This window comes from Paenibacillus sp. YYML68, assembly GCF_027923405.1.
In the GTDB taxonomy this organism is placed as follows: Bacteria; Bacillota; Bacilli; order Paenibacillales; family NBRC-103111; genus Paenibacillus_G.
In genome coordinates, this window is the sequence record NZ_BQYI01000001.1 from 7501 (window position 1) to 238186 (window position 230686).

General features: G+C 52.2%; 201 protein-coding genes, 2 tRNA genes, 2 rRNA genes, 3 pseudogenes and 2 riboswitches (2 of these 210 running past the window's edge). Of the genes and pseudogenes, 44 read left to right on the top strand and 164 right to left on the bottom strand.

Features of this window, described 5'->3' with window-relative positions:
* The 4 genes from ligA to PAE68_RS00065 form a co-directional block, all read right to left on the bottom strand.
* Window positions 1-419, bottom strand: partial view of an NAD-dependent DNA ligase LigA gene (ligA, locus tag PAE68_RS00050; protein ID WP_281890810.1) — the beginning only. Its footprint begins 1588 nt before the window's first position; the window shows 419 of its 2007 coding nt (coding positions 1-419); the start codon lies at window positions 417-419; its stop codon lies beyond the left edge, outside the window.
* A gap of 56 nt (window positions 420-475) precedes the next feature.
* Complete coding sequence (gene pcrA / locus PAE68_RS00055; RefSeq protein WP_281882856.1) at window positions 476-2815, bottom strand: DNA helicase PcrA; 2340 nt, start codon at window positions 2813-2815, stop codon at window positions 476-478.
* 17 nt (window positions 2816-2832) lie between these two features.
* Window positions 2833-3528, bottom strand: coding sequence for a heptaprenylglyceryl phosphate synthase (gene pcrB / locus PAE68_RS00060; protein WP_281890813.1), 696 nt, complete (start codon window positions 3526-3528; stop codon window positions 2833-2835).
* Between the two features lie 271 nt (window positions 3529-3799).
* Entirely contained in the window at window positions 3800-4405 is a 606-nt protein-coding gene (locus PAE68_RS00065) for a hypothetical protein (RefSeq protein ID WP_281882858.1), read from the bottom strand.
* Between the two features lie 226 nt (window positions 4406-4631).
* Between PAE68_RS00065 and PAE68_RS00070 the strand changes: the two genes are divergently transcribed.
* From PAE68_RS00070 to PAE68_RS00080, 3 genes are all read left to right on the top strand, one after another.
* Entirely contained in the window at window positions 4632-4937 is a 306-nt protein-coding gene (locus tag PAE68_RS00070; protein ID WP_281882860.1) for a hypothetical protein, read from the top strand.
* A 73-nt stretch (window positions 4938-5010) separates the two neighbouring features.
* On the top strand, window positions 5011-6039 hold the full coding sequence (locus PAE68_RS00075; RefSeq protein WP_281882862.1) for a TIR domain-containing protein: 1029 nt from the start codon (window positions 5011-5013) through the stop codon (window positions 6037-6039).
* Complete coding sequence (locus PAE68_RS00080) at window positions 6032-6223, top strand: hypothetical protein (RefSeq protein WP_281882863.1); 192 nt, start codon at window positions 6032-6034, stop codon at window positions 6221-6223. The genes PAE68_RS00075 and PAE68_RS00080 overlap by 8 nt, the downstream gene beginning before the upstream one ends.
* A 170-nt stretch (window positions 6224-6393) precedes the next feature.
* Here PAE68_RS00080 and PAE68_RS00085 read toward each other — a convergent pair whose 3' ends face one another.
* The 7 genes from PAE68_RS00085 to PAE68_RS00115 all read right to left on the bottom strand — a co-directional run bounded on the left by PAE68_RS00085 (window position 6394) and on the right by PAE68_RS00115 (window position 14442).
* Entirely contained in the window at window positions 6394-7446 is a 1053-nt protein-coding gene (locus PAE68_RS00085) for a spore coat protein (RefSeq protein ID WP_281882865.1), read from the bottom strand.
* Window positions 7447-7477: 31 nt separating this feature from the next.
* On the bottom strand, window positions 7478-7747 hold the full coding sequence (locus tag PAE68_RS00090; protein WP_281882867.1) for a hypothetical protein: 270 nt from the start codon (window positions 7745-7747) through the stop codon (window positions 7478-7480).
* Between the two features lie 237 nt (window positions 7748-7984).
* A complete protein-coding gene (locus tag PAE68_RS00095; RefSeq protein WP_281882869.1) occupies window positions 7985-10030 on the bottom strand; it encodes a methyl-accepting chemotaxis protein in 2046 nt (681 codons plus the stop codon).
* Window positions 10031-10251: 221 nt separating this feature from the next.
* Window positions 10252-11172 (bottom strand): DUF4340 domain-containing protein, encoded by a 921-nt coding sequence (locus PAE68_RS00100; RefSeq protein WP_281882871.1) that lies wholly within the window; start codon window positions 11170-11172, stop codon window positions 10252-10254.
* A complete protein-coding gene (locus PAE68_RS00105) occupies window positions 11169-12566 on the bottom strand; it encodes a GldG family protein (RefSeq protein ID WP_281882873.1) in 1398 nt (465 codons plus the stop codon). The genes PAE68_RS00100 and PAE68_RS00105 overlap by 4 nt, the downstream gene beginning before the upstream one ends.
* Before the next feature lie 123 nt (window positions 12567-12689).
* On the bottom strand, window positions 12690-13403 hold the full coding sequence (locus PAE68_RS00110) for an ABC transporter permease subunit (RefSeq protein WP_281882875.1): 714 nt from the start codon (window positions 13401-13403) through the stop codon (window positions 12690-12692).
* Window positions 13396-14442: an ABC transporter ATP-binding protein gene (locus tag PAE68_RS00115; RefSeq protein ID WP_281882877.1), complete on the bottom strand. Its 1047-nt coding sequence runs from the start codon at window positions 14440-14442 to the stop codon at window positions 13396-13398. The genes PAE68_RS00110 and PAE68_RS00115 overlap by 8 nt, the downstream gene beginning before the upstream one ends.
* A gap of 250 nt (window positions 14443-14692) precedes the next feature.
* Here PAE68_RS00115 and PAE68_RS00120 point away from each other — a divergent pair, with 250 nt between their 5' ends.
* The 5 genes from PAE68_RS00120 (at window position 14693) to PAE68_RS00140 (ending at window position 18270) form a co-directional block, all read left to right on the top strand.
* A complete protein-coding gene (locus PAE68_RS00120) occupies window positions 14693-15805 on the top strand; it encodes a glycine-rich domain-containing protein (RefSeq protein ID WP_281882879.1) in 1113 nt (370 codons plus the stop codon).
* 482 nt (window positions 15806-16287) lie between these two features.
* The gene (locus PAE68_RS00125) at window positions 16288-16548 is read left to right on the top strand and encodes a hypothetical protein (RefSeq protein ID WP_281882881.1); all 261 of its coding nucleotides are present in this window, start codon (window positions 16288-16290) and stop codon (window positions 16546-16548) included.
* 76 nt (window positions 16549-16624) lie between these two features.
* Window positions 16625-17670 (top strand): IS630 family transposase gene (locus PAE68_RS00130; protein ID WP_397379333.1). Its coding sequence is split into 2 segments (ribosomal slippage): window positions 16625-17134 and window positions 17137-17670, totalling 1044 coding nucleotides; the frame shifts between segments, so codons are not numbered across the junction.
* A 53-nt stretch (window positions 17671-17723) separates the two neighbouring features.
* A complete protein-coding gene (locus PAE68_RS00135) occupies window positions 17724-18092 on the top strand; it encodes a hypothetical protein (protein WP_281882885.1) in 369 nt (122 codons plus the stop codon).
* A 13-nt stretch (window positions 18093-18105) separates the two neighbouring features.
* A complete protein-coding gene (locus tag PAE68_RS00140; RefSeq protein ID WP_281882886.1) occupies window positions 18106-18270 on the top strand; it encodes a hypothetical protein in 165 nt (54 codons plus the stop codon).
* A gap of 147 nt (window positions 18271-18417) precedes the next feature.
* On the opposite strand, the gene PAE68_RS00145 is transcribed toward PAE68_RS00140, so the two are convergent.
* Window positions 18418-19575 (bottom strand): IS4 family transposase, encoded by a 1158-nt coding sequence (locus PAE68_RS00145; RefSeq protein ID WP_281882888.1) that lies wholly within the window; start codon window positions 19573-19575, stop codon window positions 18418-18420.
* 220 nt (window positions 19576-19795) lie between these two features.
* Here PAE68_RS00145 and PAE68_RS00150 point away from each other — a divergent pair, with 220 nt between their 5' ends.
* Together PAE68_RS00150 and PAE68_RS00155 are read left to right on the top strand one after the other, a co-directional pair.
* On the top strand, window positions 19796-20242 hold the full coding sequence (locus PAE68_RS00150) for a hypothetical protein (protein ID WP_281882890.1): 447 nt from the start codon (window positions 19796-19798) through the stop codon (window positions 20240-20242).
* A complete protein-coding gene (locus PAE68_RS00155; RefSeq protein WP_281882892.1) occupies window positions 20202-20660 on the top strand; it encodes a hypothetical protein in 459 nt (152 codons plus the stop codon). The genes PAE68_RS00150 and PAE68_RS00155 overlap by 41 nt, the downstream gene beginning before the upstream one ends.
* Window positions 20661-20749: 89 nt before the next feature.
* On the opposite strand, the pseudogene PAE68_RS00160 reads toward PAE68_RS00155, so the two are convergent.
* The 7 genes and pseudogenes from PAE68_RS00160 to PAE68_RS00190 all read right to left on the bottom strand — a co-directional run.
* Window positions 20750-21001 (bottom strand): annotated as a pseudogene (locus tag PAE68_RS00160) (transposase); the annotation flags it as partial.
* A 1085-nt stretch (window positions 21002-22086) separates the two neighbouring features.
* Window positions 22087-22551 carry a hypothetical protein gene (locus PAE68_RS00165; RefSeq protein WP_281882894.1) on the bottom strand — a complete coding sequence of 155 codons (465 nt, stop codon included), beginning with the start codon at window positions 22549-22551 and terminating at the stop codon, window positions 22087-22089.
* 229 nt (window positions 22552-22780) lie between these two features.
* Window positions 22781-22923, bottom strand: a pseudogene (locus PAE68_RS00170) (transposase); the annotation flags it as partial.
* A gap of 610 nt (window positions 22924-23533) precedes the next feature.
* Entirely contained in the window at window positions 23534-29413 is a 5880-nt protein-coding gene (locus PAE68_RS00175; RefSeq protein ID WP_281882896.1) for an RHS repeat-associated core domain-containing protein, read from the bottom strand.
* Between the two features lie 3 nt (window positions 29414-29416).
* Window positions 29417-30472 carry a transposase gene (locus PAE68_RS00180; RefSeq protein ID WP_281882898.1) on the bottom strand — a complete coding sequence of 352 codons (1056 nt, stop codon included), beginning with the start codon at window positions 30470-30472 and terminating at the stop codon, window positions 29417-29419.
* Window positions 30456-30908, bottom strand: coding sequence for a hypothetical protein (locus PAE68_RS00185; RefSeq protein ID WP_281882900.1), 453 nt, complete (start codon window positions 30906-30908; stop codon window positions 30456-30458). The genes PAE68_RS00180 and PAE68_RS00185 overlap by 17 nt, the downstream gene beginning before the upstream one ends.
* Before the next feature lie 118 nt (window positions 30909-31026).
* Window positions 31027-33699 carry an S-layer homology domain-containing protein gene (locus tag PAE68_RS00190; protein ID WP_281882902.1) on the bottom strand — a complete coding sequence of 891 codons (2673 nt, stop codon included), beginning with the start codon at window positions 33697-33699 and terminating at the stop codon, window positions 31027-31029.
* Window positions 33700-34462: 763 nt separating this feature from the next.
* Between PAE68_RS00190 and PAE68_RS00195 the strand changes: the two genes are divergently transcribed.
* Window positions 34463-35458, top strand: coding sequence for a virulence RhuM family protein (locus tag PAE68_RS00195; RefSeq protein WP_281882904.1), 996 nt, complete (start codon window positions 34463-34465; stop codon window positions 35456-35458).
* 221 nt (window positions 35459-35679) lie between these two features.
* A complete protein-coding gene (locus tag PAE68_RS00200; protein ID WP_281882906.1) occupies window positions 35680-36552 on the top strand; it encodes an AraC family transcriptional regulator in 873 nt (290 codons plus the stop codon).
* A 190-nt stretch (window positions 36553-36742) separates the two neighbouring features.
* On the opposite strand, the gene PAE68_RS22875 is transcribed toward PAE68_RS00200, so the two are convergent.
* Window positions 36743-37018, bottom strand: a complete 276-nt coding sequence (locus PAE68_RS22875) for a MarR family winged helix-turn-helix transcriptional regulator (protein ID WP_479684787.1) — start codon at window positions 37016-37018, stop codon at window positions 36743-36745.
* A 189-nt stretch (window positions 37019-37207) separates the two neighbouring features.
* On the opposite strand from PAE68_RS22875, the pseudogene PAE68_RS00210 reads away from it, so the two are divergent.
* From PAE68_RS00210 to PAE68_RS00245, 8 genes and pseudogenes are all read left to right on the top strand, one after another.
* A pseudogene (locus PAE68_RS00210) lies at window positions 37208-38041 on the top strand (aldo/keto reductase); the annotation flags it as partial.
* 173 nt (window positions 38042-38214) lie between these two features.
* Window positions 38215-40005: an ABC-F family ATP-binding cassette domain-containing protein gene (locus PAE68_RS00215; RefSeq protein ID WP_281882908.1), complete on the top strand. Its 1791-nt coding sequence runs from the start codon at window positions 38215-38217 to the stop codon at window positions 40003-40005.
* 124 nt (window positions 40006-40129) lie between these two features.
* Window positions 40130-40534, top strand: coding sequence for a hypothetical protein (locus tag PAE68_RS00220; RefSeq protein WP_281882910.1), 405 nt, complete (start codon window positions 40130-40132; stop codon window positions 40532-40534).
* Window positions 40535-40724: 190 nt separating this feature from the next.
* On the top strand, window positions 40725-41705 hold the full coding sequence (locus PAE68_RS00225; protein WP_281882913.1) for a sigma-70 family RNA polymerase sigma factor: 981 nt from the start codon (window positions 40725-40727) through the stop codon (window positions 41703-41705).
* Window positions 41706-41777: 72 nt separating this feature from the next.
* Window positions 41778-42197 (top strand): VOC family protein, encoded by a 420-nt coding sequence (locus PAE68_RS00230; protein WP_281882915.1) that lies wholly within the window; start codon window positions 41778-41780, stop codon window positions 42195-42197.
* A 264-nt stretch (window positions 42198-42461) separates the two neighbouring features.
* Entirely contained in the window at window positions 42462-43778 is a 1317-nt protein-coding gene (locus PAE68_RS00235) for an MFS transporter (RefSeq protein WP_397377900.1), read from the top strand.
* A gap of 139 nt (window positions 43779-43917) precedes the next feature.
* Window positions 43918-44490, top strand: coding sequence for a TetR/AcrR family transcriptional regulator (locus tag PAE68_RS00240; RefSeq protein ID WP_281882917.1), 573 nt, complete (start codon window positions 43918-43920; stop codon window positions 44488-44490).
* A 121-nt stretch (window positions 44491-44611) separates the two neighbouring features.
* Window positions 44612-45733 (top strand): MBL fold metallo-hydrolase, encoded by a 1122-nt coding sequence (locus tag PAE68_RS00245; protein WP_397377902.1) that lies wholly within the window; start codon window positions 44612-44614, stop codon window positions 45731-45733.
* Between the two features lie 80 nt (window positions 45734-45813).
* Here the strand turns inward: PAE68_RS00245 and PAE68_RS00250 are convergent, their stop codons facing one another.
* A complete protein-coding gene (locus tag PAE68_RS00250) occupies window positions 45814-46824 on the bottom strand; it encodes a DUF3231 family protein (RefSeq protein WP_281882919.1) in 1011 nt (336 codons plus the stop codon).
* 236 nt (window positions 46825-47060) lie between these two features.
* On the opposite strand from PAE68_RS00250, the gene PAE68_RS00255 reads away from it, so the two are divergent.
* Window positions 47061-47834, top strand: a complete 774-nt coding sequence (locus PAE68_RS00255; protein WP_281882921.1) for a TerC family protein — start codon at window positions 47061-47063, stop codon at window positions 47832-47834.
* Window positions 47835-47874: 40 nt separating this feature from the next.
* Here PAE68_RS00255 and PAE68_RS00260 read toward each other — a convergent pair whose 3' ends face one another.
* The 4 genes from PAE68_RS00260 to PAE68_RS00275 all read right to left on the bottom strand — a co-directional run bounded on the left by PAE68_RS00260 (window position 47875) and on the right by PAE68_RS00275 (window position 52877).
* Window positions 47875-48786: a sigma-70 family RNA polymerase sigma factor gene (locus PAE68_RS00260; RefSeq protein WP_281882922.1), complete on the bottom strand. Its 912-nt coding sequence runs from the start codon at window positions 48784-48786 to the stop codon at window positions 47875-47877.
* Between the two features lie 105 nt (window positions 48787-48891).
* On the bottom strand, window positions 48892-49344 hold the full coding sequence (locus PAE68_RS00265) for a carboxymuconolactone decarboxylase family protein (protein ID WP_281882924.1): 453 nt from the start codon (window positions 49342-49344) through the stop codon (window positions 48892-48894).
* Between the two features lie 69 nt (window positions 49345-49413).
* The gene (locus tag PAE68_RS00270) at window positions 49414-50130 is read right to left on the bottom strand and encodes a hypothetical protein (protein WP_281882926.1); all 717 of its coding nucleotides are present in this window, start codon (window positions 50128-50130) and stop codon (window positions 49414-49416) included.
* A gap of 224 nt (window positions 50131-50354) precedes the next feature.
* Complete coding sequence (locus tag PAE68_RS00275; protein WP_281882928.1) at window positions 50355-52877, bottom strand: U32 family peptidase; 2523 nt, start codon at window positions 52875-52877, stop codon at window positions 50355-50357.
* A 176-nt stretch (window positions 52878-53053) separates the two neighbouring features.
* Between PAE68_RS00275 and PAE68_RS00280 the strand changes: the two genes are divergently transcribed.
* From PAE68_RS00280 to PAE68_RS00305, 6 genes are all read left to right on the top strand, one after another.
* Window positions 53054-54640, top strand: coding sequence for a diguanylate cyclase domain-containing protein (locus tag PAE68_RS00280; protein ID WP_281882930.1), 1587 nt, complete (start codon window positions 53054-53056; stop codon window positions 54638-54640).
* A gap of 186 nt (window positions 54641-54826) precedes the next feature.
* The gene (locus PAE68_RS00285) at window positions 54827-58453 is read left to right on the top strand and encodes an FG-GAP repeat domain-containing protein (protein WP_281882933.1); all 3627 of its coding nucleotides are present in this window, start codon (window positions 54827-54829) and stop codon (window positions 58451-58453) included.
* A 90-nt stretch (window positions 58454-58543) separates the two neighbouring features.
* Window positions 58544-58795 (top strand): acyl carrier protein, encoded by a 252-nt coding sequence (locus PAE68_RS00290; RefSeq protein ID WP_281882935.1) that lies wholly within the window; start codon window positions 58544-58546, stop codon window positions 58793-58795.
* Between the two features lie 7 nt (window positions 58796-58802).
* Window positions 58803-59999, top strand: coding sequence for a class-II aminoacyl-tRNA synthetase family protein (locus PAE68_RS00295; RefSeq protein WP_281882937.1), 1197 nt, complete (start codon window positions 58803-58805; stop codon window positions 59997-59999).
* A 12-nt stretch (window positions 60000-60011) separates the two neighbouring features.
* Entirely contained in the window at window positions 60012-60938 is a 927-nt protein-coding gene (locus PAE68_RS00300) for a hypothetical protein (protein ID WP_281882939.1), read from the top strand.
* 140 nt (window positions 60939-61078) lie between these two features.
* The gene (locus PAE68_RS00305; protein ID WP_281882941.1) at window positions 61079-62227 is read left to right on the top strand and encodes an MBOAT family O-acyltransferase; all 1149 of its coding nucleotides are present in this window, start codon (window positions 61079-61081) and stop codon (window positions 62225-62227) included.
* 199 nt (window positions 62228-62426) lie between these two features.
* On the opposite strand, the gene PAE68_RS00310 is transcribed toward PAE68_RS00305, so the two are convergent.
* Window positions 62427-62726 carry a hypothetical protein gene (locus PAE68_RS00310; RefSeq protein ID WP_281882943.1) on the bottom strand — a complete coding sequence of 100 codons (300 nt, stop codon included), beginning with the start codon at window positions 62724-62726 and terminating at the stop codon, window positions 62427-62429.
* A gap of 330 nt (window positions 62727-63056) precedes the next feature.
* Here PAE68_RS00310 and PAE68_RS00315 point away from each other — a divergent pair, with 330 nt between their 5' ends.
* Window positions 63057-64025 (top strand): sugar phosphate isomerase/epimerase family protein, encoded by a 969-nt coding sequence (locus tag PAE68_RS00315; RefSeq protein ID WP_281882945.1) that lies wholly within the window; start codon window positions 63057-63059, stop codon window positions 64023-64025.
* Between the two features lie 176 nt (window positions 64026-64201).
* On the opposite strand, the gene PAE68_RS00320 is transcribed toward PAE68_RS00315, so the two are convergent.
* Complete coding sequence (locus PAE68_RS00320; RefSeq protein WP_281882946.1) at window positions 64202-64411, bottom strand: hypothetical protein; 210 nt, start codon at window positions 64409-64411, stop codon at window positions 64202-64204.
* Between the two features lie 335 nt (window positions 64412-64746).
* Here PAE68_RS00320 and PAE68_RS00325 point away from each other — a divergent pair, with 335 nt between their 5' ends.
* The 3 genes from PAE68_RS00325 to PAE68_RS00335 all read left to right on the top strand — a co-directional run bounded on the left by PAE68_RS00325 (window position 64747) and on the right by PAE68_RS00335 (window position 69660).
* Window positions 64747-66363, top strand: coding sequence for a nitrite/sulfite reductase (locus tag PAE68_RS00325; protein WP_281882948.1), 1617 nt, complete (start codon window positions 64747-64749; stop codon window positions 66361-66363).
* Between the two features lie 331 nt (window positions 66364-66694).
* Entirely contained in the window at window positions 66695-68128 is a 1434-nt protein-coding gene (locus PAE68_RS00330) for a hypothetical protein (RefSeq protein ID WP_281882950.1), read from the top strand.
* A 98-nt stretch (window positions 68129-68226) separates the two neighbouring features.
* Window positions 68227-69660 (top strand): hypothetical protein, encoded by a 1434-nt coding sequence (locus PAE68_RS00335; RefSeq protein ID WP_281882952.1) that lies wholly within the window; start codon window positions 68227-68229, stop codon window positions 69658-69660.
* Window positions 69661-69785: 125 nt separating this feature from the next.
* On the opposite strand, the gene uvrA is transcribed toward PAE68_RS00335, so the two are convergent.
* Together uvrA and uvrB are read right to left on the bottom strand one after the other, a co-directional pair.
* The gene (gene uvrA, locus PAE68_RS00340) at window positions 69786-72668 is read right to left on the bottom strand and encodes an excinuclease ABC subunit UvrA (protein ID WP_281882954.1); all 2883 of its coding nucleotides are present in this window, start codon (window positions 72666-72668) and stop codon (window positions 69786-69788) included.
* A gap of 24 nt (window positions 72669-72692) precedes the next feature.
* The gene (gene uvrB / locus PAE68_RS00345) at window positions 72693-74687 is read right to left on the bottom strand and encodes an excinuclease ABC subunit UvrB (RefSeq protein ID WP_281882956.1); all 1995 of its coding nucleotides are present in this window, start codon (window positions 74685-74687) and stop codon (window positions 72693-72695) included.
* A gap of 214 nt (window positions 74688-74901) precedes the next feature.
* Between uvrB and PAE68_RS00350 the strand changes: the two genes are divergently transcribed.
* Both PAE68_RS00350 and PAE68_RS00355 read left to right on the top strand, forming a co-directional pair.
* Window positions 74902-75690 carry a flagellar motor protein gene (locus PAE68_RS00350; RefSeq protein WP_281882958.1) on the top strand — a complete coding sequence of 263 codons (789 nt, stop codon included), beginning with the start codon at window positions 74902-74904 and terminating at the stop codon, window positions 75688-75690.
* The gene (locus PAE68_RS00355; protein WP_397379336.1) at window positions 75668-76441 is read left to right on the top strand and encodes a flagellar motor protein MotB; all 774 of its coding nucleotides are present in this window, start codon (window positions 75668-75670) and stop codon (window positions 76439-76441) included. The genes PAE68_RS00350 and PAE68_RS00355 overlap by 23 nt, the downstream gene beginning before the upstream one ends.
* Before the next feature lie 228 nt (window positions 76442-76669).
* On the opposite strand, the gene PAE68_RS00360 is transcribed toward PAE68_RS00355, so the two are convergent.
* From PAE68_RS00360 to ftsE, 5 genes are all read right to left on the bottom strand, one after another.
* Window positions 76670-77986: a PDZ domain-containing protein gene (locus PAE68_RS00360; RefSeq protein ID WP_281882963.1), complete on the bottom strand. Its 1317-nt coding sequence runs from the start codon at window positions 77984-77986 to the stop codon at window positions 76670-76672.
* Between the two features lie 178 nt (window positions 77987-78164).
* On the bottom strand, window positions 78165-79619 hold the full coding sequence (locus tag PAE68_RS00365) for a S41 family peptidase (protein WP_281882965.1): 1455 nt from the start codon (window positions 79617-79619) through the stop codon (window positions 78165-78167).
* Window positions 79620-79703: 84 nt separating this feature from the next.
* The gene (locus PAE68_RS00370) at window positions 79704-80924 is read right to left on the bottom strand and encodes a murein hydrolase activator EnvC family protein (protein WP_281882967.1); all 1221 of its coding nucleotides are present in this window, start codon (window positions 80922-80924) and stop codon (window positions 79704-79706) included.
* 49 nt (window positions 80925-80973) lie between these two features.
* The gene (ftsX, locus tag PAE68_RS00375; protein ID WP_281882969.1) at window positions 80974-81891 is read right to left on the bottom strand and encodes a permease-like cell division protein FtsX; all 918 of its coding nucleotides are present in this window, start codon (window positions 81889-81891) and stop codon (window positions 80974-80976) included.
* The gene (gene ftsE, locus PAE68_RS00380; protein ID WP_281882971.1) at window positions 81881-82567 is read right to left on the bottom strand and encodes a cell division ATP-binding protein FtsE; all 687 of its coding nucleotides are present in this window, start codon (window positions 82565-82567) and stop codon (window positions 81881-81883) included. Before ftsE ends, ftsX begins: the two co-directional genes overlap by 11 nt.
* A 275-nt stretch (window positions 82568-82842) precedes the next feature.
* Between ftsE and PAE68_RS00385 the strand changes: the two genes are divergently transcribed.
* Complete coding sequence (locus tag PAE68_RS00385) at window positions 82843-84360, top strand: VanW family protein (RefSeq protein WP_281882974.1); 1518 nt, start codon at window positions 82843-82845, stop codon at window positions 84358-84360.
* A gap of 58 nt (window positions 84361-84418) precedes the next feature.
* On the opposite strand, the gene PAE68_RS00390 is transcribed toward PAE68_RS00385, so the two are convergent.
* On the bottom strand, window positions 84419-85354 hold the full coding sequence (locus PAE68_RS00390) for an ABC transporter ATP-binding protein (RefSeq protein WP_281882976.1): 936 nt from the start codon (window positions 85352-85354) through the stop codon (window positions 84419-84421).
* A 2-nt stretch (window positions 85355-85356) separates the two neighbouring features.
* Complete coding sequence (locus PAE68_RS00395; protein WP_281882978.1) at window positions 85357-86043, bottom strand: ABC transporter permease; 687 nt, start codon at window positions 86041-86043, stop codon at window positions 85357-85359.
* Window positions 86044-86184: 141 nt separating this feature from the next.
* Between PAE68_RS00395 and PAE68_RS00400 the strand changes: the two genes are divergently transcribed.
* The 4 genes from PAE68_RS00400 to PAE68_RS00415 are packed head-to-tail and all read left to right on the top strand — an operon-like array spanning window position 86185 to window position 89255.
* Window positions 86185-87003: a hypothetical protein gene (locus PAE68_RS00400; protein WP_281882980.1), complete on the top strand. Its 819-nt coding sequence runs from the start codon at window positions 86185-86187 to the stop codon at window positions 87001-87003.
* Window positions 86996-87823 carry a hypothetical protein gene (locus PAE68_RS00405; protein WP_281882983.1) on the top strand — a complete coding sequence of 276 codons (828 nt, stop codon included), beginning with the start codon at window positions 86996-86998 and terminating at the stop codon, window positions 87821-87823. The genes PAE68_RS00400 and PAE68_RS00405 overlap by 8 nt, the downstream gene beginning before the upstream one ends.
* A gap of 3 nt (window positions 87824-87826) precedes the next feature.
* Window positions 87827-88564, top strand: coding sequence for a hypothetical protein (locus PAE68_RS00410; RefSeq protein ID WP_281882985.1), 738 nt, complete (start codon window positions 87827-87829; stop codon window positions 88562-88564).
* A 34-nt stretch (window positions 88565-88598) separates the two neighbouring features.
* The gene (locus tag PAE68_RS00415) at window positions 88599-89255 is read left to right on the top strand and encodes an ABC transporter ATP-binding protein (protein ID WP_281882986.1); all 657 of its coding nucleotides are present in this window, start codon (window positions 88599-88601) and stop codon (window positions 89253-89255) included.
* A gap of 230 nt (window positions 89256-89485) precedes the next feature.
* Here PAE68_RS00415 and argH read toward each other — a convergent pair whose 3' ends face one another.
* The 75 genes from argH to PAE68_RS00790 form a co-directional block, all read right to left on the bottom strand.
* Window positions 89486-90901: an argininosuccinate lyase gene (argH, locus tag PAE68_RS00420; protein ID WP_281882988.1), complete on the bottom strand. Its 1416-nt coding sequence runs from the start codon at window positions 90899-90901 to the stop codon at window positions 89486-89488.
* 141 nt (window positions 90902-91042) lie between these two features.
* Window positions 91043-92284, bottom strand: coding sequence for an argininosuccinate synthase (locus tag PAE68_RS00425; protein WP_281882990.1), 1242 nt, complete (start codon window positions 92282-92284; stop codon window positions 91043-91045).
* A 112-nt stretch (window positions 92285-92396) separates the two neighbouring features.
* Window positions 92397-93353 (bottom strand): ornithine carbamoyltransferase, encoded by a 957-nt coding sequence (argF, locus tag PAE68_RS00430; RefSeq protein ID WP_281882992.1) that lies wholly within the window; start codon window positions 93351-93353, stop codon window positions 92397-92399.
* A gap of 95 nt (window positions 93354-93448) precedes the next feature.
* On the bottom strand, window positions 93449-94639 hold the full coding sequence (locus PAE68_RS00435; RefSeq protein WP_281882995.1) for an acetylornithine transaminase: 1191 nt from the start codon (window positions 94637-94639) through the stop codon (window positions 93449-93451).
* Window positions 94640-94675: 36 nt separating this feature from the next.
* The gene (gene argB, locus PAE68_RS00440; RefSeq protein ID WP_281882998.1) at window positions 94676-95455 is read right to left on the bottom strand and encodes an acetylglutamate kinase; all 780 of its coding nucleotides are present in this window, start codon (window positions 95453-95455) and stop codon (window positions 94676-94678) included.
* Between the two features lie 497 nt (window positions 95456-95952).
* On the bottom strand, window positions 95953-97182 hold the full coding sequence (gene argJ, locus PAE68_RS00445) for a bifunctional glutamate N-acetyltransferase/amino-acid acetyltransferase ArgJ (protein ID WP_281883000.1): 1230 nt from the start codon (window positions 97180-97182) through the stop codon (window positions 95953-95955).
* 25 nt (window positions 97183-97207) lie between these two features.
* Window positions 97208-98257, bottom strand: coding sequence for an N-acetyl-gamma-glutamyl-phosphate reductase (gene argC / locus PAE68_RS00450; RefSeq protein ID WP_281883003.1), 1050 nt, complete (start codon window positions 98255-98257; stop codon window positions 97208-97210).
* Window positions 98258-98360: 103 nt separating this feature from the next.
* On the bottom strand, window positions 98361-99200 hold the full coding sequence (locus PAE68_RS00455; protein WP_281890822.1) for a YitT family protein: 840 nt from the start codon (window positions 99198-99200) through the stop codon (window positions 98361-98363).
* 213 nt (window positions 99201-99413) lie between these two features.
* Window positions 99414-100533 (bottom strand): peptide chain release factor 2 gene (gene prfB, locus PAE68_RS00460; protein ID WP_281890824.1). Its coding sequence is split into 2 segments (ribosomal slippage): window positions 99414-100460 and window positions 100462-100533, totalling 1119 coding nucleotides; the frame shifts between segments, so codons are not numbered across the junction.
* 202 nt (window positions 100534-100735) lie between these two features.
* The gene (secA, locus tag PAE68_RS00465) at window positions 100736-103240 is read right to left on the bottom strand and encodes a preprotein translocase subunit SecA (RefSeq protein WP_281883005.1); all 2505 of its coding nucleotides are present in this window, start codon (window positions 103238-103240) and stop codon (window positions 100736-100738) included.
* 324 nt (window positions 103241-103564) lie between these two features.
* Window positions 103565-104113, bottom strand: a complete 549-nt coding sequence (hpf, locus tag PAE68_RS00470) for a ribosome hibernation-promoting factor, HPF/YfiA family (protein WP_281883008.1) — start codon at window positions 104111-104113, stop codon at window positions 103565-103567.
* Window positions 104114-104353: 240 nt separating this feature from the next.
* Entirely contained in the window at window positions 104354-104551 is a 198-nt protein-coding gene (locus PAE68_RS00475) for a cold shock domain-containing protein (protein WP_281890826.1), read from the bottom strand.
* 284 nt (window positions 104552-104835) lie between these two features.
* Window positions 104836-105171 carry a hypothetical protein gene (locus PAE68_RS00480; protein ID WP_281883010.1) on the bottom strand — a complete coding sequence of 112 codons (336 nt, stop codon included), beginning with the start codon at window positions 105169-105171 and terminating at the stop codon, window positions 104836-104838.
* Complete coding sequence (gene fliS, locus PAE68_RS00485; protein WP_281883012.1) at window positions 105164-105565, bottom strand: flagellar export chaperone FliS; 402 nt, start codon at window positions 105563-105565, stop codon at window positions 105164-105166. The genes PAE68_RS00480 and fliS overlap by 8 nt, the downstream gene beginning before the upstream one ends.
* Before the next feature lie 50 nt (window positions 105566-105615).
* Window positions 105616-107841, bottom strand: a complete 2226-nt coding sequence (gene fliD, locus PAE68_RS00490; RefSeq protein WP_281883015.1) for a flagellar filament capping protein FliD — start codon at window positions 107839-107841, stop codon at window positions 105616-105618.
* A 32-nt stretch (window positions 107842-107873) separates the two neighbouring features.
* Entirely contained in the window at window positions 107874-108269 is a 396-nt protein-coding gene (locus PAE68_RS00495; RefSeq protein WP_281883017.1) for a flagellar protein FlaG, read from the bottom strand.
* Window positions 108270-108354: 85 nt separating this feature from the next.
* The gene (gene pseC / locus PAE68_RS00500; RefSeq protein WP_281883019.1) at window positions 108355-109575 is read right to left on the bottom strand and encodes a UDP-4-amino-4,6-dideoxy-N-acetyl-beta-L-altrosamine transaminase; all 1221 of its coding nucleotides are present in this window, start codon (window positions 109573-109575) and stop codon (window positions 108355-108357) included.
* Between the two features lie 27 nt (window positions 109576-109602).
* Window positions 109603-110550, bottom strand: a complete 948-nt coding sequence (locus PAE68_RS00505; RefSeq protein WP_281883021.1) for a dTDP-glucose 4,6-dehydratase — start codon at window positions 110548-110550, stop codon at window positions 109603-109605.
* Window positions 110551-110578: 28 nt separating this feature from the next.
* Complete coding sequence (pseI, locus tag PAE68_RS00510; RefSeq protein ID WP_281883023.1) at window positions 110579-111631, bottom strand: pseudaminic acid synthase; 1053 nt, start codon at window positions 111629-111631, stop codon at window positions 110579-110581.
* Window positions 111624-112160 (bottom strand): UDP-4-amino-4,6-dideoxy-N-acetyl-beta-L-altrosamine N-acetyltransferase, encoded by a 537-nt coding sequence (pseH, locus tag PAE68_RS00515; protein WP_281883025.1) that lies wholly within the window; start codon window positions 112158-112160, stop codon window positions 111624-111626. Before pseH ends, pseI begins: the two co-directional genes overlap by 8 nt.
* Window positions 112160-113227 (bottom strand): UDP-2,4-diacetamido-2,4,6-trideoxy-beta-L-altropyranose hydrolase, encoded by a 1068-nt coding sequence (gene pseG, locus PAE68_RS00520; RefSeq protein ID WP_281883027.1) that lies wholly within the window; start codon window positions 113225-113227, stop codon window positions 112160-112162. The genes pseH and pseG overlap by 1 nt, the downstream gene beginning before the upstream one ends.
* Window positions 113228-113249: 22 nt before the next feature.
* On the bottom strand, window positions 113250-114023 hold the full coding sequence (gene hisF / locus PAE68_RS00525) for an imidazole glycerol phosphate synthase subunit HisF (RefSeq protein ID WP_281883029.1): 774 nt from the start codon (window positions 114021-114023) through the stop codon (window positions 113250-113252).
* 17 nt (window positions 114024-114040) lie between these two features.
* Entirely contained in the window at window positions 114041-114652 is a 612-nt protein-coding gene (gene hisH / locus PAE68_RS00530) for an imidazole glycerol phosphate synthase subunit HisH (RefSeq protein WP_281883031.1), read from the bottom strand.
* Complete coding sequence (locus PAE68_RS00535) at window positions 114649-115800, bottom strand: N-acetyl sugar amidotransferase (protein ID WP_281883034.1); 1152 nt, start codon at window positions 115798-115800, stop codon at window positions 114649-114651. Before PAE68_RS00535 ends, hisH begins: the two co-directional genes overlap by 4 nt.
* Window positions 115801-115827: 27 nt before the next feature.
* Window positions 115828-116562 (bottom strand): cytidylyltransferase domain-containing protein, encoded by a 735-nt coding sequence (locus PAE68_RS00540; protein WP_281883037.1) that lies wholly within the window; start codon window positions 116560-116562, stop codon window positions 115828-115830.
* Between the two features lie 16 nt (window positions 116563-116578).
* The gene (locus PAE68_RS00545; protein ID WP_281883039.1) at window positions 116579-117592 is read right to left on the bottom strand and encodes a UDP-N-acetylglucosamine 4,6-dehydratase family protein; all 1014 of its coding nucleotides are present in this window, start codon (window positions 117590-117592) and stop codon (window positions 116579-116581) included.
* A 34-nt stretch (window positions 117593-117626) separates the two neighbouring features.
* Window positions 117627-118262: a pseudaminic acid biosynthesis-associated methylase gene (locus tag PAE68_RS00550; protein ID WP_281883041.1), complete on the bottom strand. Its 636-nt coding sequence runs from the start codon at window positions 118260-118262 to the stop codon at window positions 117627-117629.
* A gap of 40 nt (window positions 118263-118302) precedes the next feature.
* Complete coding sequence (locus PAE68_RS00555) at window positions 118303-120180, bottom strand: motility associated factor glycosyltransferase family protein (protein WP_281883043.1); 1878 nt, start codon at window positions 120178-120180, stop codon at window positions 118303-118305.
* Window positions 120170-120778: a DUF8042 domain-containing protein gene (locus PAE68_RS00560; protein WP_281883044.1), complete on the bottom strand. Its 609-nt coding sequence runs from the start codon at window positions 120776-120778 to the stop codon at window positions 120170-120172. The genes PAE68_RS00555 and PAE68_RS00560 overlap by 11 nt, the downstream gene beginning before the upstream one ends.
* Window positions 120779-120883: 105 nt before the next feature.
* Window positions 120884-121966, bottom strand: coding sequence for a DUF2920 family protein (locus PAE68_RS00565; protein WP_281883046.1), 1083 nt, complete (start codon window positions 121964-121966; stop codon window positions 120884-120886).
* Between the two features lie 241 nt (window positions 121967-122207).
* Window positions 122208-124115 (bottom strand): flagellin N-terminal helical domain-containing protein, encoded by a 1908-nt coding sequence (locus PAE68_RS00570; RefSeq protein ID WP_281883049.1) that lies wholly within the window; start codon window positions 124113-124115, stop codon window positions 122208-122210.
* A gap of 209 nt (window positions 124116-124324) precedes the next feature.
* A complete protein-coding gene (gene csrA / locus PAE68_RS00575) occupies window positions 124325-124558 on the bottom strand; it encodes a carbon storage regulator CsrA (RefSeq protein ID WP_281883051.1) in 234 nt (77 codons plus the stop codon).
* Window positions 124552-125013, bottom strand: coding sequence for a flagellar assembly protein FliW (fliW, locus tag PAE68_RS00580; protein WP_281883053.1), 462 nt, complete (start codon window positions 125011-125013; stop codon window positions 124552-124554). The genes csrA and fliW overlap by 7 nt, the downstream gene beginning before the upstream one ends.
* A gap of 98 nt (window positions 125014-125111) precedes the next feature.
* Window positions 125112-125678 carry a DUF6470 family protein gene (locus tag PAE68_RS00585; RefSeq protein ID WP_281883055.1) on the bottom strand — a complete coding sequence of 189 codons (567 nt, stop codon included), beginning with the start codon at window positions 125676-125678 and terminating at the stop codon, window positions 125112-125114.
* A gap of 39 nt (window positions 125679-125717) precedes the next feature.
* Complete coding sequence (gene flgL / locus PAE68_RS00590) at window positions 125718-127013, bottom strand: flagellar hook-associated protein FlgL (RefSeq protein ID WP_281883057.1); 1296 nt, start codon at window positions 127011-127013, stop codon at window positions 125718-125720.
* Between the two features lie 18 nt (window positions 127014-127031).
* Complete coding sequence (gene flgK / locus PAE68_RS00595; RefSeq protein ID WP_281890828.1) at window positions 127032-128711, bottom strand: flagellar hook-associated protein FlgK; 1680 nt, start codon at window positions 128709-128711, stop codon at window positions 127032-127034.
* Between the two features lie 36 nt (window positions 128712-128747).
* Window positions 128748-129248, bottom strand: coding sequence for a flagellar protein FlgN (locus PAE68_RS00600; protein WP_281883059.1), 501 nt, complete (start codon window positions 129246-129248; stop codon window positions 128748-128750).
* Between the two features lie 20 nt (window positions 129249-129268).
* Window positions 129269-129526, bottom strand: coding sequence for a flagellar biosynthesis anti-sigma factor FlgM (locus tag PAE68_RS00605; protein WP_281883061.1), 258 nt, complete (start codon window positions 129524-129526; stop codon window positions 129269-129271).
* Between the two features lie 114 nt (window positions 129527-129640).
* Complete coding sequence (locus PAE68_RS00610; RefSeq protein ID WP_281883063.1) at window positions 129641-130051, bottom strand: TIGR03826 family flagellar region protein; 411 nt, start codon at window positions 130049-130051, stop codon at window positions 129641-129643.
* Between the two features lie 156 nt (window positions 130052-130207).
* Window positions 130208-130999, bottom strand: a complete 792-nt coding sequence (locus tag PAE68_RS00615) for a ComF family protein (RefSeq protein ID WP_281883065.1) — start codon at window positions 130997-130999, stop codon at window positions 130208-130210.
* A 34-nt stretch (window positions 131000-131033) separates the two neighbouring features.
* On the bottom strand, window positions 131034-132983 hold the full coding sequence (locus tag PAE68_RS00620; RefSeq protein ID WP_281883067.1) for an ATP-dependent helicase ComFA: 1950 nt from the start codon (window positions 132981-132983) through the stop codon (window positions 131034-131036).
* Window positions 132984-133009: 26 nt separating this feature from the next.
* Entirely contained in the window at window positions 133010-133405 is a 396-nt protein-coding gene (locus PAE68_RS00625) for a glycosyltransferase family protein (RefSeq protein WP_281883069.1), read from the bottom strand.
* A gap of 122 nt (window positions 133406-133527) precedes the next feature.
* Window positions 133528-134253: a response regulator gene (locus tag PAE68_RS00630; protein ID WP_281883071.1), complete on the bottom strand. Its 726-nt coding sequence runs from the start codon at window positions 134251-134253 to the stop codon at window positions 133528-133530.
* 5 nt (window positions 134254-134258) lie between these two features.
* Window positions 134259-135413 carry a sensor histidine kinase gene (locus tag PAE68_RS00635; protein ID WP_281883073.1) on the bottom strand — a complete coding sequence of 385 codons (1155 nt, stop codon included), beginning with the start codon at window positions 135411-135413 and terminating at the stop codon, window positions 134259-134261.
* Between the two features lie 94 nt (window positions 135414-135507).
* Window positions 135508-138138: a stalk domain-containing protein gene (locus PAE68_RS00640; protein WP_281883075.1), complete on the bottom strand. Its 2631-nt coding sequence runs from the start codon at window positions 138136-138138 to the stop codon at window positions 135508-135510.
* A 165-nt stretch (window positions 138139-138303) separates the two neighbouring features.
* On the bottom strand, window positions 138304-139509 hold the full coding sequence (gene metK / locus PAE68_RS00645; protein WP_281883077.1) for a methionine adenosyltransferase: 1206 nt from the start codon (window positions 139507-139509) through the stop codon (window positions 138304-138306).
* Window positions 139510-139755: 246 nt separating this feature from the next.
* On the bottom strand, window positions 139756-140025 hold the full coding sequence (locus tag PAE68_RS00650) for an alpha/beta-type small acid-soluble spore protein (protein ID WP_281883080.1): 270 nt from the start codon (window positions 140023-140025) through the stop codon (window positions 139756-139758).
* 88 nt (window positions 140026-140113) lie between these two features.
* Window positions 140114-140650: a hypothetical protein gene (locus PAE68_RS00655; RefSeq protein ID WP_281883081.1), complete on the bottom strand. Its 537-nt coding sequence runs from the start codon at window positions 140648-140650 to the stop codon at window positions 140114-140116.
* A 97-nt stretch (window positions 140651-140747) separates the two neighbouring features.
* The gene (locus tag PAE68_RS00660) at window positions 140748-143897 is read right to left on the bottom strand and encodes an S-layer homology domain-containing protein (RefSeq protein ID WP_281883083.1); all 3150 of its coding nucleotides are present in this window, start codon (window positions 143895-143897) and stop codon (window positions 140748-140750) included.
* 545 nt (window positions 143898-144442) lie between these two features.
* Window positions 144443-148405 carry an S-layer homology domain-containing protein gene (locus PAE68_RS00665; RefSeq protein ID WP_281890830.1) on the bottom strand — a complete coding sequence of 1321 codons (3963 nt, stop codon included), beginning with the start codon at window positions 148403-148405 and terminating at the stop codon, window positions 144443-144445.
* A 276-nt stretch (window positions 148406-148681) separates the two neighbouring features.
* Complete coding sequence (locus PAE68_RS00670; protein ID WP_281883085.1) at window positions 148682-149797, bottom strand: glycosyltransferase family 4 protein; 1116 nt, start codon at window positions 149795-149797, stop codon at window positions 148682-148684.
* Between the two features lie 128 nt (window positions 149798-149925).
* Window positions 149926-150627, bottom strand: coding sequence for a WecB/TagA/CpsF family glycosyltransferase (locus tag PAE68_RS00675; RefSeq protein ID WP_281883087.1), 702 nt, complete (start codon window positions 150625-150627; stop codon window positions 149926-149928).
* Between the two features lie 44 nt (window positions 150628-150671).
* Entirely contained in the window at window positions 150672-151805 is a 1134-nt protein-coding gene (gene csaB / locus PAE68_RS00680; protein ID WP_281883089.1) for a polysaccharide pyruvyl transferase CsaB, read from the bottom strand.
* Entirely contained in the window at window positions 151778-153841 is a 2064-nt protein-coding gene (locus PAE68_RS00685; protein WP_281883091.1) for a DUF5693 family protein, read from the bottom strand. The genes csaB and PAE68_RS00685 overlap by 28 nt, the downstream gene beginning before the upstream one ends.
* Before the next feature lie 18 nt (window positions 153842-153859).
* Complete coding sequence (locus PAE68_RS00690) at window positions 153860-155569, bottom strand: phospho-sugar mutase (protein WP_281883093.1); 1710 nt, start codon at window positions 155567-155569, stop codon at window positions 153860-153862.
* A gap of 62 nt (window positions 155570-155631) precedes the next feature.
* Entirely contained in the window at window positions 155632-156060 is a 429-nt protein-coding gene (gene fabZ / locus PAE68_RS00695; RefSeq protein WP_281883095.1) for a 3-hydroxyacyl-ACP dehydratase FabZ, read from the bottom strand.
* 211 nt (window positions 156061-156271) lie between these two features.
* The gene (locus PAE68_RS00700) at window positions 156272-156790 is read right to left on the bottom strand and encodes a CDP-alcohol phosphatidyltransferase family protein (protein WP_281883097.1); all 519 of its coding nucleotides are present in this window, start codon (window positions 156788-156790) and stop codon (window positions 156272-156274) included.
* 155 nt (window positions 156791-156945) lie between these two features.
* Window positions 156946-157164: a DNA-directed RNA polymerase subunit beta gene (locus PAE68_RS00705; protein ID WP_281883099.1), complete on the bottom strand. Its 219-nt coding sequence runs from the start codon at window positions 157162-157164 to the stop codon at window positions 156946-156948.
* Window positions 157165-157194: 30 nt separating this feature from the next.
* Complete coding sequence (locus tag PAE68_RS00710; RefSeq protein ID WP_281883101.1) at window positions 157195-158070, bottom strand: flagellar hook-basal body protein; 876 nt, start codon at window positions 158068-158070, stop codon at window positions 157195-157197.
* Window positions 158071-158134: 64 nt separating this feature from the next.
* Window positions 158135-159034: a flagellar hook-basal body protein gene (locus tag PAE68_RS00715; protein ID WP_281883103.1), complete on the bottom strand. Its 900-nt coding sequence runs from the start codon at window positions 159032-159034 to the stop codon at window positions 158135-158137.
* Window positions 159035-159047: 13 nt separating this feature from the next.
* Complete coding sequence (mreB, locus tag PAE68_RS00720; protein ID WP_281883105.1) at window positions 159048-160046, bottom strand: rod shape-determining protein; 999 nt, start codon at window positions 160044-160046, stop codon at window positions 159048-159050.
* A gap of 251 nt (window positions 160047-160297) precedes the next feature.
* The gene (spoIIID, locus tag PAE68_RS00725) at window positions 160298-160585 is read right to left on the bottom strand and encodes a sporulation transcriptional regulator SpoIIID (RefSeq protein WP_281883108.1); all 288 of its coding nucleotides are present in this window, start codon (window positions 160583-160585) and stop codon (window positions 160298-160300) included.
* A 175-nt stretch (window positions 160586-160760) separates the two neighbouring features.
* Window positions 160761-161498, bottom strand: a complete 738-nt coding sequence (locus PAE68_RS00730; protein WP_281883110.1) for a M23 family metallopeptidase — start codon at window positions 161496-161498, stop codon at window positions 160761-160763.
* 65 nt (window positions 161499-161563) lie between these two features.
* The gene (gene spoIID, locus PAE68_RS00735; RefSeq protein ID WP_281883112.1) at window positions 161564-162622 is read right to left on the bottom strand and encodes a stage II sporulation protein D; all 1059 of its coding nucleotides are present in this window, start codon (window positions 162620-162622) and stop codon (window positions 161564-161566) included.
* Between the two features lie 237 nt (window positions 162623-162859).
* Entirely contained in the window at window positions 162860-164200 is a 1341-nt protein-coding gene (gene murA, locus PAE68_RS00740) for a UDP-N-acetylglucosamine 1-carboxyvinyltransferase (protein WP_281883114.1), read from the bottom strand.
* A gap of 140 nt (window positions 164201-164340) precedes the next feature.
* A complete protein-coding gene (locus tag PAE68_RS00745) occupies window positions 164341-164592 on the bottom strand; it encodes a DUF1146 family protein (RefSeq protein WP_281883116.1) in 252 nt (83 codons plus the stop codon).
* Window positions 164593-164745: 153 nt separating this feature from the next.
* Window positions 164746-167268 (bottom strand): S8 family serine peptidase, encoded by a 2523-nt coding sequence (locus PAE68_RS00750; RefSeq protein ID WP_281883118.1) that lies wholly within the window; start codon window positions 167266-167268, stop codon window positions 164746-164748.
* Window positions 167269-167831: 563 nt separating this feature from the next.
* The gene (locus PAE68_RS00755) at window positions 167832-168545 is read right to left on the bottom strand and encodes a GntR family transcriptional regulator (RefSeq protein ID WP_281883120.1); all 714 of its coding nucleotides are present in this window, start codon (window positions 168543-168545) and stop codon (window positions 167832-167834) included.
* 176 nt (window positions 168546-168721) lie between these two features.
* Entirely contained in the window at window positions 168722-169627 is a 906-nt protein-coding gene (locus PAE68_RS00760; RefSeq protein ID WP_281883122.1) for a phosphatidylinositol-specific phospholipase C, read from the bottom strand.
* Between the two features lie 63 nt (window positions 169628-169690).
* On the bottom strand, window positions 169691-171094 hold the full coding sequence (locus PAE68_RS00765; protein ID WP_281883138.1) for an ABC transporter substrate-binding protein: 1404 nt from the start codon (window positions 171092-171094) through the stop codon (window positions 169691-169693).
* 119 nt (window positions 171095-171213) lie between these two features.
* Entirely contained in the window at window positions 171214-172050 is an 837-nt protein-coding gene (locus tag PAE68_RS00770) for a carbohydrate ABC transporter permease (RefSeq protein WP_281890832.1), read from the bottom strand.
* A gap of 24 nt (window positions 172051-172074) precedes the next feature.
* A complete protein-coding gene (locus tag PAE68_RS00775; RefSeq protein WP_281883140.1) occupies window positions 172075-173007 on the bottom strand; it encodes a carbohydrate ABC transporter permease in 933 nt (310 codons plus the stop codon).
* A gap of 76 nt (window positions 173008-173083) precedes the next feature.
* Window positions 173084-173776: a glycerophosphodiester phosphodiesterase gene (locus PAE68_RS00780; RefSeq protein ID WP_281883142.1), complete on the bottom strand. Its 693-nt coding sequence runs from the start codon at window positions 173774-173776 to the stop codon at window positions 173084-173086.
* A gap of 5 nt (window positions 173777-173781) precedes the next feature.
* Complete coding sequence (locus PAE68_RS00785; protein WP_281883144.1) at window positions 173782-174807, bottom strand: CehA/McbA family metallohydrolase; 1026 nt, start codon at window positions 174805-174807, stop codon at window positions 173782-173784.
* Window positions 174804-175271 carry a hypothetical protein gene (locus PAE68_RS00790; RefSeq protein ID WP_281883146.1) on the bottom strand — a complete coding sequence of 156 codons (468 nt, stop codon included), beginning with the start codon at window positions 175269-175271 and terminating at the stop codon, window positions 174804-174806. Before PAE68_RS00790 ends, PAE68_RS00785 begins: the two co-directional genes overlap by 4 nt.
* Window positions 175272-175730: 459 nt before the next feature.
* On the opposite strand from PAE68_RS00790, the gene PAE68_RS00795 reads away from it, so the two are divergent.
* Window positions 175731-176795, top strand: coding sequence for a fibronectin type III domain-containing protein (locus PAE68_RS00795; protein ID WP_281883148.1), 1065 nt, complete (start codon window positions 175731-175733; stop codon window positions 176793-176795).
* Between the two features lie 91 nt (window positions 176796-176886).
* Here the strand turns inward: PAE68_RS00795 and PAE68_RS00800 are convergent, their stop codons facing one another.
* The 35 genes from PAE68_RS00800 to PAE68_RS00970 form a co-directional block, all read right to left on the bottom strand.
* Complete coding sequence (locus tag PAE68_RS00800) at window positions 176887-178404, bottom strand: NADH-quinone oxidoreductase subunit N (RefSeq protein ID WP_281883151.1); 1518 nt, start codon at window positions 178402-178404, stop codon at window positions 176887-176889.
* 4 nt (window positions 178405-178408) lie between these two features.
* Window positions 178409-180013, bottom strand: coding sequence for a complex I subunit 4 family protein (locus tag PAE68_RS00805; protein ID WP_281890834.1), 1605 nt, complete (start codon window positions 180011-180013; stop codon window positions 178409-178411).
* Between the two features lie 16 nt (window positions 180014-180029).
* On the bottom strand, window positions 180030-181916 hold the full coding sequence (gene nuoL / locus PAE68_RS00810; protein ID WP_281883153.1) for an NADH-quinone oxidoreductase subunit L: 1887 nt from the start codon (window positions 181914-181916) through the stop codon (window positions 180030-180032).
* 15 nt (window positions 181917-181931) lie between these two features.
* The gene (gene nuoK, locus PAE68_RS00815) at window positions 181932-182255 is read right to left on the bottom strand and encodes an NADH-quinone oxidoreductase subunit NuoK (RefSeq protein ID WP_281883155.1); all 324 of its coding nucleotides are present in this window, start codon (window positions 182253-182255) and stop codon (window positions 181932-181934) included.
* 2 nt (window positions 182256-182257) lie between these two features.
* Window positions 182258-182785 carry an NADH-quinone oxidoreductase subunit J gene (locus PAE68_RS00820; protein WP_281883157.1) on the bottom strand — a complete coding sequence of 176 codons (528 nt, stop codon included), beginning with the start codon at window positions 182783-182785 and terminating at the stop codon, window positions 182258-182260.
* On the bottom strand, window positions 182786-183229 hold the full coding sequence (nuoI, locus tag PAE68_RS00825) for an NADH-quinone oxidoreductase subunit NuoI (RefSeq protein WP_281883159.1): 444 nt from the start codon (window positions 183227-183229) through the stop codon (window positions 182786-182788).
* Window positions 183230-183274: 45 nt separating this feature from the next.
* A complete protein-coding gene (gene nuoH, locus PAE68_RS00830) occupies window positions 183275-184282 on the bottom strand; it encodes an NADH-quinone oxidoreductase subunit NuoH (protein ID WP_281883161.1) in 1008 nt (335 codons plus the stop codon).
* A complete protein-coding gene (locus tag PAE68_RS00835; RefSeq protein ID WP_281883163.1) occupies window positions 184282-185385 on the bottom strand; it encodes an NADH-quinone oxidoreductase subunit D in 1104 nt (367 codons plus the stop codon). Before PAE68_RS00835 ends, nuoH begins: the two co-directional genes overlap by 1 nt.
* 3 nt (window positions 185386-185388) lie before the next feature.
* Window positions 185389-186066, bottom strand: a complete 678-nt coding sequence (locus PAE68_RS00840; protein ID WP_281883165.1) for an NADH-quinone oxidoreductase subunit C — start codon at window positions 186064-186066, stop codon at window positions 185389-185391.
* The gene (locus tag PAE68_RS00845; protein ID WP_281883166.1) at window positions 186063-186581 is read right to left on the bottom strand and encodes a NuoB/complex I 20 kDa subunit family protein; all 519 of its coding nucleotides are present in this window, start codon (window positions 186579-186581) and stop codon (window positions 186063-186065) included. The genes PAE68_RS00840 and PAE68_RS00845 overlap by 4 nt, the downstream gene beginning before the upstream one ends.
* The gene (locus tag PAE68_RS00850; protein WP_281883168.1) at window positions 186566-186931 is read right to left on the bottom strand and encodes an NADH-quinone oxidoreductase subunit A; all 366 of its coding nucleotides are present in this window, start codon (window positions 186929-186931) and stop codon (window positions 186566-186568) included. Before PAE68_RS00850 ends, PAE68_RS00845 begins: the two co-directional genes overlap by 16 nt.
* 304 nt (window positions 186932-187235) lie before the next feature.
* Window positions 187236-187643 carry a F0F1 ATP synthase subunit epsilon gene (locus PAE68_RS00855; RefSeq protein WP_281883170.1) on the bottom strand — a complete coding sequence of 136 codons (408 nt, stop codon included), beginning with the start codon at window positions 187641-187643 and terminating at the stop codon, window positions 187236-187238.
* Window positions 187644-187763: 120 nt separating this feature from the next.
* Window positions 187764-189170: a F0F1 ATP synthase subunit beta gene (gene atpD / locus PAE68_RS00860; RefSeq protein WP_281883172.1), complete on the bottom strand. Its 1407-nt coding sequence runs from the start codon at window positions 189168-189170 to the stop codon at window positions 187764-187766.
* Between the two features lie 208 nt (window positions 189171-189378).
* A complete protein-coding gene (gene atpG / locus PAE68_RS00865; protein ID WP_281883174.1) occupies window positions 189379-190236 on the bottom strand; it encodes an ATP synthase F1 subunit gamma in 858 nt (285 codons plus the stop codon).
* 156 nt (window positions 190237-190392) lie between these two features.
* A complete protein-coding gene (atpA, locus tag PAE68_RS00870; RefSeq protein ID WP_281883176.1) occupies window positions 190393-191907 on the bottom strand; it encodes a F0F1 ATP synthase subunit alpha in 1515 nt (504 codons plus the stop codon).
* A 15-nt stretch (window positions 191908-191922) separates the two neighbouring features.
* Window positions 191923-192474: a F0F1 ATP synthase subunit delta gene (locus tag PAE68_RS00875; protein ID WP_281883178.1), complete on the bottom strand. Its 552-nt coding sequence runs from the start codon at window positions 192472-192474 to the stop codon at window positions 191923-191925.
* On the bottom strand, window positions 192474-192959 hold the full coding sequence (atpF, locus tag PAE68_RS00880; protein ID WP_281883180.1) for a F0F1 ATP synthase subunit B: 486 nt from the start codon (window positions 192957-192959) through the stop codon (window positions 192474-192476). The genes PAE68_RS00875 and atpF overlap by 1 nt, the downstream gene beginning before the upstream one ends.
* An 84-nt stretch (window positions 192960-193043) precedes the next feature.
* Window positions 193044-193259, bottom strand: a complete 216-nt coding sequence (gene atpE / locus PAE68_RS00885) for a F0F1 ATP synthase subunit C (protein ID WP_281883182.1) — start codon at window positions 193257-193259, stop codon at window positions 193044-193046.
* Window positions 193260-193329: 70 nt separating this feature from the next.
* A complete protein-coding gene (gene atpB / locus PAE68_RS00890) occupies window positions 193330-194142 on the bottom strand; it encodes a F0F1 ATP synthase subunit A (protein WP_281883184.1) in 813 nt (270 codons plus the stop codon).
* Window positions 194143-194174: 32 nt separating this feature from the next.
* Window positions 194175-194552, bottom strand: a complete 378-nt coding sequence (locus PAE68_RS00895; protein WP_281883186.1) for an ATP synthase subunit I — start codon at window positions 194550-194552, stop codon at window positions 194175-194177.
* Window position 194553: 1 nt separating this feature from the next.
* On the bottom strand, window positions 194554-194787 hold the full coding sequence (locus PAE68_RS00900) for an AtpZ/AtpI family protein (protein ID WP_281883188.1): 234 nt from the start codon (window positions 194785-194787) through the stop codon (window positions 194554-194556).
* Between the two features lie 192 nt (window positions 194788-194979).
* Window positions 194980-196122: a non-hydrolyzing UDP-N-acetylglucosamine 2-epimerase gene (gene wecB, locus PAE68_RS00905; protein WP_281883190.1), complete on the bottom strand. Its 1143-nt coding sequence runs from the start codon at window positions 196120-196122 to the stop codon at window positions 194980-194982.
* Window positions 196123-196245: 123 nt separating this feature from the next.
* The gene (gene upp, locus PAE68_RS00910) at window positions 196246-196875 is read right to left on the bottom strand and encodes a uracil phosphoribosyltransferase (protein WP_281883192.1); all 630 of its coding nucleotides are present in this window, start codon (window positions 196873-196875) and stop codon (window positions 196246-196248) included.
* Window positions 196876-197055: 180 nt separating this feature from the next.
* Window positions 197056-198303, bottom strand: a complete 1248-nt coding sequence (gene glyA / locus PAE68_RS00915; RefSeq protein ID WP_281883194.1) for a serine hydroxymethyltransferase — start codon at window positions 198301-198303, stop codon at window positions 197056-197058.
* A 44-nt stretch (window positions 198304-198347) separates the two neighbouring features.
* Window positions 198348-198971 carry a TIGR01440 family protein gene (locus PAE68_RS00920; RefSeq protein WP_281883196.1) on the bottom strand — a complete coding sequence of 208 codons (624 nt, stop codon included), beginning with the start codon at window positions 198969-198971 and terminating at the stop codon, window positions 198348-198350.
* 45 nt (window positions 198972-199016) lie between these two features.
* The gene (rpiB, locus tag PAE68_RS00925; protein WP_281883198.1) at window positions 199017-199475 is read right to left on the bottom strand and encodes a ribose 5-phosphate isomerase B; all 459 of its coding nucleotides are present in this window, start codon (window positions 199473-199475) and stop codon (window positions 199017-199019) included.
* 107 nt (window positions 199476-199582) lie between these two features.
* A riboswitch (ZMP/ZTP riboswitch) is annotated at window positions 199583-199663 on the bottom strand.
* A gap of 54 nt (window positions 199664-199717) precedes the next feature.
* Window positions 199718-200311, bottom strand: coding sequence for a low molecular weight protein arginine phosphatase (locus PAE68_RS00930; protein ID WP_281883200.1), 594 nt, complete (start codon window positions 200309-200311; stop codon window positions 199718-199720).
* A gap of 104 nt (window positions 200312-200415) precedes the next feature.
* A complete protein-coding gene (locus PAE68_RS00935) occupies window positions 200416-200979 on the bottom strand; it encodes a manganese efflux pump MntP (protein WP_281883202.1) in 564 nt (187 codons plus the stop codon).
* A 258-nt stretch (window positions 200980-201237) separates the two neighbouring features.
* Window positions 201238-202305: an L-threonylcarbamoyladenylate synthase gene (locus tag PAE68_RS00940; protein WP_281883204.1), complete on the bottom strand. Its 1068-nt coding sequence runs from the start codon at window positions 202303-202305 to the stop codon at window positions 201238-201240.
* 174 nt (window positions 202306-202479) lie between these two features.
* The gene (spoIIR, locus tag PAE68_RS00945; RefSeq protein ID WP_281883206.1) at window positions 202480-203337 is read right to left on the bottom strand and encodes a stage II sporulation protein R; all 858 of its coding nucleotides are present in this window, start codon (window positions 203335-203337) and stop codon (window positions 202480-202482) included.
* A gap of 161 nt (window positions 203338-203498) precedes the next feature.
* Window positions 203499-204467, bottom strand: a complete 969-nt coding sequence (gene prmC / locus PAE68_RS00950) for a peptide chain release factor N(5)-glutamine methyltransferase (protein ID WP_281883207.1) — start codon at window positions 204465-204467, stop codon at window positions 203499-203501.
* Entirely contained in the window at window positions 204460-205539 is a 1080-nt protein-coding gene (prfA, locus tag PAE68_RS00955) for a peptide chain release factor 1 (protein WP_281883209.1), read from the bottom strand. The genes prmC and prfA overlap by 8 nt, the downstream gene beginning before the upstream one ends.
* Window positions 205540-205688: 149 nt before the next feature.
* On the bottom strand, window positions 205689-206789 hold the full coding sequence (ychF, locus tag PAE68_RS00960) for a redox-regulated ATPase YchF (protein WP_281883211.1): 1101 nt from the start codon (window positions 206787-206789) through the stop codon (window positions 205689-205691).
* A 141-nt stretch (window positions 206790-206930) separates the two neighbouring features.
* Window positions 206931-207686 (bottom strand): peptidoglycan recognition protein family protein, encoded by a 756-nt coding sequence (locus PAE68_RS00965; protein WP_281883213.1) that lies wholly within the window; start codon window positions 207684-207686, stop codon window positions 206931-206933.
* 123 nt (window positions 207687-207809) lie between these two features.
* Window positions 207810-208520 (bottom strand): flagellar brake protein, encoded by a 711-nt coding sequence (locus PAE68_RS00970; RefSeq protein WP_281883215.1) that lies wholly within the window; start codon window positions 208518-208520, stop codon window positions 207810-207812.
* A 101-nt stretch (window positions 208521-208621) separates the two neighbouring features.
* A riboswitch (cyclic di-GMP riboswitch) is annotated at window positions 208622-208711 on the bottom strand.
* Between the two features lie 324 nt (window positions 208712-209035).
* Here PAE68_RS00970 and tadA point away from each other — a divergent pair.
* Complete coding sequence (tadA, locus tag PAE68_RS00975; RefSeq protein WP_281883217.1) at window positions 209036-209503, top strand: tRNA adenosine(34) deaminase TadA; 468 nt, start codon at window positions 209036-209038, stop codon at window positions 209501-209503.
* Window positions 209504-209606: 103 nt separating this feature from the next.
* On the opposite strand, the gene PAE68_RS00980 is transcribed toward tadA, so the two are convergent.
* From PAE68_RS00980 to PAE68_RS00995, 4 genes are all read right to left on the bottom strand, one after another.
* Window positions 209607-210716, bottom strand: a complete 1110-nt coding sequence (locus tag PAE68_RS00980; RefSeq protein WP_281883219.1) for a hypothetical protein — start codon at window positions 210714-210716, stop codon at window positions 209607-209609.
* Between the two features lie 62 nt (window positions 210717-210778).
* The gene (locus tag PAE68_RS00985) at window positions 210779-211303 is read right to left on the bottom strand and encodes a zf-HC2 domain-containing protein (RefSeq protein ID WP_281883221.1); all 525 of its coding nucleotides are present in this window, start codon (window positions 211301-211303) and stop codon (window positions 210779-210781) included.
* The gene (locus tag PAE68_RS00990; RefSeq protein ID WP_281883223.1) at window positions 211300-211833 is read right to left on the bottom strand and encodes an RNA polymerase sigma factor; all 534 of its coding nucleotides are present in this window, start codon (window positions 211831-211833) and stop codon (window positions 211300-211302) included. The genes PAE68_RS00985 and PAE68_RS00990 overlap by 4 nt, the downstream gene beginning before the upstream one ends.
* A gap of 504 nt (window positions 211834-212337) precedes the next feature.
* Entirely contained in the window at window positions 212338-214179 is a 1842-nt protein-coding gene (locus PAE68_RS00995) for a cation:proton antiporter family protein (RefSeq protein WP_281883224.1), read from the bottom strand.
* A gap of 132 nt (window positions 214180-214311) precedes the next feature.
* Here PAE68_RS00995 and PAE68_RS01000 point away from each other — a divergent pair.
* Both PAE68_RS01000 and PAE68_RS01005 read left to right on the top strand, forming a co-directional pair.
* Window positions 214312-214384: transfer RNA gene (locus tag PAE68_RS01000), tRNA-Arg, on the top strand.
* 54 nt (window positions 214385-214438) lie between these two features.
* Complete coding sequence (locus tag PAE68_RS01005; protein ID WP_281883226.1) at window positions 214439-214603, top strand: hypothetical protein; 165 nt, start codon at window positions 214439-214441, stop codon at window positions 214601-214603.
* 87 nt (window positions 214604-214690) lie between these two features.
* On the opposite strand, the gene map is transcribed toward PAE68_RS01005, so the two are convergent.
* On the bottom strand, window positions 214691-215440 hold the full coding sequence (gene map / locus PAE68_RS01010; RefSeq protein WP_281883228.1) for a type I methionyl aminopeptidase: 750 nt from the start codon (window positions 215438-215440) through the stop codon (window positions 214691-214693).
* Between the two features lie 250 nt (window positions 215441-215690).
* On the opposite strand from map, the gene PAE68_RS01015 reads away from it, so the two are divergent.
* Together PAE68_RS01015 and PAE68_RS01020 are read left to right on the top strand one after the other, a co-directional pair.
* Window positions 215691-216848, top strand: coding sequence for an IS4 family transposase (locus tag PAE68_RS01015; RefSeq protein WP_281882888.1), 1158 nt, complete (start codon window positions 215691-215693; stop codon window positions 216846-216848).
* 269 nt (window positions 216849-217117) lie between these two features.
* A complete protein-coding gene (locus PAE68_RS01020) occupies window positions 217118-217297 on the top strand; it encodes a hypothetical protein (protein ID WP_281883230.1) in 180 nt (59 codons plus the stop codon).
* Between the two features lie 95 nt (window positions 217298-217392).
* Here the strand turns inward: PAE68_RS01020 and PAE68_RS01025 are convergent, their stop codons facing one another.
* The 13 genes from PAE68_RS01025 to PAE68_RS01085 all read right to left on the bottom strand — a co-directional run.
* Entirely contained in the window at window positions 217393-217536 is a 144-nt protein-coding gene (locus PAE68_RS01025) for a small acid-soluble spore protein P (RefSeq protein ID WP_281883232.1), read from the bottom strand.
* A gap of 23 nt (window positions 217537-217559) precedes the next feature.
* Window positions 217560-217745, bottom strand: coding sequence for a hypothetical protein (locus tag PAE68_RS01030; RefSeq protein WP_281883234.1), 186 nt, complete (start codon window positions 217743-217745; stop codon window positions 217560-217562).
* Between the two features lie 11 nt (window positions 217746-217756).
* Complete coding sequence (locus PAE68_RS01035) at window positions 217757-218104, bottom strand: hypothetical protein (protein WP_281883236.1); 348 nt, start codon at window positions 218102-218104, stop codon at window positions 217757-217759.
* Between the two features lie 69 nt (window positions 218105-218173).
* Window positions 218174-220618 carry a bifunctional diguanylate cyclase/phosphodiesterase gene (locus PAE68_RS01040; RefSeq protein WP_281883238.1) on the bottom strand — a complete coding sequence of 815 codons (2445 nt, stop codon included), beginning with the start codon at window positions 220616-220618 and terminating at the stop codon, window positions 218174-218176.
* A 445-nt stretch (window positions 220619-221063) separates the two neighbouring features.
* Window positions 221064-222065, bottom strand: coding sequence for a DUF3231 family protein (locus PAE68_RS01045; RefSeq protein WP_281883240.1), 1002 nt, complete (start codon window positions 222063-222065; stop codon window positions 221064-221066).
* A 406-nt stretch (window positions 222066-222471) separates the two neighbouring features.
* Window positions 222472-222559, bottom strand: a tRNA-Ser gene (locus PAE68_RS01050).
* A 47-nt stretch (window positions 222560-222606) separates the two neighbouring features.
* A complete protein-coding gene (gene serS, locus PAE68_RS01055) occupies window positions 222607-223887 on the bottom strand; it encodes a serine--tRNA ligase (protein WP_281883242.1) in 1281 nt (426 codons plus the stop codon).
* Window positions 223888-223899: 12 nt separating this feature from the next.
* Window positions 223900-224472, bottom strand: a complete 573-nt coding sequence (pdxT, locus tag PAE68_RS01060) for a pyridoxal 5'-phosphate synthase glutaminase subunit PdxT (RefSeq protein WP_281883244.1) — start codon at window positions 224470-224472, stop codon at window positions 223900-223902.
* 43 nt (window positions 224473-224515) lie between these two features.
* Entirely contained in the window at window positions 224516-225400 is an 885-nt protein-coding gene (gene pdxS / locus PAE68_RS01065) for a pyridoxal 5'-phosphate synthase lyase subunit PdxS (protein WP_281890836.1), read from the bottom strand.
* Between the two features lie 119 nt (window positions 225401-225519).
* Entirely contained in the window at window positions 225520-226794 is a 1275-nt protein-coding gene (locus tag PAE68_RS01070) for a D-alanyl-D-alanine carboxypeptidase family protein (protein WP_281883246.1), read from the bottom strand.
* Between the two features lie 201 nt (window positions 226795-226995).
* A complete protein-coding gene (guaB, locus tag PAE68_RS01075) occupies window positions 226996-228453 on the bottom strand; it encodes an IMP dehydrogenase (protein WP_281883248.1) in 1458 nt (485 codons plus the stop codon).
* 199 nt (window positions 228454-228652) lie between these two features.
* Window positions 228653-228769 (bottom strand): 5S ribosomal RNA (gene rrf / locus PAE68_RS01080).
* 180 nt (window positions 228770-228949) lie between these two features.
* Window positions 228950-230686 (bottom strand): 23S ribosomal RNA (locus PAE68_RS01085); it runs 1174 nt beyond the window's last position.

Below are 230686 nucleotides of genomic sequence, written 5' to 3' on the forward strand. Positions count from 1 at the left end.
CGCGTAGCCGCCTGCACGAGCTCGCCGCCCTCATAGGTCAGATTCAACGTCAAGCCATCGAACTTCAGCTCCACGACAAAAGACAGCTCCGGCAGCGGGCTATCCGGATGCTGGGCATTGTACTCGTTCACGAGCTTCAGCGCACGGTTGTACCACGCCATCAGATCGGCCTGATCCTGCGCCTTATCGAGGCTCCACAGACGAGCTAGATGCTTGTGCGGCTCGAAGCCCTTCAGCAGCTCGCCGCCGACGCGGGCGGTCGGCGAATCGGGCAGCACAACGCCCGTCTCCGCTTCCAGCTCCGTCAGTCGTGTATACAGCGCGTCCCACTCGGCGTCCGAGATGAGCGGCTCATCCAGCGTATAGTATTGATAATTGTGCTTGTTGATCTCGTCGACAAGCGTTTGCATCGTCTGCATGACATCGGGCTGGGTCACTTGGGAGCTCATCCTCTCCATCATTAATTAAGCATGAATTAAGCCTTCTCAATCGGAGCGAACTTCGCCAGCAGCCGCTTCACCCCGACCGGAGCCGGGAACGCGATCTGCAGCTCCGTATCATCGCCGGCACCCTTGATCGCGACGACGGTGCCGGTGCCCCACTTGCCATGCTTGACCTTGTCGCCCATGGCAAAGCTGGCGGCCTTCGCCGCGCCGCCGCCCGGCCCAGAGGCGGCGGCGGCTCCAGCTGCGGCGGGCCTTGCGCCCCCGCCGCTGAAGCTTACGGCCGCGCCGCGAGACTGCGCGGCCGAGCCTGCGGCAGCGCCGAAGCCTCCGGCGCTGCCAAAGCGGCGCTCGCCGCGTTCCCACGCGGCAGAGGCGCCGCCGCCCGCGCCACGCGGGGCGAAGCCGCCCGCGCGCGCGTCGCGGGCGTTCTCCACGAGCTCCGGCGGCAGCTCGTGCAGGAATCGGGACGGCGCATTGGCCGCCGTCCGACCGAACAGCGTGCGCATCTGCGCGCACGTCAGGAACAGTTCCTCCTCGGCGCGGGTAATGCCGACGTAGGCCAGACGCCGCTCCTCCTCGAGCTCCTCGTTGTCCATCAGGGCGCGGGAATGCGGGAATACGCCCTCCTCGAGGCCCATAATGAAGACGACGGGGAACTCGAGTCCTTTGGCACTGTGCATCGTCATGAGCACAACGCCCTGCTTGCCCGCCTCGGGATCGTCGTTCATCGAATCGATGTCCGCGATCAGCGCAAGATCGGTCAAGAACGATACGAGCGACTTGTCCTCGTTGCGCTTCTCGAAGTCTTGCGTCACCGACAAGAATTCGTCGATGTTCTCCAGACGCGCCTCCGACTCCAGCGTATTCTCACGCTTCAGCTCCTCGCGGTAGCCGGTCAGCTCCAGCACCTGCTCCGTCAACTCAGTGACGGACAAATATTCGAGCATGCGGTGCAAATTCTCGATCATGTCGCGGAAATTGCCGAGCGCGCCAGTCGCCTTGGCCGTGAGACCGAGCATGTCGACATTTTCCAGCATGGCAAACATCGATACACCGTAAGTCGCCGCCGCTGCCGCAAGCTTCTCAACCGACGTATCGCCGATGCCTCGCTTGGGCACGTTGACAACGCGCGCGAAGCTGATGTCATCATCCGGGTTCGAGATCAGACGCAGGTAGGCGAGAATGTCCTTAATCTCCTTACGATCGTAGAACTTGACGCCGCCGACGATCTGGTACGGAATATCGGACTTGATGAGAATTTCCTCGATGACACGGGACTGGGCGTTCGTGCGGTACAAAATCGCGTGATCCTTGAAGAGGCGACCCTTGTCGACATTCTTGCGTATTTGACCGGTGATATAATACCCTTCCTCGTGCTCGGAGTCGGCTTGATAGAAGCGAATCTTCTGGCCCTCACCCTTGTCCGTCCACAGGTTCTTCGCCTTGCGTCCGGCATTGTTCGCGATGACCTTGTTCGCCGCATTCAGAATGGTCGAGGTCGAACGGTAGTTCTGCTCGAGTAGTATCGTCGCCGCGGCCGGATAGTCCTTCTCGAAGTCGAGAATATTGCTGATGTCCGCGCCGCGCCACCGGTAGATCGATTGGTCGCTGTCGCCGACGACGCAGATGCGCTTATGCTTGTCCGCCAGCATGCGCGTGATCATATATTGAGCACGGTTCGTATCCTGGTACTCGTCGACGTGAATATATTGGAACTTATTCTGATAAAAGTCGAGCACCTCGGGCACCTGCTTAAACAGCTCGATCGTCATCATGATCAAGTCGTCGAAGTCGAGCGAGTTGTTGCTGCGCAGCTTTTTCTGATACAACGCATACACCTTCGCTACGATACTGTCAAAATAATCACCGATCTGCTTCTCCAGCTGCTCGGGCGTCTTCAGCTCGTTCTTGGCGCCGGATAGCGCCGCCTGGACGGCCTTGGGCTCGAATTTCTTGGAGTCGATATTCAGCTCCTTCATACAATTCTTGATAACCGACAGCTGATCGCCGGAGTCGAGAATCGAGAAGCTGGACGTGAAGCCGATACGAGAGATGTCTCTGCGCAAGATGCGAACGCACATCGAGTGGAACGTCGATACCCAGATGTCCTGTCCCTGCGGACCGACGAGCGAGCTGACGCGCTCCTGCATCTCCCGCGCCGCCTTGTTCGTGAACGTAATGGCCAGGATGCTCCAAGGCGCCGCCTTGCGCGTAGCGATCAGGTAGGCGATGCGGTGCGTCAGCACGCGCGTCTTGCCACTGCCCGCTCCAGCCATAATAAGCAGCGGACCGTCGGTCGTCTCGACCGCCTTCCTCTGCTGCGGATTCAGCTTCTGGATCGCCTGTAAAATATCAACCGGTTCGTTCATAGTGCCCCTACCCTTTCTTAAACGTATTCCTTCACAGCCTGCACCGTTGCAAGCGCCCGCTCCACATCGTCGTAGATGAGGTTGCCGACCACGACCGTATGCGCGGCGGCGGCTGCCTGCTTCGCCTTGTCGGGACTATCAATGCCTCCCCCGTACAACAGACGCGCATGCTTCAGCAGCCCCTTCACCCGCTTCACAAGCTCCATATCACCGAAGGTGCCGCTGTACTCCAGATAAATAATCGGCAGGCGGAACAGCTGGTCCGCCATTCGTGCGAACGCCTCGACATCACGAACGGATAGCTGCGTATCCGCTTCTGTTACTCTCGCTGCCGTCGAATCGGGATTCAATATGATATAGCCCTCTGGGGCAATATATTGCCAATCCATCACAGCCCCGTATTCCTTCACCGCCTGCTGCTGGCGTCCGACGATCCATTCCTTATCGCCTGCGTTCAGTACGACAGGAATGAGGAACAGGTCGAAGCCCGGCACTAGCGCCTCCTGCTCGGATACCTCCAGCACGCACGGCACCTCGTACCGCCTGATGCGGGCGAGCAGATCGACCGTATTGTCGAACGTCACACCACTGGAGCCGCCGACCATGACCGCGTCCGTGCCGGACAAGCAGATGCGCTCGAGCGCCTCATCAGACAGCTCCCGATCCGGGTCGAGCTTGAATACATGCCTCCATTGTTCAATCATTGAATGCATCGTCATGATACCCTTTCATCCCCTGTAGGTGCCGCTTCCAGCGACATGCTTACTATCTACAAGTAAGTCTATGCTACCGAGCAGGTGGTGTCAACGAAGGCTGGACCTTGGGTTCAGCACTTGAAATCGAACGGGCGTTCGAATATAATGAGAACATACGTTTGATATTGTAGCAAAAAAAACGGCTCCCTGTTGAGCTGCAAGTCCAGCTTGACGGGAGCGGTATGTGGGCAGCCTCAACAGCCGCTTCTATATGACAACGGTGCACAGTCTACGAGATCGTCTTGAACTGGGTAATCGTCAGCTGATTGCCATCCAGTCGATACTCCGATACGTGCTCCATAATGGAACGGACCGGCTCCTGCTGCGTGTTCACGCCGCGGAGTGTAATCCGATAGACGCCCGCCTCCGGCTGCGCCTTCTTCAGCTCATACTCGCCCCACTCGCTGCGCAGCCCGAGCATCGCCTTCGTGCTATAGGCCTGATACGTGCCCAGACGCTCGTCCTCACGATAGAAATATTCAATTAAGCTGTCTGCCACCTCAGGCGCGTACACTTTACATAAATATTGACGCATCTCTTGTCTTGCGTATTTATCCATCTCTCCGGTAACGGGCGAAGACAGCACCTTATGGGTCCAATCATCCACTTGCTTAATCCAAGTAATCATCTCTTGATCCGACTTCTGCAAGATACCCTTATCCATCGGCGGCGGTGTCAGCTGACTGAACGTCTGGAGCAAGCGATCCTTGCCGACGGTCTTCAGCATCGTCTTCGTATCGGAAGCTTCCATACGCTGCTGCTCCGTCTGACAGCCGCCGAGTAATGCAGCAGCGATCGTCAAGGCTAGAAGCAGCTTCATTGTGTTCATTCTCATGACAGAACCTCCCCATGTTGACGGTTTTATCGTATTATGCGTCACCAGCGGGAAAGTATACTTCGGGGCAGCCTCTGTGGGGGCGAGCGGAGAAGTAGACTTGTTGCTATCGCACGCTTCCGCTTCCGTAATGAGACAATGGACTGCGCCTATAAAAAGCTCCACCGCGAAGCACCTTAATCGTTAATCATATGTAAGCAGATGAAACGAAGAGGAGCTGACCTTGATGCCAGCAACGAAAGCGTTAGGCACCTGTGAGCTGTGCGAGCGAGAGGAGCTCGAGACGACGAAGCATCATCTGACGCCGAAGGAGAAGGGCGGCACGTTCCTGCCTACTGCCCAGCTATGCATATCCTGCCACAAGCAGATTCACGCGCTGTTCACGAACGAGGAGCTGGAGGCGGAGCTGCATACGCTGGAGTCACTGCGCACTCACGAACGGATGCGGGGCTTCATTCGCTGGATCAAGAAGCAGCCGGCCTCCGCCCTGCCCAAAATTCGTAAATCAAAGCATGTTCGAGACTCTCGTTGATGGAATATTAAGGAATCTATGACTATAATGGAGAAGGGGGTGCTGGCAAGCATCGGAAGGGAGAATTAGTAAGATGACGAAGCCCAAACTGTTCATTGGCTCCTCTCGGGAAGCCATTAAGCTCGTCAACGCGCTCCATCGGCTGCTCGGCTATTATGCGGAGGTCACCCCTTGGCACGCCGGCGTCTTCGAGGCCAATAACAGCGCGATGGACGATCTGGAGACATGCTTGCGCACCAGCGACTTCGCCGTGTTCGTCTGCTCGCCTGACGATGTGGTCTTCATGCGGGACAAGGTGTACCTGGCTCCGCGGGATAACACCCTATTCGAGATGGGGCTGTTCTGGGGCAGATTGCAGCGCGAGCGGGTCTTCTATCTCGTACCCGAGAAGACCGAGACGCATAAATATAATAAGAAGGTCGATCAATTCCACATTCCGTCCGATCTGCAAGGACTCACCGTCCTACGGTACGAGTCTCGCTCAGACGGCAACCTGACGGCAGCCGTGAACGTCGCCTGCGACGAGATCATCAGCCGCATCGAGAAGCTGGGCGCCTTCGAGGACCCTCGTCATCAGCTCCAACAGGCAACGGAGCTGCTGGAGCAGCGACAAGCGCTGCTCCACTTCTTCGTCGAGCTTCATAAAAAAAGCATCAGCGGCGAGGAAGAGCCATATACCAGTTTATATGAGGCGTTCCGCAATGCTTACAGCGCAGCAGCGCTGGCTGGCTTCAAGGTAACGGGCGCTGCCATCTGGAAGGCTGAAGGAGCAAGCGGAATCCGGCAAGTAGCAGGCAATGTCGGCCGGGGCAGCTTCTACGCCTTCGACGCCTTGGGCGCTCATGGAGCCGGAGACGATCAAGCGACGCGCCTGTTCGTCGTTGAAGCATACCTGAACCGAAAAACACAGGTGTGCTTGTACGGACAGCATGTTGCCACCGTCTATTTGCTATGCTACCCTATAGGTAAGGAGCTTGTCTTCACCGTCTATCTATCCGGAACGAAGCCCGTTACGGACGATGACCTGAGACGGCTCGAGAATGACAACAGGGAATTGATGAGCACGATCCATTACCTGTATGGAGGGGAGTCCGATGGGTAAGCCAAGAGCAAGAACTGTCAGGCCGGGCAGAAGAGCAGCTGAGCGCCGCGCCTCCTTGCCGATTCTGGCCATCCGCGGCCGCAAGCGCGTCGTCGGTCTTGCACCATACCTGGACGGCGGGGATAAGCAATACACGCTGGTGCTGGAATGGAAGACGAATTATAACAAGCCGTCCTTTGTGTGACGCGATCTTTATGAAGCTCTCGGCCTCGTGCCGAGAGCTTTTTTGTCGGTGAAGGGATATTGCATAAGCTCGAACAAGCAGAGGATTTCGTCATACGAAAAACCCCGAGCGTCGCCTTGCTTCGACACCCGGGGCTGGCTGCTTATTGGCTGAGCCTTGATCCTGCTGCCTTAAAATACGTAGGTGCCGCTGTTGCCGGACTGAGTGCCTGAAGTCTGGGACTTCGACTGGACAGAGGACGTGCTCACGCTGCTGCCAGAGCCGGTCACATCAGACGATGTGCTGCTTGGATACGAGTAGCTTGTACCTTGCTGGCGCGACGCTGTCGTGCTGTAGCCGGATACGCCGTAGTTGACGTTGCCATAGCCCGCTGTGCTATAGCCGGATGTGCCGTAGCCCGACTTGGAGTAGTTCTGGTCTTGCTGGTTCTTGCTTGTGTAGCTCTCTTGCGTCTGACCTTGGGTGCTGTACTTGCCGCCGCTCGTGTAATCGTTGGACGACTTGCCCGCGTAGTAGTCCTGAAAGTCTTGGCTGTCCGTACCGGATACAGACGACTTCACGCTGAAGTCGTTATCGAACGACTGAACTTGAGCCGACGATGGGCCATAGCCGTAGCTGCTCTGCTGAGGCGTCACGGTGTAGCCAGACAACTTTGTGCTCGGGCTGTAAGCGGTGCTTGCTGCCTGCTGCTGATTCTGTCCGTACGGGTTGATCGTCGAAGACGAGATGTGCTGGCCGCCGTAGCCTGCCTGACCTTGACCTGCTGCCGCATAGCTAGGCTGGTAGCCATGCTGCGCGTAGCCTCCTTGCGGAGCTGACGAATGCTGCTGGGACGTCTGGTACGTGCTGGCGCCTGCGAACACCGTGCGCAGCGCTTGCTGCACCGTCACTTGCAGCTGCTCGGCCTTGCGGATCTGCTGCTGCAGCTCCTGCTGAATTTCTTGCTGCGTCGCCATACGAATCTGACCGTAGCCTTGCATCTGAGACAGAACGGTGTACAGCTCAGCTTGATCCTGCAGCGTCTTCTGGCACAGCTGCGTGAACATTTGGCGAATAGCCGGGTGGGAAGCTTCCAGCGCTGCCGTCGTGTACTCACGTGCCGAACGCTTCAGCTCGGACAGGACGAGATTCGCGACATCCTTCTCGTTCAAGTGCAGGTGCGCGCCTTGACCTTGGGTCTGGTTGCTCGTATTGATCATTGTCGATTGTTGTTGTGCATACATCGTTAGCCGCAACTCCTTATGTACGTATTCGTTAGTGGGACATTTGCGTCTGCTGCTGCAGTGTGCGGAGCAGCTGGTCGGTGTGCTGCAGACGATCCTGCGCGATCTGCGCCAGCTTCTGCTTCAGCTGCTGGTCCTGGGACTCCGCTACGCCTTGGATAGCGATCTTCGCGATAAGGTCTTCATTCTTCAAGCAGTCCGTGATATAAGCGAGCTCCTTGGAGCTTACCGTGTTCATGCCTTGCATGTGCATCGATTGTTGTTGCTGCTGTTGTTGCTGTTGCTGCTGTTGGCTGTACATGGATAAATCCCCCTTTCGTTCGTTGACAATTGTTAGAATACCCAGGCCGTGGCAAAATATGTATCGCATGCTTGAAAATTTATCGCGCTTATTCACCCCAAGCTCGCAATGGCAGGTAGGTGGAAAGTGAAATGAATTCCATAAGAAAAACCGATGTCCACCGGACATCGGTTCTCTCGCCAGTCTATCCTGAAATAACAGGACCGCCATGAAGGTTCACGTAAGCGGCATGAATGATTATTGTACGTTAAAGCGCGCGACGAGTTCGGAAAGCTCCCGCATCGAGTGCTGCAGCGCTTCTGCCGAGGACGCAATTTCCTGCATCAAGGCAAGCTGCTCTTCACTTCCCGCCGCTACATGCTGAGCGTTAGCAGAAGCCACTCTAGCGATTCCAGAAAGCTCCTCAATGGCCGCATTCACCTGCTCGGAGCTGGCCGCCATTTGTTCAGAAGCCGCAGATACCTCCAGCACCTGCTCATCTACAAGACGAATCTTCTCCAGTATGTCGCTGAAAGCACCCCCTGCCTGAAGCACCCACTGCGTCCCCTTCTCCATATCCGTTACGCCATTCTCCACACTCATCACAGCCTCAGTCGAATAACGCTGAATCTCTGTAATCAGCCCGCCCACTTGCTCCGCTGACTTCTTCGTCTGATCGGCGAGCTTCCGAATCTCTTGCGCGACCACTGCGAAGCCCTTGCCATGCTCGCCGGCGCGCGAAGCCTCGATGCCCGCATTCAAGGACAGCAGATTCGTCTGGTTGCTAATGGCCGTAATGACCTGCATAATGTTGCCGATCTGCTGGGAATGCTCGTTCAGCTTCAATATAATGCTCGCCGTATCTTGGACGGTACGACTCGCCTTATGCATGCCAGTCACCGCTTGTTGAATTCTCTGGTTGCCGTCAGCTGCCTTACTAAGCGTTACTTCCGAGTAGCTCCTGGCAATCGTCGACGACTCTGCGATACGCTGAATGCCTACAGACAGCTCTTCCATCGCCCTCGAGCTCTCTTCACTTGCATTCATCTGCGTCTCCGCGCCTGCTGATACCTCCTGCGCATTCACAGCAATTGTCTCCGCTACTTCACCTGTCTGCTCTGCGCTCGCAGCCAGCTGATCCGAAGTCGCCGCCACCGTGGCGGTGTGCTCGGATACCGTCATGATCATGGTGCGCAGGTTATCGGTCGTCCGGTTGAAGTGCTCGGCCATCTGACCGAACTCGTCACGAGTCGTGACCTGGATATGATGCGTAAAGTCTCCGCAAGCGAGTCGTTCGGAGAGCTGATGAAGCTTGCGAATATGAAGGTTCAGCCTGTGCACATACCACCAGATCGTGATCGAAATAAGGACAACGCCCGCCACTCCGATCCAGAGGAGGTTACGGATTAAGCTGTATACAGGAGCCATCATTTCGTGATTCGGCAACACGGTGGCGATAATCCAGCCCGTACCACGTATTTCTTGATACGCTACATGCTGAACGCCCGCTTCGCTGATATACTTGGCAGTTCCTTTCTTATCAGCGAGCATCTTCCTAGCCATCTCGGCAAGCTCGGGGTTCGCATCCTCCTGCAACTTGACCTTCATGACACGATCTTGATCAGGTCCTGCGACATAGAGTCCATCCTTGGCAATCATGAAGGCCCAGCCGCTGCTGCCTACCTTCACATCCGATATCATCTTCTGTAAGGTGGTCAAATCCATATCGACCGTCGTCACTCCAATGAACTTACTCTGCGTGTCATATACAGGCGAAGCAGCCGTCGCCATCGTCACCTTGGACACCTCATCATAGAAGATGTCGGTGAACTGCGTAACCTTCTGATTCACTGCAATCTTATACCACGCCTGATTCAAGTAATCGAACGCCGGATCGTTATACTCATCCGTAGACTGTATCCCGTTCTTATCACGGAACGAATACGTGGAGAAATATTTGGTCTTGGCCTGATAGGCATTAGCCTCCAAAAACACACCCAGCCCGAACGCATCCGGATTCGCTTCGAGTCCGCGTTTGAACATCGACTCGTAGTCTTGCAGATCCAGCTTCTTATGCGTGTCTGTTAGAATACGCGCCATCACCTCAGATAGCTTCTGATGAACCATCATCCGTCCCTCTACATCTGACGCGATGCGGTGAAGCTGCTCCTCCATAGCGACCTCGCTTTGCTGCGAAATAATGCGACTTGCATACAAGTAAGAAGCCCCTACCACAGCAGTTAACACGATCATGACAACAGGTAAGAACAGAAGTAACGTTTTGGCTCGAATACTCTTGAACATATGTGAATGGCCTCCAATTCTTTTTTCTACATAATTCGACACCATTCGATCGAACCCTTCTCTCAAACGTTCAGATCCTTTCATTTATTTCTTTCAATTCCTTATCAATGTATAAATTAGCAAAAAGCCCCCGCGTCAGAGATTACTCGTAACGTCAGGGGCTCCTGAACAATGTATTCACTTACAGTCAGGCATTCCACCTGCATGTCTAACGTCCTGCCTCACTTCTCCTTCGCGTGATCGGCCAGCTCCTGTACGCTCGCCATCGGTACGGCCAGCGCCCAGTCGCTGCCTGCGCGCACGATCCAGACAAGGTCACCCTCGACCTTGCCGGTATAGGTCACGGTCGACTCGCCGCTGTCCTCGGCCGCGTTCTTCAGCTCGAGGCGCAGCTCAGGCTGCCCGAGACCTTGCACCTCCGCCGCACGCCTCGGCAGCTGGTCGGTCAAGAGCGATGCTGCCCGGTCGAGGAAGCCGAGCGCCTCGTTACCCGCAAGCTCGCGCTCGCCCAGCGTCCATTTCGACTCGAACGCTGACTTGTCCGGCTCTGTCTTCGTCAGCGTCCAGCTCGCATCCTTCCAGCTTACGGACAGCCCGCGTACCTTATCGTACTCGACCAGCACCGCGTTCTTATCCATGAAGTCGAGCGGCTGCTTCACCAGCGACATATAATCGCCCTCGCTCAGCTGGAACACGTCTCCCGCTCCGCCCAGTCTCGCATAATACGCCGCACCGACCGGCACCTTATCGCCGATCTCCAGCACTTGCTCTACGCCGCCCGCAGCCTGCATGGTCAGCTTCACCTTCGGCTCAGTCAGACCGAACGAGCTGACGTCCGTAGCGTCCGCTGTCACGACCTTATCCTTCTTCAATCCTACGAAGCTAGATACCCACGCATCCGCGCCATAAGAGGTCAGCGGCAGAGGCGATGGCATCGCCATCGCCCACTTGCCGTCCTGACGCTCCAGCGTCGTGACCGCTTCCCCGTTCTGGATCGTGAAGCGCTCCACGTCGCCGCTCTGTACCTGTACGAGCGCAGGCAGCTGCTCCGGCTTCTCCTTGAAGAAGTCCTGGCTCGACGCATACCAGAAGCCACCGATACACACCAGCACTAGAATAAGCGTTGGAAGGAGCCGCTTCATCCTGTTCTCCTCCTCCACCAGATCACGCCGCCGACGAGCAGGAAGAACAGCGGGAACAGCACGACCGTCCCGAGGAAAATCATATACCCTTGCTCACCTGTCACCGTCGCTGTCGTCAACTTGTCGCCCTCGCGCGGACGAATCGTCACCTGATCCTGCTGCTCCTGCAGCCAGCCGACGCTGTTGAGCGCGAAGTCGCGGTTACCCTGCTGCTGAATGTATCGATCGAGCAGGAACGTCGAGCCGCCAAGCACGACCGCCTTCGGCTTGCTCTCCTTGTTCTCCACGACATAGCCGAGCTGGAGCGGACCTTGGACGTCGCTCGCTTCCTTCTTGCTCGACCCTTGCGACGCCAGCGCTTGCAGATTCGTCTCGCCATACGCCTGGTTCGTCGTCGTTAAGATCGGGGTAGCGGAGTAATCGCTGCTCGGCTGGTCCGACTTCAGCGTCACCGCTAGCGTCATCACGGTCAGCAGGTTGTACTCCTGCAGCTTGCGCGTAATCTCATGACCGCTGTATTCCGGCACGATGCTGAGCGGATCGTTGAACACGCCCTGCTTCGGCTCGATCGCGATGGCGTGCTGGTCGGTAATGCCGTACGCCGCCATCAGCGCGTCGATGTTCTTCCACTTCGTCTTCATATCCGGGTTGAAGCCGAGCGCCAAGTACAGCTTCGCCTGATCCCCCGCGAGGAACGTCTTGACGAGCTCCGCCTCCTGATCGGTCAAGTCCGTCTCCGGGCCGATGATGGCGAGCACCTCAGCATCATCGGGAATCGCACCCTCCCGCAGCAGGTTCAGCTCCTTCACCTCGTAATTGGCTTCCTCTAGGCCGCTGCGCCACAGACTCATCTGAGCGAGCGGAATTTCGTTATGACCAGTTAAGAAATACAGCTTGCGCTTCTCCTTCACGTTCAGGTTCACGAGCGCCTGCGTCAGCTTCTCTTCTCCGCTGAAGCTGTAGCCTTGTGCATTCTGTTGACTCGGGAGAAACATGTCATAGAAGTAGATCGTCTTCTTCTGTCCGCCGCTCTCAATGACGAGCGTTCCGCCTGGATCGACCTCGTATTGCCGCGCCACCGCAGGCTGCTGCACCGGATCATATTCCTCCAGCACAAGACGACCGCTATGCTTCTTGTACGCCTGCACGAGCTCGACGACCTCCCGCTTCATATACGGGTTCGTCTCCGTCGTCGTGAAGGACAAGATACGCACGTCCTTATCGAGCGCTGCGAGCGTCGATTTCGTCTGATCGGTCAGCGTGAACTTGCTGTTCTCCGTCAGATCGACCTGCATCCCCTTCAATGAGTTCATAAATATCGTAAGCACGATCGCAATGCCGATCACCGCGAGCGACAGCACCGTCGCATTCGTGCCGCGAATCCACTTATTCACTTGGCCTCTTCCTCCTTCTGCAGCCGGGCATCGGCAACGCAATCGTTCCGCGCCCCATCTATACACACTGCCCGTAGCAGGCAGCTCCGTTCCTCGCATGCTTACCTTGACCTTACTGCATCGTTACTTCCACCGCTTGCGCTCCAGCACCTGCACGCTCAGCACGAGGAACACCGCGATGAAGGTGATGTAGAACAGCACGTCAGCGAAGTCAAGCACACCCTTCTGCAGGTCGCCTGCCCGGCCGACAATGGAGAACATGCCGAGGTAATCCTTCAGCTTACCCCCTACCGTATCGCCGATCCACTCAATCGTCCAGCAGACGAGCAGCAGCGCGAACGCCGCGATGCCGGACACCATCTGATGTGACGACAGCGTCGAAGCGAACAAGCCGACCGCCATCATCGCTGCACCGATGAGCAGCATGGCGAGATACGACAGCCACAGCACCGGCTGATCGAGCGGACCGTATGCACTGAGAATGAGCGGGTACAGAAGGCTGCCCCCGACGAGCATACCAAGCACCGCCAGCGCCGATATATATTTACCAACAACCATCTCAGTCAAGCTCATCGGCGACGTCAGCAGCAGCTCGTCCGTGCCCTGCCGCAGCTCATCGGATACGAGCCGCATCGTCAGCATCGGAATAACGAGCAGCAGCACGAACGTCATGTTGCCGAAGATCGGCCGCACATCGACCACATAAGGCGGGTACAGGAAGTTCGCGCTGAAGAAGTACCCCGCGATGACGAAGAAGAAGGCGAACGCCGCATACGCAATCGGAGAGTAGAAGTACATCTGCAGCTCCTTGCGCGTCATAGCCATCATTCTACGCATGGCCCTTCACCTCCTCGCTGTCTGTGGACGCGCTGCCATCCGAGGTCGCAGCTCCGCTCTGCGCCGACTCTCCGCTCTCCCCGGACTCGAGCTTCTCGTCGGTCGTCAGCTTCAGGAAGATGTCCTCGAGGCTGAGCGACTCTCGCTTCATGCCGACGATCGGCAACCGCTGCTCCGCCATCCGGTAGAACACCGCCTCGCGAATGTCGTTTCCAGTCTGCGAAGCGACGACCGCCTGCACGAGTCCATCCGTCGACATCTCCGATGTTGGAGAGGCCTCGCGCACCTCGGTGACCCCAGGGATGGCCGCCAGCTCGGCGAGCACCGTCTCCCGCGGCCCCTTCACCTCGAGCGACAGCTCGAATCGGTCGTTCAGCGACTGCGCCAGACGCTCTGGCTGACCGTCGACGACGATTGTCCCTTGATTAATAATAAGCACCCGATTACAGAGTGAATTGATTTCCGGCAAAATGTGCGTGCTGAGCAGCACCGTATGCTTCTCCCCGAGCTCGCGGATAAGCTGACGAATCTCGATAATCTGCTTCGGGTCAAGTCCAGACGTCGGCTCATCCAATACGAGCAGGTCCGGCTCATGGAGTATTGCCTGCGCCAGCCCGAGGCGCTGCTTGTAGCCCTTGGACAGGCCGCGAATGATCTGGCGCTCCCGCCCTGTCAGACCGAGTCGCTCGATCACCTCGCCGATGCGCGTCTTCTGGTTGCGCACCGGGATGTCTCGAAGATCGGCAATGAACTTCAAGTATGCCTGCACCGACAGCTCGGGATACAGCGGCGGCGTCTCCGGCAAGTAGCCGATCTTCTGACGCGCCTTCTTCGGCTGATCGGCCATCGACAGCCCATCTACGCGAATCGTCCCGCGAGTCGGGTTCAGGTAGCCGGTGATCATCCGCATCGTCGTCGTCTTGCCCGCACCGTTCGGCCCGAGGAAGCCGACAATTTCGCCGCGCTCCATCGTGAAGTCGACATCGTGAACGCCCCTCTGATTTTCGTATAACTTACTGACCTGTTTGACCTCCAGCACCTCAATACCTCCCGTCATCCATACCCTTGCTTCTCTATCCAGCTATGTCCAGCTGAACGCGAGAATAACCTTCACACACTATATCCCTGAATATGTAAGCCAACCTTAACGAAAGCTGAAAACTAACTTAAAAATATGTGTCCAAAATGTGAACGGGAGACGGCTAGTGGGGTTGTATTGTCTGACATCGCGTTAACATTGACATGGTATACTGGATACATATCGAGTCATTATCGAATGGAGGAATTGTATGCTTGAGCTTGTTCTGCCTATCGTCTTCATACTCGCGGTCATGGCCGTGATCTTCGTCGTCATAAAAGCTATTAGGGCTGCTATATCTAGCCATAATCTGCCCACTTCCCGTTCACATTCCCAGCCCCCTGCACCTCCTGTGTTCGAGGATTCAGCTCTGCCTGAGTCACTCGGGCTTCAGCACGATATTCCGCTGCAGGCAGCTGTGGCGCGACTAGAGCAAGCGTTCACCCCGGAGCTGGAGGCAAGACTGCGGGAACGGGTGCTGCGCCGCTATCCGCAGATGACTGCTGCAGAGTTCAAGTGGAGGCTGCTGGAGCTGAAGCGATACTTCGTCATGACGGCCGTCCTGAAGGACGTGCCGATGTTCAGCGAAGCTGTCGACGAGCTATGGCATGAGCTGCTCATGTTCACACGGGAATATCACAAGCTGTGCGAGGCGCTCGCTGGTGAGCACATTCACCATGCTCCGCATGCTTCAGATGGCGAGCCGAATCCCGGCGCGCGCGCGTGGTTCGACTGGGTGTATGCACAGCTGTTCGTGGCAACGCCGTATTCCGCATATATATGGAAGCCATTTTTCCGACATCCGTTGAACCGCGAGCTGCTGGACGACCTTCGACTGTCTGCAGAGGCTGATCTGACGGGCCGTCTGTTCCACTCGAAGGCGGCGGGCCGTCATCCTGAGATTAAGCAGACCATTAGCAGGCTGATCATGAAGGCGAAGCAGCAGATTCCATCCGCTGATACGGGCAATGGCACGTACTCGGACCACCCTCGTCCGCACTATCAATCGAGCGATTACTTGCCGTACATGGGCGGGGCGATGATGTATTACTCGTACTGCACAAGACCTGACGACGAGGACGACTTCGAGTGCCGGATGTCGGAGCATTACGCGCAGGAGGATAAGGAGGCTGAGCGCCGCGACAACAGTACTAGCGGTTGTGGCAGCAGCGGCTCGGGAGACGCGGACTCGAGCTGTCGGACGAGTCATTCGGACGACTCCGACTCGAACAAGAGCGGGGCTTCGTCTGGTTGTTCGTCGACGAGCTGTTCGTCGTCATCGAGCTGTTCGTCCTCGTCGAGCTGTGGGGGCGGCGGGGATTAGAGGGGTAATACTCCTAATCTTTACTTATGTTAGGGAGTTTTAATCTCTAGCTTATTCCTAGACCTGCTCCATGTACTGTTAAAATGGGAACAGTATCTATCAACAGTTATCTCGGGTTAAATCGGTAGGGAGCTTATGTTAAAGTCACTCCACTCCTACCATTGTACAAACAAGATATGAGAGAATACGTTTAGGTACCAACCGGGGATTAGCCATCTTCGAGACTATTCTTGCCCCGGTTAGTTATAGCCAGTTGGTTAAAGCCCTCAACAAGATAATTATTAAAACAGGATAACAGGTTATCAAGGAAAAGATACACTTAAATACTTTTATAACTTGTAGTTTGTATAATTTATGATACTCTATTTTTATAGCTGGATGTTCCAGCAGTATTAATAAGGGTTATAGTCGTAATCCGAAAAACAAGCATAGTTTGTAACAAAAGATACTACCTTTGCGAGTATTTTATTGGGGTGACGTTTATGGATTTTCACATGTTAAAGGAAGCTTATAGCTTTGAAATTTCAGAAGGGGAATACCTTGAAATAAAAACTGATTTTGAAACGATTGAAATAAACACAGGTTCTCCCCACAAGTTTCTTACTGAACGCCACAATTTAATCCGATTTATTTCCGAGGAATTCGAAGATGAGTATCAAAGCGATGACCCTCTGCATGCTGTCTACTTTCTTCCTTCTCATAAGGAGAAAGAATTTATAAAGTTACTATATAAGTTGAACTAAAGTTTTAGGAAAGAATGGTAAGGAAATAACGATCTCTGTGTCGAATGAGTAAGGAAACTTATTCGGACAGGTAGGGATACAGATGGAACAGCAGCATTCGTTAGAGGAAGTCACAAGGGCTATGAAGCAAGAGAAAGAACGTCGTATATATGAACGCTATCAAGCGGTGTACCTACATTTCAAGGGTAAGTCTGTCAAGGACATCTCTGAGACTCTGAATCGCAGTAAGGAAACTGTCAACCACTATATTCAGGCCTATAACACGGGTGGTCTCAAGGCGCTGCAAATGAAGTATTCGACTGGAGCTCCTACTCGATTGACGAAAGAGCAACAAGAACAATTAAAGCAAACCATCGTTCAATCTGTTCCCCATGATGTAGGCTTCTCAGCTCGATATAACTGGACACTCGAGATCATTGCTTCGTATATTGAACGGGAATTCGGTCATCGTTACTCCCTAAGAGGTGTGTCCAAGATGATGCACCGTCAAGGACTAAGCTATACGAAGCCAACGTACACTCTGGAGGCTGCCAACCCTGAGAAGCAACGACAGTTTACAGAGACAACATTTCCTGATTTAAAAAAAGATTGATGAATGACGAAATCGCGCATCTGCTTTTTGAAGATGAATCGATGATAAGAGACTATCAGGCAATCCAGAAAACCTGGTTTCTTCGCGGTAAGCAGCGCATCATCCAGACGACGGGGAAACATCGCGGCGTGAAGCTGCTCGCCACGGTCGACTATGGGACCGGACAGATCGTATGGCAGGAAGATGAGCAATATACGGCTGAGACTTTTTTAAAGTTTCTTCAAAAAGTGATGCTCGCGTACCCGACTGGTAAAGTTGTCATTGTACTGGATAACGCCCGAATCCATCATGCGAAGCTGCTCCAACCGTTTCTGAATGAACTGGAAGGGAGACTTGAATTGGTATTTTTACCACCTTACAGTCCGCAATTAAACATTGTTGAAGGACTCTGGAAATGGCTTAAGTCTAGCGTAATCAACAATGTGTTTTATCACAGCGTTGCTGAAATACGAAAAAACGTTGGATTGTTCATGAGCGAGATTTTGAAAGACACTTGCTCGATCATTGACAGGCTATGTGTCAAGTTCTGACATCCGATTTCTTTAGTTCAATTTATATAGATGAGGAAATTTTTTCAGAAGAAATGAAGCAGTACTATACTGAAGAAATGATAAGAAGGTTTAATACAACAGAGGTATCCACACTTAAAGATGCAAAAGCTGTTAAACATAAAGACAGGGCATTATATTCCACCTCTTTTTACGGTGTCGAGACTGAGGAAGAGATGAATGTATTAATAGATGCAGCCAAAGAAATACTAAAACTGAATGCAATGAATAAACATAAAATAGCTATTGGATTAATCAGTACTAACTACGGGTTATTGGAAAAAAGTGAAAAGCTAAAAACAGAAAACCCACAAAGTAAACACTATAGTTTTTGGAAGTTTCATCACGAAATTACCGGTAAAGATTTCTTTGATGTAGCAAAACAGTTTAAAACTTTGGCATAGGAGGTGTATTACAATGGATTTAAGAGCAGACATTACTTTTTATAACTTGCTTGAAATGGAGTTTAAATATATTCGCAATATTGAAATTTTATTAGAAGTCAATTTCCCACTGGTCTTTACCTTCACAGCAAATGATAATAACAGTTATTTGGCATCAGTAGCGTTGCATAAATCATGACATCTAAAATGGTGGAATATTCAGAAATTAGTTTTCAAATTCCAAGGGCCAAAAACTTACGGGGTACCCCTGAAACAGGCAGTTGCTGTCCATTTGTAATATTCATCCTTTTCAAGTTGATGATTGGTTTTTTTCGACTTAGGCGACTTACTGGTCTTTCTGTTTCTTCTGTCGCCCTCTCGAAGTTCGACTTGGTTTTCGCTCTACTGCTGCGACCATCCTCAGCCACGGTTGCCACATGAGTTCTTTCAAAGCCTCAATGAGTTCCGTTAACGTTCGACTCGTTCCCAGTTCTAGCTTCATAAGCAGCAGCAAGCAGTATGCAATTAAACAGATCCAAATCTGATTCATCACTGCGTTCTCGCTGTCACCGTAAAAACAGGTTAGCTTCAGGTTCTGCTTGACCCACCGGAAGAACATCTCGATCTGCCAGCGGCTACGATACAGGTCACCAAGCTCTTCTGCCGTCAGGTCGAACCGATTCGTAATGATACGGACCTCATTACCGCGACCGTCTGTGGTGACGATCATACGAAGGGGGTGCTGCATGCGCTTGTGAGCTTTGCCTAGCACGACTTTGACATCGCGGATGATGTCTGAATCTGTGTTCACCGAAAGTTCTTCCACTTCTTCGACAACAGCATTGTCCTTTAATCGTGATACGAATCGAATGCCACGCTCGCAGTAACTGTCGTATTTGCCGTAGTCCAGATACCCGCGGTCCATCAGATACGTGACGTCCGACTCATCGATCAGGACGTCCATTTGGCTGCGGTCTGCGGGCCTTGCAGGCGTAACCACTGCCTTATCCGGATAAACATGGTCGGGGTCAGCAAATGCCACTCGCAGGTGCAGTTTCACGCCTGCTTTCGTTTTTCGGAAAGTCGCCCATTTATACCGCTGTAGGCAAACGCTGATCGTAGAAGAGTCTATAATCTTGACCGTTCCGATGCGCCCTGATATCGGCCTAGCATCTCGATGCAACTGTGTAATGAGATTACAAAGGATGGCTTGAAGTACTTCTGGGTCCAGTTGATTATTTTTACGGGACAACTGGGATGCACTGATCGAAGCAATGCCGAGTTGCTTTTGAAATTCCTCGTCGTGCTCCAGCTTTCGCATGATGGAACGAAGACCCTTTCGCTTCTCTAACTGTGCTTCGATGAAGATGTACAGAAAGACTAAGGTGTCGAGCTTTTTCACATAACGGTCGAGCGTAGTCGTGCTTTGCCAATTCGGGATGATGTTTGGATTTATTGGTGCAACCCATTTACCAAATGCAGAAAATAGTGTATCCTTGTCCATGCGTATCTCCTAAGTTAGGGATTTGGACAGGGCTACCTGTTACCCTAATTTTAGGAGTTTTTTGTTACAGAGTACGACCTATTTATTACAATAATAGCACAATTTGTCCAATCTGTTCGCGTGTTAGTTTTTATGCAACGCTACTGATTTGGCATATGTGGTTGAGTTCAAAAGAAGGAAAAGAATACTGAATTTGCTGTATATTGAAACAGACTTCGAGATGTTACATAAATTGGTCTCCCAAAAAATATCTTTAAAAGAAGCTTTAAAATCTTCGAAGGGAAAGTTCATACATACTCATCCTAACCAAGAATATTTGTATGATGACATAGAGAAAATATACCCCGATAATAATTTTTATTTGACTGAGATTTTACCGAACTCAGTGGATATAGTACAAAAAAGGAGAATAATTCAAAAGCAAATTGAAGAAATGAATAAATATAATGACCAAATTTTAATACATGTTAAAACTCAATTAGAAAAAAGGAATGTTATAAAAATTGATTACGAGCAAATGCTTGAGAAATATTTAGGGCTAATAAAAAGCATTGATGAACGAGAGAATTACTCCGTTGTTCAAAAAGGAATTAGTTCTAAGATTATAAAATTGGCAGGAGGTTATTATGAACATTCGGATAGAATTTACACATTTTACAATAACTGAACTCTTATACAAAATGATGGAGAACGATTCTAAACAATTTTATAAAAACACCACAGACGAAGAAATAGATCAAATCACCCAAGGGAGGCTTTTTATCGAAAAAGAAATGAGGAATTGTTTTTTCCAACTAGTTACCGATCTTAAAACTAGTATAAAAGACGAGCCTGTAAGAAAATTAGAGTTAAGTGTTCAATTTCATTTTACAATAGATCACGATGTTGACATTGAAGTTATGGAAGAAAAAGATGAGGCACTAAAGGCGATACAAGAGCAGTTTGGGGGATCGATTCTCGAATTCTGTAAAAATCGTATAAGTATGATTATACGTCAAATTACATCACTAGATTACCAACCTCCTATTATTAACGAGAGTGTATCTGTTGAAATAAATAAACAAATTAAAGAGGATGGCTTGTGAACTGAAGTGCTCCCCGTTAAGTAGGGCTTGCTGAACAACATCTCATTTAGCCTAAGCCCAACGAACAATAAACAACTGTAATAATCTGTGAAAGACAAAAAGAGAACTCGAAGTCGCCACTCCAGATTCATAACCAGACACTGTAGGGCGATGACGGTGAGTCCAGTTTCGGCACCGCTTGCGCGGATACGTACCAGTCCTAGCTTGCGTTTTCCTTCTTCGAACTTTCCTTCGATGGCATTGCGCTCAGCGGCATCCTGTCGTTCCTGCTTACGGGCCGCCGCAGCGTTCTGATCCTTTGTTGGCCTGCCAAGTTTGGGACCACTAAGGCGTATGCTGACCTGAGAGCCACCGTCACTCTCGTCATCATCATCGTTTCGATCGTGATGTGAAGCTTCTTGTTTTTCCTTGGCTTCTCGCTCTGCTTTCAGTGCGGCCTGTGCAATCCAATCGTTGACCCAGTAATGATCGGCACACCAACGAACCACGGTCTGAGACGCTTACCATGGATAAATCGATTGTGCTGTCTGCGTTAGATATGGCTGTGAACGCACAAAAACCTGGTAAAGGTTGGATCTTGCACTCCTACCGTGGAAGTCAGTTGTCGAAGGCGGGTAAGATTTGACGGATACCTTTTTACTGTCCAGTTTCTATACAGCATTAGTATGTATTGATTCTACAATTGCTTCGCTGACATAATATATTTAGTATGCGGTAAATAGCCTATTTCATAAGTTGATCCAACTCTAAGTTTTATTGATAACATGCGGCTAATAAACCCATCCTCAAATAGAGAACCGCTATCCGACTTAAACGTCCGAATGGTGCCCAAGGATTTTCGTGGGGATGAAACATCTATAAAATTAGCATTTGTAATGTTTATTCTTCTTTGCATTAAATAATTAACATCCTTGAGATAATCCACTCCAGGACCTAAATACAGTAATAACACGCCGATAATAGAAAAAAATAACCACAGCGGAATCACGAGATAATATGATTTTAAATATTCTTTCTCGTTTTTAACATGATACATTTTTAATTTTATTAATATCGGGTGAGGGAGAACAATAATAGTGAAAAATAGCAACGGAAGAAGTGGAACTAATACAAAAAAAATTAGCATAGAAAAAAAAAGTACCAGCCCTACCCCAGTACAGATCTTGTGATAACCAAAATAAAATATGCGGAACTATATAAATAACAATGATGCTTAACATAATAGAGATCCATTTTTTCATCAGTCTTCTCCCCTAACTACATGGAACCTTCGGTACCTATTTTATGTCTCCGCTGTGTTTGATCTTATATTAGTAGTTTCAAGATTGTTGGTGGATGTATTCATCCTGGGTAAATACTTATCGTATTTTTTGTTTGTTTCACTCATTAGAGAGCTATGCCCATGCTATTGGAGAAAACCAGGAAGCTAGGAGCACTCTTGGACTTCACTAATTAGCCTTCCATCTTCATTAAAAGGATAATGCTGTATGATAATTCGAGATCTTCTTGTGTGAATGAATGTGATCTTTTCATCAAGAGGATAGTCAATACGTTCTATTGAAATAAAATGTATGAGTTTATTATTAATTTTTATATGAATAGAATGCTCGTCCTCCTCTTTTGACGAGCCTTTATAATTCATTACTGCAAAAAACACTCCCTCCTCGATGACAACATCCAAAGTTATAAAATCCATGATCAATCTAATACACCTGTTACCATGAATTAAAAAAAAGCCAACAGAACTTACTAAAAATACGTAAAATAAAACATCACTAATAAATGACGACAAAAATGTAAGTAGCGGGACTAAGATAAGATCAAAAAAATATCGCTTCAATAAAGGTGTTACTTTTCGCCATACAGTTCTTCTAGTGATCGGTAACTTCATCTTAACCTCTCCCTCTTGAAATAGAGATTAGCACTTCATGCAATTCTCAATTTTCAAGATATCAACTTAGTCTGCTAATGGAGACCAGGCGCTTCAAATTCATGCTTGACGCTGAGCCTCTGCGATCTGTGATATCGACAGCCCTGCGTTCATTCCCCACAGGGTGCTCCTTGCAGTCGCTGGCGGCTGCCTGCGGCACTTTCATGTCCAGATACTTCTCCCCCATTAATCAACTCTCATCCAACTCGATCAGGGAGCTCCGATGAGTCTCTCTAGCGACACGCGATTCGGGAAGATGCGAATGATTCGCTCGCGTCGACGAATTTCCTCGTTCATGCGCTCCACGCTGTTTGTCGTCCGCAGGCGCTTGCGCTACGCTTCCTGTAACGCAATTACCACCTTCTTATGGAGATAGTCGGAAAGCGATATGAACCCATGCCTATGCTATTGGAGAAAACCAGGAAGCTAGGAGCACTCTTTGACTTCACTAATCAGCCTTCCATTTTCATTAAAAGGATAATGCTGTATGATAATTCTAGATCTTCTTGTGTGAATGAACGTGATCTTTTCATCAAGAGGATAGTCAATACGTTCTATTGAAATAAAATGTATGAGTTTATTATTAATTTTTATATGAATAGAATGCTCATCCTCTTCTTTTGACGAGCCTTTATAATTCATTACTGCAAAAAACACTCCCTCCTCGATGAAAACATCCAAAGTTATAAAATCCATTATTAATCTAATACACCTGTTACCATGAATTAAAAAAAAGCCTGAATATATAAAATGCAGTAGTACTAATAAACGACGATAATAATGCACATAGTGGAAAAAAAATAAGATGAAAGAAATATAGCTTCAATAAAGGTGTTACTTTTCGCCATAAAGTTCTTCTAGTGATCGGTATCCTCATCTTAACCTCTCCCTTATGAAATAGAGAATTGCAATTAATGCAATTCTCTATTTTCAAGATATCAAACTAGTTTGGTAATGGATCTAGACTGATTGGATTTTGATTGATATTTTGTATTGAAGCTTCTAACAGTCTGTCCATACCCTTCTGTGTAAGCATATCTTTAATTACCGTTCCCTCTACATAATTTGAATAATTATGATGTTGTTTTACTTGAGAAGGCTGATTCGATTTCATAAAGTCATTCCATTGTTTTTTCCACGACTCTTTATTATCATCGTATACTTGATTAACATTAGGTTCAATTAATCTTTTGTTGACCGCTTCGTTAAATGTCTCAGTACTAATTGTTTTTACTTGTCCTGAGTATGCTATTGTTCTCGCTAATAGTTTACTCGCGGAATCCGGATTGACTCGAAGCTCGTCACGATACTCTTTAAAATATTTGTTTATAAGAGCATCGTCTGTTTCTTGCCCAGTCTGTTTACCGTACATTTTCAATGCATATCTCTTAGCATCCGCACGGTTCATATTATCTAGCTTATTGATTACATGGTTTCGATACTGGTCTAATGCCTTCTTAGTTCCTGCCTCAGCCAATCTTCCAGTAACCAATCCAGCTACACTACCTACCCCTCCAACAGCTAAAGAAACAACAGCTTTCTCTAGACTATTGATTTCTCCAAAAACCGCATCACCTGTCAGGTTACCTACTGCACCAGCAGTAACCGAAGCTGTTCCTTGAACCAGCAGATTTCCGCCAATTAGTCCTGCTCCACCCATGAAAGCTCCACCAATAGCCCCTTTCACTCCAGCTTTCAATACTTCACCGGCATTCACATTGGTCATACCTTTTTCAAATGCTTGAATTCCAAAGTTAACCACAGATCCTGCTACAAATCCTACAGCAACACCTATCCCTATCGTGGCAACAATACCCCAATTGCCATCTGGATCATGATATTGCAATGGGCTATTATTAACATATGTGTATAAATTTAAACTCAACGGATCCGTCTGCGTTCCTCGATACGTATCCTCTGAAATAAATCTCGCTGTCTTCGGATCATAGTATCTAGCCTTCAGGTAGTAATAACCTGTAGCCTTGTCATAGGTATAACCGGAATAACGATACGGATTATCAACTGTTTCGTTCGAGATGATCGTATTTCCGAAGACATCATAGTCATACGAGTTCACGATGACACCTTTTGGATTCACAAGCTGAACGACGTCTCCATGACCGTTGAATACATAATAACTTACGTCCATCGCATTCTTGCGAGCAACTAAATTAATGCCCCTGATGGAATGGCTTTCGGTACCTAATGAATCCAACTCATACACTACTTCTTTGCCGCTATAGTAGTATGTGGTGCTCTTGCCGCCGGAAGCGAGTGTAACACGCAGGCCATCACCATTGTACGTATAGGTTGAAGAAACCCCGTCCGTCTGAGACGTAACCAAACGGTTAAATACGTCAAAATCATACTCTGACTGTTTCGTTCCAACAGGACCATTCTCCACAACATTCGTCTGGTTTCCGTTCTGGTCATAAATGAATGTTGTCGTAGTGGTTTCCCCATTACGAACCTCGACCGTGTGGGTTAATCGGTTTCGGTTATCATACGTATACGTAATGGTCGAAGACATCCCGGTTCCTGTCACGGTCTGACCGGAACGATTGCCAGAGGAATCATAACTGTATGTTGTGATCTTACCGTCGGGCTCCTTCATTTTCTTCACGCGGCCCAGTTTATCGTATTCCACATCCGTTCGGCCCTTGGCTTCAATTTTGTACGTTTCAAATCCATTCTTATTGTAGCCGTATTCGTATAAATACACAGCCTCATAAACGGACGCTCCAACACTTCGCACAGAATAATGCGTTCCCGACACTACAGCCGGGGAATAAACACTATCGGCAATCGTTATGGTGTTGGTGAGTTTTTTAAGCAAATTGCGATGATCAAACTCGTACTGTGATTTCGTACCATTTGGTAATGTCAGGCTCTCCCGGTTCCCATTTTTATCATAAGAATAACGGGTCGTTCCTTCAGCCGTAGTTACCGTCTCCATCCGATTCATTTTGTCGAATGTATATATCGTCTCATAGCTGCCAGGGTCTGTAAGTTTGGTCAAATTGCCTGCAGCATCGTATTGATACTGTAGCGCCTTCCCATCCGGCAAAGTTTTCTTGATTACACGATTCAAATTGTCATAATGATACGTCGTTTTTCCTGTACCATCCATCATAGACAACCGATTACCTATTTCATCGTAAATGTAGCTGTGCTCCACACCAGCCGCGGCTTCCTTTAAGAGTCTGTTCAATGGATCATATGTGTAGGTCGTTGTTACACCGTTACGGTCCATTTTTGAGATGAGGTTATCAACCTTATCATACGAGAATTCCTCTGCACCCAGCATCGGGTCAACCCGCTTAATAACCCGGTCTAACACGTCATACTCAAATAACGTTTTTAATCCACGGCCATCTGTCTGTTCGGTCAATTTCCCCATTAGGTTATAGGTATACCTAGTTATCATTCCATCTGGATCCGTTACCGAAACCATTCGATCAAGATCGTCATAAGTAAAAACGGTCTTATTACCTTCCCGGTCGATTGCGGCCGTCTTATTGCCCGCTGCATCGTATTCGGTTTTCTTTACGTTTCCGATTGGATCTTTTTCTTCAATTAAACGGTTCAAATCATCATAAACGAAGCTGGTTGTGTATCCTTTACCATCTCTAATAGAGAGCTTATTCCCAACATGATCGTACGTGTAGGTCGTTTTATTCAGATATGGATCTGTAGTTTCAACCAACCGATTTAAACGATCATAGGCAAACAGAGTTACATTGCCGCGCTTATCAATTCTTTTCGTATTGTTGCCGTTAGCGTCGTACTCCATCGTTTCAAAGTTTCCATTGGGGTCGGTTACCTTGATCACATGTTTGAATGCATCATAGCTATACAAGGTCTGGTTGCCCTTCTTATCCATCTCTGAAATTTTGTTTCCAACTCCATCGTACTCGAATGAACTGGCGTTACCGAAGGCATCGCTCTCTTTCGTTTTACGATTCAGTAAATCATATTCCGCCTTCGTTACACGTCCCATCGCATCACTTACTGCTACAAGATTACCTGCAGCATCGTACTCGTACTTGGTTGCGTCACCGAGAGCATTTATCGTTTTTACTGTACGACCTACAGCATCATATACGTACGTTTGAGTTTGGCCTTTGGCATTCGTCAGTGTTGTCATGTTTCCATTGTCATCATAAGCAAAAAGGGTTGTCTTGTTCAGCGATGCAACCTCTTTAATTTTACGATTGAGCTTGTCGTATTCAAATGTTACTTTTCTGCCTAGCACATCCGTCTCTTCCACTAGATTTCCATTAAGATCATATTTTCTAAGGATATGATCCCCATGAGGATTCGTCTCCATGATTAGACGGTTCATTGCATCATATTCTCTTACAACCGATCTGTGCAGCTTGTCCGTCAATTTAATCTCATTGCCGTTTGGATCATATTCATGCACAATCGTTCTTTGATAAGGATCTTTTTCCGTGAGGACGCGGTCCAACTTATCGTAGGTCATGACAAAGTCGTAACCGCGTCGATCGATCTTTTTCAAAACATTACCCTTCGCATCATATTCCGTTTTTTCAGTAGATTTATCTGGAAAGATTGTTTTGATCACACGGTTCAATTTGTCATATTCGAATTTAGTTACGTTGCCCAACGCATCCTTGATTTGTGTACGATTGCCGTTAGAATCAAACTCCATCAATGTAACAAATCCAAGTGCATCGGTTATTTTAATATTCCGGTTAAGCTCGTCGTAACCGTACTCTGTCTTGGCATTGCGGCTGTTGATTTCTTCAATCTTGTTTCCAATGACATCATACTTTAAATATTGAATACCTCCGAGTGAATCCTTCTTCTCTATAAGTTGATTTTTGGCATCATACTTATACTCAGTGCGGTTGCCTAGTTTATCCGTTTCGGCCACTTTATTACCTACTTTATCATACTCCAGATGCACCTTATTCCCGTATGGATCTTCCTTCATAATAATCAGACCCATAGCATTATAAGCATATTTGCTTACATTGCCGTTTGCATCCTTCTCTTCAAGAATGCGGCCATAACTGTCATAGGCTCTAGTGATTACAGCACCATCGACATTGGTTATGGATGTTAAATGATTTGCAATATCCTCATATCTATACGTTGTGCGATTCCCTCTCTTATCCGTAACGGTCTTAACAAGTCCCTTTAGAACAATACCTGGTTCATTAGTATAGTACGAATAGGTGGTGGAGTACCCTAGCGGGTCCGTTTCCTTAATCAGAGCCACACCCTCGACGTCATATTCATACCTTTGAACTCCACCCTTCTTATCCGTAATCGTAATGACGTTGTCCTTGGAGTCATAAACGGTTGTTTCTTTGTTGTTAAGAGCATCCGTCGTCTCGACCAGGTTGTTACGCGAATCATACTCAATCGTAGTCAAGTTCTGGTTTCTATCATAGATATATTCTCTTCTAGGGCGATCATCTTTCTTGATTATCTCCATGTACCGCTTATATTCCGAAGCTGTGCTGCCTTCTTCGCTTAAATCGGTCACATTCACCCAATCATTCGTATAAGCGTCATTTGGATCTTCGAAGTAAACGTAATAATGGGTTTGATTAATGCCTCCAAATGCATCTACTTCTTGAATCTGTTTCATGTCCTGGTTAAATTGAAATTTGAACTCTACACCTTTACCATTAACAATAAAACGTTCTTTTGTTCCATCACTGTAAATAAAGTAAGAAATAATATCATTGGCGTCATATTGACGAACAATGCGACCCAAAATGTCGTACTCATTTCGTACAACTTGATGACCGTTAGCATCGGTCACTTTATGAATGCGATTTAACGCATCATACGTGTATTGTCTTTTGTGACCCATAGCGTCTGTTACTTTAATTAAGTTATTTTGATTATCGTACTCATATGTATATGTGCGAGAATCGGGACCTGTTATCTTACTTACTAATCCGGCGGAATTGTATTCAAAAATTAGTTCGCGCCCGGTTGGATCGGAAAGCTTGGATACTTTTTCACCACTATAACTGTATGTAATGGTGTTGCCATAACGATCCGACAATGTTAGAAGCTTTCCATGCGAATTGAAGTGGTATTTCGTCAGGTCTTTCAATACTAAATCATAGCCATCGGCAGTTAGGGTCAGTGTATCAAAAATACCGACAGGAGACTTATATCGGCCTTCGGAGGTCTTCTCGTACAAAGCTTTTGTACCAGAAGGATACGAAACCATGACGGCCTCATTCTCACTGATATGCCATGAAGCAACATACGCCTCAACTTCTTTGCCTTTCAATCGGTCATCATATTTAATCTTATGCCATTTTCCTCCGTCCTGATCTGTTTGGTCATCTTTCTGCAGGATTTCAACATTGCTGCCATAGGATAAATGACCGATGACCGTCCCATACGGTTTGGTCCGAACATTTAATGAAGAAGCGCTGACGTTACCTTTATTTGATGTTATTTTTATTCCTGCCTCAAGATTGGTTTGCCAGCCATTCCCCATAATTCCTTTGGTATTGGAAGCAAGTGAGTTATATGTCCGTTCAAAACGAATTGGATTTTTAACCTCTTCCACCTTGAAATCTTCATACTGTTCAACATAGTTACCTGTTAACAAATTGGAGCTGGCATAAGTCATCCACCGCTGTATCTCTTCAAAATCTAGACCCTTATATAGATCGGAAAACTCGATGCTGATTGCCGGTGCAGGCTTTTTGCTTGTATCTTCAACGTAATTTTGGAATGTCAATTGTCGTACGAGTTTATCGTAAAGAAGCTCGATCTGTTTATCTACGTCCTCTTGGCTCAACCCGCCGGTGTTATCTATCATGACCTATGCACTTCGTGGTAAGGTCTGGTAGTTTATCGGATGATGCGCAACCCAAAGAACCATCCGATAATGCTCCGGCCAAAATAAATCAATAAGTCTTGCAAACTGCTGTACATGTGTGTCACAATCGATGTAGATTCGCTGTTGCCCTTTGTGGTGTGACATGCGGACCTGACAACGAGTGTGGAAGAGGCCACGAACCATTTCGCCGTGGGTGTAGCCTTCATCACTCGTTTTTTCTTTGTTTAATTCGTATAGAGCAACGGACAGCAACGTTTCGGCCGTAAACAATAATTCGAAGTGTGCATGGTGATGGGCTTCAGTTTCGGAATGACACTTCTCCAAGGCTAGCTCCTGCTTGGCCGTACGGAAAAACACCTCGATCCGCCAACGCTTCACGTAAGTACGCAAGGCTTCTTCAGGCGCATCGAAGCGGTTGCTGATGAGCAGGTAGGCACCCTTGTAAGTCGCGGGGGCTTCCTCCTCCGTCTCGAGCAACTCGGAATCATCTTCCTTTAAGCGCATGGCGGCTACAGCGGCAATTTGTACATAGCGCTGCTTGTTGACTTGCTTGCCTCTGCGGTTCGTTACAGGATGAGGCTGTTTCATGTAGATGTCAGGAATCGCAAGTGAAACCAGTCCTGACGTACCCTCGGCAACCAACTGGCCGTACACTTCCCGAATGAGCATGATCGGGGTCACAGGAACGTACCGCTCCCTGCCCGTGCAAGGCTCGATGACCTTACGAAATAATGCCGTGTTGCGTTTAGCCTTCGTTACCCAGTCAAATTGATGCTTTTCGAGAAAGGCAAAGAAGCCTTTACACAAGTACCAGCGGTCCATCGCAACCCAAAGACGGCAGGTCGCCGATTCGCGCAGCATCAAGAGCATTTGCTTAGCCAAATCGATCTTCGACAAGCCTTCGTTCTTCTGCTCAGACTTGTGCCATACGCGGTAAAACAACGGATATTCAAGTCCGCCTTGAAGTACGGCCTGAACAACGACCACATTCATCGCCCACACATAAGTCTTCTTAGACGAATCATACAACCAGCTCAAAAGGAAGCTGCTTGGCATAAGGATGAGCTAGATGCGTATCATCCAGATTGATCACATCCCCATCCTGCAGACGAGTGACTTTATCCTGCTGAAGCCGCGCTACTCGCTTTTTGCCAAAGGTAGTCCATGCGAAGGAGTTGGAGAGAAACCGACTCATCGTGTACTGAGCGAGCTTCCATGGCTGAAACATCACTTTAAGAAGCGCATCCTGCTCGGCCAGTCTCGCCATCTGAACGACAGACGAGCAGTTACTGACAAGGCCGATCACATAGAGAAAGCAGATGAGCCAGGACGGAGTACCACTTCGTTTCATCATACCGGATTGTGTGAGCAGCAGGGAAAGGTCAAACCGCTCCCACAAGCTTTTTAGTATGGGTGCGCCTGCGCACTCTCCATGGTTTAATTGTTTGAATCTCGGTTTTTGTAACGCTGACATTGGAAAACCACCTGTTATCTAGAAGATATACCTCGTAAAAAGGTATTCTTCGCAATTATTTGGCCGTTTTTCAAAAGTCAAGTGTTTTTTTGGATTGAGATGCTACCAGTAAATTACTTCAACTGCATAGGTCATGATCTATATAGAAATAACCACCTTTTGTTAAAGATGCAATTTCTCGCAAAAGCCTCTGGTCCGCATCTTTACCAAGCGCAACCGTATTGATGAGCACACTTTTATCTGCCAGAAGCTGACTTTCTGATCTCTCAAGCCCAGCTTCACTCGTTGCCTGACCGTCAGTCAGTAATACGATGACTTTCTTTTGTTGATCATTATCAAAAAGCGACCCGGACTTGCGTATCGCATCCGTAATATTCGTTGAGCCTAACGTATAGTTCATCGAATCGATAACGTTCAATAAATCCGCCTTATTGTTAGTCAAGGATTGTTTTACTCTTGCTCCGGTTTCAAGTTCCACAATACCAATCCGATTGTGTACCTCGTCCATCTGCTCGATAAATTTCCTCGTAGCTTTGATCCTGTAGTAATTTGGATCATTGGTACTCATACTCCCTGACTGATCGATAGCAAATACGATATCAACGTTTGCCAAGTCAACCTCGATTCCTTTTTTTCCAAGCAGATACATGCTAAAATGGTTGGTTGTACCTGTTACCGTATTTGCATTTTTATCGATAGTGACATTGCTTAAAGCTTCTAACTTTTTCGTCGTCGGATTGACATAGTAAACAGTCAAATCGTCTTCGGCAACATTGCCAAGACTTGCGTCATCATATTTAAACGAGATCGACGCTTCCGTAATGTCAAAACCGCCTGCTGTGATATCGATCGGTTTCCCCACAACACCGTTAATCGACTGAATCAGGGGATGCTCCACCTCTTTGACCTGAAGTGGTGCAAGAACGAGATTGCCGTCACCCTTCGCAAGAACTAATATATTTCCTTCAGTTGTTTGCGCTTGTTTACTGCTTGTTGTATTGGCATTCACTTGAAGCGGATTTGTACCGATGATCATCTCAGCGCCATCATAGATACCGTCACCGTCTGAATCGGGATCTAATGGGTTCGTACCTAACGTAACTTCGTACCCGTCCAATAGGCCATCTTTATCCGTATCAGGAGTCTTTGGATCTGTAGAACGCGACAACTCGTTATTATTGGATAAGCCATCTGAATCATCGTCCAAATCTGGGTTAAATGTAGCGGTTGCTGTTAGGGTGCTACTAATTGAAACTTCGTTGGAATATGGGCTTTCCCCTACATCGTTGATACCTTTAATAACGTAATAGTAGTTAATATCTGCTCTCAGATTGGTATCTTCAAAAGTGTTGACAAGTAAGTCCTCGGCTAATTTAAAATAAGGGCCTCCACTAACTGTGCTTCGATAGATCGTGTAGCGATCGGCACCGTTGGCAATCGTCCAATTCAGCTTAGCGCTCCCGCCATTCCAAGAACCATAGAGCGTAGGACTTTTTGGAGCATTTTTAACGATGACCTGATTTGAATTCTGGCTCTCTCCAGCATCGTTAACGGCCGTTACAACATAATAGTACGTTGTATCTCTGGAGATTGACGCATCCATGTAATTTGTCTTTGTCAGTCCAGTTGCAATTTCACTATATTGACCGTTTATAGTGCCTCTCTTTACTTTATAAGACAAGGCCCCCTGAATAACATTCCAAGAAAGTATAATGCCTTCCGCTTCATTACTAACTGCAATCGATGGTGGAAGCGGTACGTTATTTACAGGCAGAGGTGTGTGACGACTGTCATCTCTGGCACCCCCACTCGATACTGCTTCATAAACTTTTACCGTACTTGTTTTTGTATCCGTCACTTCGTTGCCTTGCTGATCCTTGCCTTTAAATATAGCCGTAATTGTCGCATCACCAGACTCGTAAGGAGCCATCCACTTCGTTTCTCTCGTGTTATCACTAGGTGAGAGTGTGCCTTTATCTGCTGACCACGCTACTGTATATTCCTGGATCGATGATAAGGTTGTAATACTTACTTCCCCTCCGGGGGCAACAACGGTCTTATCTGGTTTAAGTTCAAATGACACAGATAGACCGGCGGGCTTATTATCGCTTTTTGCTTGAACTTGCAGAAAACGGCTCACGACAACCATCGCTTCTGCACGAGTTGCGCTCGCTTCAGGCTGAAAAGTTTGGTCGGCATATCCGTTGATCATCTTATTGGTTACAGCAGTGGAAACGTAAGAATACGCCCAATGATCTTTGGGTACGTCGGTAAAAGTTAACGTAGCACTTTGATTCTGTTTTTTGGCGCGAACAGCAGCGGCTATGATTTCTGCACGCGTGATGTTTTGATCAGGCCGAAACGTGTTGTCAGGGTAACCATCCGTCAATCCTGTTTCTTTAGCTAACTGAATGAAGGAGCTACTCCAATGCCCTTGTACATCCAAAAAAGGCACTGCGGCAACAGTACCATTTGAGCTTATTTTCCCCGGGTATTCCAAGCTACGCAGAAGCATTGTAAAATACTCTGCCCTCGTTACATTGGAATCAGGATCGATGGCCAACTTACCATCTTTCAGCTTACCCTCAATAATCTTCTTCTCAATTAAAACCTGAGCTTCCTTTTCGGACCAATGTCCTTGTAAATCTTGAAATGAATGCTGAGTTGATGCAGTGCTATCCATTGTTCTAGCATCCATATTTTCCGCATGTGCACTTTGCGGGACTATGGACTGAAATAATAGTAAGGAACTTATGATGCTAGCACCAATTCTTTTCCTCACGTATTTCATGCTACCTCTCCTCTCATAAATTAGTTTTAGAAACTGGTACAACATACCTACAAAAACTACACATCACACCTTAATATACCAAAAAACTAGTTCATATCAACCATTTTGAATAATTTTAAAAAATCTTATTAATATCCTAATTTATTGAAGTCCTTTAATTCAGACATGACCTATGCACTTCGTGGTAAGCTCTGGTAGTTTATCGGATGATGCGCAACCCAAAGAACCATCCGATCATGATAAGTCTTGCAAACTGCTGTACATGTGTGTCACAATCGATGTAGATTCGCTATTGCCCTTTGTGGTGTGACATGCGGACCTGACAACGAGTGTGGAAGAGGCCACGAACAGTACTACCAGTTAATTACTTCAATTGCATAGGTCATGGTTGAAATTCATTTATGATACAATGAATGCAAATGCTACAATGCTGCCTGCTTGGTTTGGACGTACTAAAATAAAATGGCCTCATCGTGACATGGACAAGCTAGAGTTACGGTTACCTGAATCGAAAGACTCTTCTTACTATTGAATTCCTTCTTGAACATCAAGATCAAGGGATAGAGTATTGCCATGCGGCTGCTCTATCCTTTTTTATTTAATGATACCCAGTAATTCGTTTAAGCGATGATACTAAGCATTCTTCAGGCTCGTTAGAGCCTTGGAGGTGCTTTTTTTTTCTGCACGCTGCCTTTAGATATGATAAAATGGGAACATATGATTCTATCGATTTATGGGACGAGAATACGAGGGAGTTGATAAAGTGGACAATCATACAGATGTATTAATATATCAGACAGAAGATGGAAACACCAAAATTGACGTTAAGCTGGAGAACGGCACTGTATGGATGACTCAGAAGGCGATTGCGGAGTTGTATCAGAAAGGCGTTAATACAATAAATGAACATATCAAAAAAATCTACGAAGAAGGCGAACTGAACGAGGCAGCAACTATTCGGAAAAACCGAATAGTTCAAACTGAAGGTCAACGGCAAGTTGAGCGAGAGGTTGCATTTTACAACCTTGAGATGATTATCGCTATCGGGTATCGAGTTCGCTCGCACAGAGGCACCCAGTTCAGACGGTGGGCAACAGAACGTCTCAACGAATACCTAGTTAAAGGCTTCACAATGGACGATAAGCGTTTGAAGGACATGCGCAATTTCGGACAAGACTACTTCGATGAATTGCTCCAGCGTATCCGCGACATCCGAGCGTCGGAGAAGAGATTCTACCGTAAGATTACGGATATTTATGCTTTATCTGTTGACTACGATCCAAACGCCAGCATGTCCAAAGAGTTCTTTGCTACCGTTCAAAATAAACTTCATTTTGCCATTCATGGTCATACCGCGGCAGAACTTATCGCCAAACGAGCAAGCGCTGAGAATGATAATATGGGACTAACGAGTTGGAAGGGCGATAAAGTAAGAAAAAGTGACATAACCGTAGCCAAAAATTACCTGACCGACAAAGAGGTGCAGTCATTGAACAGAATCGTAACGATGTACTTGGATTATGCAGAGGATCAAGCAGAACGCCAATCTCCAATGTACATGAAGGATTGGATTTGTAAGCTCGACTCGTTCTTAAAGTTCAATGAACGCGACATTTTGACCAATGCAGGCAGCATCTCGCAAGAGGTTGCAGAGAAATTGGCTGCAGAAGAATACGAGAAGTACAATCAAAGACGATTGGCCATTGATATAAGTAGGGATTTTGATGAGTTTATAAAAAGAAATCGATTGGATAAGTAGAAATCAATCGTCATTTGCTCCGAATCTAGGGTCATGGTTTCTTTCTCCAAAGTAGAGGGCACCCAACAATGAGTACCCTTAAAATTTCACCTTAGAGATGATATGCTGAACCGTACCACAAGTGACGGCGATGTTTTATGTAACCCTGCAAAAGTGTGCATGAGATGTAGGATGGATCCTTCTTAATGCTGCTATTCTGTACCTGAAGGGAGGTCATTCCTATGGATGGGCTTGCAACTCTGAATAGGGCTATACAGTATATTGAGGAAAACCTTGATGAGGACATGGATTTGAAGGAAGCAGCTAGGCTTGCTTGCTGTTCCGAATACCATTTTTCAAGAATGTTCTCGTTCCTTGCAGGCATCACGTTATCGGAATATATCCGCCGAAGACGCTTAACGCTTGCGGCATTTGAACTTCAAGCTGGTAATGTGCGAATCCTGGATATGGCGGTGAAGTACGGCTATGGCTCTGCAGACGCGTTCTCTAGAGCTTTTCAAAGCTTGCACGGGTTCCCGCCTTCTTTGGTAAAATCTCATTCCAAATCGCTAAAAGCCTATCCACCAATGACCTTCCAATTAACCATTCAGGGAGGAAACGCTATGAATTACCGTATTGTAGAGAAGGAGCCTTTCCGAATTGTGGGCATCATGAGAAGGGTCCCCATCCAGTTTCATGGTGTGAATTCGGAAATTGATTCCATGGCGAGAAGCTTAACGCCGGAGGACATTGCGCAGCTGAAGGAACTCTCGGATCTAGAACCACGGGGAATGGTTCAAGCCTCTGTGAATTTCTCGGATGGGCGTATGGAGGAGAAAGGAACCGTCGATCACTATATCGGCGTTGCTACAAGTAAGGAGTGCCCCGAGCAGTTTACGAAGTTGGAGGTTTCGAAAGCAACTTGGGCTATATTCGAAGCAGTCGGTCCTTTCCCTAATACGCTGCAAAATATTTGGGGACGGATTTATTCAGAGTGGTTCCCCTCTGCGAGTTACGAGTTGGCTAGAGGGCCCGAGATGGTTTGGAATGAGAGCACGGATTTTTCCTCCCAGACATTCCGTAGCGAAATTTGGATACCTGTAATCATGAAATAAGACTTGCATCTATCAAGCGAAAAAAAAGATCTCGAGAGAACCTCATTCGGGGTTCTCTCTATTTGCATTCATTTAACTTGCCGCTACAGACAGCTCGGTGAACCCAACCATAAGTGACAGCGATGTTTCTAGGTTGGGCCTTGTTTGGCAGAAGGCAAAGAGCCCCTCCCGATGGTTGGGGCAGGGGCGATCAAGCTGAAGGATCTTCACATGACGATGAAGGTCCTGTTTTTGTTCTTTCCGCCAGTCTAGTAATGGACTCCATGTCTTGATCGGTTAACTGATCTAGAAAATACTTCCGTATTGCCTTTGAAACAATGGGAAGGGCTTCATCCAAAGCTGTCTTTCCGGCAGAAGTAATGATGACCTCAACTCCACGATCTGTGTCTAGTGGTTTCCTCACAACAAGTCCCCGTTTTTCCATACGCGTTAGATGATGTGATAATCGACTCTTATCCCAGTCCATCGAGTCTGCTGATTCCTGTTGGCGAAGCTTGCCGTTGCCGAATTGGACTAACCGGTCTAATATCCCAAAGTCACCCTCAGATAGTCCCGTGTGTTCGGACATGTCCTTGACAACACGACCAAATATTCTTTTGAAGGAACCTTTCCACATATTCCATATTTGCATTTCCTGTTCGTTCAGTTCGTTTAGGCACTTGAATTGGGAATTAATTTTTTTAGTACCGCCAACATGTATTCCGACGGCACAAGCGAAGAAATTGTCGGGCAAGCGTTAAAGGACTTTGCTCGTCGTGACGAAGTCGTCATTGCCACAAAGGTATTCGTTCCGATGCGCCAAGGTCCAAATGCTATGGGGCTTTCTCGTAAAGCGATCATGACCGAAATTGATAAAAGTCTAAGTCGACTCGGAACGGACTACATTGATTTATACCAGATTCATCGTTGGGATCATCATACGCCGATTGAAGAGACAATGGAGGGACTTCACGATTTAGTTAAAGTGGGCAAGACAAGATACATCGGAGCATCTTCTATGTCAGCATGGCAGTTCGCAAAAGCTCAGCATGCTGCGGCGATTAATGGTTGGACACGGTTCGTTTCTATGGAAAATAGACTTAACTTACTCTATCGGGAAGAAGAAAGAGAAATGCTCCCCCTGTGCAAAGATCAGGGAGTTGGTGTGACGCCATACCTGCCACTGGCTGCAGGACGCCTAACCCGAGAATGGGATGAGCAGACCTCTCGTTCGGAGAAGGACGAAATAGCGAAGGCACTGTTTGCAAAAACGGAAGAGGTTGATCGAATAATAGCAGGAAGAGTTGCGGAGGTTGCCGCTAATCGAGGAGTTACACGCGCAGAAATTGCGCTGGCATGGTTGTTGCAAAAAGAGGAGGTTACAGCCCCGATTATCGGTTCGACCAGAATCAGCCATCTAGAGGATGCCGTGTCGGCGTTATCGGTCAAATTGACACCGGAGGAAATCGCAAGCTTAGAAGAGCTTTATGTACCGCACCCGGTCGTTTAAAATCGGTATGAAGCCAATCTGTTAAAGGTATACAAATATCCCCATAAACGAGGTCGGGTCTACCCATTGAACTTGGGCGTAAACAGTGTTAATCTGAGGTCGGCAAGCTCCGTATTCATGTTCTGCAGTACCTCTAAATAAACCCAATATAAGCTCCCAAGAAAGGTAACACGATGATCACAGTTGAACACTTATCCTTCTCGTTCCCGCAAAAAGAATTGTATACCGACATTTCGTTCACACTGGAAGAAGGGCAGCACTGCGCCTTTATCGGAACTAGCGGCAGCGGGAAAAGCACCCTGATCGAGATGCTGATGGACCCGGAAAAGCATCTGTTCGACGGCAAGCTGAAGATCGATCCGAACTGCCGAATTGGGTACGTCAGTCAGTTCTCGCAGGTGGACCCAGCGAAAGAAATGACCGTTTATGAATATATCAGTGAAGAATTCACCAAGATTCAAGAGAAGCTTCATACAATTTATGCCGCAATGGCGACAACATCGGATATGGATTCGCTGATGGAGGAGTATCAACTCACTCTGGACGCGATGGAATCGATGGGCGGTGACGATTTCGAAAGCCGCATCAATAAGAAGCTGAATCTGGCCAGTCTCGCGAAGCTAAAAGATGTGAGCATAACCTCCTTAAGCGGCGGGGAATTCAAGCTCATTCAAGTCATGAAGGAAATGCTGAGCAATCCTAACTTGATGGTCATGGACGAACCAGATGTATTTCTGGACTTCGAGAATCTGAACGCCCTCAAAAATTTGATCAACGCCCACAAAGGTATGCTGCTGGTCGTGACGCACAACCGCTATCTGTTAAACCATTGCTTCAACAAAATCATTCACCTGGAAAATGCGGAAATTCAAGAGTTTGACGGAAGCTATATCGAATATCATTTCTCGCTGCTTCAGACCAAAATCGAGCTGCAGGAAATCGCCATCGCTGAAGCAGAAGAGATCGAGCGATACGATCACATCATCGACAACCTCAGAGCGATCGCAACCCAAAACTCAGAACCATCCCGAGGCCGAGCGTTAAAAGCCAGAGTGAAGTTCCAAGAAAGACTGGAAGCGCGCAGAATTAAAGCGCCGTTCGTCGAGATCAAGCAGCCGAATATCCGCTTCGGGATCGAGCATGAAATAGAAGACGCGGTTATCGTAAAAGTCGATCATTATAGCGTGGCCTTCGACGAGGTGCTGCTGGAAAACGTAAACTTCGAGATTAAATCGACGGATAAAGTCGCGATCATCGGTCCGAACGGCACCGGAAAAACGACGTTGCTGCGAGACATCTTCCGAAACAATCAGGAGTCGATCGACATTCATGCGGATGCGAAGGTGGCTTACTTATCTCAGCTTCAAGGCGAAACGCTGCAAGATTCGAATACGATCCTGCATGAATTCATCGACGCTGGATTCAAGACGTATGACGAGGTCAGAGCGTATCTGGCGAACTACGGCTTCGAGGGAGAAATACTTGAGCAGAAGATAGAATCGTTGTCCGGCGGAGAAAAAAATATGCTCCAATTGGCGAAGGTCGCGGCCAATCAGGCTAACCTTCTACTGCTTGACGAACCGACGAGCCATTTAGACATCTATTCACAGATTGCGCTGGAAAAAGCCATCGTAGACTATAAAGGTGCGATCATTATGGTTTCGCACGATTTCTATTCCGTCGTGAACGGGATGGATTATGTGCTGATCGTTGATCATAAGACGATTCGAAAAATGAGTATGCGTAAATTTAGACAGATGATCTACGCTAAGCATTTCGATAAAGACTACTTGGAAGTTGAGCTAAAGAAAAATTCGGTCGAAATGAAAATCGAATCGGCCTTGAAAGATAAGAATTTCGAGCTTGCAAAAGGCTTTGGCGACGAGCTGGAAGGATTGATCAAGAAGCTGTCTGCGCTCAAGCATGCGCCACAGGCACTGCAAAGCAAATTTCAGAAAAGCTAGAGATAAATATTTCGTATGAACGAGATTTAGCCGGCCAAAACAAAACTCGCTTTACTGGAAAATATGATACAATTATAACAACCACACTAATTCACTTATTACTAATCCTGGGGGGCGGTTAGCGATGCAATGGCAAGAAGTTAGGGAGTTATTTCCCAATCAGTTCATCTTACTATCCATACTCGACTACCGCGAGGAGGAAGGAAAAAAAATTATTACGGAAGTAGCGCCAGTTCGGGTTATTCCAGACCAAGATGCCAATCGGGAATTCTTCAATGTTGAGCCTCGGCAGCTTGTGTACCATACTTCTAACGAAGAGTGCGTAGTACACCTACGTAATGATCCCTTAGTAAGGATGAGGCGCAATGAAGCGTATGGAATTGGGGAACCGTCCCGTTTTATCGAAATCGATGTAGGGATGCTTCCTAAGTCACACAATGGATTGCTCGGCTTAGACATACTACAAACGAATGGATTCATTGTGGACATGGAGAAGCTAGAGCTAAGGTTACCTGAGGAGACAGGCTAGCCTCTTCATGATGAATACCCTCTAGAACTTCAAGGATGGAGAACCGCCAATGTGGCTGCTCTATCCTTTTTCTATTGAAGAATACACCGGCAATATCGCAAGCCTCGATCAAAGTATGCTACCATAAGAACATATGCTTCCACCACTAACAAACTCACAACTCCATCCAATCCTAAAGGAGAGCCGTCACATGAGCCACAAGCAAGAAGAAATCAACCAGCTCGAGGACATGCGTTCCGAGCTCATCGGATATTGCTACCGGATGACAGGGTCCATCTATGAGGCGGAGGATGCGGTACAGGATACGATGCTCCGCGCTTGGCAGAGCTGGGATCAGGTCCGGGAGCATGCTGCACGTAGAGCCTGGGTGTATCGGATTGCTACGAATGTGTGTATCGATCGGCTACGGCATGCACAGCGCAGGGCGCTGCCTATGGACCTCTCCGAGCCGGCAGCTGCTCGATTCGAGCCTACGGAGACGTTACCGCCAGCTTCGTGGGTGTGGCCAGCGCCTGCTTCCGCTAGCGATCCCGCTCAAGTCGCAGTGAGCAGAGAAACGATACGATTATCGTTCATTGCGCTGCTGCAGCTGTTACCGCCCCGGCAACGTGCTGTACTGATTCTGCTCGAGGTGTTCCGATGGTCGGCCCAAGAGATCGCAGCAACGCTAGGGATGACCACCGCAGCCGTCAACAGCGCATTGCAGCGAGCACGGGCGACGATCGCTCAATCGAAGCCTCGTTCTGACGAATGGCAAGGTGCAGATGCCGAAGCAGATCCTCAGCTGCTTGCCCGATATGTGGACGCCTTCGAGCGATACGACATCGATGCATTGCTGGCGCTATTCCATGAGAATGGCAGCTTGTCCATGCCGCCCTTCACCATGTGGGTTCATGGCCGCTCTAATGTATCGTCGTTCTACCATACGACACGCAGCCATTGTATCGGCTCCCGGATGATTCCGGTCCGCGCTAACGGGAATAGTCCTGCCTTCGGTCAGTATGTACCGACAGCAGATGGGGGTGTGCTCACCCCGTGGAGCCTACATGTCCTCGAGTTGAAGCAGGGGAAGCTCGCCCATGTGCATCATTTTATTGATTCGGAGTTGTTTAGTCGGTTCGGATTGCCGACAGAGCTGGGATTGAATCAAGATGTGGGGACCGACCGATGATTGTGCGGCGGTACATACGTCTATACTTATGAATCATCAACCATTCAACCCCATTTCGAGGAGGAACTATCCATGACTGTGAAACTGACCCCTTATATTACGTTGGAGGGACGCACAAGAGAAGCCATTCAGTTCTACGAGCAAGCGATCGGTGCAGAGGTGCTCTCCATCCTGACTTACGGACAAATGCCGGACATGCCCAGCACGTTCACAGACGAGCTCAAGAGCCTCGTGGCCCACGCCAAGCTCAAGGTCGGTGAAGCGGAGCTCATGTTCTCAGATGCCCCAGGCGGGTCGCCGATTGAGAACGGGAAGCGGGTCACGATCTGCATCACGACGAACGACGTTGAGCAATCGAGACGAATCTTTGAAGCGCTGCAGCAAGAGGGGCAAGTCAACATGCCGTTCAAGGAAGAGCCGTTCAGCCCTGGCTTTGGCGATGTGACGGATAAATTCGGCGTAACCTTTCAAGTGTATACGGAGCTGGAATAGTAGGTCACGGATTAAGAGCTGCCCAACAGGCTTGTTGGCGCAGCTCTTTTTTTAACGCGTGCCTTCAGAACGTAATCATCACATTCCCCTTCTTACGCTCCGTCTCGACATAGCGATTCGCCGCAGTTGTCAATCCGACAGATTTCTTACGTCGGGCGGCTTGATCGATGTTGAGCCCTCATATATTGTAAGGTACTTCACGCGCATGATATGATATACCAAAACTTGGATTGCAACGGTTGTTATACAATGAGGAGGATACAGATGGCTGAAGCTGGAAATTCGGTGGAGCCTGCTCGTCACGTCCAACGTGAAGCAGGTCGGATCATGGACTATGTACACTCACCTGAGAAGCAACGTCAGCTGCAAGCAAGAACGCTACGAGTCATCATCGTGTCGCAGCTATTAAGCGGAGCGGGCCTCGCAGCAGGCATTACCGTCGGCGCGCTGCTTGCACAGGAGATGCTGGGCGCAGAGAGCTACTCGGGAGTGCCGATCGCTCTGTTCACGCTCGGCTCGGCGATCGCCGCCCTGCTCATCGGCCGCCTCTCTGAGCAATACAGTAGACGCGTCGGCTTAGCGGCCGGCTTCTTGGCAGGCGGTGTAGGGGCGGTTGGCATTGTGCTCGCTGCGATCTGGGAGCATGTCCCCCTGCTCTTAGTCTCTCTGCTCATATACGGCGGAGGAACGGCGACGAACATGCAAGCTCGCTATGCCAGTACGGACTTGGCGTTGCCTGCGCATCGCGGGAGAGCGGTTAGCCTCGTCATGGTATTCACCACCTTCGGCGCTGTCGCCGGTCCGAATCTGGTCCAGCTCACAGGCCGCTTCGCGGACTCGTTAGGCGCGCCTGCTCTGTCCGGGCCCTTCATGCTAGCCGCGCTTACCTATACGGCCGCTGGACTTGTGCTGTTGGGCTGGCTGCGACCGGACCCTCTCCTGGTGTCGAAGGCGATCGACGAGGAGGAGCGCAGGAAGGGCCTTCTCAACGAAGGGAAGCCGTCTCTTGCTCCAGCCGCACCTGCCAACGTCCGGGGCATTATCGTGGGAGCAACCGTCATGGTGCTGACCCAAGTGGTCATGGTCGCGATCATGACGATGACTCCCGTTCACATGCAGCATCACGGTCACAGCTTGAGCGAGGTCGGCATCGTCATCAGTCTGCACATCGCCGCGATGTTCCTGCCCTCTCCACTTACGGGTCTATTGGTCGATAAGCTGGGACGCAGCGCGATGTCCTATGTATCCGGCTTCACGCTGCTGCTCGCAGGGATCTTCGCCGCTGTCGTCCCCGGACATTCCATGCTACTCATGGTGCTGGCGCTTGTGCTTCTAGGCTTGGGCTGGAATATGGGCTTCATCAGTGGAACAGCAGCCATGGTCGATGCTACGACACCTCAGACTCGCGCGAAGACTCAGGGCAAGGTCGATGTGCTCGTCGCTCTCGGCGGCGCTTCCGGCGGCGCGCTATCGGGTGTTGTTGTCGCACAATCGAGCTTCGCGGCGCTCTCCATGGCCGGAGCGTTGTTGTCGCTGCTTCTCATTCCGGTTGTCGTCTGGTCGCGGTCGCAGAAGAAGTAAGAAGGAGGTCATCCCCATCGGACACGTCCTCATGAGCTACATAAGCCGCTCTGCATACTGCAATGACCCGGAGCTCGACCGAATCGTCGACAATGTACCGTCTCTTGATTATAAATGAATGATCGTTTATTATTAACGCATGAGACCTAGAGACGATAACAAAGTAGAAGCGATATTCGAGGCGACCGTTCAGCTCGTGAATGAGATTGGGTTCGCCGAAACGTCCATCTCCAAGATCGCAAGGACAGCGAACGTATCCGCGGCCACCATCTACATTTATCACGAGAACAAGGAAGACCTGCTCATTCAGACGTACCTCAGAATCAAGCGCAGCATGAGCGAGAAATTGTTCCACGGACTAGACAGCTCCCGGCCGGTCAAGGAACGGTTCGAGGCGATCGTCCGTAACTACATCGCGTTCATCTATGCGCACCAAGCGTACTTCCTCTTCCTGGAGCAGATTCGGAATTCTCCCTTGCTGCAGAAGTGGTGCCTCGACGACATGAACGCACTATTCCAGCCGGTCTTCGAGATGTTCGACGAAGGCAAGAGGCAGCTGCTGTTGAAGCAGGCCGATACCGAGATGCTCATGGTGTACGCCGTCTATCCGATCGCAGAGCTGGTGAAGGAGCATATGAAGAAAGGAGCGAGGCTCGAGGAGGACCAATTGAACGCGATGCTCCAGATGAGCTGGGATGCCATCCAAGCGTAGCTGCTACGCGAAGCTTGGAGCTCCCGCGGCGTTCATGCGTAGCATATGGACTAGAAACAGCCGCCTTGCGCACGATAGTAAACGATCATTCATTTATTAACTACTTATAAAGGAAGGGACTATGAAAAAAACGATGATCTACACACTCCTGACGATAATCACCCTACTCGCTGCCGCAGCGTTATATATGACCTTACATCCGGTATTCGGCGGCAACGTATCCCCCGAGCAGAAGGAGCAGTTCGCCAAGCTGAGCAACTATGCCGATGGCAAATTCGTAAACCAAGTACCTACACAGATGGACATGAACGCCTCGAACGTATGGTCCATGCTCAAGGATTCGATGTCCGGCGCCAAGGACCGCAACCCGGCCGGACAGCTGCCTGTCGTCCCGATCGATTGGAGCAAGATCAACAGCACGGAAGACAGCTTAACGTGGTTCGGTCACTCGGCGTTCCTGCTCAGTATCGACAATAAGAAGCTGCTCGTGGACCCGATGCTCGGTCCAGTCGCCTCGCCAGTTACATTCGCAGGAAGCAAGCGCTATAGCGAGAATATGCTCGCTGTGATCGACAAGCTGCCGCCGATTGATGCCGTGTTCATCACGCATGACCACTATGACCACCTCGACTATCCGTCGATTCGCAAGCTGAAGGATAAGGTGCAGCACTTCTTCGTGCCGCTAGGCGTAGGTGTTCACCTCACTCGATGGGGAGTTGCCGAGGAAAGGATCACCGAGCTGAACTGGTGGGATGAGATGGAATATGAAGGGCTGACGATTGCCTTGACGCCTGCGAAGCATTTCTCAGGTCGAGGGCTGTTCAATAAGGATACGACCTTGTGGGGCGGCTGGGTGATCCTCGGGAAAGAGACCCGGTTCTATACGAGCGGCGATGGCGGCTATGACGCCCACTTCAAGGAGATCGGTCAGCGGTACGGCCCGTTCGACATCGCGCTCATCGAAGGAGGTCAATACGACCGCCGCTGGTCGTGGGTGCATATGACACCGGAGGAGGCCGTTCAGGCTCACAACGATGTGAATGGGCGCAACATGATGCTCATCCATTGGGGCGCCTTCACCCTTGCCTATCATGGCTGGACCGAGCCGATCGAGCGCGCTGTAGCCGCAGCCGACCAAGCGAAGGTGAAGCTCATCGCCCCACCGATCGGCGAGACGATTCAATTAGTTGGAGAGCTGGCACCTTCTCATTCCTCATGGTGGAAGTCAGCTCTCGAGCGCTAGTAGATAGCATTCGTAGCCATCACCCAGGAATGAAACAATGAGTCTGCGTTCAAGCGCAGGCTCCTTGTCATTCTCATAGTTTACGATTGGACTAATGCATCCCGGTCAGCAGCAAGCGGAGGCTGCTCGAGCCAGCGGTTCTCGATTAGCATCCTGATTCCTTGATCGGCATATTTGCCAATGTCCCCGAGCATCTCTGCGAACGCTAGAACTACGTCCTGCCTAAGGACAGAAGTAATGCCAAAAGCAAAGTTAATCGCACTTCCTGTGTTAGCCAAGGCGACATGAAACAGCATCAATTTGTCTGAAAACGGCGCCTGCTTCGATTCTAACACTTCGGCATCCCACAGCTGCGGGGAGGGCAAGTGGTCTTTCGCTAGAAACTCCTGTAGCTTTTTGATGTTTTCAGAGGAGAGATCTCTGCCGGCAACCATATATTTCTTAATATCTGGCGAAGACGCAACTTGACTAAAAGCAATCATCAGAGATTTCCCAAGCTGATTGGAATCCAAATTGGTATAGATTCCCGTAATTTCTGTGGAGGAGAGGGGTCTTTGCTTAGCAAACAGTTTATGCAGAAAGTCATTCGATTCAATGAGCTTAGCTTCCTTAGGGATCGGAATTCCCGGTGCACGTATAATAAAGCCCTTCGCTAACATGCAATTCATGACATCCTGATAAAGCTCGCTCGTATCGTCGATACACTCGTCGAAATAAGCGCGAATATCTTCGCGGAAAGTAACGGTTAAGGCATTGGAGAACTGTAAGAGGTTAATTCTTGCTGACTCCTTCAAATAAAACAAATAAAATTTATCTGTAAAAATGACAGCGGCATCCTGATGTACATCATTGGAGCCGAAGCCGACCGGAAGAGCAAACTTTTCTTTTTGGAAAATTTCTTTGAGCTTCAATATATGCTTCTGTGTCATCTGTTGAGCTTTCTCTACCAATTGCTTAATTCGCTGATCGTTCGTATTCGTTAAGAAATGAGTATACACGCAATTCAGCAACGTTTCACCTATGTAGTTTTTCCAGATCTCACCGATCTCCGTCGCGGTTAACGTAATATATCTATCGTCAAGCTTGTTCATAATGGATGAAGCTCCTTTTACTTATATTTGTTTACATTATGTTGAGTCGCCCGTTAACTTATTCAGCGAAGGTGAAATTATATACTTACCAGCTCTGTTGCTTAAAGTAAATTATGGATGGACAGAGGAGTGCTCTTTGGGCCACAATTAGGTATACTAATGGGTAAGCAGGTAAAAATGAATACATACACACAGGACTGCTTAAATGCGGGATATTCAGGAGAGGAGCATTCAAGTTGGATTCCATTTGGCTGCAGTATGGATGGACCTTATTAATCTTGATCGGTCTGGAGGGCTTACTGTCGGCGGATAATGCGCTCGTACTCGCGGTGATCGCGAAGCATCTGCCGGAGGATCAGAAGAGTAGGGCAATTAACTACGGTATTATTATGGCCTTCGTGTTCCGCTTCGCGGCGCTGTTCGCGATCTCATTCATCGCCAACGTGTGGCAGGTACAAGCGATCGGTGCGGCCTACTTGTTGTACCTGGGCTTGAAGCATATTATCCAGACGAAGTTCGGCAAGAAGCATGGAGATATTCATAAGGACGATGAGAAGGCGGCTAAGGGGAAGGGCTTCTGGCCAACTGTTGGTAAAATCGCGCTCGCTGACCTCGCCTTCGCCATCGATTCGATACTCGCCGCGGTGGCACTGGCACTCGGTCTTCCGGATTCGCCGCTGCGCGATTTCGGCGGCATGGACGGCGGACAGTTCATCGTCGTCGTACTCGGCGGAGTTGCCGGATTGATCTTGATCAAATATGCGGCGACCTGGTTCGTCAAGCTGCTCGCCCAGCGTCCTGCGCTGGAGACGACGGCGTATGCGATCGTGGCATGGGTCGGCGTCAAGCTTGCGGTCATTACACTCGCGCATGGGGATATCGGACTTCTCGACCCTCACTTCCCTCATGGCACAGCCTGGACGCTCGTATTCTATGCGGTGCTCGTCGCTATTGCCTTGCTGGGCTGGTTCGCTCCGAGCAACAAGGGCTCGAAGGCGAGTCAAGCTTAACACGAAGACGGTGATCAGGCTCCGGAGGCATCAGGGAAGTTCACCCGAGCTGAAGCCTAGTAAGCTTATCGGGATTAGCTACGACATATAGCGAAGCAATGGCAGTCCCCTGCTCCTCGGGGTGAAGCGCGAAGACGAGCGGAGGCTGATCGTGACGGACCAAGAGCAAGCCGCGTTGACCGCTGACCGAGACGATCCGAAGGTCGCCCCGAAGAGAGCCCTTGCCGGAGATCCCTTGGAAAAAGGCAGCGATTCGCTCGCGTCCCTTGATCGGATGAAGCGCAGAGCGCACCTTCCCGCCGCCATCGCTGATCAACACCGCATCCTCGGTTAGTAGCCGAATGAATGAGTCGAAGCGGCCTGTTTCGACGGCCTCGCTGAAGGACTGGACGAAGCGGTCCATCGAGCGGTGGAGCGCAGCCTCGCTCGTAGCATGCGGACGCTGTGCGAGCTTGGAGATGGCGCGGCTATAGATCTTGCGACAGGCCGCCTCTGATTTATCCAAGATCGCGGCAATATCCGCATAATCATAGCCGATCGACTCCCGCAGCACGAATACGGCGCGCTCGGTCGGGGTGCACGCTTGCAGCAGGACGAGCAGCGCGTAGCCGAGCTGTTCACGACGGACGACGTGCTCGCCCGGCTCCCAAGTCTCCTGCGCCGGACCGAGCTCGATCAGCGGCTCCGGCAGCCAAGAGCCGGGGTATGCTTCCCGCTTGCGGGGAGCCGCCTTCAGCATATTAAGCAGCCGGTTCGTCATCAGCTTGACGAGATAAGCCTTCGGGTGCTGAATATCGACTTGGCCGAGCTTGCTTACAGCGACGAACACGTCCTGTACGGCATCCTCGGCTTCTGTCATTGAGCCGAGCATCCGATAGCCGATGGAGGCAAGCAGCGGCTTGTATTCTCGGTACAGCTGTTCGACTTCGAGTGTCTTCTCATGGGACAGCATCGCACGTCCTCCTCCGATCGTTCCTTTACGTATATATTACGTCAACGTGAATCAATAGACCATAAGCCACTCCAGCTGGAGTGGCTTATGGTCTACCCGTACCCCTTACACCTCGTCGAAGCAGCCGGGATACATGCCCGTCGCCACCGCGATGCGGTTCCAACAGTTAATGGCGTTAATCGCCATAATCAAGGACACGAATTCCTGCTCGCTGAAGTGCACGCGCACCTCGTCATACAGTGGCTGCGGCACGCCATCCCTGGCAATCAAGGTGACCGCTTCGGTCAGCGCAAGCGCCGCCCGCTCCCTCTCGGTGAACAGAGGTGTCTCTCGCCATACGACAATCAGTTGAAGTCGCCGTTCCGACTCCCCCATGCGCCGCATGTCACTCATATGCATATCCAGACAGAAGGAGCAGCCGTTCAATTGCGAGGCTCTGATCTTGATCAGCTCATACAAGGTACGATCGAGCCCCATTTTACTTGCCGATGACTCCAATTGCAGCAAGGCTTGAAAGCCTGCCGGGTTAACCGCTCGGTGATTCATACGCACGTTCATATCGTGTCCTCCATTCCGAATTGAAGTTCACGAATATAGACAACGCAGCACCTGAATTTGTGACAACGGTTATGGTCTGGATTGAGTGTGCCTCCACATCCCCATAGCAATGCCGATGCAGCCAACTGCGATCAAGAGCCCATGAGCGATACGAAGGGGCTGGGAGCCCATGTATTGAGGTACGTACAGCAGGAAGCCTGCAGCAAGCAGAATACTGGTCCACCTGTACATCAGTCGAGTCCGCAAGACGGCAACGGCCATGAAGACGGTGCTGGCCCCGAGCAGAAGAAGTCCGACTACGATCATGAGGAAGCCCGGCCCAAAGCGGATAACACTCGCCAGCTCCATCAGCTCCACGCGCTGCTGACGGATCGCCTCCTGTCCAATGGCATATAAGCCGAACACTTCTGCGCCATAGAACGGAAGCGTGAGGCCAATACCAGCCAAGCTAAGCAGCACGCTGCGCCAGGCGGGCCCCTCGACAGAGGTGCCCTGCAGTAGCACATAGAGGCTGAGGAAGCCGACAGCCAGTAAGATGAATGCCGCGACCGCCGTCACATGGGACACGATCCAGGCCATCGAGCCGAAGGCGGAGGCTCCCTGCAGCGTGACCTCATCCGAGAAGGGGCGCAGCGCAGGGTAGGCCACGAACAACACACCCGCCAGAGCCAGCGCAGTCGCACCTTGCCGTGCCTGTCGAGCCTGCCGAAGCTGCAGGTCCACCTTTCCGTTCAGTCCACTTGCACTCGTCATCCTTTCATGCTCGGTACGAGTTCGTTCAATCATTCGGATCACCCTCCCATAACTATCAAAACTAACATCGTTTATAATTTAGCTAATATTATTAGTTAAATCAATCACTTTAGCCCAGCCACAATATGAAGTTATGATGAAAGCCCATAAACAGCCCTCGGCCGCATTGGGCCAAGAGCTGTTATTCACTTTCATTTCATATATAGAGCCATCCTACATGCTGCTCTGCTCCACTCCGCGCCGCTGTCAGGAGGCTGTTACTTCACCAGCTGTCCGCGCGTCACGCCGAGCTGGTTCGTCGCCTTCAGCGCCTTCCACACATGGGTGCCGCTAATCTCGCCGCGCAGCGCGCGCTCGTATAGGCCGAGCACCTCGCGCACCTTATCCGGCGTCTCCTCCAGGAACTCCACCCGATACCGGTTCACCCCGAGCTCCATGAAGTTCGCCAAGTACTCCGCTCCCGACTGGTCAATCGCGTTATATACCGTATTGCGGCAGCCCTCGTCGACACGCACCGGATGCGAGAAGCCGACGCGGTCCCGCAGCGAAGCGCGCTGCTCCTCACAAGGACGACCGCAATTCGTGTAGTCCGTCCCTTCGCTCATGAACGTGCAGTAGACGCAATGCTCCGTATGGAACATCGGCATATGCTGATGAATGACCATCTCCAGCTTCGACGTGTCCGTACGGCGCAGCAGATCGACCATCTGCTGGATGTTCAGGTCATATGACGGCGTAACGCGCGACAGTCCAGCATCGACGAACAGCGATACCGCCTTATGGTTCGCCACGTTCAGTGAGAAGTCCCCGATCAGCTCTGGCTGCGGACCGTCTGGATGCTCGGCCAGATGGCGCATGAACCAATATACTGCACCCGTGTTACGCACGAGCACCGCATCCGGACCCAGCTTCAGGATGTTGGCAAAATAGCCCGTCTCCCCCGGCATATGAATGCGCGGCGTCGCCAGCGCAATCCGCTTCCCGGCCTTGCGCGCCGCCTCGACGGCTGCCGGGAACTGCTTAATGAACTCGAAGTCGGCATAGATCAGCTCGACATTCATCTCGAGCGCCGCCTCCACCTGCGGCAGGCTGCGGCACAGGGCGGTCAGCGTCGACTGCGCGACGCCGCCTACAGGAGCTGCCGATGCGCCGACTGGCTGCGCATCGCCATACACCTCCACGCTGCGCTTCACATACGCGCGCGGCTGCTCCCGCTTCGCGACGAGCTGCTCCACAGCGTCACGGCGCATCTGGTTCAGCTCGCGCATCGGCACGATCAGCTCGCCGTTCAGGTGAACGTCGACCGACGCGAGCTCATAGATCGTGCCGCCAAGACGGCCGAGCTGCTCCTCGAACAGCGCCGCGTCCATCGGGCGCTTCTCCGCCTGCACGAGCGGCAGCGACGACTCGATGACGACGGAGTGACCTGCCTGCACGTCGGTCCACACGCTGCGCAGCGGCTGACCGAGCGCGCCCGTCACCTTCACCTCGACCGGGAAGACGCGGTACGGCCTGTCCGTCTCGAACGTCTGGCGCAGACGCTTGTCCAGATGCGGATCGTTCGTCTTCCAGATGCGGTCGCCGACGTGCACCCGCTTCAAGTCGACATCATTGCGTCCTGGCACGATCTCGATCAATCCGCCCGGCGCCTCGCCCTCCAGCTTCGCACCCTTGCGGCGCAGGTCGTACACCCGGCCGCCCTCTTCCTTCTTCGTCGGATCGCCGGCATCGAACACGATGCCGTCACCCCGCTTCAGCGGCGCCTCCAGCTCGCACACGACACCGTCGCGCAGCACCTGCTTCACACGCCCAAGATAGACGCCGCGACTCTTCGGATACGTCCCCTCGACGAGCAGCTTATTGTTCGTCCCCTTCAGGAAGCCGTGCGTGAAGCCGCGCGAGAAGCTCTGCTCCAGCTCGCGCAGCTCCTCCTTCGTCGGCTGCGGATTCTCCCCGTCGAAGTAACGGTCGATCGCCCTGCGGTACTTCGACACGACGTTCGCCACATACTCCGGCGTCTTCAAGCGACCCTCGATCTTGAACGACTTCACGCCCGCCTCGATCAGCTCGGGAATGAGCTCGATGGCGGCCAGATCCTTCGGCGACAGCAGATAGGCGACATCGCCCATCGGCTTCAGCTCGCCGTCGACCATCAGCTCGTACGGCAGACGACAGGCTTGCGCACACTCACCGCGATTCGCCGATCGACCGCCCCACATCTCTGACGTCAGACATTGACCCGAGTAGGATACGCACAGCGCCCCGTGCACGAACACCTCCATCGGAAGCTTCGCCTGCTCGCCGATCTGGCGAATTTGCTTCAGATTATTTTCCCGCCCGAGGACGACGACCTCCAGATCGAACGGCTTCGTGAACTCTACCGCCTCCGGTGACGTAATCGTCATCTGCGTCGAGCCGTGAATCGGGAAGTCTGGCGACAGCTCGCGGATCATGCGCACAAGCCCAAGATCCTGCACGATGACCGCATCGACCCCCGCTTCGATACAGGCCTCGATCAGCGCCTTCGCATCCGCGAGCTCCTCCTCGAACACGAGTATATTGAACGTCAAGTAGCCCTTCACCCCATAGCGGTGCAGGAACGACATAATATCTGGCAGCTCATCTGTATGGAAGTTGTTCGCACGCGCACGGGCATTGAACTTCTCCACGCCAAAAAATATCGCATCCGCCCCGTTCGCCACCGCGGCCCGCATGCAATCCCAATCACCCGCAGGCGCCAGCAGCTCAACCTCGTGACGTGTTCTTACCGTTCGATTCATTCCATCATTCTTCCTCTCAGCTTCGGCCCGGCTCGCGGGCCCGCTCAATCGTTCTTATCCCTATAGTGTACCAGAAAGCGCATAAGCAAACTACACCCCTTCCACTGGCACTACCGCATTATCAAAAATAAATCAAATTATTTTAAAGTGTGTCAGTTAGAAAGGAACTATGTCAAATGATGACGAATATTCTATGCATACAGCATAGAATCAGCATCTGGCGCACCATTATGAATTCGGCGGTGAAGCTTGTCATGTTCAAGGACTTTATTACGAACGCGTCGCTATTGGTTGCGGCTTTTTTTATCATTGGACAATTGTATAAAACGCACCCGCTCACCCGTCAATCGTCGCTGATCCGGAAGCTGGCTGCTGGCCTAAGCTACGGCATGCTCGGCATTCTGCTGATGCTGTTCAGCATCAGGGTCGATGCCGACGTCATCGTCGACCTGCGACATATTCCGATCATCGTAGCGGCGATTCAGGGAGGGCCTGTCTCCGCTGCCGTTACGGCTATACTGATCAGCATAGGTCGAATCGGCATGTTCAACGCAAGCTTCGCGGCGCTAACCGCCTCTGCAACCATGCTGCTCATCGCACTGCTCAGCTCGCTGATCGCCAAAGGACCGATGACGATACGCAGCTTCCTGCAGCATAATGTGCTGGCACTCATCGCCGTATCGCTTGTCGTTTCCTATAATATGTATATCAACGGCAGCAGTGATCGTATCATCAGCATTCTCTCGTATCATTGGATATTCTCCAGCCTGGTCGGCTGGCTGTCCATGCATGTCTACTTGTACATTATTCGATCACATGCCAGTAATATTCGGCTTCGAGAAAGTGAAGCGCGATATCGGAAGCTGATCGAATCGTCGCCTGACGCTACCTTTGTGCTGACGAATGGAAGGATCGCTTTTACCAATGAGAAGGCGCTGCGCCTGCTTCATGCCTCCGTATCGAAGGAGCTGCTCGGCCGTCCGCTCGTACAGCTCGTTGACGTCAACGAGCACGATAAGGCTTGGAGCCACTTGAACGCAACGACCGATGGCACGACAGGCTCAGAGCTGGTTCAGCAAAAATTCATTCGGCTCGATGGTCGGACCATCGACGTCGAGCTGTCGGTCGAGTCGATCGTGTACCGGGAACAGCCCTCTACTTTAATTTTGGCTCGCGATATTACAGAGCGCATCAGTACCGAACAGAAGCTGAAGACAGCGCTGAGCAAGCTGCAGAGGCTATCCGAGCTCGATGGCCTCACCGGACTGTCGAACCGGCGCAAGCTGGATGAACAGCTGGAGCGCGAGTGCTCGAAGGCCCAGGAAAGTGCTCAGCCGATCTCCATGCTCATGTTCGACGTTGACTATTTCAAGCGCTACAACGATTTCTACGGTCATCTGGGAGGCGACGAGGTGCTGCGCACAATCGCCTCGTCAGCCGAGAAGCTGCTCCAGGAGCAAGGCTATATGGCGTTCCGCTATGGCGGAGAGGAATTCGCTGTTGTGCTGCCCGGCGTAAGTCCCGAGGAGACGATGCAGCTAGCAGAGGCGCTGCGCCAATGCATCGAGGAGCTGGCGCTGCCGCATGCACAGTCGAAGATCAGCGCTCACATCACGGTCAGCATCGGGGCTGCTACAACTCCCCCCGATGCCGGACTGACTCCGGAGCAGCTGATCGCCCAAGCCGATAAGGCGCTGTACCGGGCGAAGGCAGAAGGCCGTAACCGTGTTTCGCTGTACTCACCTGAACTCGATGGGGAATAAGTCAGCTGGACAGAGGCGTCTACTACGCCAAATGGTTCATCACGAGAACGTGTGGGGAAAGTTAACAAAGAAAGGTTTCCATGCTATAATGTCAAGGGTAATGACTATCTTCAGACCGCGTCAAGCCGCCGTTCCGGCTGTTAAGCCGAACGAGGTATTAGACCGCGATCTAATGAGGGATTCGCTTTGACACGTACTAATATCCGCAAGCTGGTTGTGACCGTGCTCGGGCTGCTGCCGCTTGCGGTTCTTCTTGTTGTCTTATACGGGGGCAGCAAGCCGCTCAACGTACAGCTCTTATATGCAACACGGGGAGAGACTTATGATGCTGCTGCGTACGGACAGCTCAAGCAGTCGCTACTAGCGGGTCTGCAGGTGGACAAGCGCGACCTGTCCACACTTCGAGACGGTCAGCTTGACGATTATGACACGATTTATCTCGATCCGTCTCTTCATCAATCCATGAGCGATCAGGAGCGCAAGCTGCTTATGCGCTATGTCCGAAGGGGCGGTCATCTGTTCCTCGAGAATCGGTTCGCGGGCGACTTCGACCCGTCCTTCCTCGGAGCAGCGCAAGTCCTCGACGTGCCAGCTCCGACGCAAGCGTCGCTGCCGACCGCACCAGGGAAGACGCTCTGGACGTATCCGGGCGTAGACGCCGACACGATCGGTGTACAGCAGCTGGTGCGCACGTTCGCGGACACGTTCTTCCGCCATGATACGGAGGCGAGCCTGAGCCGCTTCGATTGGGGCAAGGGGCTCGTTCCGTCCACGGCGAGGACGATTGCGTCGATGAACGGTATCGCGTTGTATGCGGTGAACGACTACGGAGAGGGCACCGTATTCTTCAGCGGCACGCTGCTGCCTAGCCGCTATTACATCACCGGCTACGACTTGATGAGCGGCATGGATGGCACGCTCGGCTTCGACAAGCTGGCTGCCGAGAAGAACGCCTCGATTCGACCTACTGCCGGGGCGCTGTACTTCGACCGGAAGCAAATTCCGATCGAGCCGTACTTCCACTTCACGTTCTCGGCGGGCAATGCGCTGCTCCGCACCGAATACGTCTCGTTCGTCTCGAAGAAGAAGTACGGCTTCAGTGTGAGGAAGGTGCTCGGCCCTTACGGGCGGCCTGCGATGGCGCACCAGAACCACTTCGAGGCGATGGAGGCGATCCGCGACGGAGAAGGCATTCAGTGGACGGACCTGCTCCGCGAGCACCGCCAGATTCCATCGTACTCGCTCGTACGGGCGGCGTTCCCATGGGGACGCTGGCAGGAATCGGTCGTCGTCCACCTGAATACAGGGACGAACGCGAAGCCCGAATTCGCGGGAGAGACGCCGAATTCGTTCTATTCCAGCGGGACGCGTCTGCTCTCGGACGGACGGCCGATCCGGCTGGCCCCGTATCCCGCGTACCGCTCGCTCGGCGATCCGATCACAGAGCCGATGCGCGCAGCGCCTACCGTCGCCGAGCTGGACGGCGACGGGGTGGTCGATGTGGCCGTCGGGTCGAGCGACGGCCGTCTGTATCTGTATCCGGGGCGGACGGCCCCGGAGCCTGGCTACGCGGCGCAGCAGCTGCCCGAAGGGCTGGCTGCGCCGCAGCGGCTCGGCGAGCCGCGCGTCCTGACGGACACGCGGGGCGCGCCGCTCGCCATCGGCCCGTACGCGGGTGTCGCCGCGTACGACGTGAACGCCGACGGCCCGGCCGACCTCGTCTTCGGCCGAGCCGACGGCACGCTTGGCGCCGCCCTCCGCACGGCGGGCGGCTATGCGGTGCCCGCCGCGCTGCTCGGCGGCGGCGAGCCGATTCGCGGCGCTGCTCCGCTGGCGCCGGCCATCGCTGACGTCACCATGGACGCCGTCCCCGACCTCGTGGTCGGGGATGCGGGCGGAGCGGTGACGCTGTATGAGGGCGCGCGCGGGCCTGACGGCGCGCTCGTGTTCGGCGGCGGACGGGAGCTCGTCCGCCTGCCCAGCCCTTATGCCGCGCCGTCTGTGCGCGACATGAACGGAGATGGCCGCCCAGACCTCGTCGTGGGCGGCCTGGAAGGGGACCTGCGCGTCTATACGCAGCAGGTCGAGCCCGGCGGCGGCGTCACGTGGCGCGACGCCGGCGTGCTGGAGGGCGCCACCGTGAACCAGCTCGGCAGCCGCGCCCTCGTGGGCGGGCATAATGCCGTGCCGGTGTGGCGCGACATGAACGGCGACGGCCGCGACGATCTCATCGTCGGCCAGCTCGAGTTCAGCGAGCCGTGGCCGATAGACGCTTCGGATTTTCCATATCGAGAGCAGCTGGTCGCCTTCCTTGAGCATAGCCAGAAGCATCGGCTCGAGCTGTACCCGCATCTGTTCATGCATCAATATACGAGCGATGAGCAGGAGAAGCAGGAGATTGCGCTGCACAAGCAGGCATTCGAGCAGCTCGGCGTTCCGTGGCAGCTAACAGGCACGAACCAGCATACATGGCGCATCAACAACCCGAATCGGACGCAGACGCTCGACAACGAGCGGGCCGCGGGCATCTGGTTCAACTTCGGGTTCAAGCCCTCGTATATCAAGGCGGACCCGAGGCTCGGCGTTGAGTACAATTGGGGTCTGCCGTTCCTGCTGACAGGCGCGGACGGTGAGCCGAGTCTAGAGCGGCCAATGCTGCTCTATACCCCTGCGCCAGTGCTGCGCACAGACCCGGCTACGTCGACGAAGGACCTATTCGAGGCGTACGCAGCAAGCGATATGCCGATCGATTACTTCGAGCATATCGAGTATCACTTCCCGCTGCGCGTGCCGGAGCTGCTCCCGTTCGTTCATTACTTGAACGAGCTGCGTGACCGGCACAGCTACAACTTCATGACGGAGACGCAGATGGCGCGCTCCTTCCTGAACACCTTGACGACAGACGTCTCGCTGAGTCGTCCGTGGCACGACGCCGTCACGCTTCGCCTGAAGCGCATGCTCGGCCTTCCGGCCGAGCCTCGCTTCATCGCTGTGCCGGATACGTCCCGCGTCCCGACCGAGGCCGCGGAGTACAAGGGTACGCTCGGCGTTGCCGTCGAGCTCGGCGCCGCCTACGCCGGCCGCACACCGGCCGTCCTAGACGCCGACGTGCACGACGTGCGAGCGGACAAGCTGTACGTCGGCGTGACCGCGCCGACGGAGATTCGCTTCGCGCGAGCCGAGGCTGACCCGAGCGCCTCTGGCGCCCGGCTGCAGCTGCTGCGCGTCAACGTGCCCTACGCGCTCGAGACTCGCGCAGCCGCACAGGAGTGGCGCCTCCAGCTCGAGGCGCCGGGCATGCAGCAGGTGGTACTGCGCGCACCTGCCGCACCGCCTGCCGCGCACAGTGCCGCCCCAGCTCAGGCGCGTGCCGCTGCCGAGCCCATGCCCGCGTCCTCCCCACCGGAGGACGCCGCGCACAGCGCCGCCCTAGCTCAGGCGCGTGCCGCTGCCGAGCCCACGCTCGCGTCCTCCCCACCGGAGGACGCCGCGCACAGCGCCGCCCTAGCTCAGGCGCGTGCCGCTGCCGAGCCCACGCTCGCGTCCTCCCCACCGGAGGACGCCGCGCACAGCGCCGCCCTAGCTCAGGCGCGTGCCGCTGCCGAGCCCACGCTCGCGTCCTCCCCACCGGAGGACGCCGCGCACAGCGCTAACCCAGCTGCTCCAGCCGCCTCTGCTGTCCAGCCGCACCCTCCCGCCCGCCTCATCATCGAAGGGCCGGAGCTGGACATCGTCCACGACGCAGAGGCAGGGACGTACACGGTCACACACTTCGGCGATCCGGTCGAGCTGATCATCCGGGTCGCCGAGTAGAGCCTTTTTTACACATAACCAACAGGCCCAGACCTGCTCCTATAACGAGATTGTATAATGAACCTTAACTACCCGAAGGAGGCCACTGCTATGCAGCAGCTGCTTGACGAGCTCGAAGCACACATCCGCACCCGCTACAGCATCGACGCGGACGATGACGACTTCTCCGTCGACGTTCACTTATTCGACTACGGCTTCATCGATTCGATTGGCGCGACGGCACTGATCGCCCATATCGAACAAACGTACGGCATCCAGGTGACGCCGCAAGACTTGATGCTGCACCCGATGAACACCGTGCGGGAAATTGCAGCGTTCATTCATCAGAAGAAGGCGAGGTAGCACAATCGTGGAATGTATCGTAGCGCTGGACGGACTTGCCCCGAGCCAGCATGGACAATTGAAATATGCCGCTTCCTTCATCGACGAGACGATTACCGACATCGTGCTCGAGCCTCATCAGATCCGCATCGTCCACGAATCGCCGAAGGGCAACGCGGCCATCGAGGAGCGCGTCCGCAAGCTGATCGAGCGGTTCTCGCAGGGCGACTTCGGCTTCAAGGAGAACGTGCTGTTCGAGCATAAGGTCGATACGCCGTACGAGGGCGACATTATCCAAGAGCTCGCTGATCTGAAGATCATCAAGGTGCTAGAACCCGGCCTGTTCATCTTCCGTGAGCCATTCTCGACGCTGATGCGCTTCTTCGACTACAGCTTCGTGACGAAGATCGCCGCGCGCTTCGAGGGCGTGACGACCGAGGAATATCCGGCGGTCATTCATGCCGATTCGCTCAACAAGACGAATCACTTCACCTCGTTCCCGGAGCACATTCACTTCCTGACGCATCTGCGTGAGGATCTGGACGTCATCGAGGCGTTCTCGCAATCCGTGCGCGAGGCAGGCGGCTGGCAGCACGATGCGCCGCTCGACCTCAATGCGAACATGCCGAAGCCGCGGTTCACGATGAACCCGTCGACGTGCTACCACTGCTACGAGGGATTGCAGAACGAGACGCTCGAGGGCGAGGGCCGCGTCGTCACGGCGATCTCGAAGTGCCACCGCTTCGAATCGCGCAACCATACCGACTTCGGACGACTGCTCGACTTCAGCATGCGCGAGATCATTTTCGTCGGGAAGCCCGATTATGTGAAGGACAACCGTCTGCGCGCCATCGAATACTTGAAGGAGCTCGCGCTCGAATGGAACGTCGACAGCGTGCTCGAGATCGCGAACGATCCGTTCTTCACGAACGACTTCCAGGTGAAGGCATCGTTCCAACGGAATCAAGAGATGAAGTATGAGCTGCGTCTGACGATTCCGCACATCAACAAGTCGATCGCCTGCAGCTCGGTCAACTTCCACAGCAACACGTTCGGCAACGCGTTCAACATCTCGATGGGCAAGCGTCCAGCTGTCACTGGCTGCGTCGGCTTCGGCATCGAGCGGTGGACGTTCGCCTTCCTCGCCCAGTACGGACTGGACGAATCCAACTGGCCGGCTACGTTCCGCGAGCAATATGCGGCTTGGCTTGCCAAATCGATCTAAACGAGTGGTATGATGCGAAAACCAATTCAATTCCTACGAACCAACAGCTTTGTGCTGCTGCTGCTCGCCGCCTTCGTGCTGTCGGAGCTCCTGATCTCGTATTGGGACCCGATGGTAACGTCGCGGCGTTTTTACAAGAACGACTACACGAAGACGCTGTATCATCACGGCTGGCAGACGAGCGGCCCGGTCTTCTACGGCAACTCGGCGGTTACGGGCGCTTATATCGAGGAAAAGTCGGCATCACGCCTCATCGAGATGGGCTTGTCCTACGGCAAGCTGACCGACCTGCGGGCCATTCTCGAGCAAGGACGCTTCCACGTCACCGACCAGCTCGTCGTCGGCATTGATGTGCATACGATGCTCGACTTCATGGAGACGGACCCGACGTACGCGTGGCTGAAGCCTGTGTACCAGCCATACGTGTACGCGTACCGCGACTACTTCCGCGACTCCGGCGGCGAGGCGTTCAAGCAGCTGTACCGCGGCATCGTCGAGCTCGACCCGCAGCAGCTGCTCGCCTACGAGCCGCGCTGGATTGACAAGATGCTCTACTTCGGCCATATGGAGCCGGAGAAGATGAAGCAGAAGGAAGTCGACTACGAGAAGAAATATGGCTGGGCGAAGCGCCATGACTACAAGGACAACCTCGCCGCGCTCGACTGGATCATCCGCTATTGCGACTCACAGCAGCTGCCCCTCCGCGTCGTCTGGATGCCGTGGAACCCTGATTTTGCGCTGCCGAGCTATATGCCAGAGCTGCAGGCTGAGGTGAATGCGCGGCTGAAGACGGCGAACGTACCCGTGCTCGATCTGCTGTCGACGTACGAGCCGACGTACTTCCATGACCTCGTTCACCTGAACCGTCATGACGGCGCGCCGCGCTTCACGAAGGAGGTGGACGCATGGCTCGCTTCACTCGCAAGGTCATCGAGGTGATCGTCTATCTGCTCATGCTGCTGCTCGTCCTGATCCATTTTACAGGCCAAGGCTTGTTCATCTACGAAGCATTCTAGAGGCGCACCGCTCGGACCGGGTCGGCTGACGAACGTCTCGCTCTCGCTTGGAGGATATGTTGCATGTGGTATTTAAACATGAACGCCGTCATCGCCATGATCGGCATGGTGCTCGTGCTGGCGCTCACCCGGCGCTGGTCCGGCAACAAGCGGTACTTGCTGCTGGCGTTCAACTTATGCTTCCTGTACGTGTTCAGCCATAAGCTGTTCGCGTTCTATCTCGTCTATACGGCGCTCAATTACGTCGCGTTCCTGTGGCTCGGGAGCATTGGCTCGTTCCGCCGAACGATGTTCATTACGCTCATCGCGGGCAATATCGCGGCGGTGTGCGGGTTGCGTCTATACGGCATGGACGTGCTGTCGCACCCGATGTTCGACGCGATCATCTTACTCGGACTCATCTATAACGTGCTGAAGGTGATCGACGCGCTGTACTTCGCTTATTTCATCGGGAAGGACTCCCGCGCCAGCGTGCTCGATTACTTCAACTACATTCTGTTCATCCCGACATTCACCTCTGGTCCGATTCTGAAGTTCCGTGACTTCATGGCCGACACGAAGCAGCCGTACACGCTGACTGCAGCCCAGACGGAGGAGAACATCAAGCGTATTATCGTCGGTATGTTTAAAAAAATCGTCCTCGTCGCCTGGATGACCGAGGTGTTCAAGACCATCTCCGGCGGCGAGCTGCATACGCATGAATCGCTGTTCCTGATGGTCTGGTTCTACGCGCTCATCTTCTTCGACTTCTCGGGCTATTCCGACATTGCGGTCGGATTCGGTCGTCTGATGGGCTACAACGTACCGGAGAACTTCAAGAAGCCGTTCCTGTCCCCAACGCTGACACAATATTGGCGCAACTGGCATGCGACGCTCGGCGACTGGTTCCGCGACCACATCTTCATGTTCTTCTCCCGCCAGACACCGACGAAGTGGACCGCTGCAGCCTTGTCCATCCTCATCATGGTGCTGATCGGCCTCTGGCACGGCTTCAGCTGGCTGTATGCGATCTGGGGGCTGTACCACGGCCTGCTGCTGGCGCTCGAGAACGTATTCGGCAAGACGACCGTTATCAAGCGCAAGGTGTCGCGCACGTACTTCTACGCGCGCTGCGTACTGACGCAGCTGCTTGTCACAGCCGCCGTCGTCATCTACAGCGGAGACAGCGAGGCGGTATATCAGATCTACAGAGGGCTTCTGAACTGGCCTTAGCCGTGGCTACGGTCGGAGCCTATCCAATAGCTTGCGTGGACAAAAAGCAGCTGCATCCTGTGCGCCGCTGAACGATGCCCTGAGGATGGTCACTCCTGTGAGGAGTCCATCTTACAGGTCGTCGTTCACACCTTTGGCGAAGGATGTGCTGCTTTTTTTTGTCATATGACGAGACTCCTTAATGATCCGCTACGTTCCTCTAGCTCGCGTCCGATTGCCGAACTGGCTGCTGCGCTGCTAGAAGCTCCAGGTCGGTACCTCTGAAGCTGCGTACGTTGCAATTCAACATCGTTCCAGCCGCCGACAGCGACAGCTCGCCTACCGGTTGATAAACATCGTTCGAATCCTTCTTATGTACGTGTACAAGTCCGGATTTCAGGTTGATGTTTAACGAGAGTTGACCGGGCAGCTCGACGAGGCAGTGGAACTTGCGGAAGCTGGTTGGGAACCGCAGCCATGTGCCGGATACTGTTTCTACGATTTGTGTTTCTGTGTTCATCCTTCGAATCGCCCTTTCTTTTTTAAAGAATGTGTCTCCGCTTCTCTGGTAGGCCATGTATAGTATAAGTGAAAACGAATACAAAGAAACGGGAACACTGTCGAGTAACTTTTGTCGAATACCAAATTTTTGAAAGGGCCTCGTTCGCATGCTGTGAAGCATCCGTTATCCTCTTTTCCTCCTATTGTTATGCGAAGGCCTTACACATTAGAACTGAATGCTTTTATTTGGAATAACGCTTTGAAGTCGCCTTGGTTAATGCTATAATCTTGGATGAGCTATCTAGTGTACACGCGTTCATTTGATTACACTCATTGATGGAGGTGCCTTATGAAGTTAGGGGTATTTACCGTATTGTTTCAGCAAAAGCCGTTGGAGGAAGCGCTCGATTATATCGCATCCAAGGGGCTGGAGGCCGTCGAGATTGGAACAGGCGCATGGCCGGGCAACGCACACTGTAACCCGGACGTGCTGCTGGCGGACGAGGGCAAGCTGAAGGCGTTCAAGCACGCCGTCGAATCCCGCGGGCTGACGATTAGCGCACTCAGCTGTCACGGCAACCCGCTGCACCCGCAGAAGGCGGTGGCGAAGGAGTACCACGAGACGATTATCAAGACGGTCGATCTCGCGCAGCGTCTAGAAGTACCCGTCGTCAATACGTTCTCCGGCTGCCCGGGCGATTCCGAGGATGCGAAGTACCCGAACTGGCCGGTCGCGCCTTGGCCTCCGGAGTTCCAGGAAATTCTGAACTGGCAGTGGGGCGAGAAGGTCATCCCTTACTGGAAGGAGACTGGTAAGTATGCGGCAGACCGCGGCGTGAAGTTCGGCCTCGAGCTGCATGGCGGCTTCTCCGTTCATACACCCGCTACACTGCTCCGGCTGCGCGAGGCTGCAGGTGATGTCATCGGTGCGAACCTCGACCCGAGCCACATGTGGTGGCAAGGCATCGACCCGGTGCAGGCGATTCATATTCTCGGCCGCGCAGGCGCGATTCATCACTTCCATGCGAAGGACACGACGATCGATCCGGTCAACGTCCATCGCTACGGCTTGACAGACATGCAGCCGTATACGAATATGCTGGACCGTGCTTGGCAGTTCCGTTCGGTCGGCTTCGGCCATGATCTGAAGACGTGGGCGGACATGATGAGCGCGCTTCGTCTCGTCGGCTACGACTATGTCGTCAGCATTGAGCATGAGGACGGCTTGATGTCGATCGATGAGGGCTTTACGAAGGCGGTTGAGAATCTTCAGCAAGTATTGATTAAGGAGCCGCTTGGCGAGATGTGGTGGGCTTAAGCTTTAATAAGGGGATTTAAGGTGAGACCGCCTTAAAGCACAAAGTCCCTGCTTGGTTGCGGCAAGCAACCTAAGCAGGGACTTTTTTTGTAAGCTTGTCCGTACGAACAGACACGCTCGATGAATGATGTGGCCGCTATTTGAAAGAAGCCGAGATGAAGAAGGTAATCCGCGGATTACCCCATCCAGCCTTTGATCATGATGACGTCCATGAACATAAACACGAGTAGCGCTACGATACCGAAACCGATCGCAAAATAGTTCTTCTTCGGCGCTGCAAGCTGGCGAAACACGCCGATGGCGATGACGATCGTAAACAAAATCACGAACGGGTCAAACCAAGTAAACGCGCTTGCGCTTTTTGCTGCCTCTTCAGCCAAAAACATGGAGGGACCTCCTTTTATGTGCAGAAATGCTTCAAACTAATCTTAGCTTGACTTCTTATGAAGTGCAAGTCATTTATAGGAAACGGCTTTTTGAATCGTGCCGATTCGCCGGAAGTGTAACAAGATTGTCAACTTTTTGTTTGCGTGATTAGCCTCCCCTGCAGCTTCTAAGCTATGTATAATACGTTTGGACTTTATCTATAATAAATCGTTATACAACTGGGGGACCTAAACAATTTACGCAAGCAACCAAAAGTGTTACTATTACTATAGCTTTTTACGACCATTTTAGTCGGAAATCGAACCGCACGTTTTTAAGGAGGAGCAAAGCAACTATGGCATACGAACCTATTTGGGCGGCCGACCCGTCCAAATTGAACAAGATGGAGCTTGTCAAGCTGGAGAAGGACGGTCTTGACGTTATCCGTACCATTATTGAGAAATACGCGCACGAGGGCTACAGCTCAATTACGCCTGATGACATGAACCTGTTCAAGTGGGCTGGCGTCTACGAGCAGAAGCCGAAGGACGGCCACTTCATGATGCGTGTTCGCGTCAACTCCGGTGTCATGACAACGGCACAAGCACGCGCAATGGCAGAGATCGCGAAGGACTACGGGCGCAACCTGATGGACGTGACGACGCGTCAGGCGATCCAGTTCCACTGGCTGACGGTTGAGAGCTTGCCGGACATTTTTGACCGTCTGGAGAAGGTGGGCCTGTATTCGTACGAAGCATGCGGCGACTGCCCGCGTACGATCGTTGGTAACCCGCTTGCAGGCATCGATAAGGACGAGCTGTTCGACACGACTGCGCTCGTGAACGAAGTGAACGACTTCTTCCTGATGAATCGTGACTTCTCGAACTTGCCGCGTAAATATAAAATATCCATTTCTTCTAACATTTATAACTCCGGTCATGCCGAGATCCAGTGTCTGGCGTTCACGCCAGCCTCGAAGGTGATCGACGGACAAGAAGTGCTCGGCTTCCACGTGTGGGTAGGCGGCGGCTTGTCGGCTAAGCCTCACCTCGCGAAGCGTCTTGACATGTTCGTACGTCCAGAGGAAGTATTGAAGGTAGCTACGGGCGTTACGACGATCTTCCGTGACTACGGCTACCGTGAGAAGCGCCACCATGCGCGCTTGAAGTTCCTTGTAGCTGACTGGGGTCCAGAGAAGTTCAACGAGAAGCTGATCGAGCTGATCGGCGATATGCCTACTTCTGGCGAAGACAAGACGGTCGGCTGGACAGCGGCTTACTTCGACGGCGTGCATAAGCAGCTGCAGGAAGGCTTGAACTACGTCGGTCTTAGCGTGCCAGTTGGCCGTCTGAGCGGCGACGAGTTCATCGAGCTTGCCCGCATTGCTGATGAGTATGGCGACGGTCACATCCGTACAACCGTATCGCAGAACATCATTCTGTCCGGCGTGAAGGACGAGAACGTGGACAAGGTGCTGGCTGAGCCTGTACTGGAGCGTCTGACGCCTAGCCCTAAGCACTTCATGAGCCGTACGGTCTCCTGTACCGGTAATGAGTTCTGTAACCTGGCCGTTGTCGAAACGAAGGAGCGCGCGGTGTCCGTGGCTGAGTACCTCGATGCCAACGTCGAGCTGGACGAAGAGGTTCGCATTCACTTCATCGGCTGCCCGAATGCGTGCGGTCAGAAGCACATTGCCGACATCGGTCTGCAGGGTGCGCTCGTGAAGACGCCTGAAGGTATGGTCGATGCATTCGACATCGCGGTTGGCGGTATTCTCGGTCCTGGCGCGAAGTTCAACGAAGTGTTGAAGGGCCGCGTGAAGGGCGATCAGGTAGGTCCGGTGCTGGAGCAGCTGATCCTGTACTACAAGGAAAACCGTGGACCAGAAGAAACGTTCCATCAGTTCGTTGGCCGCGTAGGCGTGCCTGCGTTCCAAGAGAAGCTGACTTCGATTCTTGCGGAGATTGCTTAATTGATTTGGTTTATCTAGGCTGACCCTATGGGGTCAGCTTTTTTATGTCTGCATGACCTTTTTACTAAACCTCCCACATGTTCCTCAGCGCCTATAGTCCTAATTATATTTAGAATAGTTGATTATATATAAAGTTGGTGATATATTGGAAGTACATCATCGCTCGGGCTTGAATGAAATCGCTAACATATCTCTTATGAAAAGGAGGCATGCGCAACAGTCTTTACAGCGTAGCGTGGGCCAAATAGGTCCGGTTCGGAGTATTCGGCTTTCGTATAATTGAGAGCGCATACACTTCGACTTAAGCATCATAAAACCAGGAGGGAAGGTCATGAATAAGCGCTTGATGCTAAAAAAAGTTAGCTTGGCTATGCTGCTTGCAGCTTCTACAGTTGCACATCAAATTCCGGCAATGGCCACTGCTGCCGATTCCGCCAGCTATCAAGACATTGGTACAATTACGTACAAGGGCAAAACGTACTTCAAGAACAACGTTACGACTGCAACGAAATCAATCGTAATACCAAGCGATACACTCAGCACCATTCAGGCGAAGCTGGATGCAGGAGGCGTCATTCAATTCACCGCTGGCACTTACCACCTCGGAACGATGAAGATCCAAACATCGAATACACGCATTGAAGTCGACTCCAGTGCTGTGTTCAACATGAGGAGTAACATCCTGTTCGATATTCGACCAGCCACTGTAAGCTCCCCGCAAATTGAGAACATCGAGATCTCCTCCCTCGGGACAGAGCGCTTTACGATCATTACGAACGGCAACAAGGGCGGCGACAAGCGTCCGGTACGGCTCGCGAACGTGAAAAACTTTGCTGTATCCGGTATCGACATCATCGGTAATTATGAGGGGCAGCCGTACGTCGTGCTGGCACCTTACCAAGATGGCAGCCCAGGAACAATCTTAGTTAACGGCGAACAGACGTATAACCCTATATTCGGTCTCGTACCGACTTATGGTGTGATTCAAAATGTAGGCGCTGTCAATATTCACGGCGGCTATGCGACCGTTCAATTTTTCGCTGGCAACAACGTTCTTGTGCGTGATATTGATGGTCAGAACGGTGTCACCGTCCGACTGGAACCTGGTAGTGGTAAGGATACCGACAACCAAAGCTTGGCTGGTCCCGAGCTCGGAGCGCTGCACGACATTGTACTCAAAAATATACGTAATACGAATGGCTTCGCCGCTGTATATATGAAGCCACATGCCAAGGTGAATCGCAACATTACGTTGTCGAACATATCCGCGGTAAACAGTGCGTTCGCCATTCATGCCGACGTTGCGAAGTTCAAGCCTGACGATAAGGTGACGGTCACATGGAAGGGTGAAACGTACGATGTGCATCGTAAGCGCGGACGGTTCGAGAACGTTACGATTGATGGGAACGTCTTCCTCAAGCAGCAAGGAGACGAGAAGCTGGCATGGTTCGCGATTAGTGATACGTGGTACATCGACTATGCCAAGCGTGATGGCGAAGGCAATTATTATGACTACACGCCGAACTATGACAATTCCAAGCGACTGACGACTACGATCGTGCCGGTGCTTATGATCTCTCATGAATACCGCACAGACACGGAATTCAATATCGAGCGCGGCAACTATACGCTAGATTTAAGCAAAGCCCACGTGAAGTCGATCGGCTTCACACATCCGTTAGCTACTGACGGAGGCGTGCTGTACCGCGAGGATGCTCGGAATAAGCTCAATGAGCCTTTGACGGACGAGCAGATTAAGCAATAGCTCGTAAACATTACTGTGCGTTGCACGTCCGTTTACGATTAAGCCAATGCACGAAGCTCTGACACAAGAATTGAATCTTAATCTGGAGGGAAAATCGAATGCATTCATTGTCATTTAAACGAGCTTGGTTCGCTTTTATACTAGCCATTACTGTTCTGTTCGCTCAGCTTCCGTCTTTCGCCGCTGCAGCTGACCCTGCTACCTTCCAAGGTATCGGCAACGTATCGTACGGTGGCAAGACGTATTTTACGAATAAGGTTACGACTACGAACAAGAAGATCGTGAACCCGGGTGATTCGCTTAGCTCCATCCAATCGAAGCTCGATTCCGGCGGAGTCATTCAGTTCTCTGCGGGAACCTACAATCTCGGCACGATGAAGATCACCAAGTCGAACACTCGAGTAGAAGTTCACGAAGACGCTACCTTTAACATGTCAAGCAACATTCTATTCGATATTCGGCCAGCCACTGTAAGCTCCCCGAGAATTGAGAATATCGAGATCGCCTCCATCGGGCCTGGCCGCTTCTTGATCAAGACGAATGGGAATAAGGGCGGGGACAAGCGTCCGGTTCGATTGACGAATGTGAAGAACTTTGCCGTCTCCGGCATCCAGATCCAAGGTAACTATGAAGGTCAGCCGTTCATCGTGCTCGTTCCTTATCAGGACGGCAGCCCAGGTACGATTCTAGTCAATGGAGTGAAGAAGTACAATCCGATCTTCGGACTCGTTCCAACCTTCGGGGTAATCCAAGACGTGGGTGCTACCGGTATTCACGGTGGATACGCTACGGTACAAATGTTCGGCGGCGACAACGTCCTCATGCGCAACATTGATGGTGAGAACGGCGTTACGGTTCGTCTGGAGCCGGGCAGTGGTCAAGATACTGATAATACGAGTATGTCTGGACCAGATCTCGGTGCGCTGCGCGACATTACGCTGGTGAATGTCAACAACAAGAACGGCTTCGCAGCGGTATATCTGAAGGCGCACGCCAAGGTGAATCGCAACATCACACTAACCAACATTACCGCTACGAACAGCGGCTCCACGGTGCACACGGATGTATCCGAGTTCCATCGAGGAGATAAAGTAACCGTTACCTACAACGGAGATACGTATGACGTTGAGCGAAAGCGCGGCCGCTTTGAGAATGTTAAGCTGAAGGGCAACATCAAGCTCACACAGACAGGCACGAGCAAGCTGGCTTGGTTCGCAATCAGCGACCTGCTCTACATTGACTACAGCAAGCGTAATGGTGACGGAGATTATGCGGATTATGCACCGAATATCGATAACTCCAAGCGTCTCACGACTCCGATTGCCCCTGTACTGATGCTGTCGCATGAATATCGTTCGGATACGAGCTTCAGCATAGAGCGTGGAACGTATACGATGGATTTCAGCGGCGCTACGATTCAATCGGTCGGCTTCTCACATTCATTGGCCACGAATGGCGGCGTCCTGTATCGCGAGGATGCCAGAACGAAGCTGAACAAGCCACTGACTGACGCGCAGATTAAAGATTATTAGGCTTAGCAGCCACCCTGTCAGGATCAGCCTCTGTGTAACATGTGTGTAACAAGTCCAACAAGCCCAGCTTCTGCTGGGCTTGTTGACTATGTCTTCGAGAACTAGCTGATGCATCTACTCCTCGTCTATACAACCGCATCCTCTAGCGCCTTCAGACGCTTATAGTAATCCTCCGAACGCTCTCGATCACGCTCGAGAATCGGCTTCAAGTACTTGCCCGTATACGAGCCCTCTACCTTGACGACCTCCTCAGGCGTACCAGTCGCTACGATCATACCGCCGCGGTTGCCGCCCTCAGGACCAAGGTCGATCAAGTAATCGGCAGTCTTGATGACATCAAGGTTGTGCTCAATAACAAGCACCGAGTCCCCGTTCTCTACGAGACGATGCAGCACCTTCAGCAGACGGTCTATATCATCGATATGAAGCCCTGTCGTCGGCTCGTCAAGAATGTAGATCGTCTTGCCAGTGCTGCGACGATACAGCTCAGCAGCCAGCTTCACGCGCTGCGCCTCACCACCGGATAACGTCGTAGCTGGCTGACCAAGATTCATGTAGCCAAGTCCGACATCGAGCAGCGTCTGCAGCTTGCGGTGAATACGCGGAATGTTCTTGAAGAACTCGCACGCATCCTCTATCGTTAACGCCAGCACATCGGATATGCTGAGGCCCTTGTACTTCACCTCCAGCGTCTCACGATTGTACCGCTTCCCCTTACAAATCTCGCAAGGCACGTAGACGTCTGGCAAGAAGTGCATCTCAATCTTAATAATTCCGTCGCCGCGGCACGCCTCACAGCGTCCGCCCTTCACATTGAAGCTGAAGCGTCCCTTCTTGTAGCCGCGAACCTTCGCCTCATTCGTAGCCGAGAAGACGTCGCGGATGTCATCGAATACTCCGGTGTACGTAGCCGGATTCGAGCGCGGCGTACGTCCGATCGGCGACTGATCAATATCGATCACCTTATCGACGTGCTCCAGTCCCTTGAACTCCTTGTACTCACCGGGCCTCACCTTCCCGCCGTTCAGCTCCTTAGCGAGTGTCTTGTACAAGATCTCATTAATGAGCGTGCTCTTACCCGAACCGGATACACCAGTCACGCAGCTGAATACACCGAGCGGGAACTTCACATTGACGCCGCGCAGGTTGTTCTCCTTCGCGCCGCGAATCTCGAGCCACTTGTCATTCGTCTTGCGACGCTCAGGCGGGACAGGAATGAACTTCTTACCGCTCAAGTATTGACCGGTTAGTGACGCCGGGTCCTCCATAATCTCCTTCGGCGTCCCCTGCGCGACCACTTGTCCACCGTGGATGCCTGCACCGGGGCCGATGTCGATAATATAGTCAGCGGCCATCATCGTGTCTTCGTCATGCTCGACGACAATGAGCGTATTACCGAGATCGCGCATATGCACCAGCGTCTGGATGAGCCTGTCGTTGTCGCGCTGATGCAATCCGATGCTCGGCTCGTCCAATATATATAGGACGCCCATCAAGCTCGAACCGATCTGCGTAGCCAGCCGAATCCGCTGCGCCTCGCCGCCGGACAGCGTCCCTGCCGCTCGGCTCATCGACAAGTAATCAAGTCCGACGTTCACGAGGAAGCCGAGTCGAGCCTTGATCTCCTTCAGAATGAGATGCGCAATCGTCAGCTCACGCTCATTGAGCGTAAGCGAATCGAACCAGCTGTGCGCCTCTCCGATCGACAGCGACGTTACGTGTGCGATGTTCCGCGTACCGACCGTTACCGCGAGCGATTCCGGCTTCAAGCGTTGCCCCTTGCACTTACCGCATGGCTTCGCGCTCATATATTGCTCGATATGCTCGCGAATTCCGTCCGAGAACGTCTCGCGGTATCGTCGCTCCAGATTATTGACGATGCCCTCGAAGGCGACCATCGCTTCCTTCTTATGCCCGAAGTCGTTCTCATACTTGAACTTCACCTTCTCGCCGCCTGTACCGTTCAGCAGCTTGCTCATCTGCTCCTTCGTCAGCTCAGCGATCGGCACGTCCTGCGGAATGCCGTAGTGTTCACATACCGACGCGAGAAATTGCGGGTAATAATTCGACGTGCTGCCCGCCCACGCCTCGAACGCGCCCTCCTGAATGGACAGCTTCGGGTTCGGCACCAGCATCTCGGAGTCCACAATCATCTTAAGCCCAAGACCGTCACAGTCTGGACAAGCACCGTACGGGCTGTTGAACGAGAACATGCGGGGCGCCAACTCCTCGATGCTGAAGCCGCACTCTGGACAAGCGAGGTTCTGACTGAACAGCAGCTCCTCCTGATCGATGATGTCGACGATGACGCGACCATCTGCCAGCTTCAGCGCCGTCTCGAGCGAGTCCGCTAGTCGCGCCTGTACATCGTCCTTCACGACGATTCGGTCGACGACAACCTCGATGTTGTGCTTCTTGTTCTTCTCCAGCTCGATCGTCTCGGACAGCTCGCGCAGCTCGCCGTTGACGCGAACGCGAACGAACCCCTGCTTATGCACATCTGCGAGCAGCTTCGAATGCTCCCCCTTGCGACCCGATACGAGCGGAGCCAGGATCTGCAGCTTCGTCCGCTCTGGGTATTCCATAATGCGGTCGACCATCTGCTCGACCGTCTGCGACGTAATCTCGATGCCGTGCTCCGGACAGTGAGGACGTCCGACACGTGCGAACAGCAGTCGCAAGTAGTCGTAAATTTCCGTTACGGTACCGACCGTCGACCGCGGGTTACGACTTGTCGTCTTCTGGTCAATCGAGATCGCAGGAGACAGCCCTTCAATCGAGTCGACGTCCGGCTTGTCCATCTGCCCGAGAAACTGCCTCGCATACGCAGACAGCGATTCGACATACCGACGCTGTCCCTCGGCGTAGATCGTATCGAACGCCAGAGACGATTTACCCGAGCCGCTCAAGCCCGTCAGCACGACAAATTTGTCACGTGGAATCGTGACGTCTACATTTTTAAGATTGTGGGCTCGCGCGCCCTTAATTACGATGTTGTCTCTGGCCACAGTTCGATCAACTCCTACCCTTAGTTACAGCTCGGCCTTCAGCTCGAGTACCGCATCACGCAGCTCTGCAGCTCGCTCGAACTGCAAATTTCTAGCTGCTTCCTTCATCTCCTGCTCCAGACGCTCGATCATCGACATCCGGTCCTTCTTCGACATCTTCTGCTTCGCATCCGCCAAGTAGTCCGCCTTCTGCTCGGCAACCTTCGTCGCCTCGATCACGTCGCGAATCTTCTTCTTAATGGTCTGCGGCGTTATGCCGTGCTTCTCGTTATACGCGAGCTGAATCGTGCGGCGGCGCTCTGTCTCGCCAATCGCCTTCGTCATCGAGTCCGTCATCTTATCGCCATACATGATGACGCGCCCTTCCGAGTTACGAGCTGCCCGCCCTATCGTCTGAATGAGCGACCGCTCGGCTCTGAGGAACCCTTCCTTGTCCGCATCGAGAATCGCCACGAGCGACACCTCCGGCAGGTCTAGACCTTCCCGCAGCAGGTTGATGCCGATCAGGACATGGAACACCCCAAGGCGCAGCTCCCGCAAAATCTGCATCCGCTCCAGCGTCTTGATCTCCGAATGCAAATACCGAACCTTGATGCCGATCTCCTTCAAGTAGTCGGTCAAGTCCTCGGACATCTTCTTCGTCAGCGTCGTCACGAGCACGCGCTCATCGCGCTTCATGCGCTCATGGATCTCGCCAATCAAGTCATCAATCTGCCCCTTGGTCGGCCTCACCTCGATGATCGGATCAATGAGACCCGTCGGACGAATAATTTGCTCGATCATCTCCGGACAACGCTCCAGCTCGTAGGGCCCCGGTGTCGCCGAGATATACATGATCTGATTGATCTTCTCCTCGAACTCCTCGAAGCGAAGAGGACGGTTATCAAGAGCCGACGGCAAGCGGAAGCCGTGATCGACGAGCACCTGCTTGCGCGCACGGTCGCCGTTATACATGGCGCGAATTTGCGGCAGCGTCACGTGAGACTCATCAATCAGAATCAGCATATCATCTGGAAAATAATCAAGAAGCGTATACGGCGTCGCTCCTGGCTCGCGGAACGTCAGCGGACCGGAGTAATTCTCGATACCCGAGCAGAAGCCCATCTCCTGCATCATCTCGATGTCGTAGCGTGTTCGCTGCTCCAGCCGCTGCGCCTCCAGCAGCTTGCCCTGCTCCCGAAGCTCGGCCAGCCTCTCCTCCAGCTCTCGCTCAATGTTGAGGATCGCCTTCTTCATCGTCTCCTCCTGCGTCACGAAGTGAGAGGCCGGGAAGATCGCAATATGCTCGCGCTCACTGATGATTTCTCCAGTCAGCACGTTAATCTCGGTAATGCGTTCGATCTCGTCGCCGAACAGCTCCACCCGAATCGCATGCTCGCTGTTCGAGGCCGGGAAGATCTCCACCACATCGCCTCGTACACGGAATGTACCGCGCACGAAGTTCATATCGTTACGCTGGTATTGAATGTCTATTAAGCGGTGCAGAATATCTTGTCGCGACTTCTCCATACCTCTGCGCAACGACAGCACAAGGCTTCGGTACTCCATCGGAGAACCGAGGCCGTATATACAGGACACACTCGCCACGATCACGACGTCTCTGCGCTCGAACAGGGCGCTCGTCGCCGAGTGCCGCAGCTTGTCGATCTCCTCGTTGATGCTGGAATCCTTCTCAATATACGTATCCGACGACGGAATGTACGCCTCCGGCTGGAAGTAGTCGTAATAGCTTACGAAATATTCCACCGCATTATGTGGGAAAAACTCCTTCAGCTCGCTGCACAGCTGTGCAGCTAAGGTCTTGTTGTGAGCGATCAGCAGCGTCGGTCGGTTCAGCTCTGCAATAACGTGCGCAGCGGTGAACGTCTTCCCCGTGCCTGTGGCCCCGAGCAGCGTCTGATGCTTGCGTCCTGAGCGAATGGAATCTACGAGCTTGCGGATGGCGGCAGGCTGATCTCCTTGTGGCGTATAATCCGATACCAGCTCGAACTTCTGATCGCTTACGATCACTTCGTTCATTTCATCACCCTTCCGGAAAAGGTCGAACTCACGGCTAAAGTTTTAGATTGGGATACCCGATAAATAAATATGCGTGAGCAAACGTCGCTTGTCGCTCTGTTCGCGTATTGTCGATTTAATAGGAATATTTGTTCCCATCTATTATACTCGTTTTTCCAATGCGTTGCAAACAGGCTAAGAGCCTTATACCTTAACTCTGAAGGAGCGAAAGAGCATGGACTTGATCACCATCATCGGCATCGTTGTCGGGATCGGAGCATTGACGGTAGGCTATATGATGGACGGCGGACATCTTTCCGGATTGTTCGTACCGAGCGCGCTAATCATCATATTCGGTGGAACGATCGGCGCCGTGCTGGTCAGCTTCCCGCTGAAGCAGGTGAAGCAGCTTGGCAGTGCCGTTCAGATGGCGTTTCTCGATAAGCAGACCGACCCGCTCGACACGATCGACGAATTCTACAACATGACCCTCACCGCTCGGCGAGAAGGCGTGCTTGCCCTTGAGGACACGGCACAGGAGCATCCGAACGCGTTCATTCGCGACGGTCTGCAGCTCGTCGTAGACGGCACCGACCCGGAGCAGCTGCGTGAGATTCTGGAGCTGGAGATCGAGGCGGTCGAGCGCAAGCACGAAGGCTGGGCCAAAATGTTCGAGGCTGCCGGCGGCTACGCGCCGACGATGGGTATTCTCGGCACCGTGCTCGGCCTCATTCACGTCCTCGGCAACCTGGAGGACCCGAGCAAGCTCGGTCCGGCCATCGCGGTCGCCTTCACGGCGACGCTGTACGGCGTCGGCTCCGCGAACCTGCTGTTCCTGCCGATTGCCAGCAAGATCAAGTCGCGCAGCGCCGAGCACGTGCTTCACTACGAGCTCATGCTTGAAGGCTTGCTCTCCCTGCAGGCCGGGGTGAACCCGGTTATTATCAAGAAGAAGCTGCTCGCATACGTTCAAGTGCAGGCTAAGCCTGCTGCGAAGGATGGTGAGTCGCTTGGCGAAGAGTAGAAGACGCCGGCAGCGCAAGGAGGGGCACGTGAACAACGAGCGCTGGCTGCTCAGCTATGCGGATTTTATAACGCTAGTGCTAATCTTCTTCATTATTATGTACGCGATGAGTCAGGTGGACGCGAAGAAGTACGAGGTGCTCGCTCAATCGCTCCAGCTGGAGTTCCGCAAGGCCGACTCGATTACGCCCCAGGGCGAAGGACTGAATGGCTCGGTCAACCCGTCCAAGCAGCCAGACAAGACGAGCACAGAGCAGCCATCAGAGGCCGAGCTAGCCGAGCAGCTGAAGGCTGAACGGGAGAAGCAGCTGGAGGATTTGCTGCAGAAGGTGCAGACCTATATCGCCGAGAACAACCTGCAGACGCTCGCCTCTGCTGCGAACACTCCAAGAGGCGTAGCGGTCACGTTGAACGACCTGTTCTTGTTCGATCTCGGGAAGGCCGACCTGAAGCCGGGTGCCCTCCCGGTGCTGAACCAGCTGGCGAGCTTGTTCCCGTCACTGAACGCGACGATCAGCATTGAAGGACATACAGACGACCTCCCGCTCGGCACCGGCTCGATCTATGGAGACAATTGGGGGCTGTCGCAGGCTCGCTCGTTGTCAGTGCTCCGCTACTTCGTCAACGACATGGCACAGGACCCGAAGCGGTTCGTCTCCACGTCGTATGCGGACACAAGACCGATCGTGGACAATACGAACGAGGAGAACAGGGCGAAGAACCGCCGCGTCGAGATCGTCGTCCTGCGCTAAGCTGCAGCTTGTCCATGCACGCATTCTGCTTCTGTTGTTCCCTTCTACCGCTCTACCGCATGAAAAAAAGCCGACTCGCAAGCTCAAAAGCCGCCTGTTCAACCGGCAGAGGATGCTCCTCCTGCCCGCTGACATGCAGCTCCGACCGCTTGCAGTCGGCTTATTTATTGTTATTGTAGCAAGCTGTAAGCCTTCTTACGACTCCCACATAAGTCTAGCCTCGAGAGCCTACATCCCTCGATCAATCTGCTTCTCATTGCGCAGCAAGCCTGTCAGCTTGCGGCGGAAGTAGGACCAGAACGACAGCGGCTTCGTGTCCACATAATACAGCACATCCTCATCCGGAGCCAGAATGATGCCCAGCTGATGGTGATCTCCCGAGTAGACCGCCCGCTTCAAGAAGCGGCTCTCTCTGGCGTAATCGAGTATCTCCAGACGACAATAAGCTGAATTCAGCTGCATCGCCTGGTGAAGCTCCTGCTTCGTTCGAATGGGCACACCGTTCACCTTGCTGATGACCTCGCCTGGCCGAAGACCGAGCTCCTCTGCCGGACTGCCTGGCAGCACCGCGAGAATATTGAGCCCCTTGCCATCCTGCACATAGATCGGTGCACGCTTCTCTTCATCGCGACGGCTGAAGACGATCATTCCCTCGTGCAGCAGCACCGCGAGCAGACATAGCCAGAACGTCAGCACCGGAGCTAATGCAGCTAGTAAGGCCAGCAGGAGCACTGCCCCTGAATAGCCGAGAAGCAGCGTCGAGCTCATGCGGGCTTTATCCTTAGGCACACGGGACATCGTCAGCTCGGTGAAGCCGACCATAACGGGGAAGCCGATGATCATCCAGCCGTTCTGCCACATCTCACCCCCGAGCAGCGGCGACCAAGGCAGGCTGACGGCACCCGCTCCTGCCCCGCCTACTGCCGCATCCGGACTGAGCGGCACAATCAAGAACAGCGCCATCGGCCAGAAGCCCTGCAGCTGGTAAGCACCGACCATACGGCCGCGCTTGCCCTCTACGAACAGCGGTGTCGACAGCCGCGTTCCTAGCGTACGCACGTAGACCGCCTCGGCCAGATGAAGCACAGCGACCAGGGCGAGCATAGACGGCGCGTTGAACGCCAGAATCGGCCCTGTCAGCCATTGCCACTCCGCGGACGAGCCAACTCCAGGTATGCTGCTCAGTATCGCATGCAGCATGCCGAGGACGCCTACTGCATACGCCCAGCACATATATCGCACACGAACCAGTGCGATCAAGAGCGATACGAGCCACAGCAGCAACACTGCCTCGAGCTGAACAGTAGCCCCGATGACAGCCATCAGCGCTGATGCGACGAGACCGCCGAAGAACCCCCACATGACCGTGCGCCACGATTCCGAGAGCAGCGAATGCAGCTTCGTCGAGAACAGTCTCCGCTCTAGCGCAATTTGCCGCCGATACTGCAGCACGATCACGAGAATGCCGACGTAGTAAAAAGGATGCAGCAGCAGCTGTAAAATAGCTTCCAGCCATTGCAAGCCTAACGTTTGAACCCAGCTCATAGCCCGCTCCTTCATATTGCAACTTATAGTAGTAAGGATTGCTCTATTATTGGTCAAAAAAATAAGAGGTCGCCCTTCGATCACTCGAAGGACACCTCCCTATTCGTTCGACATCAGCTGGAGCTTTTCCTGCACAGCTCCTGAAATTGGCAATGCAATACAGTGTGGCTAGCTACAGCTACCGGATCTCCTTACGGATCGATTCGAGCGCCGCCTTCAGCTGCAGATCGTTCTTCGGATCGCGAATCGCCGCGACAATCGCCTTCTCCAGCTTCGTCGCCGTCTCCTCATCGACCTCGCCAGTAACAGGCACGCTGTTCGCACGCTGGAATGACTTAACCGCTTGCGCCGTCTGATCATTGTAGTAGCCGTCCTCACGCCCAGGGTCATACCCAGCCCCCTTCAGCATGATCTGCAGGTTCTTCACATCTTCGCTGTTCATATCCGGCTTCAGGGTCTGCTTCTTGCTCAGCGGCGCTGCCTTGAAGTAGGCTGGCTGCTCGACCGCGAGGTCCGGCGCGATGCCCGTCTTATGGATCCAAGTGCCATCAGGCGTCAGCCACTTGTAGACAGTCATCTTGATGTTGCTGCCGTCGCCCATCTCTTGCTCGAACGTCACCTGCACGGTACCCTTACCGAACGTCGTCTCGCCAATCAGCTTGCTGCCCGCCGAATCGTGCAGCGCTCCCGCTAATATCTCGGAGGCGCTGGCGCTGCCCTTATTAATGAGAACATGCACTGGATACGGCTTGCCGCCGTCCTGCTCCGACTTCGTCTCCTCGCGCAGTCCCTTGCGGTTCTCGATCTGCACGATTGGCTTGCCCTTCGGCACGAACGGCTCGACGATCTCCACGACAGAGGAGAGCAGACCGCCCGGATCGTTGCGCACATCAATAATAAGACCCTTCAAGCCCTTCTTCTCCAGAGCGGCCAGCTCCTCATTGAAGCTCTCAGCTGTGTTCGTCGCGAACTGTCGGATCTCGATCTTGCCGATGCTGCCCTCGAGCATCTCCGCCTTCACCGTCTCGACATCAATATCATCGCGCACGACAATAAGCTGGATCGGGTCGGTAACACCGGGACGCACAATCTCAAGCTTCGCCTGTGTTCCCTTCGGACCGCGAATCTTCATAATCGCCTGATTCAGCGTCAATCCATCGAGTGATTCTCCATTCACGGACAAGATCACATCATGCGCATGAAGACCAGCCTTCTCTGCCGGAGAGCCCTTGATCGGTGCGACGATCGTCACCTTGCCCTCCTCCTGCGTCACCTCAGCGCCAATGCCTTGGAACGAAGACGTGATATTCTCGCCGAACTGCTTCGCTTCCTTCTGATCCATGTACACGGTGAACGGATCCTCAAGCGTCTCCAGCATGCCGTTGATCGCCCCGTTCACAAGCTCCTCGTGATCGACCTCGCTCAGATACTTACTCGTAATCAGCTGATATGTGGTGGCAATTTTGTTGATGTCCTTGCCGCTCAAGCCGCTCTTCGCCTCGGCCGCCGCAGCACCTACCTCGTTCTTCACCGCTGCGAATATCGCAGGGTTCACGATTGTGAGCGTCATAATACTGCTGGCGAACATCGAGAGCAGCACGAATGCAAGCACTGTACGTCCCTTAAACACCATATCGACCTTCCACCTGCCTTTGCTGTTCCTTACACTTGTCTCTCTATTGTATGACAAGCTATACCGATTTATGAACGAGCTGGATTAACGCAGGTACGGCTTCGGATCAACAGGCTTCTCATGAATCCTTACCTCGAAGTGCAGGTGGTTGCCCGTCGATCGGCCCGTCGAGCCGACCTCGGCGATCTTCTGCCCCTTCTTCACCGCGTCACCCTTGTTGACAACGATTCCGTCATTACGAATATGCGCGTACAGCGTCCATACGCCATTCCCGTGATCAACAATGACCGTATTGCCGTAGCCGCTCCACCACGAAGCCATAATGACAACACCATCAGCCGCCGCCACGATGCTCGTTCCAGCTGGCGCAGGGAAGTCGATGCCATTATGCGTCGCTGTCTTACCTGTGAACGGGTCGCGGCGCGTGCCGAAGTCCGAGGACATGTTCACGAGCTTAGCGAGCGGGAACTGGAATTGACCGCCGCTGTACGTGTACACCGGTGCTGGTGCCGTGCTCTTGGACTTCGCGGCCTCCTGGGCCTTCGCATCACGCAGCGCCTTCTGCTTCGCCGCTTCCTGGGAAGCGAGCTTCATCAGCTGAGCATCGACCTCCTCGCTAATCTCGTGAAGCTCCTTCTCCTTCTCATTCAAGCTGGCGATGCGGACCTCCTTCTCCTTCTCCTTGACCAGTAGCTCCGCCTTCACAGCAGCCGTCTCGGCGTACAGATCACGAACCTCGGCCAGCTGCTGCTCGATCTCCATCTTCTTCACGGCAATGAGATCACGGTCGCGCACATTCGCTTCCAATATATCCTTGTCCTGATTGACAATAGAGCGCAGCGCCTCGAGACGATCGAGGAAATCAGTGAAGCTCGTCGAGCTGAGCAGCACGTCCGCATACGACACGACGCCATTCATATACATCAGACGAATCCGGGAGCGCAGCATCTGATCGCGAGACACGATACGGCCCTCTGCGTCCTCGAGCTGCACCGCATTCTCCTGCAGCGATGCGCTCACCGTCTCCACCTTCTCGTTGAGCACGCTCAAGCTCTGATTCGTCTTATCGATCTGGTCGAGCAGCACATTGATCTCCTGCGACGTCTGCTGCTTCTCCCTCGTGACCTGATTCAATTGCTTGTCCGTCTCGTTCACCTTACGCTCGACAGCCGCCTTCGAAGCCTTCAGCTGTTCAAGCTCCTTCTGAATCCGTTGCGACGTAGTGACAGCTGAGCTCGTTTGCGGCATGACGACAGTCCCTAGCAGTCCCAGACTTAGGACGGCCGGTATGATAAGCTTCTTCAACGCCGGTTTCCTCCCCATCCGTAGTTGTTCTCCCTACACGCTACACAACCTATACTCGCAAAAACTTACGTACCGACAGCACGCTTCCCCAAATGCCGATCGCTACCCCGATCCCAATCAGCAGTCCCGCTGTCTCCGCTACAATGGACTCGAACGGCAGCAGCTTGATCAGCATTAAATTCAGATCGAGCTGCAGCGACTGCATCAGCTGCCAGTAACCATATTGTAGAATAACGACTGGGATAACCGAGCCGATAATGCCGAGCAACGCTCCTTCAATGAAGAACGGCCAGCGAATGAACGAATTCGTCGCACCGACCAGCTTCATGATCGAGATTTCGCGGCGGCGCGCGACGATTGTAATTTTGATCGTATTGGATATAAGGAACATCGCCGTCAACGCAAGTGCTGCCACCAGCACAAGTCCTGCATTACGGACGACAGACGTAATCTTGAACATCGTCTCTACGGTACCCTGCCCGTAGCTGACACGGTAGATCGGCTTCGTCGCCTTCCCTTCGTTCAGCTTCGAGATGGCGTCAGCAGCGATGCCGACCTCTCGGGGCTCAGATACCTCGACCGTGAACGAATCATTCAGCGGGTTGTTCTCCCCGTCGAAGCCCTCCAGCAGCTGCTCCCCGCTCTGGCCCAGACGCTCACGCAGATACTCCAGCCCCTCCGCCTTCGAGACGAACGTGACTTTGTTCACCTGCGGAATGGCGGCAATCTCGTTCTGCAGCTGTGCGATCTGCTCCTGCGGCGTATTCACCTCGAGGTAGACGCGGATCTCGACCTGCTGCTCGATCTGCTGGGCCAAATAGTTCACGTTAAGCGACAGCAGCAGGAAGACGCCGAGGATGAACAGCGAGATCGAGATCGAGCTGATCGAGGCGAACGACATCCAGCCGTTCCGTCCGACATTCAGGAGCCCTTCGCGCAAATGGCGGCCAGCCGTACTAATCTTCATAGCCGTATTCACCCCTTGCTTCGTCGCGTGCGATCTTGCCCGCTTCGATGGCGATGACCCGCTTGCGTATCGTGTTCACGATCTCCTTATTGTGCGTCGCCATCACGATGGTCGTGCCGCGGAAGTTAATCTCCTCCATCAGCCTCATGATACCCCATGACGTATCTGGATCGAGATTACCAGTAGGCTCGTCCGCAATAATAACCGCCGGATTGTTCACGATCGCACGAGCGATCGCAACACGCTGCTGCTCGCCACCGGACAGCTGGGTCGGCAGCGACTGCGCCTTATCCTTCAGCCGCACGAGCTCCAGCACCTCCAGCGTACGCTTCTTGATCACCTTCTTCGGCGCCTCGATGACCTCCATCGCGAAGGCGACGTTCTCATACACCGTCAGCTTCGGCAGCAGGCGGAAGTCCTGGAAGATGACGCCGATGTTGCGGCGAACGTACGGAATTTTGCGCTGCTTGAGCTTCTCGAGGTTGAAGCCGTTCACGAAGATCGTCCCCTTGGTCGGACGTTCCTCTCTATAGATCATTTTCATAAATGTCGATTTACCCGCACCTGACGGACCGACAACGTAGACGAATTCGCTCTGGTCTACCTTGACGTTAATGCCCCTTAGAGCATGGCTGCCGTCCGGGTACGTTTTCCAAACGTCATGCATTTCGATCACGTGATCACATCCTGAATGTAGTTAGCGAAATTTGGAAGTCTCAGTGCAGACATAGCTTATACCACTTCGACATGAAAGACGAAAATCCTTTAGCACCGCGCCATTTTCTACATATTGCCACAATGTTTTTGTGCACGGCTCAATCCCCTGCTTGCTGCCTGCTAGCTTAATTTGTAAGCGCGGTTGAATATAGTGGAAAGTTCGGCCGGACAGCCGCATACATTGAAGGATGTAGACAGCTCGTACGAAAAAAGCAGTCAAAGGAGATCGCCTCTATGCCCTCCATGAATAAAAGAATCATGCCCCGCGGAGCGTTCCGCGTCATCGCGCCACTCCTGACCTGCGCGCTCGGCCTCACGCTAGTGGGCAGTGCGGCCGTCTGGGTGTACGCCTCCACAGACCGCATCCCAAGCGGCGTCCAGCTCGACGGCTGGCCTGTCGGCGGACTTCCGTACGCAGAGCTGGACCAGCAGCTGCAGGCCCGCAAGCAGCAATATACCTCGCTGCCCGTGCAGCTCCAGCTTGCCGGCAGCGGCGACAGCACCGCAAGCCCGCTCCATGCAGGCGAGCTCGGGGTGTCGCTGCAGGAGGACGAGCTGCGGGCGCGTATCGCCCGGCTGCAGACTGGCTCGCTGTACAGTCGGGCGAGAGCGCGATGGAGCGAGCGCGGACAACGGTGGAGCGTGCAGCCGCAGGTGGACACAGCCCAGCTGCAGGCGGCGCTGCGGCAGTCGTTCCCTGCGTCGTACCGCAGCGAGCCGAAGGACGCCGTCCGCACGATCCGCGCCGACGATACGGTCGTCTACACGCCGGAGACGACCGTCCTGCGCCCGGACGAACAGCGCTTCGCCGACGAGCTGCTCGCCGCGCTGCCGCGCTGGACCGAGGCCGGCGCGGTGCAGGAGCCGCTGCGGCTGCAGGTGCCCGAGCGGCAGCTTCTGCCGAAGCAGACGCTCGAGTCGCTGCGCGCCCAAGGCATTACGCGCAGGCTCGCCGCGTTCACGACAGTGTACCCGCCCGCGCCGAGCACCAGCAGCGGAGGCAGCTCCAGCTCCGCAGGCCGCGTGCACAACGTGCGCTCGACCGCGGCTACGCTGCACGATGTGCTGCTCGCGCCGGGCGACGTCTTCGACTACGCGCCGATCGTGGAGCGCACCGAGCAGCGCGCTGGCTACCGCGAAGCGCCTGTTATCATGAACGGCAAGCTCGTGCCCGGCATCGGCGGCGGCATCTGCCAGGTGTCGTCTACGCTGTACAACGCCGTACTGCGGGCCGGGCTTGAGATCGTCGAGCGGCGCAACCATTCGCTGCCGGTCAGCTATGTGCCGCTCGGACAAGATGCGACATTCTCGAGCGGCTATATCAACTTCAAGTTCCGCAATAATACGGAGCATTATGTACTGGTCCGCACGGAGGCCGATGAAGAGAGGCTGACCGTGAAGCTGTTCGGACAGACGCCCGAGGAGCTGACGTACGAGGTCGAGTCGAAGACGATCGAGACGCTAGAGCCGCCGCGCCGCTACGTGCACAACCCGAAGCTGCGCCCCGGTCAAGAGCAGGTGCTGGCGAAGGGCAAGCCCGGCTACATCGTCGAGACGTACCGCATCCATAAGCGTAACGGCTCGATGATCAACCGGGAGAAGCTGTCCCGCGACACGTACGCTGCCCAGTCGACGCTGGTCGCCGTCAACGGCGGCCCCGACGCAGGCTCAGGGGATGCTCCCGCTCCGTCCAGGGAGGAAGGAGCCGCCCCGCACGTGGAGGACGGCGTCAAGGGACCGTCGTTCCGCTGAACAGCAAATACGCCTTCCCCGGCTTGAATGAGGGGAAGGCGTTTTGCTCAGCTACATGCTAGGTGGTCTGCATCGGCTGCTCGTGGTCAATAAAGATCGCTTCTAACGAAGTGGCCTCCACCTCGACACGGAATATTCGCACGTGATGACGACTGGCGGCCTCCACGATGTCCGCGATGCTCTCTTCATGTTGAACGGTGAATTCCAGCCAGCCGCCCTCGGTCAGCGAGGGTGCTACAGCTGTATGCAGCTGCAGCTGCCCGAGCCATTGCTGCAGGCTGTCCTCACGTTCGCTCGCATACTTCAGCTTCACCTTAAGCTCGGTTGTATGCGCAGTCTGCAGCTGCTCGAGCGTACCTAACTTCTCAATGCGACCTTGATTAATAATCGCGATGCGGTCACACAGCTTCTCTACCTCTTCCAGATTGTGAGACGTCATGAAGATCGTAATGCCCTGAGAGGCCAGCTTCCTCAAGAGAGACCGGATCTGAATGGAGGATTCAATATCCAGCGTCGAGGTCGGCTCATCCAGAAACAGAAGCTCCGGACTGCCGATTAACGCCTGCGCGATGCCCAGCTTCTTCTTCATCCCTAGCGAGAACTGGCCTGCCTTCTTATTGTAATGCTCCCCGAGGCCCACCTCGTCGAGTAAGGCGATGAGCTCCTCACGAACAGGCTTAAGACCCTTCACTCTTGCGAAAAACTGGAGATGCTGCAGCGCCGTCATGTCATTGTAATATTGACTATTGTCAGGTAGCACGCCGATTCGCTGCTTCAGCTTATCGATGGACTTGTAGGAGGCATTGAAGAGCTCGATCTCGCCGGAGGTTGGAGGAATGATGCCGGTGAGCATATGGATCGTCGTGCTTTTGCCCGCGCCATTGCGCCCCAGGAATGCGAAGATCTCGCCTTGCTTCAAGGCGAAGCTGATTTCATTGACCACCTTACGGCCTCTGTACGCCTTCGTTAGCTCCTTCACGGTTAAGATACTCATGACTATAATTCCTTTCTCTCTAAGACCTTCACGGCGACTACCAGCATGAGCAGAGCTTCCAGCACCGCAATCATCAGCCACCCATGGTTATCCGACATGAAATAATAAGGGAGACCATAGCGCACAACCTGAGCCACAGCAGTCGTATTGAACATACTCCAGACGCCAGCGATCGGCATCGCAATGCCTAAGATCAGACTCGTCATTACCGTATAGGCATGGTTCACGATCAGCGTTGAGACGAGCACGACCACACTGGTATGAAAGGCGAGGAACACCCAGAGCAGGAGCAGCTCTTGAATGAGGAAGGTCTTCGTCATGATCGATACGATCACGAATGTAATCGTCGTGATACTCAGCCAAAACAGCCACACAGCCAAAAACTTGCCGAGCACAATATTTCGCCGAGAAGTCTTCGTCACGAGTAATCGAATGCGCTGCAATTCAATATCCCGATTGATAATATCGTGCGAGAGGATGTAGACGAACAGCGCTCCGAACGCGACCAGAATGAAGGATAACCCGGCAAGAGCCGTACTTTCCGCTGATCCAACCTCACTTTGAAACAACGCATTGCTGGTAATGAATCGTGCCGCCCATATCGATATGAGCGTAATGAATGCGGCGAGCAGCATCGACTTGATGCCTTTAATTAATGAGGTGTATTCCTTGATAACGATGCCTAGCATGTCATTCCCTCCTGGAGCCTATCTATAAAGCTGGCGAACTTTACAGAATTATCCTTTCATATTACATTGTTAGTGTATCTGTATAATTAAACCGTTGTCAATTGTCTAATCTGAAGTCTCTTAAGGAGAGTGATTCATGACATGCTGCTGCAGGAGATTATCCGAGGTGTGCGTAACGGAAAAATGCTTTTTGTTTTCATCGCATCCTTGCTGTTGATGTTTTTATCAGACTACGCCTCTGTATTCAAGCTCATGACATTCGCTGATTTGGATGCACCGGACCTAAGAGGAAATGATCAAGCGATCCAGCATCTCGTTACGAACGGCTGGAATACGTATCATGTTTGGATCAAGAGCTTTGATTTTTTGGCGCTCATCTTTCCACTGCTTGCTGCTCTGCCTTACGCATCGTCGTTTCTCATCGAACGTGAGAGCAGATACTATTATTTTATCCTTACCAGAGCTCCTTACTGGAGCTATATTCGTATCAAGTGGGCGGTTGCTTGTATCGTCGGCGGACTCGCGATCGTCATACCTGAGCTTGTCTATTATGTGGTCATTTCACTCATCTTTCGCAATGAAATTCTGGATCCGTTCATGTATGAGCCTTCGGGCATCTTTGCCTCTCTGTTCTCTACTACGCCGGAGCTATATATAGGCATTGTTCTGATCACTCACTTCTTACTTGGAGCCATGTTCTCTGCGATTGCGATCACACTCGCCAGTCTGTCGAAGCATCTAGCCGTCGTTTATATTGGACCCTTCCTGCTCTTCACCGTATCCAGCATCGTACTAGAAGCGTTCCTGAGCCTACATGCATTCTCTCCTCTGCAATGGTATCAGATGACGTTTAGTCGACATGTAGAGGTCTATACGCTGTATATTCCGTTGGTACTCGTCATCCTGTGCAGTGCCTTCATCTACTTCCGCCAAGCTGGCAGGGTGATTACAAGTGGCTGATTATAAGACGGTATCTAGCGAAGCGAGAATCTTCAGATACTGCCTGCACCAAGGACTGCAAATCGCACTGAGTGCCAAGTCCATATGGATTGCCGGCATTGTAATTGCCTTTACCTTTTACACCGACATGGAGCTGACCCGCAAGTTCGGACAAGCGAATAGCTGGGATGTCATTCTGTATGGCATACTGAATCATTCAGTCATCCAACTGTTCTTATTTCTGCCTGTTTACCTGTTGTATGTTTATAGTATTTGCCATGACGGTCCTATTCGACCCTCGCTCCTGATCCGATTAAGAACGAAGAGAAGCTGGATATGGTCTAAGGTGATCATGATCTTCGTCTCGGGCCTTGTGTTTACGGTACTCTATGTAGGGACAATCACCCTCATCGCCTTTCTGCTCAAGGGATATGATCCAAGCTGGAGCCAAGCGGTGCTCGAGGATGACACTAACTTCTTATACGCTCAATATCTTAGCCCTGTCGAGGCGTGGCTCCTTACCTCATGTAAGCATGTAGTCAGCACGTGGGTGGTGGGATCAATATATCTTGCGCTCTATACAGGGATGGGAAGAACCAGACATACTGTTGCCATGCTCATCGTGATGATTACATTGTTGGCCAACTACATGTTTCATATGAGCGTATTTATGACCTATCTACCGTATTTATATTTGAATTCTGAGTATATTCGTTATTTTACTGAAAGCAGCGAGCTTTTCCCTTTTGCATGGAACTATCACCTAGGGAATGTGTGTATGATCGGAATCGCTCTTTTTATTATAGTTGTGCGTGAGAAATCACTGAAGCTTGGAGAATAGGCTATGGAATCATTCTTGAATCTAGTTCGCTTCAACAGTCAACACCTAACAACCAGACACTCCGCAGGCTCAATCCTGCTGTTCGGGCTGTTAATTGGATGCACACTGCTCTATGACCGGGAGAATTCCCCCATCATAGATCTGCTATGGATCCATGTCGATGCACCGTACCCACCTACTCATGATCTGCTATTGCTGCTTCATCATATGCTTCCTTATCTGTACCTGATGTTCATCATCGACCAGTATACGGAGCGTAACGTAGAGGCGAACTCGCTTTACACGACAATACGAATAACGCGTCGCTCGATGTGGATCAGCTCTCATCTGGTTACGATCGCTCTTCTGAACTTGGTTTATTTGATCCTATATCTAGTACTTGCCGTAGGTGTTATGGCGATGACCACTTCGAATGACGGGCTGAACAGAGAGACCTTACAGACCGTGTTGAAGATCGGAGTCCTTCAGCTGTTCGGCTCGATTGGGATGAGCTGCTTACAGCTAGCCTTGAACGTACTTATAAGACGAATCGGGCTTGCCTATATCATCGTAGCCGCGGTCTACGGCATGAGCCTGATCTTTCACAATGAGGTTCTATGGATCGGAGGTCACATCAGTCCACAGAAATATATAAGTGCGAACGATCGTTCTCCATTCATCATAATCCTCTTTATCCTGATCCAGGTGATGCTCATCTGCCTGTCATACGGTCTGACTTTACATCGGTTGAAAAAAAGCTAGTGTATATCGAATGAATGCGAGGAGGATGTACAACATGCATGCGGTTAAGGTAACAGGTGTAAGTAAAGCATTCAAAGGTGAGCTCATCTTCGACTCTATCGATCTGGAGCTCGAAGCAGGACTCATTCACGGCATCATCGGTCATAACGGGAGCGGCAAGTCCGTCCTCTTCAAGCTGCTCTGCGGCATGATCGTACCCGACCAAGGCTCTGTTCAAATCTTGAATCACACACTCGGCAAAGAGATTGACTACCCTGAACATACAGGAGCTGTTATTGAGCAGCCAGGATTTCTAAGTGACCGCTCCGGACTAGATAACCTTACCTACTTAGCCGCCATACGCAACAAAATTACGCCCGAACGAATCAAGCAAGCTCTGCAGGCCGTCGGGCTGAATCCGAATGATAAGAAGAAGGTAAAGGCTTACTCCATCGGGATGAAGCAGCGTCTGGCCATAGCTCAAGCGATCATGGAGGAGCCGAAGCTGCTGCTGCTTGACGAGCCTATGAATGGATTGGACAAAAGCGGTGTCGCCCAAATACGGCAGCTTATTATGGAGCTGAAGCAGCAAGGTGTAACGATTGTGTTGTCCAGTCATATTGCAGAAGACATCCGATTATTGTGCGATAGGGTGTATGAGATCGACAACAAGCGCGTTACGCTGGTTTCGCAGACGGCGACTGAAGTCTAGTCTAGTCGAGCCGAGTCCGCTTCCTACGAGGGGGAATAACGCAAAGCAGCCAGCCCCGTGAGGGACTGGCTATTTTGCTTGCGGGCTTGCTAGCTCGTAAGCGTAGTATATTCTAGCCTTGCACGTTCTAGCTTTGTAGCACCTTAGCACTCTGGCTGGCACTCAAGCTGTCCGGCTTCGTTGCCCACCATATCTCTAGCTTTCTAGACGCCTCGCCTCACACCTCTACCTTACCGACTTCTAGTGAAAAATTCATCGAACCAAGCGTTCGACTCGGCCAATACGGCCTCCGCACGTGCGATCGCCGCTGTCACCTGCGCCGTACCCGTGCCGCCGTATACGTTACGCGCGTTGACGACCGTCTCCGGCTGCAGCACGTGGTAGATGTCCTGATCGAACAGCGACGAGAACTGGTGGTACTCGGCGATCGTCAGGTCGAGCAAATATTTCTGGTTCTGGATGCAATATAGCACCGTCTTGCCGATTACCTCGTGCGCTTGGCGGAACGGCATGCCCTTGTTCACCAGGTAGTCCGCAATGTCGGTCGCGTTGGAGAAATCTTGGTTGACCGCCTGTCTCATCCGATCCTTGTTCACCTTCATCGTGCTGATCATCGGCGCATACAGCTGGAGCGCGCCCTGCAGCGTGCGAACCGTATCGAACATGCCTTCCTTGTCCTCCTGCATGTCCTTGTTGTAGGCCAGCGGCAGCGACTTCAGCACAGTGAGAAGTCCCATCAAGTTGCCGTAGACGCGTCCGGTCTTGCCGCGCACGAGCTCGGCGACGTCCGGGTTCTTCTTCTGCGGCATAATGCTGCTGCCTGTGCAGAACGCGTCATCGAGCTCGACGAAGCGGAACTCGGTGCTCGACCACATGACGAACTCCTCGCTCAGACGGGACAGGTGCATCATAATCATCGACGCATTCGACAGAAACTCCAGAATGAAGTCGCGGTCGCTCACCGCATCGAGCGAATTCTCGTACACACGGTCGAAGCCGAGCTGCTCCGCCACGTAATGGCGGTCGATCGGGAACGTCGTGCCGGCGAGAGCGCCAGCGCCGAGCGGCAGCACGTTGACGCGCTTGTAGCTGTCCGCAAGACGCTCCGCGTCACGCTGGAACATCGACACATACGCCAGCAGATGGTGCGCGAACAAGATCGGCTGGGCACGCTGCAGATGCGTGTAGCCGGGTACGATCGTGTCGAGATTTTGCTTCGCCTGCTCGATGAGCGCCTCCTGCACCTTGTTCAGCAGGCCGACGAACTCGACGACGCGCTTGCGCAGCCACAGATGCATATCGGTCGCCACCTGATCGTTACGGCTGCGTCCAGTGTGCAGCTTGCCGCCTACGGAGCCGACCTCGTCGATCAGCGCCTTCTCAATGTTCATATGAATATCCTCGTCGCTTACCGAGAACTCCAGATCGCCGCGGCGAATCATGCCCTGCACCTTGAGCAGGCCGTCCTTGATCTTCTCCACATCATCGAGCGGAAGAATGCCGCACTTGCCGAGCATCGTCACGTGTGCGAGACTGCCCTGCACATCCTCCTCCGCGAGCTCCTTGTCGAACATAATGGAGGCTGTATATTCCTCGACCAGCTGGTCGGTTTTCTTCGTAAATCGTCCACCCCATAGCTTAGACACGTTTCGTTGGCCCCTTTCCCTTGTCCCCTTATCCGTAGCGGCTCGCCAGCCGGCTGCACGCTTCATCCCTTAACGCAGGAGCAGGGCTTTCCCGTTGAAGGAAAACCCTGTTGTCCCGAGCGGCCCCCAGGCCGCCTTCTCTTACTTGCTGTCCGCTTGCTGCTGTACGCCCGCTGCTACACGCAGACGAAGCGCGTTCAGACGAATGAAGCCCGTCGCATCTCCCTGATCGTAAGCCTTCGTCGGGTCGGCCTCCATCGTCGCGATATGCGGGTTGTACAAGCTGACCGGGCTCTTCACGCCTGCGGCCATCACGTTGCCCTTGTACAGCTTCACACGTACCGTACCGGATACGTTCTTCTGGCTCTCGGTTACGAGCGCTTGGATCGCAAGGCGCTCCGGCGCATACCAGAAGCCGTTGTACACGAGTGTCGCGTACTTCGGAATGAGCGAGTCGCGCAGATGCATCACTTCACGGTCCATCGTGATCGACTCGATCTTGCGGTGAGCCGTGAACAGAATCGCACCGCCCGGTGTCTCATAGACGCCGCGGCTCTTCATACCAACGAAGCGGTTCTCAACCATATCGACACGGCCTACGCCATGCTTGCCGCCGAGCTCGTTGAGCTTCTCCATAATGTGCAGCGGAATCATGCGCTCGCCGTTCACCGCTACGCAGTTGCCTTGCTCGAACTCCAGCTCCACATATTCTGCCTCATCCGGTGCATCCTCTGGATCAACGCTGAGCAAGTACATTGCCTTGTTCTCCGGTGCGCTCGCATCGAACCAAGGGTCCTCCAGCACGCCGCTCTCATAGCTGATGTGCAGCAGGTTGCGGTCCATCGAATACGGCTTCGCCGCCGATGCGACGACGTTGATGCCGTGCTTCTCCGCGTACGCGATCATCTCCGCACGTCCCGGGAACGTCTCACGGAACTCCTCGAGACGCCAAGGCGCGATCACTTCGACATCCGGTGTCAGCGCAGCAGCTGTCAGCTCGAAGCGCACCTGGTCGTTACCTTTACCTGTCGCGCCGTGTGCGATCGCCGTTGCGCCCTCAGCGCGTGCAATCTCGACCATGCGCTTGGCGATCAGCGGACGCGCGATGCTCGTGCCGAGCAAGTATTGACCCTCGTACAGAGCGCCTGCCTGGAACATAGGGAAAATGAAGTCGCGCGCGAACTCCTCGCGCAGATCGTCGATGTACACCTTCGACGCGCCTGTCGCAAGCGCCTTCTCCTCCAGACCGTCCAGCTCTTCCTTCTGGCCGATATCGGCCGTGAACGCGATAATTTCAGCGTCGTACGTTTCCTTCAGCCACTTCAAAATAATGGACGTGTCCAGTCCGCCCGAATACGCTAATACGATTTTTTGCTTTGCCATATCGCGCCTGCTCTCCTTTATATATGAACATCTCTATTGTAAGTCGGATCAACCGCGGGCCAGCCGTCCCGCTAATTAACGGTCAGACCACCCGCATCGTTGTTGCCTCTGGCTACATCGTCGCCGCCATAACAGCCTTCTGTGCATGCAGACGGTTCTCCGCCTGGTCGAAAATAACCGAGTTCGGGCCGTCGATAACGCCCTCCGACACTTCCTCGCCGCGGTGTGCAGGCAGGCAGTGCATGAAGATGTAGTCCGACTTCGCGTACTTCACGAGCTCCTCGTTCACCTGGTAGTTCTTGAACGCCTGCTCCCGCTCCTTCTGCTCCGCCTCGAAGCCCATGCTCGCCCATACGTCGGTGTAGATGACGTCGGCGTTCGAGATCGCTTCCTTCGCATCGTTGCCGATGTAGATCGAAGCGCCTGTCTTGGCAGCCGTCTCACGCGACAGCGCCAGCACGTTCTCATCCGGCTCGTAGCCTTCCGGTGTCGCCACCGCGAAGTTGATGCCGAGCTTGGCAGCGCCCATGAGCAGCGAGTGAACCATGTTGTTGCCGTCGCCGATGTACGCGACCTTCAGTCCTGCAAGGCGGCCCTTCTTCTCCAGCACTGTCTGGTAATCCGCGAGCGCCTGGCAGGGGTGAGACAGGTCGGTCAAGCCGTTGATGACCGGAATCGTTGCGTTGCGCGCCAGCTCGATGACCGTGCGATGCGCGTACGTCCGAATCATGATGCCGTCGAGGTAACGGCTCATCGTCTGCGCCGTATCGGCGATCGTCTCGCCGCGTCCGATCTGCAGATCGTTCTTGCTCAGGAAGAGCGCGTGTCCGCCGAGCTGGTACATGCCCACCTCGAACGAGACGCGAGTGCGCGTCGACGATTTTTCGAAAATCATGCCGAGCGTCTTCCCCTTCAGCGGTTGGTACACCTCGCCTGCCTTCTGCTTCTTCTTCAGTTCGATCGCAAGGTCGATCAAGTACCGGATCTCCTCCGGGCTGTAATCGACGAGACCGATGAAGTCGCGACCTCTCAATTGTAACGCGATGTCCTGCTGCGCGGTTTCCGTCATGGAACTCCACTCCCTTCGTGATCGTGATATGAGACAAGTCGCTGGCACCCTCCCGTTGCCGGTTCAGGGCTCAGCATCGCTTGTTGTCTTCTTCGTTATACCGCTGCGCCTGCCGCCTTCGCGAGTGTCTGACACACCGTATCCAGGCCGCGATCCAGCTCTTCCTTCGTAATGAGCAGGCTCGGCGCGAGACGAATGACGTTCGGTCCAGCCGGAACGACCAGCACCTTCTGCTCATGAATCGTCTTGATCAGATCGCCAGCCGGAATTGTCAGCTGAATACCGATCAAGAGGCCGAGGCCGCGAATTTGGTCCACGAGCGGGTTATCCGCAAGGCGTGTCTTCAGCTCGCTCTGGATATAGTCGCCGAGCTCCGCTGCACGCTCGGACAGCTTCTCATTGAGAATCGTCTCGAGCGTTGCAAGACCTGCTGTCGTCGACAAGTAGTTGCCGCCGAACGTCGTGCCGTGCGAGCCTGCTGCGAGCGCCTCGCGCAGCTTCTCCTTACCGAGCAGTGCGCCGATCGGCATGCCGCTGCCAAGTCCCTTCGCCAAGGTGAACAGGTCTGGCTCGATGCCGTAATGCTCGTAGGCGAACAGCTTGCCCGTACGACCGACACCAGTCTGAATCTCATCGATGATGAGCAGCAGTCCGTGCTTCTCACACAGCTCCGCTACCGCCTTCACGAAGGCCGGGTCCGCCGGGTTCACGCCACCCTCGCCCTGCACCATCTCCAGCATGACGGCGCACGTCTTGCCCGAGATGAGCTTCTCGACCGCAGCCGCATCGTTGAACGGCGCATAGACGAAGCCCTCTGGCAGCGGCGCGAAGCCTTCCTTCACCTTATCCTGCCCGGTCGCCGTCAGCGTCGCGAGCGTACGGCCGTGGAACGACATGTTGAAGGTGATAATCTCATAGCGCTCCGGCTGCCCGAGCACCTTCTGGTAATAACGGCGTGCGATCTTGATCGCCGCCTCGTTCGCCTCCGCACCGCTGTTGCAGAAGAACACCGCGTCGCCGCAGCTGTTCGCGACGAGCAACTCCGCCAGCTTCTCCTGGTTCGGAATGCGGAACAGGTTGCTCGTGTGCCACAGCGTGTCGACCTGCTCCTTCAGGCGCTCGGTCACCTGCTTCGGCGCGTGGCCGAGGTTCGTCACCGCGAGGCCGCACATCAGGTCCAAATATTCGTTGCCCTGCTCATCCCACAAGCGGCTGCCTTCTCCCTTCACGAATGTAAACGGGTATCTGGCGTAGTTCGGAAACAACGCGCTATGAGCTTCTCCCATGTCGTTCACTCCTTTATTCAAATCGATTGGATGTTCCTATCGCATAATGCGCGTGCCGATGTTCCCCTGCTTCAGCGCCTTGCTGAGCACCTCCGGCACCGAGCCGTCGACGATGACGACCTCGCGCACATCGCCCTGAATGCACTGCACCGCCGCGCGCACCTTCGGAATCATACCTCCGTAGATGTCGCCACTGGCGATCATGTCCTCGATCTCCTGCACGGTGACAGCAGGCAATACTCGCTTCTCACCGTCGACGTTCTTCATAATGCCCGGCACATCGGTGACGACGATCATGCGCTCGACACCGAGCTGGGACGCGACCGCTCCCGCTGCCGTATCGGCATTGATGTTATAGCGCTGCGCGCCGTCTGCGCCGATCCCGACCGGTGCGATGACCGGGATGCAGCCCATGGCGACAACGCCGCGAATCAGCTCCGCGTTGACGCTCGTGACGTCGCCGACGAGTCCGACCTCGTCCGCGTTCGCAACAGGCTTCGCTTGAATGAGTGTGCCGTCGACGCCAGACAGGCCGATCGCCTTCGCGCCGGCGAGCTGGATTTTGCGTACGATCTGCTTGTTGATCTGACCGGACAATACCATCTCGACGACATCGAGCACATCCTCGTTCGTCTTGCGCAGCCCATTCACGAACTCGGTCTCGATGCCGAGCTTGCCGAGCGTACCCGAGATCGCTGGACCGCCCCCGTGCACGATGACCGGTGTCAGTCCTTCCGCGTGAAGCTTATGTAGATCCTCAAAAAAAACATCTGGCAAAGCAGCTAGCGTGCTGCCGCCGCATTTCATCACGAACATGTTCGAATCCCCCCTCTTTCCCCCCTTTGCCAAAGGGGGGAGGACTCGGGGCTCCTGCCCCAAGACCCCGAAAATAGGCGTGCCTGCAGCGGGGCCGGCGTTGAAGCTCGGCATGGCGCTGGGCACGCTTTACCCGCCCGTACCGGGCGTCCGCTTACGTTGGCGTCCTCTCGGTACGTGGGCCTGTAGCTGCTAAGGCGCAGCGGATGGTGCGTTGTTGGTGCTGGCGTGCAAGGACTCGCGCCATGACTTGCGTCATGAAGCTTACGTTGGCGCGTGGGGTGGCTGATCATTGGCGTCGGGGGTTACTCCCCCCTCCAGCCTCGATCAGTGGGCTATGTTTGACTTGGACCGTACTTGTGCGTTACTTCTTGCTTCTCCCCGTACATCCTTCGTGCGCAACTTGCGTGCTTCGTGATCATTGGCGTCGGGAGTTCCCCCCCTCCGGCCTCGATCAGTGAGCTATATGTGTTGGTGCTTCATTGTTACAGAGAGTATTACGTTCGGTACGCGGCATTAATGCGGACGTAGTCGTACGTCAGGTCGCAGCCCCAGGCGGTGGCGGTGGCATCGCCCATGTTCAGATCGACGTGGATCTGAACGAGCTCGCCCTTCAGGTACTCGGCGGCGCGCTCCTCGTCGAAGCGGACAGGGCGCGATTGCGCGAGCACGGCGATATCGCCGAGGCGGATGTCGACCGTCTCGGTCTGGACCGGGAAGCCGGCGCGGCCGACGGCGGCGATGATGCGGCCCCAGTTGGCGTCTGCACCGAAGCAGGCGGACTTGACGAGGCTCGAGCCGATGACGGTCTTCGCGATGGCGCGGGCGGCTTCACGGGAAGCGGCGTGGGCGACGGTGACCTCGATGAGCTTCGTTGCGCCTTCGCCGTCGCGGGCGATCGCTTTGGCGAGGACTTCGCCTACATATTGGAAGCCTGCGGCGAAGGCCGCCCAGTCTGGATGGTCCGGCGTTAGGGCTTCGTTGCCGGCGAGGCTGCTCGCCATGACGACGACCATGTCGTTCGTGCTGGTGTCGCCGTCGACGGTGATCATATTGAAGGTCGAGTCCGTGGACTCGTTCAAGAGCTGCTGCAGCTGCGTGCTGCCGATGACGGCATCGGTGGTAATGAAGCCGAGCATGGTGGCCATGTTCGGGTGAATCATGCCCGAGCCCTTGGCGGCGCCTGCGATGTGGACGGTGTGGACGCCGACAGTGACGCTGACGCAGACCTCCTTCTTGACGAGGTCGGTCGTGAGGATCGCCTGGCAGAAGTCGTCGCCGCCGTCTGGCTTGACGCCAGCTGGCAGACGCTCGATGCCCGCTTCGACCTTGCCCATCGGCAATAGCTCGCCGATGACGCCGGTGGAGGTGACGCCGACGAGGTGCTCGGCGACGCCGAACGCCTTGGCGGCGGAGGCGCGCATCGTGCGGGCGTCAGCCTCGCCCTGCTGGCCCGTACACGCGTTCGCGTTGCCGCTGTTGACGAGCATGACCTGCAGCTGACCGCCTTGGGCGATGCTTTCCTGCGTGACGCGCAGCGGCGCCGCTTGGAATTGGTTCAGCGTATAGACGCCAGCCGCGTTCGCGGGAACGTCGCAGACGATAACGCCGAGGTCATGGCGCTCTGTTTTTTTCAACCCGCAATGAAGACCTCCGGCACGGAAGCCCTTAGGCGTCGTCACCGAGCCCTCCGGCACCACTACAAATTGCTTCGAATTCGAATTCATGCTCCCCTATTCCCCCGCTCGTGCATTATGGATAAACCGGAGTAAACGCCAGCCCTGTCGTCTCGTCCCAGCCCATCATGATATTCAAGTTCTGAATGGCCTGACCGGCCGCGCCCTTCACCATGTTGTCGATGACCGAGATGATGGTAAGTCGTCCCGTGCGCGCGTCCAGCGACAGCCCGATATCGCAATAGTTCGAGCCGGATACTTCCTTCGTGCCCGGATACTTGCCCTTATTCCGAATACGGACGAAGGAGCGGCCCTCGTAATAGCTGCGGTACAGCGCGAAGATGTCGTCCTCGCTCTTCGTCTCGTTCAGATTCACATAGATCGTCGACATAATGCCGCGCGTCATCGGTACGAGATGGGTCGTGAACGTGATGACCGGCGTCTCGCCTGCTAATCGTCCGAGCGCCTGCTCGATCTCTGGCGTATGCTGGTGACGGTTCACCTTGTACGCGAGGAAATTCTCGTTAATCTCCGCATAGTGAACGACCTGGCTCAAGCCGCGGCCTGCTCCGGATACGCCCGACTTCGCATCGACGATGATCGACTTCATGTCAATCATACGGTTCGCCGCAAGCGGCGCCAGCCCAAGGATCGTCGCTGTCGGATAGCAGCCTGGATTCGAGATGAACGTCGCGCCCGGCACCTCATCGCCGAACAGCTCGCATAGTCCGTATACAGCCTTCTCCAGATAGGCAGGGTCTGCCGGTGCGTGCTTATACCACTCCTCGTACACTTGGCCTTCCTTCAAGCGGAAGTCGCCCGACAGGTCGATAACCTTCAGTCCTGCGTCGATCAGCTGCGGCGACAGCGCAATGCTGACTCCATGCGGGGTTGCGAGGAATACGACATCGGCCTTGCTGCGGATCACTTCAATATCTATACCGTCTAAGTTGTCGGTTACAATCTGGTTCAAGTGCGGATAGCCGTCCGCAATCGGTACGCCCGCCGTCGAGGACGAGATAACCGACGTAATTTCCACCTGTGGATGCGTGAGCAGCAAGCGAATAAGCTCCACGCCGCCATAGCCGGTCGATCCGACGATCGCCGCTCTTACTTTCGTAGACATAGTCGTTCCTCCCGTTCCAAAAACTATGTATTATTATACATTCGGCAGTATAAAAATTCAATTACATTTTTCCATAATTCAGCATACGAGCAGTAGCCTCGACTCATACCGGACCGCCCATGCTGAAGCCTTCACCGAGCACCTCGTTCGTATCGCTCAGTATGACGAAGGCGCCCGGATCGACCGAACGGACGATCGTCTTCAGCTTGTTGACCTCCGTCTGGCCGACGACGACCATGAGCACGTTGCGCTCCTCGCCGGTATACCCACCGGTCGCCTGCAGCCGCGTCAAGCCGCGGTCGAGCTCGAACAATATCGCCTCGCGAAGCTCCTCCTCAGCTGGAGATATGATGAAGGCGACCTTCGAGTAGCTTAGTCCAATTTGCACGATGTTGATCGTCTTGCTCGTGACGAATAGCCCGATGAGCGCGTACATCGCATTTTCCAATGAGATGAAGTATCCCGCCGCCACGATGACGAGTCCGTCCAGCAGCGCTACGCTCAAGCCGAAGCTGAGTCCTGTATACTTATGTAATATTTGCGCCGCTACCGAGAACCCTCCCGTCGAGCCTCGTCCGCGATACACAAGACCAATGCCGATGCCGAGCATGATACCTCCGTATATGCTAGCCAGCAGGATGTTGCTCGACAAGCGCGGAACGTCCTGTGTCAAGAACACAAGCAGCGGCAGCAGCACCGAGCCGATCGCCGTCTTCACCCCGAACTGCCGACCGAGCAGCACGAGCCCCGCAAGGAAGAGCGGCACATTGAGCCCCCACTGCGTGAAGTACGGCGCGATGCCGAACAGGCGATCGACGATAATGCTGAGTCCCGTCACCCCGCCGGATGCGAGCTGATTCGGGTAGAAGAACATATTGAAGCTAACCGCGATCAGCAGCGACCCTACACACAGCAAGATGTATTCGAGCAGCACGCTCCACACTCCAGGCTGGTGAGCACCGCGGCGACGGCGATTCCGCTTGCTGCGGGCGGGCTTATTCTCCTCACCGCTGACCGCCACTCTAGCTGGAAGCTGCGGCGTAGGCTGGGATGGCTGTATCGCTGCTTGATTCTTCTTGCCCTTCTTGCGCTCGCTGCGACTTTCCAAGGCATTCACCTCGTCCTTAAATCCTTAAGATCCGCTCTATTTGTAACTCTAGCTCTCGCTCGAAGGCTTCGTAATTTGCTGACGCAAGTAAGCGTCAATGAACATGTCGAGATCGCCGTCCATGACCGCACCGACGTTGCCTGTCTCGGTCTGGGTCCGGTGATCCTTCACCATGCTGTAAGGGTGGAAGACGTAGGAGCGAATTTGGCTGCCCCATGCAATGTCCGACACCTCGCCGCGAATTTCCGCGAGATTCTTCTTCTGCTCCTCGATCTTGAGCTCATACAGCTTCGAGCGGAGCATCTTCATCGCCCGTTCACGGTTCTTAATCTGGGAACGCTCTGTCTGGCAGCTTACGACGACGCCGGTCGGCATATGCGTAATGCGTACTGCCGAATCCGTCGTATTAATGTGCTGACCGCCCGCCCCGGAGGCACGGTACGTGTCGACCTTCAGATCCTCCGTCCGGATATCGACCTCGACATCGTCATCGATCTCCGGCATCACATCGCACGAGACGAACGACGTATGACGGCGTCCCGAAGCGTCGAACGGCGAGATGCGCACGAGACGATGCACGCCCTTCTCCGCCTTCAAGTATCCGTATGCATTATACCCTTTAATGAGCAGCGTCACGCTCTTCACGCCCGCCTCATCTCCGGGCAAATAGTCGAGCACCTCGACCTTGAAGTCGCGCTGCTCCGCCCATCGGCGGTACATGCGCAGCAGCATCTCCGCCCAGTCCTGCGACTCTGTGCCGCCCGCTCCTGGGTGCAGCTCGAGAATCGCGTTCAGCTTATCGTACGGCTGGCTGAGCAGCAGCTGCAGCTCGAACGCCTCCAGCTTTTTGACCAGTGCCGTGATGCCCCCCGTAATATCCTCAGCCATCGCCTCGTCCGCTTCCTCCTGCATCAGCTCGACCATGACCTCCAAGTCATCGAACTCTGACGCCAGCTTCTGGAACTGATCGACGCTTCCCTTCACTGCGTTCATCTCGCCGATCAACTTCTGCGCACGCTCATTGTCGTCCCAGAAGTCCGGCGCCGACATCTTCTCCTCGAAATCCGCGATCTGCTCCAGCTTCAGATCTAAGTCAAAGAGACCCCCTAAGCTCAGCCAATCGCTTGGCCGTTTCTAGTAAATCCCGCTTAACCTCTGCCTCTAACATCATCCAGCACCTCAATCTTTCGTTAATAGTTATAGCTCATAGAGAGCCTGCCCGATCAAGTCGTCCACTTGCCCACTCGCGGAAAAAGGAGACCGGAGCTGCTCGCTCCGACCTCCCCTTCCTGATGGGTACTCTGTTTCTCGTACCTAATCTAGCCTGTAGCGATGCCACATATCTCTCTACAGAAGCTGATCCAGCAACCTTAAGCACCGTGACATTGCTTATATTTCTTCCCGCTTCCGCAAGGACACAGGTCATTACGTCCAATAATGTCCTTATTGACCGCAGGCTTCTTCACCGCAGGCTCCGCATTCGTCGCCATCTCGTTCTCATCGACGATCGCTTCACGAACAAGATTCGTCTCCACGTGCGCCTTCATGACGTACGTAGCGACCTCCTCCTGAATGCTCTGCACCATCTCCTGGAACATCTCATAGCCCTCGAACTGGTATTCGCGCAGCGGATCGGTACCGCCGTACGCACGCAGATGAATGCCTTGGCGCAGCTGGTCCATCGCATCGATATGGTCCATCCACTTGCTGTCCACCGCACGCAGCACGACGACCTTCTCGAACTCGCGGAAAAACTCCTCGCCAATCGTCTTCTCGCGCTCCTCGTACAGGCGGGTTACGAGATCCTTGATATATTGAGCGACGTCTTCCTTCTCCTTGCCCCACAGCTCGTCTGCGGTCAGCTGGCCTTCGTGAAGGAACGTACCGTTCGCATAATCAACGATCGCCTGCAGGTCCCACTCCTCTGGCACCAGGTCAGCTGGACAATGCGCCTCGACAATACGATCGATCGTCGGCATAATCATGCCGAGCACGATGTCACGGATGTTCTCGGACTCAATCACCTCGCGGCGCTGCTTGTAAATAATTTCGCGCTGCTGGTTCATCACATCGTCATACTGTAGAACGATCTTCCGCACGTCGAAGTTGTTGCCCTCGACCCGCTTCTGCGCCGACTCAATTGCCCGCGTAATGAGCTTGCTCTCGATCGGCTGGTCCTCCTCGAAGCCGAGGCGGTCCATCATGCCCATAATGTTCTCCGCGCCGAAGCGACGCATCAGATCATCCTCAAGCGACAAGTAAAACTGCGATGAGCCCGGGTCGCCCTGACGTCCGGCACGGCCGCGCAGCTGATTGTCGATACGACGGCTCTCATGGCGCTCTGTACCTATAATATGCAGACCGCCCAGTTCGGCTACCGTCTCACCGAGCATAATGTCGGTACCACGACCGGCCATGTTCGTCGCGATCGTAACCGCGCCCTTCTGTCCCGCACGCGATACGATCTCTGCTTCCTCAGCATGGTACTTGGCGTTCAATACTTTATGAGGGATACCCTTCTTCTTCAGCATCTCAGACAGACGCTCAGAGTTCTCGATCGATACAGTACCGACGAGCACCGGTTGCTGCTTCTTATGACGCTCTTCGATCTCGTTCACGACCGCGCGGAACTTGCTCGCTACCGACTTGTAGACGACATCCGGCGTATCCTTACGAATCATCGGACGGTTCGTCGGCACGACGATGACGTCAAGCCCGTAAATCTTCTTCAGCTCTTCTTCCTCGGTCTTCGCCGTACCCGTCATACCGGACAGCTTGCGGTACATCCGGAAGTAGTTCTGCAGCGTAATCGTCGCGAGTGTCATCGACTCGTTCTGTACCTGCAGCTTCTCCTTCGCCTCGATTGCCTGGTGCAAGCCCTCGCTGTAGCGACGACCGACCATCAGACGGCCCGTAAATTCGTCAACGATGACGATCTCGCCATCCTGTACGACATAGTCCACATCGCGGCGCATAATGACATGAGCCTTCAATGCTTGCTGAATATGGTGGTTCAACGTCACATGCTCGTGGTCGAACAAGTTCTCGATGTTGAACGCCTTCTCAGCCTTCGCCACGCCATCTTCAGTCAGCGCCACGTTACGCAGCTTCACATCGATGATGTAATCGTCTTCCTCCGTCAGCTTGCTGACGAAGTGATCCGCCATCAAGTACAGCTCCGTCGACTTGGCCGCCTGTCCCGAGATAATGAGCGGCGTACGCGCCTCATCGACGAGAATGGAGTCCACCTCGTCAATTACCGCATAGTACAGCGGGCGCTGTACCATCTGCTCCTTATACACAACCATGTTATCGCGCAAGTAGTCGAAGCCGAACTCATTGTTCGTTCCATACGTGACGTCACAGGCATACGCAGCCTGCTTATCCGCATGCGACAGGCTCGGCAGGTTGACCCCGACGGTCATGCCGAGGAACTCATAGACCTTGCCCATCTCGCCGCTATCGCGCGCTGCGAGGTAATCGTTGACTGTCACGACATGGACGCCCTTGCCAAGCAACGCGTTCAAGTAGACCGGGAGCGTACCGACGAGCGTCTTACCTTCACCCGTTCTCATCTCCGCGATGCGGCCTTCATGCAGCGTCATACCGCCGATCAGCTGCACGTCATAATGACGCTTGCCGAGCACGCGCTTCGAAGCCTCGCGCACGACCGCGAACGCCTCAGGCAGCAGCGAGTCGATATCCTCGCCCTTCTCGAGCCGCTCACGGAACTCAACAGTCTTATGCTTTAACTGCTCGTCCGACAGCACTTCAATTGAAGGCTCCAACGAGTTGATATACTCAACGGCTTTCCACATCCGCTTTAACTCACGTTCATTCGGATCCCCGAACATTTTTTTAACGAGACCTAGCATTCTGCTATTCCCCTTCCTTTATCGAGCCGTAATCCATAGAGTAAATTGTATCATTTTTGAGACACGCCTCGCAACAAATGACTGGAATTAGGCACCATTTCTTTAGTATTCCATAAATGGTCACATTTCATGAACAGCGCAGCTCTTCACGTGGTCTGGACCCCATTTTACCTCTCACTAGCCGCCGCTGGTGCTCCGTATGAAAAAAGCTTGCCCTCCCGCCTATGCCCATCCATACGGATGATCACAAACGTTCAGGACAAGCTTGTTTATCCATTCTATATTATGAACGCGCCGTATCCGACTTACGTTCACGTACGGCCATTATTTAGCCGGCTCAATTAACCCGTACTTCCCGTCGTCCCGCTTGTACACGACGTTCACCTCGGACGTGTCGGAGTTCGCGAAGACGAAGAAGCTGTGCCCAACCATATTCATCTGAAGGATCGCCTCATCCACATCCATCGGCTTCAGGTTGAAGCGCTTCGTGCGTACGAGTTCGAAGTCTTCCTCTTCCTCCAGAACAGCCGTTGCGCCTGAATCCGTACGGAACAGGTCACGAAGACTGCCCTCCTGGCGCACCTTGCGGTTCGCTCTTGTCTTCGCCTTGCGGATTTGCCGCTCCAGCTTGTCCACGACCAGATCGACGGCCGCGTACAGGTCCGGATGCTTCTCCTCCGCCCGCAGCATTAAGCCGATCAGCGGAATCGTCACCTCAACAGTCTGCAGACCCTTCACCACACTTAATGTTACATGTGCTTCGGATTGAGGGGGAGCTTCAATGTACCTTTCCAGCCTGCTCAGCTTTTTTTCAACATGGTCCCTTAACGCCTCAGTTACCTCGATGTTCGCACCACGAATGTTGAATTTCATGTACATCTCCTCCTTTCAAACTCACCTTTAATATCTTCTGCAAGTCCCTTCAAAAATCCTTCATAATTCAGGAAATAATTTTACGAAATATTCAAAAAATTTTGCACGGCAAGTTTGATGCTTTAAGCTTCTTACTATAAAACAAGAAAACACCCTGGATCCATGATCCAAGGTGTTCGTTATCGCTGCTATTGTACTCAAAACCATAACCATCTATTGGAGGCCGCAGCGGCCGGATGATTACAACTTGACGACGTTAGCTGCTTGAGGTCCGCGTGCGCCCTCTACGATGTCAAACTCAACAGATTGGCCTTCGTCAAGCGTCTTGAAGCCGTCTGTTTGAATAGCGGAGAAGTGTACGAATACGTCGCCACCATCTTCACGCTCGATGAAACCATAGCCCTTCTCTGCGTTGAACCATTTCACTTTACCTTGCATGCGAAACATTCCCTTCATCATCAAATAACTGCAGGCATTGCCCACAAATCGACTATATCATCCTCTGGATAACTGTGTCAATTGGGCTATCCACATGTTTGCTTAATATTTAGAAAATTCGTGTATTAACACCACCTTAATAAACTATTCACAAGCAAAAAGCTTGTCACATCGCGGTTTTTCGACAATTTATAGATGAGTTATCAACAGAGTTATGCACACTATCCACAGATTGTGGACAAAACAAAAAGCCTCAGTGCATGTCACTGAAGCTATTACATGTACTATTTTCGCTTGTCGATAAAGTAGCTGTCTGTGGATACCGCCCCATCATAGGCATTGCGTTGAAGCTGTCCCTGGGACATCTGCTTAAGCTTCAGACTTGCTTCATTCCGGAGAATCGTCATCTTAGCTATGATCTGCTGATTGTAGGTCTCGAGCTCTCTGATGGCTTGTCGATGCTTAGGCAGCAGAGCATGACTTTGTTCCCAGCGCTTCATCTCTGTGATGATCTGCTCACGCAGCTCGACGAACTCAACGAGTTCCTCGAACTCAAGCTCCCCTATTCGGCCAATCAGCCGATCGGTTGCTTCCTTCAGTAACCGGATCTGCTCATCCATGCTTCAGACCGGCAGGCGTCTTGGAAGCAGCGATCAGCTTGTTCGCTTCTACCCAAGTGTTCTTCAGCTCTACCAGGTAGGATAGCGCCTCTTCAGCCGATTCCGTCGACTTGTGCGTATTGGCTTCAATTAAGCGGAACTCGATATAGTCATACATTAGTAATAAATGTTCTGCGATTGGCGAATTTTTGTCCAGTGTGATGACGAATTCCTTGACAATGTCCTGCACCTTGATGACGTTGCGATTCGCTTCCTCGTAATTGTTCGTCTTAAGCGCTAGTATGAACTGCTTACAGAAGCGGATCGCGCCGTCGCATAGCATGATCAATAGCTGAGCAGGGGAAGCCGATTGAACGGCGGTCTCCAAGTATTTATTCATTTGAGGCTGAAGCATGGTCAGACCCTCCCTAGATTCATAACTGAATGAATAATTCTAAGCTGCCTTTACGCCCCTCCACCGAGCTGAGCCAGATAGGAGGCTTGAGAGTTGTACTTATTCATCGCTTGCTCCATCGCCGTAAACTGCTTATAATAGCGCGTCTCCAGAGCTGACATCTTCCTGTTCATATCGGCAACTCGCTTGTTCAAGCGATCTAGCTCTTTACCGATTTCAAAGTTCGCGTTCACCATCAACGAATTGCCCGCTTTATCCTTCAGCATCGACAGCGCTTGGTCTGCTGCCTCGTAGATCCTGAGCGCCACACCATCTCCAGACGTGGACTTGGAGTCGTTGTCGTTCGATGTGAACAGCCTCATCACTTGCTCAGGGTTGTTCGTGATCGCTTCCTTCAGCTTCGTCTCGTCAATGTACAGCTTACCCTTCTCTGTGTGCACGAGAGTCCGGATTCCAATCTCTCCAAGCTGCTTGTAATCGCTGCTCGATAGACCGGATACCGATTCATAGAAGCTGGTTCGGAACTTGTTGACTGTGCTGGAGAGAATGGAGTCATTACGCAGTAAGCCGCTCCTTGCCTTCTCTTCCCACAGCTTCACCTGGCTCTCTTCCATTGCTTCCTTCTCATCATCAGTCAATGGTGCATAGTCGCGATAACGCTCCTCGGATACCTTCTTATTCAACGTATTAAGGACATCGTTGTACTTATCAATGAAAGACTTGATCGAGTTATATACCGAATCAATATCTTGAGATACGTTAATACTAACCTCAGTAGCTGGGTCTGCCTTCTTCGCCGTGAAGTTAATCCCGTTGATCGACAGAGTATTGGATGCGTATTCAGCGGATACGCCGTTGAATTCCACGATGGCGTCAAGTCCCGTGTCCAACGTCTGAGCATACGTGTAGCTCGTTCCAGTGGCAGGTGCTCCACCAGTCAGTCCAAGGGATGCCAGCACGTTCGTGCTATCGCTCGTCTGGTCGGAGAATGTCATCTGCTTCGTATTATCCGATGTCAAGAAAGTCAGCTTGCCCGAATCGGCACCCGAGCTCGTATCGAGGCGAGCGGTAATGCCTAGCTTGCCTAGCTCAGACGTGTTGATTGCGGTCATCAAGGAGCCGATTGTCGTCTTATTGGTTATGTCGAAATCGTAATCCTTACCATCGTAGTTAATTCGGAACTTTTGGGTATCGGTGATGGCGTCATTGATAAGCTTGTTGTTATCAATGTAAGGATCAGCCGGCTTAGTGAAGGCAGCGCCCTGTACGGTAGCCGAATTCGAAGTCGCTGGCAGACCCAGCTTGCTCACTACGTCATAACCATCTACAGTTTGATCGGAGAACGAGATTGACTCGCCACTGTTTCCACTCAATTTAAAAGTAAGATTGCCGCTTGTCGCATCAAGACCGGCCGTTACGCCTGCGCCCTTCAGACCGCTTGCATTAATGTTATCAATCAAATCTCCAATTTTCGTCGTGCTTGTAACGTTGAAATTGTAATCGGTACCTTTATAATTTACTTTCAAGGCTTGTGTACCTACGATAGTCGAATCAATTACTTTATTCAGGTCAGGAGCATCAGGCGGAGTCGTCTTGAACCCCCCCCCAAGCACCTTCTCCCCCGTCTTCGAGGCAGTCGTCGTACCGACACGCAGTACATCTGTTAAGAAGTCTGTATCACTCGTATTCAGCTCTACCTTCGCCGCATCACCTGTAGTTGTTGATACGAAGAAGAACCGATCCATGTTCGTTTCGTAGCTAACTCTAACTCCCGTCACACTCGCCTTACTATTAAAGTTAGCTACGAAGGAATTAATCGAATCCGTGTTGTTGACCTCAATCGTAGCCGTACCCTTCTCACCACCGATGATCAGCAGAGTCGGCTCCGTAGGTGTCGATGTGCGAATTGAAGCAATCGTATCACTTCCACTAGTCGCACCAACGGCCGCAGTCGATTTCAAGTCAGCTGATTCGGCAAGACGGTGCACCTTCAGCTTATAGATGCCATCGGTAGCTCCTGGCGTTGGGGTAGCTGCAATAATATCTTCATTGTTGGAGGATGCTTTCTTCGTTAAGTACGGAGATTGCAGCTTCATATTGAATGCCGTATTCTTCAGGTCAAGTATCTTGCTATTCATCGTGCGGTAGTCTTCTTGCTGCCACAGCAGCGTCTGCTTCTTCTGATTGAGCTTATCCAGCGGTAGCCGCTGAACCTGCATGAGCTGCTTAACCGTCGAATCAATATCCATCCCGGAGGAAAAGCCGTTAATTCGCATAACCACAGCCTATCACCTGCCCTATTCTATTATTAGCGGCGCTCGTCTACGATGATGCCTGCCTTCTCCCACAGCTTCGCAACCATATCTAGCACTTTCTCCGGCGGCAGCTCTCGAACGACCTTGCCAGTTTCCTTATCTAGCACCTTAACCATAATTTCCCTTGTCGCTTCGTGAATCTTGAACTCGAACGTCGTCGTAATGCCTTGCAGAGCTTTATTGGCTTTCTCGATCGCCTTAATGAGCTCTTCTTCACCCACAGTGACTTTGCGGCCCTTAAGCTCTTCGCTTTTCAATTCTTTCACTGAATTCATTTGATGGAAGTCCGAAGAAGCTTCCGTAGACTTCGCGACTGGCTCAACATAATAATCCTTGGACACCGTAACAGGCTTATTATTGGAGTTTGGTATAGAGAAATCCGAGCTCATCGTTATATCTCCCCCGAGATAGAAATGGACTTATACTATTTTTATCGGAAAATAGTTCTGTAGTTATAAGAGAAATTACACAAAATTATGATGGAATGCTTATATTTTTCGCGAAAGACGACAGCACCTTATGTACCGCAGTGCACACATCCTGAACATCCTGCTCTGTCATCTTCGGGAATAAAGGGAGAGTGATGAACGTCTCATAGAGCGCTTCGGCAACCGGACACAGACCGCCTGTATAGCCGAGCTTCTCATAATACGGCAGCTGATACACGGGCTTGTAATGTACGTTCACCCCGATGTTCTCAGCTCGGAGTGCCTCGAATACCGTTCGACGGCCTACATTCAGGCGGGGAAGTTGAAGCTCCAATATGTAGAGATGCCAGCCAGATCTCGCGTCCTCGCGTACGCGTGGGAGCCGCGCCCAGCCTTCCACTTCGATCGGTTCCAGTAGCTTGTCATACAGCGATGCAAGCTCATTACGCTTGTCTATGAAGGCTGAGAGCCGGTGCATCTGACTTAAGCCAAGTGCCGCCTGTAGGTCAGTTATCCGATAATTGTAGCCCAGCTCCTGCATCTCGTAGTACCAAGGTCCTTCGCTCTCGTGCACGAATTGGTCCGCGTTACGCGTAATTCCGTGTGTGCGGAACATCATCAGTCGTTCATAGTAATGACGGTTGTGGGTTACGATCACGCCACCTTCACCGGTTGTGACCGGCTTCACAGGGTGAAAGCTGAACATCGTCATATCGGCAATCGAGCCGACAGGACTACCGTCGTATGCCCCACCGAGTGAATGCGCTGCATCCTGGATGAGGATAAGACCATGCTGCTGACAGAACGTCTTATACTGCTGCATATGAACAGGCTGCCCAGTGAAGTCTACCGGAATAAGCGCCTTGGTACGTGGCGTCAGCTTCTTCTCCACCTCGTTCAAGTCGAGCAAGTACGTATTTGCATCCACGTCTGCGAATACCGGCGTGCCACCTACATACAATACACAGTTGGAGCTCGCTGCGAAGGTCAAGGGAGACGTAATAACCTCATCCCCCGGACCAATGCCCGCCGCGAAGCACGCTGCATGAAGTGCTGCCGTACCGTTGCAGAAGGCGACTGCGTATTCTGTGCCAGCTGCCGCGGCAACAGCTCGTTCGAACTCCGCGATCTTAGGGCCTTGCGTCAAATAATCGCTCTGAAGCGCTGCCACCACCGCTTGTATATCCGCATCATCGATCGACTGACTGCCGTATGGCAGAAGCTTGTCCCGAACAGGCTTCCCGCCGTGCAGAGCTAACTTATCCATGTCGTAACCTCCGTAAGAGCAAACGTATTAGTGTACGAGCCTTCCCTTAATCCAAGCCTCTGTTCTCGCAATTCCCTCTTCCAGCGTCACCTGAGGCTCCCAGCCTAGCAGCTCCTTCGCCTTGGAGTAGTTGCACAGCAGCTTCTGGATTTCGCTCTGAGGATGAATATGCTCCACATGCTTAATACGAGACGCTTCCCCTACGACCAGTAGCGCCAGATCATTCACGGAAATATCCCGACCTAGCCCCGCGTTGACGATCTGTCCATCTACCTTATTGGAATAGCCTGCTTCCACGACGAACCTTGCGCAATCGTCGACGAACAAGAGGTCCCGCGTCTGTGTTCCTTCACCATAGATATGAAGATCCTTACCAGCGAGCTTATTATTGATGAAGATCGCCACGACACCTCCTTCGCCCCCTGTCTTCTGGAACGGACCGTACGTGTTGAACGGACGAATGACGACAACAGGCAATCCGTAGGCAAAGTAATAAGAAAGCACCATGTTCTCCGCGGCAATCTTCGACCCGGCATAAGGGGACGCAGGCTTCGTCGGATGAAGCTCCGTAATGCCCGTCTCATCAGTGCAACGATCGTACACCATGCAGGTGCTCATGAATACGACCTTGACCCAGTGCTTGCGGCACTGCTCCATCACATAGAATGTACCTACCGTATCATTGTTGAAGGTCGTGCGCGGATCATCGATCGAGTCCTGAACATTAATCGACGCACCGAGGTGGTAGCAAATATCGAACTTCGTCTCATGGAATAGCTTCTCGAGCAAGGCCTCGTCCTTAATATCGCCTTGGATAAACGCCTGAAGGCCAGGATGGCTCCGGAATTCGTCCAGATTGCTCTCCTGACCGTTAGATAAGTCGTCTAAGATCCATACGTGATGACCGTCGTTCAATAGTCGAAGCGCCACCCAACGTCCAATGAAGCCTGCGCCGCCTGTTAACAAAATGTTCATGCCCATTCTCCCATCTGTATCGAAATCGTTATACGAACAAATCCCAGGTTACCGGGGTGCCCTTCGCAACATCCTTCTTCACGCTCTTGCCGAGCAGCTGATCCAAGTATTTCGGCGCCAGTCCGAAGCCTGGGCGAATCGCACGAAGGTTATCGCTAGAGAATACATCGCCAGCCTTCATATCCTGGGAGATGTACAAGCTTCTGCGATATTGCAGGGACGCCTTCTCCTTCTCCGTAGGCCCGTAGCTGACCCGACCGAGCGACTGCCATGCCCGCTCCGTCTCGATGACGAGAGACTGCATTTCTTCCGGCTCTAGAGAGAAAGTCGAATCCACACCGCCGTCCGCACGGCGCAGGGTGAAGTGCTTCTCAATCACAGTTGCACCTAGCGCTACGCTAGCTACAGCCGTACCGACACCCATCGTATGATCAGACAGACCGACTTGGCATTGGAACAGCTGCTTCATGTGAGGAATCGTCGTAATGTTCGTGTTCTCCGGTGTAGCTGGGTACGTGCTCGTACACTTCAACAACACGAGGTCGTTACAGCCCGCTTCCCTCGCAGCGTGAACCGTCTCGTCGAGCTCGGCAATGGAAGCCATCCCCGTCGAGATAATCATTGGCTTACCGGTCTGCGCCACCTTGCGAATCAATGGAATATCCGTATTCTCGAAGGAGGCGATTTTGTAGAGAGGAACATCCAGCGACTCGAGAAAGTCAACAGCACTCTCATCGAACGGTGTACTGAAGCCAATCATACCGAGCTCTTGGCACCGGTCGAAGATCGGTTTATGCCACTCCCACGGGGTATAAGCTTCCTGGTATAGCTTATACAGCGAGTTGCCCTTCCATAAGCTGTTCGGGTCATCGATGAAGAACTCGCCGTGTGACAAGTTCAGCGTCATCGTCTCTGCGGTATACGTCTGCAGCTTAAGCGCATGTGCGCCTGCTTGAGCCGCGGCCTCCACGATCTGCAGCGCACGCTCCAGAGACTGATTATGATTTCCTGACATCTCGGCTATGATGAAGGGCCGGGCATTGGAGCCGATTGTATATTGCCTAACCTGAATATCATTCATCTGCTATTCTCTCCCCTGACATGAAATCATCTCTAAAGAGCGCGAACGCTACAATATCTTCATAGCGTCCATTTTTAAACACATGCTCTTTGTAGTAGCCTTCTCTCTGGAAGCCAAGCTTCTCGTGAACTTTGACACTAGCTAAGTTAAACGCGAACGCTTCACCACAAATCTTCCTCATCTGAAGCTCCTCGAACGCCTTCCTCAAGCCTAGTCGGCACATCTTCGTTCCCGTACCGGCAGGTAAATCGTCTGCACCTAGATAAAATCCCCAACTGCACTTCCCATTTATTTTATCCAGTTGCACAAAATTCACAACACCGCTCGGTACTCCGTTATATTCGAATACGTAATAGGCGAGGTCGTCACGTTGAAGCATGCGGTGGAACCAGGTTGTGTGCTGGTCTAGGGTGATGGCCTGGTCGGAGTACATGCTTTCCTGTACACGATGAGAATTTCGCCACTGAAATAGCAGAAGCAGGTCTGTTTCTGAGACAGGCCGCAATTCACAGCTTTTCTCGAATTCCATTATGGTTCCACCCCCAGAATGTACTGAGCGACTTGAGACAAGCTCGATTCGGTATGAAACTTTATGAACTGTAGCCCCTTCAAGCTAATGAGCGCCAGCTCTTCAGGCTTACTTTTGAGCTCTTCTATTAATGATGACATCTTCTGAACGGTTACTTCATAAGAAGCTCCTAGACACCATATGAGTTCCTTTTTCGCTAACGCTTCCGTCGTTTCTTTTTGGTTGTCAGCAACAATGACGGTAATCGATGGAAGTCCAAGGAACATTCTCTCCCATGTAGCTGTGCCTCCAGCTCCAATCGCTAAATCCGCGTCCGCCATAAGCTTTGCCATGTAGGTCACTTGACAATGAAACTTAGCTTGATTCCACTTCAGGCAATATTCCTCAATCTCATTTCTCCTTGGGTTTGCGACCCCAACGACTACATCAATATGCCAATCTGGCTCTGCAGCTTGCCTGAGAGCTTCTAGCGTCTTCTGCGTTTCATTCGTAGGGTCAGATCCCCCATAGAAGACCAATACACGGTTGATATGACCTGTTCGCTGTTTAAGATGTTGACGGGCTTCTTTGAACTCCGTTCTCAGTAAAGAATATTGTGGACCGAGAAACCGAACACAAGCTGGTGGAATCAGACCGTTATATCTTTTCGAAGCATTATCGTAATAATTTTGATCAAGCAATAGGTCACAAACATGTTGTCGGTTTGCTAGATCATCAATAACCAGTAGCTTGTTCACATGAAGTCGGATGACCCGCTCCCACTGGTAATCGATTTGATAATGATCGACAATCAGCCAATCTACCTGTGAGTCCGCAAGTAATAGTAGCTGTTTTGATAATGAGGCATCTTCGCTCCAATCAAATAGCTCGTTTTCTATGTATGGATCCATACTGAGAACTCGAAATCCTTGAAGTCGAATCACATGTTGAATATTCCCCGACAAGCTTCTGCACATGAATGTAACACTGGCACCATGCGATGACAATTCTTTTGCCAAAGTTAAACATCTCATCACATGGCCAGTACCAATTAATGAGGAGGAATCGACACGAATCCATATGTTCAAGCGCATTCTCCCCCTCGACCAATTAGAGTTTACTCACGTTATAATTTCTCACAGGAACTTGGTGCTGAGATAAATATTCTTTCGCTTCCTTCGGAGTCTGCTCCGTGAAGTGAAACATACTCGCAGCAGCAACCGCAGAAGCTCCGCCCTGAATCGCCATAAGAAAATCGTCGTATTTGCCCGCTCCTCCGGAAGCGATCACAGGGATATTGACGCTGTCAGCTATTAGTCGGACTAACTCTAGATCATAGCCCTCCATCGTACCATCACGCTCTATAGAGGTAACCAGAATTTCCCCTGCGCCCCATTTCTCAAGCTGCTGCGCCCATTTGATAGTCTCGACCCCCATGGGGAGAGTACCAGAACCACTGTAGCACTCGTACGTACCATCGGCTCGTTTCTTGACGTCAATACTGGCAACAATGCATTGTGAACCGAATCGATGGGCAGCCGCTCGTATAAGCTCTGGGTCTGAGAATGCAGCGCTATTAATAGCTACCTTGTCCGCACCACACCGAAGCAGCTTTGTAATTTGATCCATATGCTTGATACCACCACCTACTGTAAGCGGCACAAAGCACTCTTGAGAAAATTCAGCAACCGACTCATAATCCGGTTCCCGATCTTCCGCTGTAGCCGTAATGTCCAGCAAGATCAATTCATCTACTTCTCTGGTGTTATATACTTTGATAGCAGGAAGAACAGTACCCACTCTCCTCCAACTATCAAAGGCTACACCTTTGACCAATCCAACATTTTTCCATAGCAACGTTGGGATCACTCGATATTTTAACAATGAAATCTTCTCCTTCGTTAGAGACTAAGAAAATTTCTGAGGAGCTGGAAGCCCGAACGCTGGCTTTTCTCAGGATGAAACTGAACGCCATACACGTTCCCCGCTCTAACCGAAGATACAAAGCTCCCACAGTATGGGGTTACGGTTTCAACTTGACTCTGATCATTCACCTCGAAATGATAGCTATGCACGAAATAGAAGTCGGAACGGTCAGGAATGGATGCAAACAACGGGCTGTCTGTTCTCTTGCTGATCTCGTTCCACCCTACATGCGGTATTCTCTCCTGACTTGTTGATGTCAATAATCGAACCTGGCCCTTCACCAAGCCTAAGCCTTTCGTTTCTCCACCTTCATAGCCAACATCAGCTAGAAGCTGCATACCAAGGCAAATGCCTAATACGGGAATATTGTCTTGCTTGACTGCAATTTCAATAGCAGGCACCCAGCCGCCTGAATAGATATTAGACATCCCCTCGGTAAAAGCCCCTACACCAGGCAATATGATGTGAGAAGCGCTATGAAGGTCCTCAGGACGATCCGAGATGACTACATCAGCGCCGCACTCCTCTAAAGCTCTAGCTACAGACCCCAGGTTCCCCATACCGTAATCAATGATCACAACACTCATTCGTTATCATACCTTACTTTAGTCAGATTACCGTGCTTGTCCTTCAGCAGATTTCCACGAGCGTCCTTCTCGAATATTTTCTTATTCGTGAAACGATCACAGACCTTGATAAACTCATCTACCGTCATATCTAGCGGTGCCAATATTTCTTCCAGCGGCTTGCCCAGATATGTCCAAGGGAATTTTCCATCATGCTTTCGGACAAGTTCTATGGCGTCATCTCTAGTAATTCTCCCGCGACGAACATGTAAACATGCGATATCTGTAGCACGACCGAAACCGAACTTTAAATATTTAAAGTAATCGTGAATCCCTGTCTGATAGTTATCTAAATTCTCATAATTAACAATAGAACCTTCAACAGTATGCTTAGTCGTCACAAATCCGTGTGCCTGAGACAATAGAGCATTGGAGTAACCATCCCACGGAATGTAATGACCTAGGAAGATCCCTGTAACTCCAACCTCTCGAAGCTCCTCATCAGTTGGATACGTATAAGCGATAAGATCCTTAGTTTGAATACCATCCATACCAACTAAGTCGGAGACGCGAAGCCCTAGTAACCCACCAAATTCCTCAAGCCATCTTCTGGTTAGGATATTGTTCTCCGCCGCCGCCGCTGGGCCGCCATATTCATTCTGAGAGTTCTCACCCCACACGATCAACGGCACCTTGTACTGAACAGCTGCTTTAACCGGAATAGTGAAAATACCTACATGCTCTGGCCAAGATATGTCCCCAACCTGCGTTAATCCAATTCGATTCATCTTTCTACGAACGACAGGATTAGGTGAGAACTCCACATAGTCAACACCCATGTTCTTAATGTTCTCAATGTTATGTCGACCAATATCAGATAGATGACACGTAGTCGAGGTAACACATAATGGATTTAAGCCAAGCTGAAGCATCCGAATAACTTGATACGTACTGTCCTTGCCACCACTAACAGGAACAATACAGTCCCAGTTGCTTCCGTCTTTAGATTTATAGCGATCAACGATCTCAAGCAATTCTTGTTTTCTCTTGGACCAGTCAACCTCTTTCCGTCCTTCGAAGCTTCTGCACGCATTACAAACACCATGCTCATCCAAGTGCAGGTCAGGCTTCGTATCTGGCATTACACACTTTGTACAGTATTTAATCATACGTGTATTCCTCCCCCTTCACTAGACCTATTCACCGAGCTTCTTCTGAACAATATGGGCATTCATATTCACTAATTCGGGATGACTCTCACATAGCTTAATAGTTTCTTGCCAAGAGAATATGTCGCCAGGACGATACAGTTCCCTATAGATCTGATCAACGAGCTGATAATCTTCTGCAGTATCAACCGTCCATCGATAATGGGAATAGTCCTTGAGATGAGTGTACTGTAGAAGCCTGAATTGGTCATCATGCTGATATATATACGGCGTTACGTGCTCCTGCTCATAAGCCTGATCAGCATTCCTATAGGCCTGCTCCAATGCATCGAAGCTAAACACCTCGGTATCCAAGCCTTGAGGAAAAGTTCGTGTCAATGTATTACTGCAATATTGAGCCGAAGATGCTTCCTTGAACATTCGAATCACGTCGTTAGAGACCTGAGGGTCTAGCAATGGACAGTCCGAAGTTACACGAACAACGACATCAGATTGATTAGCAATCGCTGCCTCATAGTATCTGCTAAGCACATGGGATTCACTCCCTCGGTGCACAGCAACAGACTCTGAACGCACAAGGTCAGCGATTACTTCATCAGCTGGGTCCGTCGTTGTCGCAACGACGATATCATCTACGAGCGGAATCGCCTTACATCGATTAATGACATGAGCCAGAATCGGCTTATCCACTAAGTTCATGAGAACCTTGCCGGGCAGTCGGGAAGAACCCATTCTCGCTTGAATAATTACAGTGGTTTTCATAGCAGCTCCGTTAACCCTATAATAGTTGTTCAGTCAGAAGCCAGTCACGCAACGTTTCTTTATGAATCGGCGGTTCATATAATAACCGGTTCTCGAGCTTCTCCGTCTTACGTGCGAACGGATATTCCACCTGCTCTTCCGCAAAGTAAGAAGGAATAATATACATCTCATCCGTCTCAAGTGAATACCTGTACTCGTCGTCTGTCATTAATTCCTCATACATCTTTTCACCCGGTCTAAGTCCGATATTATTCACTTGAATGCGATCTTCACGTATGTTATAGCGTTTTCCTACTTCTTCAATCATAACCTCTGCAAGATCGGACAAACGAACAATAGGCATCTTCAGGACGAAGACCTCACCACCGCAGGCAATCTCATTGGCTTTGAGCATGAGTGAAATCGCTTGTGAAGGTGTCATCATATAACGGATCATATTGATATCCGTTACGGTAATACTATTGTTCTCCAAAATCTGTTTTTTAAATAGCGGTATGACGGAGCCCCTTGATCCCATGACGTTACCGAAGCGAACTGAGGAAAATACGGTTGCCTTAGGACCTTTTTGGTACTCGGCCGCGGAAATTAACCTTTCCGCCGTGAGCTTAGTAGCCCCGTAAGCGTTGGTAGGTGAGATCGCTTTATCGGTACTGGTGAATAGCACTTTTTTTACACCTGTCTCAATAGCAGCCTGAATGACGTTTTGCGTCCCAATGACATTCGTCTGTACCGCTTCGAACGGGTTATATTCACAGGAAGGTACATGCTTCATTGCCGCGGCGTGGAACACGTAATCAATGCCCTCCATAGCACGAACAACTCGCTGTGAATCACGAATATCACCGATGAGATAGCGTATATTCGCGTTTGCTCCCCACTGTTGTTGCATCTCGAACTGCTTATGCTCATCTCGGCTAAATATTCGTATAACCGCCGGTTCGTATTCGAGTAAATGCTTCAATAAATACTGACCAATTGTTCCTGTTCCACCGATTAGCAATATTTTTTTGCCGCGATACATACTCGACATCGTGACCCCTCCAAGCCGTAAATCGTTATGAAGTTTACTTCTTCTCTAGCAGGTACATCTGATCAACGAGGTCACTCTGTACGTACTTATATATCTTCTCCTTCACGACCTGCAAATTAGGATATCGATCTAAGAAAAGCTGCATAAAATTTGTCTTCCACAGCTTGTCCTCATTACCGCGGTATTGAACCTCTTGATACCCTGCTTCTGCATAATATTCAAAGCCCCAGATATAGCGGTTAGACACACGGTACATCTCATCAATAGCCTTATAAATATCATCAGGAGAGATGTGAATCAGCACACCGCTTGTGAAGACCATATCAAAATATGAGTCCTTGAACGGTATATCGAACAACGAGCCCTGGATGATGTTAATCCCTCGGGATAGTTGCTTCGACTTCTCAACCGCATATTGTTGAAGCTCGATACCATACAATCCGTTGAACCCCATAGCTTGCAGGCATCTCAATTGATTACCTACGTTACAGCCTGCCTCAAGTGTTGTCGCGAGACTAAGTCCTCCTAAGAACTCTTGATTCATCTCGGTACGCGTAACACCGAATTGCGCCTTATAGAAGCCGTCCAGCTCCTCATAGGAATACGTATTACGATCTGTGTACTCACTGCCGAACTGACCGTTCCAAAAGTCCATCTGGTTTGTTTTCATCGCGCACTCCTTATATGTTTCTTTTAAGATATTTTGCAACTTAGTTCTTTCTTAAATATAAGTTCGAGAGATGACTGTGCATTTTTATAACCTCTGGAACAATTAACTCCATTTCTACTTTACATTCAAAAATAAACTTACCGAAGTTGTCAATTAACTTTTTTGCTTTAAGATAGGGATCATCTGTATTTCTTATGTCAGCAATAAATCGATGCAATATTTGTTGTTGTAACCTCACCATCGGATGGATATATACAACGAAAAATAAGTTTTTTTGAAGTTTCTTGAACAGCTTATCAAAGACGGGATACTGTTTTTCTAAACCTTTTATATTTTTAGACTTTGTGAGCTTATCCATGGTCCTCATAACCTGAACAACATCATCTATTGTTTTGTTTAATGACTGATGTTCTTTTTCCATGAAATTAATTTTACTACCAATATCACTTAGGTTGTAGTTTGTCTTTCCACTCACAAACCAGTCAGCTCGAACTACTTTGCTTGTGAGCTTATCTGCTATTACATTCTCTAAGGTTGAATATTTCGCCCCTTCAATACTCGCTCCACCTTTAGTAGTATTGATGATCACACTGTTTATTTGCTTAATGTAATTTTCCATCGTAACTCTAGTTACATTATGTGAAGCTGAGGTGTAGACTTCGTCACCATCCACACTCTTGACCGTAATCAAATTTTTCTTTTCCAGCTCTGATAATTCGTTTGGTCTGCTTGCATACTCTATACCACTGGCATAATATTGATTATTTCTAAACGCAAGGTTTTGTCCGACAAGTATTATCGGGCTACATCCTAGTTTAGCAACAATTTCTAGCGCAACTAGTGCAATTGATGGTGCATCCGAGATAAGTCCATTAAGCTCTTTGACTTGATGCTCACCTAAATAGTAGGATGACACTGTATCTTGTGTGATGAACGCATGCATCATCGGCCCTGTATATCGCTTTACTGTGTTAGCCCCAACAGTACTACCGAAAATTAATGGAATGGTGCTAATTTTATTTTCAACGATACCTCCGAAAGTATCTAACCCTTCTAATCCTGTTTCAGGATCATATGCAAAGACTGCATCTGGCTCAATCCCATAGTTCAAAAGTGCTTTAATCGCCGAACCAACCGAAAAGATATATGCCAAGCCATTATTTTTAATATATTTTATATTTTCCAACTCATCCACTAGTGATGGACCCGCAGCCACAAGCAAAACCGGCATATCCTCGAGTTCTTGACGCTTTTCACGAATAATATGTGGCGTCTCTATAACGACAGGAAAATTACTCAAACAATTCATCGTCCAAAGCCTTTCAAAGCGAGCATTTACCCCAATAGAGTTCATTTGATCAGTAACAGCTTTCTTAAATCGTTCTTTAAAATCTTGAACTTTATCGATGTTTATCCGCTCGTATACAGGATGCATAATTAACATTGTTTTCTCGTTGACATTTTGTAAGAAATGGTTGAGACAAAATGTAACAACTTCTTTATCCCATTCAATATATAAATGTTGTAATTCTTTTAATGGTAAGTCAGATAGTAGTCTCGTTTCAAGAAACCTATAAAATATCTCTGGACTGGGTTCATATATTGTAAATTTCATATCTGGATAATACTTAAGAAAAGCATTTATGTGATACCCCATACCAAGGCCATAAAAGAATATATGTTTATATGAGTGAATATCGTCAAACTGCTTAACAAAACTTTCCGCTTCCATAACAGGATCATATTTACTGTGAATATAAAGTTTTTTAGAATTTGATTCGTACTTTAAAGTAGGGTGATTATTTTTAGCCACCTCAACTACAGTACTTCCAGACTCGAAAACAGATTCAAATATTTTTAATGACTTCCATAGTTCGGGGTATTTTCGAGAGATGAGACTAACATTCTCAATTAACATGTGTACTCACAACCTTCTGCTCCATAATAAGTTTAAAACCCTCGTGAATGGTTGTTAGCATTGGTATTATTTCAAATTGCAGAACATCCCCCAATAAAATTGTATCTGTATTCACTACTGCATCTTGCATATTCCTAATTAACGTTTCGAATTCTGGTCTTTCCTTTGTAACAAAAGTTAACCCTTTCAGTCCGTGGTTTATTTGATCAATTGAAAAGAGCATTTGAGAGATCCATTGCAATCCATCTATTAATTGAGCAAATTTACTCCACGTTTCGCTACTTGCACCTTGGTAAAATTGATTGGATAATAGTTGTACCTCTGGTAAAACTCGGTCAAGATAGCTGCTAGTCGATATTACCAATTGATTAATTAACTCAGCTAAAGTAACAACTACGATAGTTACAGTCTGAATATTGGACTCATGATTTATAAGGTATTCTTTGTAATTTTCAAAAACTTCATCTTCTTCTACGAGTAAGTGTGAGACATACAGTTCGTTTTCTTGAAGAAAAAACTCAATTGAGCTGAGAACTTCAATTAATTTACTTGTACTATCCCCACAATCCCAAACACTATTGGCAATTTGAATTTGCACACTTGACACCTCCAGTACATATGCTCAGATATGATATATTTATCGGTATAATACCAAGACAGATGAATAGTATATTTAGAACAATTTCAAGGTAGTATATAGCTTCTAAGCCTTATTTTTAGTTCTAATTAGCACAGGTAATTTATTTGAATAATCTATACAGTACTTAAATAATTTAGTTTCAATAATTTGGTTAGGCAAAAGTATCTTTGCGTTTTGATTCCCCTTAGCAAGAGAAAGATTTTTCATGACGTAATCAAAAAAACGAAAGAAATCTTCGTCATTGAAATCGAAGTTAATCTCGTTATATAGACAAGTTCTTAAAGACTCACAAAAGTTCTTTTTTACTTGAGTCTGTGCAGCGGGAATGTTGTTATTATTGAAAGATACAATTTGTGCAAAGTTGGGAACTTTCCTGTACAGTTGTATTAAATTGATTACTTCCATATCTACATCAATACGTTTTATTAAGTAATCAAAAATTACAGTAATCGTCAAACTGTTTTTTTTATAGGATATAAAGCGGTTCTCAGAAACATAAGGAGGTATAATCCACCCACCTTTATCTATAATTTGTCCAAATAATCTCGGTGCAAGTGCATTACACAAATACGCCAAATAAGCACCGTGCCCCTCACCATACGCAATAATTTTTGAAGTATTAAAAACCAAACCGTTGTCCTTCAATAACTCTATTGTAACAAGAAGTGCCGTTATGTTATCTAATGCTTGCATAAGACTCATATCATTAAAGTTTTCAGGAGTCTCGTTTAATTGTTCATAACCCATAAGATTCACTGAGTGATGACTTGCTATATCTAAAAATTTATTCATATCAACCCTACCATCTACAAACACATAGTTAAACTCTTCTTCTGTCAGTAGACGCTTTAATGCGTTTAAATCAAACTCAAACCTCGGACTCACAGTGTCGGAAAAAAACTCCTGCCCGAAATAACGTTGACACAAAACCGTTACTATATTATGTTCATCAGCCATCTGTTCACACAGAGATTTAGTCTCTTCTGAACTACAACTCAACCCAATAGGAGGTAGCAGCAACAATAAACCCGTATTATCATTAACACCTGACTCTGGCGTACTAAACATAATAGGCATTTTACGTTCTTTAATTTCCCCATAAATGCTTGGGTGCGCTGATACATCAATATTGTATGATGTAGCCATATAAAACCCTCCAGTTAATTAATTATTAATCTAATAGACTTATATCATCTCATGTCATTACTTTCTTTCGTAAAATTTTTCGAGTACCGGCTTTTTCAGCTCGTTTGTCCAATTGCAACGGATATAGTTATTATAAGTTTTTATTGAGTTATTTATCAGAGTTGTATTACATCACAGCATTATGCAGACATCAAAAAAGGTGACTATCAAACGATAGCCACCATTAAAAACCAACTAAAAATTAACGAAGTAACTGAAGAACTCCCTGTGGTTGTTGGTTCGCTTGCGCCAACATGGATTGAGCAGCTTGAGTAAGAATATTGTTCTTCGTGAACTCCATCATCTGACGAGCCATATCAACATCTCTAATACGAGACTCAGCAGCAGACAAGTTCTCAGAAGAAGTTCCAAGGTTATTAATAGTGTGTTCAAGTCGATTTTGTACCGCACCAAGCTTAGAGCGTTCGGAGGATACAGACTCTATTGCACTATTAATTACTGTGATCGCGTCTGATGCCTTCGATGCTGTGGATACATCCAAGCTAAACTCAACGTTGGTAGAGTTCGTACCATCCGTTACGTTAGCTCCACTTGTACCGAAGCTGCCGCCCGCAGTTGCAGAACTAATTCCTAGAGCCTTTGAACGCATATCACCGATACTCAAAGACATTGCTTGATTTTGATTCGCGCCGATCTGGAACGATAATGAATCATCAGAACCCGAAGTAGTTAAAACACCAGACAACTCAAACGTAAATGTTCCAGCTTTTAACGTGTTTTGTCCGCTACCTTGCACAAGAGCGATTGATAATCCGCTTGCCAGACCAGTAATGGCTGTAGCATTGCCGGCTACAGTTGTCGTGTCAGTATAACCGGAAGCATTGGTGAGAGTTACCGTGTATGCGGATGGCATTGTCGTCAGCGTGCTACCTGCACCTGAAATATTAAGCGTGATTGTATCTCCACCTGCACCAGAAGTAAAGGCATATCCACTACCTGCTGCAAACTCTACGCCAGTAAAGTCAAGGCCGTGATTGTTATAGTTTAATGTAATGCCACCTGAAATAGTTAAACCAGAATACATTACATCCATAATTCTCTCGGTAGCACCTGTAGATCCTGAGTTTGTGATCATAACGTTACCACCACTCACAAAGACTGTCCAGCTGTTACCTTTTACGTTATTATAGATATCTACAGCTCCGCTCAACGACGTGCTGTTATTGCTATGCCCAACTCTTTGTGTCCCTACACTGCCTGGCGAGCTAGTAACAGCAAACGCTTCTGTACCTGTACCGGACAGGTTCGTTACTTTAAAATTGAAACCATGATTGTTGTACTCTTGACCAATAGTTATAACATCTTCCGAAACCAAAACGCCGTCCGCACCACTTCCCGAGTAAACCCTAAACACTAGCTCGTTACTACCAGAGCCACTCATTGCGAAACTTACGGAAAGACCACTAGCGCCAGCACCAACAGCAATTGAATTCCCAGAGAATGAGAGATTGTTTGCTAAAGTACCCGAGAAAGCCGATTGCGTTGCAGTGAAAGTACCAGATACCGCAGCAGCGTTCTCAGTTACTGTAACTGTGTGTGTACCCGAAGCGCCAGTGGTGTTCAACAGGTCCATACGATCAGCGGCACTAGCAGTACTAAGTGCTATATTCGCCGTTCCAGTACCAGCAGTAAAATTAGCGCTTGTTAATGATGTCGACAATCCGTTTACCTTAGTACCATTCAACAACTTCATGGTGTTGAACTCCGTCGTATTACCGATACGGTTGATCTCGGAAGTCAGCTGGTTGATCTCCTTCTGGATCTCACCACGGTCAACCGCTACGTTCGTATCGTTGGACGCCTGAACAGCAAGCTCACGCATACGCTGAAGAATGGACTGAGTCTCGTTCAACGCACCTTCAGCTGTCTGGATCAGGGAGATTGCATCCTGGGAGTTACGGGAAGCCTGGTCCAAACCGCGAACCTGTGCTCTCATCTTCTCGGAGATTGCAAGACCTGCAGCATCGTCGCCTGCGCGGTTGATGCGAAGACCGGAAGAGAGCTTCTCTAGGGACTTACCAGTCGAAACGTTGTTAGCGGAAAGCTGGCGGTACGTGTTCAGTGCCGCAATGTTCTGATTAATTCTCATTGTATTCTTCCTCCTTGAATTGTAAGTACCCACATCCATGTGGTTGGTCTTAAGTTGTTGCGAGGTCGGCCGCCCTAGCAACAGCTTCTATAATATATATCGTATATTACGAGAGAAAACATAAGCTCTTTTTTTTGTTATTTTGAAGAAAAATTAAACAAAAAAAGAGGTTCCCGCAACAGAGCAGGAACCTTTCTTCGAGTATCGCACTATTTCTTGTTTTTACTTAATTTCTCGCGAATTTGACTGAGCTTCAACGTATTCTTCGACGCTTCCTTATTCGATTGCTGGATCGACAGGAATACTTCCTTCCGATACACCTCAATATCCTTCGGTGCGCTGATTCCAAGCTTTACTGTATCACCCTCAACGCCAAGAACCGTAATCTCGATATTGCCCCCGACGATGATAACCTCACTCTTCTTACGAGACAGCACTAGCATGAGGCATCACTCTTTTCTGTAGAGTCTGCTTCCATCTGAAGCTGTATAGCGTGCTTCGTCTTATAGGCGCTCTGGTGCAGGATCACCTGCTTGCCTCGCTTAAGGGCAGTGTTCACAATTACCGGAGCCAGCAAGTTCAGACTAAACTCATCCTCATCGCTAATCGATACGATACTGAACACCATCACATCCGACTCACCTGAGATCCCAAGCTCCTTCTGCACAGTCTCAGACACTTCAAAATCGTACTCCGAAAAGTAAACGAACGGGTCCGCAATAATAAACGAAATGTCCCCATCCTCCGTAGACTGCATAAACGAAAACGGTACACTCAGGTCTGGAGTCAGTAAAGCGAACTTCGTTAAATGCTCAAAGCCAGGCATTCCCGTCGGGAACTCAATCAGCTTATCCTCTTCAATCTCAATGTCACCGAAGCGCAAGGTCGTTAACTGCATCTCTTTCCCTCACTCCTTATATGGTCCTTATACAACAAAAAACGCCCCTGCCATGAGAACCCCATTGCACGAGCTATAACTATGCGATAAAACTATACCTACACCCTCACATCCACCTGCGGCGGAATAATCTCTATCGAGTTCCTCTGCTTCAAGTAAATCTCCAGCTTCCCCGGCGTGTAGCTGATCTGCGGGGCATTCACCTGAACCTGCACTTGAACGTCGCCAGGCTCATACTTCACCTCAGGCTTCTTCGGGGTATATTGAATCTGATAATTATGCGTCCCGAAGGGACCCTCATAGTTGAATTTGAAATCCTCGAAGACGCTTGAGAACGCCAGCTCGGCAATCGCATTGCCACCCTGATGAATAGCAGCCATCTGATTGCCTGCCTCAACCCGCTTGCCGATGCCCTGAAGCGCCAGCTGCTTAGCTTCGCTCGCTACTCTCTCAGTAAATTGAAAGATGTCGCCCTTACCAAGCGCTTCCCACGCCTGGCTCTGGTCGATTGTCTGCTCACCCAGAGGACTCCTAATGTCCAGCTTCGCTGGCTTGGTGGTGAGGTTGACATCAGGCCTAGGCTGCCTGATGTCCCATTTCCCTAAGTCTCCGTCAATGTGAATTTGAGCATACGTCTGCCTAATTTGAATTTGCGGAATGTTCATGAGGGAACGGTCACCACCTTAACTTAGGCTCAAGCCATTTTAACGTAGAAAATCGACAAGACTTGGCGATATAATCTTGGCCCCGACCGACAGCGAAGCCTGGTACACACTCTCGTACGTCTTGAGCGTCGTGATCAGCTCGGCAACATCCGCATATTCCGTCTGATTCTGCAGCTCCTTCAAGTTCAGATCAATATCCTTCAGTCGCTCCTCGGACAGCTGAATACGATTCAGCTTCGCCCCGAGATCCGCACGTACCTCAAGGAACGTGTTCATTCGCGAATCCAACTTACCGAGTAGCTCCGATACTTGACCCGTATCCTGCTTGTCCAGCGCATTAATGATCTGGCTCAATACGTTGAACACGTTATCGCCGTCACTCGGATGACCAAACACTTTATCACCCGTGATGTTCACCGGCATCCGCACGCCCGTTGCGATCTCGAAGTAAATGTCACCATGGTCTGTCGTCGAGTGCTGCGCCTCAATATGATACAGCTTCACATTCGAAGCCGGATTATCTACTTTGACCAAGTCCTTCAGGTCGCGCGACTCACTCATCCAGTTCACAGCCAAGCTGCCTCCGGTGATTTGAATACCGGCATTCGGACTGCCGTCTGTAGACCGAATGACCAGCTTGTTCTCTGCATCAGCCGTGACCGTTACCTTGTTCGTCCCCCCCACAGCTGCATGAATCGCATCCTGCAAGTCTGTCGCGAACGCTGCAGCCCCGCCTTCAGCGGCGTAGTCTTTAGGCGGCAACGTCACGGTTACCTCTTGGCCGCGGTTAATGATCAGCCTCAGTTGATTGTTGTTCGCTGTCACATCGGCTGCATTGACATCAACCGTTCCTCCGACACTGATCGCAAGCGGAACTTCGCTGATCCCCTTCTTGTACGGTGGCACGTCAGTGATCTGTCCGTTGTACACGTACTTCCCGTTGAACTGACTGTTGCCGATCGTCACCAGTTGGTCAGACAACTCCAGAATCTCCGACTTGATCGCATCGAGAGCGCCCTTCGGATTACTGCCGTTCGCCCCTTGTACAGTCAGCTCACGAATACGATGGAAGGCCGATCCTGCCTGCTCCATTAATGTATCCGTGAACTCCAGCCATGAGATCGCGGTCGATATATTCTCTTGATACTGCTCATTCGCCGTAATGTCTGAGCGGTAGCGCATCGCGAAGCTCAGTCCTACCGGATCGTCAGACGGCTTATTCAGCTTACGGCCCGTAGCGACCTGATCCTGATAATGACTCATCTTCGATAAGTTATTGTTCAGATTGCGCAGTAGCTGGGTATTCATCATCCCTTGCGTAACTCGACCCATCATTGGAGATTACCCCCTGTATTATCTGCCGACTTGACCCATACCATTAATGACTTTGTCCAGCATCTCGTCATATGTGGTCATGGCCCGCGCCGCGGCGTTATAAGCATGCTGATACTTGATCATGTTCGCCATCTCTTCATCGTTCGACACACCGCTGACCGACTGCCTGCGACCCTCTACCTGATCGACGAGCACCTTCTGGTTAGCAGCCTGACGCTTCGCCTCTTGCGACTGAACGCCAAGCTGACCGACCATCGCCCGGAAGAACTCATCGAACGTACCATTAGTCAAGATCGGAGTGCCTGTTGCCGTCGGGTCAAAGTTAAAGCGAGCGTTCCGGAAACCAGCTGCGAGCAGGGCGATGTCATTGTTACCCTTGACCAGCACCTCATGCCCTTCGGCATTCCGAACAATCTTGCCGTTGGCATCGGTCAGTATACGCGCGGACGCTACGATCTTCGAGACACTCTTCGTAATCTCCGGATTCACCGTAATATTCGCCGCGCTGTAGCCACCTTCTGCCCCTGTCTTGATCGCGAAGAAAGGAATGCCCGATTGCGGCGGGCTGTCGAGACTGTAGCCAAGCCCATGCAAGCCATTCAGGCCTTTGACTGTAATCACCGTATCGGCAGTCAGCACACGCTGCTCATCGGTCAGTACCTCTTCACCGGTATAAGTGGTGCCTCCCATGATCGTGCCCGCAGGCAGCTTCGGAGGCAGCACCGAGCCCTTCGGCAGCGTAATCTCCACATTGCCTTCGACGAGCGACTTGACCATCGCATTCAGCTGGAACGTGTAGCTGGCCAAGTACGTATCACGGGATTCGATCATCCCGAACACTTCACCACTGTTCAAGCTGCCACTCTTGTACGCATCATCGAACGTAATCCCCGTAGCAGGAGGAGTCACCGTTCCGTCCGGATTCGGCAGTGGCGTCTCTGCGAACGTATTCACCACATTGACACCGTTGACGAGCTCCACATTGCCCATACGAATGTTGTAACCATTGCTCGTATTATCTATCGTAACATTGGCGATGCCTGACAACTGGTCCACCAGCAGATCGCGCTGGTCGCGCAAGTCATTCGCACTGTTCCCGAGTCCCTCGACACGGAATATTTCGCGATTCAGCTTCGCCACCTGCGTAATAATCGTATTCGCTTCGCGTACCTTGACCTTGATGTTTTCCGTAATGTCCTTGTGCAGATCGTTCAACTGCGACGCCGTATGATTGAAGGAATCGGTCATCGCCAGCGCACTTTCCTTCAGCGCCGCCCGCGCCGTCGTATTCTCCGGCTCGCGGCTGAATACTTGCCACGCACTCCAGAACTTCTCGATCACCTGACGAATTCCCGTATCAGACGGCTCGTTCGTGATCGCCTCCAGCTTCTCCAGCACATCCTTACGAATCGTCCAGCTCCCCAGCTCCTTGTTCTCGTTATAGAACTGGTGGTCGAGGAAGCCTTCCCGCACCCGCTTGATCGCGTCGAACTCTACACCTTGTCCGAGCTGACCCGGGATGTCACTGCGCATCAAGCCGGGCACTTCAATCGGTCTGCTCGCCACCAAGTTGACCACTTGTCGTGTATAGCCTTTTGTATTCGCATTCGCAATATTGTGTCCCGTCGTCTGTAAGGCCGTCTGCTGTGCGAAGAGCGCACGCTTAGCCAGCTCAATACCTCCGAAGCTTGATCGCATCATTCATCCCTCTATTCGAATATAGTAAGCAGCAGTTCACGCCTTCGCATCAAAAATACCAGGCCTCTTGCCCGAAATCGGCTGTTGCTGGGGGCTATGGTACGTAACATCCTCCTCAGCAGGCCCCACCATCAAGTCAATCGAGTAGTCCACGAAAGCAATCGATTGTTCAATGAGCTGCTGGTTCAGCGTATTCACTCTTCGGAGGCGATGAATCGTGTCGAGCAGCTGCTTCTGCGCATCCATCAGCTGCCTTTTCTCCTCGACGTCGAATATAATTTTACGCAAATCACTGATCGTCACACGCGGATTAGGCTTATACCCCTTCTCCATCAAGAAATCACCGATGACTTGGATTCTGCGCTGGTCCAATTCCCCAATCAGCTTGATCTGCTTGTTTTCTTTATTGACAATTTGAGTGAGCTGGTCGACCTGATTATGCACCAGCACATCTTTCTTCCGCTCGGCCAACTCCATCAATACTAGATGCGCTTCATTCAGTTCGGACATCACCTGCAGCAAAGCGTGAAAAGACACGACCCCTCACCCCTAGGTTCTTATTTCAAGAAAGGAAGCAGCTTCTCCACCAGCGCCCTCGTCTCGACGTGGTATGTACCGTCCGCAACGGACTTCTTCAACGTTTCGATCTTATCAGTCGCTGTTTTACCTTGTGTCTCGAGCAATTCCTTCGCCTCACTGGAGATCACAAGCTCATCCTTCTTGGACTTCTTACCGTTCACATTGTGCTGATGCGTGTCTTGAACCTTCTTATAGGATTGGACGGCTCCTACTCGATTTGGACCGTTGATCTTCATATACTCCACCTCTTTTAAGCCAAATAATAAAACCCCGCCATAAAAGCTTTACTACTTTTATCGGTGAGGTCGATTCAAAAGTTTATATGTAATTATAATGCCAATGGACCCGCCTTACTTACCATCCTTAATTTTGAAGGTCGGAGAAGACTTGGACGCCTCGGCGGCACGCCTCTTCTGCTCGTCCTCCTGCAAATTATTGACGTCCTTCGCCAGTCGGGTTCGGCATGCTTCACAGATCGTTCCTTCACGCGTAGACTCACCGCACACCTCACAGCTTAAGGACATATTCGGATTGTGCTTGATCGATATGCGTCCTTCACGAATGAACTTCGTAATTTGGCTAACCGGCACCTCGGTCTCATCGCTCAGCTCCTGAAGCGTACATTGGCGATGCTCCCGCAAGTAATCCAGACACTTCTGGTACATCCGTTCAATATCTTTTACGCAGTTTGGACACACTCCGTACGAATTTTTCATAAATACTTTGCCGCAGCGATGACAGTTCGCAACGTTCAGACTCATTACAGCCGCCCCCTTCGTCTGATTGCCTAAGCTTGTTTATACGTATATTTTACATTACTTTTACTCATTCGCCTACTCCCTTTAGCATGAGTCCGCAAGAACTGTTACTATTATTTCCTTACTTCGTTATGCTTATGAGATATGGTTCCCCCTCCCCTACCTCGCCCACGTAATCCCTCTCACCTCCACCCCCGGCAGCGCTCGCAATACATTCGCACACTCATTGAGCGTACTGCCGGTCGTATACACATCGTCGATGACATACACCCGGATGGGGTCCGGCTGCTTAAGTAGACGGCGTATCTGCTCAACTCCGCGCATGTCAACGGCGAAGATCCCTCTCATATCGGCCATTCGTTCGTAACGCCCCTTGAAGCTCTGCTTCTCCGTATGCCTTGTGCGCACAAGCAGAGGCACGACGGGCACTCGGGTGAGCCGCCCCAGCACGACAGCCATCTGCTCCGCCTGATTGAAGCCGCGCTCGCCATAACGGATGCTGCTCAGCGGGACGTATGTGATGAACTCCTGTGCCACCCCTTGCTCACTAGCCATCGGCTGCGTCCGGTGCAGATGGTACGCATGCATCAGCATCGGTCCGAGCACCTCAGCCAGCGTCTCCATACCGCGGTACTTGTACAAGGCGAGCCATTCCTTCATTCGTTCATCATAACGGACAGCGCTGCGGCTCTGGCTGAAGAACGTCTCCCGCTCTCTCCTGCAATCCGGACACACCTCACCTCGACCGCATCGCAGACACTGCACCTGGTGAATCCATGGTATCGCTTCATAGCAGCTACTACACAGCGGAAGCCGGTTCGCCCGAACAGAACCGTTACGCGCCTTCCCGCATACGAGACAGCATTGCTGTACCGGGGCGAGCCATCGTTCAACCTGATGAATTAGCTGTCCCAGACGGCCTCTAGCAGCCTCCAGCCAATATAATCCCATAACGTGAACCCCTCCTCTCGAACGCCATTCGCAATTAAGAACGCAAGTACCCCTTCCTTCTCGCCAGCTGATTCATCGTCCGAATTTGGCGGATTGCCTCTCCTTGGGAGAACGTCTTCTCCTCTGCTGCAAAAAACACGTATCCGTTCGGATCGTCTCCGGACCGCCCCGCCCGACCTGCCATCTGTACAAGTGCGGCCGCATCGAACATCGAGGAGCCCGCCTCCAGAATGAACACATCCGACTTCGGAATCGTCACACCCCGCTCCAGAATCGTCGTCGTGACGAGCAGCCGAATCTCCTTCGCACGGAAGGCGACCACCTTCTCTCCCCGCTCCGCATCCTTCGAGGAGGTGCCTTCTATACGCACCCCCGGCATCACCCTTCGTAGCAATGCAACGAAGGGCTCCACGATTACGATGTTCGGCACGAATACGAACAATTGTGCGCCCCGGTCGATCGAGCGCTTCATCGCAGCCTCCAGCTCTCGCGGCACATGGCCCTGCTGCAGCAATCGCCGCAGCGGCGGACAGCGAAGCAGCTTCGGCTCAGGCAGCGGATGGCGATGATATCGCGCTGGTACCCGCGCATGCGGCAGTCGGCCGCTCTTCACCTCGCGCTGCAGCGCATCCGGAGGCGTCGCGGACAGTAGAATGAAAGCCCCCGCCGATGCGCACGCATGCTTCACCGCATGCAGCAGCAGCGGGTTGTTGTGATACGGGAACGCATCAATCTCGTCCACGATGACGAGGTCGAACGCATGGCGGAAGCGGAGCATCTGATGCGTCGTCGCTAGCGTCACCTGACCGACCTCCCAGCGCTCCTCGCTGCCACCATACAGCGTCACGACCGAGAGGTGCGGGAATGCTTTCTTCAGGCGCGGCTTCAGCTCCAGCACGACGTCCTTACGCGGCGTGACGACCGCGACCCGACCACCCTCCTCCACCGCATAATCGATTAAGGGGAAGATCATCTCCGTCTTCCCTGCGCCGGTCACCGCCCAGATTAAGAAGCGTCCGCATTCCTCTATTGCACTTGTAAGGGACTTTCTTGCTTTCAAGAACTGCAGTGCCTCACCCGAAGCGACAGCCTGAATCTCGCTCAAGCCCCAGCCGGACAGCCGCTCCTCAATCGTCTTCGTTGATGCCTCGCCTTGCGGCAATGGCAGCGTCTTCCCTCCATATACAACAGGTGTGCAAGATCGTATGCGCCCCATGCCGATGCATGACTCGCAATAAGCACAAGCCTCTCCGCAATGCGGACAGCTTGACCACACGAGTCGGCCTGCAGCTATACCTGTATTCGTCGTGGCAGCAGTCTCCCCAGCCCGCTCCTGCTTCCCCGTCGTCCCGCACCTGTCGCATTGCAGCTCACGACCGATGCCAGTCGGCCATATTCGCTGCAGCCAGCCTCGAGCACGTACCGCCCGCCCAGCCAGCCCCGGCTGTAGCTGCACGATGCCAAGCAGCCAAGCCCGCTGCACCCAGTAAGTCAGCTGCTCGGGCAACACATCGCTTGCGAAGTCTCGAAGCAGCCCCTGCAGCTCGTCCAGCAGCAGCATTCTTCCCGCACAGCTGCTTCTCAGCAGCTCCAGAACCGTAGCTTCACTCGCCTTATGCCCAGCGCCAGTACGATCCAGCTCTGATGCTGACGCGGCTGCGATCTCGTCTTGAGATCGACGCCACTCCCACAGCCTCCACTCGCCGCCAATCACAGCGTTCACACCACTGTCCGCTATCGCCCTTCTCAGCTGCGCTTCCGCCTGTGCTTGCCCGCCACCACTCTCTGTCTCAGCTCGGCTGCTGCGATTCAGCGTCTCCACCAGCCTGTAGGCTTGTCCGAAGGACAAAGACGGTTCCAGTACACGCAGAATGAACATTCCCCGGTGTACCCGAACCCCATGATCCCGAACAGCCCTCATGTCGATAGACAGCTGCCACTGTGGACTGGCTGAGCTCTCCATTCTATATATGAACGCTCTCATAGTACTCCCTTGTCTCCATATCTTCATCACATCAGCTTGTAAGCGGTTCCCAAAAGCTCTTGCTGGTTAAGCTGAACCAGCACAATCTGCTCATCCTCGTGCTCACTCAGCCATAGTGACGTATCTTCAGCATCCTTATGAATCGTCAGTTGGTATTCCTGTCTTAATCTCTCGGCAATAAGAAGGGTGTCATCCGTGGAGCCTTCATCCGCCAGCGTCACCGTGATCGGCTTGCCCTTCAAGCTGGAGAAGAAGTGAAGCGAGCGCAGAAACCACTCCACATGCTGTCCGTTATTGCGTGTGCGAACGACGTAATGCGTCAGTCCCGAGCGTCCGCGGCGCTTCCATCGCCAATGCAGCGTGTGAATAATCGACATTCCGGCCACGTAGCAGCCAATGATCCAAACCAAGCCTAACATCATAGTGGCTCCCTCCCTTAGGAGCAATATATGCGTTATACCAAGGTTTGGTGTCATATGTCATTGGACAAGAGCTGTAACGAGCGTCCAGGGAAGCGCCTGACTTTCGGGTAGGCTCGCCCTAGCTAGAGCGTCACCCAGCCGTTCTTAATCGCAATAATGACCGCCTGTGTACGATCGTCCACTTCCATCTTCTGAAGAATGCTGCTGACGTGGTTTTTAACCGTTTTCTCACTAATAAATAGGAACTCGCCGATCATCTTGTTGCTCTTGCCCTCCGCCATGAGACGCAGCACTTCCGCCTCCCGGCGCGTGAGCGGACTGTTGTCCATATGCACGTACTTCACGCCAGCTTCCTTGCTCACGCTCTCCGTGCCCGCTACGCCTTGCTCATCGAGGTACGTCATACGTCGCAGCTGATTGATCAGCTTGCCTGTCACCTTCGGATGAATATAGGCGTGACCTGCGACGACCGAGCGGATCGCGTTGATCAGCGACTCGGCTTCCATGTCCTTCAGCAAGTAGCCAGAGGCTCCTTTGCGCAGCGTCTCGAACACATAGCTCTCATCATCGTGAATGGACAGAATAATGACCTTAATATCGGGAAAAATCTGCTTCAGCTTCTCTGTCGCCACAACGCCGTTCTCAATCGGCATGTTAATGTCCATCAGCACAATATCCGGATGCAGCGTATTGCATAGCTCCAGCACCTGAATGCCGTCGCCGCACTCGCCAACGACCTCCAGATCATTCTCCATATTGAGAATACGTTTGACCCCTTCGCGGAACAGCTGGTGATCGTCTGCGAGCACCAGCTTGATCGGGCGCTTCACCGTGCCCATAATATCCATATCCCTTATTCCTCCTTGGAATCTGACTTGATCGGGATGACCATCGAAATTTTCGTTCCTGCTCCCACCTCGGACTGAATGTCCATTCGGCCCTCCAGCAGCTCCACGCGCTCGCGCATGCCCATCAGACCGTAGTGGTTGCCGCTCGTAATTCGCTTATCTATACTGTCCATGGCGAAGCCGACACCATTATCGGTTATAGCCAGCTTAATCATCGCCTTCTGGAACGTAAGCTCGAGCGTAACGTGGGAAGCCTGTGCATGCTTGACGACATTGGAGAACGACTCCTGCACAAGCCGGTACACCGCTACCTCCATACCGGACGGAAGACGCAGCTCCTTGCCGACGACGTCGAATTTCGTGCTGATCTTCGCCTTCTCCTCGAAGTCCTGTACGAACTTACGCAGCGTCGGTACAAGTCCGAGATCATCCAGCGCCATTGGCCGAAGGTTAAAAATAATTTTGCGAACCTCCTCAATGCCGCCTCTCACGCTCGCCTTCAGATCGATCAGCTCATCCTTGACGGAAGCATACGCCTCCTTATTCAGCATGCGCTCGGCAATCTCGGTTCGCAGCACCATGTTGGCCATGTTCTGTGCAAGGCCGTCATGAATTTCCCGGGCAATGCGCTTGCGCTCCTCCTCCTGGGCCAATATGATCTTCAGCCCCATCAGCTGACGGTTCTTGGCCGATTCGAGCAAGCGCGTCACCTGGTTCAGATCGCCTGACAGGAAGTCCAGTATGACATTGAACTGCGACATGAGCACCTCGGCACGCTCGAGCTGACGATCGACATTCTTGATACGCTTCTGCAGATCGTCGCGGCGGTGCTTAAGATGTAGTTCTTTCTCCCTATATATAGCTAATTGGGCCTGAAGCTGGGTAGCCGCTTCGTAGGCTGTGCGAATATCTTCTTCCTTGAATCGTTTAAAATCGCGACTGACCTCCGTCAATCTGACGCGGGAGCGGCGGTATTCAACCTCGAACTTGTCGACGGTGTCGATCATCGTCTTCGTCTCTTCCATCACGAGCTGCAGCTCGTTGTTCAATGCCTCGCGTTCAGCCCGAATGCTCTCACATATTTCGAATACTTGGTATTTGCTGTTCTCCATAACATCAATGGCATTTTTGATGACTCGGTCAAAGACGTCGACTTGCATCCGGACAATGCTCCTTCGCCATTTTTCTATTGATTACTAGCAATATAGTATCATAATTTCGCAATAATGTGAGAGCATGAAGCCCTAATTCTACTTATTGAAGTGTAATTCGTTGTGTCTTCTCATCCCAAGTGACCTTCCACCCCATGTTCTCGGACAATACCCGTAGCGGCACCATTGTCAGATCGCTCTTAATGATCGGCGGCACCTCGGCGGTCACACGCTGACCGTTCACAACGAGATCATTGCGGTCGATCCATAGCTCGATCATCTTCGAGCCACGCATGATCGTCACCTTGCGCTCCTGATCATCCCAGCTCACAGAGCCGCCCAGCGCATCGGTTACAAAACGAATCGGAAGCAGCGTATTCCCTTCACGAATGAATGGAGCCTCCTCCAGCGTCATCGCCTTACCGTTCACCTGCACCGACTTCTTATTGACCGTCAGCTCGATCTGATTCGTCTGAGGCTCTGGGACCGTTCCGCGATAGGTGAACGTCACGTCATCGATCAGAATGCTCCCCTTTACTGCACGCTCATCACTGGCAATCTCCTCGTTCACGACGTACAAGCTCTTCACGCGGATTGGATAGCTCATCTTATACGGAGCCAGATCAACACTAAGCTGCTTCCAGCCCTTCCAGTTGATATTACGCGCCAGATCCACTCGATGTGTCTTGCCTGCGTTATCGACGAGCTCGGCACGCAGCCAGTTGAGACTCTCGTCCCCGTGCACGCTCAGCTTGAGCGTCTGCGGCTCTCCTTCAACGAGCACACCGGTGTCAAGCGCCGCGAACGCCCACTTGTCACCCGTACCATTCGTGAAATCATAATCTAATCGAAGATATTTATTATTCCGTTCGTCAGCCTCAATGTACACAGCGGCATGTACGTTCTCCGGCTTACTCGCTGACGTCGTCATGACCGCATGCCCATCCAGATTATACCATACCTTGTCAATGCCTACCGGTATAGTCGTCATCGTTCGGTATCCGTCGTAGTTAGCAATCAGCTGTGCGCCTTGGCCGTCCTTCAGGCTCTGCACGGTTAGCTTGCCTGCATTCATCGTGCCTTCGATCCCCTTGATCTCCCACTGGATCAGCTCCGCTGGCACCTCACGCTGCTTACCGGAGATCGTCGTAGCAATTACAGGCAACGAATACGTGCCGCCCTCTGCTAGAGCCAGCTTGTCCGCCGCGATCGTAAGACGAGCGAGCTGCTCGCGACCGGCTATTTCGAGCTCTGACGCGTGCTCAGCTTGTCCGTACTTCACTGTAATAGTTGCTGTTCCCGCTCGGCTTGGCGTCAAGATGTTATCCTTCCAGCTGCCCATCTGTCCGGCCACTGTCCACGTCGCGCTCGTGGGCTCTATTTGAGCAGGGTTGTAATATTCATCGTAAGCTTTAAGACCAAGAGCTGCCCGCTCTCCGATGAACAGCAAGCTTGGCGCTTGTATCGATATCCCTTTAATCTGTCCTTGCGGCGCTGTGGAGAATACACCAACAGCATTGACGATCTTGCGCTGCAAGCCCGTCTCGGTACGGTTCACCAGCACAGGCGCGAACTCACCTAGCGGTCTTGCAACCATCTGCGTGGAGCCACCGCCGTCCAGGTTGATCCCCTTCCATACGCCAAGCTGCACCATCAGCTGCTGAAGCTCGGTCATCGTAAGTCCCTTGCTCTCTCCGCTGTAATCCGCCGTAATCAAGTACACCGTCTTCTCATCCTGGGAGTAGCCGATCGCTGTGCGCGAGCGCGTGCAGCATAAGCTGGCCACCTCACGCGAGAATGCGGCAGGCTGTCCCTGATCGACCAGTATCGTATGACCGCCAATCATCATCCTGAACTTGTCCACGGCGTACGTCTTGCTCGGGTCCTCAGCCTTCACCTCATACATCGCCTGCAGCGGCTCACCGACCTTCAGATGCTGCCTAACGAAGTCAGCCGCTAATCCCGAGGCTCGCAGAATATATCCATCAGCCGGTGCGATGCTATCAATAATGCCATCGAGCTCAATCTGCTTAATGATTCCGTTCTGTACGAGCACCTCGGTCGGCACCGTCACACCGTCATTGGAACGGTATACCTGTCCCCATGCATTCGTATACATGAACAATCCGTTAATATGACTGTGCTCACCCGTCGGCTCGAACCAGTAGTACGTCTTATTGATGCCGCCTAGCGGATAGCGGGTGCCATCCTTCGCAAGGATCGCACCCTCGAACACCATCCGATCGATAACCGGCTTATTGCCCCCATCGAGTCCGAACGTGTAGAAGCCTGGCAAGTACGGTGGCGTCGCCATCAGCTGACCATTCGCGATTTGCGGTCCAATCGGCACACCCTCCGCCTTCGTATTATAGAAGTCACCGTTGATGCCCGCTACAGCCTTCGTTTCGACAGCCATCTCGAGTACCGTCTGGTTCTTCGTAAACTGATTATGAGTTCCCGTCATGACGTCTAGCTTCACATGCGGATTAGTCAGATCGACCTCGATGACGTTGACATTCACTTTGGCAGCCTTCTGACTTCGGATCGTGTGCCACTCATAAGCTTTCCGTATAGCTCCCGCTGTCACTGGCTCTTCCTTGATCTTAGTCAGCACCGGTAACGTCGCCTGCTCCTGTGCCGCTGCAGGAAGTCCCGTTGAGATCGTTGATACGAGTATGGCCGCGGCCAGCGCGATGGTCGACAGCCTTCTTCTCATCTCTTGTTGAACGTTCACATGCACAATCGTTGTCTCCTCTCTATTTCCACTCTCCTTCTACTTAGACTCTATTACTTGGTGAAAAGTTACGAGTTTCTCTTGTGAAATAATCGACAACGCAAAAAGACGACCCAATACAAAGTATCGGATCGTCTTGCTTAGACAGATCTTATGGGTAGGAGCTTACAGGCCAGCGTCAGCCTTCAGCTGCTCAGCCTTATCCGTGCGCTCCCAAGGCAGATCGATATCTGTACGGCCAAAGTGACCGTAAGCTGCCGTCTGCTTATAGATTGGACGACGAAGGTCAAGCATCTTGATGATGCCTGCAGGACGAAGATCGAAGTTCTGGCGAACGATCTCTACGAGCTTCTCTTCGCTGACTTTACCTGTTCCGAAAGTATCGACCGCGATCGATACCGGCTTCGCAACGCCAATCGCGTAAGCAAGCTGCACCTCGCACTTCTCTGCAAGGCCAGCCGCGACGATGTTCTTCGCCACGTAACGGGCTGCATAAGCACCGGAACGGTCTACCTTCGTAGGATCCTTACCGGAGAATGCGCCGCCGCCATGACGAGCATAGCCGCCGTACGTATCAACGATGATCTTACGACCCGTCAAGCCTGCATCGCCTTGAGGTCCGCCAATAACGAAGCGACCAGTTGGGTTGATGAAGTACTTCGTATCTGCATCGATCAAGTGTTCTGGAAGCACTGGCTTGATGACATGCTCCTTGATATCCGCTTGAATCTGCTCCAACGTAATTTCTTCAGCATGCTGTGTAGAAATAACGATGGTGTCAATGCGAACCGGCTTGTCGTCCTCGTATTCCACCGTTACCTGTGTCTTGCCGTCTGGACGGAGGTATTCGAGTGTACCGTTCTTACGAACCTCGGACAAGCGGCGGGACAGCTTGTGGGATAGCGAGATCGGAAGCGGCATCAGCTCTGGTGTCTCATTCACCGCGAAGCCGAACATCATCCCTTGGTCACCCGCACCGATCGACTCGATCTGGCTGTCTGTCATCTGACCTTCACGAGCCTCCAGAGCCTGGTCTACACCTTGAGCGATGTCAGGGGACTGCTCATTCAGGGATACCAGCACGGCGCAAGTCGAAGAGTCGAAGCCGAACTTCGCGCGTGTATAACCGATTTCCTTAATCGTCTGACGAGCGATCGATTGAATATCGACGAACTCCGAACGGCTTGTAATTTCACCAATAACAAGTACGAGACCTGTTGCAACCGATACCTCGCACGCTACACGTGCATTCGGATCGTTCGCAAGGAACGCATCAAGAACAGAGTCCGAGATCTGATCGCAAATTTTATCCGGATGCCCCTCTGTAACGGATTCAGATGTGAAGAGACGACGACCTTTAACGATAGACATAAACCATACCTCCTATTGCTTCATATTTCAGAAGCACGCCTGACGACGAGCCTCACTAGCCTTGTGATCTTATCATGACCTTCAATAAGCGCGATAAGTACACATACAAAAAATCAACCTTTTCCAAGTGGAAAAGGTTACTTTACAAGGATGACCTTCTTTTTGTATAATACTGGTTTTGTCGAGTGCTGTCAATAAAACTTGAGCTTGACAAAGAAATTTCATAATAAGTACATGATGGTACATTTAAAGACTAAACAACGTTTCTTCCGCCTTCTGAATGAGCCTCGCCGTGATGATGCCACCAACTACTCCAGCATCTCTAGAAGCGATATGGCCCCAATAATCTTCCTTGATCGACTGCGACGGAATTGTGCCTAGCTCACTTGCAAATTCCACGTTCATACTCGCCACTTGCTTACCCACTGGTAGCCCTAGCTCAGCAGCGATCTCATACTTTAGAACATCCAGCGCTTTACCGCTCTCCGGTACGACCTTCTTATTCGTCTTGGACATAAGGGTAGCCTCCTTCATTCGGATGTAGCTATAGGTTATCCGAACGAAGTAAGGCTACACGTATGAATGAATGGTTGTATGGGTAAAATTATGGTGTACTGGCTTTAGACCCATCAGCATTGTACACGGTGTAGCTTCCACGAACCATCACATAGATGTCCTGCTTGTTCTTCGGGTCAGGCTTAATGCCCCGGCCTTCGCGCGGAACAATGAGCAGGTGGTTGTTCTCTACCGCTTGTCCAGCGGTAATGTCCTTGCCCGTCGTCACGTTGGCAATACCGCTTTCGTCCGAGCTGGTGACGACCGTTTTACCGGTGCGGACAATAATCTCTGTGCCTGAGCCTGCGACGAGTGTTTGGGTCTGGGCGAGCTGGACGATGGTGAGATTTGAAGTGTTGGTAGCGACAGGCTGTGTCGCTGCTGGGGATTCACTTTTCACCTGTTTGCCAAGCGCTTCAGCAATCTTACTGTCGATTTGTAGATCGAAGTAGCTCTTAGTGATGACTGGGTCGTTGATAGTGCCAGGTTGGGTGTCAACTTTATTCGCGGAAGCTAAATCTGTACTTGTGTAGATTACAAGAAATAATACGAACATTAGAATAAATACCCATAGCCTTTTCTTCATGTTACACCTGCTTTCAGTCAATCATCCTAGTTTGGTTCAAGATTTTAAATAAAAAGAAAAAGCCCCTAAGGGCCTTTTCTTTTTAAAAGATTGAAAACTAACGGCTTACTACTACACTTACAGACTTACCGTTAGGTGCAATTGCAGTAATTACGAACTCTTGAACTGTGCTGTCTACATTAGTGATTTGTCCGGTTTTAGCATTAACAGTAACGTTACCGTCATTACCAGGTACATTAACTGTGTAAATCAAACCAAGAGCGAAGCTTGCAGTGTTAATGTCAGCATTCTCATACTTCACACCATACTGGTCAACAACTTTCAATTTAGTATCACCGTCTGTAAAGTACTCATACGCAAAGGTCTTCGCAGCACTATAAGTGTTGCTAGTCTTACCTGCTGTAAGTGCTTCTACTACAATCGGGTCAGCCTTAACTGTAATTTGTTGAGTAAGGTTAACTGTCTCGCCTTTGTTAGTGTACACAACAGCGGATACTGTAGCTGTTCCAGCTTTGTTACCAATTACAAATCCATCTGTTCCAGAAGTAGCAACTTGAAGAACTTGTGGGTCAGAGGCTGTTACAGTCTCAATGAAGTGAGAAGGCAACTTAACAGTGTTACCTGCAGAGTCTTTAGCTACAACTTCAATCTTCTTGTCAAACAAACTGTTACCTGCAGTAAGGGCGTCATAAGTCGCAGCTGCTACGCTCAACTTATCCTTAGCAGCAAACAGATCTCCAACTGTCTTCAAGCTATAAGTCAGCTTAGTATCGGACTTAATTGACTCCATCGAGCGACTTACAGGAGAAGTATACTCTGAGAAGGAGCCACTGTTTACCTTGTTTTCTACTGTAGCTTTAACAGTCACTTTTCCAACTTGACTGGCTGTTGTTGTCAGATCAAAGCCTTTGTTAAATTCATCAAACTTGCTGAAAGGGAAAATGTAAGTTGTTGTAGTGCCACTTGTAGTCGAAGTTACAACATCAGCATCTGTAGCACCATCCGAAACTACACCTTTCATAGTAGCACTTGTACCAGAACCAGTGTTTGTTACTTCAACTTTAACCCGATATTCAGAAACTTGACCGTTAGCACTAGTAATTGTTCTAGCAATATCTTTCAAATCTTTACCATACTGATCTTTAAGCTGGAATTCAATCTTGTCACTTGCTCCAAGAATTGCTTTTTCAGCAGGTGTAGTTTTCACACTAATCGATTGCGGAATGCGTGCAGGCTGAACTGGGATGCTCACATTAACAAACGTGTTTGTTTGCGACTGATCAATTTGTCCAGAAAGGAACACTTGGCTGTTAGGTGTGTTAGTTGCAGTAAACGTCAACTTAACTTTACCCTTGTCTGCACCTGTCTTAATAACTTCGGCAGTTCCGTTAGTTACTGTGAATTTCAGTCTGCTCGCATCGTCCGCAACTTCTTGTGCGGTCAGCTTGTTACCGTTAGCGTCAAAAGCGTTCAGAGGAACTTTCACTTCTGTGTCACTCGCCGCAAGTGTAACTCCCGAGATATCAAACTCAAGCTTAGTTGCCAGGTTGCTTGCGCCTACGCTAAAGTTTGCAGTTGCGGAGGATGTGCCGCCATAAATATTAACTGTGTACTCAGCGCTCTTATCCATCTTGGAAGTCAACTTAATCTTAATTCTTGCGTTGTCGTTATCATCAAACATGTCAGCCGTCGACAAAGTGGAGTTTTGACCTGTCTTCACAACTTCCAAGTTTTTCTCATATGGAGTAATCACCGGGTTAATATTGCTGATAGCAATTTCAGGTTCTGCACCTTCAAACTGCTTTCTTACAATTTCGTTTCCATACTGGTCATAAAGATTCAAGGCAATAGAGACAGTTTCATCGGCGCTCGCAAGACTCTTGCCGTTGTTCGAGTAAGACACTTTACCAGCTTCAATCTTGCTCAAAATTGCTACTGTGCCAACTTTAAAGTTCTTAGAAACAGTTACATTTGTGCTGTTCATGTACACTGTTACAGGAACCATACCGGAACCTTGGTTTGTTCCACCAGCATTCTTGATATCAGCTGTAATCAAGAATGTGCCATCTTCAAGCTTCTTGAAAATTGTTGGACTCTTACCGGAAACCAACGCTGTAAAATGGCTTGTTCCAAGTGATGTAGCCTCTCCGTATTGGTTAGCCGCTTTTACTCTGAAAGATGCGTTTGTGCTGTATGCAATTGTGTCGTTTGCATTTACAAAGTCAATTTTCGAAACTTTTTCATCTTCAGCTGTAAATGTAGCTGTAGTTTTTGCACCTTCCGTAAGACCAGTCACAGAAACGGTATACTCACCTGCATTGATTTTAGTAGCAGTCGTAAGAACTACGCTCTTCTTGTCCTCAGACCACTCTGTTTTGTCAACCGTTACAGCAACCGAACCTTTCTTCACTGTAAGTTCAGCTTTTTCAACTGCTTTGTTGAAAGTTGCCGTTACTTTGTAAACACCAGTTGCTTCAGCTTTCTCAAGGGAAACTGCACCAGCTGGCACGTATTGCTTCTCAGCAGCTGCGGAGCTCAGTACGAGCAGGTCGCGAGTTGCTGCAGTTGTGCCGCCGAACTTGCCGTCTTCACCGTTCTTCAGAAGGCCCTTCTCGACTGCTACTGCTACATAGCCTTTAGCCCAAGTCGATACAGTTGTATCTGTTACGCCTGCGCTTGCTTTAGCAGCATCTTCCATGCCAAGACCGCGAACCAAGAATGCAGCAAGCTGCTCTTTCGTTACTTCGTCAGCTGGGCTGAATGTTGTAGCGGAAGTACCGTCAGTGATACCGGCTTTCTTAACAGCCTCGATGTAAGCAAGCGCATAGCCGTTAGCTGGATCTTCAGCTTTAACGTCTGCGAAGCTGGAAGTTTTCAGGGAAGCATCAACCTCAAGGTCAAAGATCAGTGCTGCAACTTTTGCGAATTGTGCACGGTTCATTTTGTCCTTCAAGCCGAAAGTCTTATCGGAAACTCCGTTGAACACGCCAGCAGAGATCATATCGTCAAAAATTGCTTTTTGCTCTGCGCTCAGGTCTTTCAGATCGTCGAAGTCTGCGGATGTTTTCTTTGCTTCTTCAGCACCGAATGCAACGGACGAAAACATCGAGAACGCCATAGCCAGGGACAAAATTGCGGATAAACTTTTTTTCATAACCTTTTTTTCTCCTCCTCGAATATCTTTCGGGTTTTTAGTAGTTTCTTTATTAGACTTGCTAGTATTCATATAAGAGCTCGAATCCCCCATTAGCCGATTCACCCCCTTCCCAGAGTTGAGCGTGATTAACTTTAGCTTAGTTAAGTCTGCGATGTATAAATCGCAGAAACTAGTAAACAATAATCCGGTGAGCCTACCGACTCGCATGCCATTTAACATTATAACTGACATGCTAGCAAAGGTAAAGAGCAACTTTTGTAAAAACTATCCAAAGCTTTGCTCGTTTAACCTCTTGCCTTGCTGTTTCGTAGTATTAAACGCAAGGCGTTTCGAAAAGTTGCGCTCTTTGAGAAAAAGTTTTTAATTATTTTTCTCAAAGCTTCAATCTCTTACTTTCTCTCGTAAGCGCCGGCTTGCTTCGTCTTTCAGTTCGCGTCGCTCGCTTACGAAACTTAGTATACCTCGCGTATATCAGTTTCGTCATCCATAAGTATTTTCCATATGCAATACTAGTTGATATATGATTCATATACACCATCGTGAGCACATCGAGCCAGACTGCCTACAAGCAAAGAGGCTATTCCACGTCCGCGGCAAGCGCGAGCAGGAATAGCCTCTATTACGATAAGCTTAACTTACTTCGGGAACTTGTTCTGCTGCTGCAGGACGCGATACGCGATCGTAGCTGCCTGCGCACGGGTAATATTCGAATTCGGATCGAATCGAACCGTCTGCTTATTTTGACCCTCAAGCAGATCATTCGGGATACCGTCCATCAGCTTCGCCTTAGCGACCGCCTCAATAGCAGGCACGAACTCCGGATCGGTCATCGTGATACCGTCCGTGAATTGCTTCTGCAGCGAATCAGATGCTTTCTTGTAATCCGTCAGCATCTTGAGGTTCGCCGCACGCGCGATAATAAGCGCCGCCTGTGCACGCGTAAGCGATTGATCATGTCCGAATAGATTGCCTGCTTGACCACGAATAATACCGGCTCTGGCCGCCGCCTCGATATGCTTGAAGTCATACAAGCCGAAGCCGCTTCGCAGGTCGCTTCCTCGCGGCACATCGATGAACATACCATTGTACGTACGATCCCCTGAGTCTACACGTGTGTCGCGATTCTCAAGCGGTAGATCGAAGATGTTGACGATCATCTGTACGAATTCGCCGCGAGTAATGAACTCATCCGGCAGGAAGCGGTTAGGCTCGGTGTCCTTGCTCCGCATAATACCCTTCGAATACAGAGCTTCAATATACTGCTTAGCCCAGTGCTTGTTCGTAGCTGTATCCAGATCGCCGAAGCCATTATCCATGTACATGACCTGGAAGTAGCCGAACGAATCGACAGGGACAGTTATCGTGTTATTTTTCGTATCGATAACACCGCCAATGTTACGCCACTCGCCATTCGGCCTCGAAGGTGTCAAGCTACCATTGAGGTTATCGAATACGTTGTACTGGAACACCGTTAAGTATCTCCACGCATCGTTACGAATGACAGGATCATACTTCAAGGTCAGTTCACCCGGCTTACTCGGAACGACCAAGTAGTTAATATCACGGTTCTGGAACTGTCCGACGCTAGACACGATATCCGAAGGCTCGGTAGGCAATCGACCGCCACCCTTCGTTAACGCTTGCGTATACAGTACCTCTTTGTCCGGATGAGAGTCCGGAATATTCTCAATCGTTCCAGCATCGATCCAGTACCGCTTACTCGCAGGACGGAAGCGTCCTGTCGTCTCGTTCAAGAAGTCCTTGAAGGCTGGCGTCTCCGTCTTCTCGACTCGACCATCCACGGTGCTCGCTATAGCGAACAGCAGGCTGCGCTCAGCCGTAATGAACTTCTCATTGCGGTCATAGCGGATCAGCTTCGTATCCTTCGGGAACGATAAATTAATCTCTCCATCGAACACCTTGAAGGAGCTGCCCATCTTCTTCTTATGCTGCAAGCCATCCATCGCTACGTTCGTATTATTCAGTACGATCGAGCCCGCCTGCTGGTTATCTCCGCGAACGACAGTGAACTTAATCTCATTCTTGCCGTTCTTCAGATCCATCACATCGAAGCGAAACAGTCCCGGATGCGCCTTCTGCTCCATCGCCTCTTCCTTGCCCACGAGTACCTTCGTCGCTCTCTCAGCATAGATCATCAGCGTCATGTAGTTCTTATTAATGTTCAGCTGTGTCTTGCCGTCCGAGTTCTTAATGAGAATGAGATCCTCGAACCCACTTGTATTATTAATCAATAGCGGGTCGATAATACGGTAAGGCTGCGGCTCACGCTTGACCCGAATTTGCTGGCGAATCTCAGAGCCCGACTGCGCCTTCACTCGCAGGTTAAAAATAAACTCACCGTACGTATCGGACGGGAACGTATAATCGGTTACCCTCACCTGATCGTACGAAGGGTCACCATTCGCAGGATTGATCTGCGTAATGACACTCGTAATGTTGGTCTCCGTCGACTTACCCGGCAGCTGTACCGTGACATCGACCGTCGCGTTATGCGTCGTCGCTCCGTTCAGCACTCGACCGAGCAGGTTGATCTGGGTCGCCGTCGTAATATAACCTGTTGCATTTTTGACGAAGCGAGGATCGCTTACGTTGTAATCCAGGTCGAAGTGCGTAATCGTCGGTCCTGTATCTGCGATGATGTAGAATTCATAATTGAACGTCACTTCCTGATTATTCACCTTCACCTTGAAGGAGAGCTGCTTCTTACCATCTCGATCCAGAATCCCTCTTGTTCCCGATGGGTCCGTTGGGTCAGGAATATTGAAGGCAGCGCCCTCTACCCGGAACTTCTCCGGATCTGTTGGATCAAAGGTTAGCACAATCGGCTGACCGTTCAACGTTGCTTCCATCGTCGCGGATGCCTTATTGATAATACGTCCCGACATACAGATCTGTGTGCTACCGCAGCGCAGACGGTCCTTACCCGTGATCACCATACCGTTGTACACGTTATCGAGCAGCAGCAACGGCGCCGAAGCGATCTGCAGGTTGTAGGTCTTAATAGAAGCATACTGCGGGCTCGTACAGTCTGTATCCGCACAAGGTATGACCTCGAGCGTCGCGCCGCCATCCGGCAGCCCTTGAAGTACAATATCCGCCTCACCCGTATGCGTCGTCGGCACCGGATTCAAGATCGTAACCGGGTATACGCCGCCTGTATTCGGCGTTGACGTATCCTGGTCGTTGTACAGCTGACCGTTGATCCTCACCATAACAGCCTGTGAGTTATCCGTCATGACCTTCAGCCTGGCCGGGAACCTTGTAATCTGCGTGAAGCCGTTCGGCTTATTCAGCGCAACGGTCTTCGACCCGTCTACATACAGCTGCACATCGGAGTAGATGTACGGCTGATCCTTATCGACGAAGTCGAAGAAGAATTGCCGCTTAATCGTAGGCAGACGGTTGTCAATATCGGTGTACTGAATCTCAAAGATCTGATTCGCACTGCCTGTCGCGATCGGCAGCTGGATGCTCATGTCATGCACGGCGAACATATTCAACGCATCTGGAGTTACGCTGTAGAAGGTTTTATTCGCATTCCCTCCGTTGTTGAGCTGTCCACCATTGGCAGAGCCAAGATTCGTGAACGTATTATCCCAGAAGCTGTAACGAACCGTGTATTTACTCGCACTGCCCATAATGTACAGGTCTGCATAATCGTACTGATCGTACACGGTGCCCGTTACGGTCGATTTGAGCTTCAACCTGAGGTCCACATCATTCACGGTGTTCGTCTCAATCGTTGGACGATCGATAATATGAAGCGATGGATTCTTTCTCGTAGGCTCCGGGTCCGGATTCGGCTCACTGAAGCCCAGCTGATCAATCATCACGTCATAAGGGAACGACCTGCCGTTATCGTACAGAAATCTGCGCGTCAACGAGTACGTATGATTGCCTTGTGTCGACACGAACGTCAGTTCGTTATTACCAGGCTCAAGCACCATATCGCTGATTCGGCCTGTGTTGAAATAGAACGTGAAGCGGTTACGCGAAAAGCTTGCCGGATAATACGCCGTACCGTTCAAGTACATCGTAATCGCGTCAGCGTTAATCGCCGTACCCGTAATCGCCTCAAGCGTTCCCGATCTACTCACAACTCCGTTATCCAGAATCTGCTGATCGTTCAGCTTCAAGTCACTGATCGACATCGCCGCGGAGAAGTTCGCCCAGCCCGGCACCGACGTATAACCGAATGCATCATGCTTCAGCTCGATCTTGTTCAAGCCTTGGGATAGGAGCACGTTATTGAAAGTAATCTCACTGCCTACCTGTGTCGGCTTAATCGTCTTGTCTTCCGTTACCTTCAACGTCGTCGTGTTCGTAATGCGCATATAGATCCCTTGTACCTGGCTATCCGGGATGCCGGCAATGTTAGCCGTGATCGAAACCGGATTCGTCGTGAAGGTGTCCACCGTATCGGTGCTGCTCGGCGCATCCACGTTCGGGGCAACCGTCGGTGATACGTTGTTCAAGTTCGAGATCGTAATGGATACGGCCGCCGCATCGGTAATGGGCGTCCACAGTGTCAGCAGCATCGCGATGATGAGTAATGCGGATGTCGCACGGTTGACCATACGTTTCAAGATCATACTCCTCCTTGCTGTTATTTAGGTTTTGTGTCTTGTGTCCTACTCCTTATTCCGGTTACGCACATAGCTGACTTACAGGCTGCTTGTAACCCTCCTCCCCAGAGCTTTCTACCTATTTAGACACAAAAGCTATTCAAAAAGTTTCATATACTTCCTATATCGGTCGAGGCTGCTAAAAAGATTAGAAATATCAAGCATCTTATTGAACGCAAAAAAATCCCAAAGCCGCGGGGCTGAGGGATTCGTGATACCGATAGCACGTTAATTATTGCGTGATTTCGCGTTCGTCTGAACCGTCTTCATCCGAACCTTATGAATGAATTGCAGCACCGGCTTCTTCGTCTTGCTGATGATGCCGATCGTTTCGGCGCCCAGCACCATAATGCAGAGCAGGATCGTGATTAGCACGAAGGCCGCCCACAGCGAGTCCTGCTGAGACAGGAACGATAGGAACACGGCTGATGTTCCGAACAACGCGGCTATACCATAGATAATCAGAACAGTGGTTCGATGGCTGAAGCCCATTTGCAACAGACAGTGATGCAGATGACTCTTATCCGCGACCGAGATCGGCAGATTGTTCACCCAGCGGCGCATGATCGCGAAGAACGTATCAGACAACGGCACACCAAGAATCATGATCGGCACAAGGAGCGATACGAGTGTCGCCTGCTTGAAGCCGAGTATCGACAAGGAGGCGAGTGTGAAGCCGAGGAACAACGCCCCGGAGTCGCCCATGAATATCTTAGCAGGGTGGAAGTTATAGAATAAAAATCCTCCGATACTGCCGAGCAGTATCGCGCATAGCAGCACAACCGTTACGTTCCCCATCAGCAGCGCGAGCACCAGCATCGTGCAGGTCGCAATACCGGATACGCCAGCTGACAAGCCGTCAAGACCGTCGATCAGGTTAATCGCATTGGTGACACCGACAATCCAGAAGATCGTAAGCGGCACCGCAAGCCACTCCAGCGATACGACACCTTCGCCGAACGGTACGTTGACCAGATCAATGACGACGCCCGAGTAGACAACGACGCTCGCAGCTGCAACTTGTCCCAGCAGCTTCAGCTTCGGCGACAAGTCGAAACGGTCGTCCAGCGCGCCGATCAGCACGACGATGGCTCCTCCGACCAGTAGGCCGAACACAACATCGGCTTTCAACGCATTCATAGCCGGCGATACGACGAAGTAGGCGGCCACGAAGGCGAAGAAGATCGCGAGTCCCCCTAACCGCGGCATGATGCGGCTATGTACTTTGCGATGATTCGGCGCATCGACTGCGCCCACCCAAAAGGCAAAACGCTTAACCAGAGGCGTCATAAGCAGCGCGATAATTAAAGCCACAGCAAAACCGATGAAATATAAGCCATACATGTGTGTAGTCACAACCCCTTTTTTCTATGAAGAACCGCTAAACAATCACATTATACTCCCGAGCACGCATAAACTCCATGCCCATTTCACGTGGATTTAGGCGATTTTCAGGTTGTTTTCATAGCTTTTCAAGGTTTCTGCACAGTTTCCTTCTCACGGATCACTTTCACAGCGAATTTCGGCAAATCCAGCATTCTCTTATACCGCCAAGGCTCCTGAATGAGACGATACAGCCATTCTGCCCGCAGCTTCTGGAACAGAACCGGGGCTCGCTTCAGCTTGCCCGACAATACGTCGAAGCTCCCGCCGACACCCATCATAATCGGTACGCCGAGCTGTTCCTTGTACTTCGCAATCCACGGCTCCTGTGTCGCGGCCGATCGCCCGACGAGCAGAATGTGCGGCTTCGCCTCGCGGATCGCTTCGATCACCTCCGCGTCCTGTGCTTCACCGAAGTAGCCGTCCCGGTGTCCTACTAGCTGCAGCGCCGGATATTGCTCCTTCAGCTTCTCAGCCGCCGCCGTAATAATCTCCTGCGAGGCGCCGACCATGTAGACACGCCAGCCCTTGACCTCACCGAGCCTCATCAGCTCGTGAAGAAGATCGAAGCCAGCCACGCGCTCGGCTACCGGATTGCCGACATAGCTTGCCGCCCATACGACACCCGTCCCGTCCGGCACGATCAGCTCCGCCTTCTTCATCATCGTCATGTACGACGGATCATTCAGCGCCGCCATGACCATGATCGGGTTCGCGGTGATGATCTGATGCGGCTTGCTGCCCGAATCGATCACATGCTCCAGATACGATACGGTCTGCTTCATGCTCATCTTCGAGATGGGCACTCCGAATATGGATACAGTCGACACTTGCACTAGCTTCCACGTCCTTCTGTAAAAAATGCGGCGATCCGCTCAGCCGGACGCTGCGCTTCTTGCTTGAGACGTACGATCGCCTGTCTCTTCTCTTCCTGCCAAATATTAGACGAAGCAAGCAGCCTTAAAGTTTCATGTGCCAGCGATGCTCCATCCGGCTCCTTCGTGCTAGAAGCCGCCTTCATGCCTAGCCGATTCAAGAACTGATCGATCTTCGGGTCATAGGACAGCCCGACCATCGGCACGTATTGACCGGCAGCGTAGATGAGGGAGTGAAGCCTCATGCCTAGCAGCACCTGACACCCGGCCACCTCCGCCAGCATATCCTGCGGATGTGTCACTTGACGGGCGAACGACAGCCGATGGGAATAGGCTTCCCCCAATCGGTCTGCTACATACTGAGACGCCCGCTCGTCAGACGGCAGGTGGAACGGCAGCATCCGAATGTGCGCATCGCTATGCTCCAGCACGTGCTGGAGCGCAGACGCCACAGCATCAAGCTCCGCACGGTCGTCTCTCCAGAATCTGACGGATACGCCGATAACAGCATTCGCGGGGACACTATCAGTTTGTGTCGGTGCGTCCGACGAGCTGGCGCGCAGCGGCATGCCCATGACCGGATCAGGGACAACGGCCACCGTAGCAGCTGGTACCCCCATGCGCTCAAGCAACGAACGCGACTCCTCGTCTCTCACCATCACGGCCTGACAGCGGCGGAACGTCCCTCCGATGAACGGATAGAACAGCTTACGGTGCACCGGTCCGATCCCTTGCGAATAGATGAAGGTCGGCTTCCCGAGCCATTGAGCCAGCTTAATGACGGCCAGATAGTAGGGAATCGTCTTCGCACTCGTCTCATCCTGCAGCAGACTGCCGCCGCCGCTAATGAGCCCGTCTGCTCCCCTCAGAGCAGACAACACGTCTCGCGGACGCATGCGATGAACGGACTCTACGCCATACATGGCTGACGTACCTGCCGGATTAGCAGAAAGAACGACAGGTACGAGTCGTACCCCCTGCCGTTCTCCCTGCTCCGCCAGCGCCAGCAATATCGATTGAAGCACAGCCTCATCGCCGCTGTTGTTATAGCCGTAATAGCCTGATATTACGATTCGTTTACTCGCGGTGCCCAACGGTGCCAACTCCTTCTGACAATCTCCCAAGCTACGATAAGCACGAGGCCGATCGCGATGCCGAATGCTAAGCCGTACACAACGCGTATCGACGAAATGACAAGCGGCGTATGCAAATGCGCGAACGTATCGACGACCGACGCCTGTCCGATGACACCTGTCAGCATCAGAAGCAATGCACTCCGATACCTGTAGCTCAGATAAGCGCCGAGAATGAACAGCGGATGCGAGATGAGAAACTCTTTCGTCCGCGGGCGCACGCCAAGCGTATTCTCGAGGAACGAGCGGAACATGAGCTCGAACGTCGAGGCTTGTCCGTCATTGCCCGTACGGGACAAGTAGTAGAAGCCTGCTGCGGCAATAACGGCCGCCGTCACGACCCACAGAATGCTGATATTCCGATTCAGCATTGCTCTGGCCTGTGCGAGACGCTCGCCGTAGGAGAGCGGCGCAAGGAAGAACAGCCAGTAGATCAGGACGAGCACGATTGGAGCCAAGTGCAGCACACTCACTCCTCGGAACTGCTCGAGCACGAGCGAGTATGTGATCTGATTCAGCAATCCGACGATGAACAGAATACCTGCTGCCGAGACGAGCGTCGTGCGCAGCAAGAGTCCGAGCGCGAAGCCGAGCGGCGTGCCACTCGGCTGCTCTCGCTTGCGCCGCGCAGCTTGTAGCGCCAGCATAACAGCTATCGTCGGCGCACACGTTCCGGCAGCTAGCGCGAGCGCTTGGGCGAACAAGCTAGAGCTGAGCACGTACAGCCCCGCGCTGCCAGCCATACCGAGCAGGAACAGCACTAGCGCGAGCTCCGGCGCGAACATGGCAACGGTCAGCGCGACGAGCGCTATCGCGCCGACCCATACGAGCAGCTTGACGATCGGCTGCCAGCTCGAGTACACAAGCTGGAAGCTGTTCGCCGTGCCGATCGTGTAGCCCGCCTTCTCGATGCGCGGAATAGCACTGTCTGCACCGATGCCGTCGAGCGCCGTGTACATCGCCTCAAGCGGATTGACGACCTTGCCTTGGTCTGCACTCTTCACCGCACGCGCATTCAGCAAGATCATGCGAATGTTGCGGTCCTTGACCGCCAGCACGAGCCGGTCCGCAGCGCCTTGAATACGGCCCTTCATCTCTTCAGCTGGAATGTTCTCTGTCAGCTTCGTCGAATCGCCCTCTGTGAACGAATGGAGTCGTACGACACGATGGTGTATGCGACTCGCCAGACCGTTGAAGCCCTTCTGCGGTGTCTTCTGCAGCTCGATGGCGGCCAGTCCAAGCTGATGCTTGTTCATGAGCTCGCCCATCTTGCTGAGGTTGTCCGTATCCGGAGCATAGTCGAAGCCCGGTACTGCATCCCCGTCGACGATCACCCACTTGACGCCCAGCTTGCGAAGCTCGGCGAACAGCTTGTCCGTCGGATTCGTCTGGAACGGACGGCGATTGGACATCCGCACGACGATGGAGAAGCCTTGCTCCTTAAGCTCACGCATGACGGAAAGGTCAGGCTCCATCGTCAGAAGCAGCGCCTCGTCCATAGCGAGCTCGATGACGAGGCCGCTCTTCCCTTGGTAGCTCCACGGACGAGTCTTCACACCGCTTAGCGTGAAGGCGTCTGTAATCAGTGGCAGCAGCTGTTGCTCAGCGTTACGGTCGGCGAACAGCACGTACGTGTAATTTTCACCCGGAGCAGGCACCGTCTGCATGAGGAGGGCAGCCTCCTTCGCGCTATACACCTCCACGCGTCTTGTCAGCTTCAGCTCATTCAGCGTCGCCTCATAGACAGCCAAGGAATTCACTCCATGCTGCTTCAGCTCACTCAGCTGCTGTTTGACGAAGCCTTGCGGGTCAGGCTGCAGATCGGAGATCTCCAGAAGATCGCGGTAATCGAACACTAGATCGACCTTACGTCCGGAATCTTGCTCCGTCTGATGACGCTCATAGGCAATAGGGAGGGCGGCTACCATCCCGAGGATGACGAGCCACCACAGTCCCTTCAACGCTATTCGGTTCCACCGTACATATACGTCTTTCACGAATAGTCAGCTCCAATATTAACGGAATTCATCGACGCGGGCCATGACCTGCGAAGCCAGCTTCTCGAGAGACGAGGAAGCCGCTTCCGCAGATGCACCGCGTACGGCGAAGTACACTTTGATTTTCGGCTCCGTGCCGGACGGACGAAGGCAGAACCACGAGTCATCCTCCAGCGTGAACTTGAGCACGTTCTCTACAGGCAGTCCATACAGACCCTGCTGGAAATCTTCCAGCTTCGCAATCTTCAGACCGTTCAGCTCAGCAGGCGGCTGTGTGCGCCAGTCGTGCATGATCGCCTGAATTTGCTCCACGCCGTCCTTGCCCTTAAGCGTACGCGACTCAAGCTTCTCGAGGAAGTAGCCATGCTTCGCGTACAGCTCCTGCAGCACGTCGTACAGCGTCTTGCCCTGACTCTTGTAGTAAGCTGCCGCTTCGCAGATCAGCATGGATGCAATAACAGCATCCTTATCACGCGCGTACGTACCCGCTAGGTAGCCATAGCTCTCCTCGTAGCCGAACAGGAACTGCGCCTCGCCCGTGCGCTCGAATTGCGTCATTTTCTCCCCGATATACTTGAAGCCCGTCAGCGTGTTCAGCACCTTCGCACCGTATGCCTCGGCAACGGCCGCTCCCATCTCGCTCGTCACGATCGTCTTCACGACAACGCCGTTCGCTGGCAGCTCGCCTCTTTGCTGCAGATTGCTCAGCAAGTAATCGACCATGAGCGCACCGGACTGATTACCGCTCAGCACGACGTACTCGCCCTGCGGGTTCTTCACGACAGCACCCATTCGGTCGCAATCCGGGTCCGTCCCGATGATGAGGTCGGCGCCAAGACGCTTCGCCTCCTCGATGGCGAGCGTGAACGCCTCGCGCTCCTCCGGATTCGGCGACTTCACCGTCGAGAAGTTCGCATCCGGCAGCTCCTGCTCGGCCACCACGTGAACGTGCGTGAAGCCGATCGCCGCCAGCGCCGCGCGCACCGACAGGTTGCCTGCTCCGTGAAGCGGCGTGAAGACGATGCGGAAGTCATCGCTCATCTTGCCGACGAGCTCGCGGTTGAGACTAACCGACGCTACCGCCTCAATGTAGGCGTCATCCACCGCTTGACCGATCCACTCCAGCAGCCCTTGTGCCTCTGCATCGGCTCTGGACAGCCGCTTGACGTCGCTGAACGACTGAATACCGCGAATCTCTGCGATCACCTGCTCGGCTTGATCCGGCACGAGCTGGCCGCCGTCCGTTCCATACACCTTGTAGCCGTTATACTCAGGCGGGTTATGGCTTGCTGTAATGACGATGCCTGCAGTAGCCTGCAGATGACGAACGGCGAACGAGAGCTCCGGCGTTGTGCGCAGCGATTCGAACACGTAAGCTTTAATTCCGTTGCCGGCCAGCACCTTCGCTGATTCGAGCGCGAATTCAGGCGATTGGTTACGCGAATCGTAAGCGATCACGACGGATGGTGCAGACGCGCCCTGCTTCAGCACGAATTGAGCGAGACCTTGCGTCGCGCGCGCTACGGTGTACGCGTTCATCCGATTCGTACCTGCGCCGATTACACCGCGAAGTCCACCTGTGCCGAATTCGAGGTCACGATAGAAGCGGTCCTCAATCTCCTTCTCATCTGCAGCGATGGAACGAAGCTCATTCTTAGTGGCCTCATCAATGGCCGGATCGTTTAACCATAGCTCCATTTGCTCTTGAACACGTGTTTGAGTACTCATGCTCCATCTCCTCTGCCCGTTTGGTTTATTGGCTATGTATGTAAAGTATGATCGGTATCGTGTTAAGGATTGATTAAGGCGAACATAACTTCGCCCTCGGCAACGACCGCATCCTTCACCTTCGCTGTCGCTTGTCCTTTGCCGATGGAGCCCTTGGACCTCGTAATGACGACCTCGAGAATAAGCGTATCGCCCGGCTTCACCTGCTGGCGAAAGCGGAAGTCGTTAATGCCTGCGAGCAGCCCGATCTTCCCTTCGTTGCCGCCGCTCTTGAGCAGCGCAACCGCGCCGACCTGAGCGAGCGCCTCTGTAATGAGTACGCCAGGCATGACTGGATAACCGGGGAAGTGACCCTGGAAGAACGGCTCGTTAATCGTTACATTTTTCAACCCGACGGCTCTAACGCCCGGCTCCACTTCAAGAATCTTATCCACGAGTAGAAACGGGTATCGGTGAGGAATAATCTGTTGCACTTCAGTTACGTCTAGCATCTTATGTCTCCTCCATGTTCGGTATTTCCAACATTCTGGCTCTTGATGTAATAAAAAATGGAGCTTCGACTCACACTATTGATGTCCCCCTTCACGATCTGCAGTAGTGAAGGTTGATATAAGGGAGCTTACATGGGGCTTCATCGCAGACTCGCGGCGAAGCTTCAGATAAGCTCTTTTTCCACTTATACATATTAGATATGCCGCCAGTTCAAGCCTTCTCTCGTCGGTTCAGCACGTTGAACTGCACGATGTAGAGCAGCGTCGCCGCGACTGAAATGCCGATCACGAGCCACAAGTACACGTGCGCATACGGCAGCTCGAACACGAGCAGCAGGATGGCGATGTAATACAGCACCGTCGTCAGCTTGCCCAGAGAGTTGGCCGGTACGGTCCGCAAGCCCCGGAAGTGAAAGATCGCCGAGCCGACAATCATCCCCGCATCACGCAAAAAAATAGCCGCCGCCGCCAGCCATGAGATGCGGTCCGACCATACGAGCAGCAAGATAACCGTAATCATCATCAGCTTATCTGCCAGCGGGTCCAGCATGCTGCCTAGCTGGGTCACCTGCTTGTTCCTTCTAGCTATATGGCCGTCTAGAATGTCCGTTAGGCCTGCTGCGAGCAGAACGAAGAAGGCGCTCTTCACATGTCCAGCCTGAAACACGATGATGTAAACGGGAATGAGCAGTAAACGAGCTATCGTTAACAGATTAGGCACATTCCACATGCCCCAAGTCCCCCTTAATCCGTACGACGAGCATCGAGCGTGCTGGTGCGTGCCTTGCCCCGGTGCTCCATCTCGGTCCCGTCCATACATTATACCTATTATAGGAAAAAAATAAAACTCCCTTCTCGGGAGTCTCAGTTGAACCGAACACGCTTCTAAGTATTGGAAAAAATCAAGTCGTAAATGTGCCGCCACGTCGACAATTCGAAAGCCTCGCTCGCCGGGCGATTACCGATGTACACATACCCGATCATGAGGCCAGCGAGCAACGCGCCTGCACACACGATTGGTATCCAGGTCCACTTCACAATGGCGAGCAAGACCTTCAGCCACTGCGTATCGGTAGCCTGTGCCGTCTTACGTTTATCACTCAAGTGCCAGTTCCCTCACTTCACCTATGACCGTTACGTACCGCGTAAATTGTAGGCCATATTCATCATTTGATCGGAGGACGAGATCGCTCGAGCGTTAAGCTGGTAAGCACGCTGAATCGTCATCAGCTCGGACATCTCGTCTGTCAGGCTTACATTCGACTGCTCGAGGAAGCCCTGACGTACCGTAATTGGATCTACGTTATTATTATCAGCCGTAACGGTTTGTAAAATCTCTTCACGCTGCTCCGGCGTAATGCCATCTCTCAAAGCGTACATATTATCGCCGATCTGCTGCAGCTGCTGCGGTCGAATGACACGCACGAGCTTCAGCTGGCCGATCTCAATCGGAGGCGCTGTCTTGTCTGCTTCGTTATACGCGACGACCTGCCCGTTCGCATGCACCGTAATGCGGTGATTGACCGGCACCCGAATCGGTGCATCGTCCTCGCCGACGATGTAGTGTCCATCCTTGGTCGTCAAGTACCCGTCCGGATCGCCTGGATCAACCGATGGTGAAATATCGAACGCGCCGTTGCGCGTCCAGCGTGTCGATTGCACCGGCTCATTGTTCGCATCGAGCGTAACCGCTGCGACCTCGAACAAGCCGTTGCCCTCGACGGCAAAATCAAGCGGATTGTTCGTCAGCTCAAGCGACCCCTGCGCCATGTTCACCTGCGCCTCAACGAGCTTGCTGCCCCACCCTTGGTTGTATCCAAGCGGCGTCATACGGCCTGTCCGATCGAAGCCGCTCGGCTGCTGCTTCACGCTCGTCAGAACGTCCTGGAAGGAAGCCTCCTTGCGCTTGTAGCCGGTGGTGCTGACATTGGCAATGTTGTTCGCGATCAAGTCAAGCTTCTGTTGAATCGACCTCATGCTGACCGCTGAGTTGATCATGGAATTGTTCATCGTCGTCCCTCCCGGTATCCATTGCTTCGAATGCTCAGAGCAAGCCTTCCGGCTGCTCCGTTAGTTAGACACGGCCGATCTCGTTGACGGCCTTCTCCATGCTCTTATCATAATACTGCACCATCTTCTGGTTCGCCTCATACGCACGCAGCGCGGACATCAGGTCGACCATCGACTGGCCCGCATCGACATTGGAGCGCTCCACGTAGCCTTGACGCACCTCAACCTGATCTTCTCCATCAATCTGGCGGAAGCCGCCTGCCTCTGGGTCACCGAGTCGATACAAGCCGTTACCTTCGCGGATGAGCTGATTCGGATCGTCCACACGTGTAATCATCAGCGCCATCGGCTCGCCGTTCGCTCCCTGCAGAGCTTGTCCATCGACGTTAGTGAAAATACCGGCCTTCGTAATACGGAAGTTCGTAATCGGCGTTCGCGTTCCCGGCTCTACGAGCACGATCGGCTGGCCGTCACGCCCGAGTACAGGCTGGCCCTCCGACGTAATGAGCTGGCCGCTCGCATCCAGCGAGAACTTCCCGTTCAACGAATACCTTTCCTCCCCATTCGCGTTCAAGATCGTGAAGAACGCCTGGGGCTGTGCGACACGATCGCCGTTCTCGTCCACATACTTGCCCGAGCTGTCGAACCTCGCGCCCGGCACCTGTATGTTCGAGACGAGCGCGAAGTCGAACGGATTGTTCGTCTCCTGAATATCGCCCTGGGCGTGCAGCGAGACGTTCTCCTCCGCCATGACGCCGGTATGAATACGACCGATAACCGATGAGCCCGGCTCGTCCTTCCCACTGCGAATACGGGAGATGAGCATCTCAGGGAAGGAGCGGTTAATGCCTGTCCCGCCCTTGAAGCCCGGCGTATTGATATTAGACACGTTGTTCGTCACAATATCATGCTTGCGCTGCTGGGCGATCATCCCCGATGCAGCGGTGTATAAGCCTCTTAACATGGAGCTTGACCCCCTAAAATTTGCGCTTCGAAACTTTGTCCAGGTTGTCCAACATGATGCCCGTTCCTTTCACTACGCAATGCATCGGGTCTTCCGCAATCAGTACAGGAACCTTCAGCTCGTCCGCGAGCAGCTGGTCGATGCCGTGCAGCATCGCGCCGCCGCCAGTCAGAATGACTCCGCGGTCTATAATATCGGCCGACAGCTCTGGTGGTGTGCGCTCGAGCACGCTCTTGGCCGCAGCTACGATCGAGGATACCGGCTCCCATAACGCCTCCTGAATTTCCTTGGAATCGATCGTAATGGTGAGCGGCAATCCGCTTACCATATCCCGTCCGCGAATATCCAGCGTCTCCCGTTTGCCGTCTGGGTGTACCGTTCCGATCTTCACCTTAATGTCCTCGCTCGTACGCTCACCGATCAGCAGCTTGTACTTGCTCTTGATATACTTCATGATGGACGAGTCGAACTTGTCCCCTGCAATCTTGATAGAAGAGGAGGTGACGATGTCGCCCATAGACAGCACGGCCACATCCGTCGTCCCTCCACCGATATCGACGACCATATTGCCGCTCGGCTGGTATATATCCATACCCGCACCGATGGCCGCCGCCTTAGGCTCTTCCTCCAAGAACACTTCCCGTGCCCCGCTCCGTTCTGCCGCCTCCCGGATCGCCTTCTGCTCGACGGACGTAATATTCGTCGGAGCGCAGATTAGAATACGAGGATGGCTGTACCACTTCCGGCCGCCGACCTTGGCTATGAAATACTTGAGCATCATCTCCGTAATCTCGAAGTCGGCGATGACGCCTTCCCGCAACGGGCGAATGGCGATAATATTGCCGGGAGTCCGACCCACCATGCGGCGGGCCTCTTCTCCCACGGCCAGCACCCGCTTCGTATCGCTTTCAATCGCGACGACGGACGGCTCATCCAGGACCACGCCCCGACCTTTCACATGAATCAGGACGTTCGCGGTCCCGAGATCTATGCCGATATCCTTGCTTAACATCCAATTAATCCTCCCTAACCAACCGTCCATTCTTCCTGCATCCTAGGCATCCAAGGGTATAGCAGGAAGAGGCATCACGAGTGATATACATTACTTAAGTAATTTCGCCATCAAATTGAAAATTCCTCTTTTTCACGAATGATTTTTCGACAAAACTCGCTTATGGTCTGGCCGGCTCGGGAGAGGGGGAATCGCGTCGGCCGGGCACATGGCGCACAGGGCTGCACGGGACGGCTGTAATCGCAGCAGCATTACTTTACCGTCATGAGCTTCTCTTGATTTTTGGGGCTGCGCGACTTCCGATACTTGATCTTCGTCGCTTCTCCCCCGCGCAGGTGACGGATGGACTTGTGGTATTCGAGAATGTGCTTCACCTGGTTCGCAAGCTCCGGATTAATCTCCGGCAGTCGCTCGGTCAGATCCTTATGCACCGTGCTCTTGGAAACGCCGAACTCCTTCGCGATCGTGCGAACCGTATGCTTGGTTTCCACCAGACACCGGCCGATCTTAATGGTTCGCTCCTTGATGTAATCGTGCACTCCCCTCGCCTCCCTACTCGAGTTAGTTTGGTACATTATATGAGGGGTCTCGGCTTATATTCTTTGTTTCACGGGCGTGACAAGCCTCGGGATGTAAATTATTTTCACAAATATGCAAAAAGAAGTCCTTGAACGAAAAAAAACAGGGAGGCTGCCCTCCCTGTCGCTAAAGCTCTTATTGTTCCACGATGTGCTGCTCCGGGTTGATCGCCGCTCCGCCTTGCCCTTGGCGCAGCTCGAAGTGCAAGTGAATGCCCTGCTCCTTCTCGAGCTCGTTGCGTCCGGCCATCGCGATCACGTCGCCCTTCTTCACCTCAGCGTCCTTCGCTACCTTCACGTCAGTCAAGCTCTGGTAGATCGAGACGAGGCCGTTGCTGTGCGTGACCTCGACCAGGTTGCCTACGAGCGGGTCCTTCTGCACAGCTGTCACTTTACCGCTCATGACCGCTACGACCTCGAACGTCGTGTTATCCGGCTTCGCGAAGTCCATGCCGACATGCGGAGTGAACTCATCGCCGTACTCCACAAGCGCCGCCTGTCTCGCTTCACTGGTCGCCTTACTGTCGAAGAACGGCAGGATGACCTCCAGCTCCGAGCGATCCTTCACCGGCCACTGCATCTGCTCCTGCACCGCCATCGTTGCTACATCCGGACCGTTGACGCTCTCGGTCACCGTCGGACCTTCCGTCAAGTCGGTTTTCAGGGAGCTGTCCGTCTGGAACGTACCCGAGCCCTGATACACCCACATTAACGTTAAGATGATTGCCGCTGCCGCCATGTACGTTGCTGGGAATACCCATTTCTTGCTCAGCAATCTTTTCCACGACGAACCGCCGCCTACTTGTGTCTGTGCTCCCTCGATAGATTTAGGAGCGCCTTCTTTACCTTGCAGATCCTTGTTATGTTCATTCATCTATATCACCTCGCTAACCATTCTTGCCCGATTTGCGAGATTTATACGGGGATTACGAAGCGCGATTAAAAACTTTTTCCCTGCAAAAAAGTAGCCGCCGAGCCATATTCTACTCCAGTATAATAGTGTCGAATAATATCATCTGCCGTCTTGCCCTCACGCGCCATGCCGTTCGCACCCCACTGACTCATGCCGACGCCATGCCCATAGCCGAACGTGGTGAACGTCCACTTGCCCTTCTCATAGCTCCATTGGAACTGGCTGGAGTTCAGCCCTAGCCGCTCGCGGAATTCACGACCCGTGAACGTCTTACCCCCGGCTGTCAGCCGCTTGATCCGGTTCCCCTCGCTAAGCTCGATAATACGAAGTCCCTGCTTCGAGCCTGCGAGCGCTGGCACCGCTGCCGGCAGTGCAAGCTTCTGCTGCAGCTCCTTCGCGGTGAAGCTCACCGTCTCCTTATAGCGGGGGGACAGCTTCGCATCCCATGGACTTGCGACGCTGCGGAGGTACGGAACCTCGACGTTCCAGTAGTCCTCCGAGTTCTCCGTATATCCGTTACTAGTGGAAAAATAACTCGCATCTATCGGCTCGCCCTTGTACGTAATGACCTGGTCCCGCGTACCTTCAACAGCCTTACGAAGCTTAGCCATATACGTCTCGTACTTGTCCGAGCCCCATCGGTTGCGAAGCTCCTCGGGACTCACATACACTTGATGAGCGGTCGTATCTGACACGACGGCGCCCGAAGCCACCTGCGCGTCTTGGCCCGTCCCTCCGCCAATCGCAAGCTTGCGGACAATGTAAGTGCGAGCGGCGAGCGCCTGCGCCTTCAGCGCCTCCAGCTCGAATTCGATCGGCATCTCACCTGCGACAACGCCCAGCACGTATTGTTCAAGCTCGATCCGCTCGATCACCTGACTGCCGCTCCGATGCACAGGTATCTGTACCGACGCACGCTGACTGACTGTAGCATCCGCTTGCACGATGGCCGCGCTGCGATCTTCAGGTGACGTACGGACGAGGGTAAGCGGCACAACGATGATCACAACTAAGAAACCGAGCAGACAACAACCACCCCAACGCAGTCCGCGATGCTGGGCACCGCTTAGCTTGTACCTCGCCATCGCTTCACGCCGCCTCCAGCTGCTATATTCCTGTCTACAGCCCCTATAGCCCTGCACACAGGTAACATCATCATATGAGCTGGAAAAATAGAATAGAACCGTCCGAAAGAGACGATTCTATGAGCAAGAATAGGCAGCGTGAACGCACGAAAGCCTGCTTCTCCGCTAGGGAAAGCAGGCTTTATCCGCTTCTCAATGGCTTGCCACTATAGCAATCATGAGCATCGCAACAGTGCATTAAGCCATGGACGGTGATACCGAGAACAGCGGTAATGGCTCAGGCTGCATTCTCTCCTGCACCGTCTCGGTCTCGACGACCTCGATAGGCAGACGTCGAATATCAGCGCCGAGGCGCATCAGCTTCTCGGTAATGTCCACGTAGCCGCGATCAATATGGTGAATGCCTGTAATCTCGGTATCTCCATCAGCCGCAAGCGCGGCAAGAATGAGAGCAGCGCCAGCGCGCAAGTCCGTTGCGCATACCTTCGCCCCCTTCAGCTTGTGCCCGCCGCTAACGACTGCTGTTCGGCCCTCGACCTTAATTTGGGCATTCATGTTAGCCATCTGCTCCACATGCATGAATCGGTTCTCGAACACCGTTTCCGTTACAAGACTTGTGCCCTCTACCGTCAGCAGCAGCGCCATCATCTGCGACTGCATATCGGTCGGGAAGCCCGGATAAGGCAGCGTCTTCAGATCAATCGGTCGAAGCGGACCGTTCGTATAGACACGCAGTCCGTTCTCATCCTCCTCGATCTGCACGCCCATCTCTTGCATCTTCGAGATGACCGGACGGAGATGGTCGCCGAGCGCCCCTTCAATAAACAGATCACTTTTTGTAATGGCTGCTGCAATCATGTATGTACCCGCTTCAATCCGGTCCGGAATGACGGTATGTACCGCGCCTTGCAGCTGCTCCACGCCGTCGATGCGGATCGTGCCAGTGCCTGCACCGCGGATTCTAGCCCCCATCGCATTCAAGTAATTGGCCAGATCTACAATCTCCGGCTCCTTCGCCGCGTTCTCAATCAGCGTTGTGCCGTCTGCCAAGGCGGCTGCCATCATAATGTTCTCGGTAGCTCCAACGCTCGCGACGTCCAGATACACCTTCGCTCCCTTAAGGCGTCCCTTCACTCTCGCTTCGATATAGCCTTGACCGAGCTCGATCTCCGCGCCCATCGCCTCGAAGCCCTTCAGATGCTGGTCGATCGGTCTTGTACCGATTGCGCAGCCGCCCGGCAGCGCGATGCGCGCCTGGCCCATGCGGGCTAGCAGCGGACCCATGACGAGGAACGAGGCACGCATTTTGCGAACGAGCTCATAGGCTGCCTCGCACGTCTGGATGCGCGTCGCATCGACTCTAATCGTTTCGTGTCTATAGTCAACCTTGGCTCCTAGACTCTCCAGCACTTGATTGATGACCAGCACGTCGTCAAGTGGAGGCGCGTCATGTATCATACTCTCTCCCTTACTGCCTAGAAGAGAGGCTGCGATAATCGGCAGCACGGCATTTTTGGCCCCATGGATACGAACTTTGCCGGAAAGCGGATTGCCGCCGCGGACGATAATTTTGCTCATCTAGATCCCCCTCCGCGTTTCTAATGTAACTTTCACATATCAATTACGATATCATTCGTGACTCGATCCGGTTTTAATACGGTTGTACTATCCATTGTTGACAACAATCTACCGGGTTATGCGAATCGATCCCTCATAATCTAGAACATTCCAGATAACCACTGGGACCAGGCTAAATAATCAATAACGAATCGAGTGATTTCATACCCCAGCACAACGGACAGCATAATGTGCAGCAACTTCGCCCGCATGCCCCGCGGTCTTTTGAACAGCTGCTCCAGCTTGAGCTCCTGCAGCACCCACCACGACAGTCCGATAAACATCAGCACCAGCAAGATGTTCAATATGCCCTTCAAGCCTAACGAGGCGTTTAACTGGTCCACATAATCCATGAAAGATCGTACCCCCGCTCGAGAATCAAATGGTCAGACCTCCGACGCCACCTCCCGTCGAATACCCGGTGCCCATGGCGCCTCCTTGCATGCTTACCCCATCCGTTAATCGTTTAATCGGGAGTTTGCATATTTTTGACGATTCATTTCCTGTTATCGTAGCGATGTGAATAAGAGCTGGACGAATTCAGCACGGGTCGCCTGCTGGTCAGGACGGAACGAGCCGTCCGCATACCCGTCGATCAGTCCATCCCCCTTCATCTGCTTCAACAGACCAGCACCCCAGTAGCTGTCCGGAATATCGGTGAAGGGCGACTGACCTCTTACCTTACCAGCCTTATTCAAACTTCGAGCAAGCATCGCCGTCATCTCCATCCGCGTGACAGGCTGATCAGGGGCAAACGTACCGTCCGGGTAGCCCTCGATCATACCGGCCTGCGAAGCCCTTGCTATATAATCGTATGCCCAATGGGTTGTATTCAGATCATAGTAGCTGATACTCTTGCTCGTGCTCAGCCCGAATGCCCTCGATAAGACAGCGGTCGCCTCGGCTCTAGTAATCGGACGATTCGGCTGGAACGTGTAGTCGCCGTAGCCATCGATCACCTTCCTCGACGTCAAGGCAGCGATCGCCTGCTCTCCCCAATGACCGCGAATATCGATGAAGCCCGACGTCAGCGGCTTCGCCCTCACACTGAACTGATACATCTGATGATCGAATTCACGGCTTGCGGTCAGCTTCACGTAATAACGCCCTGGCGCGAACTTGCCGTTCAACTGCTGTCTACGCTCCGACATTTCATTCATGGAGGACCCCATCGGCCGCAGTGTACCGTCGTACAGCGTCATATACATCTGGACATGCTGCGGAATATCGTCGGTCACGAGCTGAATGTAGCTCTCCTCCTCGACCTCGAACTGGTACCAGTCGGCATCCCTCGCCTTGTCCAGCAAGCCGCCGTACTCGGTATCCAGCGATACCGCCGTCGCCTGATAAGAACGATCGTTCGGCTCGTTCGGATCGACCAGCTTGGCATCATATTGGATGTTCAACGTATACTCGCCGACGATCGGATTCTCATATTCCTTCACGTTGTTGACCCGAATGTAATAATTGCCCTGGAACACCTCGGGTATGGTGTACACTTCCGATACTCCATCGTCGCCGAGGTCGATCGTGACCGACTTCTCCCCTTGCCGCTGGATGAGCAGCACTGCATCGATGCGCGCCGTATCGGCTGACAGCGTAACCTTCAGCGTCCCAGACGACTCGACAGGGAACTGATACCAGTCCGTGTCATGATATTGATGGAACGTTCCCTTGACGGTCTGGCTTCTTCCCGGCAGCACGTAGGCCTTGTACTGCTTGTCGTTATCCTCGAACGGATCACGGTATATTTCGAAGAAGGTCGTAATGCGATAGGGTAGCAGCTCCTTGTATGAACGATTCGCCAGCTGAAGCTGAAAATAGCTCCGGCCCTTCGTCACCTTAAACGGCACCGTCTGTCCGCCCTGAATCGACTTCGTCGTCAACTGTCCGCTCGCGTCCACATGCTGGACCAATAGCTCTTGAGCCGCTCCCATGGTAAGCGTCAGATTAACGGTTCCTTCATACGGAGAATCCGCGTAGTACCAGTCCGAATCGGCTCCGCTCGCGAAGGCTGCCGCCATCTCATTACTGACTGAGATCGCCTTCGCTTTATCCTTGCGGTCGTTCGGCTCGTACATGTCAGGCTGGAGCGAGCGCTCGTTCAGCAGCCGATCAACCCTCAGCAGCCCGTGACCCGTCGCAGCATCCCAGCCTTCAGCATTCAGGTCCTGTGCGGTATGACGAATGCGTTGCCGAATATCATGTGGCTTCAGTCGAGGCTCGCGCTCCCATAGGAGCGCTGCGGCCGCAGCAACCTGAGGCGCCGCCATCGACGTGCCGTCCTTATACTCATAGGTGCTTCCCATCGCCGTCGTATAGACGTTCCAAGGCGCTACAACATCGACCTCCAGTCCCGAGTTAGACCTGGCGTCAGCCTTGCCTGCGGCATTCACGCCTCCGACTGCTAGTACAGTCGAATACGCGGCAGGGTATTTCACACGGTTGCCTTCATTGCCTGTCGCTGCAACGAGCAGCACTTCCTTCTCCTCGGCATATCGGACAATGTCGCTCATATAAGCGGAATATTTGTTGAGGCCTAACGATAGCACCACGATCTTGGCCCCGTGGTCTACCGCATAGCGGATCGCTTCCCCTAGCCTCTGCTCGTCGCCTGCTCCATCACCCTCGAGCGCCTTGATCGGCATCAGCTTGGTGCGCCAGAGCATACCGGCTACCCCGCGGTCATTGTTGCCCACCGCTCCGATAATGCCCGCCACATTAGTGCCATGCCCATTGTCATCCTCAGGTGGAAGAGACGGGTCAATGAGATTGACGCCCGGCACGAGATTCGGCTTCAAGTCTGGGTGTGACAGCTGTACCCCTGTATCTACAATCGCAATCGTGACGCCCGCTTGTCCCCGAGCTGTCTCCCACGCCTCTTCCATACGAATCTGTTGTAGGTTCGTCTGCTTCACATAGAACGGATCATTGGCTGTTGCCGCATAGGCTGCAGCCGCACAGCCCAGGAATAAGGCGAGGCCTGATAACGACGCGATGACACTCTTTTTGATCGCACTAGTTCCCATCGTCATTCCATTCCTTTTACTGTCATTCTCCATTCTCCCATTCTAAGCTTTAGCGCTTATGGGCGCAACTGGATATATTTTTCGTCAGCTTCTTTCGAATCCCCCTCTTTCCCCCTTCCCGAAGGGGGAGGACTTGGGCGCTGCGCCCCAAGACCCCGCAAGGGTGCGAGGGAGGGACTGGGCCGTCGTTGAATGCTCGTTGGGTGGTGGGAGCGCTTGTCGTCCCCCTGGGGCTGCCCGCCTTGGATGGCGGCGGGCAGGACAGGTGGGGACACGCTTCATGCGGCGTGCTTTCGGGACTTGTTGCCCTGCTGGTGCTAGGAGTGAGGTGCGGTGGTTGCTTGTGGTCTTTGGGAGGAGGGACTCGCGCATGACTAGCGTCATGAGCTTACTTCGGCGCTCGGAAGTGCCTTCGCCCCTTGCGGGGCGACCGAAAAGCGCTTCGCTGTTTCGGAGTTGGCGTCCGTCGGTTGCTGGGACGGACGCAGGAAGTGCCTTCGCCCCTTGCGGGGCGACCGAAAGGCGCTTCGCTGTTTCGGAGTTGGCGTTACGCGGGAGGTGATCTATCGGGTGCGCCGGAGATGAAAGGTGAATACATCGTTGCGCATATAGTCTAAGGAATAGAATACAGGACGATTTCCTTCATCGTAGTGTAGCTGCTTGAGTAATAGTACCGTGGTTTGCGGATATTGCAGTAATTGTTGACAATTTCGATCGATGTGCAGCGGTACGCAGATCTCGGTATCGGCACGGTTGACCGAGACGCCGAGCTTACTTTCTACAAATTGCAGCAGGGAGCCGGAGAAGGTAGGCTGCTCGAAGCCTATACCGAATAAGTGAACAGGCAAATAGTTAATGGAAAGCATCACGGGCTCATCGTTTGCCTTACGAATACGCTCGAGAATATATACAGGGGTACCCGAGACGATCCCGAGCCTTTCGGCAGCCTCCTCCGGACATGGAAGCTTGGCAAGAGAGATCATGCTCTCACTTTCGGTCAGACCTGCTGAACGAATCATCTCCGAAGAGCTGTGCAAGCGTTCGAGTGTGCTCTTGATGGGCGGTAGAGGACGAATGACGAACGTGCCGACGCCATGCTTAACTAATATTCGTCCCTCCTCCTCCAGCATTTTCAATGCACCGCGGAACGTTTCGCGGCTCACTTGAAACTGCTTGGACATGTGAATCTCGGACGGCAATTGCTCCCCAATCCGATAGATGCCTTGATCAATCATATCGATCAATTGCTTCTTTATTTGCTCACACTTCGAGTTCATCGTTTATTCCTACACCTCTATCCTGAAATAACAGGCTCCCTACATATCGGAAGATGTTATGTCTAGTTGGTTTTAATTTGAGTTTATTGTCAGCTTGCACAAGTCGTTTGTCAACATTTCCCTTGTAAAAACGCCCCGGCTCAGCAAGGATGAACCGAGGCGTTTCTTCATTAGATCTAGAAGTTGGTAGCTATTATTTTTGAAGCGTGCTCACTCGTAATGAAATCCATAACAGAGACTCCGAACCGACCTCGAGTGTTGGTGGTGAAGAAGCTGCTTACTTTAGGATTCATGTAATCCTTCGTCTCACGGATGTTCGGGATACCGAATAATCCTGGCTTATATCCACTCGTGTAATTGAGATACAGCCACGACGTATTTTGCGTTTTCGCTTCATTATACATACTCTGAATATCGTTCCACTTCTTGCTGTTATCCGATACCTTGTAATAGTCCTGAATTTTTAGATTTGCGCTATTTTGAATCGTGAACGTTGTGTTTTCTTTCCATGCTGTAGCGTCAATGCCTTTAGGAAGCTGGGCAGCAGGGAACCTCCGCAGCAGCACAATTTTCCCTCTAGCTTCTCCAAGAGTCGGAATTTTGTTGGTCAGCAGCCACTTGCTCGGATTTTTGGCCACATACCAGTTGAACGTGTCCTCGTAGGAGCGTGTATTATCGGCAGCCGTATGCTCCTCCTTCATGCTCATGATCACCGTTTCCGTTGGATTACTGTTCAAGAACGAGATGACCGTGCTGAGCACGTTGTCGAAGTTCTGCTTCTGATATACCGCGCCGTGATGGATCTCGAATGTGTTTTTGTAATGTCTCGTCCGAATGTCCAGGTATCTGACGCCGATGGACAGCTGCTGTGCGATGGTGAGGTCTTGCGTTTTAGCCGTTCCATAGACCGGCTCGTGTAGCGCTCCGGAATCATGCGTACCTGGAATCGACAGGGCGGATAGTGACGTACTATTCCCTAATGACCCCATCCAATTGTTGCTGCTATAAGCGAACGTTGTACCTGACAAAGATGTGACGAACGTCGCTATAATGGTCATCAGCAAAGCTATCTTTTTCAACAACTTGAATACCACCCTTCACTCGGTAAATTTCTTGTTCAGTAATTACTCTAGAGTCCTGACTGACTACTTCTTCTGACTCTCAACCCACTGGGTTGCCTTCTCTTGCGCCTTCTTCAATCCTTCTTCCGCCGGCATTTCACCTAACAGAATGCGCTGCACGTGCTCGGACAAGATGTAACGAGGCTGACCGGAACGGTACGGATAACGCGGAGCCCATAGCTGGCTCATCTGCTTCAGAATAATGTCCATCTGAGGCAATGCCTTGACACTATCCCAGCTTGCCGCCTTCTTGATGACAGGCATGCTCTGCGAACGGTGCTCCTGCCACAGATACTCTTGGAAGAACTCGCTGCCGCTGAACTTTAACCATTCCCAAGCCAATTCCTTGCTCTTGCTGTTCTTACCGATGGCGAACGGACTTCCAGCGAACATGCCGCCCATCCCATTCTTCGGATTTTTGAAGAGCAGCGCCGCCTGATAGCGGTCCTGCGTGCCGAACGTGTCTATAGCGTTAATGAAGCCCGGAGCCGACCGCAGATGAATGGCAATGTTATTGTTCTTCATTAGAAAGTTCTCGGAGCCCTGATTAACCAGCACGCCCTCTGGCGCATATTTCTTCGCTTCCTTCAGCAATTGTACCGACTCGAGCATCGTTGGGGTGTCAAACTCTAGCTTCATATCCTTCCACAAAAACCCGCTTCCCCACTGTCCGCCCTTCGATTCGTTAATGTTCATTACGGTGTCAGCCGCGTCGTTACCATTGAAGGTTAGGCCATAGTTTGGTTCGCCGGACTTCGGGTTTTTACCGGTCATCTTAGCCGCCTTCTCTAACACCTCTTCCATCGTTGGCGCTTCGGACAAGTACGGTACGCCCCACTCATCGAAGAGCTGCTTGTCATACACGATCAGTCGAGCATCTCCAATGAACGGCAGGCCGTAAATTTCGGGCTTCTGGTCACTAGGCCCCATCGCTCTCCAGCCGTCTACCTGACCATTCAAATAAATACTCGTATCGAAGCTGTCCTTATCGATGTACGACTGTAGCGGCTCCAGCAAGCCTTGCTCCGCAAAGGTCGCAATGCCCGGCACTTGATACACGTCTGCTGCACCGGATTGGAGCATCGTTTGTGTTTTCTCGTTGTAATTATCCCAGCCCATTAATACGAATTCGACCTTCGTGTTCGGATAACGCTTTTCGAATTCCGCCTTCAGCACCTTCAGACCTTTGCTCTTCTTGCCTGTAACAGGGTCGGTCTTGTCGTCAATAGAGAAATCACCGATCATCTGCACCTTAAGCGTTCCGGACAGTCCGTTGTTCGTGCTCGCATCGGACGTCTTCTCCTTCGCTGCTTCGCTTACAGCCGTAGAAGGGGGTGTATTGGTGCTGCACGCGCTGAGTGCGATGGATGGCAGCAAGAGTAGCATCATGGCCTGAATACCGTATCGCTTTGATTTTTGTGTAAACATGGAATTCCCTCCGTCATTCGTTATCATTTTTTATTTGCCAACAATCCTGGTATCTATGGTGACTGACTCGTTCCGAGAAGCCTCGATATGTTCCTGTACTCACTCCTCCTTACTGTCGATCACTCTCCCTTCAAGCCGCTCAGTGCGACGCTGCGAATTATGTATTTTTGGAAAAACAGGAACACCAATAATATTGGAAGAATACTCGTAGTAGCCAGTCCCATCGTAATGCCAGCGAGTCTTGCACCGTTCTCCGCGGAGAAGTTGGATAAAAATAGCGGCACAGTTCTTAAGTCCTGATCATTAATGACAACAAGCGGCCATATAAATGAATTCCAGCTATCCTGAAACGCTAGAATGGCAATCGTGGCCGTAATGGGACCTGTCAGCGGAACGAAGATATGAAAGAATGTCTTAAATTCACCGGCACCGTCCATCTTGGCCGATTCCCGCAATCCTTCAGGAAGCTGGTCGAAAAACTGCTTCGCAAGCACAAGGCCAAGCGCATTGATGATGGATGGAACAATCAGCGGATATTTCGTATTGATAAGCCCCAGATCGTTAAACATCGTGAACATCGGGATGAGTCTAGTCTCGAACGGAATCATCAATGTAGCCAGCACTATAAAGTACAGCAGACGCTTGCCCCTGAAGCTTCCCCGAGAAAAGGCATAGCCTCCAAGCAAGGCCGATGCAACGCTTAGGGCGACGCTGAAGAAGGCAATGACGCTCGAATTCCAATAAGCAAGCAGCAGGGCGTTATTCTCGAACACCAGCTCATAGTTGAACCATGAGAACTGCTCGGGAATGAGACGAGGTGGAAAGGGCAGCGCAACGTTCGCCGTTCGCTCCAGACTAACGCTGATCATCCAGAGGAACGGATAAATCATCAATAATCCGATGACGGAGAGCAGCACCGTAATGAAGGTGTTCGTCATTTTCGTTCGATAGGTCATGCTTTGCACTTGGGGTCACCGCCTTTACATTTTCATTCTTAACAGCTTCGTATTCAGATAGGTGAACAAGAGGATCACAACAAACAGGATATAGGCAGCCGCCGACGCGATGCCGTATTCGTTGCCGCCGAAGCCGCGCTCGAATATGAAGCCTACAACGGTATGCAACGCTCTGGCAGGGCTGCCTTGTAAGCCGCCCAGCATGTACACATCAGCGAAGCGCTGAAGACCTCCGATCCACCCGAGCACGAGAAGCACGGTCAGACTGCCGATCATGTTAGGCACCGTTATGAACCACCATTGCTGTAGCCGTGAAGCGCCATCAATGGATGATGCCTCGTAATATTCGATCGGGATCGCCTGCAGATTGGCTAGATTAATAATGATGACGAAGCCAAGCCAGTGCCAGACCGATAAGATCACCGCTCCCCACTTGGCAGATACCGGCTGCGAGAGCCATACGACCTTCTCGAAGCCGAGCTGCTGCATCGCATAGTTCAACGGCCCATCGGGGTGAAGAATAGCGAGAAACACCGTCGCTGCGGCCACCATAGAGGTCGCATTAGGGATATAGAACAGCACCTTGAAGAAGTTGGAGCCTCTGCGCAAGCTATTAATGAAGCATGCAATCAGGAATCCCAGAGGAATGGCAATTAGAAGCTGAAGACTCGTAATATACACGGTGTTATACACCGAATACCAGAACGTCTCTGATGTGAGCACCTCCGTATAGTTGTCTGCTCCCACATAACGCTCCTCCACCCCTCTTGTGAAGCTGAGACGCAGTGATTCAATTAGCGGGTAAATCGTAAATAGCACAATACCTAACAATGTGGGGAGTAAAAACCAATACCATATCGTACTGGACTCCCGATTCGATAAAGCTCGCCTTCTTGCAGGCACCTCAGCCCGATGCTTGCTTGCGCTAACGATCGCCATATGTTTCGGACGACCCATTGGCCGTCCTCCCTCCTTCGTTCGCTTGTCTATTCCTTCAGCTTCCTGCACGTATGTAGTTCTCGAACCATGAGCTCTAGGCCAACCACCGTTGTCGCAGCTCCAGGCAGAGCGTGAGATCATATACAGAGATGGCGTCGACGCCCATTTCGATATAATGCTGTATAAGAGCTTCGTTATTCGGCAGTGTAAAGATCCACACCATCAAGCCATACTCTCGCGCGTAGTAGATCAGCCAGCTGCGGCATGCTTCGTAATGGACATTCACCCCGCTGAAGCCTGACTGCTTCGCATGCTCACAATAACGTTGAGCAATCGCCTTATACGACTCATCCGGCAAGTCTGGGTCGATACGTGGTACATTCCACACAACATGCTTCGCATGCTCACTTCGAGCGATATGGTCGGTCAATCCGGTGAAATATACCTGGTTCCAAGCATTCCACGCTGTTAGGACTTGAGCTGCTGCCTCGTAAGCCTCCTTCGTCTTCAAATCGAGGTTAAACGCGATCGGCTTCCCTCTCAGCAGCTGCATGACCGTCTCTAGCTTGACAATCGGCTCGTGTCCGGCAGCTGTCCATTCGTCGTAGGTATAGTTCCTCAGATCCGGCTCATCGTCATGATATAAGACAGCTATGCCGTCCTTCGTCGATCGAACGTCTACCTCCAGCACATCGGCGCCAGCCTTGTAGCCAGCTATACATGATTCTATTGAGTTATAGGGCGTATTCTCACAGCCCGTATGTGCAATGATGCGGCAATGCTTCATTTCGATTACAGCTCCTTGTAAAATTTAACCTTGCTTGTGAAGTAGATCGGGTTCGTCAACGCAACTGTCGTCAGACCTCCGTATAATACGCCCACGGCCTTTATTCTCAGCCAGCGGAGTCCTTCGATCGGAATGTCCGGCTCGTGAACCGTCTGTCCCTCCATCCAAGGTACATTCAACACGTCGCCTCGATTGGATTCGGCAATGATTCTTGTAACTTGCATATGCTCACTGTTCCGACTCGGGATCTCTGAGAATTGCAGCTGTATGCTAAGGGATAGTGTATTCACCTTCGCCTCCACCCCAGTCATGTCGATACAATCCCCGAGCATATAAGTGCGATTGTCCACCTGTGCCTCGACATGCAGCAGCGGCCCTATGCTCATGAAGCAGCGCCCACGTTGTATCGCTTGTACAACCTGACCCGTACAGTAACGGTCCACCCTCTCCTCGAGTCCGATGTACGTGAAGGCCGGTATTCCCACTACGGAGTCGGAATGATGCCAGTCGCGCCCTGCAGTCGCTGTGATGCGGTAGCCCTCATTGAGAAGGCTTGTCCACTGCTGTAGCGCTAATTGATTGTAGCTTGTGTAAGACGGCGTCATGCCGTGCCACACCTCGATGTAATCGATATCCTCCCAGTCCTTGACCTCATACTCCCAATGACAGCCTGTGCAGATTGGGCTGCCCATCGTGTACGGATGAGCGATTCCTACAATTCCTCCAGCTCGATGAACTCGTTCAATCCCGACGTGAATGTCATGGATTCCAAGATCTCTCCATTCGCAATACGGCGCCCCTAGCGTCAGCATGTGACCGTAGAACGTCGTCCATTCCAATCCCTGAATAATCGCAATTCCCGTTTCGTCCTGAATACGCTTAGCTTCGGCTAAGCCTGACACTGTATTGTGATCCGTTAACGCAATGCCCTCTAGACCGAGCTTCTTCGCTTCCAAGCACATCTCTAGAAGTGTATGTCTGCCGTCACTATGAGGAGTATGCGTGTGCAGCTCAAAGGGAATCCAGTTCATACAGAGCCCTCCCCGTTCTTCACCGTTAAGGTATAGGAGCATTCAGGAGTGACGACACAATGTACACTGATGGTGACCTTCCATACTCCTTGCGGCATTGGTCCTGCAATGAAGCCGGGCGAGGCTGCTTCTTCGCAGACCAGATGCTTCTGCTCGGGCGTATGTCTATGAGCAGAGCCGCGAAAGCGCGCAGGGTCATCCAGCGACAGCGTTAACAGGTTCTGAAGTGGCATGAACTTCGCCCATTCCCGCTTCTGCTGCTCTGCGACTGCCGGAGCGGCATACTTATCGATCGCTTCTAGAATGAGTGCGCGTGACGTCTCCTGATCGTCCAGATGCTTGGGCGTGTACTTAAATTGAAGCTCAAGCGATGAGGCCGGCTCTTCCAGAACAAATGAATACGTAATGTGTGTCTTCGATTGAGAAGGAGTTACAATTCCTTCCACAGCTAGTAGCTGACTCATGGTTGCGTTCCACCTTTTGTTTAAAAATAAATCATTGCTTTGAATAAATATTTAATGTCTAGGTTTCTATAGGATTTTTAGTTGAATTTAGTGTGTTTTTACACTTATTCATTATAGATGTATAGACATCTTGTGATTAGACTAACAAGATTATGTTTTTGGAGTGTCATCGTCATATGAGTTTTTTGTAAATAAAAAAACCCGCAGCCCTCAGAATGCTTCGCATTCGAGGAGCTGCGGGTACACGACGAGCACGACGACACCGACTGCGCACAGCCACATGACGTTGATATGTTCCACTACTTTATCAGAGTAGACATATTAATTAGAAATAAAAGAAAGAGCCTACTTCCTTACACAATTAAGAATTTAATACTTATTTTGTTTGGACAACTTTACCTTTTTGTTGTAATTTATTGAATGTAATCAATGAAAATACCATCTAAGGGAGAGATTAGTTTGAGAAAGACAGCCTTTACTTTTATTTTTACAATGATCTTATTTATGCTTTCGATTTCAGCAGCTCTTGCATCTAACACAAGTATTACACTCTCAACTAATGCTAATAATGGAGTATCTCAGAACTTGTTCACAGCGTCGCATAAGGTCCAGTTTAATAAAGATATCAGCATTTCATCAATTGATTATTTCCAAGGATACAATTACAATGCTACAAACACATTTGTAATGAAAATCTATAAACATTCAGATAAGGCATTATTAGCTACAAGTAACTCTCAGGCTATTCCATATGGCCAAACAGGTACATTTACTTTCCCATCTTCAGTTGTTCTGAAGTCCGATGAACTATACATCGTTGCCATCGTTGGTAAAGGCATTGCCCTTCATTCGGCTACCCTGCCGCAATATTATACCTCCACTGATGGTACAGCAGAAGTTCAAGTGCTTGGTTTTGAGTGGGCTTCCGGGGAAGTGACGCCTGGTAACCCAGCACATACAGGGTACGTTCTACCTATTACTTTACATGTCAGTCCGGTCTCTCAAGCACCAAGTGCACCTAGCAACTTAACAGCTACTGCTGATCAACAAAAAGTCGATCTTGCTTGGACAGAGTCTCCTAACGCTTTAGCTTACAATGTCAAACGTTCAACAACAGCAGGTGGTCCTTACACGGTAATCGCTTCGAATGTAACTGGAACAACATACTCGGATACTGCGGTAAGCAACGGTACGACGTACTACTACGTAGTGTCAGCCGTTAATGCTGATGGCGAGAGCGGAAATTCCAATGAAGCAGAAGCTGCTCCACTCGCACCTGTAATAAAAAATCGTGCTTTACTTGTCATCACTTTAGTCAGTGGACTGCAAAAAGAATATGACTTATCGATGACCGAAGCGAATCAATTCATAGCTTGGTACAATGACCGTGCCGATGGAGCAGGACAAGAAGTCTATACCATCAGTAAAAATTACAACCGTGCTTCATTCCTGAGCCGTAAAGATTATATAGCCTTCAATAAAATCGAAATGTTCGAAATCAATGAGTATCAAGTTAATCCGTAGCACGCTTTAGTCACCGAGAAAACCCAAAAACCCGCAGCCCTCAGAATGCATGGCATTCGAGGAGCTGCGGGTTTTCTTTCACTTCTAACTTCTAACCGAAGATGAACAAATCTTGCGTGAGCGAGAATATACGCTCGATATAAGCGAGTATCCCTTGCGGATACAAGCCGAGCGCGACACCGCCGATGGCGCACAGCCACATCGTGATGGTGAGTGGCAGCGTCGGGCGCAGCGGTGCGGACTCGTCGTCACTGCGCATGAACATTTGGCGGATGATGCCAAAGTAATAGTAGAAGGAGACGACGCTCGTCAAGATCATGACCGCGCCGAGCCAGTAATGCTGTGTCTGCATCGTGCCGAGCAGAATGTACAGCTTCCCGAAGAAGCCTGCCGTAACCGGCAAGCCGGCCAGCGACAGCACGAGCAGCATGACGGCGACAGACATCGCAGGAGCGCGATAATACAAGCCGGCGAAGCCCCTCAGCTCCTCCTCGCCTGTCGAGCGCTCGAGAATCATGAGCACGGCGAACATACCGATGTTCATCAGCATGTAGGCGATCAGGTAGTAGGTGAACTCCGCGAAGTTCGAGAAGTGCACAATAGTGAACTGCACCGCGATCGGCACGAGCAGGTAGCCTGAATTCGCAATACCCGAATACGCGAGTAGCCGCTTCAGATTCGTCTGACGCAGCGCGATGAAGTTACCCGTAATCATCGCCGCGGCGGCGACGACCATCATCGCGGTCAAGAAGTCACCGTGCTGCGGTGTGCCCATAATGCCAGGGCTTGCGAAGATGTTATACATGACGCGGAACAAGATCGCGAATGCCGCCGCCTTCGAGACGACCGCGAGGAACGCGGTGATCGGCGTAGGCGCGCCCTGGTATACGTCAGGCGCATACATATGGAACGGCGAAGCCGCCACCTTGAAGCCGAAGCCCGCCAGCATCAGGAAGAAGCTGAGGTAAATCATCGGCAGCATCGCTTCCCCGCTGCCTTCGAGCACGGCGCTGATCTCCGGCAGCACCGTGCTGCCGGTCATGCCGTACAAGAACGACATGCCGTACAGAATGATGGCCGAGGAGATCCCGCCGAGGACGACATATTTGAACGCTCCCTCGTTGGATCGCGGGTCCTTCTTCCGCATGGCGACCAAGATGTAGGACGTAATGCTGAGCAGCTCCAGTCCGACGAACAGCGTAATCAGCTCTCCGGAGGAGGCCATAATCATGCCGCCGAGGACGGCTGGCAGCAGTAAGTAATAATATTCGCCGACGTGCGGCGTCTCTTCCTCATTCACCGAGCCGATGCTCATGAACGTAATCAAGCCGACTCCTGTGAGCAGCACGAGCTTCATAATGCTGGCGAAATCATCAATCCGATAGCTGTTCATCAGCAGCTGCTTCGGCTCATCGATATTGAGCTGGTACAGGACGATGAACAATGCGGATACGGCGATACCGACAAGCGACAACCAGCCGAGCCAAGATCGGCTCACCTGACGCGGCAGCAGCAGATCGAGCAGCGACAAGATGATAGCCGCGATGACGATCGTCAGCTCCGGTGCGAGCAGTCCAAGATCTTGTACCTCAAGACGTATTAGTTCCACCGGTCTAACCCCCCATCTTCGTGACGCTGCGAATGAATTGATCGAACCCGCTCACCGTCTGGTGCAGCTGCTCGCTAAGGATGCTCGGGTATACGCCGAGCGCGATAATGAAGGCGAGCAAAGTAATCATCGGCACAGCCTCCATGAAGCGGGCATCGCGCATGTCTGGAAGTCCAGGCTTCAACGGCCCGTAAGTCAGGCTCAGCACCCCGCGCAGCACGTAGACGGCAGCGAGTATAATGCCAAGCGCCGCAACGGCGGTTACAATCGGCATCGTCTTGAACAAGCCAAGGAAGACGAGGAACTCACTGATGAAGCCGGACAAGCCAGGCAGTCCGAGCGAGGCCATACCGGCGACGAGCAGGATGCCGGAGATGAACGGTACGCTTTTGGCTAGACCGCCTAATTCATCCAGCTGTGTCGTGCGCGTCCGCTCATAGATGGCGCCGACGATCAGGAACATCAGAGCCGAGATCAGACCGTGAGAGACGAGCTGGAATACCGCTCCCTCCATACCAGTCGTATTGAATGCGGCAATGCCGAGCAGTACGAGGCCCATGTGACTAATACTCGAGTAGGCCAGTATGAGTCGGAACTCCTTCTGCACGAAGGCGAGCACCGCCCCGTACAGGATGTTGATGACGCCGAGTACAGCGAGCACCGTGGCCCAGCCGACCGCCTGCTCCGGGAACAGCAGAATGCCGAAGCGGATGAGGCCGTACGCGCCCATTTTCAACAGGATACCCGAGTGAATCATGACGATCGAAGGCGGTGCCTCCGTATGCACCTTCAGCATCCACGTATGGAACGGGAACAGCGGAAGCTTAATACCGAAGGCGACGAGCATCATGAGGAACAGCGTTCCTTTCATCATATCGCTCAGGAAGAAGACGTTATCGTCCAGGTCGCTCTGGTTCACATACGATTGTGCGTTCTGGAACAGATTCTCGGTAATAACGTTCAGGTCGCCTGAATAATGAATGGACGGTGTGTTGCTCTCGCTGACCGACAGCGTGAAGCCAGCCGTGCTGACGAGAATGAGAAAGGCGATCAGCATAATAGCCGAGCCGAGTCCGTTGTAGATTAAGAACTTGTTCGCCGCACGCTCGCGGTCGAGGAAGCCCCATATGCCGATGAGGAAAAACATCGGAATGAGCGTCAGCTCGAAGAACACGAAGAACAGGAACAGATCCTGTGCCATGAACACGCCGAACATCCCCGTCTCCAGCAGCAAGAACCAGATGAAGTACGACTTCCACCGCTTCTTGATGTATATGGAGGCAAGCGCAGCCATCGTGCCTACGAGCGCCGTCAAGAATACCAGCGGAAGCGACAGACCGTCGACCGCCAGCTTATAGTTGAACTCGAAGAAGAAGGAAGTCATCTGGCTCAAGCTTTGCGTCTCTCGGTCGAGCGGGATCGTGATCCACGGCAGCGACTCGTTGAACTGCATACCGCCTAAGTTCGAGTTGAACTTCACATACAGCCATGCGGACAGGCCGAGCGGAATGAGCGTCGTCACGATGGCGACCGTCTTGATCCACTGCCCTTGGTGCTTAGGTAGACACAGCAGTACGAGAATGCCGAGCAGCGGCGTCAATGCGATCATTGATAGAATCGGAATATTATCCAAGGCTGATGAACCTCCTTCCCGCAACAGCCAGCATCAGAACGATCAGGCCGAGCAGTGTCACTAGACCGTACGTCTGGACGTGGCCGTTCTGCATGCGGGAGCCGAGTCTTCCAAGTCCCGTCACAGCATAGCTGGACAAGCGCACAATGCCGTCTACGACATAGACGTCGAACAGATGCAGCACCTGACCGATTCCTTGCAGCGGACGTACCCAAAGCAGCTCATACAGCTCGTCAATGTAATATTTGCGCTGCAAAAGACGATACAGCCAAGGTGCGCCCTCGACGAAGCCTTGTGCGGAGATCGTGCGCTTCACATACACCAGATAGCCCGCGCCGATACCGAGCACACCGACCAGCGTGGACAGCACCATCACGAGTGCCGACGCATGATCCTCCTCGTGACCCGTCAGCCAGCTGCCCAACCACGGGTTGAATGGAGTGAATACGAAGCCCGCCGTTACCGCGAGCACCGCAAGTACGATCAGAGGCAGCGTCATAACGCCCGGAGACTCATGCACGTGATGCTGCTCGCCGCGCGGCTTGCCGAGGAAGACGAGGAAGAACAGTCTGGACATATAGAACGCGGTGAAGAACGCCGCAATAAGCCCGACCGCAAGCAGCCCGTAATGACCCGTGTTGTATGCCTCGGTTAAGATCGCGTCCTTCGACCAGAAGCCGGACAGCGGCACGATGCCGCTCAGTGCAAGTGCGCCGATGGCGAACGTCCATGCGGTTATCTTCATATGACGGCCGACGCCGCCCATTTCTTGAATATTTTGCGTATGTACCGCGTGAATGACACTGCCTGCTCCGAGGAACAACAGCGCCTTGAAGAACGCGTGTGTGAACAGGTGGAATACACCTGCTGTATAAGCAGCCGCTGTGCCGATACCGAGCGCCATCATCATATAGCCGAGCTGGCTGACCGTTGAGTAAGCAAGGATGCGCTTAATATCATCCTGCGCCGTACCGATCGTAGCCGCGAACAGCGCGGTGAACGCACCGACGATCGCAACGACCGTCAACGCGATAGGCGCCGCAGTGAATATATCAAACGTACGTGCGACCAAATACACGCCGGCGGCAACCATCGTCGCGGCATGGATGAGCGCACTGATCGGTGTTGGACCTTCCATCGCATCTGGCAGCCACGTGTGCAGCGGGAACTGACCCGACTTGCCCATTGCGCCGATGAAGATTAGAATCGCGATCCACGTCGCCATCTCCTCAGAGATGCTGCCATCTGCGAAGGCGTTGCTGATCGAGGAGAAGTCGAGTGCATGACCCGGCATTACCCAGAACAGCAATAGCATACCTAGGAATAGACCAACGTCGCCGACACGCGTAACGATGAACGCCTTCTTCGCAGCCGCTCTCGCCTCTGGCTTGAAGTACCAGAACCCGACGAGCAGGAACGAGCAGACGCCGACCAGCTCCCAGAAGATGAACAGCTGCAGCAGGTTGACCGAGATGACGAGGCCGAGCATCGAGAACGTAAACAACGCGATATACGCATAGAACACGTTAATGCGCTCGTCCCCGTGCATGTAGCCCTTGGAATACAGATTCACCAGCAAGCTGACGAGTGTGACGACAACGAGCATGAGCGCATTGAGGTTCGTCACCTCGAAGCCCATCGACAGCGTCATGTCGCCAAGCTTGATCCACTGCAGCTTATCCCATGTGTAATTATCCGCCTCGCCGCCGAGTCGCTCCCAGAACACAAGGAGGGACAGGACGAATGATACGAGTCCAGATGTGATGCAAATATAAGCGCCAAGCTCCCGTAAAGAGCGGCCCACTGCCGTTAATATCAGAAAGGACAACAGGGGAAACAACGGAATGAGCCAGGCGTATTGCGAAAAAGCTGATGCCATGAGTTATATCCTCCTCTATCGCTTCAACGAATCCATGTCTCCGACATCCGTTGTTCCTCGATTCCGGTACAGCGCGATCAAGATCGCAATACCAACTGCCGCCTCAGCAGCTGCTACGGTAATGTTGAACAGGGAGAACATTTGTCCGGTCAAGCCCGGCTGTGCGCCGAATCTGGAGAAGGCGACCAGGTTCAGGTTGACCGCATTCAGCATGAGCTCGATGGACAGCAGTACGATGACTGCATTCTTCTTCGACAACGCTCCGTACAGGCCGATACAGAACAAGATCGCCGCGAGCGTTAAGTAAGGTGTAGCCAATCCTGCCGATGCTCCGACCATATCTAGTCCTCCTCCTTCTTCGCCACGACGATCGCGCCGATGAAGGCCACCGTCAGCAGCACCGACATGAGCTCGAATGGAATGACATGCAGGCTGAACAGCTGCTTGCCGATTTCGAGCGTATTGTCCGCCATCTCCGGCAGCTCCCCGCTCTGCAGCTGCGTCGTCTGTATACAATAGAAGATCAGACCGAACAGCCCCGCCGCGCCAACGAACAGCAGCCCGTTATGCCAAGGCCGATTCGGCTCCTCCTCGATGTCCCCTTTATGCTTCGTCATCATAATGCCGAAGATCATGAGGATTGAGATCGCGCCGGCGTAGATGAGAATTTGCACGACGGCGACGAATTCGGCGCGCAGCACGACATACAATCCAGCTAAGCTAACGAACGTCATCGCCAGTGCAAGCACCATATGAACGACTCGCGTAAAGTTGATCATGAAGATCGCTCCGCCGATCGCGAGCAGCGCGCAGATGAAGAACGCCACATTTTCCCCATTAGACAGGAACGCACTAATGTTCGATACCATTTACTTCGCACCGCCCTTTGGCATCGCTGAGTTGTTCTCTTTGCGCACGTTCGTGTTGTTCTCGTTCAGCCACTGTAAATTTTTGAACAAATCGTCGCGGCTGTACGTGGACAGCTCGAAGTTGTTCGTCATGACGATCGCCTCAGTCGGACACACCTCCGTGCACAGATCGCACAGGATGCAGATTTCAAAGTTAATATCGTATGTATCAATAACCTTGCCCTTCTTCTCCGGGTCTGGGTTCGGCTTGCCGATCAGATTGATGCATTCGGTCGGACAGATGCGTGCGCATTGGTTGCACACGATGCATTTCTCCGGGTCAAAATGCTGAATACCGCGGAAGCGGTCCGGCATCTGGAGCGGAACGTCGGGATACGCATACGTAATCTTCTTCTGTGTCAGGCTCTTCAGCGTAACACCAAGGCCCTTCATAATTCCCTTCATCCGTTATTCACCCTTTCGTCTACGAGACTGGCGCAGGACGCCGCATTACATGACGATCGCCATATAGATCGCCGTGATCAAGATGTTGATGAGCGACAGCGGCAGCAGCACCTTCCAGCCAAGGCCCATCAGCTGATCGACCCGCACCCGCGGCAGCGTAGCTCGTATCCAGAACAGGACGAACACGACGAGCGCAAATTTCATCAGGAACCAGACAATACCCGGTATGAACGACAGGAACGGTAGTGGTGCCTGCCAGCCCCCGAGAAACAGCGAAGCGGTTAAACCGGCAATCGCAAACACATACACATATTCAGCAAGCATGAAGAACGCAAAGCGGAAGCCGCTATATTCGACATGGTAACCCCCAACGAGCTCAGACTCTGCCTCCGGCAAGTCAAACGGCGTACGGTTCAGCTCCGATACGGCCGCTACGATGAAGACAGCGAATCCGACGATTTGGGGAAGGAAGTACCAATTCCAAAAGCCTCCCGCTTGAGCCTCTACAATCCGGTTCAGGTTCATACTGCCGGTCATCATGACGACGCCGACGACCGAGATGACGAGCGGTATTTCGTAGCTGATCATCTGAGCTGCCGAGCGCATGCCTCCAAGCAGCGCATACTTGTTGTTCGACGCCCAGCCTCCAAGCACAATACCGATAGTGGAGATACCGGACAGCGCAATATAATACAGTACACCGACATTCAGGTCGGAGGTGATCCATCCGCTCGCATAAGGGATAACGGCTGTCACCGCGAAGGCTGGAATGAACGTAATAATCGGCGCCAAAATGAACAGCTCTCGGTCAGCCTTACGCGGAATGGTGTCTTCCTTGAGCAACAGCTTGAGTACGTCAGCGACCGTCTGCAGAAGTCCAAGCGGACCGACGCGGTTCGGACCGATGCGAAGCTGCATCCAGCCGATGACCTTGCGCTCGAAATAGATGGCATACGTAACGAAGCCTAGTATGACAAAGAGCAGTACGACACCCCACGCGAAAAAGATCGCTGCGTTCGTCCAGCTTAATGGCTGCTGTAACAATTCAGGCATCAGCAATCGACCTCCCCGACGACGATATCAATACCGCCCAGAATCGTGATCAGGTTCGTCATCGATTCACCTACGAGCAGCTCCGGTAAGATTTGCAGGTTGACAAAGGAAGGTCGGCGGAATTTCAGACGATACGGCTTATCCTTACCCTTCGATACAATGTGACAGCCGATCTCGCCGCGCGGCGATTCAATCGCTGAATAAATTTCTCCTTCGGGCGCCCGAATCACACGAGGCACCTTGCCCATAATTTCTCCCTCGGTTGGGTATTGCTCGACCGCCTGCTCGAGAATATTCAATGACTGCTTGATCTCCTCCAGCCGCAGCACATAACGATCATAGCAATCACCGGTCGTTGTTACAGGCACCTCGAACTGGAATCGATCATAGATGCTATAGGGTTGAGCCTTGCGCAAATCCCATTCGACGCCAGTGCAGCGCAGGTTCGCTCCACTTAGTCCGTAGGCAATCGCCGTCTTGGCATCATAGGCTCCAATCCCTTTAATCCGCGCTAGGAAGATTTCGTTGCCCGACACAAGCGTATGGTATTCCTCCAGCTTGCCGCGCATGTATGGTACAAATTCGCGTACCTTTTGAATCCATCCCTCCGGTGCATCCCACTTCACGCCGCCGACACGCATATAATTGTAGGTCAGACGTGCTCCGCACAGCTCGTTAAACAGATCGATAATGATTTCGCGGTCACGGAATGCATAGAGGAATGGACTCATCGCCCCAATATCGAGCAGATACGTCCCCCACCATACGAGATGACTTGCTATTCGCTGAAGCTCCATTACGATCAAGCGGAGAAACTCTGCCTTTTCTGGTATTTCAAGCTGCATCAGCCTCTCAACGGCATTCACGAGCACGTAGTTATTCGTCATCGCCGATAAGTAATCCATACGGTCTGTATACGGGATAATCTGGGTGTAGGTCAAGCTCTCGGCCAGCTTTTCGGTTCCCCTGTGCAGATAACCCATGACCGGAGTCACTTCCGTAATCAGCTCCCCATCCAACTTGACGATGATCCGGAAAACACCGTGCGTGCTCGGATGCTGAGGACCTACGTTCAACAGCAATTCTTCAGTTCTAATGGCCAACAGTTACACCTCCGGGTCGAACGGCTCGTAATCTTTGCGCAGCGGGTGACCGATCCAATCGTCGGGCATCATGATGCGCCGAAGATCCGGATGTCCCGGGAAATCAATACCAAGAAGATCATATATTTCCCGTTCGTTCCAATTGGCTGTCGCCCATACTGGCGTTATCGATGGAACAGACGGAGATGTGCGATCCGTTTTCACCTTTACCGCATATTCTCGCTTGGATGTTAAGGAGATCAAATGATACACAACCTCCAGATGTGTTTCCATATCGACACCGGACACATTGCGCAAATAATTGAGCTCGAGCTCTGGATGATCTCGCAGCATGAGTGCAATTTCCGGCCACATGTAACCCTTGACGGTTATAGTCGGAAGATGCCCTCCCCTCTCGTTGATAGAGGCCTCCTCAATAGCATCCAGCTGCAGCTCCTGAACGAGCGTCACGAGTCGATCGAGCATCGGCTGGTTCGGTGACGGCTCCTTCGGCACCTCTGGAGCAGTCGGCTCCTCCGTTTTTGCTGCCCTCTCGCGTGCTCGAGCTGCCCGCGCTTCCGCAGCAGCCTTCGCCTTCGCTTCTTTCTCCTCATCAGTCGAAGATGCCTTCTCCTCTTGCTGTACATTATTCTCCGACTTCAGATTACCTTCCGCTTCATTGCGCTTTTCCTCATCGCTCATGGATTCGTCACCTGCTTACCGGTTTTCGCTTCATAGCGAATTTTCTCCTGCAGCTTATTAATCCCGTAGATCAGCGCTGCAGGGTTAGGCGGACAGCCTGGAATGTACACATCAACCGGAACAATCTGATCTACACCCTTCACGACCGCATAAGACTTCACGTAAGGACCACCCGCTGTGGCACAGGAGCCCATCGCAATGACCCACTTCGGCTCAGGCATCTGTTCGTACAAGCGACGCAGCAAGGGAGCCATCTTCTTCGTCACCGTTCCTGCAACAATCATCACATCCGACTGGCGTGGAGACGTACGGAAGATGACGCCGAATCGGTCCAGGTCATAGTGGGATGCACCCGTGCCCATCATCTCAATTCCACAGCATGCAAGACCGAATGTTAGCGGCCAAAGCGAATTGCTTCGCGCCCAAGCCTTTACCTGCTCAAGCGTGGTCATGAAGACATTACGCTCCAGCTCCTGCCGCTCCTCTGGAGTAATATTCTCTAAATTGAAGTCCATTGCAGCACCTTCTTCTTCCAAGCATAGATCAAGCCTACGATCAGCAGCGAAATGAATATGATCATCTCCACAAGCGCAAACAAGCCTAATTGCTGATAAGCAACGGCCCACGGATATAAGAATACAGTTTCGACGTCGAAAATAACGAACATCAACGCAAATAAGTAGTATCGGATATTAAAACGCACTTGTCCTTCCCCTACCGGCACGTTCCCACTCTCATAGGTCGTATACTTCTCCTCAGCCGGCTTATGTGGTCGCAAAAATTTTCCAGCTGTCAGCGCTACTACTGGAAGCATCAAACCAAGAAACAAAAAAATCGCCACGACTACATAGTTGTTCATGTACATTGTGTTCAAACCGCCTCCTTATGTAACTGCTGCATTCATGCGCATAGACCGTCCTTGAGCCTTCGTCTATTCGGACAGTCCTTCAACCATTATTCCCCACCGAGCACAAAAATTACGCTTTCAAACAAAATAGCACCGGCAGGCCATTCATTGAGAAGAATTCCTTATCACTTCTATAAGGAAACGTAATATACACATCGCACCAATTATATCAAATGGCCCTAAGGGTGTCTAACATTTTTGCCCAACTAATCGCAGAACAAAAGAAAAAGACGAGGATGTAGCATCCTCGTCTTCGTATTGCTTATTTCCGTTCGGAAACATCCAAACGGTTCATCGCACGCTGCAGTGCAAGCTCCGCCCGCTTGAAATCAACGTTCGCTTGCTTGATTTCCTTCAGACGCTTTTCAGCACGTTCTCTCGACGCTTTCGCGCGGTCGACGTCGATTTGCTCTGGCAGCTCGGCGCTTTCCGCCAGAATAACCACCTTATCCTTGCGCACTTCCATAAAACCACCGTTCACCGCAATAACCACATCTTTCTTTTGTGGCTGCTTTACCGTGACCGAACCGATTTTTAAAGGAGTGACCAGCGGAATGTGATTCGGCAGAATTCCAAGCTCCCCTTCGACCCCTTTGGCTATAACCATGCTTGCTTGCTCAGCAAACACCTTGCGCTCCGGGGTTACAATTTCCAGCAGGATTGTGCTCACTTGGATTCCCCTCCTAAAGGCTTTCGTAAGAAAGCCACTTCGTAAGCATAAGCTAGGCTTTCGAAGAAAGCCACTTCGTAAGCATAAGCTAGGCTCTCTTGTAGGAGAGCCTATATATTTTTAAAGCGTTTTTGCCTTCGCAATTGCGTCTTCAATTGTACCTACGTTATGGAAAGCCGGCTCTGGCAGGTTGTCATGCTTACCTTCCAGAATTTCCTTGAAGCTGCGAACCGTTTCTTTAACCGGCACGTACAGTCCTGGAATACCGTTGAACGCTTCCGCAACGTGAAGCGGCTGGGACAAGAACAGACGAAGACGGCGCGCACGGTGTACGATCAGCTTATCTTCATCGGACAACTCATCCATACCGAGAATCGCGATGATATCAAGAAGCTCTTTATAGCGCTGCAAAATTTGCTTTACGCCTTGAGCAACACGGTAATGCTCTTCACCGAGAATTTCCGGTGTCAGGATACGCGACGAGGAAGCCAGCGGGTCAACCGCAGGGAAAATACCTGCAGCCGCGATGCTACGCTCAAGGTTCGTCGTTGCATCCAAGTGAGCAAACGCTGTAGCTGGAGCCGGGTCTGTATAGTCATCCGCAGGAACGTAGATCGCCTGGATGGACGTAACGGAACCTTTCTTTGTCGAAGTAATACGCTCTTGCAGCTGACCCATCTCGGTTGCCAGCGTTGGCTGGTAACCAACCGCGGATGGCATACGGCCAAGCAATGCGGATACCTCGGAGCCTGCTTGTGTAAAGCGGAAGATGTTATCAACGAACAGAAGAACGTCACGGCCTTCTTCGTCACGGAAATATTCCGCCATCGTCAAGCCGGACAGTGCTACGCGAAGACGTGCGCCTGGCGGCTCGTTCATCTGACCGAATACCATCGCGGTCTTCGAAATAACGCCGGAATCCTTCATCTCGTGGTACAAGTCGTTACCTTCACGCGTACGCTCACCAACACCTGCGAATACGGAGATACCGCCATGCTCCTGAGCGATGTTGTGGATAAGCTCCTGCATCGTAACCGTCTTACCTACGCCGGCACCGCCGAACAGACCGATCTTACCACCCTTTGCATAAGGAGCCATCAGGTCGATAACCTTGATACCTGTCTCAAGAATTTCTGCCTTCGTAGACAGATTCTCGAACGCTGGAGCCGACTTATGGATCGGGCTAACAAGCGTGCGGTCTACTTCATTAATACCGTCGATCGGATCACCCAGCACGTTGAATACACGACCAAGTGTTGATGGACCTACAGGTACGGAGATTGGAGCGCCCGTGTCAACCGCTTCGGCTCCGCGAACAAGACCGTCCGTGGAAGACATCGCTACGCAGCGAACCATGTTGTCACCAAGGTGAACAGCGGTCTCAACCGTCAGGCTCACATCCTGGCCGCCAGTTTCTTTACCTTTGACTTCAATACGAATTGCATTCAGAATCTCAGGGAGGTGTCCACGCTCAAACTCAATGTCGACGACCGGCCCTGTGATATTCACAACGCGACCCTTGCTCATGTTTTCCCTCCTCCAAGTTTTGCCACAGGCAAAACTACTTCGTAAGCATCTTGCTTAAGTTTTGCCACAGGCAAAACTACTTCGTAAGCATTCCCTCAAGTTTTTGCGCTAGCAAAAACGACTTCGTAAGCTTTCACTTCAGTTTTTGCGCTAGCAAAAACGACAATATATATTCCAATGAAGCCTCGGCCTATACAGCCTAAAGCTCTTAGCTGCTTGCGTTCGCACCTGCAACGATCTCAGATATTTCCTGAGTAATCGAAGCCTGACGTGCGCGGTTGTAAGCGAGCGTGTAGCTGCTAATCATCTTCGTTGCATTCTTCGTTGCACTATTCATGGCAGTCATACGAGCACCGAACTCGCTGGCCTTGCCATCCAACAGCGCGCTGAAGATCAGCGTCTGGGCATACTTCGGCAGCAAGATCTCGAGAACACCCTCCGGCGACGGCTCGTACTCATAGCTAGATACGACCCCGCCAGTAACTTCACCCATAGGGAGAAGCTGCTTAATCGTCGGAATTTGGGTAATCGCATTTTTGAACTGGTTATAGACTACGAACAACTGGTCGTATGAACCGTTCTCAAAGCCCTCTACCGCGGCGTTCGCGATCGATTTAATATCAGCGAACGTTGGAGAATCAGGTACACCGGTTATCTCTTTCGAAATCGGCATGCCGCGCTTCGCGAAGAAGTCACGACCTTTGCGGCCAATCACGAAAATCGTATACTCGTCTGTCGACTTGTGCTTCTCACGAATTTCGTTCATCACTTTACGAAGCACGTTCGTATTGTAGCCGCCTGCCAGTCCACGGTCGGATGTAATGACGAGGTATCCGGTCTTCTTGATTTCACGCATCTGAAGCATCGGGTGCTTAACACCCTTCGTGCCCGCAGCGATGCTACCGACCACTTCCTTCAGCTTATCCGCATAAGGACGAGCGGCTTCCGCGGCGTTCTGCGATCTTCTCAGATTCGCTGCTGCGACCATCTCCATCGCCTTCGTGATCTGCTTCGTGTTCTGGGTCGACTTGATCTGGCGCTTAATTTCGCGCATACCTTTTGCCATTCCTGCTCACCTCTCTTTCGAGGCTTTCCCCCAAGCTGACGGGGCTAGCCGTTCGTCGGGAATAAGCCTTCATTCCACATACTTGAGGTTATATCCTCAAGCCAATTCAGCCTAAGCCACCGAGCTTCTCAACGGGAGAAGCCCGGATGACCATTATTATTCAGAACGGGCGAACCCTTTTTTGAACTGCTGGATGGCATCAGTCAGAGCCTTCTCGTTATCCGCAGTCAAGTCCTTCGTATCGCGGATGCTGTTCAGAATCTCTGGACGGCTGGAATCGAGGAAGCTCAGGAACTCCGCCTCGAAGCGACGCACATCAGCGACTGGAATGTCGTCGAGGTGGCCTTTAACAACCGTATACAAGGAAGCAACCTGACGCTCCAGGCTCATCGGCTGGTTAACGCCCTGCTTCAAAATTTCAAGCGTACGAACACCACGGTTCAAGCGAGTTTGGGTCGCCTTATCGAGGTCGGAGCCGAACTGTGCGAACGCCGCGAGCTCACGGTATTGCGCCAAGTCTACGCGGAGCGTACCGGCAACCTTCTTCATCGCCTTCGTCTGAGCAGATCCACCTACACGGGATACAGAGATACCGACGTTAACAGCCGGACGCTGACCGGAGTAGAACAAGTCGGACTCGAGGAAGATCTGACCATCTGTGATCGAAATAACGTTCGTTGGGATGTATGCAGATACATCACCCGCTTGCGTCTCGATGAACGGCAAAGCTGTAATCGAACCGCCACCCAGCTCATCGCTCAGCTTCGCAGAGCGCTCAAGCAGACGGGAGTGCAGGTAGAAGACGTCACCTGGATAAGCTTCCCGACCCGGAGGACGGCGAAGGAGCAAGGACAGCTCACGGTAAGCTGCTGCCTGCTTGGACAGGTCATCATATACGATCAGAACGTGCTCGCCCTTGTACATGAAGTACTCGGCCATCGTGCAGCCTGCGTATGGAGCAAGCCACAGCATTGGGGACGGCTCAGATGCGGATGCGGTAACAACGATCGTGTACTCGAGAGCGCCCGCTTTACGCAGCTGCTCGACAACACCAACAACCGTCGATTGCTTCTGGCCAATCGCTACATAAATACACTTAACGCCGTTGCCCTTCTGGTTGATGATCGTGTCAATCGCGATTGCTGTTTTACCTGTTTGACGGTCACCGATGATCAGCTCGCGCTGACCGCGACCTACAGGAATCATAGCATCGATCGCCTTGATACCCGTTTGCATTGGCTCATGAACCGATTTACGATCCATAACGCCTGGTGCCGGGGACTCGATCGGGCGGAAATGCGTCGTGTTAATTGGGCCGTTGCCGTCAACTGGCTGACCGAGCGGGTTCACAACGCGGCCCAGCATCGCTTCGCCTACAGGAACCTCCATGATGCGGCCTGTGCGCTTCACTTGGTCGCCTTCACGAATGTCCGTGTAAGGACCGAGAATAACGATACCGACGTTGCTTTCTTCAAGGTTAAACGCATAACCGAGTACGCCGTTCGGGAACTCAAGCAGCTCGCCTGCCATGACGTTCTCGAGACCGTGCGCACGCGCAATACCGTCACCAACCTGAATGACCGTACCTACGTCTACGACTTGAATTTCGGATTTATAATTCTCAATCTGCTGCTTAATCAATGTGCTGATTTCTTCAGGTTTGATACTCAAACGTCTCACCCCTATCTACAATGCTTGAGATTCATTCAATGCGCGTTCCAGACGCTTCAGCTTGCCGGACAAGCTTCCGTCATACAGACGGTCGCCAATGCGGATTTGAACACCGCCGAGCAAGCTTTTATCAATAACCGATTCCACACGGATTTGTTTACCTGTTAATTGGCCGAACGTAGAGACGATGCCCTGCTCTTCAGCTTCCGACAACGCGTGCGGCGTATATACAATCGCCTTCGCTTGTCCAGTCGCCTCATTCGCAATCGCAGCATAGTAGCTGACTAGCGCCTCGAAGAGCTCTTCACGGCGTTTGTCAACGAGCAGCTTCAGCGTATTCAGCACAGGCTCAGATATTTGCTGGCCGAATACGTTCTGTATAAGCTCCTTCTTCGACTCCGTGCTGAGTCCCGGGCTCGAGAGCAGCTTGCTGAAGCCCTGCTCGCTTTGCAGCACAGCCAGAACACCGTTAAGCTCCTCGCTCACCGGGCCGACTACGTTCTGTTCCTTAGCAATTTCGAACAAGGCCTTTGCGTACCTTTTGGCTACAACGGTGTCCTTGCTCATTATTGGTTGCCCCCTACTTCTTTCAGGTAGTGCTCAACCAGCTGCTCCTGCGACTTCTCATCGACTTGCTTCTCGATAATCTTGGAAGCGATCAGAACAGACATCGCACTAACTTGGGACTTCAAGGTAGCGACCGCCTTGTTCTTCTCATTCTCGATATCGCGAAGCGCCTCGCTCTTCAGACGGGCAGCCTCTTCCTTAGCTTGATCCAGCGCATCCTGAGTCTGCTTGTTGCTCATCGTGCGAGCTTGCTCGAGAATACCTTGTGCTTCCTTGCGCACGTCCTGCATCGCTTTCTTCTGCTCGTTAAGGAGCTGCTCCGCTTCACGGCGGTCTTGCTCCGACTTCGAGATTTGCTCAGCAATGATACGTCTGCGCTCTTCCATCACGTTGAACAACGGCCCTAGCGCGTACTTGTTCAACAGCCAATATAACAATGCGAATGCAATAATCGCAAACACGAACGATTCAGTTAACCAATGCATCTATACAACTCCTTTCGCTGGTTGTAAGCAAAACGAAGGCGTGGAAGGTACAGTCCTTCCGCGCCAAACGATCCTGTTCTTGAATTAAGCTCCGAAGAACATCAGGAACGCAAGAACGACCGCGATGATCGGAACAACCTCGACGATACCTACACCGATAAACATAGTCGTTTGAAGCGTACCTTTTTGCTCTGGCTGACGAGCGATGCTCTCAACTGTCTTGCTTACGATCATACCGTTACCGATACCTGCGCCGAATGCTGCCAAACCGATTGCAATTGCTGCTGCTAGAAATGCCATTTTAAATTTCCTCCTCTAATTTACCTTTATTAGGTTAAATATTTGACTTCTTAAACTATAAATGTAGCTCTTAATGCTCATGAGCCTCATCGTCATGATGCACCGTTGCTTGCGAAATATAAACCATCGTAAGCACCGTGAACAAGAACGCCTGAATCGCACCAACGAAAATACTGAAGCCTTGCCATGCCGCCAGCATCGGAATACCCCAGAAGCCAGCCATCAAGATCGTCGAGATCAAAACCTCACCCGCAAAGATGTTCGCGTAAAGACGAAGACCGAGCGTAAGCGGCTTAGACAATTCCTTGATCAGGTTCAGCGGAAGGAAGAACCAGTACGGCTCGAAGTAGTGCTTCAGATAATGCTTAGTGTTAAGCCTCAATCCGAGCACGTGAATGAGCACGAATACGATAATCGCAAGACCGAATGTAACAGATACATCGGCTGTCGGAGATTTCCACCAAGCGAGAACCATGCCGTGGTGTCCTCCATCTCCTTCTTTCGCGTGATCATGCGCCGCATCAATCATCTCCTGCGAGACTACCGTCTGGCCAAACAAGGTCAACGGCTTCTCATGCTCGGTAAGTACACCGAATGGCAAGCCTAGCAGGTTCGCGATGAAGATGAACAGAATCAACGTTGTTCCAAGACCTACGAAATGCTTTGCTCTCTGAAGCGGCATCGTGCTGGCAACCGTGTTATGTACGAACTCGACGATCCATTCCATAAAGTTTTGCATTTTGGACGGATTCGTGACCGACAAATTTCGAACGGCTAATCGAGCAAGCACGAACACAATTACACAAGTAACGATGATGCTCAGAAAGGCAGAAATATCAATCTTCATCCCATTGCTAAGATGCAGTGTTGCAAACTCATGCATGTTGCTATCCCCTCCTTTCCACGTAGTGCAAGCTACTTCTTCCTGCTGAAAAACAAGCCTTTAAGGAGTACTACCACCTGGACAAAGGCGAAGCCGATAATTGTAGCAGCGATATGAAAAAGATGCGGCACTTTGACAGCGATAATAATCGCAAGAAGGGCGACGCTAATCCGGGAAATAAACCCCATATTAAAGCGCCTTCTTCCGCTGTCCTCCGACTTGTCCAAGATGACTTTCGTGAGCGCTTCGATCTTCACGGACAAGATCCAAGCATTGATCAGACTAACCGCCGAACCCAGGATGAGTCCGTTCACATACACTCTGTAATCAGGGACGAAGGCCCATACAAGCAGCAGTGCGGACAAAAAGAACAATGCGGCGCGATAAATCGATAGGAATTGGTCTCGCATACTATTCCTTTTGGTCCTCCAGTACTTTTTTGATTACGAGAGCGGCGGTTACAATCCCGGTAAGCAGGCCGATGAATACGCCTCCAAGCAAGCAAGCCTTCGGGTTGCCGAAGTGCTGTCCGGCTGCAATTCCGCCAAAATACCCAATCAACGTACAGACCACAACATCAATGCCTAGCGCCCCAACTAGAGCGGCAGCACGCCATGGTGAAGATGATGGATCTTTTTGACTCATAGTATACCCTGACAATCCTCATTTATTTTATCGAAGCTACCTTTCATTGTCAATTAAGGCACCTCCATATTTTCTGCTTCCCAAACAGCCCTAAACCCTTGATACATAAGCATTTTTTGCATCCGAAAACCAAACAGTACAACTGTACGCTGTAATGTTTGTCATAAGATTGTCACCGTTCGCCATCTCAACCTACGGCTGGAACGGCTTAGGTCTTTCGGCGCGATGCCCGAAGTGGTGCAAAATAGCCTCGACAATCCGCTTCGATGCGGTACCGTCTCCGTAAGGATTGGCCGCCTGACTCATCCGGTTGTACAGCTCCTGGTCGGTAAGCAAGGCGCTCGCTCGCTCGAACACACGTTCTTCATCCGTACCTACGAGCTCCAGCGTTCCTGCCTCGATGCCTTCCGGACGCTCCGTCGTCTCACGCAGCACCAGCACCGGCACACCGAATGAAGGCGCCTCCTCCTGCATGCCGCCCGAGTCCGTCAAGATGAGATGAGTGTGCGGGTAGATGTTATGGAATTCCGCCACATCGAACGGCTCCAGCAGCTTGATGCGCTCGTGTCCGCTCAATAGCTCATAGGCCGGCTCCTTCACAGCTGGACTTGGATGCACCGGGTAGACGATCGCAATATCGTCGAAGGTATCAGCCAGCCTGCGGACAGCGCGGAAAATTTGGCGGTGCGGCTCACCCTGCGATTCCCTGCGATGAGCGGTCATCAGAATCAGACGCTTGCCCTTCGCCCATTCCAGAACGGGATGCGTGAAGTCCTTATTCACCGTGTACTGGAATACGTCCGTAACCGTATTGCCTGTAATGTAGATGCGATCCTCTGCCTTATTCTCCTTGCGCAGATTGCCTGCCGACCAATCCGTCGGAGCAAAGTGCAGATCGGCTAACACGCCAGTCAGCTGACGATTCATCTCCTCTGGATAAGGAGAGAGCTTGTTCCAGGTGCGCAGTCCTGCCTCCACATGACCGACCTGAATCTGCTGTAGGAACGCTGCGTAGCTCGCGAGGAACGTCGTTAACGTATCTCCGTGCACAAGAATAAGATCCGGCTTCTCCTGCTTGAACACGGGGTCGAGCCCCTGCAGAACGCGGATCGTAATTTCATTGAGCGTCTGGCGCTCCTTCATCACATCCAGATCGTAATTCGGCTTGATGTCAAAAATGTCGAGCACTTGGTCAAGCATCTGACGATGCTGTGCCGTAACGGCGACTATGGATTCAATATGGTCCGGATGCTTCTCCAGCTCCTTAACAAGCGGCGCCATCTTGATGGCCTCCGGCCTTGTCCCAAAAATCGTAATAATCTTCGTTTTACTCACGCGAACGGCTCCTCTCACCATTTCAATAATAGGACAAGCCTCGAATTTGGCATAGCCAAGCCGAGTCCCTCGCCAGCTGCTTCCAGCGCCAATCGCGCTTATACCACTTTATGCAGCGCTGCTTTACTTCGTGCCAAACAGACGATCTCCCGCGTCCCCAAGGCCGGGAACAATATATCCGTGCTCGTTCAGCTGATCATCGATCGCTGCCACATACAGGTCGACGTCCGAATGCGCCTGCTGAACCGCCTGAACGCCCTCTGGAGCCGCAATAAGACACATCAGCTTCATCTGGGTGCAGCCACGGTTCTTAAGCGCCTGAATGGCCGCTATAGCCGAGCCTCCGGTCGCCAGCATGGGGTCGATGACGATCAGCTCACGCTCCTGCACATCGGTAGGCAGCTTCGCATAATACTCGACTGGCTCAAGCGTATTCGGATCTCGATATAAGCCGATATGCCCGACCTTGGCGGCCGGAACGAGCTTCAGAATGCCATCCACCATCCCAAGCCCCGCCCGCAGAATAGGAATAAGACCGAGCATTCGGCCCGATATGACCCGGCAGTCCGCTTTCGCTACTGGCGTGCGTACTTCAACCTTCTCTAGCGGAATATCCCTTGTAATTTCGTACGCCATGAGCGTAGCTACTTCGTCTACGAGCTCGCGGAAATCCTTGGTGGTCGTACTCTCATCCCGAATATATGTTAATTTATGTTGAATGAGCGGATGATCGCAAACGAATACTTTTCCCATGCTTCGGCTCCCCCTAAAACGTTGAACAGGCGATTTCGCCATATCTTGTCTATTATACCACAAGTCTCTTCATATATCCCAGTTGATCAGGAACTTTGTGCCACGTGGAACAAAAAGAACCGGCCCCCTGCTAAGAGAGAGAACCGGTTCATTCCTGTCACTGTCAAGCGTACGTGCAGCTTAGTATGTCAGACCTGGATAAAGCGGGAACTGTGCAGTCAGATCCTTCACCATGCCGCGCGCCTTCTCAAGCACCGCTTCGTCCGTCGGGTTCTTGAGCGTCAATGCAATGATCTTCGCGATCGTCTTCATCGCTTCCTCGTTCATACCGCGAGCCGTGACAGCAGCAGTACCTACGCGAACACCGCTAGTGACCATCGGCTTCGCCGGATCGAACGGAATCGCGTTCTTGTTCACCGTCAGACCAACCTCGTCAAGCAGATGCTCGGCATCCTTGCCTGTAATGTTCAGGCTGCGCAGGTCGATCAGCATCAGATGGTTATCTGTACCGCCGGACACAAGGTTCACACCTTCAGCAAGCAGCGTCTCGGACAGCACCTTCGCGTTCTTCACGACGTTCTGAGCGTACGTCTTGAACTCTGGCTGCAGCGCCTCGCCGAATGCAACGGCCTTCGCCGCAATGACGTGCATCAGCGGACCGCCCTGCGTGCCCGGGAATACAGCCTTGTCAATCGCAGCTGCCCAAGGCTTGCGGCACAGAATCATACCGCCGCGCGGACCGCGCAGCGTCTTGTGCGTCGTCGTCGTTACGAAGTGCGCGTGCGGCACTGGGTTCGGGTGAAGACCTGCTGCCACAAGACCCGCGATATGCGCCATATCGACCATGAAGAGCGCGCCTACGTCGTTCGCGATGCTCGCCATTTTCTCGAAATCGATAATGCGCGGATACGCGCTCGCACCCGCTACGATCAGACGAGGCTTATGCTTGAACGCCGCCTTACGCACTTCCTCATAATCGATGCGGGAATCGGTCTCACTTACGCCGTAAGCTACGAAGTTATAGAGGATGCCGGATGCGTTAACCGGGCTGCCGTGCGTCAAGTGACCACCGTGCGCCAGGTTCATACCGAGGATCGTCTCGCCAGCCTTCACCGCTGCCAGATAGACCGCAAGGTTCGCCTGTGCGCCCGAGTGAGGCTGAACGTTAACATGCTCTGCACCGAACAGCTCCTTCGCACGATCGCGTGCGATGTCTTCCACGATGTCAACGTACTCACAGCCGCCATAGTAGCGCTTGTGCGGGTAGCCTTCCGCATACTTGTTCGTGAGCACCGTACCGAGCGCCTCCAGCACCGCTGGGCTGACGAAGTTCTCGGAGGCGATCAGCTCGATCTTGTCGCGCTGACGGCCAAGCTCCAGGTTCATTGCTTCAACAATCTTCGGATCTTGCTTGCGTAGAAATTCCATAATCGTATAGCCTCCAATGTGAATGAATGTAGTTGAATATATAGTTAATCGCAGCTGCCAGCCGCTTGCGGCTGCAGCTCCTGCAAGCCCGCATTCGCCTCATACACCGCTCTGACGCCGCCGATCAGCTTCGGACGCGTGTAGGCGGCCTGCACGAACGCCTCGCCGACATGACGAACGGACGTCTTGAATGGTACCGCGACCCGCTTCAGATGCATGCCGATCAGAGTACCCCCGATATCGAGGCCGGCATGAGCCTGTACCTCCTCGACGACGACCGCCTCCCGCAGCTGCGAGAACGCATAGGCTGCCATCGAGCCACCAGCCTTCGGCACAGGGACGACGCTGACCTCATCGAGTCCGTATCGCTCCAGCGCCTCGCGCTCCAGCACGAGCGCCCGGTTCAGATGCTCGCAGCATTGATAGACCGGATAGAAGCCGAGCTCTGCCCTGACGGCCTCGACCGCTTCATAGATGCTGCGAGCGACGGCAAGACTGCCAGATGTGCCGATATGCGCACCGAGCACCTCACTGGTGCTCGTCCCGATGACGAGCAGCTGACCTTGACGCAGCTTGCTGACCGCCGCCACCTCGCGCACAATCGTCTCCACTTGAGCACGAACTCTCGCTTCCAGCTCGAGCGTACCTTCGATGTGCAGCTGACTCATGCGGACACGCTCCTTTCCACACAACGACGTAAGGAAAGCCTCTGCTTAAGGATGCAGCGCATACTTATCTTCAAGCGCCTTCACCTTGTTGACACGGTTCTGATGACGCTCGCCTTGGGAGAATTCCGTCTCGAGCCAGATCTTCACGATCTCCTGCGCAACGCCAGGGCCGACGACACGCTCGCCGAGCGACAGCACGTTCGAATCGTTGTGCTCACGCGTCGCCTTAGCCGAGAACAGGTCATGGACAAGCGCGCAGCGAATGCCAGGCACCTTGTTAGCCGCAATCGTCATGCCGATGCCCGTGCCGCAGATGAGAATGCCCTTGTCCGCTTCACCCGATACGACCTTCTCGCACACCTGCAGCGCATAATCCGGGTAATCGACCGAATCTGCACAGCTGCAGCCATAATCGATAACCTCATGACCAAGCTCCTCGATGAACGGCTTGATGACATCCTTCAGTCTGTAGCCCGCGTGATCCGCACCCATTGCAATTTTCATAATCCAACTCGCCTCCTCGCTATTGTCGATTTCATTATAACCCAAAACATCAGCGACAAAAAACGAAAAAAGAGCATGGCACCCGCGTCGAATTGACGCGAAATGCTGCTCTTTGCCCAGGCGACCGGCCGTATATCCCAATGCTCCACCGTGGTTACTTCCACTCGTCGCCAGTTACATCGGGTCTCACATCTATAACCCAATCATATCCTAAGTCACGCTGGCCTGTAAAGCCTAACTTCTCACGCTTCCCGCAGCCGCTTCAGCTTGTCCACGAGCTTGTGTAAGCCTTCCTCGATCTCCTCCGCGCAAGCCGCATACAGACTGTAGGGGCCTCCGAAAGGATCGGAAATGTCATGGCTCGGCAGCTCCTTCTCCAGAGCTATGATGCGCATACGCTCCTCATCGGTAATCGGCTCGGACAGCGCCTGCTTCAGCTGAATGCTGCTCAGCAAGCTCTCCAGCTCGGCAATCGTGCGCTCATCCTTACCGCCGCCCTCCGCTACGTACTCCTTCAGCGTGTGCACCTTATCGACAGCCTCTGGATGGAGCTGAATCGTATGCCGCTTATGACTTGCGGTCATCGTCAATACGAGATCGGCCCACTGTACGAGCTCCTCGTCCAGCAGCTTCGAGCCGTCGGTCAGCGCACAGCCCTTCTCTTGCAGCACCGTGCGAGCATGATCGGATACAGGCATTCCCGTGAAGGCCGATACTCCGGCAGAGCGAACCTCAAGGCCCGTCAGCCCGGCCTTCTCGATCAGCGACTTCATCATTCCTTCGGCCATGGGACTTCGGCATGTGTTGCCCGTGCATACGAATAAGATTCGGTTCATCTTCGTTTCCCCCTCTTTCCATACATCCGTAGGTGTGGAGCGCTGCTGCTTATTCTTGCTATAGTGTACCTCAATTGTGAGTAATTATGGGAGTTCTCTCTCGTTTATATGATAAAATGGATGCCGAATGCGATCAAAATGACGCCGCCGAGCGCCTCTCCGTAATCACCAAACCATTCGCCCACACGTCGGCCGAGCAGCAGGCCCAGCATCGTCATCAGTCCTCCAGCAGCTCCGAACAACAGAATCGTCAGCCATACGTCACCGGCAAACATCCCGAGTGATATGCCGACAGAGAACGAATCGACGCTCACGCTGAACGCGAACAGCAGCAAGCCCCAGAACGATCGGGGATCGTAGCCCGACGATTCATCGCCGCGCAGCACGTTGTACACCATATGAGCGCCCAGCACGAGCAGCAGCACGCCGCCGCATACGGTAGCCACTTGTCCGAGAATGGAGCTCAGGAAGCTGCCTGTCCAGACGCCAGCGAGCGGCATGATCATATGGAACAGCGCCGTGACGAGGCCGATTCTGACAATATCAAGCTTCCTGATCCCTCTCATCCCGATGCCAAGCCCTAGCGACAGCGCGTCGAACCCTAGCGCCAGCGCAAGTAATCCAATGGAGACGAGCTGTCCCCACAATAACGGTGCTGCCAAGTCCATGCTTCCTAACCCCCTGTCCCATTCCTAAACAACGTATGCAGGACAAGGGGCAAACATGTCTGCCGCGGGCGTTAAGGAAAGACATGAGTGCTGAGCAGGGACAACGTAGGCTATGGCAGCGGTGTAGGCGGTGGCGATGGGCAGTGGCGAAGCTTCGCCTGCTTGAGGCGACTGCGCTGGCCCGTGTGAGGGCTGCGGCGAGGCGAGGCAGGGGCTGCGGCACGGTTGGCGGCGCGCGGGATAAGGCTCAGCACGTTGCTACACGTGCAGCTCGCGTCCGCCGGCGGCCTTACGCAGCCGGTTCATGATCGCTTCGCCGAGGCCGGTCTCCGGGCAAGCCTCGGCGACGATGAACGAGGCGCCAGCCTCGTCGAAGGCGCGCAGCGCGGCATACAAGCCGCGCGCCACAAGCTCAAGGTCGGTCCGCTCGCCGCAGACCGACACATGGTCCGCGGGCACCGCCTCCGCGTGCCCGCCCAGCAGCAGCGCGCCCGTCCGCTCCCCGCGGGCGCGCGCAGCCTCCAGCTCGCGCCGCATGCGCGCGAGCACCGCCTCGCGATCGTGGCCATGCACGATCGTCAGCAGCCCGCGCGGCGCGTAGTGGGCATATTTCATGCCCGGTGCGCGCGGCGTCTCCTCAGCGGCAGGCGCAGCCTCTGCCGCCATCACCAGGCGCACGCCGTCAGGCAGCGTGCGCGCCAGCTCGCCCGCGGTGACCCCGCCCGGGCGCAGCACATACACCGTCCCGTCGCGATACTCGACGACGGTCGATTCCACCCCGACGCCGGCGGCGCCGCCATCCACGATCCCGGCGATACGACCGCCGAGATCCTCGAGCACATGCGCCGCCAGCGTCGGGCTCGGCCGCCCCGAGCGGTTCGCACTCGGGGCCGCAACCGGACAGCCCGCGGCGGCGATCAGCGCCCGGGCCACCGGATGGTCGGGGATGCGTACCCCGACCGTAGACAGCCCCGCCGTCACGAGCGGGGACAGCACGCCCTCCCGGACGGGCAGCACGACCGTCAGCGGACCCGGCCAGAACGCGTCCAACAAGCACAAGACGGCCTCCTCCGGCGAAGCAGTAAGCTCCGTTAGCTGAGACCGATCGGCCAGATGAACGATGAGCGGATTATCCGACGGACGGCCCTTCGCCTCGAAGATCGCCGCCACCGCCTCTGTGCTGCGCGCATCCGCTCCTAGGCCATACACCGTCTCCGTCGGGAAGGCGACCGTCCGCCCTTCACGCAGCCAAGCCGCGGCTTCCTGTATCTGCTCCTCTTGCGGACAGGAGGCATGCACGAGCCACATTTTCGTCTCGATATTCATAACAACACTCCTTGCACCAGCTTCTCCTCTAAGGACGATCCGACCACTGTACCAGCACACAAGGTCGTTCGACACACCCGAGCGTCCAGCCTCTCCGAGCATGTCGCCGACCCGACTCCCGCTTCGCAAGATGATTCCTGGTCATCTGGTCAATCTCCATCTGAGCTCTATTCCTTACGCGAACCAAGCGAATACTTCCTTCAGCATATCCCACAGGAAGAAGCGCACCTCCGGCTGCTCCTTGCCTGCAGCAGCTTCCTTGCCGCCTTCTGCATCCTTCTGAGCCTGCTCTGCAGCGCCAGAAGCCGTCTTGCCCGCCCCCGCTTCCTTCTGCACAGCCGATGCCGCAGTTACAGACTTGCTCGACTTATCGGACTGGTCTGCCTTACGAGCCGCATCCTTCTCCGCAGCTTTCCCGTTCGCAGCGCCAGCATCCGTCTTACCATCGTTCGGTGCAGCCTCGTCCTCAGCCGATGCCGCGTACGCCTTGTTGTCCTTCTTCACGACCATCTCGGAATCGACGAAGCAGAGCGGCGGGAACAGCACGCACCACCAGTTCTGACCTTCCGCCTCGCCGATCGACACACGCAGCGCCTCATACTCACCAGCCGGGTACACTTGATTGCCGTACATCTTCGTCGGGAATGGAACGACGCCTAGTTCTACCTGATATGTATAGTCGAAGCCGTTATCGCGCAGCGTCTTTTCCACCACAGCCTCAAGCTCTGGCAGACGGGACTTCACTGTCTCGCGCGCCGCCTCGATCCCGTCTGGCTCCGCGACCCACGCGTTCATCTGCTCGATTATCGCATCGCGCACCTCGCGCTTAATCCATTGATCCGTCGGCGAATCGGAGTTCGCCAAGATACGCAGTCGAATCGACTCCTGTGGAATGACACTTGCATCAACAGCCGACTTCGCCTTCGCCTCGAACAGCATCGCGTTCGCCTTGCCCGACTCCCAGCACATCAGCAGCATCACTAGAGCAAATCCTAAATATAAATACGGCTTTACATTGACCCGTTTAACCATGTACACCGCGCCCCTCTCAACCATTTCGTATCCTAAGAATGAATCTGAATGATGGCATCGCCTTCGAATCTATCGATTCTAGTTCTTATTGTTTCCGAGATTGAGAGAGTTTAAACGCGGTGCTTTTATTTTTTTATAAAAAGCTTTCAAGTACCGTTATTCTAGGAACGATACGCAATAACGTGCCGGCCGATGCCAGCCAGATCATCGACGATATATACCTCGTCCCACTCGGCAGCATCAAGCAGCAGCTCCCGTACCGCCTCGGCCTGACCTTGCCCGACCTCGAAGCCGACGACGCGCGGCAGCTGCGGCAGCTCGTGAAGCTGTGCCACCATACGGCGGTAGAGCGTCAGTCCGTCCGCACCTCCGAACAGCGCCATATGCGGCTCGTACAGCCGCACCTCCGGCTGAAGGCCATTTTCATCCGAATCCGGGATGTATGGAGGGTTGGACACGAGCAGATCTATTCGCTCTGCCCGCTCGATCCAAGGCTGAAGCAGATCTCCCTCGCTCCATTCGATTCGGTCGGCCACCCCGTTCAGCTCCGCATTGTGCTGCGCCTGCTTCAGCGCCGCCTCCGACAAGTCCGAGGCGAGCACGCGCCAGCCTGGACATTGCGTCGCAATCGTCACCGCAATCGCCCCGCTGCCCGTCCCGATATCGCACACGGTCGGGCTGTTTCCCAGCCTAGACACAGTTCCGCGGCCAGCACTTGCCGCATCCTCTAGCTCTTGCCCGTGCACCAGCTGCTCCCTACCCTCACATGTCTCCGGCCACATCCGCTTCCCAAGACGAACGAGCTCCTCGACCAGCAGCTCCGTCTCCGGCCTTGGGATCAACACCGCAGGACTGACCCGGAACGGCAGTCCATAGAACTCCTGTTCGCCAATCATATATTGCACCGGCTCCCCTGCCGCCTTCCGCTCGAGCAGCTGCTGCCATCGCTCCGCAAGACGCTCCGGGAACGGCTCGCTCCAGCGCAGCAATAGCCCCGTACGGCTCTCCTCGAGCACATATTCGAGCAGCCGCTGTGCATTCGACTCCGGCTCCCGCACACCATACCCGCGCAAAAAAGAAGAAGCCTCAACATAGGCTTCACGTATCGTTAATCGCCGTTCGTTAAGCACCGGCGTATTCTCCTTTTTCCATCTGGTCGGTCTGGGCGGCAATCGTAAGGGCGGAGATGATCTCCTCCATATCGCCGTTCAGCACGGAATCTAGTCGATGCAGCGTTAAGCCGATGCGGTGATCGGTCACACGGCTCTGCGGGAAGTTGTACGTCCGAATACGCTCCGAGCGATCGCCCGTGCCGACCTTGCTCTTGCGCTCGGCGCCGTACTTCTCCATCTCCTCCTGCTGCATCTTGTCGAAGATACGGGCGCGAAGCACCTGCAGCGCCTTCTCCTTGTTCGAGTTCTGCGACTTGCCGTCCTGACACGTCGCTACAATGCCCGTCGGAACGTGCGTCACGCGCACCGCCGACTTCGTCGTATTAACGGACTGACCGCCCGCGCCGCTGGAGCAGAACGTATCGACGCGAATGTCTGAGTCGTGAATCTCGATGTCGAACTCCTCCATCTCCGGCATGACCCCGACCGTTGCCGTCGACGTATGGATACGTCCGCCCGACTCCGTCGCCGGAATACGCTGCACGCGATGCGCTCCGCTCTCGAACTTCAGCTTGCTGTAGGCACCCTTGCCGTTCACCATGAAAATAATTTCCTTAAAGCCGCCGAGGTCGCTAACGCTGGCCTCCAGCACCTCCGTACGCCAGCCCTGCGTATCCGCGAACTTCGAGTACATCCGGTACAAGTCGGAGGCGAACAGCGCCGCCTCGTCGCCGCCCGCGGCGCCGCGAATTTCCACGATGACGTTCTTGTCGTCATTCGGGTCCTTCGGCATCATGAGCACCTTAATCTTCTCCTCCAGCTGCTCCTTGCGCTCAGACAGCTCGTCGAGCTCCAGCTTCACGAGCTCCTTCATCTCATCGTCGAGCTTCTCATTCAGCATCGACTTGGCTGCCTCATGCTGCTCGTAGACGCTCTTGTATTCCATGTACGTATCGTACGTCTCCTGCAGGTCGGATTGCTCCTTCGAATATTCGCGCAGCTTCTTCGCATCCCCGGCTACGTCCGGGTCGCACAGCAGCTCGCTCAGCTTCTCATAACGATCGGCTAATGCTTGTAAACGGTCCAGCATCTATCGTTCACCCTTCCCTTCCCTTTCACGCTTCAGAGCGTGCTCATGCTCTTTCCTATGCCTTCCATCCCCACCGTGCATGACGGCAATACTCTTGACTACCCACGCTGTCTCATCGCTGCATGCGCCGTGCTTCGTCAGGCTACAGGCTACACGTTGAAACGGAAGTGCATCACGTCGCCGTCCTGCACGACATATTCCTTGCCCTCAAGACGTACGGTTCCCTTCTCCTTGGCTGCACTCATCGAGCCTGCGCCGACGAGATCGTCGTAGCCGACCACCTCTGCGCGAATGAAGCCGCGCTCGAAGTCGGTATGAATGACGCCAGCCGCCTGCGGCGCCTTCATGCCCTTGCGGATCGTCCATGCGCGAACCTCTTGCACGCCAGCTGTGAAATACGTGTACAAGCCAAGCAGCTTATACGCTGCACGAATGAGACGGTTCAAGCCGGATTCGGTCAAGCCGAGCTCCTCGAGGAACATCTCCTTGTCCTCGCCCTCAAGCTCCGCGATCTCGGACTCCACCTTCGCGCTGATCGGCACCACCTCTGCGCCCTCAAGAGCTGCGAATTCCCGCACCTGCTGCACATACGGATTATCGTCCGCATTTGCCGCTTCCGACTCGTTCACGTTCGCCGCGTACAGCACCGGCTTCATCGTCAGAAGATGCAGGTCGCGAATGAGCAAGCGCTCCTCATCGGTCAGCTCCACGCTACGCGCCGGCTTCTCGTTGTACAACGCTTCCTTCACGCGCTCCAGACACTCGACCTCTTGGGCGTACTTCTTGTCGCCGCCCTTCATATTTTTGCGCGAGCGCTCAATGCGCTTATCGACCGAGTCGACATCAGCTAAGATCAGCTCCAGGTTAATCGTCTGAATGTCGCTGATCGGATCGACCTTGCCAGATACGTGTGTAATGTTATCGTCCTGGAAGCAACGCACCACCTGCACGATCGCGTCCACCTCGCGAATGTTCGCAAGGAATTTGTTCCCAAGACCCTCACCCTTGCTCGCACCCTTCACAAGACCTGCAATATCGACGAACTCGAATGCCGTCGGTACGATGCGCTGCGGATTGACCAGCTCCGCCAGCTTCGCAAGACGCTCGTCCGGCACTTCAACGACACCGACGTTCGGGTCGATCGTACAGAACGGATAGTTGGCTGATTCCGCGCCAGCCTGTGTAATCGCATTGAACAGCGTCGACTTGCCTACGTTCGGTAGTCCGACAATTCCGCAAGAAAGACTCATTATATAGACAGCTCCTTATATGACACCGAAATTTCTTATCCTGACATTATATTATATCCCATAGGGGGGGAACATGTCACGCGAGCCCGCGCAAAAAAACCTTCCCGCTCCAATCGCAAGAAGGTTCTCTAACATTCACCGCTACTCCAGCGGCTGCCCCGATACACGACGAAGCTCATTAGCGAGCCGATGGAACTCCGCTTGTGCCTCCGCGTCACCTGAAGCGAAGTAAGAGGCCGACAGGAAGCGAATAATTTTGTTCGCATCCTCCACGCTAATCATCGTCCCCGTGCCTGGACCCGGTACGGGCGTCGGCGGCGGCGTTGGGTTGTCTGGTATAACGCTCGCCCGGTACTCGTTCACCACGTCCTGCACGAAGTCGGCGAACGTCTTCCCCAGCTGTCGCAGCGGACCTTGAGGATCTGTACGCCTTGCAGGGTCCAGCGTATAATGCCCGACGATGTCGGTGGCCGGATCAAGTCCGAACTTGTAGCATATATAGGCCATGACCCATACGTAGCGCTTGTACGACTCCGTCAAGTTAATCGTGCCTCCGTGACACAGCTCGACCGCGCCTGCCGCGTCGTTCGCATCATCTCCGTACCGCGCATTGTCTGTCGTCACGTTGTATACAACGTGGTAGGCAACCTCCGGCCGACCGGTTAATAACGGAATACATTCAATAATACTTTTATCATCGACGAAAAGATGAGCAGACGCCGACATCTCATTCCTCGTTCGCTCGAAATAGGCAACATTCGCTGAGGCCGTCGACCCCGGATTGCCCGTATCATGCGCCACGATAAAGCGCGGTCCGCTCAGCGCCTGCTGCGGGCGTCGGCTGCTCGGACCTGTTAAATACCGCTGGGTGATGCTGTATTTCATCGTGAAAGCCACGACGCTCACCATCCTCGTCCTGAATTCGGCAAGCTGGCTGGCCGATGGCTTGACCCGCTCCTTGCATCCTGCCTTATCCTCATCATATGCAGCAACTCCTTAAGGAGTCCGCGAACATGCTGTTTATTTAAACACACGCTTTCGTTTTTCTTCGTTTTTTTTGCCAAAATGCTGCTCCACCTGCTTCTTCAGCACGAAGGCTCGCAGCGAATTCGTTTTCTCAGACGGAAGCTCAACGTATTGGGCTCCATAGTAGTGACTGTCATCCCGCTTCTGCTTGCGTATAATCTCGACCAGGCACGGAATTTCGAAGCCGAGATCGATGTTCACCTGCACCTTCATCTGCTCGTTAAGCTCGATATCGCTGGCTAGCGAGAAGCCAATTCCGCTGACGCTGATATTATGAATATCGATCTCTACCGCCTGCTCCAGTACCTGCTCATTATCATACACTTTACCATACGAAAGCATATGTCCGCGATGCGAGACGTCCACACGCGGATGCTCCCGCTTCTCTACGAACCGGTTTTTGTTCTGCGGTGGGTTAATGAACATTAAGGACCCTTGGTCCTTCGCAATGACCGTCGATTGGAACGTGTAGACGCCTCCTGGTGAATAGACGGTCAGCTTGACGTTCTCGCTCAATTGGAACGCCTTGTATTCGTTCAGCTCCACCTCGAGGACGTCCCCTTCCGCATAAGTAAGCACGCCTGTGGCCACATAATTGTCCTTCTCGACAACCGTCCGGCTATGCAGCATAATGCCGCTTGGACTTTGATATTTCTCCTTGGAGAAATCGTAGGACTTGTTAGACCGCTTCTCAGGTACAAGCATCGCTTACTGATCACCCTTTCCGCTCGAATATACCGCACAGCAACAAAAAAGACCGTATCTCGAAGCCTCGAGCATACAGCCTGTTCACCGCGTGACGTACATTCGGCGGCCAGGCTGTCATCGTCCAATCGCTGGACCTTAGACCCTCAGCTTTGCGTCCCTGCCTTTCGACAGGTTTGCCCTTATTACAACAAATACTCGTAGACTTATTACCTAAATTTGTAGGCCTATGTGCTTAATGTTAATTTCAATTATATGGGCTTTTCTAAAATATACAAGTGGGTCAGACAAGATTCGGCTTATTTTTTAACATTCGAGCAACATTTACAACATATTCACATTTTCCCGCTCCTGTGCACAACTTCGTACTCACCGTTAACGCTTGCTTGAAATGCCGCTTTTCCCTACAATGGGAGAGGATCTGCTGTATGTTATCCACAATCTTATCCACAGCATGTGTGTAAACGAATATTTGTTCGTTGTATCGTCCACAGATTGCGAACGAGGTGTATCCTTTGACTACCTACGAAGCTCATGAAGCTTACATGCGCGCAGCCGTCGAGGAGGCACGCAAGGCCGAGGCCATCCGCGAGGTTCCAATCGGAGCTGTCGTCGTGCTCGGTGATACGATTATCGGGCGCGGCCATAACGTACGCGAGACGACGAAGGACCCGCTCGCACACGCAGAGCTCATCGCCATCAAGCAGGCGAGCGAATATCTTGACGCATGGCGGCTTCTCGATTGCCGACTGTATGTCACGCTCGAGCCTTGCCCGATGTGTGCAGGGGCGATCGTGCAGGCACGCGTTCCACAGGTCATCTACGCCACACGGGACCCGAAGGCCGGCTGCGCTGGCACGCTGATGAACCTGCTGCAGGAGGAACGGTTCAATCACCGCGTCGACGTCATGGAGGGCGTGCTGCGCGAGGAGTGCAGCTCGATGCTGACTCAGTTTTTCCGCAAGCTTCGCGGCAAGGTGTAATCTCTGATCCTCGCATACAGATGCGCCCTCCTCACGACAACGAAGCCACGACCGTCCATCTGCCATGCAGGTGAACGATCGTGGCTGTTCGCTGTTCGCGCCCTTATTGTGGCTTACGCTGCTCCTTCCTCTTACCGCCGCCCCGCAGCAAGCGTAGACCGCCGCCGATCATGAGCAGCGAGACGAGAAGCAGCTGGAAGTAGCCGTCGTACCATCTGATAATCCGATTGGACAAATGCTCGTTGATCAGGAGTCCCAGCGAACGTATCAGCACTTGATCGACTAAATAATAGAGCCCGAGTGCAAACAGCCCCCAGCCTATCCACCGCTTGCGATGCACCAGCTCTTCGACCAGCGGCTCATCCTTCAGCGGCTCCTTCCCGGCCTTGGCAATGAACTGTAACGAATCGAAGAAGCTATAGAACCATAAGAGCGGAATGAGAAACAAGAACAACGACAATCTCAGCGCATCCGTCAAGTACACCGTTAGTAGAAACGCTGCCATGAGCTGAAAGCCTCTCTTCTGCAAACCGAGATACATATGACCAGCGCCCGGGAACATGGAGAGGAGCACAGCGAGCATCTTATTCAACCCTCTGCCTTCTTGCCCATGCTGGAAATCCTCGAACACGGTACGGTCTACCAGCACCTCGCCGCGAGCCCTCTTGTTCGCCTGCTGCTGGTAATCAAACAGGCTGTATACCCAGATGAATGGTAGTCCGATTAACAGGAGCAGGAAGTCGTCTTCGAGAGCCATGGCGGTCATGAAGAACGCGAGTATGCCAAGGCCGAAGAAGAGGGCAACGAAGCCGAGTCCCCGCTGCATCAGCCCTAGCTGAAAGTGTCCGAGTCCGGGAATGAACGCAGCCATCAGGCTAAACGTGCGGTCTCTCTCCGCGGTAGCTGGATACATCTCTTCATGCCCAGCTCCATTCGAATTTATCCCGCCCTCCATAGACGGTCGTTGTCCCGCTCCGACCTGCCCTGCAGCACTGCTAGCGTGCTGCCCCCCGCTGCGATCACCTCGTCCAGCATCCCGCGTCGTCCGCTTGACGATGCTGAACATGCTGCCCAGCCAGATGAATAAAGCAAAGGCCAGCAGTACGATGGCTTCTCGCTCATAATACGCATACGAAGCAAACAACCCTACCCCCAGCACAAGCGATCCGAAGAAAGCCCCCGACAGGAACAGTCCCATCTTCCAACGTCCCATGTAGATATGCCCGAGTCCCGGAATTATCGAAAGCATAAACGCTGTAGCTTGATTTCTCTCGATCATCTCAATTCCCTCTCTCCCTTATCGATGTACAGTATTTGCTCGATCAGCCCTCTGGTGCGGTTCACCAGCTGCTCGGAGACGGATACATCGCGCTGCCTTGCATCCCCCTGCTGCTGCACCCGCTGCTCCAGCGCATCTGCGGTCTGTACGAATGCTTCGAACACACCCGAGCTCATCAGAACGATCGTGAGCACACAAGCCGCCGTATATTGAAAGAACGGATGCTGCCACCAATCCCGGAAGCGATTCCTTGGCCTAAGCGCCTCTGCCTCCTGCAGCGAAGCTTCTTCCTTATCGATAATCAGGCTGGACCGGTACTCCTCATGAGCGGTCATCGCGGCCCGACGTAGAGCATTCATATCCGGTGCTGGCCAATAGGCAGCCTCTATCTCCACCGAACGCATGTACAGCTCCAAACAGCTATCGCAAACGGCCAGATGCTCCTCCCATAAGGCTCGCTCCCGCTCCGGCAGCGTCCCCTTTACATACCGCATCCATAGCGCCTCTGATCCATGACTCATTCCCGGTCCCTCCTCCATGCTTTCCTCAGCAGCTGCTTTGCGCGATACAGCTTCGATTCCACCGTACGCAGCGGCATCTGCTGCTCCTCGGCAATCTCCTTCTGCGACTTCTCCTCCATATAGTACGCGTAGACGACATCCCTATAGTGCTGCGGCAACTTATCGACGCAGCGATGTACGTGCTCATGCTTCTCCTTGCTCAGAATCGACGTCTCTACGTCATTGTAGACCGACCCGCTGGTTGCTTCTATTCTACCTTCAAGCGGCTCCCATTCAGCGGTCAGCTGCTCCCTCTTCCGCTCCATCGCTCGCTTATAATCAATAGCTCGATTCACAGCGATGCGGGTAATCCAGGCCTTGAAGCCTTGATACCGGTATTGGGGGAGGGACGAGATGATTGTCATCAGCACTTCCTGCGTCACGTCCTCCGCATCCTTGCTTGAACGCAGCACGCCATAGACCGCTTGATAGAGATATGCCCCATAGCCGTCCACCAGCTCCTGGAACGCCTGCCGATCTCCGCCCTGCATGCGGGTAATCCACGCCTCCTCCGAACTACTAATGTCTCTCCCTCCCCCCCTGGAATAACCAAATCCGTGCTATCGGATTTGGTTATGGCAAGCCTCGAATTTGGCATGGCCAAATTGAGGGCCTACCTCGTCTCTCATCGGCCCCCCTGGAATAACCAAATCCGTGCCATCGGATTTGGTTATGGCAAGCCTCGAATTTGGCATGGCCAAATTGAGGGCCTACCTCGACTCTCATCGGAACCCCTGGAATAACCAAATCCGTGCCATCGGATTTGGTTATGGCAAGCCTCGAATTTGGCATGGCCAAATTGAGGGCCTACCTCGACTCTCATCGGAACCCCCCTGGAATAACCAATTCCGAGCTCCACCTATTCCTATAGACGCTGCTGCCACGCTTAAGTACTGCAATGATCCTGCATGTTCTACACAAAAAAACTCGCCGGTCCCAAGCCTGCAGCCATGCAAGCTTCAAACCGACGAGTATAAGGGAGTTCCAATGAGCTCTTACTTCAGCTTCTTCTTGAACGCCTGAATCTGCTCCGCCTGTCCGCTGACGAGCAGACGGTCTCCGCGGCGAATGAGCGTATTACCATGCGGAATGAGGAACGACTCTCCGCGATAGACGCGAAGTATAAGCAGGTCCGCAAGGAGCGGCAGCTTCCTCAGAAGCACCTCATCGTAAGCCGGATTGTCGACAACGATCTCACGCATCGAATCCGCATGCTCGGAGATGAGCTTAAGCGCGCTCGGATGCTCGATGAAGGCTCGCAGTACGGTGCTGGCCGCGTACAGCGTGGAGAATACGGTAAACCCTTCCTCCTGAATCGTACGCTGCAGCTGCGGGTCCTCGACGCGCACGATGAGACGCTTGCCCGTCTCGTCCTTCAAGCTGCGGGCGATCCGAATATTAATCGAATCATCCATCGTCGCCAGCACAATAATGTCAGCCTGGAACGCCCCCTCCTGGGTCAGCTCCTGCTCGGACAGGTTAGACAACAGCCTTAAGCTTTCCTTGCGAAGCCCAGACTCCCCATCCATCTGCGATTCGAGTCCACTCGTCGTGAACAGTCTCACCTCGAAGTCCGACTCCCGGCTCAGCTCCTGAGCTACCGTGATCGAGATATGGTTAGCCCCGATAATCGACACCGCTGGCCGCTTCGGCTCCTCCTGCGGAATCAGCTTATTGAAGATAACCGGGAACACGAGGCAGCTGAGCACTGCCACGACGATCAACGAGCCGTGAATCGCCTCGTCGATGATGCCAAGCTCCAGCGCGAGCGTAGACGCCGCAATGACCAAGCTCAGCGTAGAGGACAGCAGCACCCCGGAGCCGATGACCTGCTTCCAAGGATACCAGCGCTTGAGGACGAGCATCGGCACCATTTTGGACAAGAAGATGAAGAAGAGCAGCAGCGGTATTAAGAGCAGTACCTTCGAATCGCTGAAGACGTGGCCGAGCTCCAGATTGACCCCAACCATGACGAAGAAGATTGGAATCAGGAAGCCGTAGCCGAACGATTCGAGCTGATGAACGAATTCCTTCTTCGGCATTAAGAGCGAGACGACGACGCCAGCCATGAAGGCGCCCAGTATGTTCTCCGCACCCAGCGACTCTGACAGGAAGACGAACACGAGAATGAGCGTGAAGATTGCTCTTGTACCAAATTGAATCGTGCCTTGGCTGAGGGCGTCGAACCACTTTTTCGATGTAAATCGGCGAATCAATAGGTAGATAATGTAAATTAATACGAAGAACAGTAACAAGAGCCCCATCTTCGTCAAATTTCGCGACAACCAGCTGACGTAGAACGCGAGGAAGATCATCGTCACGAAGTCCGCCAGCACTGTAATGAGCAGCAGCGTCTGTCCTAAAGGCTGGTTCAGCAGCCCCTTCTCCTTCAGAACCGGGACGACGACGCCGAGTGAAATCGTACCGATAATGAGCGTCATCAAAAATACGCGGTCTACAAGCCCCATCATGCTCAATACGAGCGACAGCAGCCCGGAGACGACGAATATTCCGATGAATATAATGACCGCTGTGCTGAATGGCTTCATTCCTCCGGCTGACGACGAATCGGTCTTACCCTTGAATGCGGAGAAGTCGATCTCAAGACCGCTCAAGAACATCAGATAAATAAATCCAAGCAAAGACAGCAGATGAAGCCATGGATCGTCACCGACGAGGTTTAACCCGCTTTTACCAATGAGCAAGCCGACCGCAATCTCAACGACGACAACGGGAAGCAAGCGCAGCTTGAGATGGTACAGCACCATCGGGACTAAGAAGGACACCAATACGACGAGAATTAAGCTTGTAATTGAACCAGATTCTGCATGCTCCATATCATCTCACCTCCAGCTTGTGTATTTTTCCCCATTTTACGAAATTATGTTCATTCGATGCAATCTTGCATGTTATCGCTTTTCGCGCGAACTTATCCTGTGCTATAATCAATCTGCTGTGAATCTTCACCAGTCCCCGTAGCTCAACAGGATAGAGCAGTCCTCTCCTAAAGGACAGATAGTGGTTCGAGTCCTCTCGGGGACGTCCTATGTATAAGCTTGGCCTCGCTATCGCACAATACGATTGAGGTGATAAGCGATGAATCGCAACCAGAAGCAAGACCAGACCGAAAAAATTTATGTATTTAACAACGAAGGCATCAATGATGTGAAGGAAGATGCTACAGGAGCGAGCGAAGCTTCGAGCAGCAGCGTACAGCAACCGAACTCCAAGAGCTCTGCGTCCCGGCAACGTCAAAATTAAAAAGCCCGCCAAGCCTGTATCCTCCGTACGTAGACCGGATACAGGCTTTTTGATATGCGGCTTACCGCAGCGCTTCCCCCGAATCTCTTACTCAGGTCTGGTCAGCACCCACGGTCCGTCCGCTGTAATCGCAACCGTATGCTCGAACTGTGCTGACAAGCTGCCATCCATCGTCTTCGCCGTCCATCCGTCGAAATCAATGAACATGTCGAACTTACCTGCGTTGATCATCGGCTCGATTGTGAATACCATTCCTTCCTGTAGACGGAAGCCGCGGCCCGGCTTGCCTGCATGTGGGTAGTTCGGCTCCTCGTGCATCGAACGGCCGATGCCATGTGCGACAAGGTCACGAACGACAGAGAACCCGGCGTCCTCGGCATGCTTCTGAATGGCATGCACGACGTCTCCAATCCGATTTCCGACCACAGCCTGCTTGATCGCGAGCTCCAGACATTCCCTCGTTACCTTCACCAGACGCTCTGCCAGCGGTGAGATACGGCCAACAGCGTACGTTTCGCACGTGTCGGCACACCAGCCGTTGTAGCGGCAGACGATATCGATCTTCACGATATCCCCCTCCTGCAGAGGCTCTCGATTCGGAAACCCGTGTGCGATCACATCGTTGACGGAGGCACAGGTGGCCGCCGGGAACCCTTTGAAGCCCTTCGTTACCTGCTCCGCCCCATGCTTCGTTATGTAAGCCTCAGCGAAGTCGTTAATTTCCATTGTCGTAATTCCAGGACGAATCATCTTCGCTATTTCTTTATGGCAGTTTGCAAGTATAATTCCGGCCTTGCGCATTGCCATCATGTCTTCCTTTGATTTTAGAATGACCACTGTTGTTCCCCTTTTCTATAGAGTTTCTTTATTGTACGCTATTTTACACCAAAATGACCACTTACACGGAACGTCATTTCAACCGAATAATTGATAAAAAACTTCAGTAGCGTTGCATAAAAACTAACACGCGAACAGATTGGACAAATTGTGCTATTATTGTAATAAATAGGTCGTACTCTGTAACAAAAAACTCCTAAAATTAGGGTAACAGGTAGCCCTGTCCAAATCCCTAACTTAGGAGATACGCATGGACAAGGATACACTATTTTCTGCATTTGGTAAATGGGTTGCACCAATAAATCCAAACATCATCCCGAATTGGCAAAGCACGACTACGCTCGACCGTTATGTGAAAAAGCTCGACACCTTAGTCTTTCTGTACATCTTCATCGAAGCACAGTTAGAGAAGCGAAAGGGTCTTCGTTCCATCATGCGAAAGCTGGAGCACGACGAGGAATTTCAAAAGCAACTCGGCATTGCTTCGATCAGTGCATCCCAGTTGTCCCGTAAAAATAATCAACTGGACCCAGAAGTACTTCAAGCCATCCTTTGTAATCTCATTACACAGTTGCATCGAGATGCTAGGCCGATATCAGGGCGCATCGGAACGGTCAAGATTATAGACTCTTCTACGATCAGCGTTTGCCTACAGCGGTATAAATGGGCGACTTTCCGAAAAACGAAAGCAGGCGTGAAACTGCACCTGCGAGTGGCATTTGCTGACCCCGACCATGTTTATCCGGATAAGGCAGTGGTTACGCCTGCAAGGCCCGCAGACCGCAGCCAAATGGACGTCCTGATCGATGAGTCGGACGTCACGTATCTGATGGACCGCGGGTATCTGGACTACGGCAAATACGACAGTTACTGCGAGCGTGGCATTCGATTCGTATCACGATTAAAGGACAATGCTGTTGTCGAAGAAGTGGAAGAACTTTCGGTGAACACAGATTCAGACATCATCCGCGATGTCAAAGTCGTGCTAGGCAAAGCTCACAAGCGCATGCAGCACCCCCTTCGTATGATCGTCACCACAGACGGTCGCGGTAATGAGGTCCGTATCATTACGAATCGGTTCGACCTGACGGCAGAAGAGCTTGGTGACCTGTATCGTAGCCGCTGGCAGATCGAGATGTTCTTCCGGTGGGTCAAGCAGAACCTGAAGCTAACCTGTTTTTACGGTGACAGCGAGAACGCAGTGATGAATCAGATTTGGATCTGTTTAATTGCATACTGCTTGCTGCTGCTTATGAAGCTAGAACTGGGAACGAGTCGAACGTTAACGGAACTCATTGAGGCTTTGAAAGAACTCATGTGGCAACCGTGGCTGAGGATGGTCGCAGCAGTAGAGCGAAAACCAAGTCGAACTTCGAGAGGGCGACAGAAGAAACAGAAAGACCAGTAAGTCGCCTAAGTCGAAAAAAACCAATCATCAACTTGAAAAGGATGAATATTACAAATGGACAGCAACTGCCTGTTTCAGGGGTACCCCGTAAGTTTTTGGCCCTTGGAATTTGAAAACTAATTTCTGAATATTCCACCATTTTAGATGTCATGATTTATGCAACGCTACTGAAAAAACTTATTAAGTTTTGCTAAAACGTTCATTTTATTAATAACACATGGTAAAATAAGGAGTGAACTCGACATTTTCATATTTCGGGGTGGGAACGGATGCCGGCAAACACTTATTACATCATTTACGATGAGTTTTCAATTTCCATTTGCACGGTGCTGGATGATGTTTGTGATGCAATTGCCGGTGGTGCTCAATTATACGGCTATACAGACGATGAAGCGATGGCTCAGCTGCTGCTGAAGGAATGCTTTCAGATTGTAGAGCGGAACAGCTAGACAGCTCCTACTTACCAGCCTCATGATTACACCTGGGATTCCTTGACAAAAAAAGCCTCTTACCGAATCGGTAAGAGGCTTTTTTTCTTTCGATATTAACCTTCTCCGTTATTATGACGGCTATGATTCTCATTCTTCACACGCTTAGAACCTGGCTTCGGGCCTGTACGTTGACGCTGCTCGTCTTGATTCTCTTGTCCGCTTGGCGGGTTAACTGGCTGTGGAATATCTTTTGGCATCGTCGGCACCTCCTCAAGTTCTATTATTGTTTATCTAAGAGTGCAGATGGACGTGCATGCTTATGGTCATGATTCAACGCATCCTGATGACGGTGATCATTCGTCTGCTGCTGAACCTGCTGAGCCTGATGGCTGTTAACGGCCACATGCTCCAGATCCTTGACGACATTCTGAAGGTTTTTGTCCACATCGCTCTTATTCTTCGTCATGGCGCTTCCCCCTATCGGCTTGTTAACGCATGTAGCTGCTGGGCGCATTCATGAAGATGGCGAATGTAATCGTCGACCATCGTCTGAATGATTGTCGTGCGCTCATCCACACTGACGTTATCCCGTTCCACGTCAATCAGCTCGACCTTCACTTCTCGAGCGTCCACATACGTGCACTTGAAGTCGAAGCTGTACAGGTTGCGGCCGGCCGTTACAATATGCACGCGCAGTGCGTTCGTCTCTGCCTCGTCAGGTAGCACCTCTGCTTTATCAGACGTATTCAGTACCATAGGCAGTGTACGATTCCAGGCTGCTGCAAGCTCCTGCTGGTTGATGCTCAGCTTGTCGGAATGACTCATCTTTAACACCTCCATGACTTAAAGTGCGTTTCGTCATGGCATCCTATACGCTGTACCCCTGGCGTAGCGCTAACTAATATTCGGTAAGCTGCGATCTCTCAATGGGATAAAAAACGTTTCCTCAATTTCATCCGCTGGCAGAGGCCGACTGTAGTAATAGCCTTGAATCTCCTTACAGTCGTGATTGATCAATATATCCAGCTGCTCCCGTGTCTCAATTCCTTCTGCAATGACGTCCATGTTCAAATGCTGTGCCATCGATATAATGGTGGCGACGATTGCTTTATCGTTATCGTTACTCGCTATATCTCGAATGAAGGAGCGATCAATCTTCAGCTTTTGTATAGGAAGCATTCTCAAGTAGCTAAGGGAGCTGTAGCCTGTGCCGAAGTCATCTAAGCTTATTCTTATACCTATTGCTGTTAATTGTCTGAGAATATCGCTAGAGATGTTCTCATCCATCATCATGCTTTCCGTAATTTCAAGCTCCAAGTACTGCGGCTCTAGACCGGTTTGTTTCAATACCGCTTGGATGGTGTCAGTAAGACTAGCTTGATGGAACTGTTGAGACGATAGGTTGACCGATACCGGGATGAGAGGTCCACCGGCATTATGCCATCTCTTCATCTGTGAGCATGCTTCTCTCAGTACCCATTCGCCTAGCTCATAGATCATTCCGGTTTCTTCTGCTATCGGTATAAATAAGCTTGGAGAGACCATCCCCTTCTCCGGGTGGTTCCAGCGGACAAGCGCCTCAATGCCAACCATACATCCGTCCTTCGTCCGAACCTGCGGCTGATAATAGACCGTCAGCTGCTGCTCAGCAATCGCACGTCTCAGCTCTGACTCCAGCTCGATTTTTTGCTGCAGCTGCGCATTGAGCTGTCCGGTGTAGAACTGGAAGCCGTTCTTCCCGTTCTTCTTCACCTCATACATCGCCGTATCCGCATGCTTCAACAGCTGCTCGGCATCCTGTCCATCCTGAGGATATATCGCGATGCCAATACTTGCGGATACGTAGAAGTCGCTCTCCTTCAGTCGATACGGCACCGCGATCTCGGCGATAATTCGTTCCGCGAGCTTGGCAAGCTCATCTGCTTCATAATTTTGGCTGCACAGCACGGTGAATTCATCTCCACCCATACGCGCTAATGTGACAGACATATGCTGGATTGCTCGAAGAATACGGTTGCTCACCTCTTGAAGGAATATATCTCCGTACGTATGGCCTAGAGAATCATTAATTAATTTGAATCGATCTATATCGAGCACCATGACGGAGAATCGTTCAACCTTGCGCTCAATCAGCTTGAGTAATTGTTCATTAAGCATGCGTCGGTTCGGAAGTCCTGTTAATTCATCATGAAAGGCAAGAAGCTGGACCTTTTCCTTGGAATTCTTTTCTTCAGAAATATCTTTGGCAATAATGTAACTGCCGACGACCTCTCCACCAATCTCAACGGGGACGTTAATGACGTGGAGGTCCAGTCTTGTACCGTTCGGATGCAATATAGCCGTTGAATAGCTTCTGATTTCCCCCTCTAACGCCCGGAAGAACATCTCTCGCGTCTCCTCTTGCTCTTCCTTTACGATATAAGGAAACAGGTTATCGATTGTCTGGTTATGGAACCATTCGCCGTGTAGTCCCGTTAATTTCTCAGCAGCCTTGTTGAAGTTCAGTATTCGGTAAGAGGTATCAATGGAAATAATTGCGTCTTGGTTGTTCTCGAATAACGACCTGTACCATTTCTCACGCTGCGCAATTTCAGAATCTTGCTTGGAGAACCGATTGGAGATGTAGATGCCGAACAAGGAAAGCCCTAGCGTCAATAAGGTGCCTGTCGAGATCATATAAGCAAGAAGCTTATGGTCCAATAATAGGCCATCCTGAAGCTCAAGCGTTTGCCTCACTTTGAAGCTGGCCGCATGCATGCCCGTGTAGTGCATCCCGACAACAGCCGCTCCCATGATGAAGCCGCTGCATATCTTCTTCCAGCTAAGTCTGCTCTCGCTCTCCTTGCGGAAGTAGAAGGCTAGCCACAACGCAGCTATAGAAGCAATGATGGCGATTATTACGGATAGCATCACGTACCCGTAATGATACATAATCTCAATCTGCATCGCAGCCATTCCGATATAATGCATCGCTGATATGCCCGCGGCGAGTAATAGCGCCCCGACCAGTAGCTGAGGCATTGTCATTTGCTTGCTTCGACCAACGACGAGTAGAGCTAGGAACGATGCCACAACGACAACGACGACAGATGAAATGACGGTAAACATGTTATATGCAACCGAAACGTCGAGCGAGAAGGCTAGCATACCGACGAAATGCATCGACCATACCCCAAGACCCATCGCCAGTGCACCAAACATGGTCCAGAGCCACCGATGATGACCTTCAGACGTCGTAATTCGACCTACTAAGTCGAGAACGGTATAAGAAGCGACTACCGCAACCGCATACGAGAATAACACCAATGTAAGATCGTAAGATCCATGAACGTGCTCCACACACATTCCCCTCATTTCAGCCAAAATGTATCCATTCATTATTCATGTCTGTATGGTTCGTTTTAACATACAACCATAGTTAAATTCTATTTTATGGCAAGCACATTAGAGGCAACCGCTGTTTACGTTAACTTAACGTAAATTATTTATATTCATGAAGACAACCTCCCGTTCACAATTCACGCTCATGCCTTTACCAAAGTAAACAAAAAACGACCCCGAAGGGTCGTTTGTATTGTATGTATGGCGGAGAGGGTCGGATGCGGCCGATGCTTACCATCCTTCTTCGGAATGTATTGGCGCTTTACGGGTTGTTCACGATAGTTCCCCCTCTCTAAGAAGGCGCTGACATCCGTACACGAAGAATACCTTTACTTGCTTCTCAATGTCGGCTAACGTTACTCCGTCAATCCCAGCCGATCCGTTCGGTTGCTGCCTCTCAAGTCTACCGGGTTAACTGCCTGCGGTCTTCTACGTGCGGAGGCTCCTCCATCCACCCGTGCTTGATCATAAGCTGTCCTCCTTCCTTCAGAAAAGGTACGATCTTTCGCGCAAGCAGCGCCATCGTAACTGGCAGGTCGCTTCTTAAACTGAATGCACCACCCAGCGCATTGCTACCTAAGCCGAAAGCTGTTAATAAATTGGTCAAATAAAGCATTAGCTTGTCGGAAAATGGTGCAACCCTCGAAGCGGTCGCTTTCCCTGCATGTGTAGCAGGCGGCTCGATGAAATCATCCCTTAGATATTCGCCCAAGGTCGTCTCCACATGCTTTGATAATTCCATACCTGTAATAAAATATTGCCGCACCTCCGGATGATCAGCGACCTGAGCGAAGCCAATCATCAATTGCATGCCAGTCAAATTCGTCTCGATGGCATGGTGAATCAATGATATCTCAATCGCATTCAGGGCACGTTTCTCCTTGAATAACGAATTTCCGTTCAAATAATCGTGGTTAACGATGTAATGAACCTCCTTAGGCAGAGACATGTAAGGTGAACGCGCTAGCACGCCTCTTTCCAATAACAGCTCTGTACATGCATTGAAGCTTTCTAGGGACTGTGCGGTCGCCTTGTTAAAAAACTGTCGAATATCACTCCTGTAAGACATCGTCGAGTAGACCGCGAAAAGATTCGTCTCGATTTTGCTCATCATATGCATAAACATCAGATCGTATTGGTAATCAAATAATTTGGGCGCACCATTATACACATCCTTCTCGGTGAAGCCGTGTGGAATGACGGCTCCTTCCGCTCGGAACAAGTCACGAATGGCCGCTGCGGTTTGTTCGGATTGATCGTATGCCTTCTGAAAAACAGTTCGAGTCTCTTCATCCGCATGCTCCAAAAAATGCTCAAGCAAACGGAGCAGCATCGTTTTTTCCTGATACGTCATCCATAGATTTCCGAATTCTGTTGATGTCAGCGGGATCATATTCGTGTTCATAACAGCCCCTCCTCAAACAAAGCTTTACTTATGGTTTGCATGAACATTGGGGTTTATTCGGCTGCTCCCTACGTATTTTCACTAGAGGCGACGGCGGCCGCGTCCATCAGCCGTCCGAACCGTTGGCTCGCCCAAGGGATGCCTGCACCTGCCGAGTCCTCGCGCGACCGGACTTGCACCGACTAGAAGATGCGTGCTTTAGCTGGCACGCCTCCATACCAAAAAACGACCCCGAAGGGTCGTTTGTATTGTATGTATGGCGGAGAGGGTGGGATGCGGCCTTTCAGGCCGACTGCGATGTATTCCTATCGAAGCTATGCTCCGACGAACCTGCTCTCGTTCTCATCCCACCCTCATGTCCTCCATACCAAAAAACGACCCCGAAGGGTCGTTTGTATTGTATGTATGGCGGAGAGGGTGGGATTCGAACCCACGGAGGCTTGCACCTCGGCGGTTTTCAAGACCGCTGCCTTAAACCACTCGACCACCTCTCCGGGTGACAAATAGCATTGTATCACACTTAATCAATGAGATTCAAGCGCTACTTTTTGCTGATTCGCTCAATTCCACCCATATAAGGTCGCAGCGCCTCGGGAATTAATACGCTTCCGTCGTCCTGCTGGAAGTTCTCCAAGATGGCAGCGACGGTACGGCCGATCGCAAGACCTGAGCCGTTCAGCGTATGCACGAATTCCGGCTTCGCCTTCTGGTCGCGACGGAATCGAATGTTCGCACGACGAGCTTGGAAGTCTTGGAAGTTGCTGCAGGAGCTAATTTCCCGATAAGACTGACCGCTCGGCAGCCATACCTCAAGATCATACGTCTTCGAGGACGTGAAGCCGAGGTCTCCCGTACACAAGGCCATAACCCGATAAGGCAGATTCAGCAGCTGAAGCACCTTCTCTGCATCGGACGTAAGCTTCTCCAGCTCCTCATTCGAGCTCTCCGGCGTCGTAAGCTTCACCAGCTCAATCTTATTGAATTGGTGCTGTCGAATCAAGCCGCGCGTATCGCGGCCAGCAGAGCCGGCCTCCGAACGGAAGCAAGCGCTGTAAGCGACATAATGCTTCGGCAAGTCCTCAAGCGTCAAGATATCATCCCGATGGTAATTCGTTACCGGAACTTCGGCTGTAGGGATCAGATAATAATCCAGACCGTCCAGCTTGAAGACGTCCTCTTCGAACTTCGGAAGCTGCCCTGTGCCCATCAAGCTGTCGCGATTGACGATAAGCGGAGGCAGCATCTCCTCATAGCCATGCTGATCCGCGTGCAGGTCCATCATGAAACTATACAGAGCACGCTCCAGACGAGCGCCTAAGCCTTTATAGAACACAAATCGCGAGCCCGTTACTTTAGCAGCTGCTTCGAAATCGATAATATCAAGCTGCTGCGCGATCTCCCAATGCGGCTTAGGCTCGAAGGAGAACGACGGTACGTCTCCAATTCGGCGCAGCTCCACATTCTCTTCTTCGCTGTGTCCGATCGGTACATTGTTCTGAGGGACGTTAGGAATTGCAAGAATAATCGTATCGAGCTCGGCTTCCAGCTCACGAATCTCTTCATCGAGCTGCTTAATCCGGTCGCCGACGACCTTCATCTCCTCGATTAAGTGATCTGCATTTTCCTTCGCCTTCTTCAGCTGTGCCACTTCCTGCGACACCACGTTACGGCGGTTCTTCAGCTGCTCGACTTCCTGTAGCAGCTCTCTGCGCTTCGTGTCCAGCTCGGTGAAGCGGTCCAGCTCCTCAATTATTTTCCCCCGATTCGCCATCGCCTGCTTGACGAGCTCCAGGTCGCTCCGCAGCAATTTCACATCTAACAAGACAGACCCCTCCTACCTCGTCTCCCGTACCATGTCTATAAAATACGCATGCATCCGCTCATCATCAGTCAGCTCCGGATGAAAGGAAGTCGCGAGCAAGTTCCCTTGTCTTGCAGCAACGATAGAGCCCTGATACTCCGCCAGCACATCTACAGACTCACCTACTGCTTCGATCAGCGGAGCTCGTATGAAGACAGCTCGTACATCTTCAGCAATCCCCTTAATAGGCAGATCGGTCTCGAAGCTCTCCCGCTGTCTGCCGAATGCATTACGAGCAACTTGAATATCCATTAAGCCAAGATGCGACTCCTCTTGACCAATAATATCTTTAGCCAGTACGATCAGCCCCGCGCATGTGCCAAAAATCGGCTTGCCCTGACGCGAATAATCGCGCAGGGCATCGATGAAACCGTACGTTCTCATCAGCTTGCCAATTGTCGTGCTTTCACCGCCAGGAATGATAATGCCATCGATCTCATCAAGCTGCTCCGGCCGTTTCACTGCAACACCTTCACCGCCGGCCTTCACCACCATGCCGATATGCTCGGCAACCGCGCCTTGAAGCGCCAATATTCCGATCTTCATCGTCTCAACCTCTTCCCGCCAGCTGCCCAAGCTATCGTGCTGCTTACCAGCCGCGCTCCTGCATACGCTCGGAGGTTTGCAGCTTCGAAATTTCAATCCCCTTCATTGGGGTACCCAAGTTTTTGGAAATATTTGCAATCAGCTCGTAGTCTGTGTAGTGTGTCGTTGCTTCAACGATCGCCTTCGCGAACTTCTCCGGGCTGTCCGATTTGAAGATACCAGAGCCAACAAATACGCCGTCCGAGCCCAAATGCATCATCAGCGCAGCATCCGCAGGTGTTGCAACTCCGCCAGCTGCGAAATTCACTACTGGCAATCTGCCTGTCTCATGCACTTGAAGGAGCAGCTCGTAAGGTGCGCCCAAGTTTTTCGCTTCAGCCATAAGCTCGTCCTTCGACAAGCTCTGTACTTTACGGAGCTGACCCGTAATCATACGCATATGACGAACTGCTTCGACGATATTGCCTGTTCCCGGCTCGCCCTTCGTACGAAGCATGGATGCTCCTTCACCGATACGACGAAGCGCTTCGCCCAGATCTCTTGCTCCGCACACGAACGGTACTGTGAATTGCTTCTTATCTATATGAAACACTTCATCAGCCGGAGTAAGCACTTCGCTCTCGTCAATATAGTCTACACCCATCGACTCAAGCACCTTGGCTTCTACGTAGTGGCCGATACGCGCTTTAGCCATAACTGGAATGGATACAACCTTCATAACCTCTTCCACGATTGTTGGGTCAGCCATACGAGCTACGCCGCCTGCTGCTCGAATATCCGAAGGAACACGCTCAAGCGCCATAACAGCAGATGCGCCCGCTGCTTCTGCAATTCGCGCTTGCTCCGCATTCATAACGTCCATAATGACGCCGCCCTTTTGCATTTCAGCCATACCTTTTTTTACGCGAGATGTACCTGTTTCCATTATCCGATTCCTCCTGATTACTAGCCTTGATTGACACGCTCCATATTTGAAAACTAACTAAAGAAATATTTTACATGAACTGTTCTAAATGTACAAGCTATATCCTTGCAGGAAAGGGCAGCTTACTTGCTGCCCGAAATCGTATCTACGAAGAAGTCCTTGATCGCTCGGAAAAACAATCGGAACCAGCCTGCCTTCTCCACAGCCTCTGTTGCAATCAGATTGACGCTGTAATCTTGCCCTCCGAACGATACTTTAGCCTTACCGACCACTTGCCCCTTCTCAATCGGTGCGATGAGCTTATCTTCCTCTAGAGCTGCCGCAGACACCTGGAACTGATCGGCTGGCGTACCCTTCTTTGCAATCAGTGTGAGGCCTGTTTCGGTCACAACTGATACCTGTAGCTCCACACCTTTTTTAATATTTACAGCTTTCAAGGAATCTATTTCAGACTTTGCCGTCAGCACGGTCTTCGCCTCGAAGTTGTTGAAGCCATAATCGAGCAGCTTGCGTGTTTCCAAGAAGCGGCTTTCTTCCCTTGGTGTTCCCATAACAACACTGATCAAGCGCAGCCCATTACGCTCGGCCGTACCTGTGAAGCAATACTTAGCCTCCCTCGTATGTCCTGTCTTCAGCCCATCGAGACCTTCATAAGCGTATTTGGCCAAGTATTTGTTGCTCTTATTATCGGCCAGCATCCAGTTCCAATTGACCATGGGTTCTGGGTCCTTTTCCCGAAACTTGCGTGTCGGTATTTTCGTATAATCCAGCGTGTTCTTATGCTTCGTAATGATATTACGTGCGATAATGGCAGCATCTCTGGCACTTAGCATCGTTTCGCCTTGTACCTCCTTCGGCGCATGCTTCCCCATATCGGCCCGAGACAACCCGGTTGAATTAATGAAGTTCGCTTCCGGAGATAACCCGAACTCCTTCGCCTTCTCATTCATCAGCTTCGCGAACGCTTCCTCTGAGCCTGCAAGATGCTCGGCAAGGGCAATCGTTGCATCATTCGAGGAGTAGATCGACATCGCCGCGAACATATTGTCTACGGTTGCTTGCTCGTTTAGCGCCAACAGCTGGCCGGAGCCAATCGCATCAGAGGCCGCCTCCGTCGTATTCACCATATCTGACAACTGAATTTTACCACTGTTCACTGCGTCCATAACTAAATATTCCGTCATCATCTTAGCCATACTGGCCGGAGGTAATGCTTGATCAGCGTTAAATTCGTACAAGATTTGCCCTGTGGTCGCTTCCATCAAGATCGCGGAAGATGCATTTAGCTGTAGATCTGCGGTATTCGTATTAGCGGCACTTGCTTGCTCAGGCTGTGTTAGGGCTAGGGTCGTATTCAACACAAGTGTAGCGGCAATTACAGTACAAATACGTTTCACTTTAAAAAGCAATCCTCTCACTCCTATGGCAAATGATGTATGAATTAAGATCGTTCTTATTTTACCACAATGACAGCTACATCGTAAAAAAACGCGAAAACCTCTGACACGGCTTTCTCAATCAGCTTGAGCCGTGCAGAGGTTATTGCTTTGATGCTTATGATAACGGCTAAGCCGCCTTAGGTAAGCTGATATTCAATACTATAAGGAATAGTTAGGTGCTTCCTTCGTAATTTGCACATCATGAGGGTGACTTTCGCGAAGTCCTGCACCCGTAATACGTACGAAGGTCGTATCGTTAATCAGAGAAGGAATTGTAGGTGCTCCACAGTATCCCATACCAGAGCGAAGGCCACCTACGAGCTGATACAGCGTATCTGCCAGTGGTCCTTTATAAGGAACGCGGCCTTCAATACCTTCAGGTACAAGCTTGCTCTCGTTCTCCTGGAAGTATCGATCCTTACTGCCCTCTTTCATCGCACCCAATGAGCCCATTCCACGGTACACCTTGAAGCGACGTCCTTGATAAATCTCCGACTCGCCTGGGCTCTCCTCGGTCCCAGCAAACAAGCTACCGATCATTACCGCACTGGCACCTGATGCGATTGCTTTCGTTACGTCGCCAGAGTACTTAATTCCACCATCCGCGATAATCGGTACATTATAGTCTCTAGCTACACTTGCACAGTCATAGATCGCTGTAATTTGCGGTACGCCGATACCTGCAATGACCCGTGTCGTACAGATGGAGCCCGGACCGATACCGACCTTAACCATAGAAGCTCCAGCCTCGATCAGATCGCGTGTACCGTCTCCAGTAGCTACATTACCCGCAATAATAGGAAGCTCCGGATATTGGGCGCGAATCGCCTTCACTGTATTGAGAATATTGATATGATGCCCGTGTGCAGAATCAACTACGACGACATCAATGCCTGCTTCCACGAGTGCAGCCGTACGCTCCATTACATCCTTCGACACCCCTACAGCCGCACCAACAAGCAGACGCCCATGCTGGTCCTTCGCTGCGTTCGGGAATTGAATGGCCTTCTCAATATCCTTAATTGTAATCAGACCTTTGAGGATCATGTTGTCATCCACGAGAGGCAGCTTTTCGATCTTATGCTTCTGAAGAATACCCTCCGCCTGTTGAAGTGTCGTTCCTACAGGTGCTGTTACCAGGTTATCCTTCGTCATCACATCGCTGATCTTGATGGAGTAGTCATGCACGAACCGAAGGTCGCGGTTAGTCAGTATGCCGACAAGCTTCCGATTCTCATCACAGATCGGTACTCCAGAGATCCGGTACTTCGCCATAACTTCTTCAGCGTCATATACATGATGATCAGGAGTCAGGGAGAAAGGATTCGTAATAACGCCGCTCTCCGAGCGCTTCACCCGATCGACTTCCTCCGCCTGCTGGGAGATCGGCATATTTTTATGAATAATTCCGATGCCACCTTCTCTGGCCATTGCAATCGCAAGCTTCGATTCCGTAACTGTATCCATCGCCGAGCTGATAAAAGGAATGTTCAGCTTAAGCTTAGGTGTGAGCTCAGTGGAAATGTCGATTTCTTTACCGAACACATTAGACTTACGAGGTACAAGCAATACGTCATCGAACGTAAGCCCTTCTTTTGCAAATTTAGACTCCCACACGTAATAAATCCTCCTTCATATGTACCTGCCGAAATATATTATTGCAATCTTACCAAAATGCCAATTTTCATGTCAAGCTAAAAACAGCCGCTCTACATGATTGATGAGCGCTGTCACTAAACGTACATATTGAGTATTACCTATTATGCTAAAAAAGAGCCCCACTGATTATAACTTCAATCAGTGGGGCTCTTTACTCGCTTGGCGACGTCCTACTCTCCCGGGACCCTGCGGTCCAAGTACCATCGGCGCTGGAAGGCTTAACGGTCGTGTTCGGGATGGGTACGCGTGGTTCCCTTCCGCCATCATCACCAAACCGGATTTTTATGCTGACATCACTTCTTCGAGATTCGACAATAAAATATCCAACCTTGAAAAGGACATGCAGCTTAAAACTCAAGGCGACTTGCACCTTGAAAACTGGATACGAAACTCAAGCACGCTGATGCTCTATATTAGCTTTTGCTTACGAAGTACGTTTACTTCGTAAACGTTGTAGGATAAGCCCTCGACCGATTAGTATTCGTCAGCTACACACGTTACCGTGCTTACACCCCGAACCTATCAACCTCGTCGTCTACAAGGGGTCTTACATATTGGGAAATCTCATCTTGAGGGGGGCTTCACGCTTAGATGCTTTCAGCGCTTATCCCGTCCGTACTTGGCTATCCAGCCGTGCTCCTGGCGGAACAACTGGTACACCAGCGGTACGTCCATCCCGGTCCTCTCGTACTAAGGACAGCTCCTCTCAAATTTCCTACGCCCGCGACAGATAGGGACCGAACTGTCTCACGACGTTCTGAACCCAGCTCGCGTACCGCTTTAATGGGCGAACAGCCCAACCCTTGGGACCTACTTCAGCCCCAGGATGCGATGAGCCGACATCGAGGTGCCAAACCTCCCCGTCGATGTGGACTCTTGGGGGAGATAAGCCTGTTATCCCCAGGGTAGCTTTTATCCGTTGAGCGATGGCCCTTCCATACGGTACCACCGGATCACTAAGCCCGACTTTCGTCCCTGCTCGACCTGTTTGTCTCGCAGTCAAGCTCCCTTATGCCTTTGCACTCTGCGAATGATTTCCAACCATTCTGAGGGAACCTTAGGGCGCCTCCGTTACATTTTAGGAGGCGACCGCCCCAGTCAAACTGCCCACCTGACACTGTCCCCATACCGGTTCACGGTACCAGGTTAGAACTCCGATACGATCAGGGTGGTATCCCAACGGCGCCTCCACCGAAGCTGGCGCTCCGGCTTCTCAGGCTCCCACCTATCCTGTACAGATCGTACCAAAGTCCAATATCAAGCTGCAGTAAAGCTCCATGGGGTCTTTCCGTCTTGTCGCGGGTAACCTGCATCTTCACAGGTATTAAAATTTCACCGGATCTCTCGTCGAGACAGCGCCCAAGTCGTTACGCCATTCGTGCGGGTCAGAATTTACCTGACAAGGAATTTCGCTACCTTAGGACCGTTATAGTTACGGCCGCCGTTTACTGGGGCTTCGGTTCACAGCTTCGGATTACTCCTAACCGCTCCCCTTAACCTTCCAGCACCGGGCAGGCGTCAGCCCGTATACTTCGCCTTGCGGCTTCGCACAGACCTGTGTTTTTGCTAAACAGTCGCTTGGGCCTTTTCACTGCGGCCCCCTCGGGCTATTCACCCTACCGAGGCACCCCTTCTCCCGAAGTTACGGGGTCATTTTGCCGAGTTCCTTAACGAGAGTTCTTCCGCGCGCCTTAGCATGCTCTGCTCGCCTACCTGTGTCGGTTTGCGGTACGGGCACCTTCTCCCTGGCTAGAGGCTTTTCTTGGCAGCTTGAACTCATGACCTTCGGTACTTTTATTTCCCTCCCCATCACAGCTCAGCCTTACGGTTAGCGGATTTGCCTACTAACCAGCCTTGCTGCTTGGACGGACATCCATCAGTCCGCGTCACTATCCTTCTGCGTCACCCCATTGCTCATAACGGTTCACGGTGGTACAGGAATTTCAACCTGTTGTCCTTCGACTACGCCTTTCGGCCTCGCCTTAGGTCCCGACTTACCCTGAGCGGACGAGCCTTCCTCAGGAACCCTTAGGCTTACGGCGGATCAGATTCTCACTGATCTTTTCGTTACTCATACCGGCATTCTCACTTGTATGCAGTCCACCAGTCCTCACGATCTAGCTTCTACCCGCATACAACGCTCCCCTACTGCCCTTAATGGACCCATAGCTTCGGTGGTGTGTTTAGCCCC

What these genes read in the sequence shown, in the direction of transcription:
- PAE68_RS00670 (WP_281883085.1), bottom strand. Translation starts at nt 149,797, where the DNA reads ATGTATGGCTTATATTTCATCGGTTTTGCTGTGGCTTTAATTATCGCG.
- PAE68_RS00280 (WP_281882930.1), top strand. Translation starts at nt 53,054, where the DNA reads ATGATGACGAATATTCTATGCATACAGCATAGAATCAGCATCTGGCGC.
- nuoL (WP_281883153.1), bottom strand. Translation starts at nt 181,916, where the DNA reads ATGGCATCAGCTTTTTCGCAATACGCCTGGCTCATTCCGTTGTTTCCC.
- PAE68_RS00175 (WP_281882896.1), bottom strand. Translation starts at nt 29,413, where the DNA reads ATGATAGATAACACCGGCGGGTTGAGCCAAGAGGACGTAGATAAACAG.
- PAE68_RS00360 (WP_281882963.1), bottom strand. Translation starts at nt 77,986, where the DNA reads ATGAGCTGGGTTCAAACGTTAGGCTTGCAATGGCTGGAAGCTATTTTA.
- PAE68_RS00230 (WP_281882915.1), top strand. Translation starts at nt 41,778, where the DNA reads ATGACTGTGAAACTGACCCCTTATATTACGTTGGAGGGACGCACAAGA.
- PAE68_RS00665 (WP_281890830.1), bottom strand. Translation starts at nt 148,405, where the DNA reads ATGGTCAACCGTGCGACATCCGCATTACTCATCATCGCGATGCTGCTG.
- PAE68_RS00155 (WP_281882892.1), top strand. Translation starts at nt 20,202, where the DNA reads ATGAACATTCGGATAGAATTTACACATTTTACAATAACTGAACTCTTA.
- rpiB (WP_281883198.1), bottom strand. Translation starts at nt 199,475, where the DNA reads ATGAAAATTGCAATGGGTGCGGATCACGCGGGCTACAGACTGAAGGAT.
- PAE68_RS00185 (WP_281882900.1), bottom strand. Translation starts at nt 30,908, where the DNA reads ATGTCAGCGTTACAAAAACCGAGATTCAAACAATTAAACCATGGAGAG.
- ftsX (WP_281882969.1), bottom strand. Translation starts at nt 81,891, where the DNA reads ATGAAGATTAGTACGGCTGGCCGCCATTTGCGCGAAGGGCTCCTGAAT.
- spoIIR (WP_281883206.1), bottom strand. Translation starts at nt 203,337, where the DNA reads ATGGTTAAACGGGTCAATGTAAAGCCGTATTTATATTTAGGATTTGCT.
- PAE68_RS00125 (WP_281882881.1), top strand. Translation starts at nt 16,288, where the DNA reads ATGGATTTTCACATGTTAAAGGAAGCTTATAGCTTTGAAATTTCAGAA.
- spoIID (WP_281883112.1), bottom strand. Translation starts at nt 162,622, where the DNA reads ATGGCGAGGTACAAGCTAAGCGGTGCCCAGCATCGCGGACTGCGTTGG.
- PAE68_RS00320 (WP_281882946.1), bottom strand. Translation starts at nt 64,411, where the DNA reads ATGTTTTTGGCTGAAGAGGCAGCAAAAAGCGCAAGCGCGTTTACTTGG.
- PAE68_RS00070 (WP_281882860.1), top strand. Translation starts at nt 4,632, where the DNA reads ATGCCAGCAACGAAAGCGTTAGGCACCTGTGAGCTGTGCGAGCGAGAG.
- PAE68_RS00780 (WP_281883142.1), bottom strand. Translation starts at nt 173,776, where the DNA reads ATGAAGCATTGCCGCATCATTGCACATACGGGCTGTGAGAATACGCCC.
- glyA (WP_281883194.1), bottom strand. Translation starts at nt 198,303, where the DNA reads ATGGAATTTCTACGCAAGCAAGATCCGAAGATTGTTGAAGCAATGAAC.
- PAE68_RS00200 (WP_281882906.1), top strand. Translation starts at nt 35,680, where the DNA reads ATGGATGGGCTTGCAACTCTGAATAGGGCTATACAGTATATTGAGGAA.
- PAE68_RS00700 (WP_281883097.1), bottom strand. Translation starts at nt 156,790, where the DNA reads ATGTGGAATGTGCCTAATCTGTTAACGATAGCTCGTTTACTGCTCATT.
- PAE68_RS00770 (WP_281890832.1), bottom strand. Translation starts at nt 172,050, where the DNA reads ATGACCTATCGAACGAAAATGACGAACACCTTCATTACGGTGCTGCTC.
- PAE68_RS01015 (WP_281882888.1), top strand. Translation starts at nt 215,691, where the DNA reads ATGGACAAGGATACACTATTTTCTGCATTTGGTAAATGGGTTGCACCA.
- PAE68_RS00065 (WP_281882858.1), bottom strand. Translation starts at nt 4,405, where the DNA reads ATGAGAATGAACACAATGAAGCTGCTTCTAGCCTTGACGATCGCTGCT.
- fabZ (WP_281883095.1), bottom strand. Translation starts at nt 156,060, where the DNA reads ATGCTAGACGTAACTGAAGTGCAACAGATTATTCCTCACCGATACCCG.
- PAE68_RS00715 (WP_281883103.1), bottom strand. Translation starts at nt 159,034, where the DNA reads ATGTTAAGAGGCTTATACACCGCTGCATCGGGGATGATCGCCCAGCAG.
- murA (WP_281883114.1), bottom strand. Translation starts at nt 164,200, where the DNA reads ATGAGCAAAATTATCGTCCGCGGCGGCAATCCGCTTTCCGGCAAAGTT.
- PAE68_RS00385 (WP_281882974.1), top strand. Translation starts at nt 82,843, where the DNA reads ATGCCCTCCATGAATAAAAGAATCATGCCCCGCGGAGCGTTCCGCGTC.
- flgL (WP_281883057.1), bottom strand. Translation starts at nt 127,013, where the DNA reads ATGATGGGTCGAGTTACGCAAGGGATGATGAATACCCAGCTACTGCGC.
- PAE68_RS00265 (WP_281882924.1), bottom strand. Translation starts at nt 49,344, where the DNA reads ATGAACGTGCGTATGAATCACCGAGCGGTTAACCCGGCAGGCTTTCAA.
- PAE68_RS00240 (WP_281882917.1), top strand. Translation starts at nt 43,918, where the DNA reads ATGAGACCTAGAGACGATAACAAAGTAGAAGCGATATTCGAGGCGACC.
- PAE68_RS00350 (WP_281882958.1), top strand. Translation starts at nt 74,902, where the DNA reads ATGGACTTGATCACCATCATCGGCATCGTTGTCGGGATCGGAGCATTG.
- PAE68_RS00995 (WP_281883224.1), bottom strand. Translation starts at nt 214,179, where the DNA reads ATGGAGCATGCAGAATCTGGTTCAATTACAAGCTTAATTCTCGTCGTA.
- PAE68_RS00730 (WP_281883110.1), bottom strand. Translation starts at nt 161,498, where the DNA reads ATGAATGAACATAACAAGGATCTGCAAGGTAAAGAAGGCGCTCCTAAA.
- PAE68_RS00085 (WP_281882865.1), bottom strand. Translation starts at nt 7,446, where the DNA reads ATGTATGCACAACAACAATCGACAATGATCAATACGAGCAACCAGACC.
- PAE68_RS00755 (WP_281883120.1), bottom strand. Translation starts at nt 168,545, where the DNA reads ATGAACTCGAAGTGTGAGCAAATAAAGAAGCAATTGATCGATATGATT.
- PAE68_RS00425 (WP_281882990.1), bottom strand. Translation starts at nt 92,284, where the DNA reads ATGGCAAAGCAAAAAATCGTATTAGCGTATTCGGGCGGACTGGACACG.
- pseC (WP_281883019.1), bottom strand. Translation starts at nt 109,575, where the DNA reads ATGGATAAGTTAGCTCTGCACGGCGGGAAGCCTGTTCGGGACAAGCTT.
- PAE68_RS00220 (WP_281882910.1), top strand. Translation starts at nt 40,130, where the DNA reads ATGCAATGGCAAGAAGTTAGGGAGTTATTTCCCAATCAGTTCATCTTA.
- PAE68_RS00145 (WP_281882888.1), bottom strand. Translation starts at nt 19,575, where the DNA reads ATGGACAAGGATACACTATTTTCTGCATTTGGTAAATGGGTTGCACCA.
- PAE68_RS00675 (WP_281883087.1), bottom strand. Translation starts at nt 150,627, where the DNA reads ATGAGCATGAAGCAGACCGTATCGTATCTGGAGCATGTGATCGATTCG.
- csrA (WP_281883051.1), bottom strand. Translation starts at nt 124,558, where the DNA reads ATGCTAGTGCTGTCTCGTAAGAAGAGTGAGGTTATCATCGTCGGGGGC.
- PAE68_RS00790 (WP_281883146.1), bottom strand. Translation starts at nt 175,271, where the DNA reads ATGAGTCAGCTACTAGCTGTGGAAGGAATTGTAACTCCTTCTCAATCG.
- pcrA (WP_281882856.1), bottom strand. Translation starts at nt 2,815, where the DNA reads ATGAACGAACCGGTTGATATTTTACAGGCGATCCAGAAGCTGAATCCG.
- PAE68_RS00585 (WP_281883055.1), bottom strand. Translation starts at nt 125,678, where the DNA reads ATGAACATTCCGCAAATTCAAATTAGGCAGACGTATGCTCAAATTCAC.
- nuoK (WP_281883155.1), bottom strand. Translation starts at nt 182,255, where the DNA reads ATGGTCGGAGCATCGGCAGGATTGGCTACACCTTACTTAACGCTCGCG.
- PAE68_RS00075 (WP_281882862.1), top strand. Translation starts at nt 5,011, where the DNA reads ATGACGAAGCCCAAACTGTTCATTGGCTCCTCTCGGGAAGCCATTAAG.
- argJ (WP_281883000.1), bottom strand. Translation starts at nt 97,182, where the DNA reads ATGAATTCGAATTCGAAGCAATTTGTAGTGGTGCCGGAGGGCTCGGTG.
- fliD (WP_281883015.1), bottom strand. Translation starts at nt 107,841, where the DNA reads ATGCGAATTAACGGCTTTTCCTCCGGGATGGATATTGATTCGACGGTT.
- PAE68_RS00900 (WP_281883188.1), bottom strand. Translation starts at nt 194,787, where the DNA reads ATGAGTCAAAAAGATCCATCATCTTCACCATGGCGTGCTGCCGCTCTA.
- PAE68_RS00710 (WP_281883101.1), bottom strand. Translation starts at nt 158,070, where the DNA reads ATGAACAATTCCATGATCAACTCAGCGGTCAGCATGAGGTCGATTCAA.
- PAE68_RS01005 (WP_281883226.1), top strand. Translation starts at nt 214,439, where the DNA reads ATGAATCGCAACCAGAAGCAAGACCAGACCGAAAAAATTTATGTATTT.
- atpF (WP_281883180.1), bottom strand. Translation starts at nt 192,959, where the DNA reads ATGCATTGGTTAACTGAATCGTTCGTGTTTGCGATTATTGCATTCGCA.
- PAE68_RS01020 (WP_281883230.1), top strand. Translation starts at nt 217,118, where the DNA reads ATGCCGGCAAACACTTATTACATCATTTACGATGAGTTTTCAATTTCC.
- hpf (WP_281883008.1), bottom strand. Translation starts at nt 104,113, where the DNA reads ATGAAATTCAACATTCGTGGTGCGAACATCGAGGTAACTGAGGCGTTA.
- PAE68_RS01045 (WP_281883240.1), bottom strand. Translation starts at nt 222,065, where the DNA reads ATGAACACGAATATGATCCCGCTGACATCAACAGAATTCGGAAATCTA.
- PAE68_RS00875 (WP_281883178.1), bottom strand. Translation starts at nt 192,474, where the DNA reads ATGAGCAAGGACACCGTTGTAGCCAAAAGGTACGCAAAGGCCTTGTTC.
- PAE68_RS00325 (WP_281882948.1), top strand. Translation starts at nt 64,747, where the DNA reads ATGGCATACGAACCTATTTGGGCGGCCGACCCGTCCAAATTGAACAAG.
- PAE68_RS00845 (WP_281883166.1), bottom strand. Translation starts at nt 186,581, where the DNA reads ATGGACTTCAATTTAGAGAATATTACTCCAGAGGAGCGGCAGGAGCTG.
- PAE68_RS00775 (WP_281883140.1), bottom strand. Translation starts at nt 173,007, where the DNA reads ATGGGTCGTCCGAAACATATGGCGATCGTTAGCGCAAGCAAGCATCGG.
- PAE68_RS00100 (WP_281882871.1), bottom strand. Translation starts at nt 11,172, where the DNA reads ATGAAGCGGCTCCTTCCAACGCTTATTCTAGTGCTGGTGTGTATCGGT.
- PAE68_RS00615 (WP_281883065.1), bottom strand. Translation starts at nt 130,999, where the DNA reads ATGGGATTATATTGGCTGGAGGCTGCTAGAGGCCGTCTGGGACAGCTA.
- PAE68_RS00765 (WP_281883138.1), bottom strand. Translation starts at nt 171,094, where the DNA reads ATGTTTACACAAAAATCAAAGCGATACGGTATTCAGGCCATGATGCTA.
- fliW (WP_281883053.1), bottom strand. Translation starts at nt 125,013, where the DNA reads ATGCAGTTAACGACCTTGCGCTTCGGTGACATTGAGATTGAAGAGGAT.
- PAE68_RS00655 (WP_281883081.1), bottom strand. Translation starts at nt 140,650, where the DNA reads ATGAAGAAAAGGCTATGGGTATTTATTCTAATGTTCGTATTATTTCTT.
- ychF (WP_281883211.1), bottom strand. Translation starts at nt 206,789, where the DNA reads ATGAGTCTTTCTTGCGGAATTGTCGGACTACCGAACGTAGGCAAGTCG.
- fliS (WP_281883012.1), bottom strand. Translation starts at nt 105,565, where the DNA reads ATGCTTCAGCCTCAAATGAATAAATACTTGGAGACCGCCGTTCAATCG.
- PAE68_RS00415 (WP_281882986.1), top strand. Translation starts at nt 88,599, where the DNA reads ATGCATGCGGTTAAGGTAACAGGTGTAAGTAAAGCATTCAAAGGTGAG.
- PAE68_RS00660 (WP_281883083.1), bottom strand. Translation starts at nt 143,897, where the DNA reads ATGGGGGATTCGAGCTCTTATATGAATACTAGCAAGTCTAATAAAGAA.
- PAE68_RS00920 (WP_281883196.1), bottom strand. Translation starts at nt 198,971, where the DNA reads ATGAGTCAGCTGCACATCGAAGGTACGCTCGAGCTGGAAGCGAGAGTT.
- PAE68_RS00390 (WP_281882976.1), bottom strand. Translation starts at nt 85,354, where the DNA reads ATGAGTATCTTAACCGTGAAGGAGCTAACGAAGGCGTACAGAGGCCGT.
- upp (WP_281883192.1), bottom strand. Translation starts at nt 196,875, where the DNA reads ATGGGAAAAGTATTCGTTTGCGATCATCCGCTCATTCAACATAAATTA.
- PAE68_RS00275 (WP_281882928.1), bottom strand. Translation starts at nt 52,877, where the DNA reads ATGAATCGAACGGTAAGAACACGTCACGAGGTTGAGCTGCTGGCGCCT.
- pdxT (WP_281883244.1), bottom strand. Translation starts at nt 224,472, where the DNA reads ATGAAGATCGGAATATTGGCGCTTCAAGGCGCGGTTGCCGAGCATATC.
- PAE68_RS00435 (WP_281882995.1), bottom strand. Translation starts at nt 94,639, where the DNA reads ATGGGAGAAGCTCATAGCGCGTTGTTTCCGAACTACGCCAGATACCCG.
- PAE68_RS00785 (WP_281883144.1), bottom strand. Translation starts at nt 174,807, where the DNA reads ATGAACTGGATTCCCTTTGAGCTGCACACGCATACTCCTCATAGTGAC.
- PAE68_RS00495 (WP_281883017.1), bottom strand. Translation starts at nt 108,269, where the DNA reads ATGAGCTCGGATTTCTCTATACCAAACTCCAATAATAAGCCTGTTACG.
- PAE68_RS00635 (WP_281883073.1), bottom strand. Translation starts at nt 135,413, where the DNA reads ATGCAAGTCGACGTCTTTGACCGAGTCATCAAAAATGCCATTGATGTT.
- PAE68_RS00235 (WP_397377900.1), top strand. Translation starts at nt 42,462, where the DNA reads ATGGCTGAAGCTGGAAATTCGGTGGAGCCTGCTCGTCACGTCCAACGT.
- PAE68_RS00120 (WP_281882879.1), top strand. Translation starts at nt 14,693, where the DNA reads ATGCTTGAGCTTGTTCTGCCTATCGTCTTCATACTCGCGGTCATGGCC.
- PAE68_RS00985 (WP_281883221.1), bottom strand. Translation starts at nt 211,303, where the DNA reads ATGAGTCATGGATCAGAGGCGCTATGGATGCGGTATGTAAAGGGGACG.
- PAE68_RS00270 (WP_281882926.1), bottom strand. Translation starts at nt 50,130, where the DNA reads ATGATTGAACGAACTCGTACCGAGCATGAAAGGATGACGAGTGCAAGT.
- PAE68_RS00745 (WP_281883116.1), bottom strand. Translation starts at nt 164,592, where the DNA reads ATGGATTATGTGGACCAGTTAAACGCCTCGTTAGGCTTGAAGGGCATA.
- PAE68_RS00895 (WP_281883186.1), bottom strand. Translation starts at nt 194,552, where the DNA reads ATGCGAGACCAATTCCTATCGATTTATCGCGCCGCATTGTTCTTTTTG.
- PAE68_RS00480 (WP_281883010.1), bottom strand. Translation starts at nt 105,171, where the DNA reads ATGGATGAGCAGATCCGGTTACTGAAGGAAGCAACCGATCGGCTGATT.
- metK (WP_281883077.1), bottom strand. Translation starts at nt 139,509, where the DNA reads ATGTCTATCGTTAAAGGTCGTCGTCTCTTCACATCTGAATCCGTTACA.
- PAE68_RS00330 (WP_281882950.1), top strand. Translation starts at nt 66,695, where the DNA reads ATGAATAAGCGCTTGATGCTAAAAAAAGTTAGCTTGGCTATGCTGCTT.
- pseH (WP_281883025.1), bottom strand. Translation starts at nt 112,160, where the DNA reads ATGGAATTCGAGAAAAGCTGTGAATTGCGGCCTGTCTCAGAAACAGAC.
- argC (WP_281883003.1), bottom strand. Translation starts at nt 98,257, where the DNA reads ATGTCTACGAAAGTAAGAGCGGCGATCGTCGGATCGACCGGCTATGGC.
- uvrB (WP_281882956.1), bottom strand. Translation starts at nt 74,687, where the DNA reads ATGAACGAAGTGATCGTAAGCGATCAGAAGTTCGAGCTGGTATCGGAT.
- nuoH (WP_281883161.1), bottom strand. Translation starts at nt 184,282, where the DNA reads ATGCCTGAATTGTTACAGCAGCCATTAAGCTGGACGAACGCAGCGATC.
- PAE68_RS00475 (WP_281890826.1), bottom strand. Translation starts at nt 104,551, where the DNA reads ATGCAAGGTAAAGTGAAATGGTTCAACGCAGAGAAGGGCTATGGTTTC.
- secA (WP_281883005.1), bottom strand. Translation starts at nt 103,240, where the DNA reads ATGCTAGGTCTCGTTAAAAAAATGTTCGGGGATCCGAATGAACGTGAG.
- nuoI (WP_281883159.1), bottom strand. Translation starts at nt 183,229, where the DNA reads ATGAAGGGAATTATGAAGGGCCTTGGTGTTACGCTGAAGAGCCTGACA.
- PAE68_RS00135 (WP_281882885.1), top strand. Translation starts at nt 17,724, where the DNA reads ATGAAGCAGTACTATACTGAAGAAATGATAAGAAGGTTTAATACAACA.
- PAE68_RS00990 (WP_281883223.1), bottom strand. Translation starts at nt 211,833, where the DNA reads ATGCAGGGCGGAGATCGGCAGGCGTTCCAGGAGCTGGTGGACGGCTAT.
- PAE68_RS00365 (WP_281882965.1), bottom strand. Translation starts at nt 79,619, where the DNA reads ATGGTGTTTAAGGGACGTACAGTGCTTGCATTCGTGCTGCTCTCGATG.
- prfA (WP_281883209.1), bottom strand. Translation starts at nt 205,539, where the DNA reads ATGCTGGACCGTTTACAAGCATTAGCCGATCGTTATGAGAAGCTGAGC.
- flgK (WP_281890828.1), bottom strand. Translation starts at nt 128,711, where the DNA reads ATGCGATCAAGCTTCGGAGGTATTGAGCTGGCTAAGCGTGCGCTCTTC.
- PAE68_RS00225 (WP_281882913.1), top strand. Translation starts at nt 40,725, where the DNA reads ATGAGCCACAAGCAAGAAGAAATCAACCAGCTCGAGGACATGCGTTCC.
- argF (WP_281882992.1), bottom strand. Translation starts at nt 93,353, where the DNA reads ATGACGGAAACCGCGCAGCAGGACATCGCGTTACAATTGAGAGGTCGC.
- PAE68_RS00190 (WP_281882902.1), bottom strand. Translation starts at nt 33,699, where the DNA reads ATGAAATACGTGAGGAAAAGAATTGGTGCTAGCATCATAAGTTCCTTA.
- PAE68_RS00335 (WP_281882952.1), top strand. Translation starts at nt 68,227, where the DNA reads ATGCATTCATTGTCATTTAAACGAGCTTGGTTCGCTTTTATACTAGCC.
- PAE68_RS00260 (WP_281882922.1), bottom strand. Translation starts at nt 48,786, where the DNA reads ATGCTGTCCCATGAGAAGACACTCGAAGTCGAACAGCTGTACCGAGAA.
- PAE68_RS00535 (WP_281883034.1), bottom strand. Translation starts at nt 115,800, where the DNA reads ATGATTAAATACTGTACAAAGTGTGTAATGCCAGATACGAAGCCTGAC.
- PAE68_RS00850 (WP_281883168.1), bottom strand. Translation starts at nt 186,931, where the DNA reads ATGTACATGAACAACTATGTAGTCGTGGCGATTTTTTTGTTTCTTGGT.
- PAE68_RS00980 (WP_281883219.1), bottom strand. Translation starts at nt 210,716, where the DNA reads ATGGGACGTTGGAAGATGGGACTGTTCCTGTCGGGGGCTTTCTTCGGA.
- PAE68_RS00540 (WP_281883037.1), bottom strand. Translation starts at nt 116,562, where the DNA reads ATGAAAACCACTGTAATTATTCAAGCGAGAATGGGTTCTTCCCGACTG.
- hisH (WP_281883031.1), bottom strand. Translation starts at nt 114,652, where the DNA reads ATGAGTGTTGTGATCATTGATTACGGTATGGGGAACCTGGGGTCTGTA.
- argB (WP_281882998.1), bottom strand. Translation starts at nt 95,455, where the DNA reads ATGTTCGTGATGAAATGCGGCGGCAGCACGCTAGCTGCTTTGCCAGAT.
- PAE68_RS00930 (WP_281883200.1), bottom strand. Translation starts at nt 200,311, where the DNA reads ATGAACCGAATCTTATTCGTATGCACGGGCAACACATGCCGAAGTCCC.
- PAE68_RS00630 (WP_281883071.1), bottom strand. Translation starts at nt 134,253, where the DNA reads ATGGATATTATGGGCACGGTGAAGCGCCCGATCAAGCTGGTGCTCGCA.
- PAE68_RS00650 (WP_281883080.1), bottom strand. Translation starts at nt 140,025, where the DNA reads ATGTCCAAGACGAATAAGAAGGTCGTACCGGAGAGCGGTAAAGCGCTG.
- PAE68_RS00505 (WP_281883021.1), bottom strand. Translation starts at nt 110,550, where the DNA reads ATGAACATTTTGTTAACAGGCGGCGCAGGCTTCATTGGACGTTGGGTG.
- PAE68_RS00290 (WP_281882935.1), top strand. Translation starts at nt 58,544, where the DNA reads ATGCAGCAGCTGCTTGACGAGCTCGAAGCACACATCCGCACCCGCTAC.
- PAE68_RS00250 (WP_281882919.1), bottom strand. Translation starts at nt 46,824, where the DNA reads ATGAACAAGCTTGACGATAGATATATTACGTTAACCGCGACGGAGATC.
- PAE68_RS00805 (WP_281890834.1), bottom strand. Translation starts at nt 180,013, where the DNA reads ATGATCGCATTGACGCCGCTGCTCGGCATTCTCGTACTGCTGTGTCTA.
- PAE68_RS00840 (WP_281883165.1), bottom strand. Translation starts at nt 186,066, where the DNA reads ATGAGCGATGAGGAAAAGCGCAATGAAGCGGAAGGTAATCTGAAGTCG.
- atpE (WP_281883182.1), bottom strand. Translation starts at nt 193,259, where the DNA reads ATGGCATTTCTAGCAGCAGCAATTGCAATCGGTTTGGCAGCATTCGGC.
- PAE68_RS00215 (WP_281882908.1), top strand. Translation starts at nt 38,215, where the DNA reads ATGATCACAGTTGAACACTTATCCTTCTCGTTCCCGCAAAAAGAATTG.
- PAE68_RS00935 (WP_281883202.1), bottom strand. Translation starts at nt 200,979, where the DNA reads ATGGACTTGGCAGCACCGTTATTGTGGGGACAGCTCGTCTCCATTGGA.
- PAE68_RS01035 (WP_281883236.1), bottom strand. Translation starts at nt 218,104, where the DNA reads ATGAGTCATTCCGACAAGCTGAGCATCAACCAGCAGGAGCTTGCAGCA.
- mreB (WP_281883105.1), bottom strand. Translation starts at nt 160,046, where the DNA reads ATGTTAAGCAAGGATATCGGCATAGATCTCGGGACCGCGAACGTCCTG.
- PAE68_RS00690 (WP_281883093.1), bottom strand. Translation starts at nt 155,569, where the DNA reads ATGAGTACTCAAACACGTGTTCAAGAGCAAATGGAGCTATGGTTAAAC.
- PAE68_RS00620 (WP_281883067.1), bottom strand. Translation starts at nt 132,983, where the DNA reads ATGAGAGCGTTCATATATAGAATGGAGAGCTCAGCCAGTCCACAGTGG.
- PAE68_RS00395 (WP_281882978.1), bottom strand. Translation starts at nt 86,043, where the DNA reads ATGCTAGGCATCGTTATCAAGGAATACACCTCATTAATTAAAGGCATC.
- pcrB (WP_281890813.1), bottom strand. Translation starts at nt 3,528, where the DNA reads ATGCATTCAATGATTGAACAATGGAGGCATGTATTCAAGCTCGACCCG.
- PAE68_RS00550 (WP_281883041.1), bottom strand. Translation starts at nt 118,262, where the DNA reads ATGAAAACAAACCAGATGGACTTTTGGAACGGTCAGTTCGGCAGTGAG.
- PAE68_RS00110 (WP_281882875.1), bottom strand. Translation starts at nt 13,403, where the DNA reads ATGCGTAGAATGATGGCTATGACGCGCAAGGAGCTGCAGATGTACTTC.
- PAE68_RS00545 (WP_281883039.1), bottom strand. Translation starts at nt 117,592, where the DNA reads ATGTCGAGTATGTATCGCGGCAAAAAAATATTGCTAATCGGTGGAACA.
- PAE68_RS00565 (WP_281883046.1), bottom strand. Translation starts at nt 121,966, where the DNA reads ATGGCTACATCATACAATATTGATGTATCAGCGCACCCAAGCATTTAT.
- PAE68_RS00820 (WP_281883157.1), bottom strand. Translation starts at nt 182,785, where the DNA reads ATGGTATCGAACATTAGTGCGTTCCTGTCTAATGGGGAAAATGTGGCG.
- PAE68_RS00300 (WP_281882939.1), top strand. Translation starts at nt 60,012, where the DNA reads ATGCGAAAACCAATTCAATTCCTACGAACCAACAGCTTTGTGCTGCTG.
- PAE68_RS00080 (WP_281882863.1), top strand. Translation starts at nt 6,032, where the DNA reads ATGGGTAAGCCAAGAGCAAGAACTGTCAGGCCGGGCAGAAGAGCAGCT.
- PAE68_RS22875 (WP_479684787.1), bottom strand. Translation starts at nt 37,018, where the DNA reads ATGGACTGGGATAAGAGTCGATTATCACATCATCTAACGCGTATGGAA.
- PAE68_RS00305 (WP_281882941.1), top strand. Translation starts at nt 61,079, where the DNA reads ATGTGGTATTTAAACATGAACGCCGTCATCGCCATGATCGGCATGGTG.
- PAE68_RS00940 (WP_281883204.1), bottom strand. Translation starts at nt 202,305, where the DNA reads ATGAATATCGAGACGAAAATGTGGCTCGTGCATGCCTCCTGTCCGCAA.
- PAE68_RS00610 (WP_281883063.1), bottom strand. Translation starts at nt 130,051, where the DNA reads ATGAGTCTGAACGTTGCGAACTGTCATCGCTGCGGCAAAGTATTTATG.
- pseI (WP_281883023.1), bottom strand. Translation starts at nt 111,631, where the DNA reads ATGAATGATATTCAGGTTAGGCAATATACAATCGGCTCCAATGCCCGG.
- PAE68_RS00245 (WP_397377902.1), top strand. Translation starts at nt 44,612, where the DNA reads ATGAAAAAAACGATGATCTACACACTCCTGACGATAATCACCCTACTC.
- PAE68_RS00165 (WP_281882894.1), bottom strand. Translation starts at nt 22,551, where the DNA reads ATGAAGTTACCGATCACTAGAAGAACTGTATGGCGAAAAGTAACACCT.
- PAE68_RS00605 (WP_281883061.1), bottom strand. Translation starts at nt 129,526, where the DNA reads ATGAAGATCAACGGTCCAAATCGAGTAGGAGCCGTCCAATCCTATAAG.
- PAE68_RS00150 (WP_281882890.1), top strand. Translation starts at nt 19,796, where the DNA reads ATGTTACATAAATTGGTCTCCCAAAAAATATCTTTAAAAGAAGCTTTA.
- PAE68_RS00410 (WP_281882985.1), top strand. Translation starts at nt 87,827, where the DNA reads ATGGAATCATTCTTGAATCTAGTTCGCTTCAACAGTCAACACCTAACA.
- atpB (WP_281883184.1), bottom strand. Translation starts at nt 194,142, where the DNA reads ATGCATGAGTTTGCAACACTGCATCTTAGCAATGGGATGAAGATTGAT.
- PAE68_RS00140 (WP_281882886.1), top strand. Translation starts at nt 18,106, where the DNA reads ATGGATTTAAGAGCAGACATTACTTTTTATAACTTGCTTGAAATGGAG.
- PAE68_RS00095 (WP_281882869.1), bottom strand. Translation starts at nt 10,030, where the DNA reads ATGTTCAAGAGTATTCGAGCCAAAACGTTACTTCTGTTCTTACCTGTT.
- PAE68_RS00570 (WP_281883049.1), bottom strand. Translation starts at nt 124,115, where the DNA reads ATGAGAATTAATCAGAACATTGCGGCACTGAACACGTACCGCCAGCTT.
- PAE68_RS00310 (WP_281882943.1), bottom strand. Translation starts at nt 62,726, where the DNA reads ATGAACACAGAAACACAAATCGTAGAAACAGTATCCGGCACATGGCTG.
- PAE68_RS00315 (WP_281882945.1), top strand. Translation starts at nt 63,057, where the DNA reads ATGAAGTTAGGGGTATTTACCGTATTGTTTCAGCAAAAGCCGTTGGAG.
- PAE68_RS00970 (WP_281883215.1), bottom strand. Translation starts at nt 208,520, where the DNA reads ATGCTTGTACCTGAGAAGCGGTCTAACAAGTCCTACGATTTCTCCAAG.
- PAE68_RS00400 (WP_281882980.1), top strand. Translation starts at nt 86,185, where the DNA reads ATGCTGCTGCAGGAGATTATCCGAGGTGTGCGTAACGGAAAAATGCTT.
- PAE68_RS01030 (WP_281883234.1), bottom strand. Translation starts at nt 217,745, where the DNA reads ATGACGAAGAATAAGAGCGATGTGGACAAAAACCTTCAGAATGTCGTC.
- PAE68_RS01025 (WP_281883232.1), bottom strand. Translation starts at nt 217,536, where the DNA reads ATGCCAAAAGATATTCCACAGCCAGTTAACCCGCCAAGCGGACAAGAG.
- atpD (WP_281883172.1), bottom strand. Translation starts at nt 189,170, where the DNA reads ATGAGCAAGGGTCGCGTTGTGAATATCACAGGGCCGGTCGTCGACATT.
- PAE68_RS00625 (WP_281883069.1), bottom strand. Translation starts at nt 133,405, where the DNA reads ATGATGTTAGGCTTGGTTTGGATCATTGGCTGCTACGTGGCCGGAATG.
- atpG (WP_281883174.1), bottom strand. Translation starts at nt 190,236, where the DNA reads ATGGCAAAAGGTATGCGCGAAATTAAGCGCCAGATCAAGTCGACCCAG.
- PAE68_RS00555 (WP_281883043.1), bottom strand. Translation starts at nt 120,180, where the DNA reads ATGTTAATTGAGAATGTTAGTCTCATCTCTCGAAAATACCCCGAACTA.
- PAE68_RS00750 (WP_281883118.1), bottom strand. Translation starts at nt 167,268, where the DNA reads ATGGGAACTAGTGCGATCAAAAAGAGTGTCATCGCGTCGTTATCAGGC.
- PAE68_RS00090 (WP_281882867.1), bottom strand. Translation starts at nt 7,747, where the DNA reads ATGTACAGCCAACAGCAGCAACAGCAACAACAGCAGCAACAACAATCG.